Origin of the sequence: Kangiella sp. HZ709 (genome assembly GCF_009674675.1) — a bacterium.
Lineage (GTDB): Bacteria > Pseudomonadota > Gammaproteobacteria > Enterobacterales > Kangiellaceae > Kangiella.
In genome coordinates, this window is record NZ_WKJC01000001.1 from 1,730,507 (window position 1) to 1,894,598 (window position 164,092).

At 39.5% G+C, this 164,092-nt stretch carries 166 protein-coding genes and 1 pseudogene (1 of these 167 only partly in view); 75 read left to right on the forward strand and 92 right to left on the reverse strand.

Annotated features, from left to right (window positions below):
- The 5 genes from GJS41_RS08130 to gshB all read right to left on the reverse strand — a co-directional run.
- Positions 1-722, reverse strand: partial view of an EAL domain-containing protein gene (locus tag GJS41_RS08130; RefSeq protein ID WP_154246772.1) — the start only. The gene continues 1,486 nt to the left of window position 1, outside the view; 722 of the gene's 2,208 nt are visible here — the first part of the coding sequence; the start codon lies at positions 720-722; its stop codon lies off the left edge, out of view.
- A gap of 84 nt (positions 723-806) precedes the next feature.
- Complete coding sequence (ruvX, locus tag GJS41_RS08135; protein ID WP_154246773.1) at positions 807-1,238, reverse strand: Holliday junction resolvase RuvX; 432 nt, start codon at positions 1,236-1,238, stop codon at positions 807-809.
- On the reverse strand, positions 1,238-1,801 hold the full coding sequence (locus tag GJS41_RS08140) for a YqgE/AlgH family protein (RefSeq protein ID WP_154246774.1): 564 nt from the start codon (positions 1,799-1,801) through the stop codon (positions 1,238-1,240). The genes ruvX and GJS41_RS08140 overlap by 1 nt, the downstream gene beginning before the upstream one ends.
- Positions 1,802-1,875: 74 nt before the next feature.
- Positions 1,876-2,784, reverse strand: coding sequence for an energy transducer TonB (locus tag GJS41_RS08145; RefSeq protein ID WP_154246775.1), 909 nt, complete (start codon positions 2,782-2,784; stop codon positions 1,876-1,878).
- Positions 2,785-2,817: 33 nt separating this feature from the next.
- Positions 2,818-3,765: a glutathione synthase gene (gene gshB, locus GJS41_RS08150; protein ID WP_154246776.1), complete on the reverse strand. Its 948-nt coding sequence runs from the start codon at positions 3,763-3,765 to the stop codon at positions 2,818-2,820.
- Positions 3,766-4,032: 267 nt separating this feature from the next.
- Between gshB and pilG the strand changes: the two genes are divergently transcribed.
- From pilG to GJS41_RS08180, 6 genes are all read left to right on the forward strand, one after another.
- The gene (pilG, locus tag GJS41_RS08155; protein ID WP_154246777.1) at positions 4,033-4,416 is read left to right on the forward strand and encodes a twitching motility response regulator PilG; all 384 of its coding nucleotides are present in this window, start codon (positions 4,033-4,035) and stop codon (positions 4,414-4,416) included.
- A gap of 65 nt (positions 4,417-4,481) precedes the next feature.
- Complete coding sequence (locus tag GJS41_RS08160) at positions 4,482-4,847, forward strand: response regulator transcription factor (RefSeq protein WP_154246778.1); 366 nt, start codon at positions 4,482-4,484, stop codon at positions 4,845-4,847.
- A 5-nt stretch (positions 4,848-4,852) separates the two neighbouring features.
- Positions 4,853-5,413, forward strand: coding sequence for a chemotaxis protein CheW (locus GJS41_RS08165; RefSeq protein WP_154246779.1), 561 nt, complete (start codon positions 4,853-4,855; stop codon positions 5,411-5,413).
- Positions 5,414-5,460: 47 nt separating this feature from the next.
- Positions 5,461-7,809, forward strand: coding sequence for a methyl-accepting chemotaxis protein (locus tag GJS41_RS08170; RefSeq protein WP_154246780.1), 2,349 nt, complete (start codon positions 5,461-5,463; stop codon positions 7,807-7,809).
- Between the two features lie 127 nt (positions 7,810-7,936).
- On the forward strand, positions 7,937-14,194 hold the full coding sequence (locus GJS41_RS08175; protein ID WP_154246781.1) for an Hpt domain-containing protein: 6,258 nt from the start codon (positions 7,937-7,939) through the stop codon (positions 14,192-14,194).
- Between the two features lie 17 nt (positions 14,195-14,211).
- Positions 14,212-14,685, forward strand: coding sequence for a chemotaxis protein CheW (locus GJS41_RS08180; protein ID WP_154246782.1), 474 nt, complete (start codon positions 14,212-14,214; stop codon positions 14,683-14,685).
- A gap of 5 nt (positions 14,686-14,690) precedes the next feature.
- Here the strand turns inward: GJS41_RS08180 and GJS41_RS08185 are convergent, their stop codons facing one another.
- The 4 genes from GJS41_RS08185 to coq7 all read right to left on the reverse strand — a co-directional run bounded on the left by GJS41_RS08185 (position 14,691) and on the right by coq7 (position 18,922).
- Positions 14,691-15,443, reverse strand: a complete 753-nt coding sequence (locus GJS41_RS08185; protein WP_154246783.1) for a 16S rRNA (uracil(1498)-N(3))-methyltransferase — start codon at positions 15,441-15,443, stop codon at positions 14,691-14,693.
- Positions 15,444-15,527: 84 nt separating this feature from the next.
- Entirely contained in the window at positions 15,528-16,925 is a 1,398-nt protein-coding gene (ahcY, locus tag GJS41_RS08190) for an adenosylhomocysteinase (protein ID WP_154246784.1), read from the reverse strand.
- Between the two features lie 29 nt (positions 16,926-16,954).
- Entirely contained in the window at positions 16,955-18,115 is a 1,161-nt protein-coding gene (metK, locus tag GJS41_RS08195; RefSeq protein WP_154246785.1) for a methionine adenosyltransferase, read from the reverse strand.
- A gap of 168 nt (positions 18,116-18,283) precedes the next feature.
- Positions 18,284-18,922 carry a 2-polyprenyl-3-methyl-6-methoxy-1,4-benzoquinone monooxygenase gene (gene coq7 / locus GJS41_RS08200; protein WP_154246786.1) on the reverse strand — a complete coding sequence of 213 codons (639 nt, stop codon included), beginning with the start codon at positions 18,920-18,922 and terminating at the stop codon, positions 18,284-18,286.
- A 103-nt stretch (positions 18,923-19,025) separates the two neighbouring features.
- On the opposite strand from coq7, the gene GJS41_RS08205 reads away from it, so the two are divergent.
- Positions 19,026-20,525 carry an AAA family ATPase gene (locus GJS41_RS08205; protein WP_154246787.1) on the forward strand — a complete coding sequence of 500 codons (1,500 nt, stop codon included), beginning with the start codon at positions 19,026-19,028 and terminating at the stop codon, positions 20,523-20,525.
- Between the two features lie 36 nt (positions 20,526-20,561).
- Positions 20,562-21,158: a glutathione S-transferase gene (locus tag GJS41_RS08210; RefSeq protein WP_154246788.1), complete on the forward strand. Its 597-nt coding sequence runs from the start codon at positions 20,562-20,564 to the stop codon at positions 21,156-21,158.
- A gap of 46 nt (positions 21,159-21,204) precedes the next feature.
- Here GJS41_RS08210 and purD read toward each other — a convergent pair whose 3' ends face one another.
- From purD to aroQ, 17 genes are all read right to left on the reverse strand, one after another.
- Complete coding sequence (gene purD, locus GJS41_RS08215; protein WP_154246789.1) at positions 21,205-22,485, reverse strand: phosphoribosylamine--glycine ligase; 1,281 nt, start codon at positions 22,483-22,485, stop codon at positions 21,205-21,207.
- Between the two features lie 9 nt (positions 22,486-22,494).
- On the reverse strand, positions 22,495-24,060 hold the full coding sequence (gene purH, locus GJS41_RS08220; RefSeq protein WP_154246790.1) for a bifunctional phosphoribosylaminoimidazolecarboxamide formyltransferase/IMP cyclohydrolase: 1,566 nt from the start codon (positions 24,058-24,060) through the stop codon (positions 22,495-22,497).
- A 67-nt stretch (positions 24,061-24,127) separates the two neighbouring features.
- A complete protein-coding gene (fis, locus tag GJS41_RS08225; protein WP_370515681.1) occupies positions 24,128-24,421 on the reverse strand; it encodes a DNA-binding transcriptional regulator Fis in 294 nt (97 codons plus the stop codon).
- Between the two features lie 2 nt (positions 24,422-24,423).
- Entirely contained in the window at positions 24,424-25,404 is a 981-nt protein-coding gene (gene dusB, locus GJS41_RS08230; RefSeq protein WP_154246792.1) for a tRNA dihydrouridine synthase DusB, read from the reverse strand.
- Positions 25,405-25,552: 148 nt separating this feature from the next.
- Positions 25,553-26,311 carry a zinc-ribbon and DUF3426 domain-containing protein gene (locus GJS41_RS08235; RefSeq protein WP_154246793.1) on the reverse strand — a complete coding sequence of 253 codons (759 nt, stop codon included), beginning with the start codon at positions 26,309-26,311 and terminating at the stop codon, positions 25,553-25,555.
- 32 nt (positions 26,312-26,343) lie between these two features.
- Positions 26,344-27,228, reverse strand: coding sequence for a 50S ribosomal protein L11 methyltransferase (prmA, locus tag GJS41_RS08240; RefSeq protein ID WP_154246794.1), 885 nt, complete (start codon positions 27,226-27,228; stop codon positions 26,344-26,346).
- An 11-nt stretch (positions 27,229-27,239) separates the two neighbouring features.
- Positions 27,240-27,728, reverse strand: a complete 489-nt coding sequence (locus tag GJS41_RS08245; RefSeq protein ID WP_154246795.1) for a nuclear transport factor 2 family protein — start codon at positions 27,726-27,728, stop codon at positions 27,240-27,242.
- Entirely contained in the window at positions 27,729-28,127 is a 399-nt protein-coding gene (locus GJS41_RS08250) for an SMI1/KNR4 family protein (protein ID WP_154246796.1), read from the reverse strand.
- Positions 28,128-28,157: 30 nt separating this feature from the next.
- Positions 28,158-29,513 (reverse strand): DUF58 domain-containing protein, encoded by a 1,356-nt coding sequence (locus tag GJS41_RS08255; protein ID WP_154246797.1) that lies wholly within the window; start codon positions 29,511-29,513, stop codon positions 28,158-28,160.
- Positions 29,514-29,520: 7 nt separating this feature from the next.
- Complete coding sequence (locus tag GJS41_RS08260) at positions 29,521-30,597, reverse strand: MoxR family ATPase (protein WP_154246798.1); 1,077 nt, start codon at positions 30,595-30,597, stop codon at positions 29,521-29,523.
- 9 nt (positions 30,598-30,606) lie between these two features.
- Positions 30,607-31,821, reverse strand: a complete 1,215-nt coding sequence (locus tag GJS41_RS08265; RefSeq protein WP_154246799.1) for a DUF4350 domain-containing protein — start codon at positions 31,819-31,821, stop codon at positions 30,607-30,609.
- Complete coding sequence (locus tag GJS41_RS08270) at positions 31,814-33,403, reverse strand: DUF4129 domain-containing protein (protein ID WP_154246800.1); 1,590 nt, start codon at positions 33,401-33,403, stop codon at positions 31,814-31,816. The genes GJS41_RS08265 and GJS41_RS08270 overlap by 8 nt, the downstream gene beginning before the upstream one ends.
- Entirely contained in the window at positions 33,390-34,367 is a 978-nt protein-coding gene (locus GJS41_RS08275; protein ID WP_154246801.1) for a stage II sporulation protein M, read from the reverse strand. The genes GJS41_RS08270 and GJS41_RS08275 overlap by 14 nt, the downstream gene beginning before the upstream one ends.
- Positions 34,367-35,053, reverse strand: a complete 687-nt coding sequence (locus tag GJS41_RS08280; protein WP_154246802.1) for an RDD family protein — start codon at positions 35,051-35,053, stop codon at positions 34,367-34,369. The genes GJS41_RS08275 and GJS41_RS08280 overlap by 1 nt, the downstream gene beginning before the upstream one ends.
- A 167-nt stretch (positions 35,054-35,220) precedes the next feature.
- Positions 35,221-36,567: an acetyl-CoA carboxylase biotin carboxylase subunit gene (gene accC, locus GJS41_RS08285; RefSeq protein ID WP_154246803.1), complete on the reverse strand. Its 1,347-nt coding sequence runs from the start codon at positions 36,565-36,567 to the stop codon at positions 35,221-35,223.
- A 45-nt stretch (positions 36,568-36,612) separates the two neighbouring features.
- Positions 36,613-37,065, reverse strand: coding sequence for an acetyl-CoA carboxylase biotin carboxyl carrier protein (accB, locus tag GJS41_RS08290; RefSeq protein WP_154246804.1), 453 nt, complete (start codon positions 37,063-37,065; stop codon positions 36,613-36,615).
- Between the two features lie 33 nt (positions 37,066-37,098).
- Positions 37,099-37,542 carry a type II 3-dehydroquinate dehydratase gene (gene aroQ / locus GJS41_RS08295; protein ID WP_154246805.1) on the reverse strand — a complete coding sequence of 148 codons (444 nt, stop codon included), beginning with the start codon at positions 37,540-37,542 and terminating at the stop codon, positions 37,099-37,101.
- 379 nt (positions 37,543-37,921) lie between these two features.
- Here aroQ and GJS41_RS08300 point away from each other — a divergent pair, with 379 nt between their 5' ends.
- The 4 genes from GJS41_RS08300 to GJS41_RS08315 all read left to right on the forward strand — a co-directional run bounded on the left by GJS41_RS08300 (position 37,922) and on the right by GJS41_RS08315 (position 43,896).
- Entirely contained in the window at positions 37,922-38,635 is a 714-nt protein-coding gene (locus tag GJS41_RS08300; RefSeq protein WP_154246806.1) for a response regulator transcription factor, read from the forward strand.
- 23 nt (positions 38,636-38,658) lie between these two features.
- Positions 38,659-40,224 (forward strand): FecR domain-containing protein, encoded by a 1,566-nt coding sequence (locus GJS41_RS08305; protein WP_227551313.1) that lies wholly within the window; start codon positions 38,659-38,661, stop codon positions 40,222-40,224.
- Positions 40,225-40,257: 33 nt separating this feature from the next.
- Positions 40,258-42,798: a CHASE2 domain-containing protein gene (locus GJS41_RS08310; protein WP_154246808.1), complete on the forward strand. Its 2,541-nt coding sequence runs from the start codon at positions 40,258-40,260 to the stop codon at positions 42,796-42,798.
- A 99-nt stretch (positions 42,799-42,897) separates the two neighbouring features.
- Positions 42,898-43,896, forward strand: coding sequence for a DMT family transporter (locus GJS41_RS08315; protein WP_154246809.1), 999 nt, complete (start codon positions 42,898-42,900; stop codon positions 43,894-43,896).
- Positions 43,897-43,971: 75 nt separating this feature from the next.
- Here the strand turns inward: GJS41_RS08315 and GJS41_RS08320 are convergent, their stop codons facing one another.
- The 5 genes from GJS41_RS08320 to cutA form a co-directional block, all read right to left on the reverse strand.
- Positions 43,972-44,673 (reverse strand): copper resistance protein B, encoded by a 702-nt coding sequence (locus tag GJS41_RS08320; RefSeq protein ID WP_154246810.1) that lies wholly within the window; start codon positions 44,671-44,673, stop codon positions 43,972-43,974.
- 10 nt (positions 44,674-44,683) lie between these two features.
- Positions 44,684-46,630 carry a copper resistance system multicopper oxidase gene (locus GJS41_RS08325; RefSeq protein ID WP_154246811.1) on the reverse strand — a complete coding sequence of 649 codons (1,947 nt, stop codon included), beginning with the start codon at positions 46,628-46,630 and terminating at the stop codon, positions 44,684-44,686.
- A 53-nt stretch (positions 46,631-46,683) separates the two neighbouring features.
- Positions 46,684-46,986 (reverse strand): hypothetical protein, encoded by a 303-nt coding sequence (locus GJS41_RS08330; protein ID WP_154246812.1) that lies wholly within the window; start codon positions 46,984-46,986, stop codon positions 46,684-46,686.
- Between the two features lie 101 nt (positions 46,987-47,087).
- Complete coding sequence (locus GJS41_RS08335; RefSeq protein ID WP_255473433.1) at positions 47,088-48,917, reverse strand: protein-disulfide reductase DsbD; 1,830 nt, start codon at positions 48,915-48,917, stop codon at positions 47,088-47,090.
- Between the two features lie 34 nt (positions 48,918-48,951).
- Entirely contained in the window at positions 48,952-49,284 is a 333-nt protein-coding gene (gene cutA, locus GJS41_RS08340; protein WP_154246814.1) for a divalent-cation tolerance protein CutA, read from the reverse strand.
- 175 nt (positions 49,285-49,459) lie between these two features.
- Between cutA and GJS41_RS08345 the strand changes: the two genes are divergently transcribed.
- On the forward strand, positions 49,460-49,933 hold the full coding sequence (locus GJS41_RS08345; protein WP_154246815.1) for an FxsA family protein: 474 nt from the start codon (positions 49,460-49,462) through the stop codon (positions 49,931-49,933).
- Between the two features lie 32 nt (positions 49,934-49,965).
- On the opposite strand, the gene GJS41_RS08350 is transcribed toward GJS41_RS08345, so the two are convergent.
- Together GJS41_RS08350 and GJS41_RS08355 are read right to left on the reverse strand one after the other, a co-directional pair.
- Positions 49,966-50,511, reverse strand: a complete 546-nt coding sequence (locus tag GJS41_RS08350) for a hypothetical protein (RefSeq protein ID WP_154246816.1) — start codon at positions 50,509-50,511, stop codon at positions 49,966-49,968.
- A gap of 22 nt (positions 50,512-50,533) precedes the next feature.
- On the reverse strand, positions 50,534-50,917 hold the full coding sequence (locus GJS41_RS08355; RefSeq protein ID WP_195758360.1) for a DUF4345 domain-containing protein: 384 nt from the start codon (positions 50,915-50,917) through the stop codon (positions 50,534-50,536).
- Between the two features lie 251 nt (positions 50,918-51,168).
- Between GJS41_RS08355 and katG the strand changes: the two genes are divergently transcribed.
- Positions 51,169-53,376, forward strand: a complete 2,208-nt coding sequence (gene katG / locus GJS41_RS08360; protein ID WP_154246818.1) for a catalase/peroxidase HPI — start codon at positions 51,169-51,171, stop codon at positions 53,374-53,376.
- A gap of 88 nt (positions 53,377-53,464) precedes the next feature.
- Here the strand turns inward: katG and GJS41_RS08365 are convergent, their stop codons facing one another.
- The 9 genes and pseudogenes from GJS41_RS08365 to GJS41_RS08405 form a co-directional block, all read right to left on the reverse strand.
- Positions 53,465-53,890, reverse strand: a complete 426-nt coding sequence (locus GJS41_RS08365) for a DUF4399 domain-containing protein (protein ID WP_154246819.1) — start codon at positions 53,888-53,890, stop codon at positions 53,465-53,467.
- An 83-nt stretch (positions 53,891-53,973) separates the two neighbouring features.
- Complete coding sequence (locus GJS41_RS08370) at positions 53,974-54,558, reverse strand: hypothetical protein (protein WP_154246820.1); 585 nt, start codon at positions 54,556-54,558, stop codon at positions 53,974-53,976.
- 165 nt (positions 54,559-54,723) lie between these two features.
- Positions 54,724-55,080 (reverse strand): DUF1428 domain-containing protein, encoded by a 357-nt coding sequence (locus GJS41_RS08375; RefSeq protein ID WP_195758361.1) that lies wholly within the window; start codon positions 55,078-55,080, stop codon positions 54,724-54,726.
- A 13-nt stretch (positions 55,081-55,093) separates the two neighbouring features.
- Positions 55,094-55,504: a hypothetical protein gene (locus tag GJS41_RS08380; protein ID WP_195758362.1), complete on the reverse strand. Its 411-nt coding sequence runs from the start codon at positions 55,502-55,504 to the stop codon at positions 55,094-55,096.
- Positions 55,505-55,523: 19 nt separating this feature from the next.
- Positions 55,524-55,934: a DUF1801 domain-containing protein gene (locus GJS41_RS08385; RefSeq protein WP_154246823.1), complete on the reverse strand. Its 411-nt coding sequence runs from the start codon at positions 55,932-55,934 to the stop codon at positions 55,524-55,526.
- A gap of 112 nt (positions 55,935-56,046) precedes the next feature.
- Positions 56,047-56,382 carry a zinc ribbon domain-containing protein YjdM gene (locus tag GJS41_RS08390; protein ID WP_154246824.1) on the reverse strand — a complete coding sequence of 112 codons (336 nt, stop codon included), beginning with the start codon at positions 56,380-56,382 and terminating at the stop codon, positions 56,047-56,049.
- Positions 56,383-56,808: 426 nt separating this feature from the next.
- Positions 56,809-57,663 (reverse strand): annotated as a pseudogene (locus GJS41_RS08395) (nuclear transport factor 2 family protein); the annotation flags it as partial.
- Positions 57,664-57,762: 99 nt separating this feature from the next.
- Entirely contained in the window at positions 57,763-58,623 is an 861-nt protein-coding gene (locus tag GJS41_RS08400) for a helix-turn-helix transcriptional regulator (RefSeq protein WP_154246826.1), read from the reverse strand.
- Between the two features lie 21 nt (positions 58,624-58,644).
- Positions 58,645-59,031, reverse strand: a complete 387-nt coding sequence (locus tag GJS41_RS08405) for a VOC family protein (RefSeq protein WP_154246827.1) — start codon at positions 59,029-59,031, stop codon at positions 58,645-58,647.
- A 152-nt stretch (positions 59,032-59,183) separates the two neighbouring features.
- Here GJS41_RS08405 and GJS41_RS08410 point away from each other — a divergent pair, with 152 nt between their 5' ends.
- On the forward strand, positions 59,184-59,888 hold the full coding sequence (locus tag GJS41_RS08410; protein WP_154246828.1) for a CPBP family intramembrane glutamic endopeptidase: 705 nt from the start codon (positions 59,184-59,186) through the stop codon (positions 59,886-59,888).
- 11 nt (positions 59,889-59,899) lie between these two features.
- Here GJS41_RS08410 and GJS41_RS08415 read toward each other — a convergent pair whose 3' ends face one another.
- From GJS41_RS08415 to GJS41_RS08440, 7 genes are read right to left on the reverse strand one after another with little or no spacing between them, the layout of a single operon-like run.
- Positions 59,900-60,298 (reverse strand): hypothetical protein, encoded by a 399-nt coding sequence (locus tag GJS41_RS08415; RefSeq protein ID WP_154246829.1) that lies wholly within the window; start codon positions 60,296-60,298, stop codon positions 59,900-59,902.
- Between the two features lie 13 nt (positions 60,299-60,311).
- Positions 60,312-61,016: a hypothetical protein gene (locus tag GJS41_RS08420; protein ID WP_154246830.1), complete on the reverse strand. Its 705-nt coding sequence runs from the start codon at positions 61,014-61,016 to the stop codon at positions 60,312-60,314.
- An 8-nt stretch (positions 61,017-61,024) separates the two neighbouring features.
- The gene (locus GJS41_RS11420) at positions 61,025-61,504 is read right to left on the reverse strand and encodes a hypothetical protein (protein ID WP_195758363.1); all 480 of its coding nucleotides are present in this window, start codon (positions 61,502-61,504) and stop codon (positions 61,025-61,027) included.
- A complete protein-coding gene (locus tag GJS41_RS08430; RefSeq protein WP_154246831.1) occupies positions 61,505-61,843 on the reverse strand; it encodes a hypothetical protein in 339 nt (112 codons plus the stop codon). It lies immediately after the preceding gene.
- A complete protein-coding gene (locus tag GJS41_RS11665; RefSeq protein ID WP_370515682.1) occupies positions 61,840-61,947 on the reverse strand; it encodes a zinc-ribbon domain containing protein in 108 nt (35 codons plus the stop codon). Before GJS41_RS11665 ends, GJS41_RS08430 begins: the two co-directional genes overlap by 4 nt.
- 3 nt (positions 61,948-61,950) lie before the next feature.
- A complete protein-coding gene (locus GJS41_RS08435; protein ID WP_227551272.1) occupies positions 61,951-62,166 on the reverse strand; it encodes a hypothetical protein in 216 nt (71 codons plus the stop codon).
- A 36-nt stretch (positions 62,167-62,202) separates the two neighbouring features.
- Positions 62,203-63,093: a hypothetical protein gene (locus GJS41_RS08440; protein WP_154246832.1), complete on the reverse strand. Its 891-nt coding sequence runs from the start codon at positions 63,091-63,093 to the stop codon at positions 62,203-62,205.
- A gap of 147 nt (positions 63,094-63,240) precedes the next feature.
- Between GJS41_RS08440 and groES the strand changes: the two genes are divergently transcribed.
- Positions 63,241-63,528 (forward strand): co-chaperone GroES, encoded by a 288-nt coding sequence (gene groES / locus GJS41_RS08445; RefSeq protein ID WP_154246833.1) that lies wholly within the window; start codon positions 63,241-63,243, stop codon positions 63,526-63,528.
- A 51-nt stretch (positions 63,529-63,579) separates the two neighbouring features.
- A complete protein-coding gene (gene groL / locus GJS41_RS08450; protein WP_370515683.1) occupies positions 63,580-65,226 on the forward strand; it encodes a chaperonin GroEL in 1,647 nt (548 codons plus the stop codon).
- Between the two features lie 263 nt (positions 65,227-65,489).
- Here groL and GJS41_RS08455 read toward each other — a convergent pair whose 3' ends face one another.
- Positions 65,490-65,789: a hypothetical protein gene (locus GJS41_RS08455; RefSeq protein ID WP_154246835.1), complete on the reverse strand. Its 300-nt coding sequence runs from the start codon at positions 65,787-65,789 to the stop codon at positions 65,490-65,492.
- 198 nt (positions 65,790-65,987) lie between these two features.
- Between GJS41_RS08455 and GJS41_RS08460 the strand changes: the two genes are divergently transcribed.
- From GJS41_RS08460 to GJS41_RS08470, 3 genes are all read left to right on the forward strand, one after another.
- On the forward strand, positions 65,988-67,001 hold the full coding sequence (locus GJS41_RS08460) for a hypothetical protein (protein ID WP_154246836.1): 1,014 nt from the start codon (positions 65,988-65,990) through the stop codon (positions 66,999-67,001).
- Between the two features lie 86 nt (positions 67,002-67,087).
- Positions 67,088-67,792: a TfpX/TfpZ family type IV pilin accessory protein gene (gene tfpZ / locus GJS41_RS08465; RefSeq protein WP_154246837.1), complete on the forward strand. Its 705-nt coding sequence runs from the start codon at positions 67,088-67,090 to the stop codon at positions 67,790-67,792.
- A gap of 9 nt (positions 67,793-67,801) precedes the next feature.
- Positions 67,802-68,560 (forward strand): hypothetical protein, encoded by a 759-nt coding sequence (locus tag GJS41_RS08470; RefSeq protein ID WP_154246838.1) that lies wholly within the window; start codon positions 67,802-67,804, stop codon positions 68,558-68,560.
- A gap of 41 nt (positions 68,561-68,601) precedes the next feature.
- On the opposite strand, the gene GJS41_RS08475 is transcribed toward GJS41_RS08470, so the two are convergent.
- Both GJS41_RS08475 and GJS41_RS08480 read right to left on the reverse strand, forming a co-directional pair.
- Positions 68,602-69,954 (reverse strand): substrate-binding domain-containing protein, encoded by a 1,353-nt coding sequence (locus GJS41_RS08475; RefSeq protein ID WP_154246839.1) that lies wholly within the window; start codon positions 69,952-69,954, stop codon positions 68,602-68,604.
- Positions 69,955-70,107: 153 nt separating this feature from the next.
- Positions 70,108-70,545, reverse strand: a complete 438-nt coding sequence (locus GJS41_RS08480) for a YiiD C-terminal domain-containing protein (protein WP_154246840.1) — start codon at positions 70,543-70,545, stop codon at positions 70,108-70,110.
- 122 nt (positions 70,546-70,667) lie between these two features.
- Between GJS41_RS08480 and GJS41_RS08485 the strand changes: the two genes are divergently transcribed.
- The 9 genes from GJS41_RS08485 (at position 70,668) to GJS41_RS08525 (ending at position 80,768) form a co-directional block, all read left to right on the forward strand.
- The gene (locus tag GJS41_RS08485) at positions 70,668-72,530 is read left to right on the forward strand and encodes a VWA domain-containing protein (RefSeq protein ID WP_154246841.1); all 1,863 of its coding nucleotides are present in this window, start codon (positions 70,668-70,670) and stop codon (positions 72,528-72,530) included.
- A 10-nt stretch (positions 72,531-72,540) separates the two neighbouring features.
- On the forward strand, positions 72,541-73,239 hold the full coding sequence (locus tag GJS41_RS08490) for a sigma-70 family RNA polymerase sigma factor (protein WP_154246842.1): 699 nt from the start codon (positions 72,541-72,543) through the stop codon (positions 73,237-73,239).
- A gap of 23 nt (positions 73,240-73,262) precedes the next feature.
- On the forward strand, positions 73,263-74,069 hold the full coding sequence (locus tag GJS41_RS08495) for a hypothetical protein (RefSeq protein ID WP_154246843.1): 807 nt from the start codon (positions 73,263-73,265) through the stop codon (positions 74,067-74,069).
- Between the two features lie 252 nt (positions 74,070-74,321).
- Positions 74,322-75,494, forward strand: a complete 1,173-nt coding sequence (gene coxB / locus GJS41_RS08500; RefSeq protein ID WP_154246844.1) for a cytochrome c oxidase subunit II — start codon at positions 74,322-74,324, stop codon at positions 75,492-75,494.
- A 2-nt stretch (positions 75,495-75,496) separates the two neighbouring features.
- On the forward strand, positions 75,497-77,056 hold the full coding sequence (gene ctaD, locus GJS41_RS08505; protein WP_154246845.1) for a cytochrome c oxidase subunit I: 1,560 nt from the start codon (positions 75,497-75,499) through the stop codon (positions 77,054-77,056).
- Positions 77,057-77,084: 28 nt separating this feature from the next.
- Positions 77,085-77,702 carry a cytochrome c oxidase assembly protein gene (locus tag GJS41_RS08510; protein WP_154246846.1) on the forward strand — a complete coding sequence of 206 codons (618 nt, stop codon included), beginning with the start codon at positions 77,085-77,087 and terminating at the stop codon, positions 77,700-77,702.
- A 23-nt stretch (positions 77,703-77,725) separates the two neighbouring features.
- On the forward strand, positions 77,726-78,661 hold the full coding sequence (locus GJS41_RS08515) for a cytochrome c oxidase subunit 3 (RefSeq protein WP_154246847.1): 936 nt from the start codon (positions 77,726-77,728) through the stop codon (positions 78,659-78,661).
- Between the two features lie 114 nt (positions 78,662-78,775).
- On the forward strand, positions 78,776-80,386 hold the full coding sequence (locus tag GJS41_RS08520; RefSeq protein ID WP_154246848.1) for a hypothetical protein: 1,611 nt from the start codon (positions 78,776-78,778) through the stop codon (positions 80,384-80,386).
- A 220-nt stretch (positions 80,387-80,606) separates the two neighbouring features.
- Entirely contained in the window at positions 80,607-80,768 is a 162-nt protein-coding gene (locus GJS41_RS08525) for a hypothetical protein (protein WP_154246849.1), read from the forward strand.
- Here the strand turns inward: GJS41_RS08525 and GJS41_RS08530 are convergent.
- Entirely contained in the window at positions 80,761-81,804 is a 1,044-nt protein-coding gene (locus tag GJS41_RS08530) for a glycosyltransferase family 9 protein (RefSeq protein ID WP_154246850.1), read from the reverse strand. The genes GJS41_RS08525 and GJS41_RS08530 overlap by 8 nt on opposite strands.
- 89 nt (positions 81,805-81,893) lie before the next feature.
- Between GJS41_RS08530 and GJS41_RS08535 the strand changes: the two genes are divergently transcribed.
- Positions 81,894-82,625 carry a 3-deoxy-D-manno-octulosonic acid kinase gene (locus GJS41_RS08535; RefSeq protein ID WP_154246851.1) on the forward strand — a complete coding sequence of 244 codons (732 nt, stop codon included), beginning with the start codon at positions 81,894-81,896 and terminating at the stop codon, positions 82,623-82,625.
- Positions 82,626-82,655: 30 nt separating this feature from the next.
- Positions 82,656-83,633, forward strand: coding sequence for a hypothetical protein (locus GJS41_RS08540; protein ID WP_154246852.1), 978 nt, complete (start codon positions 82,656-82,658; stop codon positions 83,631-83,633).
- On the opposite strand, the gene GJS41_RS08545 is transcribed toward GJS41_RS08540, so the two are convergent.
- Both GJS41_RS08545 and GJS41_RS08550 read right to left on the reverse strand, forming a co-directional pair.
- On the reverse strand, positions 83,630-84,733 hold the full coding sequence (locus GJS41_RS08545) for a DUF3667 domain-containing protein (protein WP_154246853.1): 1,104 nt from the start codon (positions 84,731-84,733) through the stop codon (positions 83,630-83,632). The genes GJS41_RS08540 and GJS41_RS08545 overlap by 4 nt on opposite strands.
- Positions 84,734-84,777: 44 nt before the next feature.
- Entirely contained in the window at positions 84,778-85,005 is a 228-nt protein-coding gene (locus tag GJS41_RS08550; RefSeq protein ID WP_154246854.1) for a twin transmembrane helix small protein, read from the reverse strand.
- Between the two features lie 96 nt (positions 85,006-85,101).
- Between GJS41_RS08550 and GJS41_RS08555 the strand changes: the two genes are divergently transcribed.
- The 7 genes from GJS41_RS08555 to GJS41_RS08585 are packed head-to-tail and all read left to right on the forward strand — an operon-like array spanning position 85,102 to position 91,684.
- Positions 85,102-85,890: an SURF1 family protein gene (locus GJS41_RS08555; RefSeq protein ID WP_154246855.1), complete on the forward strand. Its 789-nt coding sequence runs from the start codon at positions 85,102-85,104 to the stop codon at positions 85,888-85,890.
- 36 nt (positions 85,891-85,926) lie between these two features.
- Complete coding sequence (locus tag GJS41_RS08560; protein ID WP_154246856.1) at positions 85,927-86,589, forward strand: hypothetical protein; 663 nt, start codon at positions 85,927-85,929, stop codon at positions 86,587-86,589.
- A gap of 11 nt (positions 86,590-86,600) precedes the next feature.
- Complete coding sequence (locus tag GJS41_RS08565) at positions 86,601-87,695, forward strand: heme A synthase (protein ID WP_154246857.1); 1,095 nt, start codon at positions 86,601-86,603, stop codon at positions 87,693-87,695.
- A complete protein-coding gene (gene cyoE, locus GJS41_RS08570) occupies positions 87,695-88,612 on the forward strand; it encodes a heme o synthase (RefSeq protein WP_154246858.1) in 918 nt (305 codons plus the stop codon). Before GJS41_RS08565 ends, cyoE begins: the two co-directional genes overlap by 1 nt.
- Positions 88,613-88,614: 2 nt before the next feature.
- The gene (locus tag GJS41_RS08575; protein ID WP_154246859.1) at positions 88,615-89,268 is read left to right on the forward strand and encodes an SCO family protein; all 654 of its coding nucleotides are present in this window, start codon (positions 88,615-88,617) and stop codon (positions 89,266-89,268) included.
- Between the two features lie 12 nt (positions 89,269-89,280).
- Positions 89,281-90,636: an MATE family efflux transporter gene (locus GJS41_RS08580; protein WP_154246860.1), complete on the forward strand. Its 1,356-nt coding sequence runs from the start codon at positions 89,281-89,283 to the stop codon at positions 90,634-90,636.
- 16 nt (positions 90,637-90,652) lie between these two features.
- The gene (locus tag GJS41_RS08585) at positions 90,653-91,684 is read left to right on the forward strand and encodes a glycosyltransferase family 9 protein (protein WP_154246861.1); all 1,032 of its coding nucleotides are present in this window, start codon (positions 90,653-90,655) and stop codon (positions 91,682-91,684) included.
- Here GJS41_RS08585 and GJS41_RS08590 read toward each other — a convergent pair.
- Together GJS41_RS08590 and GJS41_RS08595 are read right to left on the reverse strand one after the other, a co-directional pair.
- Complete coding sequence (locus GJS41_RS08590; protein ID WP_154246862.1) at positions 91,670-92,551, reverse strand: lysophospholipid acyltransferase family protein; 882 nt, start codon at positions 92,549-92,551, stop codon at positions 91,670-91,672. The genes GJS41_RS08585 and GJS41_RS08590 overlap by 15 nt on opposite strands.
- Before the next feature lies 1 nt (position 92,552).
- Positions 92,553-93,461: a lysophospholipid acyltransferase family protein gene (locus GJS41_RS08595; RefSeq protein WP_154246863.1), complete on the reverse strand. Its 909-nt coding sequence runs from the start codon at positions 93,459-93,461 to the stop codon at positions 92,553-92,555.
- A gap of 158 nt (positions 93,462-93,619) precedes the next feature.
- Between GJS41_RS08595 and GJS41_RS08600 the strand changes: the two genes are divergently transcribed.
- The 4 genes from GJS41_RS08600 (at position 93,620) to GJS41_RS08615 (ending at position 95,788) form a co-directional block, all read left to right on the forward strand.
- On the forward strand, positions 93,620-94,051 hold the full coding sequence (locus GJS41_RS08600; RefSeq protein ID WP_154246864.1) for a DUF423 domain-containing protein: 432 nt from the start codon (positions 93,620-93,622) through the stop codon (positions 94,049-94,051).
- On the forward strand, positions 94,029-94,544 hold the full coding sequence (locus GJS41_RS08605) for a TIGR02444 family protein (RefSeq protein ID WP_195758364.1): 516 nt from the start codon (positions 94,029-94,031) through the stop codon (positions 94,542-94,544). The genes GJS41_RS08600 and GJS41_RS08605 overlap by 23 nt, the downstream gene beginning before the upstream one ends.
- A gap of 108 nt (positions 94,545-94,652) precedes the next feature.
- Positions 94,653-95,453 carry an FKBP-type peptidyl-prolyl cis-trans isomerase gene (locus GJS41_RS08610; RefSeq protein WP_154246866.1) on the forward strand — a complete coding sequence of 267 codons (801 nt, stop codon included), beginning with the start codon at positions 94,653-94,655 and terminating at the stop codon, positions 95,451-95,453.
- Between the two features lie 8 nt (positions 95,454-95,461).
- Positions 95,462-95,788 carry a DUF962 domain-containing protein gene (locus GJS41_RS08615; RefSeq protein ID WP_154246867.1) on the forward strand — a complete coding sequence of 109 codons (327 nt, stop codon included), beginning with the start codon at positions 95,462-95,464 and terminating at the stop codon, positions 95,786-95,788.
- 75 nt (positions 95,789-95,863) lie between these two features.
- Here the strand turns inward: GJS41_RS08615 and GJS41_RS08620 are convergent, their stop codons facing one another.
- The 3 genes from GJS41_RS08620 to GJS41_RS08630 form a co-directional block, all read right to left on the reverse strand.
- A complete protein-coding gene (locus tag GJS41_RS08620; RefSeq protein ID WP_154246868.1) occupies positions 95,864-96,157 on the reverse strand; it encodes an antibiotic biosynthesis monooxygenase in 294 nt (97 codons plus the stop codon).
- Between the two features lie 16 nt (positions 96,158-96,173).
- Positions 96,174-96,686: a disulfide bond formation protein B gene (locus GJS41_RS08625; RefSeq protein ID WP_154246869.1), complete on the reverse strand. Its 513-nt coding sequence runs from the start codon at positions 96,684-96,686 to the stop codon at positions 96,174-96,176.
- 147 nt (positions 96,687-96,833) lie between these two features.
- Entirely contained in the window at positions 96,834-99,164 is a 2,331-nt protein-coding gene (locus tag GJS41_RS08630; protein ID WP_154246870.1) for a Tex family protein, read from the reverse strand.
- Positions 99,165-99,370: 206 nt separating this feature from the next.
- Between GJS41_RS08630 and ompR the strand changes: the two genes are divergently transcribed.
- Together ompR and envZ are read left to right on the forward strand one after the other, a co-directional pair.
- A complete protein-coding gene (gene ompR, locus GJS41_RS08635; protein ID WP_154246871.1) occupies positions 99,371-100,096 on the forward strand; it encodes a two-component system response regulator OmpR in 726 nt (241 codons plus the stop codon).
- Positions 100,097-101,404, forward strand: a complete 1,308-nt coding sequence (gene envZ / locus GJS41_RS08640; protein WP_227551273.1) for a two-component system sensor histidine kinase EnvZ — start codon at positions 100,097-100,099, stop codon at positions 101,402-101,404. It abuts the gene before it with no gap.
- An 8-nt stretch (positions 101,405-101,412) separates the two neighbouring features.
- On the opposite strand, the gene hslO is transcribed toward envZ, so the two are convergent.
- Both hslO and GJS41_RS08650 read right to left on the reverse strand, forming a co-directional pair.
- Positions 101,413-102,306, reverse strand: coding sequence for an Hsp33 family molecular chaperone HslO (gene hslO, locus GJS41_RS08645; RefSeq protein WP_154246872.1), 894 nt, complete (start codon positions 102,304-102,306; stop codon positions 101,413-101,415).
- Positions 102,307-102,348: 42 nt separating this feature from the next.
- Positions 102,349-102,720: an RNA-binding S4 domain-containing protein gene (locus GJS41_RS08650; protein WP_154246873.1), complete on the reverse strand. Its 372-nt coding sequence runs from the start codon at positions 102,718-102,720 to the stop codon at positions 102,349-102,351.
- A 234-nt stretch (positions 102,721-102,954) separates the two neighbouring features.
- Between GJS41_RS08650 and gspC the strand changes: the two genes are divergently transcribed.
- The 14 genes from gspC (at position 102,955) to nudE (ending at position 115,803) form a co-directional block, all read left to right on the forward strand.
- The gene (gene gspC, locus GJS41_RS08655) at positions 102,955-103,914 is read left to right on the forward strand and encodes a type II secretion system protein GspC (protein ID WP_154246874.1); all 960 of its coding nucleotides are present in this window, start codon (positions 102,955-102,957) and stop codon (positions 103,912-103,914) included.
- A gap of 107 nt (positions 103,915-104,021) precedes the next feature.
- Positions 104,022-106,100 (forward strand): type II secretion system secretin GspD, encoded by a 2,079-nt coding sequence (gene gspD, locus GJS41_RS08660; protein ID WP_154246875.1) that lies wholly within the window; start codon positions 104,022-104,024, stop codon positions 106,098-106,100.
- Positions 106,101-106,106: 6 nt separating this feature from the next.
- Positions 106,107-107,624 (forward strand): type II secretion system ATPase GspE, encoded by a 1,518-nt coding sequence (gene gspE / locus GJS41_RS08665; RefSeq protein WP_154246876.1) that lies wholly within the window; start codon positions 106,107-106,109, stop codon positions 107,622-107,624.
- 25 nt (positions 107,625-107,649) lie between these two features.
- On the forward strand, positions 107,650-108,867 hold the full coding sequence (gspF, locus tag GJS41_RS08670; RefSeq protein WP_154246877.1) for a type II secretion system inner membrane protein GspF: 1,218 nt from the start codon (positions 107,650-107,652) through the stop codon (positions 108,865-108,867).
- 24 nt (positions 108,868-108,891) lie between these two features.
- Positions 108,892-109,362: a type II secretion system major pseudopilin GspG gene (gene gspG, locus GJS41_RS08675; RefSeq protein WP_154246878.1), complete on the forward strand. Its 471-nt coding sequence runs from the start codon at positions 108,892-108,894 to the stop codon at positions 109,360-109,362.
- Positions 109,334-110,008 (forward strand): prepilin-type N-terminal cleavage/methylation domain-containing protein, encoded by a 675-nt coding sequence (locus GJS41_RS08680; protein WP_154246879.1) that lies wholly within the window; start codon positions 109,334-109,336, stop codon positions 110,006-110,008. The genes gspG and GJS41_RS08680 overlap by 29 nt, the downstream gene beginning before the upstream one ends.
- The gene (gspI, locus tag GJS41_RS08685; RefSeq protein ID WP_154246880.1) at positions 109,998-110,372 is read left to right on the forward strand and encodes a type II secretion system minor pseudopilin GspI; all 375 of its coding nucleotides are present in this window, start codon (positions 109,998-110,000) and stop codon (positions 110,370-110,372) included. Before GJS41_RS08680 ends, gspI begins: the two co-directional genes overlap by 11 nt.
- 1 nt (position 110,373) lies before the next feature.
- Positions 110,374-111,036 carry a type II secretion system minor pseudopilin GspJ gene (gene gspJ / locus GJS41_RS08690; protein WP_195758365.1) on the forward strand — a complete coding sequence of 221 codons (663 nt, stop codon included), beginning with the start codon at positions 110,374-110,376 and terminating at the stop codon, positions 111,034-111,036.
- A gap of 23 nt (positions 111,037-111,059) precedes the next feature.
- Positions 111,060-112,115: a type II secretion system minor pseudopilin GspK gene (gene gspK / locus GJS41_RS08695; protein ID WP_154246882.1), complete on the forward strand. Its 1,056-nt coding sequence runs from the start codon at positions 111,060-111,062 to the stop codon at positions 112,113-112,115.
- Between the two features lies 1 nt (position 112,116).
- Complete coding sequence (gene gspL / locus GJS41_RS08700; RefSeq protein WP_195758366.1) at positions 112,117-113,352, forward strand: type II secretion system protein GspL; 1,236 nt, start codon at positions 112,117-112,119, stop codon at positions 113,350-113,352.
- Entirely contained in the window at positions 113,352-113,828 is a 477-nt protein-coding gene (gene gspM, locus GJS41_RS08705) for a type II secretion system protein GspM (RefSeq protein ID WP_154246884.1), read from the forward strand. The genes gspL and gspM overlap by 1 nt, the downstream gene beginning before the upstream one ends.
- A 3-nt stretch (positions 113,829-113,831) precedes the next feature.
- Complete coding sequence (locus tag GJS41_RS08710; protein ID WP_154246885.1) at positions 113,832-114,590, forward strand: type II secretion system protein N; 759 nt, start codon at positions 113,832-113,834, stop codon at positions 114,588-114,590.
- Positions 114,590-115,249: a GMP/IMP nucleotidase gene (gene yrfG, locus GJS41_RS08715; protein ID WP_370515662.1), complete on the forward strand. Its 660-nt coding sequence runs from the start codon at positions 114,590-114,592 to the stop codon at positions 115,247-115,249. The genes GJS41_RS08710 and yrfG overlap by 1 nt, the downstream gene beginning before the upstream one ends.
- A gap of 5 nt (positions 115,250-115,254) precedes the next feature.
- The gene (gene nudE, locus GJS41_RS08720; RefSeq protein WP_154246887.1) at positions 115,255-115,803 is read left to right on the forward strand and encodes an ADP compounds hydrolase NudE; all 549 of its coding nucleotides are present in this window, start codon (positions 115,255-115,257) and stop codon (positions 115,801-115,803) included.
- Here the strand turns inward: nudE and GJS41_RS08725 are convergent.
- Genes GJS41_RS08725 through gpmI form a run of 3 tightly spaced genes read right to left on the reverse strand, consistent with a single transcriptional unit; the run spans position 115,800 to position 119,721 of the window.
- Positions 115,800-117,023, reverse strand: a complete 1,224-nt coding sequence (locus tag GJS41_RS08725) for a S41 family peptidase (protein ID WP_154246888.1) — start codon at positions 117,021-117,023, stop codon at positions 115,800-115,802. The genes nudE and GJS41_RS08725 overlap by 4 nt on opposite strands.
- Before the next feature lie 19 nt (positions 117,024-117,042).
- Complete coding sequence (locus GJS41_RS08730) at positions 117,043-118,182, reverse strand: murein hydrolase activator EnvC (protein WP_370515663.1); 1,140 nt, start codon at positions 118,180-118,182, stop codon at positions 117,043-117,045.
- Positions 118,183-119,721, reverse strand: coding sequence for a 2,3-bisphosphoglycerate-independent phosphoglycerate mutase (gene gpmI, locus GJS41_RS08735; protein ID WP_154246889.1), 1,539 nt, complete (start codon positions 119,719-119,721; stop codon positions 118,183-118,185). It abuts the gene before it with no gap.
- Positions 119,722-119,938: 217 nt separating this feature from the next.
- On the opposite strand from gpmI, the gene GJS41_RS08740 reads away from it, so the two are divergent.
- From GJS41_RS08740 to gpsA, 6 genes are all read left to right on the forward strand, one after another.
- Complete coding sequence (locus tag GJS41_RS08740) at positions 119,939-120,850, forward strand: SPFH domain-containing protein (RefSeq protein WP_154246890.1); 912 nt, start codon at positions 119,939-119,941, stop codon at positions 120,848-120,850.
- A gap of 33 nt (positions 120,851-120,883) precedes the next feature.
- On the forward strand, positions 120,884-121,336 hold the full coding sequence (locus GJS41_RS08745; protein WP_154246891.1) for an NfeD family protein: 453 nt from the start codon (positions 120,884-120,886) through the stop codon (positions 121,334-121,336).
- Positions 121,337-121,520: 184 nt separating this feature from the next.
- Positions 121,521-121,946 carry a rhodanese-like domain-containing protein gene (locus GJS41_RS08750; RefSeq protein WP_154246892.1) on the forward strand — a complete coding sequence of 142 codons (426 nt, stop codon included), beginning with the start codon at positions 121,521-121,523 and terminating at the stop codon, positions 121,944-121,946.
- A gap of 23 nt (positions 121,947-121,969) precedes the next feature.
- Positions 121,970-122,239, forward strand: coding sequence for a glutaredoxin 3 (gene grxC / locus GJS41_RS08755; protein ID WP_154246893.1), 270 nt, complete (start codon positions 121,970-121,972; stop codon positions 122,237-122,239).
- A 38-nt stretch (positions 122,240-122,277) separates the two neighbouring features.
- Positions 122,278-122,781 carry a protein-export chaperone SecB gene (gene secB, locus GJS41_RS08760; protein ID WP_154246894.1) on the forward strand — a complete coding sequence of 168 codons (504 nt, stop codon included), beginning with the start codon at positions 122,278-122,280 and terminating at the stop codon, positions 122,779-122,781.
- A gap of 31 nt (positions 122,782-122,812) precedes the next feature.
- On the forward strand, positions 122,813-123,817 hold the full coding sequence (gene gpsA / locus GJS41_RS08765; protein WP_154246895.1) for an NAD(P)H-dependent glycerol-3-phosphate dehydrogenase: 1,005 nt from the start codon (positions 122,813-122,815) through the stop codon (positions 123,815-123,817).
- 33 nt (positions 123,818-123,850) lie between these two features.
- Here gpsA and trmL read toward each other — a convergent pair whose 3' ends face one another.
- From trmL to glnA, 5 genes are all read right to left on the reverse strand, one after another.
- Positions 123,851-124,312, reverse strand: coding sequence for a tRNA (uridine(34)/cytosine(34)/5-carboxymethylaminomethyluridine(34)-2'-O)-methyltransferase TrmL (trmL, locus tag GJS41_RS08770; RefSeq protein ID WP_154246896.1), 462 nt, complete (start codon positions 124,310-124,312; stop codon positions 123,851-123,853).
- Positions 124,312-124,944, reverse strand: coding sequence for a response regulator (locus GJS41_RS08775; RefSeq protein WP_154246897.1), 633 nt, complete (start codon positions 124,942-124,944; stop codon positions 124,312-124,314). Before GJS41_RS08775 ends, trmL begins: the two co-directional genes overlap by 1 nt.
- Positions 124,937-125,989 (reverse strand): nitrogen regulation protein NR(II), encoded by a 1,053-nt coding sequence (locus tag GJS41_RS08780; protein ID WP_154246898.1) that lies wholly within the window; start codon positions 125,987-125,989, stop codon positions 124,937-124,939. The genes GJS41_RS08775 and GJS41_RS08780 overlap by 8 nt, the downstream gene beginning before the upstream one ends.
- A 91-nt stretch (positions 125,990-126,080) precedes the next feature.
- The gene (locus GJS41_RS08785) at positions 126,081-126,680 is read right to left on the reverse strand and encodes a DUF4124 domain-containing protein (protein WP_195758367.1); all 600 of its coding nucleotides are present in this window, start codon (positions 126,678-126,680) and stop codon (positions 126,081-126,083) included.
- A gap of 115 nt (positions 126,681-126,795) precedes the next feature.
- On the reverse strand, positions 126,796-128,205 hold the full coding sequence (gene glnA / locus GJS41_RS08790) for a glutamate--ammonia ligase (RefSeq protein WP_154246900.1): 1,410 nt from the start codon (positions 128,203-128,205) through the stop codon (positions 126,796-126,798).
- A 423-nt stretch (positions 128,206-128,628) separates the two neighbouring features.
- Here glnA and GJS41_RS08795 point away from each other — a divergent pair, with 423 nt between their 5' ends.
- Positions 128,629-131,469 carry a TonB-dependent siderophore receptor gene (locus GJS41_RS08795; RefSeq protein WP_154246901.1) on the forward strand — a complete coding sequence of 947 codons (2,841 nt, stop codon included), beginning with the start codon at positions 128,629-128,631 and terminating at the stop codon, positions 131,467-131,469.
- A gap of 62 nt (positions 131,470-131,531) precedes the next feature.
- On the forward strand, positions 131,532-132,185 hold the full coding sequence (locus GJS41_RS08800) for a putative 2OG-Fe(II) oxygenase (protein WP_154246902.1): 654 nt from the start codon (positions 131,532-131,534) through the stop codon (positions 132,183-132,185).
- On the opposite strand, the gene GJS41_RS08805 is transcribed toward GJS41_RS08800, so the two are convergent.
- From GJS41_RS08805 to GJS41_RS08815, 3 genes are all read right to left on the reverse strand, one after another.
- On the reverse strand, positions 132,182-132,826 hold the full coding sequence (locus GJS41_RS08805; RefSeq protein ID WP_154246903.1) for a putative 2OG-Fe(II) oxygenase: 645 nt from the start codon (positions 132,824-132,826) through the stop codon (positions 132,182-132,184). The two genes, GJS41_RS08800 and GJS41_RS08805, sit on opposite strands and share 4 nt — an antisense overlap.
- Before the next feature lie 62 nt (positions 132,827-132,888).
- The gene (locus tag GJS41_RS08810; protein ID WP_154246904.1) at positions 132,889-133,950 is read right to left on the reverse strand and encodes a tRNA (5-methylaminomethyl-2-thiouridylate)-methyltransferase; all 1,062 of its coding nucleotides are present in this window, start codon (positions 133,948-133,950) and stop codon (positions 132,889-132,891) included.
- A 411-nt stretch (positions 133,951-134,361) separates the two neighbouring features.
- Entirely contained in the window at positions 134,362-134,634 is a 273-nt protein-coding gene (locus tag GJS41_RS08815) for a sulfurtransferase TusA family protein (RefSeq protein WP_154246905.1), read from the reverse strand.
- A 154-nt stretch (positions 134,635-134,788) separates the two neighbouring features.
- Between GJS41_RS08815 and typA the strand changes: the two genes are divergently transcribed.
- The 3 genes from typA to dtd all read left to right on the forward strand — a co-directional run bounded on the left by typA (position 134,789) and on the right by dtd (position 137,530).
- Positions 134,789-136,609, forward strand: a complete 1,821-nt coding sequence (gene typA / locus GJS41_RS08820) for a translational GTPase TypA (protein ID WP_154246906.1) — start codon at positions 134,789-134,791, stop codon at positions 136,607-136,609.
- Positions 136,610-136,718: 109 nt separating this feature from the next.
- Positions 136,719-137,096, forward strand: a complete 378-nt coding sequence (locus GJS41_RS08825) for a membrane lipoprotein lipid attachment site-containing protein (RefSeq protein WP_154246907.1) — start codon at positions 136,719-136,721, stop codon at positions 137,094-137,096.
- Positions 137,093-137,530 carry a D-aminoacyl-tRNA deacylase gene (gene dtd, locus GJS41_RS08830; protein ID WP_154246908.1) on the forward strand — a complete coding sequence of 146 codons (438 nt, stop codon included), beginning with the start codon at positions 137,093-137,095 and terminating at the stop codon, positions 137,528-137,530. Before GJS41_RS08825 ends, dtd begins: the two co-directional genes overlap by 4 nt.
- Before the next feature lie 16 nt (positions 137,531-137,546).
- Here the strand turns inward: dtd and GJS41_RS08835 are convergent, their stop codons facing one another.
- Both GJS41_RS08835 and GJS41_RS08840 read right to left on the reverse strand, forming a co-directional pair.
- Positions 137,547-139,424 (reverse strand): MFS transporter, encoded by a 1,878-nt coding sequence (locus GJS41_RS08835; protein ID WP_154246909.1) that lies wholly within the window; start codon positions 139,422-139,424, stop codon positions 137,547-137,549.
- A 22-nt stretch (positions 139,425-139,446) separates the two neighbouring features.
- Positions 139,447-140,280, reverse strand: coding sequence for a TatD family hydrolase (locus GJS41_RS08840; protein ID WP_154246910.1), 834 nt, complete (start codon positions 140,278-140,280; stop codon positions 139,447-139,449).
- Between the two features lie 87 nt (positions 140,281-140,367).
- Here GJS41_RS08840 and GJS41_RS08845 point away from each other — a divergent pair, with 87 nt between their 5' ends.
- Positions 140,368-141,420: an AI-2E family transporter gene (locus GJS41_RS08845; RefSeq protein ID WP_154246911.1), complete on the forward strand. Its 1,053-nt coding sequence runs from the start codon at positions 140,368-140,370 to the stop codon at positions 141,418-141,420.
- Between the two features lie 154 nt (positions 141,421-141,574).
- A complete protein-coding gene (locus tag GJS41_RS08850) occupies positions 141,575-142,918 on the forward strand; it encodes a M24 family metallopeptidase (RefSeq protein WP_154246912.1) in 1,344 nt (447 codons plus the stop codon).
- Positions 142,919-142,967: 49 nt separating this feature from the next.
- Here GJS41_RS08850 and GJS41_RS08855 read toward each other — a convergent pair whose 3' ends face one another.
- From GJS41_RS08855 to GJS41_RS08895, 9 genes are read right to left on the reverse strand one after another with little or no spacing between them, the layout of a single operon-like run.
- On the reverse strand, positions 142,968-143,420 hold the full coding sequence (locus tag GJS41_RS08855) for a DUF4442 domain-containing protein (RefSeq protein ID WP_370515664.1): 453 nt from the start codon (positions 143,418-143,420) through the stop codon (positions 142,968-142,970).
- Positions 143,417-144,178 (reverse strand): twin-arginine translocase subunit TatC, encoded by a 762-nt coding sequence (gene tatC / locus GJS41_RS08860; RefSeq protein WP_154246913.1) that lies wholly within the window; start codon positions 144,176-144,178, stop codon positions 143,417-143,419. Before tatC ends, GJS41_RS08855 begins: the two co-directional genes overlap by 4 nt.
- Positions 144,175-144,483, reverse strand: a complete 309-nt coding sequence (gene tatB / locus GJS41_RS08865; RefSeq protein WP_154246914.1) for a Sec-independent protein translocase protein TatB — start codon at positions 144,481-144,483, stop codon at positions 144,175-144,177. The genes tatC and tatB overlap by 4 nt, the downstream gene beginning before the upstream one ends.
- Positions 144,484-144,496: 13 nt before the next feature.
- Positions 144,497-144,742, reverse strand: a complete 246-nt coding sequence (gene tatA, locus GJS41_RS08870; RefSeq protein WP_154246915.1) for a Sec-independent protein translocase subunit TatA — start codon at positions 144,740-144,742, stop codon at positions 144,497-144,499.
- 26 nt (positions 144,743-144,768) lie between these two features.
- Positions 144,769-145,101, reverse strand: coding sequence for a histidine triad nucleotide-binding protein (locus tag GJS41_RS08875; protein ID WP_154246916.1), 333 nt, complete (start codon positions 145,099-145,101; stop codon positions 144,769-144,771).
- Positions 145,102-145,130: 29 nt separating this feature from the next.
- Positions 145,131-146,777: a ubiquinone biosynthesis regulatory protein kinase UbiB gene (ubiB, locus tag GJS41_RS08880; RefSeq protein ID WP_154246917.1), complete on the reverse strand. Its 1,647-nt coding sequence runs from the start codon at positions 146,775-146,777 to the stop codon at positions 145,131-145,133.
- A 6-nt stretch (positions 146,778-146,783) separates the two neighbouring features.
- Positions 146,784-147,404, reverse strand: a complete 621-nt coding sequence (locus tag GJS41_RS08885; RefSeq protein WP_154246918.1) for an SCP2 domain-containing protein — start codon at positions 147,402-147,404, stop codon at positions 146,784-146,786.
- A complete protein-coding gene (gene ubiE, locus GJS41_RS08890) occupies positions 147,405-148,175 on the reverse strand; it encodes a bifunctional demethylmenaquinone methyltransferase/2-methoxy-6-polyprenyl-1,4-benzoquinol methylase UbiE (protein WP_154246919.1) in 771 nt (256 codons plus the stop codon).
- Positions 148,176-148,181: 6 nt separating this feature from the next.
- Entirely contained in the window at positions 148,182-148,577 is a 396-nt protein-coding gene (locus GJS41_RS08895; protein ID WP_154246920.1) for a gamma-butyrobetaine hydroxylase-like domain-containing protein, read from the reverse strand.
- 103 nt (positions 148,578-148,680) lie between these two features.
- Here GJS41_RS08895 and GJS41_RS08900 point away from each other — a divergent pair, with 103 nt between their 5' ends.
- A complete protein-coding gene (locus GJS41_RS08900; protein WP_154246921.1) occupies positions 148,681-150,198 on the forward strand; it encodes a tetratricopeptide repeat-containing sulfotransferase family protein in 1,518 nt (505 codons plus the stop codon).
- 84 nt (positions 150,199-150,282) lie between these two features.
- On the opposite strand, the gene GJS41_RS08905 is transcribed toward GJS41_RS08900, so the two are convergent.
- The 5 genes from GJS41_RS08905 to GJS41_RS08925 form a co-directional block, all read right to left on the reverse strand.
- Positions 150,283-152,127: a S8 family peptidase gene (locus tag GJS41_RS08905; protein WP_154246922.1), complete on the reverse strand. Its 1,845-nt coding sequence runs from the start codon at positions 152,125-152,127 to the stop codon at positions 150,283-150,285.
- Between the two features lie 441 nt (positions 152,128-152,568).
- A complete protein-coding gene (hslU, locus tag GJS41_RS08910; protein WP_154246923.1) occupies positions 152,569-153,909 on the reverse strand; it encodes an ATP-dependent protease ATPase subunit HslU in 1,341 nt (446 codons plus the stop codon).
- Between the two features lie 159 nt (positions 153,910-154,068).
- Positions 154,069-154,608: an ATP-dependent protease subunit HslV gene (hslV, locus tag GJS41_RS08915; protein ID WP_154246924.1), complete on the reverse strand. Its 540-nt coding sequence runs from the start codon at positions 154,606-154,608 to the stop codon at positions 154,069-154,071.
- Between the two features lie 114 nt (positions 154,609-154,722).
- Positions 154,723-155,307, reverse strand: coding sequence for an SPOR domain-containing protein (locus GJS41_RS08920; protein WP_227551274.1), 585 nt, complete (start codon positions 155,305-155,307; stop codon positions 154,723-154,725).
- Positions 155,308-155,438: 131 nt separating this feature from the next.
- The gene (locus GJS41_RS08925) at positions 155,439-157,631 is read right to left on the reverse strand and encodes a primosomal protein N' (RefSeq protein WP_154246925.1); all 2,193 of its coding nucleotides are present in this window, start codon (positions 157,629-157,631) and stop codon (positions 155,439-155,441) included.
- A gap of 258 nt (positions 157,632-157,889) precedes the next feature.
- On the opposite strand from GJS41_RS08925, the gene GJS41_RS08930 reads away from it, so the two are divergent.
- Both GJS41_RS08930 and rpmE read left to right on the forward strand, forming a co-directional pair.
- Positions 157,890-158,201, forward strand: coding sequence for a hypothetical protein (locus tag GJS41_RS08930; protein ID WP_154246926.1), 312 nt, complete (start codon positions 157,890-157,892; stop codon positions 158,199-158,201).
- Positions 158,202-158,442: 241 nt separating this feature from the next.
- On the forward strand, positions 158,443-158,652 hold the full coding sequence (rpmE, locus tag GJS41_RS08935; protein WP_154246927.1) for a 50S ribosomal protein L31: 210 nt from the start codon (positions 158,443-158,445) through the stop codon (positions 158,650-158,652).
- Between the two features lie 72 nt (positions 158,653-158,724).
- Here the strand turns inward: rpmE and GJS41_RS08940 are convergent, their stop codons facing one another.
- From GJS41_RS08940 to GJS41_RS08950, 3 genes are all read right to left on the reverse strand, one after another.
- A complete protein-coding gene (locus GJS41_RS08940; protein WP_154246928.1) occupies positions 158,725-159,216 on the reverse strand; it encodes a helix-turn-helix domain-containing protein in 492 nt (163 codons plus the stop codon).
- Between the two features lie 139 nt (positions 159,217-159,355).
- Positions 159,356-160,453, reverse strand: a complete 1,098-nt coding sequence (locus GJS41_RS08945; protein WP_154246929.1) for an anhydro-N-acetylmuramic acid kinase — start codon at positions 160,451-160,453, stop codon at positions 159,356-159,358.
- A 20-nt stretch (positions 160,454-160,473) separates the two neighbouring features.
- Positions 160,474-161,862 (reverse strand): peptidoglycan DD-metalloendopeptidase family protein, encoded by a 1,389-nt coding sequence (locus GJS41_RS08950; RefSeq protein ID WP_227551275.1) that lies wholly within the window; start codon positions 161,860-161,862, stop codon positions 160,474-160,476.
- Positions 161,863-162,284: 422 nt separating this feature from the next.
- Here GJS41_RS08950 and tyrS point away from each other — a divergent pair, with 422 nt between their 5' ends.
- Entirely contained in the window at positions 162,285-163,481 is a 1,197-nt protein-coding gene (tyrS, locus tag GJS41_RS08955; RefSeq protein WP_154246931.1) for a tyrosine--tRNA ligase, read from the forward strand.
- Positions 163,482-164,092 lie beyond the last annotated feature (611 nt).

Here is a 164,092-nt window from a genome sequence, read left to right on the forward strand (position 1 = left end):
ATTAAGTGAGATTTGTTTTCCGAGTTTATTTTCTGTATTAATGCGCTCATATCAACGACTGATGAATCGGAAATTTTATGTAGCGGCGAATTGCCTTCTAGCACCACTTTTCCTTGCGAGTTAACTAAATGAAACTTGCCCTGGTGGTTTAGCTGTGAACCTAAAATCTTATTGTAAATGGTGGTGAATTCTACTTCACCAGCGGCCACGCCCATAAAAGTACCTTGTTCAATAATGGGTACTGTAAATGCGATAAATGCGGTTTTATTATCCTCAACACTGATGTAAGGATTGGTGGTTATGGGTTTTAGTGCTTCTTTTGTTTCTGTATACCAGGGCCGAGTATTGGGAGAGTATCCGGGAGGAATTACCCAAGGATTAGAGCGGTAATAATTACTTTCTAAAGTATAGCTGAGAAAATCTAGTAATTCTGTTCTGGCGATCCTGTTAAAATAAGATTGTGGAATTTTTGTATGATCAGAAAGAGTATTTTCACTAAGTTCGTTGGCTAAACTAATGACCACAGACTTTCTGGCGCTCATCCATTCGTCAAAGGTATAACCTGTGACTTGGGTTTGATTTTCCAAGCTACTGATAGCTGTATCTATCAATAAGTTTTTATGGAGGTAATAATTAATGACCGCAAAAAAGGTAAAACTCATCCATAGGAGAGTGATAAATCCCCATAATAGTTTTTTGTCTTTAGCAAATTTTGCAAGCAAATTTGATTATTCCTTTAATTCCTTACTCAACAGATTATCCTAACTGCGGGCTAAGAACCATATCAAAAATGACTTACAAAGGAATTAATACAGGTTTTCGGCAAAAAAACTTTTCAAAATAAGCTCAGCGGCATAGGCATCTATGTCTTGACACACCTTTTTATAACCGCCCAGTTCGAATAAGTACTCTTTTACTTCAACTGAGCTTAAACGCTCATCGTGGAAAAATAGTGGCAAACCAAAGCGACCATGTAACCGGTTGCCAAACTTTTTAGCCTTGATTGTAATTTCTTGTTCGCTACCATCCATATTTAAAGGTAGTCCCACCACAAAGGCTTCCACTTGCCACTCATTGATTATACTTTCGATATCCAGCCAGTTGGGTTGATCATTATGACAACTCAACACAGTCAAAGCTTGCGTGGTTTGCATGGTTAAATTGCCAGTGGCAACACCAGTGCGTTTTTCACCATAATCAAAAGCTAGAAAGCGATTATATTTCTTTATATCGCTCATCAAGCATGGCCTTTTTGAGTGCTAAGCTGAGTCCAATCAATTCCAAGCAGTTGAGTAGCTTTATCCCAGATTTGGTCAAATGGTGTATCGAATAATAAAGATTCAGTTGCTTCAACAAAAAGCCAGGAGTTTTCTTCTAACTCTTTTTCAAGCTGACCTTTTTCCCAACCGGCATAACCTAGGGCGATTTTAACTTTTTCAGGACCTTGATTTAAAGCTATTGCAGTCAAGATATCTTCCGAGGTAGACAGGGCGATATTGTCAGTGACGGTTAAGCTGGAATTCCAGCTGCCAATAGGGCTATGCAGAATAAAGCCTCTTTCGGGAGACACTGGGCCGCCAGCGAGTAGTTTCGTTTTTAAAGCTTTGGTGTCCAGCGTTGCAAAATTTAGGTGTTGGAATAACTCTTGGTAATCAGCTTTTAATTGAGTATTAATCACAATGCCCAAGGCACCATCAGAGCTATGCTCACAAATGTAAGTGACGCTACGACTAAAAAAAGGATCTTCAAGATTTGGCATGGCAATCAGCAAATGATTAGCCAACGAGTTTATTTGTTGCATAGCTTAATTATAACAGTATTAGATAGAAAAAAAGAGTGATGATGATGCTTATATTCCGAGCCTTTATGTTGAGCTTACCTGCTGGAATGACTGCTGACTCCAGCGCCTGGATCAAAGTCCATTCTTCGGACAAACTCTAATCGGTTCCCTTTCTTTAAAACCGATGGCGGTAAAGGATCGTATGGAGCAGCTAAGCGAATTAATTCTTTTGCAGTTTCGTCAATCAAGGGATTACCTGATGATTTTTGTAGCTGTACAGATTGAAGCTGACCATTTTTATTAATCACTACTTTTATTGTAGGAGAACCAAAGCCTAGCTGGCTAGAAATTGGCGCATAATGACGATTACCCACTGCTAACACTTTATTGCGCCAGGCTTCCAAATAAGGTGCTTCGTCGGGCGATGCTTTTACCGCAGCGGCAATGCCTTGCGCATTCTCGCCACGAGTAGAGGTATTATCATTTAAAGATTGCTCGAGGTTAAGTTGTTTTAATAATTGTGGATCTGGCGTTAGTTCGGTCAACTGTTCTTTTTCCTGTTCAATTTCTTTAAGTTCTTTTTCAGGTCGTTGAAAAGTTTTAAATTTGCTACTGGTGTTAGAAGCAATAATTTTTTTGTTCGCTTCTATGCTAGCTTGCTCTGGCACCATCTCAAGGGATGGTGTGGTAGTAAGTCCTTCAGTAGATTTGAAGTGTTCTAATTCAGTGGTAGGACGTTCTGCCTGTTCGTTATTGCCTGCACCAATTTGATTATTTTGCCCAATGAAGTCGGCTTCTGTCGGCGCTTCAAGATTTGAACGATGGGCAAGAGTGACTTCTAGAGAAAGTGGTATAGGGCTAGACTCTGCAGCAGGTAAAACAAAACGGATCCCAAAAATAACGATTAAGTGTAAAGCTACTGCGAAAAACAAAGCAAATCGAAGCCGGTCACTTTCGGTGACAGGAGAACTTTTTAACTTGATTAGATCTTTGCTTTTACTCATAGATTGAACGTTTATTGTTAATAATAGATTTTCTTAAGAAAGCTTACTCTCAAGAGCATCAAATAGTTGCGCTGCAATATTAATACCATATTCATTCTCTAATTCTCGCATACACGTGGGGCTAGTAACGTTGATTTCAGTAACATAATTACCAATCATGTCCAGCCCAACAAAATAAAGCCCGCGCTTTATTAACTCTGGAGCAATATGTTCGGCAATATTTTTTTCTGATTTTGTAATTGGCATGGGAACGCCGGTACCACCTGCCGCAAGATTACCTCGTGTTTCACCGCTGGATGGAATTCTGGCAAGCGTGTATGGAATCACCTCACCATTGACGATTAAGATGCGTTTATCACCCTGTTTAATTTCGGGAATAAACGTTTGCGCCATGGCTAACTGGCTGCCATGTTGAGTAAGAGTTTCGATAATTACCGAAATATTAGGATCTGTTGCTGTCACACGGAATATTGATGCTCCGCCCATACCGTCTAGCGGTTTTAAAATGACATCCTTTTGGTTTTTTACAAAATTTTTAATTTGTGATTTGTTAGCGCTGACTAAGGTTTTTGGACTAAATTGGGGAAACCAGGCAGTAAATAATTTTTCATTACAGTCTCTAAGGCTGCGCGGGTTATTCACCACTAAAGTGCCTGACTCTTGAGCAAGCTCTAACAGGTAAGTGCTGTAAATATAATTCATATCGAAAGGAGGATCTTTGCGCATGAAAATTGTAGAAAAATCTGAAGCTGGCTTGTATTGCTTGGCTTTCAACTGAAAGTGAGCGCCAACTTCATTAAAAACTTCTAATGCTTCGCAATGGGCAATTACTTGATTTTCTGCAAGGCTTAAATCTTCGGGTAGGCAGTAGTATAAATCCCAACCGCGCTTTTGCGCTTCCATTAAAAAGCCAAAGCTAGTGTCTTTTTTTATATTAATGGACTCAATCGGGTCCATGATCATTAGAAGTGAAAGGCTCATTAAATTGGGTTCCAAGGAATCAATGACTTAGGTTATCATTAAACCTGAAATAAGATCTATTGACGACTAGAATAATAATTGTAAAAAATGCCGACATTTAATATGGAAAAAGTAGTTGCATGTAACAGCGTAGGGCTTTAGGCTATGTTGGAATAGGACTTTTGCTAATTATAAAAAAGTATGTTAGAAAGTAAAAGTTAGAAAACTATTTAGGTTTTTATTCTAACTTATTATTTAATCTAGTTATTTTATTTGGGTGTTCCAGCCATGAGCGATTTATTTGCAGGATTGAAGGTTATGGTGGTAGATGATAGTAAAACTATTCGTCGAACTGCTGAAACCTTATTGAAAAAACAAGGATGTGAGGTAGTCACTGGAGTCGATGGCTATGATGCATTATCCAAGATAGCCGATTATAAGCCTGACATTATCTTTATTGATATCATGATGCCCCGTTTGGATGGCTACCAAACTTGTGCTCTGGTTAAAAGTAATAAAGAGTTTGGTTCAACACCTATAATTATGTTGTCTAGTAAAGACGGTGTTTTCGATAAGGCAAAAGGGCGAGTCGTAGGCTCGGATAATTATTTGACTAAGCCATTCAGCCGCGATGAGTTGTTGAATGCGATCACTGGTCAACTAGAAAATTAATTTAAATAGGGTTGATTCGTTAGAGTCAACTTAAATATCAGTATTAAATAAAGAGGTAAATTGATATGGCGCGAGTACTTATTGTGGATGATTCTCCCACAGAAGCTCATATCCTCACAGGGATTTTAGAAAAGAATGGACATCAAGTGATCACCGCACCAGATGGTGAATCAGGTATTGTTTCAGCTAAGGCTAATAATCCAGATGTTATTTTAATGGATGTGGTTATGCCTGGTTTAAATGGTTTCCAAGCCACCAGACAGTTGAAAAAAGATGGTGTTACCTCTTCTATCCCGGTCATTATTGTTTCCACTAAATCGCAAGCTACCGATCGAGTGTGGGGAATGAGACAAGGAGCTAATGATTACATCACCAAGCCGGTAGATGAAAAATCTTTAATCGAATCTTTGAATAACGTACTAGGCGGTTAAGAATTATGGCTGAGAAATACAGTGAAAAATCGAAGGAATTGGTTGAACTGTTATCTTCCATTGTTGAGCGTAGTAGAAAGCATAAAGATTCATTACCAGAGCACGATGTTCGAGGTACTGCATTTTGGAGCGGTGTAAGTTTTGCATTAAATGGTGTGGATTATTTAGCACCATTAGATGAAATTGCTGAAATAATTCCAGTACCTGAAACTACCAAGGTTCCTGGTGTAAAAACTTGGTTAAAGGGAGTCGCCAATTTACGTGGTGTCCTATTAACTTTAATCGATTTGCAAGAATTCTTAGGGCGTTCCAGCTCGAGAAACGTTTTAAAGCAACGAGTATTAGTGCTTGATCAACAAGGTTCATACTTAGGACTTATCGTTGATGAGGTCACTGGTATGCAACATTTCGATCAGAAAGATTTAAAAGAGAAAGGATTAACTGCTGATGCGGCAGTAGCGCCTTATGTGGTAGGAGCATTTGAGCGCGAACAGGGGTTATGGCGAATATTTGGTATGAAAGAGTTAGCGGAAAGTGCTGCTATTCACCAAATTGCTGTAGTTTAGATAGATAAAAAGAATGTGTTATTTGATTAACGTCTCGGGAGCAACTCATGAGTGAGACCACTGTAAAAAAAGGCCGCACAGGCTCTAATTTTATTATTTTCTTATTAGTATTGGTATTGATTGGATTCGCTGTTAATGCGTTTTATGGCTTTATTCAATCTGGCAATGTTACCAGCAGAATTGCACTAGCTTCAGAAATGAAGGTATTGTCTCAGCAGATTGCTACAAACGCCACGGAGGCCGCTAAAGGTACTCAGGCGGCATTTACCGAGCTTGAAGAAGCCTCTAATAAATTCAACGCTAATTTGCGTAAATTGGTCGATGGAGATGACATCGCAGGCTTGCCGGCTGCACCGCTGAATATACAAACCAATCAACTTGCATCATTAAGTACACAATGGGCAGAGATTAAAGGTAGTTCCGATAGAATCCTAGAAAATAGGAATGTCGTTAATCAAATGTTCGCCAATGCAAATGATTTGGATGGATTGATTCCAAATATGCAGCGCGAATATGACAATGTTATCGATACGCTACTAGATACTCGTTCAAACGGTGACGAGATTCACCAAGCGACCCGTCAGAAGTGGTTAGCTGAGAGAATCTCTTCGGGTCTGCAAAAAGTATTACGTGGTGGTGAAGAAGCAAGGTTAGCTTCAGAAGATTTCGGTCAAGACGTTGATACTTTCGGAGCTTACCTTGAAGGTCAGCTTAGCGGTGACGAAATATTAGAAATCCGCCGTGTTGCAAACTCTAGTGCCCGCTCATCATTAGAAGCAATTGTAGATGTTTTCCAAGATGTGGCAGATAAAGTTGATTACATCGTTTTCAGTACTCCAAAATTATTTCAGGTACAAGAAGCGTCAGATGCAATTTTCGCTAACTCAGAAAGCTTACTGGGTTCAACGGAGGAGCTTGAGACAGCCTTTAACTCGGCTACTACTAGTGTCACTGAGTTTGGTAGTACAACCATTTCTGGTGTTTTATTCGTCTTGATATTATTGTTACTTGTCTTATTGTACTTAAGCCAACGTAAAGCGGAGAAATCTCGCTTAGCAGAATCAGAAGTTGCAGCAGAGAAAGAAAAAGAAGAGAACGCTCAAAACCAGGAAGCTATTATTCGATTACTGGATGAGATTGATTCATTAGCAGATGGTGATTTAACGGTAAAAGCAACCGTAACCGAGGATTTCACGGGTGCAATTGCTGACTCCTTTAACTTAACCATTGACCAATTGAGAGGCGTGGTAGGAACTATTAACACGGCGGTGGATCAGGTAACAAAATCAACCGGAAATACACAGCAAACATCGATGGCATTAGCTGAGGCATCGCGTCAACAAGCACAGGAAATTACCGGAGCTACGGCGGCGATTAATGAAATGGCAGTATCGATTGAGCAAGTATCTACCAACGCATCAGAATCATCTCAGGTTGCGGAAAAGTCGGTTGAGATCGCGAAGAAAGGCGGGGCCGTTGTACGTAACACGATTAAAGGGATGGACACGATTCGTGAGCAGATCCAAGAAACTTCTAAACGTATTAAACGTCTGGGTGAGTCGTCACAAGAAATTGGTAACATCGTATCATTGATTAACGATATTGCTGACCAAACGAACATTCTGGCACTTAACGCGGCAATTCAGGCATCGGCAGCGGGTGAAGCTGGTCGTGGTTTCGCGGTTGTTGCGGATGAGGTACAACGACTGGCGGAGCGTTCAGGTAATGCAACGAAGCAGATTGAAGCGCTAGTAAAAACGATTCAGAACGATACTAACGAGGCGGTTATCTCGATGGAAGATACCACTTCTGAGGTTGTCCGCGGTGCTCGATTAGCACAAGACGCGGGTGTCTCGCTGGAAGAAATTGAAAACGTATCAACTAACTTAGCTGATTTGATTCAATCGATTTCAAACGCCGCACGACAACAGGCAGCATCTGCTGGTCATGTTTCCAATACGATGACCATTATTCAGGAAATTACTTCACAAACTTCAGAGGGTACTACAGAAACTGCCCGTTCGATTGGTGAGTTAGCTGAGCTTTCTGAGGAACTAAGTCGTTCAGTATCAGGCTTTAAATTGGATTCTAGTAATGAAGATTATTTCAGCAGTAGTGCACCGGTTTCTGAAAGTTTTGAAGATACCACTGGTTTTGATGATGAGTCTGTTGAAGATTTATCTGAAGGTGACTTTGATATCCAAGAAGCAGAAGAGCAGTTAACTGAAGCCGAAGAGCAACTTGAAGAATTAAATGATGATTTTTCTGAGCTTGATATTGATAGTGAATTAGATGATGCGGTTGAAGAATTTGATGCATCTTCTAACGATGATGATTCCATTATCGAAGAGCTTGATGAGCTTCTAGAAGATTTAGGGACAGACAAAAAAGATTAAAATAAAAGTCTAATGTAACCACGAGAACGATAGTGTTCTCGTGACTCTACAACTGCATTTGATATTTGTTGAAGGAAGAAATAATAACGATAAGCAATAAATATTGAATGGCGATAACGGTGTGAAGATGAAAGATAGTCAAACCAAAGTAGCTTTAAATTGGGTCAGAGATGAAATAGAAAGTACGCTTGCACAAGCGCAAGCTGCAATTAATGCTTTTGCGGAAGATGAAAGTGATCAGACGCAAATACATTTCTGTACTAATTGTATGCATCAAATTGCTGGCACCTTAAGAATGCTAGAGTTTAATGGTGCAGCGATATTAGCCGAAGAAATGGAAGCTTTATCCGAAGATATTGGCGAAAATAAAGTCAAGGATAAAGGTGCCGCTTACGAAGTGTTTTTGTCTTCGATTTTGAAATTTAAAAGTTACTTAAACCGTTACGCAGAAGATAAAGCGGATCTACCGATTATCTTGATGCCTCAAATCAATGAAATGCGAAGCTGTCGTGGCCAAGATTTAATGGCTGTTGGCAACTTAATTAGCGTAGATTTAGATTCAATTAAGCCACTGCAAGCCTCTGAATCTCTTAACCTTTCAGGTGATATTAATCGCGAAGTTAAAACTATTCGAAACGAATATCAGCAAGGTTTAATCGGCTTTATAAAAGATGTTCACTCTATCGATGACTTGAATAATATGAGCGCCGCAGTCAAGAAGTTATGGCAGTTAGGTGAACGTGTTTTTTATAGTAATTTATGGTGGGTCGCTCATGTATTCTTGAGCGAGATTGCAGCACAGCGTGAGCCGGCAGATGTTACGGCACAAGGTCTTGCAGGAAAAATAGATCGTAGAATCAGAGATCTAACGGAACAAAATCAACATAAGGCAGAAGCCGATGTTTTATTAACCAATTTACTTTTCTGCATAGGCCAATTTAAAAGCGAACATGATTCGGTAAAAGAAGTACAAAGACGATATGATTTAGTTCATTTAATGGAGTCGCTTGGTGATTATGAAGAAGAATCAGCAAAGCTCAGTGGCCCTGATACTGATAGTATTAAAGCCGCGTTAGGGATTATCCAAGAAGATTTGGACGATGTTAAGGAATCACTAGATTTATATATCAGAACTCAGTCGGTTGAAGATGAGCCTCTTGAAGCTTTAATTCCAAATTTGCAAAAAATTTCAGATACCATGGCGATGCTAAACCTTGGTCAATCAAGAAATTTAGTCAATGACCAAGTAAGTGCTATTAAAGAGTTAATTGCGCTTGAATCAGAAGAAAGAAGTCATGCGCTTATTTCTGTTGTTGAGTCGATTTTGAAGTTAGATGATAACATTAAAACTCGCATGTCGATGAGTAGTGAGCAGTTAACTCAATCGGAAGATGAGTCATCTGAAGAAGACAGTTTGCAAGTAGTAAATGCGCGCTATCAGCTAATTCAAGAGTCCAGAACAAATTTACAAAAAGTTAAAGACTATATTGCGGATTACTTAGAAGAGGATCATCAAGTAGAGCGCCTAGAAGTTGTCCCCAATTTATTAAGTGAAGTTGAAGGGGCTCTAGAGTTTTCTAAACTGGATACGCTCAAAGATGTGATATCTAAAACAAAGACATTTGTTAGTCGTTTCTTAATGGAAAAGAAAGTTGTTTTAAGTGAGCAAGAAATTGTTAGTCTTGCTGATGCCATTAGTAGTGTCGATTATTATTTGGAAGGCCTTTTATCGTCGGGACTTCATGGCCTGCCGGTAGTATTGAAAAGAGCTATTGATAGTGTTGATAAATTAGAGAGTCACTACAATGATGTTGAAGAAGTCGCGCCGGTACTTGAAGAGGCAGTTGAGCTGCCTGAAATAGAGTTAGTGGCCGAAGATGATGATGATAGTTTAATAGATGATGAAGTTAGAGAAATATTCATTGAAGAGGCTGAAGAAGTTCTAGCGGAACTAAATGAGTTGGTTCCTGTTTGGAAAGCAGATCAGTTCCAAACCGAAGTGCTGTCAACTATTCGTCGTAATTTCCATACTCTGAAGGGCTCAGGTCGTATGGTTGAAGCTCATGAAATAGGCGAGCTTGGCTGGTCAATTGAAAATATGCTGAATCGACTGATCGATAACAGCGTTGAGTACAGTCCTGCAATGGTATTAACCATCGAAGACTCAATTAATGTGTTGCCATCGATGGTTGAAAAATTCGCTAAAGGACAAAAGTGCGAATTACCAGAGAAATTGATTGAGCAAGCGAATCGCATTAGTAAAGGCGAAATTATTACCGATTTAACTGTTGAAGCCGAAGATGATGCAGTAAGCCCAGAAGAAGAATTGCTTGAAGTCTTTAAGCAAGAAGCAGAAGGTCATATTACCAACCTTGAAATGTTTGCCAACCAGCGTGTTCAAGGAATCACACAAAGTCATATTAGTGATACGTTATTGCGTTCATTGCATACCTTAAAAGGGGTTGCGCATATCTCTAATATTGAATCGTTAAAAAATGTCATAGTTCCAGTGGAAAGTTACTTCCAAGAGTTGAAGTCTCGTGAGCTAATGGCTGAAAAAGATGATATGGGTTTAGTTGCTCATGTTAAAGATTTATTGAGGCATATTATTGAGCAGCCAAGCGATGATTCAGTTATTCATGCTCATGAAGCAGCAATCTTAGATCAAGTTTCGCAGTTACAAGTTCGCTTTGATGAAGACCTTACTGCTGAAGACGAGATGGGTAGAGATCCTCAGTTACTTAAGGATTTATTTAATGTGGCAGCTGATGTATTGAATGATTTAAAAGCCATTCGTTTATCTGACGCTTCTGAAGATTCTCGACGAGAGCAAGTTTCCTATCTAATGGCTTCAACCGATAGACTAGACGCTTTATTGATGTCTGCAGATGTACCAGAGGTTTACGATGTCACGCAGGCTATAGGCGAAGCTTTACAGAAAAATTTAACAAGTACAGTTGTTGATCCTTCGATAGATGAACTGTTACGTAAAACCAGTAATCAGCTGGAAAATCAATTTGATTGTTTAGCAGCAAACTTATCAATACCTGCTGCGGATGTTTTAGTTTCTGAATTAAAAGATTGGGCACCTGAAGAACTGCCAGTTGTTATGTCAGAGGAAAGCGTAACTGACCCTTCACAGCAAGATACTAAAGATGCTGATGGAAGTATGGAATTCGAAGAAATCGATATTTCACTTGATGATATCTTTAAGGGTGGTACTGAAGAGTTGGTTTCGGAAGAAAATCTTACTGTTTCAGAAGATGCTATTGAAGAAACTTCTGAAAATTTAATTGAATTTACACTTGATGATGCGATTGAAGAAGTAGCTGAAGAAAGTACTGAAGAAGTAGCTGAAGAAGTAGCAGAAGAAGTAGCTGAAGAAGTAGCTGAAGAAGTAGCTGAAGAAGTAGCTGAAGAAGTAGCTGAAGAAGTAGCTGAAGAAGTAGCTGAAGAAGTAGCTGAAGAAGTAGCTGAAGAAGTAGCTGAAGAAGTTGCTGAAGAAGTTGCTGAAGAAGTTGCTGAAGAAGTTGCTGAAGAAGTTGCTGAAGAAGTTGCTGAAGAAGTTGCTGAAGAAGTTGCTGAAGAAGTTGCTGAAGAAGTTGCTGAAGAAGTTTCTGAAGATGAACTAGATGAAGTCGATAGTGAAATCCTAGAGATCTTTATTGAAGAAGGTGAAGAATTATTCGCGAGTGATGCAGACTTATTAGAATCCTGGGAGAGAAGCCCAACGGATCTGAATGTTATTCTTGAACTACAAAGAAATCTGCACACCTTAAAAGGTAGCGCCAGAATGGCCAATTTCTCAGAGATTGGTGACTTGGCACACGGCTTAGAAGATTTGTATACAGGTCTTGCCGATAAATTATTCACGGCTAAAGCTGAGACTGTATCAATTGCTCAACAATCTGAAGATCAATTGTTGGCGATGTTTAATGCGCGTAAAGCAGGTCAGAAAATTAAACTTGATGAAGCTTTCATCAATCAAATTAATGCTCACATTGCTGAGTTAAAACAAGCTCAATTAGAAGAGCCAGAAGAAGAGATTCTTGAAGAAGTTACTGAAGAGTCCTTATGGGATCAAGAGCTTGCTGAGATTTTCTTAACTGAAGCTAATGAATTATTGGCTAATTATGATGAATCTGTGGCGCATTGGGCAAAAGATATGCGTCAAAATGATGTTCTTAATTCAGCAGTTAAGAGCATGCACACCATTAAAGGTGGCGCACGATTATCAACCTTATCTCCAATTGCTAACTTAGCAGAAAAAACAGAGTTAGCGACTAAGCTATTAAGTCGTGATTCAAGAGTGGGTCAGTCTCGCTGGAAAGATTTATTAAATAAAGCGCATAACCAACTGAGTGAAATGATCGTTGAAGTTCGTAATGGTGTGTTACCAAAAGAAGCGAACCAATTATTAATTCAACTCGATACTGATATTGAAACCATTAAAGATCAGCTTGAGCAATTGGCAAGACGTCAGGAAGTGGTAACCGACGAGCAAGTTGATGTAAAAATTGTTTCATTAATTGAACGTCAGAAACTTAAAGATCAGGCGACTAAAGAAGCTGAAACTCGTGACGTTATTCGTGTCCGTTCAGATGTTTTAGATAACTTAGTTAACTTAGCAGGCGAGGCTTCGATTCTACGAGCGCGATTAGAGCAACAAATTGGTGATTTGAACTTTAACTTAAGTGAAGTAGGCTCAACAGTTGACCGCTTAAAAGAACAATTACGTAACCTAGAGATCGAAACAGAAGCACAGGTACTTTATCGTCGAGAAATTTCTGGAGTGGACTTTGACGAATTCGATCCGCTAGAAATGGATAGGTATACTCGTCAACAAGAATTAACGCGTTCATTGCTTGAAGCGGCTAGTGATATGGTGTCACTACAAGAGGCGTTACAAGCAAAAATCGGTGATACAGAAGCAGCTTTACTGCAGCAATCTAGAATTAATACTGAGTTACAAGATCGTTTAATGCGTACGCGAATGGTTCCTTTTGATAGTATTGAGAGCCGCTTGAACCGCATGGTTAAGCAAATTGCTAAAGAACTTAATAAGGATGTAAAACTTAATTTAAGTTCTGAAGGTGAGATGGATAGAACTGTTATTGAGCGCATGGTTGCTCCACTTGATCACATGCTGCGAAATGCGATTGACCATGGTATTGAATCAAAAGAAGATCGTGTTAAAGCCGGTAAATCACCAACAGGTGTTGTAAACCTATCATTGAAGCGTCGCGGTAATGAAGTTTTTATTCAAATTGTGGATGATGGCGCTGGTATTAACAAAACTAAAGTTAAAAAGCGCGCTGTAGCACAAGGCATGATTGATGAGTCTTATCAGCCAACAGATCGTGAGTTGTATCGCCTTATTCTACAAGCCGGCTTCTCTACCGCTGAAGAAGTGACCCAGATTTCTGGTCGTGGTGTTGGTATGGATGTAGTCCATAGTGAGATCTTGCAGTTAGGTGGTTCTTTAGCCATTAACTCAACAGAAGGCGAAGGCACTACCATGACCGTTCGCTTACCATTTACTTTATCATCTAACCAATCCTTGATGGTTAAAGTAAAAGGTGAAAACTATGCAATTCCACTTTCGAATATTACAACCGTAGCTAGAGTAAGTGCTAAAGAAATTATTAAGATTTACCAAAATAAGACAGCAAAATTTAATCATCTCGGTGAAGAGTATGAGCTGCGTTATTTGGGGCAAATATTAGATCGAAACTCACAAATGTTAGCACCTACCGAAGAAATGATTCCGGTGCTTATTATTGAGGGTGAAGATCAACCTATAGCCGTACACGTTGATGAGCTACTAGGTTCGCGTGAGGTAGTGGTGAAATCAGTCGGTCGCCAGTTAAGTACTGTACCGGGTATTTCTGGTGCATCCATTTTAGGTGATGGTAGCGTTGTACTGATTCTGGATATGCAAACATTGGTTGATCGTTTCCACGAGTGGGATTTTGCACACCATTCAGAGTTTACCCAAGAAATTGTGGAAGAAGAAAAAGTTCCTACGGTTATGGTTGTGGATGACTCGATTACGGTACGTAAAGTTACCTCTCGCTTATTGCAAAGAAATCAGTATAAAGTGGTGACTGCAAAGGATGGTGTGGATGCAGTAACTCAATTAAATGACATTGTCCCTGATGTGATGTTATTGGATATTGAAATGCCACGGATGGATGGTTTCGAATTAGCGAGCTTAATACGTCACGACTCACGACTAAAGCAAATTCCGATCATTATGATTACGTCACGTACTGGTGAGAAACACCGTCAACGTGCTGAAGAAATTGGCGTAAATGATTATTTAGGTAAGCCATATAATGAAGAGAACTTATTGGCTACTATCGAAAAAATGTTGGAACTATAGAGAGATAGATTAAAGATATGGCTTCGAATAAAAAATCACCACAAGAAGTATTTAGCTTTCTGATTCCGATGCAGCAAGACAACTTGTTAATGCCCAGCGAATCAGTTGCAGAGATTGTTCCATTCATGAATGTGAGTATGTTTGAAAGTGCGGAAAAAGGTTCTGATTGGCATATTGGTAATCTTGCTTGGCGCAATATGAATGTCCCGGTAATTTCACTTGAGCGTCTACAAGGAATTCAAGATTTAGGCGATGTTAGACGTGCCAGAATTGCGGTTATTTATACTTTGAATGCAAATCAAGAAATTCCTTATCTAGCCTTTACGGTAAGAGGTATTCCTAGAATTATTCCTGTAGACGATAATAACAGCGAGATGCTTGATGCTAATCCAAGCGAGCGGGGCGTTGCAGCATGGGTATCAGTGGCGAGTAAAAAAGCTATGATACCGGATATGGATGCAATGGAAATTATGGCAAAAGAGATTCGATAAATTTATTAACTCTTTTTAGTATTAGTTTGTATAAAATCTCCCCATAGAGTATTAAGCGCAGAAACGGTTGCTAAAGCAGCCGTTTCTGTTCTGAGAATGCGAGGACCTAAAGAAACTGGAGTTGTCCCGCTTGACTCTATTTCAGCAACTTCTGAATCACTGAAACCTCCTTCAGGTCCAATCCATAATTGTATTTTTTGTTGTAAATTTGGTTTTTTAATATCGGCCAAAGTTATATTGGTATGAGGATCCAGAAAGAAGCAGTTATTGATCTTTTTAATTGCCTCATCCCAATTGAGGACCGGATTGATCACTGGAACAACATCTCGACCAGACTGCTCGCAAGCGCTGATAATTACCTTTTGCCAATGCTCTAATTTCTTTTGCCAGCGCTTTTGGTCCAGCTTAACACCGCAGCGCTCACTGATGATTGGTGTGAATTCTTTGACACCTAATTCCACAGACTTTTGAACGGTTAGATCCATCTTGTCACCTCGAGATACAGCTTGGAAAAGGTGAATATTCAGAGGGGACTCATTGTTAACGGAATGCTCGCTTAAAACTCTGGCCGAAACTTGGTTACGTTCTATAGAAACGATTTCAGCTTGGTACCTATGACCATTACCATTAAAGAGTTCGATCCTGGAATCGATGGCAATTCTTAAGACTTTTGAGAGGTGGATGCTAGCAGATTTATCGAGTGCGACAATAGAATTAATTAGCAGAGGTTGATTTTGATAAATACGGTTGAGACGCATGTAAACGGAAATAAAAGGATAAGTGAAAAAATTATAGCATAAAAAAAGCCAGCAAAATGCTGGCTTTAAAAGCTATGAAAAAGCTTAGTAGCGATAATGATCAAGCTTATATGGGCCTTCGACATTGACGTTAATATAGTCGGCTTGTTCGTTAGAAAGTGTAGTTAAGCGCGCGCCAACTCTTTCTAGGTGTAAGCGAGCAACTTTTTCATCCAGATGTTTTGGTAATACATAAACATCTTTGTCATATTTCTCACCATGTTGCCATAATTCGATTTGGGCCAACACTTGGTTGGTAAATGAATTAGACATAACAAAACTTGGGTGACCAGTAGCACAACCTAAATTAACCAAGCGGCCTTGTGCTAACATTATAATGCGCTTTCCATCAGGGAATACAACGTGATCAACTTGATCCTTAATGTTATCCCACTCGCATTTATCCAAACTGGCTACATCGATTTCGTTGTCAAAGTGGCCGATATTACAAACGATCGCCTCGTTCTTCATTCGTTCCATATGCTCATAGCGAATCACATCTTTGTTGCCAGTAGCCGTTACAAAAATATCAGCTTGTTCAATAATATTAGCATCTTCGATATTAACAACTCTGTAGCCTTCCATCGAAGCTTGTAATGCGCAAATTGGATCAACTTCTGTTACCCAAACATTAGCACCTAAGCCGCGTAAAGATTGCGCCGAACCTTTACCTACATCGCCAAATCCGCAAACGATAGCAACTTTACCCGCGATCATAACGTCAGTAGCACGTTTAATACTATCGACCAAAGACTCACGACAACCATACAGGTTATCAAACTTAGACTTAGTTACAGAGTCATTAACGTTGATCGCAGGGAAGGGTAATTCGCCTTTATCGCGCAATTGATATAAGCGAGCAACACCAGTAGTCGTCTCTTCAGTAACGCCTTGAATGTTGACTAATGTACGCGAATAAAAATTTGAATCTTCAGCGAGTTTAGCTTTGATTGAATTGAATAGAGCTATTTCTTCTTCGCTGCCTGGATTATCAAGCACAGTAATATCACTTTCAGCACGAGTACCAATGATTAATAACATAGTGGCGTCGCCACCATCGTCTAAAATCATATTTGGAGTCCCACCATCATGCCAAGTCATTAGCCGATGGGTATAGTCCCAATACTCATCTAAAGTTTCGCCTTTATAAGCAAAAACAGGAATGCCTTGCTCAGCAATTGCAGCTGCGGCATGATCTTGAGTTGAGAAAATATTACAAGAAACCCAACGTACCTCAGCACCAAGTTCGATTAAGGTTTCAATCAACATGGCTGTTTGAATAGTCATGTGTAATGAGCCAGCAATGCGTGCGCCCTTTAATGGTTTTTCTTCGCCATACTCTTTGCGAATAGCCATCAAGCCAGGCATTTCAGATTTAGCAATATCAATTTCTTTATGACCCCATGGAGCCAAATTAATATCTTTCACAATGTAATCAGACATAAATAATCTCTTAATAATTTTAGAATAAATTAAATTCCAGCTGAAACTTTTAAAGCTTCTGCTTTATCTGTTTTTTCCCAACTGAAAGTTTCTTCAGTTCGACCAAAGTGGCCATAGGCAGCTGTAGGTAAATAAATAGGTTTTAATAAATCTAGCATTTTTAAAATGCCAACAGGGCGTAAGTCAAAGTGTTCACGAACTAAGTCAATTAGGCGTTCTTCAGAAATTTTGCTAGTCCCAAAAGTATTAATACTGATAGAGGTTGGCTCGGCAACACCAATCGCATACGAAACTTGAATCTCACAGCGATCAGCAAGACCAGCAGCTACAATATTCTTTGCTACATAACGACCGGCATAAGCAGCAGAGCGATCAACTTTTGAGGGATCTTTTCCTGAGAAGGCTCCGCCACCATGACGTGCCATACCGCCATAGGTATCAACAATAATTTTACGACCAGTTAAACCGCAATCACCCATTGGGCCGCCAATAACAAAGTTACCGGTTGGATTGATAAAATATTTAGTATCTTTGGCAAGCCACTGCTCTGGTAATACTGGCTTAATGATTTCTTCCATAACAGCTTCTTGCAAATCACTATGCTTAACTCCATCTCGATGTTGAGTAGATAGGACGACTGCATCGATTGCCACAGGCTTATCATTTTCATAGCGGAAAGATAATTGACTTTTAGCATCAGGGCGCAACCAATCTAAAGTTCCAGCTTTTCTAACTTCAGCTTGACGCTGTACTAGCCGATGCGAGAAAGTTATTGGAGCCGGCATCAAAACATCAGTTTCATTAGATGCATAGCCGAACATTAAGCCTTGATCTCCAGCACCTTGCTCTTCGGCACTTGCACGGTCAACACCTTGAGCGATATCGGGTGACTGTTTGCCGATGGCATTTAATACTGCGCACGACTCCCAATCGAAGCCCATATCAGAGCCGTTATAGCCGATTTGTTTAATCGTTTGACGAGCGATATCTTCAATATCAACCCAAGCAGAAGTGGTGACTTCACCAGCCACGACTACCATGCCGGTTTTAACCATAGTTTCTACTGCAACACGGGCATTTGGATCTTGTGCAATAATTGCATCCAACACCGCATCAGAAATCTGATCGGCTACTTTATCTGGATGGCCTTCTGAAACTGATTCAGAAGTAAAAACAGTATTGATTGTCATTAATGGATATACCTATATTTGTGTGGTCGCTACTATAGATAGCAGTACTTCAATATTGCGTGAAAAGTGCGCAAATTTTACCCTTTTTAGACGTGTAAATCACGGATTATTACAAACCAAGAAATTTATTAAAGGAGTGTTTGAAATTAATAATGAGATTAGAAAGAGTTAAATATAATAAGCGCTCTTGGTCATGACTTTTGACATAAGCCTCATAACCGCTTTGATGGGCATTGGTAGTTCAGCCGCACCATGGTGTTTAGCATTTTCAGCGTGTTGTAACTCTTCTTGTTGCATCTGTTCTAAAATAACGCGACTCTTATTGTCATGCTCAGGTAAAGTGTCTAAATGGCTTTCTAAATGTTTGCCTACTTGATGTTCGGTTTCCGCAACAAAGCCTAGGCTCCATTTATCACCAGCGATTCCAGCCACAGCACCAATGGCAAAAGATGTGGCATACCATATTGGATTGAGTAAGCTTTCGCGTCCATTAAGTTCCTTAATGCGCTGGCTACACCAAGCCAAATGGTCAACTTCTTCTTGCGCAGCTTGCTCCATTTCTTGGCGAATACCTGGTAATTTAGCCGTTAAAGCTTGGCCTTTGTATAGCGCTTGAGCACAAACTTCGCCGGTATGATTAATACGCATCAAGCTAGCAGCATGCTGTTGTTGTGTTTGAGTAAGTTCGGAGTCTTCAATGGTTTGCGCTGGGTTCGGACGAGTTTCAGCGTCATAAACACCAAAATTGGTTTTAAGTGCTGAATCCGCAACATTGCAGAGACGATCAAAAAAGCTGAATTGACGCATAAGCTTGCAAAAAGATACACTGGCTATTGTATAACTATAAGGTTAATTTTGCCTTTTATACCTTTAAATAACAAATATAAATTTAGGATCTTTGTAACAATTCATGGCAGCTAAAACTGAACAAAACGATTTAACTTTACTGATCAAATCAAAAAATCCGATTATTGCCATTGACACTCATGAAGAAGAGCGGGCGATGGAACTACTTAATCGAATTGCGATAACTTTAGGCCGTCCTTTGTTCGGCTGGCATTTGACAGAAGGGTTACGTCGGATGGAGTTAAATGATGATCATCTAGCGGCTTTACCAAATACCGAAGAACCAACTAAAGCATTACAATATATTAAAAAAATGCAGCGCAAAGGGATCTATATTTTGTTTGATATGCATCCTTTCATTGATAAAGAACACCCGCAAAATATTCGTTTAATAAAAGATATTGCTTTGAACTTTTCACTCCATCAGCAGACAATTGTATTGATTAGTCATAAAGTTATCCTGCCGCAAGAGATCGGGCGCTATGCAGCACGTTTTCAATTGGAATTACCAAACTTAGAGCAGATAGAAAAGATGATCCAGCAAGAGGCGATTCGTTGGGCTAATTTTAATGGCGGCATGAAGGTTAGGGTTGATAAAAAAGTGATGCAGCGACTGATACAAAATTTAGCAGGTTTAACTTATGCTGATGCCCGACAAATTATTCGTAATGTGATTTACGATGACGGAGCAATTACTGAAGATGAAATGGAATCTGTGAATAAAGCTCGTTATCAATTACTGGATTTAGAAGGGGCGGTGCACTACGAATATGAAACAGCTCACTTTAAAGAAGTTGGCGGGATGCTAAAGCTCAAAGAATGGTTAGAGCGACGTCGGAAAGTATTTTTACAGTCAGAAAAATTTGGCTTGGATCAACCCAAAGGTATCATGTTGGTTGGTGTTCAAGGTGGGGGTAAATCTCTGGCCGCTAAAGCGGTAGCAGGTATGTGGGGAGTGCCTTTACTACGATTAGACTTTGGCGCGCTGTATAATAAATGGCACGGGGAAAGTGAGAAAAATCTTCGTGATTCGTTAAAGCTAGCTGAAATGATGTCGCCCTGTGTTTTATGGTTGGATGAGGTTGAAAAGGGCATTTCAACTGGTGAAAATGATGGTGGTACTTCTAAGCGAGTTTTGGGGACTCTATTGACCTTTATGCAAGAAAATAAATTTCCAATTTTTATGGTCGCAACTGCTAATGATATTAGTGCTTTACCGCCAGAGTTCATTCGTAAAGGGCGTTTGGATGAAATTTTTTTCGTGGATCTGCCTGACGGTCCTTCGCGTCAAGAGATTTTCAAAATACATTTGAGTAAGCGTAAACAATTACACCTTGAATTCGATTTGATAAAGTTAGCGCGAGCAACAGAAGGTTTTAGTGGTGCCGAAATCGAACAAGCTGTTGTCGCAGGTTTGTATACGTCTTTATATGATGATAGACCATTAGATACAGAAGTTATTTTACAAGAGATTACAGCCACTAGCCCTTTATCGAAAGTGATGGCGGAGAAAATATCGGCCCTGCGAGATTGGGCAGAAGGGCGTGCTGTTATTGCAAATTAGTCAGGGTAGTTTTCAAAACTCAGGAGAGGTAACTTTATGAAGTTGATTTATTCCAATGCATCGCCTTACGCCCGTACAGCTCGAATTGCAATTCGAGAGTTGGCTTTGTTAGCTCAAATAGAAGAAATCAATCAACACCCTTTTGATAACCCAGCTCAGTTAATCAGCTTTAACCCATTGTGCAAAGTTCCTTGTTTGATCGATTCTAATGGGCAAGGACTTTTTGATAGCCAAGTGATTTGCGAATACTTAGATGCATTAGTCGACAATAAACTTTTTGCAGATATAAATAATGATTGGCAATTGAAAACCTTGTATTCGCTTACACGTGGTATTCTAGATAGTAGCGTTGCCTGGCAGCAAGATAAAGTACGTGGAGAAGAGGGTTGTTCTGAATTTTGGCAAAAAAGGTTTATTAGTAGTATTGACAGAGGTTTGAATTATTTGCAAAAAAGAATTGATCAGTTGCCTGAAAAGTTTAACGCTATAGATATTAATTTAATAACCACTCTGGATTATCTAGCTTTTAGACATCCGGATTACGATTGGCAACAAATGCATCCTAAATTAGCAAGCTGGTATCAAACAAAAAATAATAGAAGTTCCCTTACAGAAACTATGCCGCAGGAATAAAAAAAGCCTTACATCAAGGTAAGGCTTTTAGAGGGAATTTCCGGTCTTAGTCTTGCTCTCGCGCAATTGCTCTATGACCAATGTCAGTGCGGAAATAAACTTTATCCCACGAAACTTTATCTACTGCTTTATAAGCGCTTTTTTGCGCTTCGGTTACAGTATCCCCAAGTGCAACTACGCATAATACTCGACCACCGTTAGTCACTATTGCACCACCTTTTTCTGCAGTCCCTGCATGAAAAACTTTGCCATTAACGACTTTATCGATACCTGTAATAATATCACCTTTCAGGTAAGACTCAGGATAACCTCCAGCAGCCATGACAACACCAACAGCTGCTCTTGAGTCCCACTGGGCTTTGGCAGTATCAAGTTTGCCATCGATAGCGACTAGGCATAGTTCACTTAAGTCTGATTGTAAGCGGCTCATAATTGGCTGAGTTTCAGGATCACCAAAGCGACAATTAAACTCCAACACTTTTGGGACACCGTCTTTATCAATCATGACACCAGCATATAAAAATCCAGTGTAAGGATGACCTTCAGAAGCCATACCTTCAACCGTTGGTACTATCACTTGTTGCATAATGCGATCATGCATTTCTGGAGTTACCACCGGAGCAGGAGAGTAGGCACCCATACCACCAGTGTTGGGGCCTTTGTCGCCGTTATCTCGAGCTTTATGATCTTGAGATGTCGCTAGTGGAAGAATGTTTTTGCCATCGACCATGACGATAAAGCTCGCTTCTTCTCCTTGTAAAAACTCTTCAACCACCACTCTATGTCCAGCATCACCGAACTTGTTACCTGCTAACATATCTTCGATAGCTTCATCAGCTTGCTGCAAGTCTTCAGCAATGATAACGCCTTTACCTGCAGCTAAACCGTCTGCTTTGATAACAATTGGCGTACCCATGTCACGAACGTAAGCTTTCGCTGGTTCGATCTCGGTGAAGTTTTGGTAAGCAGCTGTAGGGATTTGATGACGCGCTAAAAAATCTTTAGTAAAAGCTTTCGAGCCTTCTAATTGAGCAGCGCCTTGAGTTGGTCCAAAGCATTTTAAACCGGCATCAGCAAAAGCATCGACCACACCAATGACTAATGGTGCTTCAGGACCAACAATGGTTAATTCAACCTGTTGTTCTTTTGCAAAAGCAATTAGAGCTTCAATATCTTCTGAACCAATCGCAATATTTTCAACTTTTGTTTCTAAAGCTGTGCCAGCATTACCTGGTGCTACAAAAACTGTTGAGACTTTTTCTGATTGAGCGGTTTTCCATGCTAGTGCATGCTCACGACCGCCACTACCAATAATCAGTACATTCATCGTATGCTCCTAGTGTCTAAAGTGACGCATGCCTGTGAAGACCATCGCCATGCCATGCTCGTTAGCGGCTTCTATAATTTCATCGTCACGAATTGAGCCGCCCGGCTGAATCACAGCGGTAATACCAGCTTCAGCCGCCGCATCAATGCCGTCACGGAATGGGAAGAACGCATCGGATGCCATGATAGAACCTTTCACTTCAAGGTTTTCATCAGCGGCTTTGATGCCAGCAATTTTAGCAGAATAAACGCGGCTCATTTGGCCTGCGCCAACGCCGATCGTTTGGCCATTGCGGGCATAAACGATAGCATTGGATTTAACGAATTTCGCTACTTTCCAGCAGAACTGTAAATCGCGCATTTCATCGGCAGTTGGCTTCCGCTTTGAAACCACGCGCAAATCATCTTCGAATACAACACCTAAATCGCGGTCTTGAATTAGCAAGCCACCATTAACGCGTTTGTAGTCTAGACTTGGGACCGCTTTATCCCATTGGCCACACTCTAATAAGCGCACATTTTTCTTTTCTGCAACCGCAGCTTTGGCTTCTGCAGACACGCTGGGCGCAATGATGACTTCAACAAATTGACGGTCAACGATTTTCTGAGCTGTCGCACCATCCAATTCACGGTTGAAAGCAATGATGCCGCCAAACGCAGAAGTCGGATCGGTTTGGAAGGCAAGCTCATAAGCTAAGTCAATATTTTCAGCAATAGCAACACCACAAGGGTTAGCGTGTTTAACGATAACGCAAGCCGGCTCTTCAAAACTTTTAACGCATTCTAATGCAGCATCGGTATCTGCAACATTATTGAAAGAAAGTTCTTTACCTTGAATCTGGGTTGCGGTTGAAACACTTGCTTCTTCTGGCTTGTGTTCAGCATAAAATGCTGCTTGCTGATGAGGGTTTTCTCCATAGCGCATATCTTGTGTTTTTTTGTATTGCACAGAATAGGTAGGAGAAAAACTGCTGGAATCATTTGCAGCCTGGACGCCTAAGTAATTAGATATTGCCGCATCGTAACGAGCTGTGTGAGCAAAAGCTTTAGCTGCTAGTTTAAAACGAGTGGCTTTATCCACGCTGCCATTTTCGGTGATCTGTTGTGCGACTTGGTTGAAGTCTTCATTTTCAACCACAATTGTGACGTCTCGATGATTCTTGGCCGATGAACGAACCATGGCTGGGCCACCAATGTCGATATTTTCAATAGCATCTTCCAGACGACAATTATCTTGCGCTACGGTGCTTTCGAAAGGATATAAGTTCACTACAACTAAGTCGATAGCGATAATGTCATGTTCAGCCATGATCTCATCATCCATGCCACGGCGTCCTAAAATAGCGCCATGAACTTTAGGGTGTAGAGTTTTAACACGACCAGCCATCATCTCTGGGAATTGAGTATATTCAGAAACGTCGGTAACGGTCAGACCGTTGTCACGCAATAATTTCGCAGTGCCGCCGGTGGATAAAATTTCGATATCTTTTTGCGCCAGAGTTTGGGCAAATTCAACCACGCCTTTTTTATCGGAAACGCTAATTAATGCACGTTTGATGGGGCGAAAGTTTGGCATAAATAATCCTCAGAAAATTCGTAGCTTAAAAAAGTAAAGTTCGTTCGTCTGTGGCTAAATGAAAGAGTTATAGTAAGTTATAACGCTTAAGTTTTTTGCGTAAAGTACCGCGATTTAAACCTAATACTTGCGCTGCTTTAGTTTGGTTGTTGCGAGTGTGCTCCATAATGGCACGCAATAATGGCTCTTCAACTTGAGTTAAGACTAAGTCATAAACGTCATTTAATGACTGACCATTCATTTGCTTGATATAGTTTTGCATCGAGATTGCAACGTGCTCTTTTAAAGTGGCACTGGTCGTAGGGTTCGGATTAAAGTTAGAACCAGAAATTGATTCTTGTGTTTGATTGTTGTCAAAAATTGTCATGCTGCTTTAGCCTGTTGTTTTTGTTTAAAATAATATTTTAGTGTTTCTAATTGAGTTTTTGCGTCTTCAATTTTATTAAAAGTACGTCGAAACTCTTTACCGTCATCTTGTTCTTGGAGGTACCAAGAAACGTGTTTGCGGGCTATCCGTGGCCCCATTACTTCGCCATACAACTGGTACAAGCCATTCATATGTTGAAATAAAATCTGTTGTATTTCTTGCCAACTGGGAGATTCTAAATGTTCGCCAGTTTGCAGAAAATGCCAAATTTCTCTAAATATCCAGGGTTTGCCTTGAGCGGCTCTGCCGATCATCAAGCCATCGGCTTGCGTATAGTCTTTGACCCACTTAGCTTTTTCTGGGTTATCAATATCGCCATTAGCCATAATTGGAATTGAAACGGCTTGCTTTATTGCGGCAATCGTTTCAAATTCTGCTTCGCCCATAAATTTATCTGAGCGGGTTCTGCCATGGATGGCTAGCGCTTTGACATCGGCCTCTTCAGCAATTTTCGCAATAATTAAAGCATTGCGATTATTGGCATCTTGTCCCGTGCGTATTTTTAAAGTTACTGGGACATCGACCGCAGCAACTACAGCTTTTAAAATACGCTCAACTAAATCAGGGTCCTGCAATAAGGCTGAGCCGGCGGCTTTCTTACAAACCTTTTTAGCTGGGCAACCCATATTAATATCGATTATTTGTGCACCGTGCTCAACATTATGTTGAGCGGCTAAAGCCATAATCTCAGGTTCGGTGCCAGCAATTTGTACTGAGCGAATACCTATTTCGCCTTGGTGGACTCTTCTTAAGCGACTTTTTTTGCTGTTCCAAAGACGCGGATCGGCTGTAATCATCTCTGAAACCGTCATGCCGGCTCCTAATTGCTTGCACAACTGTCTAAAGGGTTGATCCGTCACGCCAGCCATCGGCGCTAAAATCAACGGGTTATCGAGTTGATAGTTGCCGATATGCATGATTTAGCTAAATAAAAGTAGTAAAAGTCTTGTTGCCACCAATTTTGAGGACGCGATCATACACTTTTTAACAAGGGATTTGAACGCTAATTGATTAAAAAATCGTCAATATTTTGCTTGACATTTGAACGATATTTAGTGGTCGGACTTATTCAACGATTTGTACTTGATAACCACTATAAATTTTGTCATCACTTAGAAATGAAAAACCGATTTGAACCGTTTGATTGGCTTGGATCAAGGTATTGTGATTAACCTCTGGTAAATACTCAGCGGGAGTGAAGTCAGGGGTGGTGAATTGACCGCCTTTGATATCGCTTAAAACCACTCTTACTTTTGGAAACGGTTGCGCAAAATCAGCCGTATTTTTCAATAAAAGACTGACTTCTTGTTGTCCTTGAACCTTTGGAGAAACTTCAATGCCGCTGACCACGAATAAGTCCGGGCGTTGCAAAGGAGGCACTTGGCAGCCAAAGAGTGAGCAAGAAGCAGTTAAAACAGGACGCCAACTGGCATCTTGAGCCAATTTGATGCGATTAGGCCAAAGATAGAAATACCAAAATAGACTTATTAACAAAACTGCGGCTAATGCAATATAGAGGCTATTTTTTATTAAGTTGCTCTTATTGATATTGGAAGGAGTGGCAGCTTCTTGAACCGCCAGTTCAGGAGCTTCGGCAATATCTGCTAATGCTTCGCTCATCATATTATCCGAAGCTTCTTCAACATTATCAGCCATCGATGCTTTTTGAGTTTCTTTTTCCATAGAAACTAACGAATCAGTGGCTAAAAATAACGATTGGCACGAGCCACAGCGAACATGACCTTCAGCCATCTCCAAATGCTCTTTACGCAATTTAAATACCGATTTGCAATGTGGGCAATTAGTTAAAAAAGTTTCGCTCATGAATAATAATTACTTTTAGAATTCTATAGTTGTTAAGATTTAATACCGCTTAGTCGAGACCAGTCACCTTCGCTAGTAACGGCATCCATAGCAAACCATTGCTGATAAATTTCACTAAGCTCTGCTGCTTGCTCATTAAGCAAGCCCGATAATACCAGATTGCCGCCAGATTTCACTGAGTTGGCGATTGATTCTGATAACTGGCGCAAAGGTTCTGCCAAAATATTAGCCAGCAATAGATCGGCTTGCGGTAATTCGACTTGATCGGGCAAACCCAATATCAATTTGTCTTCAGAAATACCGTTTCTTTTTAGGTTTTCACGGGTCGCATCAATTGCCTGCGGATCAATGTCAACCGCATACACTTTGTCAGCGCCAAGCAACAAGGCGGCTAAGGTTAAAATACCTGAGCCACAGCCATAATCAATCACTGTTTTACCTTCAAGCTTAGCGGCATCGAGCCACTGAAGACATAAGGAGGTGGTTGGATGGGTTCCGGTGCCAAACGCCAAGCCGGGATCGAGCATAATGTTTACGGCATCAGGATTGGGTGATTCGTGCCAGCTGGGAACAATCCAAACTCTTTTTCCAAACTGCATGGGTTTGAAGCTATCCATCCAACTTCGTTCCCAATCTTGATCACGAATAATTTCCCATTGATAATTTTGCCCTAAGCTTTGGGAATATTCACTATTCGATAAAACCTTATCCATGACAGTGGTTTCGGTATTGGCATCAAATAGTGCCAGCACTATGAGATGCTCCCAAAGCGGCGTTTCACCGGGCTTAGGTTCTAAAATAGGTTTATCTTCAGCATCTAAAAAAGTGACAGCAAGAGCGCCAAGCTGCATTAAGAAGTCACTAAGTGAGTCAGCATCAGGGTTTTTGTAATCGAATTTTAACTGGATCCAGGACATATTCTTCTCAATTAAGGTTTAAAACTTGCAGAAATGCTGATTAATAGCCATTTACCAGATGCTTTAGACCAAACTTGAGTGCCACCACCTTTACTTGTGAGCTTGGCTCCATCGTTAAGACTAAACACTTGAATATATTCATTGGTGAGTACAGCTGTTTCTGCATTTACGACTGATATTTTAACGTTAGGAAATTTAAGGCTGTGTACCTTTTTAATGAAACTAAATCCTGTAACGATATCTATTTTGAAACCTTCATAATGATTCCAGTTAGTGCCATCAACTTTTAAGCCTGTGAACTTATCTTTATCAATAAAAGACAAATAAGAATTCACATCTAAATTCTTTGCTGCTATTGCTAATGAATTAAATTGAGCCCTAATCTGACTTTTTACAATAGCCGTATCAGCTGTAGTAATTGTGGTCTGCTTTTGTGTGCAACTAATAATTAGTATAAATAAAAGTGAAATGAATAAGGTCTTACTTAACAATTGAATCACCTAGTTAATCCAAACTTCTTTGGCCCAATGCCATATAGAAGGCCAAGTTTCTTCTTGTATCGATGAGCCCTGGTAAAGACTGATTTCATTCGCTTCGGAAATGCAATAATAACCTTCTGGTGCTTCACAAATTGGAATGAGATTTCTTGGCACTCCAATATCCCAAGCATTCGCGGCGACATCAGGCAAATGAGTATGTGACTGCGGGTCGCTTACTGTCACCGGCTCTAAGGAACCAATCACTAAATTACTGACCTCTAATAAGAACAGGCGTAAATCACCAGGAATCGGAATATACAATTCTTCTTCGATCATCACTAAATCGTCTTCATCAGGTAGCTCTAAACCAAAAGCTACCGATTGAGCCGATTCTTGCAATAGTTCTATTACATCTTCCATAGTTGGATTTACTTGTTCTAAGTGGGGTTATTATAAACGACCTGAGCGTTTGATGTTGAAATATTGATTGACTAAATGAGCAGGTAATTGCTGTGGCGTTGAATCGACAGTAACAACCCCTTTAGCCGAGAAATAGTCAAGTAGTCCTTGGCGTTTATCCAAGAATAATTCCGTTTCCGCATGCAAGGCTGCTTGATTAAAATCTTGAATAGGTTTATCTAAAATTTTATCAAAAACAGCTTCTCGCAAATTTGCCAATAAAACCAAGTGATGTTTTTGTAATAACTTTATCGCAGGCTCAAGCTCAGGCAAGTCGTCATCACGCATATTAGAGACTAACACCACTAAAGCGCGCTTTTTAGTTTTACTGATCAGATCTTGCGCGGCTAAAAGATAATCAGAAGCGGTTAATGTTGGATGTACATCATAGAGTTGATTCAAAAGCAGGTTCACTTGTTGCTGACCTTTGATAGGCATTATGCCTCTATTATGTCCGCCAAAGGTTTGAAACCCAACAGCATCTTCTTGTTTTAGGGCGACATAAGCTAATAGCAGCAAGGCATTTAAAGTATGATCAAAATGGGAAAGTTGATCGTCTTTAGTGCGCATTCGCTTACCGCAATCCATTAAGAAAATGATCTGTTGATCTTTTTCTTCTTGGTATTCGCGTGAAATTAATTTTTGTCGACGCGAAGTGGCACCCCAATCCAACTGGCGTAGACTATCACCTTTGCGATAATCTCTGAGTTGATGAAATTCCATTCCTTGACCGCGCAATTGTTGTAGATGAATCCCCATATCAGCAAGGTTATGTTCGCCGGCCAACATATTGAAATGACTTATCTGAGTAAAGTTAGGATAGATTTTTATCACATCATCTTGCGGTAGACGCACACTCCATTGCCAAAATTGAAAAGGCGAATCTACAATTAATTGAATATCACCAAACATGGCATCGCCGCGAGTAAGGGCTTTTACCGAATATTGGACTTGTCCTTCTTGTTTTGGCAAAAGGCCAAGTTGATGTGGCTTAACTTGAGCTTCCATCAATTCTGGGAAGTGATCATAAACGACTAATGAAACGGGCTGTTCTGATTGGTTGGTTATGACCAGTTTAATTTGGCTTTGTGTGCCGCTGGCAATGTTGTTAGGCAATATTCGTCGTGCACTGAGCTGAGTTAAATGACTCTTATTAAGCAGGTCAATAAGTGCCGTCACTATCAAAGTGATCAGTAAGCCGTAGCAACCCCAAACTATCCATTGATCATCGATGGCTTTATCTTGCCAACTGGCATAGAAACGATAAGTGGCAAGAGCAAAAGCCAAAACCACAACAATGGCTAACCACTCTAGTAGTCGTTTGCTTGGTTTGGGGCGGATAATCATCGCCAGTTTATCCTCTCGGAGCTTCTACTTGTTCAAGAATATCTTGGATAACTGAAGTAACCTTGACTCCTTCAATCTCAAGCTCCGCTGATAAGCTCATTCGGTGACGTAAAACTGGCGTTGCAATTTGCTTAATATCATCTGGAGTTACAAACTGACCGCCACGTAATAAAACCAATGCTTTGGCACAACGAATTAAAGCAATGGTTGCTCTTGGCCCAGCGCCATTACGAATACCGGGCCATTGACGGCTTGCTTGTACTAAACGCACAGCGTAGGCATAGAGTGAGTCATCCACTTCGACGGTGGTGGCAACTTTTTGCATCGTTAAGACGTCTTTCACCGTCGCAATGGCTTCAATTTGTTCAGTGGCAAAACTATCGCCCACATGACCTTCAGTAATCATTTTTGCAATCGCCTGCTCACTAGCGGCATCTGGATATTCAATAGTTGCATTAAGTAAGAAGCGATCTAGCTCAGCTTCTGGTAAAGCGTAGGTGCCTTCTTGTTCCAGTGGATTTTGTGTTGCGAGCACCATAAAAGGTTTATCAATAGTATGTGCGGTGCCTTCTATGGTGATTTGCTGTTCCTGCATCACTTCTAATAATGAAGCTTGAGTTTTTGCTGGTGCACGATTGATTTCGTCAGCCAACAGTAAATTGGTGAATGCCGGTCCTTTGCGAACTTTAAAACTGCTATCTTTTTGATCAAAGAATGCGTGGCCCGTGACATCGCTTGGCATGAGATCCGGAGTGAATTGAATACGAGAAAAATCACCAGAAATAGCTTTGGCTATAGATTTTACTAATAGGGTTTTGCCTAATCCCGGAACACCTTCGATTAGTAGATGGCCTGCAGCGAGTAAAGAGACTAAAGCAAGATCGACAACATTGTCTTGACCTATAATCGCTTTAGTAATCTGGCCACGAATAGCTTGAATTTTTCGATGACATAACTGAATCGGATCTTTAGCCGCGGGCTTATTGTCGTTTGCGGTTGGGTCGTTTTCAGGAGCACTGTCTTGAGGTTGCAGAGATTGCTCTTGATTAGAGTTGTCAGTTGTTGAATCGTTTATATCACTCATCTTTTTTTCCTATAATCGACTCTTGAGTTTTTGCAATTGATGCATTAACTCAAGAAATTGTAGTTCTTTAAATTCATTTAAACCCGAATGGTCATATAAATAGGTTAGCTGTTTTCTATCAACAGAGCCTACAGTCGCTAGCCAGCTCATTTGCTCTTCTTGGCTGAGCTGACTGAAGCCGGGATTACGAATGGCAGCATGTTTAAAAATGATTTTTCTTTGGTTAGCTACCCATTGCGGCAATTGCTTGAGTTGCCATCTCAGCTGAGAGGAGGCAGCAATATGCTCGCCAATATTACGCCGTTGATAAAGATTTAAACTGAGCTTTGGTCCCACTCTTGGGATTTGCCGCCATAGCCATAAAACTAAGAACAACAACCCAATCCAAAATAAAGGCATGGCCTGCTTTCGCAATTTGTTAAAAGCAGATTCGTGCTCGCCGCCGAACATAAACCAAACATCTTGATCTGCTCCGCTCATAATCATGGACTGCAAAAAGAAACCATGATCATGATCATCAATATTGGCGTTGTTCCAAATGTTCATATCACTCATAAGGAAAATTTGACCATCACCAATTAAATATTGCAGCAGGTGATCTTTATCGTCGTCAGTATAATAATAAGCATTACCTGAATAATCATAGAGATGCCAAGTTGGGTTAAATCCAATCTTTATATTGGTTTCCAAATCAGCAATTTGTATGCTTGTTGCCTGCTCTTCATTTCTTTTCAGATCGCCTAGCATTGGTAAAACTTCTTTACCTAAGTCCAATAAGTCTTCTACTTCTTTATCCTGCTCGGCGACTTGGTCTTTGACTAGACCTGCATCGAGATGATTGAGCAATAAATCGGTATCAGTTTCTGATTTGCGATTAGCCCAATAAAATAGACTACCGCCTGCATCGACCCATTTGAGCAGCACATCCAGTTTTTCAGGATTCATATGACCTGGCTTGGCTGACAGGACGATCGTATCTGCTTCAATAAATGGCTGATTCAAAGCCTTTAAGTTTCTATAGTGCTCAACTTTGGTGTTATTCAGTTCCAATAGTTTTCCGGCAGTATGGTAGGGAGTGAAACGAACCGTTGCACTGGAACCAAGGTTCTTCTCTACGGGGAAGATGCCATAAACTTGAAAGTACCAAAATGTGAGGATACAAAAAACACCACCAAAAAGTGCAACCCACCTAAAAGGAGGCGTAATGAGTTCTTTTTTACTCATTGTCAGTCTCCATTTGTGAAGCAGCTTGTTGGGTATTTTTTATTGAACTATCATCTTCAGCATTAGGATCATTTTTAGGTTCAAAATGTTCTGGCCATTGGCTGGAAATTTGTAAAAAGATTTCACTAGTAGGTAGTTGATGGCCATAAGCTAATAACCGCCAAATACTGGTTAATTCAGCGAAATAATCTTTCAGCGGCAGTTGCATTCTACTGACGATAGTTTGGCATTCAAGCTCAGTAAAACCATCTTCAAATTCACAGTCAAAGTCATGGATTAACTTAGATAAACTGGCTTGGTAGAGAAGACCTAAAGCTTCGCGTTGTTGTTTCGCCTGCCAAAGTGCTTGAGCTTCTTGTACGATATCATCGGGCAGGTTTTCTTGCTTTAAATCTAAACCGAATAATTGTTCCGGTTTATTTATATCTTTTAGATTTTTATTTTTGGCTTTTGCACCAGAGTCAAAATACTCAATAATGGCGGGCAACTTATACAATAAGAATATAACCAGTAGGATAAGGAAAATCCAAGAAAGAGTTTTGGCTAGCCCTTTATCAAAGTTGCTATTGGATTTGTTTTTTTTCTCGGGATCTTCTTCTTTGGGTTTATCCGGATTTATTTTCCTAAATTCCCAAGTCTGTTCGACTCTTTTGTATTCTGGCCCCGATTGAATTTGCTGAATCGCTTGGCGACTATTGGCTTTTTCTTTTGCGTAAGCATCCACTTTAGTCGTTTCGTTATTTGCCGGTTGCTCAGAAGATATTCCTTGAGGTACTGAAAAAGTAAAAATGCAAACCAACAGTGCTGCCACCAGATTCTTATAATCGAATTTTTTCTTTGTATGTTTATTTGCTAATTGTCTGAAGACTAACTCTAGATCCCAGGCTTCGCGGATACTTCGCTGATTAAGATAACTGCTAAAGCCACCTGCTACATAAAAAGGGGCGACGATCACCATGGCTAAATACCAACATAGGGATAAGATCAAATAGAATAGATCAAGGCCAGTATTAGTAAAAACCTGCTCTAGGAAAAGTATCCACTCAATATCATTGGGAATAAACTGTAAGATAAATAACATGACACCAAAAGTCATTAAAGCTTCTACTAAATGCAATACAAAAGTAATTCCTGAAATAGCGGTAGGGCTTCTGGAGTGTAGGGCAGATAAACGTTCACGACGGACCTTACCCGATAAGTTTTCTAGCTGGACAACTGGCGCATCAAAAGAGCGAGTAGGGCTAAACCTACGCCAAGTAATACTTTGGAACCACTGCTTGTAATTGTTAGTAAGACTGAACTTCAAAACCTCTTTGAGATGGGTTGCTTGATGAAAAACATCGCGAGACAAAATTAACAGCAATGGTCTTTCCCATAAAGGTTTTAACCACCAAATAAAAAAAGTTATCAGTAGCGGGCGTTCGGGAAAAATAAACAGCAACACTAAATACAATGGCAGGCTGACAATGATAAAGCTAATAAGCATCAACTTTAAATTTCTTTGCGCCATACGAGTGCCAAGATCGATAGCAGCATAACCGTTGCGCGGTCTAAGTTTAATACTGATTTTACTGAGATCCATCAGTATCTCCTTGGCGACCAGCAAAGACTAAGTAAGTAATAACTAAAGCCCAGCTGAAGGCCCCAACGGTATATTTAACACTCGGATCAAAGGTGCCAATCGACGACCAAAAAGCTTCAATAGGAGCTGCGATTGCCGTTAGAAATATAGCCCCAAATAAAAGTCTTACGCCATCTTTGGCGCGAAGAAATAGTGCATCTTTTCTGGAGTAATTGCCTGGAGCAATTAGTCCCCAACCAATTTTTAAACCAGCCATGGCTGATATTACCATGCCAGTTAACTCTGGTGCTCCGTGTGCGATGACGAAGGTAAAGAAAGTATCGTCATAACCAACGTTGAGCATATGACCCGAAGCCGCACCGAGTAGCACAGCGTTCAGTAACAAAATTAGTAAACTACCTATTCCAGCCAAAATACCACCAGCAAATGTTCGCAGATCCACGGTAATATTATTCCAAAGGTAAAAGCCAAACATTTGAAAGTCAGAATCAATATCACGATTTTCAGTGATACGATCGTTTGCTGGGTTATACATACTTTCTAAACTGGCAGCTTGTTCAGAACCAAGAAAGCTATAAGCCATATCAGGGTCGGCCCAAATAATCAGGAAAACCAACAAAGCGGGGATATAACAAACAGCGGTGGTTAACCAAAACAGCTTTGCGTTTTTTCTGACTAAGCGTGGAAAGCCTTTGCTAATAAAATGAACAATTCTGCCGAATAAGGATTGGCGGTTTTTATAAAGTAATTGATGCCCTCTGGCGGATAGTTTTTCCAACGATGCTACTAAGCCGGGACTGAAACCTCTTTGCTGAGCCAGCGCTAAGTTATGACAAACCTCGCGATAGTTAGCGCTGAAATCGATATCTGCGCCGAGGTTTTTCCTTTTCTCTAACAGCTCACATTGCTCAGTAAAGGCCGTCCAATTGTCTTGGTAGAGATTTTCAAATTCTTGTTGGCGCATCAATTACCCCTTAACCAGTTAGCAAAAGCGTGCAGTTGCTTGAGTCGATTGTGGTTATCGGTATTGGCAGGAAATAATTTTTCCGGCAATAAATTGGATAACTCATCTTGCCGAGCTTTGGATAATTGTTGATGCCTTTCGGCTAAACTGAGTACGGAACGCTGCTCTTCTAAGCTCAATGCAAAAGTAGGCGCCTTGGGTTTTACTTTTGGAATTGGATCTTCTTTGTTTTCTTTTTCTGTATAAATAACCAGGGTGCCAGCAGCCATATCGCCTAAACGTTTAAAGTCTTTGTGTAGCATCATCGAGATAAAGCCAGTGGTGTAGAAAAAGGGTAAAAAATCTGCCGATAATAAAATATTACGAACAAATGACGCGTTTAAACTGATTGGTGTACCGTCTTGATGCACGACTTTAATGCCTAAAGCTTTCTTACCAGGAGTTTGGCCATTCCGAAAAACTTCAAAAATCACCGGATAGAGCCAAAAGAGAATAAAAAATAAAATCAGATAAAGGCCTTCACCAAAATTACCCAAAAGCCCCATCGTTAAAGCTATGGTGTAATTTAAAATAACGAAAATTAATAGATCGATGATATAAGCAAGTGCACGTGGCACAACTCCAGCCACCTCGAGCGGTAGCTCGATACCTTCAGGTGTTTCTACTTTTGAAGTGTTGTCTAACATGATTGCCAATTAAGTCGATTGATTTGTTATTTTGTTTTTATGTTGATCCTTTGACCTTATTGGCCACTCAGACAGTCTAACCAAATTTAAGGGGTTTGCCTAATTTTAGCCAATAAAAAAGCAGACCTAAGTCTGCTTTAATATATTACTAAAAAGGCAAATCCAAATTACTTTTCTCCGAACATATGTTGTTCTAAATAATGGATATTAGTGCCACCTTTTTGGAAATTCACATCTTTCAAAATACGTTTTTGTAAATCGATGTTGGTTTTAATTCCGTCGATCACGATTTCTTCTAAAGCCATTTGCATACGAGCGATTGCAACTTCGCGAGTTTCACCATGAGTAATCAATTTACCGATCATCGAATCATAGTGGGGCGGCACTTTGTAAGTGGCATAAATATGAGAATCCATACGGATACCTGGACCGCCAGGAGCATGGTAGCGCTTAATTTCCCCAGGACTTGGGATAAAAGTATCAGGGTCTTCGGCATTAATACGGCATTCAATCGCATGGCCGTTAAGTTTGATATCTTCTTGCTTGAAAGATAAAGGTTGGTTAGAGGCAATACGAAGTTGCTCTTTGATAATATCAACACCAGTAATAAGCTCAGACACTGGGTGCTCAACTTGTACACGTGTGTTCATTTCAATGAAATAAAATTCGCCCTTTTCATATAAGAATTCAAAAGTGCCAGCACCTCGATAGCCAATTTCAATACAGGCCTGAGTACAACGTTCGCCAATATGACGACGCATTTGTTCGGTGATACCTGGAGCTGGAGCTTCTTCAACGACTTTTTGATGACGGCGCTGCATTGAGCAATCACGTTCACCTAAGTGAATAGCATTTCCATGGCCATCAGCTAATACTTGAATTTCTACATGGCGTGGAGTTTCTAGGAATTTCTCCATATACACCATATCGTTGCCAAATACTGAGCCAGCTTCTGACTTGGTTAAAGAGATAGCATTAATTAATTCCTCTTCGGTATGTACAACACGCATACCGCGACCGCCACCACCACCAGCAGCTTTAATGATCACAGGATAACCGATGCGTTTGGCCATAGACAAATTAGCCTTCTCATCATCTCCTAGCGGACCATCTGAACCAGGTACACAAGGAACACCAGCTTTTTTCATGGCGGCGATTGCAGAAACTTTATCGCCCATTAAATTAATCACATCAGCTCTTGGTCCAATGAAGGTAAAACCACTTTGTTCAACTTGTTCGGCAAAATCTGCATTTTCTGCTAAGAAGCCGTATCCTGGGTGAATCGCTACAGCGTCAGTAATTTCAGCCGCAGATATGATCGCTGGAATATTTAAATAACTTTGTTGTGCCGCAGCGGGACCAATACAGACGGATTCATCTGCCAGGCGCACATGCATTAAATCAGCATCGGCGGTGGAATGAACTGCAACGGTTTTAATTCCTAGCTCGCGACATGCGCGAAGTATGCGTAATGCTATTTCTCCGCGGTTGGCAATGACAACTTTTTCTAACATAATTTTTCTCTGTTAATCGTTGGTTCGAGAAGATTCGAGTGTCAATTACTCAATCACAAATAGTGGCTCATCAAACTCAACTGGATCGCCATTGGTGTGAAGAATTTGCTTTATAACACCAGCTTTATCCGATTCAATTTGGTTCATCATTTTCATCGCTTCAACGATACACAAAACATCACCGACATTAACTTGTTGGCCAACCTCTACAAAATCTTTAACGCCAGGCGCTGAAGCTGAATAGAAAGTGCCTACCATCGGCGACTTTACAGCATGACCTGAAACTTCAGGTGCTGCAGGTGCTGCTGCAGCCACTTCTGCTTGAGGTGCTGCAGCAACTGGAGCAACCGCTTGTGGTACGGTGATTTGAGTTGGCGCTGCAACAGCGGTGCCAGCACGAGATATTCGAACTGACTCTTCACCTTCTTGAATTTCAAGTTCGGCAATGCCTGATTCTTCTACTAATTCGATTAATTTTTTAATTTTTCGTAAATCCATTGTTATTACCTAGAGTTAATAATGAATAATTCGTTATTGGGCCGTTAGCTTGTCGATAGCTGCTTGCATTGCAAAGCGATAACTATGGATGCCAAAACCCGCTATAGTGCCCATCGCGATATCACTAAAATAAGAGTGATGCCTAAACGGCTCTCGTGAATAAGGATTTGATAAATGAACCTCTATAAAAGGTATTTCAACTGCCAGCAAAGCATCCCGTATAGCAACGCTGGTATGCGTATATGCTGCAGGATTAATGACAATTAACTGCACTTTATCGCTTTTTGCTTGCTGAATACGTTCAACCAGATCGGATTCAGAGTTAGACTGAAAACTGTTAAAGGTTAAATTTTGCTCTACAGCTTGTTGCTTACAAGCATTTTCAATTGCTTCTAAGCTTAGATCACCGTAAATCTCAGGTTCTCGCTGTCCAAGAAGATTTAAATTTGGTCCATTAAGTAACAATATATCAGTCATATTCGGTTAAAATAGCACTAATTCCAGCTAAAATCTTGTAAAAAGCATACTTTCTATAAGATTGCTCACCTTGAGTGCTCAAGATGTTAAATCCATCATATTTTTAAAGTTGGCAGATTTTAATGTATTTTGAGTGATGTTGGCTACATTTAGTGTCTATGGTCGGAGCTGTTGAAATTTCGAATATCGATTGAAATTTTATGTAACGCATTGATTATTATGAATTAATTTTACAAATTATTGCAAATAAGTTTACAAATACATGTTAAAAATAGACACTGAGAGGGTGATGCTTGATGATTTGTGCATTAGATTATAGCTCACTATATAAAATGACGAAATGTTATGTTCGATTCATATCGAATAGAAGGAAGTATTAATGGGTAATCCAATAAAAATTTTATACTTAGAAGATGATAACGCCCAAGCGTTGCAAATGAAACAAGTGCTTGATGAGTCAGGTTATGAATATGCCCATTGCGAAACGGGTACTGAGTTTTTAGCACGTTTAGAAAAAAGCGAATTTGATTTGTTGATTCTTGATTGGGAAGTACCTGATAAAGCAGGTATAGAAGTTTTGGAACACTTAAGATCTTTCATGAATTGGAAAGGTCCTGTTTTGTTTGTTACCAATCGAGATGCAGAAACGGATATTGTATCTGCGTTAGAAAAAGGGGCTGATGATTATATGATCAAGCCGTATCGAAGGTATGAACTAGAAGCTCGATTGAATGCTTTAATTCGTCGTTCAGGTCTTGGAGATGAGCAAAAAGAATTTACAGTTGGACCCTACACAGTTTCCTTAAGTCATCGTGAAATCTTACATAATGATAAAGCCGTAAACTTAACAACTAAAGAATATGAGTTAGGTGTATTGTTATTAAGAAATGTTGGTCGCTTATTTTCTCGAAAGTATTTATTGAAAAACATTTGGGGCATCGAGTCGGATATATCTACAAGAACCGTCGATGCGCATGTGAGCTCATTAAGACGTAAATTGAACTTAAGAGCAATTAGTGGTTATCAGGTAAAAACTGTATACCAACATGGCTATCGTTTAGAAAAACTTATAGATACGGAGGCAGTTGCCTAAAGCTCGTACTGGCTAGCATGATGATGTATAAAAATTTTGTTTTAAAGTTAATTTTATTGTTAGTTTTGGTAGGGGCTACACCGGCATTTACCAATGACTGGCTTTATACGGTTCGTCCGAATGAAGCGGCTTCTAAAATTGGCAAAAGCTATTTGGTAAATCCTTATCGAATAGACGAAGTGCTAGCTTATAACAACATTGTGGATGCGGATAATTTAGTTGCTGGTACTGTATTAAAAATTCCTGTGAATTATTTGAAGTTTGGTCCAGCTAGGGTTCAAGTAACCTCAGTTCAAGGTAATGTCTTAATCCAGAATGCATACAAGGAAAGTCCTCTCTCAACACTTCACTCGGTTAAGTTGGGTGATAAAATTATAACTGGAGAATCCAGTTCCGCCATGTTGCGTTTTGCCGATGGCTCGGAGTTACTTTTAGGTAGTCAATCAGAATTAATTTTTGATGTATTAACTCAGTGGGGACGCACCGGGATGGTCGATAGCCGCATGCGGCTGCTAAAAGGTAGTGCAGAAGGAAGAGTGAACAAGTTGCAGGGTAGTAAATCTAAGTTTGAAGTTCATACTCCTTCAGCAGTGGCAACTGTCAGAGGCACTGAATTTAGAGTGAGGGTGGGGAAGGATAATTCTTCAGTATCATTTAATGAAGTAAGTGAAGGGAAAGTTCAGGTTGCTAATAATGCTGCGGCAAGCTTAGTGCCAATGGGATTTGGCCTGGTCGCTGAAGAAGGTAAAAAGTCGGATAATGTTATTGAGCTTTTGCCTGCTCCAAATTTAATCGGGGCTGAGCTGGAATACTATGGAACCATGGCAGAATTAGCGTGGCAACAAGAGCAGGGCGCGAAAGCTTATAGACTCGAGCTTTTTGAAGGTAACGAAGCTGTCAGCCTGATTGATTCAAATTTGTTATCAAGTGCAAAAGCTAAAATTGAAAATTTAGCAGTTGGCGACTATACAGTAAGAGTGCGTTCGGTCGATGACAATGGTTTAGAGGGATTGGATAGGCAGCATAGTTTTTTTGTAAACGGAAAAATATTGCCGCCTAAAAGAGCGGCTTCATTAACTCACTTCGATATCAACAAAAAAGTTGAAATGTCTTGGCAAAAAGATCAGATGTTTAGTGCTTATCATTATCAAGTTTCAGATAGTAAAACTTTTGATAACATTTTGCGTGAAAGGGAAACTCGTAGTAGTAAAGTAACGTTAAGAGAGCAGCTGCCAATAGGAACTTATTATTGGAGAGTGCTGGGGAAAAGTACTGAAAAAAATAGCAGCTATAGTTTACCAATACCATTTACTGTCCATCTCCCTAAAACTATAAAGGTAGAAGTTTTTGATGTAAAAGAAGGTGAAGCTATCAATGCCAAGTGGAATAATTTTGGTCAAAGTCAGAAATTTGAGTGGCAGTTAGCAACAGATAAAGAGTTCAAGAATATAACCCAGCAAGGAACAACAAATGAAAATAAAGTGGCATTGAAAGCCACTAATAAAGGTTATTATTATTTTAGAGTTGCACAAATTGTAGACGGGAAAACTCTGGCATTCACTCAGCCAGAAGCAATAATGATATATTAAATTTTGACCGCTACATGAGCGGTCAATCACTAAATGGATGTGAATAATATTAAACCTACAAAATCTTATTCTCACTACATTCTTGCAGCGGTATTCGCTGCATTTACTTTTTATGTTTCTTATTCTCAATGGCTCCTGCCGTTAGATTATCTATTTTATGATCGTATTCTAAGATTGCAGCCTGACACTAATAGTGAAGATGTGGTGATTGTTGCCATGGACGAATTAAGTTTGCAGGAATATGGACAGTTGCCTTGGAATCGAACACTGCACGCACAACTAATAGACCAGCTCTCAAAATCTGAAGTTAAAGCTGTGGGTTATGATGTGCTATTTGACAAAAATAGGGATCTAGACGACCAAGTATTAGTGGATGCTGTTAAGAATAATGGCAAAGTAGTCTTCCCGGTAATAATTGAAAAGCTCGCACAAAATAGAGAGCTTCTAGAGGTAATGCCTTTCCCTGATTTGATACAAGCGGCAAAGAAAATGGGTGTGGTTCATTTTGAGTTAGACTCAGACAACATCGCTCGATCGAGTTACCTTAAAGCAGGCTTAGGTGAACCCTTTTGGCGGAGTTTTTCAGCAGAGGTATTAGAGGTTAGCTCTGACACAGTTTATGCCTTACCAATTAATGAAAAGTCGAAATCACCGTCTTATGATTTAACCATTATTGAGAAAGACGGATTAATTTATATACCTTATAAAAAGAATCAGAACCATTTTAAAAAAATTAGTTTTGTAGATGTCGTACAAGGAAAACAAACGGCTTTAGATGCGATTAAAAATAAAGTGGTTTTTGTAGGCGTCACAGCTACAGCAGCAAGAAATGCAGATTTTTTACCGGTACCGATGAGTCGAGATGGTCAAATAATGCCGGGCGTTGAAATTAATGCGACTTTATTTGAAGCTCTAAAAGATGAATCTTACATCGAAGCAATGCCAAATGTTTCGAATTCACTTATCTTGACAAGTATTGTATTGGTATTTTTTGTTTTTTTACCAAAGTTATTACCTCGTCGAAGCTTTTACTATAGTGCAATAATACTCTTAGCTATCATATTTCTGCAATGGTATCTAATGCACTTTCAATATCTGTGGTTTAAAGTAGCGACGTTAATTGCCGTTATAAGTGTTGGATATTTATTTTGGGTGTGGCAGAAAGTTGTGTCTAACATGACGTTTTTTAAAGCGACGGTGGAACGACTTAACATAGAGATGGAGCACTCCTTAAAACCTGAGCCAACGAAGAATATAACCGCCAAGCTCAGTTTTTTAGCTCAGCTTAACTTAATAGAAAAGAAAGCATTAAAGAGTGATTTCAACAAGATAAACGATCAAAGAGAGCTCTATAATCAACTGTTGAAACTTGAAAAAACAGATAGCAGATTAAAGGATAAAAGATTACTCAGGAGAATCATTAAAGAACCTAAAGAAGAAAGTGTACAGGCAAATAAAAGTTACGGTGTCATTGAGTCAAGAGTAAAAACTTTAGATGAAGCGATTTCACAAATAAACTTTCTAAGAAGATTTGTAGAACAAACCATGAATAGAATGAGTGACGGCGTTATTCTCGTCGACATGAATGGTTTGATTTTTTATAGCAACTTGATTGCAAAACGCTACGTTCCTAGATTATCAAAAGATAAAGAGTTAAGCCTTAAAGAGTTATTTGGGTTATTACAGCTGAAGCGAGATGATGAATGGTCTGAGCCGGTGCTAAAAGTATTGAAAGATGGTATTCAACACGAATTTACAGCGTCAATTAATAAAGTTCTTGATGTTAAAGTAAGTATCTCGCTCATTGATAATTTAGCAGATAATGATTTTATCGTTATCAACATGGTTGATATCTCGGAAATTAAAAGGGAGCAAAGAAGGCAGCTAGAGATGATTGACTTTATCTCACATGATTTACGCTCTCCAATGACATCGATATTAGCCTTGCTCAATAAAAACTATAATGATTCTAGCACTGCAGAACTATCGATTATCCATAGAGAAATTGAGAAGTTAACACGTTCGAGTTTAAACCTGGCAGAGCAGTTTTTGATGTTATCGAGGGTTGAATCTAATGCCGAAGCAAAACCATACCCTATTGAGTTATTGAGTACTATAGACAATGCTATTGCTATAGTGACGCCACAAGCTTCTAACGCAAGTATCAATATCGAATTTGATTTTATGGCGTACGAAGATATTTGGTTGTTAGCAAATCAAGATATGTTAGAGCGAGTTATCATTAACCTTTTAACAAACGCAATAAAATATTCGCCAACAGATACCCAAGTAACTGTTTTGATCGAAGTTACCCCTTTAGCCACATTGGTTAAAGTATGTGATCAAGGTGATGGTATCGATCAGGAACAAATGGAGGCAATATTTAAGCCCTTCTCAAGGATGCAAAAGCATGAGGTGACAAAAATTAATGGTATAGGCTTAGGTTTGAGGTTCGTGAAAGCTGTAATGATACGTTTGGGTGGCAAGGTTACTGTTGAAAGTTGCGGGCAAAAAAACAAAAGTGGCTCAACTTTTACTCTTGAGTTTCCGAATCATTTATTAGTAAAGGATTAATTAGTAAATCTAATATACAGCATAAAAAATCATCATTTTTCATAAGTCATTTTAGTCATTACAATCTGCTTAAATTTTGTTCAGTTTGAGTCGAAGCTTATGATTTTACAACAGAAACAATCTCAGTTAGCTGCAGCCGGTTTATTGATGGCTATTTTGCTATGGTCTGCATCTTTTGTTGCAATGAAGTACGCTATTGCTGAGCTTGGGCCAATGGTCACAGTCTTTTTAAGAATGTTATTGGCAATGGCGGTATTAATATTCTTTTTAAAACCCATTACTAAAAAGCAGAGCTACCAAAAGGGCGACTGGTGGCTCTTGGGTTTATTGGCTTTGTGTGAGCCTTGCTTATATTTTATTTTTGAAAGCTATGCTTTGACTTACACAACGGCTTCCGAAGCAGGTATGGTCACTGCCTTACAGCCGCTGTTAATTGCGGTAGCAGCGTTTTATTTTTTAAAAGAAAAAATAAGTGGTCGTACTATTGTAGGTTGTTTGTTGGCATTAGCGGGTGTGATTTTATTGACGGTCACAGGAGGAGCTTCTGAGCATGCTTCAAATCCTTGGCTAGGCAACCTTTTAGAATTTGGCGCCATTGTTGCGGCTACTGTCTACTGCTTATTAGCAAGAAAATTAGCACAGCGCTATTCGCCAATATTTTTAACGATGCTACAAACTATTGCTGGTACGGTATTTTTCCTGCCGTTAGTGTTTATGCAAACAGAAGCCATATCATTTGATATTTCTGGCCAAGCGATCCTAGCGATTTTATTTTTAGCTTTTGGGGTCAATATTTTTGCGTTTACTTGTTACAACTTTGCCTTCAAAGTTATGCCGGCGTCACAAGTTGGAAGCTTAATGAATCTTTTACCTTTGGGCACTTTATTCTTTGGCTGGTTGCTGTTGGGTGAGACTTTGGCACCGATGCAATACGCGGCAGCTGGATTGGTCTTGATTGGTGTGATTTGGTCGCAAACCAAGCCAAAAGCAAAAACTGTGTTCATAGAGCAGTCTGCCATTGCCCGTCAGTGGGAGGCGATCCCTAGCTCAAAAGAAATGATTTTCGATCTAAAGTCGCAACTGAAAATTAGCCATTAGATGTTCAGCCATTTCCGCTTTTGCGGGAATGGCTGATAAATCTGAATCAAGATCAGGTAAGAATGAGAAGCAGGTTTAAAACCAAAATTTAATCCCTACTAAAAAGTTGTTTTCTTCATTTTCACCATCATTTAATTCGGCAAAATCAGCGGTAGAGCCGTATTTCTTTTTATGCTCAAAGCCGAAATAAAAAGCAAACTCTCTAACAAACTCATACCTTAGACGCAAACCTAAACTGGCATCGGATAAACCTGAGCCGATCTCATTGATAGGGTCATCCTGGCCATAAAAGTTAACCTCTAGTTCAGGGCTGAGAATCCATTGTTGGGTTATGGGCATTTCGTATTCTGCTTCAAAGCGGGCAGCTAAATCGCCATTATCGCCGACAAAGATGGCGCTATCGATTTCAAAATAATAAGGTGATAAACCATGTAAGCCTATAACCGCCCAGGTTCTTTCTTCAGCTAATTGAAAATCATGGCGAACACCGAACTGTAGATCCCAATAAGGATAGAGGGCTTTGGAATAGAGGGCTTGTAGCTCCAGTTCCTCTGTTTCTGAACCCACCTGTTCAACTTCTGTTTTTAACCAAAATTTATTTAAATCTTTGCCTATCCAAAAATCAGCTTCAAAAGCAAAAACATCAAGGTTGTCATCTTGGAAGTAATCTAGCTGATGAACCTTTAAATGAGTTAATAGGGGATCATCTTTGGAGCCAGCTTGAATGACACAAGCGCAAAGACTAATGAAAATAGTAATTAAGCGTAAAGTATTCATGTTAGTCACCTTAAGAGATTTTCACTTCACGCATCATGCCAGGCATGTGGAATAGTAAATGACAATGATAAGCCCAACGTCCTTTAGCATCCGCTGTAACAAGGTAGCTCGCCTTAGAACCCGGCTGGACGATAATAGTATGTTTCTTAGGAATATAATCCGGATCGCCCGTTTCAAGCTCGCTCCATACTCCATGCAAATGAACTGGGTGAGTCATCATCGTATCGTTGACTAAAACAATTCTGATCCGCTCGCCATACTCAAGTTCAATCGGTTCAGCGTGCATATGTTTGATGCCGTTCATCGACCACATATAACGATGCATATTGCCGGTAAGATGTATATGCAACTCACGACTAGGTTGACGTTTATCATGGGTTGGGTAATAACCTTTGATATCAGAATACTTTAACACTCGGCGGCCATACCGTTCCTGATGATCTCTTAATCCTATCCCAGGATCATCAATGCCATCCATAGGCATTTCTGCTCGCATGTCGACGTGAGGTCCGTACTCAGTTTCAGCATGCTGGATTGGACTGTTACTACCGTAGCCAGCTTTTCCAAGCTTAGAATCTGAAGCTGTTAGGTCGTGATTTTTATGATGTTGCATGCCATTTTGTTTTGGCATCCTATGCTGGCTGTGCTCTTTATTGGAGTGATCCATTTTGGAGTGATCCATTTTGGAGTGATCCATTTTGGAGTGATCCATTTTGGAGTGATCCATTTTGGAGTGATCCATTTTGGAGTGATCCATTTTGGAGTGATCCATTTTGGAGTGATCCATTTTGGAATGATCCATACCTGTCATATTATGCATTGAATGATCCATCCCCATATCCCTATGCTCAAGTATAGGAGCGTAGTCCATAGACGGAACATCAGCAGAATAATTTAAATCTGGCGTTAAAGTTCCACGAGCAAAACCAGAACGATCAATAGTTTGCGCAAAAATGGTATAAGCTTTATCTTCTGGTTCAACTATAACGTCATAAGTTTCTGCCACACCAATTCTAAACTCATCGATGGAGACTGGCTGTATAAGCTGACCGTCCGTAGCAACCACCGTCATTTTTAACCCTGGAATCCTGACATCAAAAATACTCATGGCGGCGGCGTTAATGAAGCGCAAGCGCACCTTATCACCTTTGCGGAATTGTCCTAGCCAGCCGCTATCTGGTGTATTGCCATTCATTAAATAGGTGTAGGTATAACCTGTTACATCGGCGATATCCGTTTCGCTCATACGCATTTGATTCCACATTTCGCGCTCGGCCATAGTACCCGATAAGCCTTTATTTTTAATATCATTCCAAAGATCGCGCATAGTCCTTTCTCTGAAATTATAGTAATGGCTCATTTTTTTGAGCTTGGCATAAATATCATGCGGGTTTTCATCACTCCAATCGGATAGCATCACCACAAAATCACAATCGTAGTCAAAAGGCTCAGGTTCTTTCGGATGAACAATCATGGCGCCATAGATCCCAGTTTGTTCCTGGAAACCGGAATGGCTGTGATACCAATAGGTACCACTTTGATTGAGATCGAATTGATATTGAAATGTTTCTCCAGGCTTAATGCCATCAAAACTTAAACCAGGAACTCCATCCATTTCAGAAGGAAGAATAATGCCATGCCAATGAATAGAGCTGTCGACTTTTAATTTATTGGTGACGTTTAAAGTAACTCGCTCACCTTCTTGCCAATGCAAAACGGGAGCCGGTAAGCCTTGGTTAACAGTCGTAGCGAGCGCTTTCTTACCAGTATAATTAACCAATTGATAATCAATATCTAAGTCAAACTTATTTCCTTTTAAACTGGTTAACTGATGAATAGAGTTTTCTGTGTCAGCTATTGCGCTTGACCAAGGGAGGCTTGATACGGTTAACGTAGAAGTCGCGCCCAGCACAAATTGACGTCGCGAAAGATTAGGATTTTTAAATAAATGACTCATGTAACACCCAAGTTGAAATTAATAACACTTAATAAAGACGGATCGGTTTTGTGTTAAGAAATTTTGGGAGGTATAAAAAATTCCTGGGAAGGATTCAAGTAATGATGCTTATTAAAGACTAGTAATTTGCCTTTGCGCAAGTGGATAAAAGTGCTGAACAGAGCTTGCTGATTGTAAAAGCTCGATGAGCTAGCCATCAAACAATCACACTCTTCACAGCAGTCACTTTGTTCATCGGTTTTTGTAGGTTTTGACGCCAATTGCTTGGACATCATCTCAGCACAATGATCGCTATTTGAATTGGGCTGAATCATCTCATTTGTATCTACTTTCATATCCATGTTATGACTAGTCATACTCAGGCTTTTGGGCACTACTAACGAAAGCAGCAGCGCACAAATGGACAGGAGTGAGATGATGGATTTATTCATACTACAAATAATATACCGAAATACCCTTATTTTAAAGCGGCATTAATTCGTTTTAAAAACTGCTCAGCGTCTTCAAATCCAGTGGCCCTATATTGAGGCAATTCCTGTCCTTGTGCGTTAAAAAACATAATACTGGGCAATCCTAATACGTCGTAGGCTTCCATAAGCTCAACATCGAACTGATCATTATCAGTCACATCGGCTTGTAATAAAACCGTATTAGAGAGTGCTTGCGCTACTTCAGGGCGACTAAAGACCAGCTCTTCAAATTCATAACAAGCTGCACACCATTCAGCAAAGAAATCCAGCATTACGGTTTTGTTTTCAGCTTTGGCTTGAACCACCCTGGCTTGAAGTTGTTCTAAAGTCTTTACTCGTTCGAAAGGCAGGTGTTGATTTGATTCTGCAACCGCTGTGCCACTGCTGACATAGGTACCTTTTAATGGGCTAACTAAGTCGCGATTACCTTGGGCGCCGCCAATAAATAATAAAGTTCCGTAAACCATTAAAGCTAAACCAATGGCTTTAAAGAAATTATTCCAACCAGCTTTAGGTAAAGAACTTTGAAATAAATAATAGCCTGGTATTAAGGCTAATAGAGCCCAACCATACATGTAGATTGAGTTGGGTAATAGGTGTTTAACCAGATATAAAGCGACAGCTAACATGGCAACACCAAAGGCTGCTTTGATGGCATCCATCCAAGCGCCGGCTTTTGGCAGGAACTTTCCACCAGTAACGGCAATAATAATTAGCGGGATACCCATGCCTACGCCAAGTCCATACAAAGCGGTAGCGCCTAAAAGAATATCGCCTGATTGTGCAATGACCAATAAAATTGCGATTAATGGGACTGTGACACAAGGTGATACGATCAAAGCAGAAATAACACCCATGATCGCTGTTCCGATATAACCGCCTTTTTGGTCATTGGACTTTTGCGCCAGTTTAGCCTGCATACTTGAAGGCAGTTGTAATTCATAAAAACCAAACATGGAAAGCGATAACAGTACAAAAGCTACGGCAGCGCCGATAACAAAATAAGGATGTTGTAAATAACCTGATAAAGACTTACCAGCAAGCGCAACTAAAACCCCTAAAATGGTGTAAACAATCGCAACTGCTTGGGTGTAGGTTAAGGATAAAGCAAAGGCACGACGAGTATTTAACTTGTCACCTTGCCCAGCAATAATTCCTGAAATAATTGGAATCATGGGGAAAACACAAGGCGTAAAAGTAAGCCCTAAGCCGATTAAAATAAATTTAAAGAAATTCCAAAGAATACTTTTATTGTTTAAATCATCCACTAACTTATCTTGCTCAGAAGCAAATTCAGGAGTACTAGAGGATGCTGCTGGGTTTGATCCTTCTGATGAGCTAGTAGAGCTCGTTGCAGTAACTAAAGAGCTATCAACGTTTAAGTCAAACTCGCGAGTTGTAGGCGGGTAACACAAACGATCTTCGGCGCAACCTTGAAAATCTAAAGATACCTTTATTGATTTGCTACTAGCCGCAGTGATCGGCCCGGCAAATTCTAAAAACTTATAATAGACTTCAGTTAATCCAAAATAAGGATCATCTTTTTCATAACCCTCTGGAATAATGAGCTCACCGAAAGAAGCATTTTTTGATGTTAGCTTAAGGCGCATCTTATAGAGGTAATAACCCTCAGCTATATCAAATTTCACGATGACTTGGTCGTCTAATATCTCAAGTGTTGGAATAAAAGCATCATCTACAGATAATAATTTATCTTCTTTGGCAATAAGCGAACCCAGATCGATGGCTGGGCTTGCGTTAGCGTTAAAGCCAGTTGAAATTAAAAGTAGAAAAATAAAACTAAAAATCTTTTTCATCATCATTTTCTTGGTTAAGTATCCGGGTGAATTTCTAGAGTTTAGTGTCTAGAGAGTTTGTTAGCCATTGCCCATAAGAGGCGGAAACTTCGTTAATATTACAACTAATTAGTTCTGGGACATCATATGGATGGTTTTTATCTAACCAGTCTTCAATTGCTGCAAACTTAGCTGTCTTGGATTTTATTAAAAGTAGTACTTCTTGCTCTTGCTCAATCTTATCCTGCCAAGAGTAGATGCTAGTCACCTGCGGCATTAGATTAACACAGGCCGCGAGTTTCAATTTGACTAAATCACGCGCTAGCAATTCTGCGCTGGCTTGATCGGGCGCGGTTGATAGCAATATTTGAAATTCAGGGGTATTCATTCTTTTCTTTCGTAATCATAACTCGTTACAATTATCGAGCTTGTAATATGATGGTTAGCAGCCATTATATGATTAATACATTGAGAAACCATGCCCTTAACTGGTGAATAAGCGTAAAAGTTTGTCAGTAAAGGTAGCGTGAATGGAAATGACTTGAAGAGTTAACGAGAAAAATATGTGGTTTAGACACTTTATCCTGTTGTTTATCGCTATTGCGATTGCCGAAGTTTATGTTCTGATTGGTGTTGGCGGTCTGATCGGTACAGGCCCAACAATTGCATTGATTATTCTGACTGGCGTAATTGGCGTTAATATGCTGAAAGGGCAGGGTATTAGTGTGTTTGCTCGTTTTCAGGAAAAACTAGCAACGGGACAGGCACCGGCAGAGGAAATGGTTGAAGGTGTTTTGTTAGTAGTGTCAGGAGCCTTTTTGATAACGCCTGGTTTTCTAACGGATACATTGGGCTTTTTATGGCTTATTCCTCAGAGCCGTGACTGGTTCGCTAAAAAATTAATTAAGTTAGGCTGGTTTAAGTCCGTCAAAACCGGTGGCTTTAACGCACAATCAAGCCAAAACCCTTTTGAGTCGCAGCAACCCAAGCAACAAGATGATGGGGTGATTGAAGGCGAATATGAGCGTAAGGACTAATTCGTCTAACTGCTATTAAAGCAAAACTACATTTATACGGGCTTGTCTTTTTTTATACTTAACGCGACTACCCAAATAGCAAAGATGATTTCTATTATTGCAATAATATAGGGGACTAATTCTGGCTTGGGTTGTTTAAAGAAGATCGTAATCAATCCTACCAAAGTCATTACGCTACCAAGTACCCAGTAACTGAAATCACCATAAGCGGTACGAAAGCCAAAGTAATGAGTACCAACGCCAATGCTGGCAACTGCAAACACCCATTCAGGTTTTATAGGGATCAGTAGCCAAGCAATCACCAACATCGCAATCATTGGAAAGACGGTTTCAATAACAATTTGTCCGCTAGGATGTCCATTGGCTAAAAGAGTGCGCTTAAATATAAGTTTTAAGACTAGTGTGGATAAAGGGAATATCAGCATTCCACCAAAAAAAAGAACAATAAAACCTTGATTTAAACCATAGTAGCTTGCTACCAAGGCAGCTATCAACCAAACGAATCCAGAAACAAAAGCCCCGGTACCACCTCTTAAGTATTGATAACGGGCTTCGGCTTGAGCTTTTTCAATATTCATAATGTGCAATTCCTAATAAAAATTATTTATTTAATCGAATGAAAGCAAAAAGACCTACCACGGCAAAAACGATTTCTAGTACTAAATAAATAAGCATGGTTGGGTTTGGGTTTCCATCAACTATAATGCCGATAAACCTTGTCACTGCCATGCTAACTAAAGCGACAATGACTGAAATTAACCCGAGCCTTAAAGTGGCCTCTTGTGATGCTAACAGATAAAAAATAATGCCAACTGCAATGGTTAAACCTCCATACGTGGCTCGCATATCGATCAGACCCGAAGTTGTGCTGGGTGACGTATCGATAACCCAATTTGAAGACTCCACAGGTATCAATAAAAAAATGATTCCGTATACAACAAAAATCAACGCATTAATCCAAATGATGGTTTTAGCTAGTTTCAAAATATTCCTTGGCATTGTTCGATAATTAACTAATTTATATGAATATCAAGGTATATCAAAGGCTTATTATTGGCGGGCCTTAATGTGACTGGTGATTAATGTGCTCCCTATCACATTATAAGCATCTATAAATTTAACCTATTAACCAGATTGAAAAGCTTGATTTCCTAAAGATTTGACCGAGGTATAGATTGGTAGAGTTATAAAGTTCCAAATACCTAATCTGATAACAAATCAATAGGGGGATTATTATGAAAATATCTATCAAACCATTAGCACTGGGCGTCATGTTAAGTCTAGGTCTTAGTGTAGGCGCGGGAGGTGCGCAAGCTATGAGTACTCAGAATCAATTTTGGTGGCCTGAACAGGTCGATTTAAGTCCTTTAAGACAGCATTCGCCAGAGTCTAATCCTTATGGTGCAGATTTTGATTACGCTAAAGAGTTCGCTAGCCTTGATTTAGATGCACTAAAGAAAGACATCACGGCGGTGATGAAAGATTCGCAAGATTGGTGGCCCGCAGACTATGGCCATTATGGTCCTTTCTTTATACGTATGGCTTGGCACAGCGCCGGCGTCTATCGTATTTTTGACGGCCGTGGCGGTGCTGGTGGCGGACAACAACGTTTTGAGCCGCTCAATAGCTGGCCGGATAATGGCAATTTGGATAAAGCCCGTCGGTTATTATGGCCAATCAAAAAGAAATATGGTCGTAAAATTTCTTGGGCTGATTTAATGGTATTAACCGGTAACGTTGCCATGGAATCGATGGGCTTTAAAACGATAGGCTTTGCCGGTGGACGTACCGACGATTGGGAAGCTGAAGTCGTTGACTGGGGCTCTGAGCAAGAGTGGTTAACGGACGGCAAACGTTATGAAGGGGAGCGCAAGCTTAAGAAGCCACTAGCTGCAGTCCAAATGGGTTTAATTTACGTCAATCCAGAAGGCCCTAATGGTAATCCTGATCCCTTATTAGCAGCAAAGGACATTCGTGAAACTTTTGCCCGAATGGCCATGAATGATGAAGAAACGGTAGCTTTAATTGCTGGCGGCCATACTTTCGGTAAGGCACACGGTGCTAGAAAACCAGATAAATGCGTGGGTAAAGAGCCGGCTGCGGCTGGACTTGAAGAGCAAGGTTTCGGCTGGACCAGTAAATGCGGTACCGGTAAAGGCGCTGATACGGTTACCAGTGGCTTAGAAGGCGCTTGGACCGTTAGCCCTGCGGAATGGACCCATAACTTTTTAGAGAACTTGTTTAACTTTGAATGGGAAAAAACGAAAAGCCCAGCAGGTGCGATCCAGTGGATCCCAGTCAAAGGGCAAGCATCTAATTTAGTACCTGATGCGCATGACAAATCAAAGCGTCATGCTCCAATTATGTTAACCACGGATTTAGCACTAAAAGAAGATCCCGAATACCGTAAAGTTTCGAAGCGTTTTTTAGATAATCCAAAAGAGTTTGAGTTAGCCTTTGCTCGTGCTTGGTTTAAATTAACACACCGTGATATGGGGCCAAATCATCGTTATATCGGCAATGATGTGCCAGCCGGTAGTTTTATTTGGCAAGATCCCTTACCAAAACGTGATTATGATTTAATTAGCTCTCGCGACATTAAAAAACTAAAAACGGAGTTAACTGACAAATTAAGTGTTACGGATTTAGTGCAAACCGCATGGGCTTCTGCCGCTTCTTATCGCGGGACCGACGGACGCGGTGGTGCTAATGGTGCTCGTATTGCGCTGGCGCCGCAAAAAGATTGGGCTGCCAATGATCCTAAAGCTTTAGCTAAAACCTTATCCACATTAAAAGCGATTCAAAAAGACTTTAATGATGATTCTAGTAAACGCAAAGTGTCGCTAGCTGACTTGATTGTATTGGGTGGTGCGGCCGCTTTAGAAAAAGCGGGAAAAGATGGCGGTTTTGATATTGAGGTACCATTTCAAGCTGGCCGAGTGGATGCCACTCAAGCGCAAACGGATGCGGAATCGTTTAATGTGTTGGAGCCAACCGCTGACGGATTCAGAAATTATTTCTCTAAAGATGATAGTCATTACCGTCCTACCGATGCCTTAGTGGACCGTGCCAGCATGTTGAACCTGACGGTTCCAGAAATGACGGTATTAGTAGGTGGTTTGCGTGTGTTAGGAGCTAACTCTGGAGATTCATCCAATGGAGTTTTTACTAACAAAGTGGGAACCTTATCGAACGACTTCTTCGTCAATTTGTTAGATATGTCTACTGCTTGGAGTAAATCTGGTAAAGAAGGTTTATACGATGGAAAAGATCGCAAAACAGGAAAAGTTAAATACACAGCTTCACCAGTGGACTTATTATTTGGTTCGCACGCAGAGCTAAGAGCTATAGCTGAAGTTTACGCAGCTGACGATGGGCAAGATAAGTTCGTCAGTGATTTTGTAAAAGCTTGGCATAAGGTGATGAACTTAGATCGTTCTTAAGCTTCATCTAAAGGTTACCCAGAAGCAATAGCGCCAACATTAAGTTGGCGTTATTCATTCAAAAACCAAGTACTAAACAGATCGTCAACTATTGTACAGTAATAGTAATTTTCTTAGAGAGCACAGGTGCTTTATGCGGGACATGCGCAAAATTCCCCATTAAAAGCTGTAAAGTATGAGTACCTGGTTCTAGGGTTATTTCGGTTTCAGTTTGACCGCCACCAAAGTGAATGACTTGGTCAGTTGCTGGAAGTGGGAATTGCAAATTAGGTAATTCATCTAGATTGACTAATAGATGATGATGACCAGTGTTTTTTTGATTTACTCCTGCAGGCGCAACCCCCATGTTTGACAAGCCAAATACGATTTTGAAAGTGCTATTTACTTCATCACCATCGTTAGGTGAGATAAAATAAACTTCTGCATTTTCGGCTGCTTCGGTGATTAATGGTGAAGCAGTGGCGGCTAAAGAGGTTGTTAGCAGTATTAAACTAGAAGCCAATAGTGTCTTCATTTAAATAACCTTTATGTGGAAATATGAGCTAAGGGTAATCACATTAAGGTGAATAAGTTGTTAACTCAAGACAAAATATAGGGCTATATTTTAAGTTCGTTATCCGTTGACGAATTAACTTCGTTTAGATTTTTATCGTTAGACTCATCTTCATCATCTTCGTAATCTTCTTTCGGCTGGATAATGCCATATGTCAGAAAACCATATAAAACTAAAAAGCCTAGGCCACCAAATACTAATAACAAACCAAAAGTTTTGAAAATATGACCAATGCCATGGTATTTCTCAATGACATCGACTCGCTCAGATAAGCCAGGTTTGTCAGTTTTATATGCGATTTTAACGGTCTCAGCACTATCGTACTGTATAAAAGGGGCTTCAAAATCCTGGTAGTAGCCTTGTCCATTGACTGAGTAAAAGTATCGATATCTAGATTCTTCATCTGATACATACTCTAACTCTTCAAGATCGGCATCAATTAGAATTATATCAGTTTTAAAGTCAACAGCATGATTGTGTCGATCGAGAGCATTATAAAGTCCAAGTACGATAAAAACGAAGAAGGCAGCTCCAAATATTCTAGACAGTATTTTCCGATATTTTTTATGTGTATCAACGTTTAATTTTATTGATATGAATTTTAAGATAGCCTGTCTCGACTTGCTCACGAATAGCTCCTATAAGACAATGGGTAGCTCTATTAAGCTTATATTATGAATAATTCTACAAAAATATTAGAGTAGAATTGAATATTTTTGTAGCCATATATGGCAAATAAGAATGGTACTTATTGCCGTTTGTTGGTTAGCAAGTAACGATAAAGCCATAGCGTTTTAGTATAAAGGCTTGAAGCCGCCATAAAACATTTTTTTAGCATCAAAACCCGAATCAAATTGCTCAACTAGTTTTAGCATCCGAGGATCAGAGGCTACTTTTTTATTAATCAGATCCCGTTCTTGTTTTGAGTTAAAGATCACCCAGCCAAATATCACGGCTTGATTTTTCTCGACACTGTTTAGTTCAACAAAGGAGCGAACACCTTCTAGGTTTAGATCATCGCCAATAAACTCGCGATAATCTAGCGCGCCATGCTCTTTCCAAATTTTAGCAACTTGTTCAACTAACTGTCGATAATTTTCTAATTTATCATTCGATATTGGGAGTACAAATCCATCAATATAATTGGTCATAAATTCTAGGCCTTTATTGGTTGAATCTGAATATGCCTTTGAGCACCTCTGTATTGTCATACACAATAATTAGTTCATCACCATCATGAACCATCGGAAATTCGATATCTTCATCTGCCCAATGATCAAATTCAGCTTCAAGATTGCGTTTAACTTTGACGGTAGCCAATAAATTACCGTTGATTAAAAACTCTAACTCCTCATTTACTTTAAGTGGCAATTGCTCAATTTCTATATCAATATGCTCCGGACCATCATTTTTAAAGCTAGTGAAATCAGCCTCGGATTTACAGTCTTGAAAACGTGAATCTAAGACTTGCATACTAGCAGTAAGGCGTGTGGATACGACACCGCCTTTTTTCTTTCCGAACAAAATAAAAAAGAGAATGATGCCGACTAAAATATACCACCAATGAAATTGCATCAAATAGTCCATAGACACCTCAAGATTGATTGCTATGAGCAAAATCTAGAGCGATAATTTCTTTTAAAACCTCTAAATCGACATCATCTAATTTGTTTATATAGACACATGCAGTAGACTTTCTATGTTTGCCCAAACGAGCATAAAGGTTTTTTGCACCTTTAAAACTATCGCCTAAGTAAAAGGTCATATTGGATTTTCGAGGAGAAAATGCTGCCGCAGGCATATCACCTTCACGACCACTATCGAGGACATAGTGATAAGAGCCAAAGCCAATAATTGATGGTCCCCACATAATAGGCGTGAGTTTAGTTACTTTTTTGTATAAGTCTAAAGCGGCAAGCGCATCTTTTTGGCGACGAGAATTCTCCACACTCAATATGAAGTCATCAACCGAGGCTGACGTAGCTTGAGTTTTGTTTTCAGACATTTCGATACTCCCTGTTCTAAAATACATGATATTCAGCCACAGTGAAGCTCTACTATATATTAAAAAAGGAAAGCGCTCAGCACCAAGTTATCATCTAGAACCGTTAGTATGATTAAGCTTTTTTGACGAAAGCGGCAGTTATCATCATTTCGCCAGCACCATCGACTTTGCAGTCTAGCTCATGATCTTTGCCATCCTTGATGCGACGAATCAAAGCTTTAGTCCCTATTTTTAAAACCAATGAGCTGCCTTTAACCTTTAAGTCTTTAATAAAAGTGACCTTGTCACCTGCAACTAAAGATGTGCCATTAGAATCTGTTGCCGTTGGCTCGTCGCTCTCTTGCACTTCATCAGGGTTCCATTCGTAAGCACATTCAGGGCATATCAGTTGCTGCATGTCTTGATAAACATACTCGGAATCACATTGTGGACAGGGAGGTAATGACATATGTTAATGGATAAATTGCTACTGTTTATATGATTGTAAATCCTATTATGATCTTAAGCGAGCGATAACTGCTAGATAAAAAAATAGCCAGAAAAATCTGGCTATTAATCTAGTAAGACATATTTACTGAGATAAATGTTTATAACGACGCATTATCATTGTGGAAGTATCAACCGCATCCATAAAGGCTGCAGCAGCAGGAGCAGCCATAAATGAGTTCATCGAAGCATCCGCATCGTTTAAAGAATCCCAATGAACAATAACTCTCCAGTAATTATCTTCAGTTAATCCAGATTCGCGAGAAATAAAGCCTGGTTGTTGGCTGACATGACCAATTTCTACTTGTTGATCAAGTGTATTAAAATCTTTAGGGCTTACGCCGTCTTTTAATTTAAATGTAGCAACTTCAACAATATAGTCGTGCTTAAAGTTGAATTTACCATTGTTATTTTTCCAGGTGTCTTTTGCAGCAATAGGTTCAATGACATCCCAATGCTCGACAATTTTACCTTCGCTAACGCGGAATAAGTCATAATAAGAAACGTGTTGATTTGCAAAGGTGCCTTCACTGATGGTTAAAACAAAATTGCCTTGGCCTAATACTGCATGGTTAGAGGTATAAATCATTTGAATACCTTGCTTAGCCATGGCTTCTATTGCTTGCGCTAAACCATCCAGCCCATCAGCCACACTAGTATTATGCTGAATATAGGTTTCTGAATTAATGTAGTTTGTTAATTTATCAAACTGGCCATTGATTAATATGGTATCTATGAAGTCTGAAACCAATGCCTTATTTTCTTGGGTTTTGTCTAAATCCGTTAATTCAACAGAGCCATCTAATTGAGTGCGACCGCTGGGATTTGGACTGGTCGCTTTTTCAGCTAGATTATCCCAGTGCTCAACGATCAGCCCATCTTCAAAACGGAATACGTCAAACCCTACCTTTGGGCCAAAAAAGTTATAGTCCGTATGCGTAAAAACATAGTTGCCATCTTGAAAATTTCTTACGACATTGGCTTTAGCGCTACCTTTTGGTAATGCTTGTAAAACTTCACCAAAGCCAGCCAAGCCGTCAGCTACTGCAAGATTGTGCTGGGTATAGCTTTTTGGATTGACGTAAGATACAGGTGTCTTATCACCAGTTTCGATACTCTGTAGTAAAGCGACCGCTTTATCTTTATTCGATAACTCCATAGCCGTAACCTCGTTGGTATTATTGGTAGAACATGAACTGCAAATAACTAAAGCAGTTGCCGTAATGATTGATTTAATTTTCATATTGCTTCCCCGTAAGCTGTATTTACCAGGGAAATATAATTGATTAGTTGTAAGCTCGGGAGGTTATGAAGCGTCTAAAAATGGTAAATGTCGAACCTTTTAAGACTTTTTAAAATCGGATGGTGTCATTAGTGTGTGTTTTTTGAAGTATTTAACAAAATTGGTTACTTCGTCAAAGCCTAATTCATCCGCTAATATTTGAATTGACTTGTCTTCTAAGATCAGGCGTCGTTTCGATTCAAGAATGATAAAGCTATCGATAAGTTGTTTTGCTGTTTTTCCTAAAGTATTTTTGCAAAGTTGATTCAATGTTTTGTAAGTAATATTTAATTGCACAGCATAGTCAGATGCGTTACGGGTTTTTGTATAGTTAGATTCTACTAAAGACATAAATGCTTCAAGCTTTTCGTTTCGCTGTTGTGATAAAAGCTTTTTCCCCGTTGCTTTAGATTCACGCTCCATCAGCAAAAACAATGAAGAGAATAGATGCATAACGATTAAAGAATTGCTATGTCCTTGTTCAGTTTCTCTGCGTATTTCTTGAATTAAATTTTGGCAACTTTGTTGTAAAGATGGAGACGGATTAAATATAGGTGAATAGTCATGACTTAAGAACAGAGGCCATAGAACCGGTATTTTCATGTTTGTTTGAATATGCTGAATAAACCGGTCTTTAAATAAAATCATTTTCCCTTTTGGATTTTGACTGAGATCAAAAGCATGAATTTGATTCTTACGTATGAAAATAAAAGAGCCTGACTCAAAGTGACTGTGGTTAAAATCTAAAAAGTGAGCTCCTTCTCCTTGCTCAACATGAATGAGTAAATTGAAACCCACTTTGTGAGGTTTTTCAGGATTATGGTCTAAGGATTTTTTTCTATGACTTAACTCTTCTAGATCAACAATTTCTATTAAGGCTTCAAGCTGCTTCGACTTAAAAGGTATCGATGGAATCGTCATAATGTTTTTAAAACGATTAAGTTATAGAGTTTGAGTTAAACAAATATAGTTGCCACAGGTGTCATCAAATATCGCAATTTTAGCGCCGCCCATTACCGTAGGTTCGCTTTTAAACTCGACGCCAAGCGATTTGAGCTTGGCGTATTCTGCGTCAATATCGTCTGAACCAAATGAGGTTGCTGGGATACCTGCGTCATAGAGCGCCTTATAGAATTCCGCAGCTGGTGGAAAGCCCATTGGCTCTAATAAGAATTCGACGCCATCGGCTCCTTCTGGCGAAGTTACTGTAAGCCATCGATGTTCGCCCATAGGAACATCTTCTTTTTTCTCAAAACCTAAAATTTCGGTATAAAACTTTAAAGCTTTTGCCTGATCGTGTACGGGAACACCAGTAAGATTGATTTTCATGACAACTCCTTTTTTATAAATCTATTACTCAGCATAGCAAATCCGTAAGAGTTTCTGCATCTAATTAATTTTTATCAGTTTTTTATCACCCCATTGAAACTCAACTTCAGAATTACTATTCTGTAACTATAAGATTTATATAGGAAAGAAAAATGTTAGGGATCCTCGTTATTTTAGCTGTGTCATGGCTATTATTGCATTTTACCGTTAAGAAAGATTTATTGGTCTTAGGGTTTACGCCTGTTCCGCAAAGGCTGCTTCAATTCTTCTTAGGCATTGTGCTCATGGCGATACTGCTGTTGATAGTCGCTGTAGCAGATACTTGGTGGTATCAATTTCAATGGCAAAAGCAGGAAAGTTTTTCACTAGCATTATTCGGTAATTCCGTTTGGTATTATTTTAAAGCAGTACTTACCGAAGATTTAGTATTTCGTGGTGCGCTTTTGTATATTTTGGTGAAAAAGCTAGGTCCTAATATTGGTATCGCTTTATCGGCGATAGCATTTGGTATTTATCATTGGTTCTCCTTTGGACTTTTTAATGGCGAGATAAGAGTAGTTTTTCTCATCTATGTATTTATCACCACTGGTTTAATGGGGTTGGCTTGGGCTTATGCTTTTGTGAAGACGCGATCGATTATTATGCCGTTAGGTATGCACTTAGGTTGGAACCAAGCACAAGCATTGTTCTATCCAAACCAACCTTATGGCGAGTTGCTTTATAAGGTTATTGAGCGTACTGATGTTAGTGATGGAAGTAATTTAGCCTTTCTATTTGCAAAAGCCATTATTGTGCCTGCTTTAGTGATGGTGTTTGTATATTTTTATACTAAGAATACGGTTAAGGATTTAGCGTAAATTAGATTTGATTACTCTGGTTCGTACTTCGGCTTTAATCGAAAAATAATAAATGCACCTACTAATATTCCTACGGCAGAAAAGATAAGATCATTCGGATCGTAGACGTTATTCCCACCTAAATTATGGAATTTCAACTCTTGGGTAGTAACGTAAATAGTTGCAAGTGTTATCGCTAATAGGTAAGTGACTCGATAAGTAATCTTGGTATATTTTTTCAAATATATACCAATCACGGTCAAGGTTAAAACTCCGATTATTCCTTCGACCAAATTAGGAAACGATAAGAGAAACAACTTAAATAGCACATAGCCTTCCGTCGATAGCACATCAGGGCGGAGCCATTTAGAGAATACAAATAATACTATGACAATGATTTGTATTTTTGCAAGGGTTAGTATGTCTTTCATCAAGCTTTAATTCTTACTTCTTATCCTCGAATAATTCTTCGGCGGTTTCTTTGATGCGTTCGATGCCGGCGTCGATGATTGGGGTTAGGTAGTCGGATGCTTGGTCCATGAGGGCTTCGCCGGTGTTGCTGGCGACTTTTTTGGCGATCTTTTTTAGGGTGGCTTTCAATACACCGCGGAAAGACTTGTCGGGGGCGCCTGCTTTAATCAGGGCTTTTTTGACCGCGGTTTTTTCTTTGGCGGTTAGGTTGGATTCGATCAGCGCGGTTATGGCGTCGAGTCCGAGTTTTACTATACTGGGCGAGAAAGAACCGTCGGAGACAAAGCCGAGTTTTTTGACTTGCGAGCGTAGGTGATCGGAAACCAATGGGTTTTCCACTTCGAGTACATACAAGTCGCCGTCTTTTTGAATTAAGGGTCGTTTTAAAAGATTAATGACTTTTTGATTGAGTTCATCGTCGGAGGAGCGTCTTAATTCACGGTTGTAGATCAGGCTACGGGCTTTGGTTCGGGTGACTTTGAGTTTGGATACCAATTCATACAATTCAGGCTCGGAGTCAATGGCGCCGAGTTGTTCTAAAACATTGAGCACTACTAGTTCGATTTCGCCTTTCGGCAAAGCACCAAAAGCTGGCGAAGTATAGCTTTGCAAAAAGTAAGCTAGTGCAGCCTTGGCTTTTTTTTCGCTGGATGCTTTCAGTATTTTATCGATATTCATGGTGCTTCCTAGTCGTAATCAATGATTGGAAAACCCCAATATTTATTTTCATAATGCACTTCAAAATAAGGAGTTTGATTTCTTTTGCTCTGGGGCAGTTCAAAGTATTGTTCAATCTTACCGTCTTTATCGGTAAATACTGTGTCATTAAATACACTCTTAACTCTTTTATGTTTACTCCAAATCGAAATTTGAACGTCAATTTCTTGATTTGAGTATGGTTCCATCAAAGGATTCAAAAATGTAGCATCTAAATAGAACTTAGAATTTTTACTATGAGTAAACTTCACTTTTGGACGAGGTATCCAATCAGGTCTAAATCCTTTTTTATATTCCTCAATGACCATTTCGAGGGTCTGCTCGCAGTCCATATCGGCTTCCATCTCTCCAATGCATCCCCAGCAATCTCCTCCACAGTCATCTGACAAGGGATCTGAGTGTACATTTAATTTCCTGCCACAGATTTGGCATTTATCTGTATTAATCATTTATTCTCGTAAGGATTCCATTTCTAATTGGAAGTCCAACATATTGTCTTTGAAGCTTTTGCTAAAGGAAATTGTAGTAATACTTTCGGCTTCTTGTCTGCTTGTTGGATATTGCTTGCTACAACCTAACCCCCAGACGGCTTGTCCTTGTTTTCTTAATCCGTCATGCATTGGGTCAACAAGGAAAGTAATATATCCCTTTTTGCCTTTGGGTGACCAGTTCGATTCAAGATACCAAATTTCATCAGCCCACCTTTCTAGATCTTCTGTTTCTATCTTTAGGATATCCCAACCATCGACTTCTAGGTAATCCATTAACTTTTGCTGATATGTTTTCATAAGTTATTTTTATTTTTTCTACAATCTCTACATTGCACTGCAGTTGAGTCGGTATGACCTTTGGCTTCTTCGTACCACCATTTTTGCTGCTCGGCTTTCCAGATTTCTTATTTGCTACAGTCTCGGTATTTAAAAGCTATATCAACATAAAACTGTGGCAGGAAACCATAGGTATTTACGTGTTTGAGTTTTTCTTGATCTGCGAGTAAGGCTCCATTGGGAAAAGGGGCTATTAATTTTGTATTATCAATTTCTGTGTTTTGCCAAGCGGCTTTTAATTTTGCTTTTGCCGCTTCATCAAATATGGTGTTTTTAGTTTTCATAATTATAAAAAGTAAATCTGACCCTATTTATTCTATTTATTTTTTTATGAATTTATACAAAGGGTTTAAGCTTATAATTTTCGGGTCTTTTTTAACGGCTAAAATTTTATGTATCGGGTGTTCAATAATGAATACAAATCTATACTCATTATCAGGCATAAACATAGTATCTTTTTTAAACATAGATTGGAAAAAAATACGAGTCCAATTGTTATCATCAAAATCTTCAGGCTTATTTAGTATAATAGTTTTGTCTTCAACATACTCAACAGGCCCATGAATACATCTGACATTAGGAGTATGACCCAGTGTCATAATATGACTTGAGGTCAAACGTTGATTATCTAATTTTAATTCTCCAATTTGTATGTCTGAAGCAATTAATTTACATATAGCTTCACTAAAAGGATTAATGTCTTTTTGAGAGATTTTGTAAAAGGAATCATAATCAGATGAAATTTTTTTAGGCTCTGGGCTTTCATTGGGATCGAGTAGGGAGCAGCAAAAGATATAGCAATTGGGATAATAAACTTCAGCGTCAATGTTTCCTGGTTTTATTGTTGTAGTTCCATCAGCATGATAGATGTATTCTCCTTCACCGAGACTAATCTTAGCTCCTGATAGGGGCTTAGTGGGATTTGGGGAGTCTTTATCTGAAATGGAAACGACTCCCCCGGTAATGGCATTAAACTGTCTTGAATTTATTATTAGATCAGAGGAGGCTCGACAAGTATATTTAATTGAGCCTTCTTCAGGATCTGCTATAGAAAAAGATGGGTCCATTTGGCGATAATAATCGAAAGTACCAAGCTGTATCGTATTGCAGTCCTTGGCGATATTATGTTCTTCCTTGCAGTACTTAATCAGATCCATCCTTAAGCCTTCAAATTCAATATGATAACTTTTGATACTATCTAGAATAGCCAACCAAATCAATTTGTTGGTACTCAGCAATTATATTCAAAAAATTAGCACTCAATCCCCTTGAGTGCTAAAATTTCGTCCCCATATCTTGTTCACTTATTTAAATTTAAGCCTCAAATCGTATAAATAGAGGCAGTTTAGGAGAGAAAAATGAGCTTACGTCCATTACATGACCGCGTTGTCGTTAAACGCATCGAAGAAGAGGCTCTTTCTGCTGGCGGTATCGTAATTCCAGATAACGCTAAAGAGAAAGCTAATAAAGGTACTGTTATCGCTGTGGGTAACGGTAAAGCGTTGGATAACGGCGACGTTCGTGCTTTAGCTGTTAAAGAAGGCGATGTAGTTTTATTTGGCCAATACGCAGGTCAAGAAGTGAAGGTCGATGGAGATAAAGTCTTAGTACTTAAAGAAGAAGAAATCTTCGCAATCGTAGAATAATCGACTAATTAATAGATTTTAACCGAATTTAAAAGAATTTAGAGGAATTTAATCATGGCTAAAGACGTACGTTTTGGTGATGAAGCTCGCGCAGGTATGTTGCGTGGTGTTAATACTTTGGCGAACGCGGTTCGCGTAACTTTGGGCCCTAAAGGTCGTAATGTAGTTTTAGACAAGTCTTTTGGCGCTCCGACGATCACCAAAGATGGTGTTTCTGTTGCTAAGGAAATCGAATTAGAAGATAAGTTCGAGAACATGGGCGCACAAATGTTGAAAGAAGTGGCGTCGCAAACTAACGATATCGCTGGTGACGGTACTACGACTGCGACTGTATTGGCGCAATCTATCGTAAACGAAGGTTTGAAAGCGGTTGCTGCTGGCATGAATCCAATGGATTTAAAGCGCGGTATCGATAAAGCAGTTTCTGTTGCAGTTGAAGAATTAAAAGCTATCGCGGTTCCTTGTCAGGACGAAAAAGCGATTGCTCAAGTAGGCACTATCTCTGCAAACTCTGACGCTTCTGTTGGCGGTATCATCGCTGAAGCAATGAACAAGGTTGGCAAAGAAGGCGTTATCACAGTTGAAGAAGGTTCTGGCTTAGACAACGAATTAGACGTTGTTGAAGGTATGCAATTCGATCGCGGTTACTTGTCTCCTTACTTTGTAACTAACGCAGAGAACATGACTGCTGAATTAGAAAACCCATTCCTATTATTGGTTGATAAGAAAATCGCTAACATTCGCGATTTATTACCAACTTTGGAAGGCGTTGCTAAAGCCGGTCGTCCTTTATTAATCGTTGCTGAAGACGTTGAAGGCGAAGCCTTAGCGACTTTAGTTGTTAATAACATGCGCGGTATCGTGAAAGTTGCTGCGGTTAAAGCTCCTGGTTTCGGCGACCGTCGTAAAGCGATGTTAGAAGATGTTGCTATCTTGACTGGCGCAACTGTTATCTCTGAAGAAGTTGGCATGAGCTTAGAAACTGCTGAAATTGAGCACTTAGGTTCTGCTAAGCGCGTTCAAATCAGCAAAGAAAACACCACGATTATTGATGGCGTTGGTAACCCAACAAACATTGAAGCGCGTGTTACTCAAATCCGTGCACAAATCGAAGAAACGTCTTCTGATTACGACAAAGAGAAACTTCAAGAGCGCGTAGCTAAATTAGCTGGCGGTGTTGCCGTGATTAAAGTTGGCGCAGCGACTGAAGTTGAAATGAAAGAAAAGAAAGACCGCGTTGATGATGCGCTTCACGCAACTCGTGCTGCGGTTGAAGAAGGCGTTGTTGCTGGTGGTGGTACTGCGTTAGTTCGCGTACTTTCTAAACTATCTGGTTTAGCTGGTGATAACGACGATCAAACTGTTGGTGTTCAAATTGCATTACGTGCGATGGAAGCTCCATTACGTCAAATCGCTTCTAACTCAGGCGACGAAGCTGCAGTCGTTATCGACACAGTTGCAAAAGGCGAAGGTAACTACGGTTACAACGCGGCGACTAGCGAATACGGTGACGTGGTAGAGATGGGTATCTTAGATCCAGCGAAAGTAACGCGTTCAGCATTACAAAACGCAGCGTCAGTTGCTGGTCTTATGATCACGACTGAAGCGATGATTACTGACTTACCGCAACCTGAAGCTGCAGCTGCTCCTGATATGGGTGGTATGGGTGGTATGGGTGGTATGCCTGGTATGATGTAATTTTAGTGGTCTTTTTGTCCGCTGGCGTTGTTGTGAATCTTGCTGCGTGTGCTCACCTACTTAATGTAGGCTCCGCTACTCGCAAGCTCCACGCCTAGCCAGCAAACAAAAATCCTCACTAAAATATTTGCATTGAACTGCTTTGAAAAGCCTCGCGATTGCGGGGCTTTTTTTATAGGTATAACAAGAATATCTGGCAAGCGTTAAGTTGCCAGTAAAAAAGGTGATATAACTGCGATGCGGGTCTTACTATTTAGCGATAACTATCCGCATTTGCAGTAGATGGTGACTTCGAATTTAACTTCTATATAGTCGTTAGTTTCTGTGAGAAGCTTGACGCTGACGGCATCTTTCAAATGACCTTTACAAGTGCCAGTAGAGCATAGCCCGCTTTCGCAATAACCATTAGCCTCATCGGCGATCCAGCGATTAAAAGTACCGAGCCAAGATTTTTCGCCAGCTTTTTTATCGATACGTTTTTTTTGCGATGAATAGTTTTGCGGAGTCTTTTCAGCACAAAGAGTCGATCCTAAGGCATCATTGCCGCGAGTTTCACTAGACATAATAAATTCCTTCTATTTCCATGTATGTGAATATTTATAATACATTAAATGAAGAGCCTTTTACTTGGTTCTGTTCTCAATAATCTAATGAGATTTAAACCGTTCATTTACGGTTAAGGGATACCCGAGTAACGTGAATCGTGCATTATTTAGATAGTAAGGTTATGGTATCTTATTGATATTAAGGAGGGTTGTATTATGAAAAAGGTTATTTTTATTGGTGCTTCGTTACTGGTTCTAAATGAAGCGGCTTTTGCCAACAAAATTAAGAAATTTAGTTTGAAAGCCCCTGAGGGATATAGTGAGGCTGCTGTTGTAAAGGTGTATTCTACTAATGGAGAAAAATGGAATAAGATCGATCAAACCAAAGAGGTTAACTTTAAAGCTCAGTTAAATGCTGAGTGTAAATATGAAGGAAAGGGGAATAAGGCCTATAAAGGTGACTTTACCGTTAGTGGCTTTACTCAAGTAGGTGCTGACTATCCTGCCAAGCACCTGATTCCACACGTCAAAGAAACAAAAGGAACCTTCCGGTTTGATAAAAACTCGAACTTTGATTTTGTGCAAGCATGTAATGTAGAGCTTGAGAAAAAATTATCTGAGAATGCTGATTTAACTAAGTACGATATCTTAGCTAAGGGTTTTTCTTTAAATTACCCCGCCGCAGTTAAAGCAAGCTATTATTTGACCTGTAAACCAACAGGCATAGGGTTTGCGGATACATCCAGCAAAAGTGTTTTACTGAATACTAAAATTCAATGCCAAGGTTCAGACTTAGCAAAAGAGAAAATTCCAAAGAAACCGGTTCCAGTTAAGACGGCTAAACTAGTGAAATTTATAAAGCAGGTAAAGTTCGCTCCAAAGGTCAAACATATCGTTGGAACTTGTCCGGCACAAGTTGAATTCAATGGCGAGATCGCCGTCAATCGACCCGGTAATATCGAATACCAATACGTCAGTCATGATGGTCGAAAATCTCCAAAGTTTGAATTAGATTTTGGTAAGGCAGGTTCTAAAAAGTTGCGAGTATGGAAACGCACTATTAATAAAGAAGATAATCCTAACGCTTTCAGAGCTGGTTCTAATAATAAGGAGAAGTATGATTACAAAGGCTGGTATCGAGTTGATATCTTAAAGCCTAAAGGTATAAAGAGTATCCAAAAAAGCTATACGCTAAGTTGCCAAGACAGGAAGATGATGTTGAAAAAATAAACTTAAGCCCCTATCAAAAGGGGCTTTTTTTTATTGAGAAAAAAAGTTAATATTTTTAGATATTTACCGAACAACTAATAATGGTTATGACACGAACTCGCGCTGCTTTAACTCACTTTGGAATTAGCGTTATTGTTTTCGCTATGTTTTTATCACTAGTATTTTTTGTGTGGTATGCCTGGCCTTTCAATTTAACTCAAGGTATTGCCGAGATTGTCTACATTATGGCTGGAGTAGATGTGGTTTTAGGTCCTTTGTTAACTTTAATCGTTTTCAAAGCGGGCAAAAAAAGTTTGAAATTCGATTTATCGGTCATTGCCCTAATTCAAGTTGCTGCACTGGTTTACGGTGCAATGATTATTTATCAAGAACGCCCGGCTTATATTGTCTACAATGTTGACCGCTATAGCGTGGTTGGTGTTTCTGAGGTGAACTTTGAAGAAAGCCCAATTCCTGAGCAGGCGATTGGGCTACTAGAAAAACCTAAGTTTATCTATGCAGTGTTGCCACAGGGTAATGAAGCCATGGAAGTGGCTATCAGCGCTGCTAATGGTGGTAAAGATATGGATCGCTTACCAAAGTACTATCGTGATTATAATGATAATAAGCTGAATGTTATTCGAGGAACTAAGCCCGCTAGATCATTGGCAGTTGATGCTGGCCCTATTGATATGATAGAACATATTAACTATGCACCAGTTGTTGGCAAGAAAAGGAATATCATCGCATTAATTGATAACAGAACAGGGGATGTGATCGAATACCGACTGGTAGATCCCTGGCAAAAATAAGGACATCTTTTGGAGCAGGAAGAAAATACAGGAAGTAAAAATAGTTTAGAGTATATTGTATGTTCGCCGCTAGGGAGTTATCCCAGTGAATCATTTACTTTAAGTGCTAATGGTATTTATATTAAGGATGAGATGATTTGCTTGGCATATCCTGCTCATTTGCCCTTTCAAAAAGAAATGCTCGTTACAGCCTTGTTAACGGCCAATAATTTCAAGCAAGGCTTTTTAAAACTATACCTTTTACCCTTTACTCATACATTAGATTCGTTTGATGCAGCGAATATTTCCGAGCAACTGGTAGGAGATTTGAAACATAAAAAATCAGAAAGCTTTGTGGCTAATGGCGATATCCTTCCAGAGTTTGATCAGTATGAAAATGCTAAGGGGGCTTCTTTGCCATTAGCGCTAGGTGGCGTTCCTTACCATCGGATTAACAATTTAGTGTGTGAAGAGAACTTTTCCTCTGTAATGGAAGCTATACAAAGCAAAGATTACCCAGAGCTTTTTGAAATCATAGAACTGTTACAAGAAAGCTCTCAACTTAGCTGCCATTTGCAATTTCAAGTTCAAGCCAGTCACTATTTGTTACAGGCTATTATTTTGTTAAATGAAATTGACTGGGCAAAACAACATCCTTTGCTAAATGAGTGGTTGAATAAAAACTTAGCAAATCATAGTTTTAAATTAGCAAAGGGTATTAACCCTATTGAATACGTAAAGTTATATAAAACAGTGGTCATTACTATTAGGAATTCCATTTTGAGTTAATTAAAAAGAGCTAATTTTAGCTCTTTTTAATTATTGCATGATTATTTTCTTGGGACCCAAACCTCAACTCTACGATTTTTCATTTTACCCGATTCAGTGGCGTTAGAACTGATAGGTCCTTTATGTCCAAAGCCTCTGACATATCTTGGTTTAATGCCATTTTTCAATAAATTATCGGCTATGTTTTGTGCCAGAATGTTAGAGCGCTCTCTGTCCTTTTGCTTATTATTAGTATCTTCACTGAAGCCAAATAAATAAATGCCTTTGGTTTTATTTTCTTGCACAAACTTAACAAGCCTATCGAGATCTCGTTTAGCTTTATTATCCAGCTTATTGTCTTTTCCCTCGAAGTGGAAGGTTACGGATAAGCGTTTAGAGTCGCGAATTAAATCTAAGTATCGCGGAGGATAATTGCGATTAAAGCGAACGGTTGCGTCGTTAATGGTTAAGGGAATTAAACCGATATTTTTAGCAATGTTTTGCGCCTGTGTTTTTTGAATGTATTCAATAAAGGATTGCGCATGTGGATTCTTGTTGTTACTTGGCAAGTACAAGTATAGACGACGACTCAAGACATAATCTTCAGTACTAACCGTAAATAAGTTAGGCTTAAATGATAAAGCTACACCAGATTCAGATATAGAGAGGGCATTGGTTTTATTGACATAAGGTAGAGCCACGAAACCAATTGCGCCTGGTGTGTTATAAACCATATCGGATAACTCACCAGAAGATTCGTATCGTTGTGCATTAGCAGCCAATTTAACATTATGACGTTTAAGCACTAATGACTTAAAGGTATCATAAGTTCCAGAGTTATCATCACGTGCGAAAACCCTGATTTTCTGATCTGGCAAGTTTAACTGGCTCCAGTTATTAATTTCACCTGAGAAAACTTTTGCTAACTGTTCCGTATCTAATTCTTGCAATGGTAAATTTGGATTAGCTATAACCGCTAAGCCATCTACCGCCAAGGTATATTCAGATTCAAAGTCTGACAGATTCCCATAGATTGATGATAACGAATCGATTTCCTTAGATTTGATTCTTCTTGAAGACATGGCAATATCAGCATCTTGCTGAGCCAAAGCTTGAAAACCTGTGCTTGAGCCATGTGCCTTTATTTCTATGGCTGAAACTTGACCATTAGGGAATTGCCCTAATACAGTCTTTTCAACAGTATCCGTAATGATAGTTTTGGTTTGGTTAGCGCCGATTGATCTGAGGTAGCCTTCGGCAAGTTCTGGCGCTAATTTTTCTCCGATGGTATTAGAGCCTTTCATGTCGAAAAGTATCTTAGCATCGATAATGCTGTTTTCATCTAAAGCGTGAATGGAAAATGAAAAAAAGGTAAGACATAACCCTGGTAACCAGAGTGATTTTTTTTTGCGCATTATTTTATCCTGTCAGAGTAAAAATGATGGAGCTTTTTCTTCCAGTATAAATTAAGTTAGGGTTACTAAATATGACATTAATATTACAAATATCAATAGCTTAAGTCACATATGCATTGCCGAGCGGGAAATGCAATGCAGGCTTGCATTAAATTAGACTATGGCGAAAAAAGCGTTCATTTTTGCTTTAACTAAAGCTTGCTCTTTAACTGTGATGTTCAGTTCAATTTTTGCTCGTTTTTTGATCTCGATATGACCTTTTAAGTCAGTCAATGTTTCGCTGTTTGATAAATCACAATAGGCGATAATATCCTGATTAATGGGGCGCAAATATTTAATGTTGGCTTTTGCTAAAACTACAGCGCCATCGATATTATTCGCTTGCAGATAGTGGGTTAAAAGCGACCAGCCAGCTAAAGTTGCAGTGGTGTAGATACTGCCAGCAAAGGCAGTGTTATGGATATTTTTATTTTTCTCAAATGGAGCCCTGACAGAAATAGTGTTTTTGTCTAAGTGATCAACTTCAATGCCCATGGCCTGAGAAATAGGGATTTCTTTATGCAGTAGTTGCTCTAGTTGTTTAGCTTTCATATCAATAGTTTAATTTTACTTTGCGCCAAGAATAGCAATTTACAAAGCAAAAATAACCCTTTTTATAAGTTAAGACGTTAATAGCTGTACATGAAATTTAATACCTAGAAAGGATTGTCATTATGAAACCAGCAGTTAAAAAATCCGCTATTGCCATCTCAATAGCTTTAGCCATTTCGGCTTGTCAAAACTTAGAGCAAGAGTCAAAAAAAGACCAAACGACAAAGCAACAAGATAATGCCGTAAAGACAGTCAAGGATATGCAACCGAGTTTGGAAGAGCTAATCGATGAGGTGAGGCGACAGGAGCAGGTGCAAGTTGGCAAGAATAAAAAGCTTGAATCAGAAATACAATCACAAGAAAAGTTAGCAAGACCAGCAAATGAGCCGCCGCAACAAGCAAATCTAGTAACGGTCACTGGATCTAGAATTCATAACGTTGATTATGAAGCTAAATCAATGGCAATCACGGTTCAAGGATTTGAACAAAATCGCGAGAATTACAACAAGCTAGAAGACAACGCTGTGAAACTGGTTGATGAGTCACCTGTTTCGACCTTTAGCATCGACGTGGATACTGCGTCATATACCAATGTGCGCCGGATGTTAAATGATGGGTATTTGCCGCCAAAAGAAGCGGTGCGACTAGAAGAATTTGTGAATTATTTCGATTATAAATTTCCTGCTGCAGATAATCTGGAGCAACCGTTTTCAATCAGTACTAGTTCTATGCAGGCACCATGGAATCAAGATGCACAATTGATACAAATCGGTATCAAAGGTTATGAGCTGCAAGAGCAAAGCTTGCCTCCTTCAAATTTAGTATTTCTGATTGATGTATCCGGTTCGATGAGAAGTCCTAATAAATTAGGCTTGGTCAAACAATCATTAAAGCTATTAACTAAGCAGTTAACTCGTAAAGATAAGGTTTCTTTAGTGGTGTACGCCGGAGCATCGGGAGTTATTCTAGAGCCTACCAGTGGTAATAAGCGATTAGAGATCGAGCAGGCATTAGATCGCTTACAAGCAGGCGGCTCAACTAATGGTGCTTCAGGCATTGAGTTAGCTTATCAGATGGCCAAGAAAGGTTTTATTAAAGAGGGTATTAATCGGGTTATTTTGGCAACTGACGGCGATTTCAATGTCGGCATGACCAATCATGATGATTTGATTGCACTGATTGAGCAAAAGCGCAAAAGTAATATCTTCTTCAGTAGTCTGGGTTTTGGTACGGGTAATTACAATGATCATTTAATGGAGCAGTTAGCTAATAAAGGTAATGGTAATGCGGCTTATATCGATAGTCTCCATGAAGCAAAAAAAGTCTTGATCGATGAGCGGGCAGGAACATTAATGACCATTGCTAAAGATGTCAAAATTCAAGTGGAGTTTAACCCAGCTGTTGTCAGTGAATACCGTCTTTTAGGTTATGAAAATCGTATGTTAAATCGTGAAGACTTTAATAATGATAAAGTCGACGCTGGCGAGATTGGTGCAGGACATACAGTAACGGCTTTGTATGAGATAGTTTTAGCAAATTCAAAAGGTAAAAGAGTGGATCCCTTACGTTACCAAAGCAGCAACCAAGGTCGCATAGAAAAAATAGGACCTAATAATCGTAAAGCTTTAGAAGCTGCGATGGTTAAGGTTCGCTATAAATTACCAGAGGCAAGTAAAAGCCAAATGATAAATAAGCCGGTTTATGCGAATGCGTTTAATCAGAGTAACCCGGATCAAAATATTCAATTTGCAGCCAGTAGTGCAGGTTTTGCTCAATTGTTAAAAGGTAATAAGTACCTTGGTGATTGGAATTGGCAGGATGCAATTGATACCGCGCGAATTGCAAAAGGTGAGGATAAGCAAGGCTACCGAGCGGAAATGATCAAACTAATGGAAATGGCTAAGTTGTTATCAGACACATCAGATATTGGCTCAGAGATTAATTCTGATAACAGTAAGTTAGGCTTAGTCTCACCAAATGGCTAGTTAATATCCGATGAGATTATTGCTTGAAAGCAGCAACGTTAATGGGCATCATGATGATAGAAATATAATATCTCATGATGCCTTGGACGTTACTAATTTAACTCAACACAAAGAAGTTATTGCTAAAGAGCAAGCTGACAATCATTTCAGCGATGAAGCTTTAATGGCAGCTTATGCTTCAGGCAATGTGAAATCGTTTGAGCAATTGTATGCAAGGCATAAAGATCCATTACTTCGTTATTTCATTCGTCAAGTTAGCTCAAGAGCTATTGCAGAAGAACTGTTTCAAGAAACTTGGCAAAGTTTAATAAAAAATTCTATTAACTATAAAAGTTCAGCTAAATTTACCACTTATTTATATACCATTGCTCACAGTCGTTTAGTTGATTTTTATCGTAAATCTGGCAAAGCCCAGTTTGAATCAATGGATGATGAAGATGAAGTGCAACAACACCAAGCGGACAAAACCACTCAGCCAGAATTTCAAGTGAATGCCGCTGAGTTAAAGTCTCAGCTGCTGGCAGCACTAGAGCAATTATCGAGTGAACAAAAAGAAGTGTTCCTCTTAAAGTTTGAAGCAGGAATGAGCGTTCCAGAAATTGCTAAAGTTTTAAATCAAAACCCTGAAGCTGTCAAAAGTAGGTTGCGTTATTGCGTAGCGAATCTTAAAGGTTTTTTTAACCAGCAAGATTTAGAGAGTAAGAGCTGATTTATGATCAGCAGGAATAGAGTATGAGTCACCAAGATCACAAACAAAATCAAGATTTTGAAAAAAATATTCAAGATGTATTTGAAGAAATTTCTTCAGAAACCACTTCGAGCGGCTTGGATAAATCAATTTTGGCCATGGCGGAAAAGCATCACCAAGTAGCAAAGCTAGGTTTTTGGAACCGCTTTTTTCGATCGAAACAACTAAAGTATTTAGCCTCAATGTCGGCTGCCTTAGTGATGACTGTAGGGATTGCACGTTTTATGGTTTATTTAGGTAAAACCGATCAAAGCTCGGCTCAAAATACTGATCTGGCAGCTGCCACTCGATCCGTAGATGAATTTTCTTTTGAAATGGCGGATGAAGTTGCAGCAGCGCCGGCCGCTAGAGAATCTTATGGGGCTAAGAAACAAAAAGCAGAAGTCCCTGAATTAATTACCAATCAAGAGATGCGGCAAATTCTTAAGGAAAGTGAGTTATTGGCAAAAAATGAGCAGGAGCAAAAAGCACGTTTGGCAGCTAGTGAGAAAGCGCTAGCTGAGGATAATGTGGTTGTGGTTACAGGCAGTCGGATCCGTGCCGTAGATCTTGAAGATGCCAAAGATGAGCGGGCTGAAAAAGAATTGTCGCGCCATGGTGGTGTTTTAGATGAAGCTATTGATGATGCGCCTAAGCCTGAGGCTTGGTTACAAGAAATTATGGAGTTGCTGCAAGATGGTAATAAAGCGCAAGCTCAAGAGGAATGGTCACAATTTAAAAATACCTATCCGCTGTATGAATTCGATGAAGCGCTCACTTTAAAGTTGAAAAAAGCCGGATTGATTGACTGATTTTTGCACGATCAATTGGCTTCAAACCCTTAAAAAACCTTTATTTTTTCTTAGTTTATTTAATCAATTGGATCTAGCTTATCACCAGCATCTAAAGTAGAATATCGCCCCGAAAAATGACCATTATTGTTTGTAAAGCAAATCTTGGGGTATGGTCCTAAGAGGCTGGAAAAGAATTGCTTTTTCAATTTAAGTCATTGATTATTATATGTTTTCCCTTTTTGGGGTCTTTTTAAACTAGTGGAGAGAAGCATGTCATTGTTCCGCAAAATCGCTGTGGCTTTAGCGACTTTATCAGTTTTAGTGCTGATGGGTTGTTCTGAGCAACCGCTAAATATGCGCGAAGGTGTGACCGAGATCAGTAAAGAAGTTTACGAATTACACATGATTGCCTTTTGGGTCTGTGTTGCTATCGGTATTGTCACGTTCGGCGCTATGTTCTACTCAATGTGGGCGCACCGCAAGAGTAAAAATCCTGTTCCAGCTAAGTTTTCTCACAGTACAACTGTTGAGTTAATCTGGACTATCATTCCTTTCATCATTTTGATTGCCTTAGCATGGCCTGCGGCAAGTTTATTGAACAAAATGGAAGTGGCTGAAGGCGACGATTTCGATTTGGAAATTATCGTGAAAGGCTGGCAGTGGAAATGGGAATATAAGTATTTAGATAACGACGACAACTTACGTAACGACGTTAGTTTCTTTTCTAACCTTGAGCAAAACTCTCGTGACTTAAGTGTTAATTCTGAAAAAATGACTTTCAGTGCAGAAAAAATCACGGATGAGAAGTTCTTATTAGAAGTGGATAACCCGCTAGTTATTCCAGTAAACAAAAAAGTTAAGTTCTTAGTGACTGCTGAAGATGTGATCCACTCTTTCTGGGTTCCTGATTTCTCAGTAAAAAAAGATGCGGTTCCAGGTTTAATTAATGACGTTTGGGCAATTGTGCCTGAGACTGGCATTTATCGCGGTGTTTGTGCAGAGCTTTGTGGTAAAGATCACGGCTTTATGCCAATCGTTGTAAAAGTAGTTGAGCAAGCTGAATATGATGCTTGGTATGCTGAAAAAGTAGCTGCTGCTGAAGCTGGTCCAGACTTGAATGACCGTACTATGGCGCAGTTGATGTCTGAAGGTGAGACTGCTTACTTGAAATATTGTTCTGCATGTCATATGCCAAATGGTGAGGGAACAGGTCCATTCCCAACTTTGGTTGGGGCTGAATCAATTCAAGGCGACATTAAAACGCACGTAGATATCGTATTAAACGGTGTTCCAGGTACAGCAATGCAAGCATTCGCGGCGCAATTAACGCCTGCAGAAATCGCTGCTATCGTGACCTACGAAAGAAACGCTTGGGGTAATGACATGAAAGATAAAGTCCAGCCACAAGAAGTTGAAGATCAGAAAAATGGCGGGGGAGAATAATCATGGGTGACCATAAGCCAACCGGCATTAATCGCTGGCTATTTACGACGAACCATAAAGACATCGGTACTATGTACCTTGTTTTCTCGTTCATCATGTTCTTAATTGGTGGTGGCATGGCGATGGTAATTCGTGCCGAGCTATTCCAACCAGGTTTGCAATTCGTAGACCCTAATTTCTTCAACCAAATGACTACTCTGCATGGTCTAATCATGGTATTTGGTGCCGTGATGCCTGCAACGGTAGGTCTTGCTAACTGGTTGATACCAATGATGATTGGTGCGCCTGATATGGCATTGCCAAGAATGAACAACTGGAGCTTCTGGATTTTACCATTCGCTTTCTTCTTGTTGTTATCATCATTATTTATGGAAGGTGGCGCACCTAACTTCGGTTGGACATTCTACGCTCCATTATCGACAACTTATGCACCGCCTAGCACAACCTTCTTTATCTTTGGTGTGCATATGATGGGTATCTCATCCATCATGGGTGCGATTAACGTTATTGTCACAGTGTTCAACATGCGTGCTCCTGGCATGACATTGATGAAAATGCCATTGTTTGTTTGGACTTGGTTAATCACAGCATTCTTATTAGTTATGGTTATGCCGGTATTAGCGGGCGCTGTAACTATGATGTTAACGGATATCCACTTCGGTACTTCATTCTTTGATGCTAAAGGTGGTGGTGACCCAGTATTGTTCCAGCACGTTTTCTGGTTCTTCGGTCACCCTGAAGTTTACATCATGATCTTACCGGCGTTTGGTATCGCTTCTGCGATTATCCCGACTTTCTCTAGAAAGAAGTTATTCGGTTATGCATCGATGGTTTACGCTACTGGCTCGATTGCGTTCTTGTCGTTTATCGTATGGGCTCACCACATGTTTACCGTGGGTATGCCAATCAAAGCAGAACTATTCTTCATGTTTGCAACCATGTTAATTGCGGTACCTACGGGTGTTAAAGTCTTTAACTGGATCGCAACAATGTGGAAAGGTTCGATTACTTATGAAACTCCAATGCTTTATGCCTTGGCATTCGTAATCTTATTCACGATTGGTGGTTTCTCGGGCGTAATGCTAGCGATTACACCAGTGGACTGGCAGTATCATGATACTTATTTCGTGGTGGCTCACTTCCACTATGTATTATTCCCAGGTGCGATTTTCGGTACTATGGCAGCGGTTTATTATTGGTTACCAAAATGGACTGGTCGTATGTATGACGAGAAGTTAGCGAAAATTCACTTCTGGTTATCAATTGTATTTGTAAACTTAACCTTCTTCCCAATGCACTTCTCAGGTCTAGCGGGCATGCAACGTCGTGTTCCGGACTATGCGATTATGTACTCTGACTTCAATATGTGGTCAAGTATTGGTGCCTTTGGATTAGGCTTGATGCAATTGTTGTTCGCTTGGATCTTAATCAAAGTTTGTATCTTGAAGAAAGGTGAGAAAGCGACTGATCAAGTTTGGGAAGGTGCTGAGGGCCTTGAGTTTACTCATATGCCATCGCCGGCTCCTTACCACTCTTTCTCTACTCCACCAAAAGTAGATTAAGACGAGCTAATTAGGAAAGTAGGTAATTATGAGCCAAGAGCCAGTTTCAACAGAGACAGTTTCAGAAGAGACACTCTCATCAGAAACGAAACATGAAAATAAAATCATGACTAAGAAATTAGTTTTGGTGGCGTTTATCATGTTGGCTTTTGGTTTCGCTTTAGTACCTTTATACGATGTGTTTTGTGAAATCACAGGTTGGAATAATTCTTTAAATCAAGGATTAGCGGTATATGAAGAGCAAGAAGCCGATACCAGCCGTGAAGTAAAATTGCGCTTTGTGACAATCACCAAGAACGACATGCCTTGGGATTTCAGAGCATTGCAATCTACGATTACAGTACATCCTGGTAAAGAATACGAAGTGGCTTTCCGAGTAAAAAATCGAGCTAAAAATAATATTGTTGGGCGTGCGATTCCCAGTTTTTCACCAACTTTGGCTAGTCAGTATGTGAATAAAACAGAGTGTTTTTGTTTTAATCAGCAGACTTTATTGGCCGGTGAAACTGAAGATATGCCAATGCGTTTCTTTATTGATAAAGATTTACCGAAAGAATATAAATCGATAACTTTGGTATATACTTTGCATAATGTCACCGAAGAAACTGCTAGCCTAAATATTGATAACACAGTTGCGGCGAATTAATCGCTGTGAATGGAGAAAAAATAATGAGTGAACAAACAAACAATAGTGAATATGAAAACTATTATGTTCCTGAAAAGAGTAAGTTGCCTTTTATAGGTTCTATTGGCTTATTCTTTACGGCAGTTGGTGCTGGTAGCAGTATCAATGGCGCAGCTTTTTGGGGGTTGCCTGGATATATTTGGTTAATTGCGGGTATCGCGATTCTAGTGGGTATGCTTTCAACTTGGTGGAAATATACCATTAAAGAATCAATGAGCGGTTTATACAGTGCTCAAATGAGTCGTTCCTTCCGACAAGGAATGATGTGGTTCATTACCTCAGAAGTGATGTTCTTCTTCGCTTTCTTTGGTGCCTTATTCTATATTCGTGCTTTCGTATTGCCTTTATTGGGCGGTGATTTTAATGGCGGTTCTACCCATGATCAGTTATTCCCTGATTATACGCCTACCTGGCCAATGACAGAAACGCCGAGTCCAGACTTCGCTCCTAACGTGGGTATTGGTGAAAAAGCAGCTAACCCAGGTTCTTGGAATATTATCGGTGCTTGGGGCTTGCCGGCGATAAATACGGCAATCCTTTTGACTTCTTCGTGGACTCTTACGATTGCTCACCATGCATTGCTTGAGAAAAACCGTTCGACGTTGATTTTATTTACTTCTATCACAGCGTTTTTAGGTATTATTTTCTTAGGATTGCAAGCAGTTGAGTACTATGAAGCATACACTCATTACGGCCTAACTCTGCAAAGTGGTGTTTACGGTTCAACTTTCTTCCTGTTGACCGGGTTCCACGGTATGCACGTATTAATTGGTACTATCTTCTTGATTGTATTATCGCTACGTACTGCTAAAGGCCACTTCACACCACAAGATCACTTTGCGTATGAAGCTGGTGCTTGGTACTGGCACTTTGTTGATGTTGTTTGGGTATTCTTATTTATCTTTGTTTACATGATGTAATTCAAAATTAAATAACTGACTCAAATCACAGAATAGAAAAACCGCCTTTTGGCGGTTTTTTTTTGACTCTTAGAAAGGGTATAGTAAAGCTGTTAATGGCAAATCATGGATCTAATGCAGAACATATTTAAAGGAACACCATTAGTCTCTTTACTACTTTTTTGGTTGGCAGTAAGCCACAGCAATAGCCTATTATCTAAAGAAAAACTATCCGAAAACGATAATCACAAATACCAAGTCACGCGTATCGATATACAAGTGAATCCGATTTTTGACCTAGAAGAAAGTGATAGTTGGTTTTATTCCACCGCTAACAGCTTGCATATTGATACCAAACCCTATGTTATTGAGCGGATTTTGCCGATTAAAATTGGCGATCTAATCAATAAAAACGATCTGGCAGAAGCGGAGCGTGTTTTACGCAGCCATCGTTATTTGCGAGAAGCAAAAATAATTATGCTGACACTAGATGACAAAAAAACAATCCTAAAGGTAAAAACTTGGGAAAGTTGGACTTTGTTTCCGACAGTAGATTTGAAACGACAAGGAGGAGAGAATGAGTACGGCTATGGTGTTAAAGATGACAACTTGTTGGGTTTAGGGTTGGCAGCAAATATTGCGTATTTTTCTGAGGAAGAGCGTTCGGGACACATTATAAAGTTAAGTTCTGATGCTATTAGTGATCGCCACTTAAGAGCTTCTGTAAGCTTTGCCAACAACTCTGATGGTAGAGAGTTTGGAGTCTCTCTGGATAGACCATTCTATAAGCTAGCTGACAGGCATAGTGTTGGCGCCAGTGTTAATAATAGTCGCAAAGAAATATCCATTGATGCAAACGAGACTCTAGTCAATCGGTTTGAAAGCGATAGTCGTTTCGCCAATCTATTCTTTGGTTACTCGACAGGTAAAACAGATGAAGGTATTTTCAGATGGATAGGAGGTATTCGGCACATAGAAAATACTTTCTCAACCCGGCCTTTAACTGTAGCTTTACCAGAAAGTAGAAAGTTAACTTATCCTTGGCTGGCTTTTGAATATCAACAAGATCGCTTTAAAACCACGAAAAACTTGTATCTTTTAGAAAGAACTGAAGATGTACAATTAGGTTGGTATCATTTTATCCGATTTGGATATAACTTAGAGTCCAGCTATCGTGAGAATGGAATCATTTGGGATTTTAATTCTTCATATTTTGGTCAATGGAATAATCAAAATTGGTTCCGATATGAGTTAAATGGCGATGGCGTTTTTTCTACTAAAGAAATTGATAATGCTTACTATGGTTTGAGTTATGAGCATTTTTATCGGGTCAATGACTTTAGAACCTGGTATTTGAAAGGCAGTTACCGTATTAGTGAAAACCCTTACATTGATAGACCTATTTCGTTGGGAGGAGAAACTGGTTTACGAGGTTATCCGATTGAATATCAACATGGTAATAAACAATGGTTGGTAAATTTTGAGAAGCGGTTGTATCCAAATATTAATTTTGCACAGTTGCTTGATGTCGCCTTTGTTGGTTTTATAGATTTTGGTCGCACCTTTGGCGAAACCATATATATCAATCAGGAAACAAAGGCATTAGCGAGTGTCGGTTTAGGCTTAAGATTTTTCCTAACCCGTTCAAGCGGCAGAAATGTTATCAGTGTTAATTTTTCTAAACCGATCAACTCAGATTTTGTAGATAATCTCGATATCAGTGTTTTAGTAAGAACCAGCTTATAATTTTTTTGCTCAAAATATGAATGGCATTTACAAAGCGACACAATTTCCTTGATTTAAGGCTGAATTATCAATAATTGGTAAGACTGTCATAGTTACTTACATCTACTGACCCAAACTTTCTAAAAAACATTTTCTAATACTATAAGCAAAAGGTGATGACTCATTAGCATAGAAATAAGTCATTGTAATTTGGTGTGTTCAAGGAGATAAGGAGCTAAAGATGGCGGTTATTGGAAAAGATTCAAAAGCGCGTTTAGAGAAGTTTATCGATCATCAAGACAAAGATGAATTTGATAGCGAAGATCTATTTTTAGATTTATGCAGGGTATTGATTTTAATGCTGGCAGTTTTTGCAATAGTGTATGCGTTAGGCTTTAGCTAGCTAAAGCACTATCAATTAACGCTTTGACTTGCTCTACTGAAATTGCATGCATTAGTGTATTCCCTTTTAATCTGAGTCCCCAATCAAGGCTATCAGCGGTAAGATTTAACTGTTTGCTAGCTTGGGTAGTATAGGCGTCGGCAACAAGGTTTTGATAAAGGTAGGGGCCTGTCCTTTTAGGGTTACTATGGGCATAAAGGCCAATAACTTTTGTTCCTTGGGTTACAGCCATATGAGCTGGACCTGAATCAGGAGCAATAACTAGCTGCGCTTGTTTTAGAGTGATTAATAACTGCTGTAAATTCGTTTTCCCGACAAGGTTAATCACTTTGGTTTGTGTTGCCTCAACTATCTTATGAGCCAATGTTTGCTCACGATGACTTGGACTACCAGTAATGATAACTTTTAGATTTTTTTCATGGCAGTAGTCTGCTATAGCCGCATAGCGCTCCACCAACCAATCTCGTTCTGCTTTACTGGCTGCAGGGGAAATGACTATATAAGGTGATGTTGGAAGCTCTTTGTCTGCCCAGTCCATGAGACTATGCCCAAAAGGAATATCCCAGCTGGGCTCACTATCGGGCACTCCTATCACTCGAGCAAAATCACGAAAACCATCCAATACATGAAAGCCTTTTTCTTGCTCAATATGGCGATTAACAAATAGCGAGTGGAGCTCTTTTGAGCGTTGCTTGCTAAAACCTAACTTTATTTTGGCAGGAATAAAAAAGGCTGCTAGGTTTGCTCTAAAAGCTAACTGCATTTGTAAAAGAATATCGAATTTCGTTTGTGCAAGGTTATGCTTAAGTTCGGAATAAGCTCTTCGACCTTTTGCTTTATCAAAAATAATAAAGTTTATGCCTGGTAAATTTTGTAAAAGCTGATACTCAATTTTTCCGATAATCCAAGTGATGGATGCCTTTGGATAATGACGCTGAATAGCTTGAACTGTTGAAACTGCATGACAAACGTCACCAATTGCAGATAAGCGTAAGATGCAAATTGATGGGTTAGCATTCAGATCGATAAGGTTCATTGTTATTTATTAGTCATTAGTAGGTTTTTGTAATGTTTGAAGTTTAAGGTATAGTGCTGAATAAACCAAATCCAAATCATTTGTTTTAGATGAAGCTTATCAAAATCGATAATACTCAGTGGTTGGTTGCTCACAAAAAATACAAAAAAGTAGTCTCCAAGGAATGGTTTGATAGTAATCACTGGCAAGCAAATAATGCGATAGATGGCGAATCTATTGGGCGTGCCACTACCTATTTCTTTAATCATCAAGAAAAGCGTTACGTGCTTCGTGAGTATCGTCGAGGTGGTTTAGTGGGTAAGCTGGTTGAAAAAAAATATTTCTTTAAGAATATTGAATCAACTAGAGCATATCAAGAGTTAGTGGTTCTTAAGCAATTAAGAAAGCTAAAGCTACCAGTACCCAAACCTGTAGCGGCATTGATAAAAGTTGAAGGCTATTACTATCAAGCAAAAATCATCACTCGACTTATTAAAAATGCAGAGGATCTCTTTTTCCATCTAAAGAAACAGTCGCTATCCGAGCAACAATGGATCGCTATAGGTTTGTTAGTTAAACGTTTTCATGCTGTGGGTTTATACCATTCTGATTTAAATATTCATAACCTCATGATCAATCATAAATCGAATTTTTGGCTAATCGATTTTGATAAATGTCGATTTTTAAAACCCTACGACAAGAAACTTCAATCGAATGTGGAGCGTTTGCTACGATCATTAAGGAAGGAGAAGCTAAAGGCTCAAGAAAAGGCGGAGAAGTTTTATTGGCAAGAAAAAGACTGGGCTTTCTTTTTACAAGGATATGCCACTAAAATTGACTGAGTTATATTTTGAAACACAGTCAAAGCTTTATTGACGGAAATCTTATATCAAATCCTCTATCCTGCAATGATGAAAAAACCATTTTTTATTCTTGCTATGCTCTTTGCGGTTCAGCTTTCTTCGGTTAGAGCGGCAGCTAGTGAAAACTACCATTCTATTAATTTGCCTAGCACTAATATTCAATTAGAGTTTCAAGGATACTTCTCAGAGTCTCAAAAGCAAATGTTAAAAGGTTGGGTTGTTGAAATGGCTCAATCAGTAACGAGTATCTATGGGGAGTTTCCTTTAAAAAGAGCTCGAGTGAAATTAGTTAGAAGCTACTCTTGGTTTGAGCCGGTGCCATGGGGAGAAATACAGCGCTGGCGCTCAAGTAGAGTGGTTTTGCATGTTAACCCTAGCTTTTCCTATGAGCAGATCCGATCTGATTGGACGGCAGTGCACGAGCTGAGTCATTTATTACTTCCTTACGTTGGCGATAGTGATAGTTGGTTTTCTGAAGGTCTCGCGAGTTATTATCAGAATATTGCACGAGCAAAGTCGGGTTTATTAACTGAGCAGGAAGCCTTTCAAAAGCTCTTTCATGGGTTCAGGCGAGGTGAGAAAAATGCTCGCAATAAACCAGTTCAGTTATCGTTAGCCAGCAAAAAGCGAGGCAATACCATGCGTATCTATTGGTCTGGAGCGGCATACTTTTTGAATGTAGATATTAATTTAAGAAAATTATCCAATAATCAGCAAAGTTTAGATTCAGTGTTGAGATTATATCGAGACTGTTGTTTACCTAACCATAGAGTTACCTCACTGGGCAGTGTCATCAGTAAGCTCGATGAGCTATCTAAAACTGAAGTGTTTAGTAGTGAGTACAAAAAAATTATTGATAGTAAGCAGTTCCCTGATTATCGAGAAAGTTTTGCATATTTAGGAATTTCCAATGGTTGGCGCGGCGTCAAGTTAAATAAACAAAGTGCATTTATTGCCAGAAGAAATAGCCTGCTTAAAGCTGACTAGTTAGCTGCAAGCACGATGCCAAACATAATTCCAATGGTAGTAATTATTGAGATCAATATGAAATACAAGAACCCGAAAATCAAAAAGCGCCAAAGCGTCGCCCACCAACCGCGCTTATAGAACCATTTCTGAGATAGGTATAGATACACTAAAACTCCAATAGATAGCAGTTCTTCCATCCAGATTGAACCTAAGGGAGTCCATAGTGCTGTTAATTGATACCAGCCAAGATATAAAAGGACTACACCGAAAATAAAACTATGGCTATGCATTAATAAAACTAAGTGTTCTACGTAAAGCCTTTTAGATAAAAAGTAAAACAGACCAAGCACTAGCGCCAATATTGGCAAGGATAAGAAAAATACCTGAGGGATCATCTCAATGGCTCTTTGTCCAAGGGATAAACCCCAGTTTCGTTTAGCCAGTTGGCGCTCAGGCTCATCTAATCTCAAAATAGCCGTGTAGGAATCACAGAGCTCTTTGGAGCCGTTATCCAATTTTTTATCTAGCCATTTCGGCCAAACATTAAAGAAATCTTCTGGTTTTTTTAGGCAGCCCTTCTTGGTATTAAATTGAGCATCGCCGGTAATGCTTACATTACCCTCCATCTCAGATCCTTGTTTGGCAGCTTCTATCGTTTGCTTAGATAGTTCTTTCCCATCTAGCTTTGCGGCTTTGATTGCTTCGGAGTGATTCCAACCGTCTGCAAAACCATCTGAGAAATCATTATTCTTATCATCGCGCTCTGCGACTTGGTTACTAGAACTCGAGTGAGCATCATTGAATTCAATCTCAGTTAAGCTTAAGCCGCCAAAATTGGTCATTAAAAAGAAAATAATAGATAGCAGTAAATAAAGCCTAATAGGGGTAATAAAGTGATTTTTATGGTGAGAGTTAGAAAAATAATCCAGACTTAATGCCGCTGGTTTGGCTAACTTAGCGGCGGTTTTATAGATTTTAGAGTCGTACCCTAGCCAATCTTCGACAAACTCTGAAAACAACTCTTTTAGGCTTCGATTTGGGCGAAAGTTTTTATTACCACATTGACCGCAATATTTATCTGCAGTAAAGCGTTCTGGTGGTTGTATAGCTTTTCCCATAAGTCATTGAAGAATATATTTTTTTTAATAGTAACCGAAACGTATTAGTTAGGCAAAAGCTGTGTTCTAAGGTTAATCACTTCAAAGTAATGTAAGGCAATAATCCCTAAGAAGAGTAAGCTACTAAGTGCAATACGCCACTGCAGAGACTTTAAAAGTTTTTTACTGGACTCTGGGTCACCTTTGCCTAAAAAGAAAAGCCCACGAAAAAGGCTGAATAATATTCCAAGCATGAATATAATAACGACAATGTTTAACCAAGTAATTCCCATCTCAAATCCAAGTGTTTGCTAGTGTTGTTAATTATACGCTAATTAGGTCGTGATTCCGATGGATTTGTGTTTGCAGGATTATATGGGGGCCTACTAATGGCAAAGTCACTTTGGCAACAAATCATTCACCAACCGATCGTTAAAATTCCGTTCGGATCTAAGCTTTTTGCACCTAGTTTGTTGCCAACTTTGGCATTTTTCCTATTGTTACCCATATTGATTAGCTTAGCCTTCTGGCAATTAGATCGAGCTCAGGAAAAAAGAGATCTGCAAGCGAATTTGCTACAAAAGTCACAGCAAACAGAAGTATCATTGGAACAAGCGATGGCATCAGATAACCCGGATCAGACTTCAGTGATCACTTTCGGTAAGGCTTTATCACAGAAGTTCTTGGTAATCGATAATCAGAAACAAGGACGGCAGCTAGGATATGAAATTTTGGGTTTCTATCAACCTGAAAACTACCCAAGGCCGGTATTGATAAGTCGAGGTTGGCTTGCACGCAAAGACTTTTATCAGAAGGTGCCTGAAATATCTGAATTTTCCGATTCAGTAATTAAAGGAAATTTATATTTTTCAAAAGGCGCTAATCAAGTGGTTGCTTCCAATGCTGTCTGGGAGCAGTTTGATAATAGTTACTTAATCGGTCAGTTTGACATGCAAACTATTAAGGAAAAATCGCTTGAATTAGGGTATGATGTCGCGCCTTTTGTGCTACGCCAAAAATCCGAGCCTGACTCGGCCTTTGTGCGCCGTTGGCCGCTGATTGCCAGTCCGCCCGCAAAGCACACAGCCTATGCATTGCAATGGTTTGCAATGGCACTGGCGTTGGTAATTATTTTTATAGTGGTGAATTTAAAAAAGCGCCACAAAGATACAAATTAATTCTTAAATCTAACTTGATCAAAGAAGAGACAATTGATGAGTAATAGTGAAAACCCAAAAGCTCTTGATGAGAAAACCAAACGCCAAAATCGACGTGTTATTTCAGGCTTGGTGTTGTTATTTGTGGTTCCTGTGATTTTAGCTTATACCGCTTTCTATATGGGCTGGTTTGAGCAGCCGACTAGAAATCAGGGAGTGCTGTTAGAAAATACTTACCAATGCCCTAGGGATGGCGGAGAATCTGAAAAGTCATATCCTTGTTTTGAGCATTTTTCTTGGTTCGATGAGGCAGGACAACCGCTGCATTTCAAAGATTTTGAAACTCAATGGTGGTGGGTCTATTTCCCAAAATCGAATGAGTGTGATCAAGAGTGTGAGTTAAATATGAACTTTTTAACGCGAACTCACTTAGGGCTTGGCAAGCGTATTGAAAAGTTAACTCGCTTGGCGGTTTTCCCGAATCAGATCTTATATACCGATCGAGTAGCAAAGCCTGAGCAACTAAAGTTAGCTCGTGGTAATGGCAATGCCCATATTGGCGAAGGCGTACATTTAGAAATTGGCAAGATTTACGCGATGGATGTCCATGGCAATATTTTTATGCAGTATGAGCCGGTAAAAACTGAAGAAGAGGCGCGCATGAAGGCTAAAGATTTGCGAGATGATATTGTTCGCGCAATGCGTAATACGGGTTTATAGAGGTAGCTTCCATGAGCAGAAAAGCATTAAGGAATTTAGTGGCCTTTGCAATATTTTTAACCTTGACGGTTATCTTGTTAGGCGCTTGGACTCGCTTAGAAGACGCTGGTTTAGGTTGTCCTGATTGGCCTGGTTGTTATGGTCACTTCACTGTCCCACAAGACGCCGAATATATCGCTAAAGCTGAAATCGAGTACAACCAAAAGTTCGAGGTTGAAAAAGCCTGGCCTGAGATGATTCATCGCCATTTCGCTAAAGCGATTGGCCTAGTCATTCTGATTATCTTTATTGGTACTTTAATGGGACGCAAAAAAGACTCCAGCTTACCGATAGTTTTACCCTGTATTTTATTGCCCTTAGTGATATTTCAAGGCTTGCTAGGGATGTGGACTGTCACTTTAAAAGTTCATCCTTTCATAGTTATGAGTCATTTAATGGGTGGTTTTACCACTATTTCTTTGTTGTTTTTATATTACTTACAATTAAGACCAAAAGTTGTCTCTGTTTCTCAAGTGGTGGCTAAAAAGTTTAAGAAACTAGCCACAGTGGGACTGGTACTAGTGGTGATTCAAATCGCCTTAGGTGGTTGGACAGCTTCTAATTATGCGGCAACCATTTGTACTGAATTACCAGTATGTAATTCTGGTTGGACTAAAAACGTCGACTTTAAAGAAGGCTTTGATTTATGGCAAAAAGGCTTTGAGTTTGACGAGTTTAAAGTGCATGAACAAGAAAAGTTGCAGTCTGATTTGAATAAAGCGCAAGGCAAAGCCTTCATTAATTATGAAGGGGGGGTGCTATCTTCAGCTGGTAAAGTTGCCATTCACGTAACTCATCGTTTTGGAGCCTATATTGTTTTTATTGTTATTGGCTTGTTAGCGATTCTATTGATGCGTGAAAAAGACAGCGTGTTATTGCGTCAATTTGGGCGAGTCTTACTAGGTGTATTACTGCTACAAATGTTATTAGGTATTTCTAATATCGTCTTTAGCTTACCGCTTTATGTGGCTGTAGGGCATAACGGTGGTGGTGCTTTGCTGTTGTTAACTGTGATTGCAACCAATTATGTGGTTAATTGGCAATTCAAACTAAAAGGCAATCAATAATGGTTGAGAAGAATTATAAAATTGATCGCCCAGTCACCTGGCGTGATTATTATGAAATGACCAAGCCAAAAGTTGTTTACCTTTTGGTTTTTACCGCGATTGTCGGTATGTTTTTAGCAAACGATGTGACTGTCAGCTGGTTTCCACCATTAAGTGCCTTGGTCTGGGGTACTTTAGGGATAGGCTTAGCTTCTGGAGCTGCCGCAGTGGTTAATCATGTGGTTGATGCCAGGATTGATACAATCATGGCGAGAACCATGCAAAGACCAGTAGCACAGGGGCGTGTTGAGGCGAAAAAAGCGGTGGTATTTGCCTCGTCCTTGGCAATAGCCGCTATGATAATGTTATGGTTTCTGGTGAATCCATTAACTGCAGTATTAACCTTAGGTGGCTTGGTTGGATATGCTTTTATCTACACCATGTTTTTAAAGCGAGCAACGCCGCAGAATATTGTTATTGGCGGCCTTTCTGGCGCAATACCTCCGCTTTTGGGGTGGACATCGGTCACCGCTTCTGCCGATCCAAATGCTTGGTTATTAGTGTTAATTATTTTCACTTGGACACCGCCGCATTTTTGGGCTTTATCTATTCACCGAATTGAAGATTATGCTAAAGCTGAAATCCCAATGTTGCCTGTCACCCATGGTGAAGAGTTTACCAAAACTTCAATATTGCTTTATTGTGTTCTATTGATTTTATCTACTATTTTGCCTTTCTTAACAGGCATGAGTGGTGTGATTTACTTAATCGCCGCTATTGCATTAGGTTTGTGGTTTTTATATTACTGTGTGGTGTTGAAATATCGTGAAACGGAAGGAGTTGCTATGAAAACTTTTGGCGTTTCTATTGGTTATTTAACTTTACTGTTTGTGGTTTTGTTGGTCGATCACTACCTTAAGCCGGTCATTGGATTTTGAGTATGAGAAATAAAGTTAATGGCAATGTTTTTGTATTTATTTTAGTAGCCTTGCTAGCTTTAGGGGTAGGTTTCTTTGGTTATCAAACCTTTATGGCGCCAAAGCCGCTGCAATTGATTAATACTTTTCCAAAGCTTAATTCGTTAGTTCCATTTAAAGCGACTAAACATACTGGTGAAACCTTTACTGAAAAAGATTTTATTGGTCAATGGAGCGTTGTTTTTTTTGGTTTTACCACTTGCCCTGATATTTGTCCGACTACCATGATGGATATGAATCAGGTGCAAAAAGGTTTGTCGGGTAAGTATCAAACCGATACCCAGTTTGTTTTTATTAGTGTTGACCCTGAGCGAGATACTGTAGAGAAACTGGAAAAATATGTGCCGGCGTTTAATCCAGAATTTGTAGGATTAACTATGGATTTACAGCAAACTCGAGTTCTAACTAAAAACCTCGGGGTTGCCTTTATGAAGACGCCAGGCCACTCCAATGATCCAAATAACTATATGGTCGATCACACGGCGCGTTGGTTTATTATTGATCCATTGGGTCGCCGCTTTGGTTTAATCAATCCAACGGATGCCCTTGGAAAAGATTTGGTTCCACTCGTGATTAGCGATTACGAAAACCTTCGTAAGCAAACTAAATTCAATTAATTCCTATTCTGTATGAAGATCTGGTCGCTATCCTCTATAAGCTCGGATCTTAAAGACAAAAAAACTCATCAAGCCACTTGGCGCATCGCTGTGCCAATGGTGCTATCTAATATGACCATTCCTTTGGTCGGGCTTGTTGATTCGGCAGTAATGGGGCATTTAGATGAGCCTTATTATCTTGCCGCAGTTGGTCTCGGCTCTGCTTTGTTCACTTTCATTATTTGGACAATGGGCTTTCTCAGGATGATTACTACAGGGCTGGTTGCGCAGGCCTATGGCGCGCAAGATTCCAACCTAATCCGGCAGTGGCTTTATTTACCATCATTATTAGGCTTGGTCATTGCAACCTTGGTATTGCTACTAAACCCTTGGCTAATCGAGCTAATTATTTGGTGGCTTGAAGGAAGCTCTGATGTTGAAAATAAAATTCTTGAATATTGGAATATTCGAATTTATGGCTTACCCATTAGTTTGTTAAATGCAGTTTTAATTGGTTGGTACTTGGGAATGCAAAATGCAAGAGTACCTTTTGCAATCTTGTTAGTGACTAATATCACTAATGCATTGTTAGATATTTATTTAGTAGCACTGGGTATGGATGTTGATGGGGTTGCCTGGGCAAGTGTTATTGCGGAAAGTTTGGGCTTATTGATTGCACTGGCGTGTTTACCCAATATGCTTCGAAAATATCCAATCATGGATAAATTTAAATTGGCTTATCACAAAATATTGCGATTACTAGAACTAAATAAAGATCTCTTAATAAGGACCTTGGCACTTGAAGTCGTTTTTTTTACGATACATGCTCGAGCTTCAGAGTTAGGTGATGAAATTATGGCCGTTAATGCGATACTGCTAAATTTCTTGCTGATTGTTTCCAATGGTTTAGATGGGGTTGCCAATGCGGTGGAAGCTCAGGTCGGCAAAGCTATTGGTAAAAAGCATTGGCAAGACTTTAGAAGTGCGGTCGTCGTGGGTGGATTTTGGTCTTTGATAATTAGTTTAATCTTTAGTGCTATATTTTTATTATTTGGACTGAAGCTCATTGAGCTGGTGACAGATATCAAAATAATCCAAGAATCATTTGCTCCATTTATTGGTTATAGTATTTTAGTACCGCTTGTGGCTATTACTAGTTTTTGGCTGGATGGAGTCTTTATTGGCGCATCAGCCATAAAAACCATGCGTAATTCAATGTTGTTAGCTTTGGTTATTGGTTTTATACCCTTGTATTATGCAACTCAATCTTTTGAAGCACATGGTATTTGGATAGCCTTTTTTGGATTTATGATCATTCGCGGAATCGCCTCTTGGATTTTATTTCAAAGAGGGGTAATGAGAGGAAGATATGTTGAAGTTCCAAAATAAAAATAAATGTTGTTAGATGAAAGTTGTAATTGTAAGATTATCCGCGATAGGAGACTGCTGCTTAGTCCTGCCAGTCGTTAAGGCAATGCTTGCACAAAATGAAAAGATAAGTGTTGATTGGGTCATCGGTCTAGGTGCTCATTCACTTATCAAAAACTATCAGCATCCAAGACTCAACTATATCCCTATAAAAAAACCGCGCAATTTAAAAGACTATCTTGAAATAAAAAATCATTTCAAAAATCAAAGTATAGATGTTTTGTTAGCAATGCAAGCTTCAACACGAGCTAATCTAATCTATCCTTGTATTAAAGCGACAACCAAAATTGGTTTTGATTGGAAAAGAGCGCGAGAACTTCAATGGTTTTTTACCAATGAAAATATAGCTTTTGAGAAAGAGCATTTACACGATAGCTTTTGTCGATTTGCGAATAAACTAGGAATTGATACTAGTCGTTTAGATTGGAGTATAGATATACCTAGTAATGTTAGAAATGAAGTTATTAGTAAATTTAATCTAAGTAACCGTTATATGGCGATTAATCCAGCTGCAAGTAAACTAGAGCGCTCTTGGTCTGAAAAGCGGTATGCTTCGATTATTGATTGGATTTCCAGAAAACATAACATACAAATAGTGTTGACTGGTGCAGATAATGACCTAGATAAAAGCTTGGCATCTAATATTGAAGCAATAAGTGACTCTTCAATAATCAATCTGGTCGGCAAGACTAATTTGACGCAATTAGCCTCGGTTTTAGAGCAAGCTGAATTTCTGATTGCACCTGATACCGGTCCTGCACATATAGCAAATGCAGTAGCAACTCCTGTGATCGGGTTGTATGCGGTAGCACCCAGTTGGCTTTCAGGTCCTTATAACTATAAAGATCTAGTCGTAGATAAATTTCCGCAAGCAGTAGAATATATTCTAAAGAAGAAATACTCAGATAACTTAAAATGGAATCTTAGAGTGCATGATAGAATGGCTATGGAGTTGATTAGCGTTGCAGATGTAAAAAGAAAGGTTGAGCAACTACTATTTGTAGATTGACTCCTGATCATCAGGTAATGTTTTAAAGCGTCTATGCACCCAATAATATTGCTCAGGGGCTTTATTAATACAAGACTCTAATGTTTGATTCATTAAGGTGCAATTGTCTAATTCGCTTTGATTAAATTGTATAGCTGGTAATACTTCAAGATTAATATAACCTTCAGACTTATTATAACAAAGTGGTAAAACGGTAGCGTTTGCTTCTTTTGATAGAATAATCGGGGTGGTTAAAGTGGCCATCGGCTTTCCATAAAATGGCGCAAAGCGAGTCGACTGTTTGCCAAAGTCTAAGTCTGGTGCAATAAATAAGTTTTCACCAGAAGCTAAATGTCGAATTAACTTGTTTAAATTTCCTCCATCTACATTTGGCAATCGAGGTATACAAGGATAAAAATTCTCTCGGCCTTTTTGTATGATTGAATCAAGACCGGATTTATCATTAGGCCGGTAAAAAACATGGAATTTTAGGTTAAATGATAAAGCGATCAAAATTTCATCGATATGGGTAGAGTGATAACCTAAAAATATTATTGGCTTTTCTAATTCCATAGCCTCGTGATAGTGGTTTAAGCCAATAATATTAACCTTATCTTTAGGAAAAGCCTGAGGTCTAAACCAGTATTTTGCAGCAGATAAAATACCAGCGCCAAAACTTAGGTAATGTTTTTTAATAAGCTTGTTTTTTTCTTCAGTATCAAAATTTTCAAAACAGTAGTTTATGTTAGCAGTAACGATTTTTCTGCGTAAGTTAATCAAGTGTAAAAATCGGCCAAAAGATTTACCAATAAGATTTATTAGACTATTAGGGAAAAGTGACAAAAGTCGCAAGAGAAGCTTGAAAATGAAACCCCCAATTTTTTTCATACTACTTATAGATACTTTGAGTGTTGTCTGGTCTAGTTTTGAAGCGTCTATGCACCCAGTAGTATTGTTCAGGGGCTTTTAACACTGCTTGTTCAAGCAATTGATTGATTTGAGTGCAATCATCAAGCGGTGGCCCTACGAACTCTATCTCAGGAAGTACCTCAATGATCATCTTGCCATTTTCTTTATAGTATTGAATGGGCAGTACTATAGCATTACCTAGCTTTGAAATTCTGGCTGGAGAATGCAAAGTTGCAGCGGGATTGCCAAAAAAAGGAGCAAACTCCGCACCTTTTTTTCCTTTATCTTGATCAGGCATAAACCAAATATGATTGCCGCTCTTGAGCCACCTGCCAATAGTGCGAATATCATTTCGACCCATGGTTTTGGTTCTGTTATTACGGCCTTTTTGTATATGATAATCCAAAGCTTTATTCTTATTGGGTCGATAAAATGCGGCAAAATCCATGTGCTTAGCCATCAATGCGCCAGCCAACTCCAAACTGGTAATATGATAGCCTAAAAATAAAATTCCTTGACCAGTCGCTTTAGCTTTTTCATAGTTATCAATACCTCTGATTTCATGGTGTTTTTCTAGATCTTTAAAAGGTTTGTACCAAGCAGCGCACAATTCAATAAAACCAATACCTAGATGCATGAAATGCGCCTTGCACATTTCAGTTATCTCTTCGTTAGATTTATCTGGGAAACAGTGACGCAAATTAGCTAAAACTATTTTTCGGCGACTCTTAACCGCATATAGAAGCTTACCTATTGCTGAGCCTAGAAAATTGATCACTGGGTATGGAAGGCGGCCAATTAACTTCAAAAAGCCAAAGATTACACCATAGAAGTAAACACTAATTCCTGATGGCTTTTCTGTAATAGTGGCTTCTAATTTCTTGCTCATTTATGAATGGCTTTTCTGATTATGTAAATAACAAAGATAATTTATTGTAACTAGAAATGATTTAATTACAAAGCCTAATGAAATGATGACAACAATTTGCCATAATGATTTTTTTATATACCTAAAATACTAAATAAAAGAGCAACCAATAATTACGCATGAATAAACATTTTATTTTCCATGGCGCTATGTTTATGGCGTTAGCAGTTGCTTTAGGCGCGATGGCAAGCCACGGTCTTCAGTCTCTCTCTGAGAATTCGCTAAGATTATTTAACTTGGGCGTACAGTACCAGATTTATCATGCGATTGGTTTGATTGCCATTGGCATTATGATTGCTCAATTGCCACATCCTAAATTGTTTTTTGCAGGACGTTTGATGTTTTTTGGGATAATTCTATTCAGTGGCGGCTTATACTTATATGCAATCACGGACTATTCACCGATTAAATATATTATTCCTATTGGCGGTTTATTTTTAATTGGTAGTTGGCTGAGTATTATTTGGTCAATATTTAGTCATGGCCAGGCAGAAGACAAACAATCAAGTGAGCGGAATTCAAAGCAAGATGATGGTGGAGAAAATCAATAGTATTCATAATGATGAGTTAGAGAGTTGGACTGAAGAGTTCTGGCAATGGTCTTGTCATATTTATCAAAACCAAGATGTAGCTAAGATCTGTATTGCAGTGCAAGACACTTTAGGTTTGAATGTCAATTATTTGCTATTGGCACTTTGGTGCGAACAAAAAATGATACCAATGAATCAAGTCATTTGGCAAAAGATTCAATCGGAATCTCAGCAAGCGGTGGATGCGGTTAGTTATATTCGGGCCAAAAGATTAACGTTGAAAGGGAAATCGGAAGATGCTTATCAACAAGCGTTGTTGATTGAGTTGAAAGCTGAGCAGCAACATCAAAAGCAAGCGATTCAATCATTATTTAAACAATTTCAAGGGTTTAACAGGAATTTAGCCTCCCAAGCTAATATGCAAGCTTATCTCGAAACTAATCAAGTTAATGCAGAGGATCAAGCAACAGTGCAACAACTGGGGCAACTGGTTCAAAACATCAGTCAAATATGAAGCACCAAGCTTGATTTTATGTATACAACTACTGCAAAATACTAAATTCTTTTAAGAATAACTATTACTTACTAATTACATAATTATAGAGACAACTAAGGCATAACCATGAAAAAAATTGCTATTACATTGGCGATCGCTACCGCATTAAGCGCTTGTAACAATGATAAAAAACCTGAAGCAACAGAAGTTGCGCCATCGGATACGGCTGTTAAAGAAGCTAGCGCGGTAGTTTCTTTTGATGCGACCGATATGGTTCAGAAGACTTCTTATTCAATCGGTCAGAATTTTGCTAAGCAAATGAGCCAAAATTTTGAAGGCTTGAAAAAGTACGATATCGAGATTGATACGGACTTAGTCGTTCAGGGTATCAAAGAAGGTTTTTCTGGTAATGGTAAATTCCCAGAAGCTGAACTAATGACGAACATGCAGGAATTCAACACTTTTTATCAAGAAAAAGTTAAAGCTGAACAATCTCGCATAGATGCAGAAGCTCTAGTTAAAGCCGAAGCAACTAAAGCCGAAGGTGATGCTTTTCGTGCAGAGTATGCTAAAAAAGAAAGCGTTAAATCTACAGAGTCTGGTCTATTGTATCGTGTGATTACCTCAGCGGGTAACAGTGAGAAGCCTGTAAAAGCAGATACCGTAAAAGTTCATTACAAAGGTACTTTCATCGATGGTAAAGAGTTTGATAGCTCTTATTCGCGTAATCAACCAACTTCATTCCCATTAGGTGGTGTGATTAAGGGGTGGACGGAAGGCTTGCAGTTAATGGCCATTGGCGATAAGTTTGAATTTGTCATTCCGCCAGAGATCGGATATGGCGCTGGTGGCAGCGGTTCAATTCCTGCTAACTCTACTTTAGTTTTTGAAGTCGAGTTATTAGAAATTAATCCTGAAAATAAATAATTTTTGACATGAGTGATGAGCGGTTTACTAGCTTTAAAGAGTTCTGGCCCTATTATTTGTCAGAGCACCGTTTGCCTAGTAACCGTTTATTGCATTATATCGGGACCTATTTATCTTTATCGCTTTTGCTGATAGCTATCAGTACCCAACAATGGTGGCTGATATTAGCTGCTTCGCTAACGGGTTATGGCTTTGCTTGGGTTGGGCATTTCTTTATTGAAAAAAATCGTCCTGCAACCTTTAGTTACCCTCTATGGTCTTTTTTGGCAGACTATAAAATGTGTTACTTGGCATTAACAGGTAAGTTAAAGCAGGAGTGGCCAAAATATTTTTAGTAAGTTGTTAGTTTTATTAACAGGCTAAACAAAAAAGCTGACTTAAGTCAGCTTTTTTTGTATTTGTAGAAAGTACTACTTGATATTAGTCGACTCTAAAATCGTTACTTTCTCATCAGATTCCAGCAAGGGGCGCATAGCCTCCAATAATTCTAAGCGTTGCTCAGATTCTGCCCATATTTCCCAAGCTTCTAGTGAGTCCCAACAAGACATGACAATCACTTGGTTAGTTTTACCTAGTATGTTCAACAATTCTCCGGATAAAAACCCAGGGACATTGCTTGCTTTGTTTTTTGCTTTGCGAATAAAGCCATGATATTCCTCAACTTTTTTAGGATTTATGGCGCGCTCAATAATGACTCGAATCATAATATTACTCGATTAGTTAAATAGATTTTGGAGCTTTGAAGCATTGAACAAAGCGGTATAGCATGGTTAAGAAAGCGATACTAAAAATAACTAGCATCCAGCCTGGCATGGTTAAGCCTAACCATTGGAAATTAATTTCGGCACATTTGCCATCGCCAATTAAAACGGTACTGATAACTTCGCTCATTGGCATCACATCCATCAGTAAATCTAGCGGCGCGCCACAGTCCATGACTTGGTCTGCAGGTAGATTTTGGATGTAAACATGCTTTGCAGAAATCCAAATCCCCATAAAAGCTGCAGCTATTCCCAATAGTTGCAATAATTTATTCCATAGCGACTCGTGTCTTGGTTGGAATATTGCATTTAAAAGTAAGACTACGCCTAGACTGAAAATGGCAACCCTTGAAAATATACATAATGGGCAAGGGTCCATAAATTGGACGTATTGAAAGTAGTAGGCCGTAACAATCAGCTGGTAGCAAATAAATGCGCCTAAAAAATTTAATGCTCTAGTATTTAATGTCATTGCTTTGTTGAGATTCATCGCCTGAGTGGATGGGTGATGACTTGTTTGTTATGCATTGATTGATAATTAGCGCACACTACTCCTAACTGAAATAAAGTTCAAGTAATGGCGCTTAATAATTAATCAATTCGCGGTTAGTTATATTGGTTATTTCTTAAAAGCGTCTGCTAAAGCATTAGCAAAGGCGCCTTGCGGTGTCGATTGGCGTCCTAGTTGCTTGTTGCGCGGCTTTTGGTTTTTTTGACTACGGTTATTGCTAGGGGAGCTTCGATTAGTCTTATCATGAGCTTGGGAGTTCTCAGCTTGAGGCCCAACCATGGAAAGACCAATACGCTTTCTTTGAATATCCACATCCATGACCCAGACGCGAACAATATCGCCAGCCTTAACCACTTCAGCTGGATCTTTGATAAATCGATTGGCCATATTGGATAAGTGAACCAAACCATCTTGATGAACGCCAATATCAACAAAGGCACCAAAAGCGGTCACATTGGTAATAACGCCTTCTAGTTCCATATTCGGCTTGAGGTCTTTTAACGTCTCGACTCCATCTTTATAGCGAACCATTTTAAATTCTGGACGAGGATCTCGGCCCGGTTTATCCAGTTCTTTTAAAATATCATTCACCGTATGCAAACCAAATTGGTCATCTATGTATTGAGAAGAATTAATGGCATTCAACTTTTCTTGATTACCTAGCAATTGAGAAAAATCTTGTAAGTTTAAATCACTCATAATTTTCTCAACTAATGGGTACGACTCTGGATGCACCGCAGATGAATCAAGTGCATTAGAGCCTGCGCTGATTCTTAAGAAGCCGGCGGCTTGCTCGAAAGTCTTGGGTCCCATGCGCTCAACTTCCAACAATTGTTGGCGTGATTCAAAGCGACCATGTTGATTACGCCAATTAATAATGTTTTGCGCAATGGTTTTACTTAAACCGGAAACACGAGTCAGCAGTGGTACTGAGGCCATGTTTAAATCAACCCCAACCGCATTTACACAATCTTCAACTACACCATCAAGGCTGCGGGCTAATTGGCTTTGGCTAACATCGTGTTGGTATTGACCAACACCGATGGATTTAGGGTCAATTTTAACCAGCTCTGGTAGTGGGTCTTGTAATCGACGCGCGATAGAAACAGAGCCTCTATAGCTAACATCTAAATCAGGAAATTCTTGAGAGGCAAGGGCTGAAGCTGAATAAACAGAAGCTCCAGCTTCACTGACCATGATTTTTTGCATCTTTAATTCTGGAGCGATTTTTAAAAGTTCACTCACCAGCTTATCGGTCTCACGTGAAGCTGTACCGTTACCAATACTGACTAATTCTACTTTGTGCATTTTGCACATGGTTTCTAGTTTACGTAATGACTGATCCCACTGTTTTTGCGGCGCGTGGGGGAAGATGGTGCTGTGTGCTAATAACTTACCCGTTTCATCAACAATCACCGCTTTACAGCCAGTTCTCAAGCCAGGGTCGATGCCCATGGTGATTTTTGCACCGGCTGGAGCTGCCATTAACAAATCACTTAAATTTTTAGCGAAGATACGGATTGCTTCTGTCTCGGCTTCTTCACGAATTTTGCCCATTAATTCAGTTTCAAGGTAGAGGTGTAATTTAATTTTCCATGTCCATAACACTACTTGTTGCAACCAGCTATCGGCAGGGCGCTTTTGATCTTGAATATTAAAATGTTGTGCAATAGTACCTAAACAAGGATCGGTGGCATTCTCATCCTTAATCAAGTCAAGGTTGGAGATCATTTGTAAGCTTAAAATGGATTCGTTGCGGCCGCGCAACAAAGCTAAGGTTCTATGCGATGGAATGGCATTGATTGCCTCATGATGCTCAAAATAATCTGAATATTTGATGCCTTCTTTTTCTTTACCGGGCATAACGCTGGCTTTTAAATGCGCACTTGCCCACAAGTAATCACGTAACTCTTTTATTAGCTCAGCATTCTCCGCAAATAGCTCCATTAAGATCTGCTTGGCACCATCCAGTGCATCTTTATTCGTCAGGATTTTATGCGTATCGTTAAGATATTCAGCTGCTTGCGCTTCTGGATCTAAACTTGGATCTTGCCATAGAGCCATGGCAAGAGGCTCGAGACCGGCTTCCTTAGCGATTTGTGCTTTGGTTCTTCTTTTTGGCTTGTAGGGTAGGTACAAATCTTCTAATTCGCTTTTCGTCGAAGCCGCTTTAATTGATGACTCTAATTCAGTCGTTAATTTTTCTTGTTCATCAATACTTTTTAGAATGGCGGCACGACGATCTTCTAGTTCCCGCAAGTAACCCAAGCGCTGTTCAATATCACGTAACTGTGCGTCATCCAAAGCGCCAGTCACCTCTTTACGATAGCGAGCGATAAAGGGGACTGTAGAGCCTTCATCCAGTAGTTTGACCGCGGCATCTATTTGATTAGCACCAACTTTGAGTTCAGCAGCAATTTGTTGATTAATTTGTAACATCTTGTAATGGATTATTGGGAAAAATAAAGCGGCATAGTATAGTAGCTGTGTGAATTTGAAAAGAGGCCTAGCCAAAAAGCAACAGATAGCAATATAGGCTTTGATATTAAAAGTACAATAAAACAAATAGTTGGCGAGCAAATGGTGGTTATGAAAATTTGCAGAGATAAGCTCAAAGCCAACAAAAGCGCGGAGAAGGATAAGCTATGACCGAAGAAACCCCGAAAATCCTAGTTGTGGACGATGATGTACGCTTAAGAAGTCTTTTAGAGCGCTATCTTAAAGAGCAAGATTTCATAGTTCGCACCGTTGAAAATGCTGAACAAATGGATCGTTTTCTTGAACGCGAAAACTACCATTTAATGGTATTAGACTTAATGTTACCAGGCGAAGATGGGCTTTCTATTTGTCGAAGACTGCGTGCCGACAATAATCCTATTCCTATCATTATGCTAACGGCGAAAGGCGATGAAGTAGATCGGATTGTTGGTTTGGAGGTAGGGGCTGATGATTATTTGGCTAAGCCGTTTAATCCGCGCGAATTGTTAGCTCGCATTCGAGCAGTATTACGTCGTCAAGCTAAACATATTCCTGGTGCGCCGAGCAACTCTGAAACAGTGGTTTCTTTTGGCCGCTTTACTTTAAATTTAGCTACACGTGAAATGACCGATGATGGTAAATCTATCTCACTGACAAGCGGTGAGTTTGCAGTTCTAAAGTCACTGGTTGAACACTCGCGTCAACCGTTATCTCGAGATAAGTTAATGAATCTAGCTCGAGGTCGAGATTATTCAGCGCTGGAACGTAGTATTGATGTACAGGTTTCTAGGTTACGACGTTTGATTGAAGTGGACCCGGCTCAGCCTCGATATATTCAAACGGTATGGGGTGTTGGCTACGTCTTTGTGCCAGATGGTGGTGAAACGGCATAATTGTCGTTAGCTATTGTTATGGGTATTTTGCCTAAAACGGCCTTTGGTAGAATTGCATTATTAGTGGGGTTTTTGCTGGTGATTAATCAGCTGGTATCTTACTTCACGATTTCTTGGTACGTCACTAACCCTTCCATGAAACAGTTGGTTCAATTAGTGGCTTCGGATGTCAATACTGCTATCTATGTGCAAGATAAAGGTTTTCCGCCTGAAGTGCGGAAAAAAATTATGTCAAGCCAGAATATGGAATTGGTTTCAACCCGTAATGGTGAGCCGAGAGCTTTGCGTGAGGCGCAGCCTTATAAAGTCCTTACTGAAAATTTAGCGCAATACCTTAATGTTTCTGTTGAGCGTACCGAAATGCGGGTGGAGGAATCTGATAAGATTTATTATTGGGTTAAGTCACCACGCCATTCAAATATCTGGATTCGAGTTGCGATGGAGCCGTTTGAAGGTTTTAATATTCATCCGCCTTTGGTCTATTTTACGGCGATTTTGTTACTCAGCTTACTTGGTGGTTGGATTTTCACTCGCCAGATCTCAAGACCATTAAGACGGCTTGAGTTCGCTGCTAGAGAAATCGGTCGAGGGGATAATCCAGGGCAGTTACGAGAAAAGGGCCTTGAGGAAATGGTCACGGTAACTCGCGCCTTTAATCAAATGGCGAGAAACGTTCATCAACTCGAAGAAGATAGAACCTTGTTATTGGCTGGTGTTTCTCATGATTTACGCACTCCGCTAACACGTATTCGATTAGCCACTGAGTTTATGGGTGAAGCAGAGGCGGAAACCAAAGAAGGAATAATTCGTGATACTGAAGATATGGATCAGATCATTAACCAGTTCATTTCCTTTGTGCGAGATGGTCGCGATGAACGACCTAAAAACGGCGACTTAAATGCCTTAGTGGAAGAGTGTGTGTTAGCCAATCGAATTAAAGAAGAGGATATTACTTTTGAGTTGGGTGACTTGAAAGATGTGGCATTTAAGCCACTAGCCATGAAGCGTTTGATTACTAATTTAATTCAGAACGGTTTGAAATATGCTGGTGCACCATTGCATTTAGTGACAGATTTATATGGCAATAAGATTCGTATCTCTGTGTTTGACCAAGGCTCAGGGATTGATGAAAAAGAAATAGAGCGGCTTTTTCAACCATTCTCACGGGGGAATACCGCTCGTTCAGGCGGTGGTTCTGGGTTAGGTTTAGCTATTGTTAGAAGGATTGCTGAAATGCACGATGGGAAAGTGAATCTGATTAATCGTCCCGAGGGCGGCCTGGAAGCCAGGTTTGAGATGCCAAGGTAATCAACATTCTAATTAATTACACCCTGATCTGCTTCTGAAATCAGTAACTCCATAATCTGCTGTCGATTAAAGATTTCTTTGTTACTACAAAAATCGCAAACCATTTCGATTTCATTTTGTTCTTCTACTAAACTGACCAGTTCAGCAGGATCTAATGTTGTGAGCGCCGCCATATTACGTTCCCTCGAGCAGCTACATTCGAACTTCAAGGTCTTTTCGGGGTAAATGCTAACTTCATCTTGGTGGAATAAGCGATATAAAAGCTCTTCATGACTGAGTTCAAATGCTTCTTCTTGCTTTACGGTTTCAGTAAGCGCAGTGACGTGTTCAAAGGCTTGTTGGGTGTCTTCATTACCGATACTTGAGTCAGCTGCTTGCGGTAGCGTCTGAATGAAAATACCAAAGGCTTTATGATGATCAGCAAAAATTTTGATATGAGTTGGTAGCTGTTCAGACATATTAAAGTAATCTTCCAAGCACTCTGCCAATGTCATTTGATCTAAAGGTACTACTCCCTGATAGCGCTGTCCTTTATCAGGATCGATAGTGATGGCTAGCTGGCCATTAGCTACCCATTGCTTAAAATTAAAGGGATCACTATTGATTAAGTGTTCATATTCTTCATTGATATGTAATAAACCGCGCATACGGCCTTGATTATCACATTCAACTAAAAGTAGTTTGATTACCGATGCGCTTTGCAACTGTAGCGATACTCTTCCTTCAATCTTGATAATATCGGCTAATAAACAACAAGCCGCTAATGACTCGGCCAATAAATGACGTACTTCTTTAGGATATTGATGCTGATCACAAATGGTATCAATTGTCTTGGTCAAAGAGATAATTTCGCCACGAATAGGTAATTCGGCAAAACTAAAACGCTGTATATTGTCACTCATGGCTAAAAGTCATTCTAGAATGGTAGGCTAATTATATAAGACTTATTCCTGCTCGCGAAGAAATTTATGAATTTGTCGCCTTTGCTTTTTATCCGGTTTAGTATTAGAAAAGGGCATGGATTGACGTTGCGCTTTCAATTCTTCGCGTTTCGCAATGCTTTCAGAGGTTTCTCGGTACAATTTTTGAGCAGTTGCAGCAGGCCCTCTTTGTTCAGATAAGTCTAGCACTTCAACTGTCTTTTGCTGGTGACCTTGCATTAAGCGTATTTCCATACCAACTATTACCTGACGGTTGGCTTTGCCTTTAATGCCATCACAGTGGACTTTGCCGCCGTCGATAGCTTTCTTGGCAATCGAGCGGGTTTTATAAAATCGAGCTGCCCAAAGCCATTTATCTAATCGAGTTGTTTCCATCTTATTCCGCTACAATTGGTTCGGTTGTGCTGACTGTTGAATGACTAATCTATAAGTTTCTTTACAGACCCTAGACTTGCTTTATCACTGCCAGCATGGGAAGATTTCAGTATAAAGGTAATCAATAGCAAAAGTTCAGATTAGTTACAATTATCTAATAATATAAAATAACAATATATGCCACAATGGCTTAATATCAGTACTAGGGATAGTAAGTAATCTTTTAACTTAATAATGAATAAATCAAATCAGAATATTATCAACTTTTGGAAAAGTAATAGCGGCATGCTAACCAAAGCTGTTGCCGGATTGTTATTATTACTGGCTTTGTATGTGTTAGCCAAAATAGTTTGGTTATGGGTTGATTACAGTCAACCTAAAACTGTTACTTCGACCAACCTCAGAACAATAAAAGCTCCGTCCAAGAATAAAGTTAATGTCAACAAAATTGTCCAAATGCATTTATTTGGCGAAGCTAATGCCGTTGCTGAGGTCGAAGAAGAAGTGACTGGAGAAACCAACCTAAGTTTGAAGTTGATAGGGGTTTATGTTGATCCCGAAGAACCGTTAAGTAGCGCCATTATCAGAAGTGGCAATAATGAGAAAGTCTACTGGATTGGCGATAACCTAGAAGGTGTTGGAAGTAGTAAAGTTGAGCTAAGAAAGGTCGAGCCGCTAAGAGTGATCATAAGGAACAACGGCAGAAACGAAACATTAACTTTGTTAGAGCAGCTCAATAAAGATGTGTTAGCTTCTGGCGAAAAGAAAGATGAAGAAGCAGACTCAAAAACCATTGATAAGCGTAAAGATAGCCAATTGGCGCGCGACTTGAATGATATTCGTAAGAAATTAAGTCAAAGCCCACAATCTTTTAATGACTTAGCTAAGTTTCAGGTGGTCACCGATAATACCGGTCAAGTCTCCGGCTTTAAAGTTGCTCCTGGCAAAGATCCAAGGTTGTTTAGCAGATTAGGTTTGCGTAGAAATGACGTCGTTACTTCTATTAATGGACAGTCTTTAAATAGCCAAGCGTACTGGACTTTGTTAGATCAAATGCAAACAGCTGAATCTTTGGATATCACTGTTGAGCGAAATGGTCGTCCGGTGAGATTGCTATTAAATTTAGGCACTCCAGATTTGAATCAGCCGAAAGAAGAGCGCAAACCAGATAATCGAGACTTAAAAATTCAATAGCTATAGCTAGAGATTTTATATTGAAACCTTTTTAAGTTAACAATTTTTTAAGAAACAATTATTAGAGAATAGTTTTTAGGGATAAAAACGCACCCAGAGTAGAGAGTATGAAGATTAGAAATCAATTAATAACAACAACTGTGAGTCTAGGGTTGCTGCTTGCTTCTATTTCAGCAGATGCGGCCCGTTTGAACGTGCGTGATGCGGATATACGGGAAGTGGTTGAAACGGTTGCCAGAATCACGGGTAAAAACATGATTGTTGATCCGCGAGTTTCACAAAAGAAGATCACCATTATCTCCAATCAAGATAGCAGTAAAGATGATATCTATCTGATGTTTTTAGCGACATTAAAAATTCATGGCTTCCAAGCGATTAACGTGGATAAAAATACGGTTAAAATTATTCAAGAAGCTAAAGCTCGCTCTGAGCCAGGTCCGGTTAACCCGTCTAATCCTAAACGGCTGGGTGATACTTATATCACGCAAGTGATCCCCGTAAACAATGTTAACGCACAGCAGTTGGTTAATGTATTACGTCCTATGGTCTCAACTACCTCAGGCCAGATGCTAGCGGTACAAGGCACTAACACCATCATTTTGCATGATTCGGCAACTAACGTTAATCGTTTAAAAGATATTATTGCTAGAACCGATAAAGCAAACGATGAAGAAATTGAAGTGATTCCGTTAAAGCATGCTTCAGCTACTGAAGTGGTCAGAATTCTTGAATCTATTTCCAAGGATAAAGGTGGTCAGCAGCAAGTCAATCAAAGCCAAGTACCAAAGTTTGTAGCTGATGAACGCATGAATACAATTCTTTTGAGCGCGACAGAGAAAACTCGCATTCGCTTAAGAGCTTTAATTGCTAATTTAGATCGTCAACAAGAAACTGCCGGTAACACCAAAACTATTTTCTTAAAATACGCTAAAGCCGATGAAGTTAAAGAAGTATTATCGGGTATTGGTGAGTATAAACAAAAAGAAGAGTCAGGCGCTGCCGGTCAAGCGGCGGCTAGAAGTACTAAATCTTTATTTAGTATTCAGTCGCACGAAGAAACCAATGCATTAGTTCTTACTGCACCACCCGATATGATGCGAGAATTTGAGTCGGTTGTACGCAGTTTAGATATTCGTCGTAAGCAAGTTCACGTTGAAGCGATTATTGTTGAGATATCCGATCGAAAAGCACGTGAATTAGGTATTCAGTGGCTGTTTGCTCCTTCAGGGGATGATGGCACTTATCCAGCAGGTATTGTTAATTTTGGTTCAATAGGACAAGTAGCTGGAGGTGCAATTGCTGCGCGTGGTACTGAAGAGGAAATCTTTACTCGCGATCCTGATACAGGAGTTATTACTGGGACAGAAACTATTCGTAACCAAGGTGATAATGGTGTTGCTTTGGCAGAAGCACTAGGCGGTTTATCCGGCGCTGGTATTGGTTTATCTAGAATTTCTAATTCAGGTTTAAGCTGGGGTGCTTTTATTACTGCTTTAGAAGGAGTAACAGACTCTAATACTTTAGCTCGTCCTAGCATTACTACCTTGGATAATACCGAAGCTGAGTTTAGTGCTGGTCAAGAAATACCAATTATTACAGGCTCAACTTTGGGTAATAATAACTCCAACCCATTCCAGAATGTTGATCGGAAAGATATTGGTGTGTCTTTAAAAATTAAACCGCAGATTAACGAAGGTGATCATGTGCGTTTAGATATTGAGCAAGAAGTCTCTTCATTAGCAGGTACTACGCAGGTAGATGTTGTGACCAATAAACGTAAGGTAAAAACTTCTGTGTTGGTACCAGATGGCGGCATGGTGGTATTAGGAGGCTTGATTGATGACACTATTAATGAGAGTGAACAAAAAGTGCCATTATTGGGTGATATTCCCTTACTAGGTAACTTATTTAAATCTCGCGGCACTACTAAAGAAAAACGTAACTTGATGGTGTTTATTCATCCAAGAGTACTTAAAGATGATGCTGAGTTAAAAAGAATTAGTTCAGCAAAGTACAGTTACATGCGTGCGCAACAACTGCAAAAGCTTGCCGATGGTATCAACTTAATGCCGGAAGAAGATGCGCATGTGATGCCAACATACGATGAAGCGTTAATTTTGCCGCCAAGTTTTGAAGAATACCTGGACCAAGATTCAAAAAAAGACAATAAAGAAGATAAAGAGTAGTTCGTTATGTCTGAACAATTGTCCTCTGAATTAGAAATGGCTGAATCTATCTTTGATAGCTTTAGACCTTTACCATTTAGCTTTGCCAAGCGACATGGTGTTTTTTTGATGCAAAGTGAAGCGGGTTTGAATTGCTTTTTAAGAGACGGTACTGCTCCTACTGCCTTGCTAGAGGTTAAGCGTCATTACAATCAACATTTTGATGTCATCAAACTTAACGAAGATGATTTTGAATCTCAACTAAGTGCTTATTATCAATCAGGGACTGGTGGTGCCCAGCAAGCAATGGATGATTTGGGCGAAGAAATAGACTTGTTCAAATTGGCAGAGGAACTTCCAGAAACAGAAGATTTATTAGAAGCGGAAGATGATGCGCCAATCATTAAATTGATTAATGCTTTGTTGACCCAAGCGATTAAAGAAAATGCGTCTGATATTCATATTGAAACTTTCGAGAAAACTTTATCCGTTCGTTTTAGAGTAGATGGTGTTTTAAGAGAAGTCTTGCAGCCCAGTCGAAAGTTAGCGCCTTTATTAGTTTCGCGTATTAAAGTTATGGCGAAACTCGACATTGCTGAAAAACGAGTACCGCAAGATGGTCGTATCGCTTTACGTATTGCCAATCGTGCAGTCGATGTGCGTGTTTCCACTATGCCTTCGAGTCATGGCGAGCGGGTGGTCCTACGTTTACTTGATAAAGAAGCCGGTCGCTTAGAGTTTTCTCACCTAGGTATGCAGCAAGCAAGTATGGATTTAATGAGTGCTTTATTACATAAACCTCATGGAATTATTTTGGTTACTGGTCCAACGGGTTCAGGTAAAACAACGACGTTGTATGCAGGTCTTTCGTTACTAAATAATTCGAGCCGCAACATTTTAACGGTTGAAGATCCGATTGAGTATTTAATAGACGGCATTGGTCAGACTCAGGTCAATCCGAAAGTTGATATGACCTTTGCCCGAGGTTTGCGTGCTATTTTACGTCAAGATCCAGATGTAGTAATGGTTGGCGAGATCCGTGATTTAGAAACTGCGCAAATAGCAGTGCAGGCATCTTTAACCGGTCACTTGGTATTATCGACGTTGCATACCAATACTGCAGTGGGCGCGGTTACTCGTATGCAAGATATGGGTGTAGAGCCATTTTTATTATCCTCTTCTATCTTAGGCGTGTTGGCACAGCGTTTGGTAAGAAGGTTATGTCCTGAGTGTAAGAGAGCTGAGACTGCTAATGATAAAGAGTGTGAATTAATGGGTTTTGATCCAAGCAATCCGCCGACCATTTATCATCCGGTAGGTTGTGATGCTTGTAGTCATCGTGGCTATAACGGTCGCCAGGGTATTTATGAATTATTAGTGGTTGATGAAACGATGCGTACCATGATTCATGACAACACCAGTGAGCAAGAAATGGAGCGGCATGCCCGCAAAGCGACACCAGGAATTCGCTCTGATGGACGCGACCGAGTGTTGCAAGGAATCACCACAGTAGAAGAAGTCTTACGTGTAACGCGAGAAGATTAATGATAGTGAGTAATGGTCTAAGCTAATGGCAGCGTTTGAATATGTAGCATTAAATCCCAAAGGGCGTGAAAAAAAAGGCGTTCTAGAGGCTGATACGCCAAGGCAAATTCGGCAACAACTGCGTGAGAAAGGTTTTACCCCGCTAGAAGTTTCGCATATTGGTGATACTACTAAATCGAGTAGCAAATCTGGCTTTAGTGGTAGTTCAATGAAAGTGGCAGACTTAGCATTGATTACCCGCCAATTAGCAACTTTAGTCAAAGCTTCTCTACCGATTGAGGAAGCATTAAAGGCGGTTGCTGAGCAAACGGAAAGACCAAAAGTAAAAAGCATCATTTTGGGCGTACGCTCTAAAGTGATGGAAGGCCATACACTTGCCGATGGTATGGCGGAATTCCCAAAAATATTCAACGAATTGTATCGCTCTATGGTTGCTGCTGGCGAAAGAGCAGGGCATTTAGACACAGTCTTAAACCGTTTAGCGGACTACACCGAAAGACGCCATAAAATTCGAGGGAAAATTACAGCAGCCTTAGTGTATCCAATAGTGCTAATTACGGTGGCGGTAAGTGTTGTTGTATTATTGATGATTTTCGCAGTTCCTAAAATTCTTGCCCAATTTACCAATTCAGGACAGGAACTTCCGATCGCTACTAAGATTCTAATTGGTATGAGTGACTTTTTATCATCGTATGCGGGCTTATTTACGGCAGTTGGAATTCTAGGTGCTATAGTCTTATTTTCTTTATGGTTAAGGAAAACTGAGAATAAACGACGTTGGCACGGAACTCTACTTAAGTTGCCAGTTCTTGGACGTTTATCGAAAAACTTAAATACTTCACAGTTTTCTAGCACTCTGAGCATTTTGCACTCCAGTGGTGTGCCTTTACTTGAAGCAATGAAAATTGGCGGTAAGGTCTTAACTAATTTAAAAATGCGAGAAGCGGTTCATGAAGCTTCGATCAAAGTAAGGGAAGGCGCAAGTCTAAAAAAATCACTGGAACAAACCAGGTTGTTCCCGCCGATGATGATTCATATGATCGGTAGCGGTGAAGCCAGTGGTGAACTCGAAGATATGTTGCAGCAAGTTTCTGATAATCAAGAATCTCAATTTGAGAACAGCGTCGATATTGCGCTGAATATAATGGGTCCTATGATTATTTTATTTTTAGGTGGAATGGTATTCTTTATTGTATTGGCAATGATGTTGCCAATATTTGAATTGACTAGTTCTATCGGTTAACACGATTACAGTAAGAGAGAAAAAATGAACAAACAATTTTCAAAAAAAGCGAAGGGTTTTACTATCACTGAGATTTTGGTTGCACTTGCAATTGTAGCGATTATGTCCACAGTTATCGCAGTAAACTTTTTAGGTAAAACAGAAGAGGCAAAGTTCACGCGCGTTAAAGGTGACTTAACTAATTTGCAGTCGGCTTTGATGAGTTATTACAACGATAATGGCTTCTTTCCAACAACCGACCAGGGCTTGAGCGCTTTAGTGAGTAAGCCAACCCAAGAGCCGGTACCGAATAATTATCAGCGGGGTGGTTATATTTCTGGCGGTGGAGTAGCTAATGACCCTTGGGGAAAACCCTACCAATATATTTCTCCAGGCATCGAAAATGATTATGACTTGTTTTCAATGGGTGCTGATGGTCGTACTGGCGGAGAAGGAAAATTCCAAGACATTAGTGTTTGGAATATGAATGCAATCAATTTTAATGTCGAAAATTAAAAGCGCACTTCTATGTAGAAAAAAGCCTCAGGCTGGCTTTACTATGCTTGAGGTGGTTATTGCAATGGCAATCGTAGCTATCATTGCGGTAGGTGCATTTCGATTTTTTGGCTCTAATCACAAAGGCGATCTCAAAAATCATGCCTATAAATTATTGGGTCAGTTGCAAATAGCTCAAGAAGAGTCAATCATTCGAGGTGTAGACTTTGGATTAAGAGTTGAAGACGACGGTTACTCTTTTTTGATCTATAACCAAGAAAAGTGGCAGCGCTTAGAAGATCACCAATTTTTAAAAGAGCAAGAATTTAAAGAGCCCTTTGCATTATATGTCAATGTGGATGGGCAAGAGTCATTATTAAAAAATGCCGAGCCCGATGAAGACGATAATAAGGGTTCTGATACTGAAGAGGCGACTGACGATTTAGATCTAGAAAATAAAATAAAACTACCTCAAGTGTTTATGCTTTCAAGTGGTGAAATGAACGAGTTTGTTTTAACCCTAGGGCTTGATCAAGGTGATGGAGCATTTTATCGCATCAGAGGTAACTATTTAGGCGATTTTAAAATTAGCCGCGCAGCATTAGAAGGCGATTATCAATCAGATTGGGATAAAGATTTAGATAGAGAAAATTTTTATGTTCAATAAAAAGCAACAAGGTTTAACCTTATTAGAGTTATTAGTAGCAATGTTGATTACGGGGATACTAATTATTCCATTAGTGTATGGTCTTTTTAACTCCAGTGCACACAGCATTACGGCTAATAGGGACAAAACATTAGCGAGTTATGTGGCGAAAAATTATATTGCTGAACTGCAACTCGAAGAAAAGTGGCCGTCAGTGGGCTCTAAAGAATCAGAAATGGAGCTAGGTAATCGTGAATGGAAAATTCGGCACCAGGTAGTCGAAACAAGTGAAGAAAATTTACGACGTGTCGCGGTATCGGTTTTTTATGGTAAGGACGGCACTTTCACTATGACCGGCTTTGTTGGTAATAATGAAAAGAAATAGCATGAGATTGGTAAGAGTAAAAGGGTTTAGTTTAACGGAGATATTAATTTCATTAGCTATTTTAGGAATTTTTGGACTAGTCGCGATGCAGCTTTTTAATACTGTTCAAGGCACCATGAAATCGAATGAGAAGCAAATTAATCGTCTACGAGAAATTCAGCTGGCAGTGCGACAAGTAGAAGACGATATTCAACATCTGGTTTTTCGAGAGCGCCGGAATGAGTTTGGCGATAAAGTGGCTTTATTAAGAGGGAAAACCTCGGCTTCTGATAGTTTTCTAGAGTTTACTCGAACCGGCTGGCGTAACCCGGCAAAATTAGCGCGTAGTAATTTGCAGCATTTAGTTTATCAGCTGGATGAAGATAGATTAGTTCGAAACCATTGGTTGTACGTGGATAATGCACAAGAAGGGCAAGAATTAAAAAGGCCTATTTTAAGTCAGGTAGAAGAAATAAAGTTTGAATTTTTAGAAGAAGATGATGATTGGATAAAAGAGTGGGAAACTGAAGAGAATAACTTAACCGATATGCCAAAAGCCATCAAGGTTACCTTAACTTTAAAGGACTTAGGCCAGATATTTAGAATATTCCCAATAGCTTCTTTCGCCAATGCTGCAGAAGAGCCAAGAAACCCTGCTCTAGATGACGGCACAAAAGGTCGTTAGTAATTATTATTAATTAAGAACATATGACAAAACTGAATCAACAACAACAAGGTATCGCGCTCATTACAGTGTTAATGATTGCTGCTGTTTTGATGATGTTTGCTACTTTTATTATTAATGAGCGCCAAGTCAGCGATAGAAGGACTTTCAATATTATTAATAATGCTCGTGCTAGTGAATATATGGCAGGTGCAGAAATTTTTGGGACAAGCTTGCTGTCTCAATTTTTTGAACAATCAAAGGCTGAGCGAGTAGTTAGAAATCAGCAGTGGGCAACAACGCCTATGCAGTTTCCGATTGAAAATAACTTGGGCTCACTCGAAGGTACAGTGCGCGATATGCACAGCTGTTTCAATTTGAATTCATTATTGGTAGCAGCTAATGAAAGCGGTGATAGAGATGGCGGTGCCGATGCAGAGTTAAGAGATGAATCTCGCGATGCTGCTGTAATTGATCCTGTTGGATTTGGTAAACAATTACCGGGCGAAAAAATTTACGCCAAGTTATTGGACTCATTATTACCTAGCGATGCAGAAGCTACCCCAGCGCAACTGGCTTCAACCTTAAGAGATTGGTTAGATCCTGATGAGGAGGTTTCTGGCGCTGATGGTGCTGAAGATTATACTTATACCGGATATGAAATTCCTTATAGAGCTGCAAATAATTTATTAGCTCACACAAGTGAACTATTGGTGATAAAGGGCTATACACCTGAGATTTATGATGCAATTAAAGATTATATATGTGTTTTACCTATTCAAGAAGGCACCATAAACGTCAATACAGTCAAGCCAGAGCATGCAGTTCTGGTTTGGGCTCTATTAGATGATGTGAATTTATCTACTGTTCAGCAGGTACTCCAAGAGTTACCTGAAGAAGGCTATAACGAAGGCGATTTCTTTACTGCTTTAGAAGGAGGCAAAGCTTCCAAAGCAGCTAGTGGTCGCTTAGCTTTCGACAGTAAGTATTTTTTGATGACGGCAAGGGCTGTTATTCATACCGGAAAAGCGGAAACAAAGTCATTGTTAATTAAAAACAATAATGATTTTCAAGTGGTTGCACGCCACATCGGAGATTGAAATGAAAGATCGATTATTTATTCGATTATTGCCCGATCATGAATCGGTTGAATGGGGACTCATTAACTCACAGGAAGCCACTACCAACTTTCTTGAGCGTGGAAACTTGTTACTTAATGATATTGTAGCATTAGCAGACATGGCGGAAGAGTTACCGGTGACGGTTTTAATCCCTGCTGAAAAAATTAGAAGTTTTAAAGTTAATGCACCAACAAAAAACAGAAAGCAGTTACAAAAGGCAGTCCCTTATTTGTTAGAAGAGCTAGTGATTGAGTCAGTTGAAACTCAGCATTTTGCTTTAGGTGAGATTGATGGAGATAATCAATTATCGATCAATGTTATCAGTAAAGCTTATTTATCGGATTTGCTAGACAGGTTTAAAAATGCAGGTGTAGAACCGGATGAGTTGATTCCTGATGCAGCTAGTCTACCTGTGTTTGAAGATGCATGGAGTATGCTGGATTCCGATCCCGCCTTGGTAAGACAAGACAATGACACCTTTTGGTCGGCGCCACAGGATATGGCAAAAGATTTACTGCAATGGAATTTAAATCAGGCAATTGAAGAAGAGCAAAGTATTAGCCAAGCATTAAGAGTATTTTCAGATAAAGAAACACCGATAAATTTAAACTCTGTTGCAGGGTTAGCCGTACAGCCCATGCCAATTGAAGATGAATTGCTGTGGCTGGCTTCGCAAGATAGAAGCAACGGTATTAATTTATTACAGCAAGATTTTTCGCCTACAAAAAAATCAAACAATACTATTGGAGTATGGAGATTACCACTAATAGCGGCATCAGTATTAGCAGTGGTGGGTTTGAGTTATTTAGTCAGCGATATAATTGTACTTAAAAGTGAAAGAGATGCTTATCAAAATCAAGCATTGCAGGAAGTTCGAAAAATCAGCCCTAATATTGATGAGCAGAAGCTAGACTCAAAAATCAATGAGATAGGTCGTTTGTATAAAAAAGCTGCTGGTAGTACTGGGCAAGTGGCTGGCTTAACGAGTTTGTTAGATAAAGTTTATACAACCATAGATCCTGCGCAGCTAAGGTTAGAGCAAATTGATTATAACTCCAAGCAAGGTACTTTGAATCTGGATGTTATTGCCGATAACTATCAGCAATTAACTTCTACTCAAGAGCGACTCGAAGCAAATGGCCTCAAAGCTGAAATGAGAAATGCTAAAGATAATGGTGGTAGTTGGACTACCAGACTAGTGGTTAAGGTGAACTAATGAGCGAGTTAAAGAATTGGTATGCTGGCCTTAATCAGCGCGAAAAGTTAATGATTCAAATTTTGGCTATTTCTTTTGGTCTGCTTCTCATTACCTTATTAATCATTTTACCGATAAAAGACTATAGAGCAGGATTAGTCAATGACCGCGATGCTTTAGCTTCTCAATTAGGGGCTTTAAAACAGCAAGTAGCTACTCTGAAGGCAGGAGGGGTTAATGCGACTTCCAGTCAGCCTTTAAATCAAATGGTTAATCAAACTGCCAACCAATATGGTTTGCGTTTGTCCAATATCCAAGAGCGCAAAAGAAATCAAGAGATGCAGCTGCGTTTAGATGATGTTGAGTTTGATAAACTGATTCAATGGGTGTCAGATCTTGAGCAAAACAAAGGGTTAATTGTCGAGAATTTTCGGGTATCAAAAACGGATGCTTCTGGAAAAGTAGACGTATCGTTAAAAGTTTTAAGAGCAGGTTAAGTTGTGAAAAAGAAACTATTCGGCGTTTTGCTGAGTATTGCGGTGTTAATAGTATTTTTATTAGTCCTCGCTCCGGCAAGAACCATAGTTCCAATCGTAAAAAGTTATCTGCCCCCAAATTTACAGTCCCTTCAATTCGATGAGATTACCGGCTCTATTTGGTCACCTAAATTTGCTGTCATTAGCTATAAACAACTGACGATTCAAAATGTTGCGATTGATATCACTCCTTTTTCCTTGCTAGCTGGCAGTTTGAACCTGCATCTTTCTGCGGATGACGACAACTTAATGCTTGAAGGTGAGCTTGATGCTCAGGCGGAAAAGGTTGTTATAGAAAACCTTGCTTACCGTTTAAATGCGCAGTTATTAGACTCTTTTATGAAGTTTCCGGTAAAAGGAGTCAATGGGACCATTGTCGGCGATATCAAAATTGCAGACTTTTCTACAAAAGGTAGCTGGTCAAATGTGCAAGGTAATGGCGATTGGTTGAATGCCAACATAGAGTATCTAAATAATAGTCTGCCTTTAGGTAATTTTAAATTTCAAATAGCCACAGACGCTAATAATAATTTGGTTATAGAAATACTAGAAAATAAAGGCGTATTAGATATTAAAGGGCAGCTATCTTTAACGCCTGCCAGAGATTATAAATTAAATCTTACGACTAGCTCTTCACTTCCTGCTGAGCTTGATAATTGGATCAAAAAGATTGCTCGCATAAATAATGGACGTTATGAGATTGTTTGGAATGGAAAGCTTTAGTGACAAGCTCTAACTGGCAACAAATAGAAACTGTCTTGCTCGACATGGACGGTACTTTACTAGATTTAGAGTTCGATAATTACTTTTGGTTAGAATTAATACCAAGAGAATACGCCAAAAAGCACGATATTTCAGAAATAACAGCCAAAAATAAATTAACTAAACTCTTCGCTCATTACCAAGGCAGTCTTCAATGGTACTGTATTGACTTTTGGTCTGAAAAATTAGCTTTAGATATAGCCGAGATCAAATCCAGTATTGCAGAGCGAGTAGAATATCGTAAGGGTACTTTAGAATTTCTTCGCGGCGCAAAAGAGCAACATAAAACTATCTACTTGGTCACCAATGCGCATCCAGATACTTTAGCAATAAAGTTAAAGCAAAAGGATTTTTCTTGGTATTTTCGTGAGTTACTGTCAAGTCATCAAACAAGCTATCCAAAAGAAAGCAACAAGTTTTGGCAGGCGATAGAATCCCGCTGGAACTTTGACAAGAAAACCACTTTGTTTGTGGATGATAGTATTGATATTTTACAAGCTGCTAGGAATTTTGGGATTGAGTTTACACTGGGGGTATCAAGTCCAGATTCTTCTAAACCGATGAAATCTTATCCTAGTTTTGAAAGCATTAATCAACTGGATGAAATTTTAAATTGGTAAAATTCATGAGCAAGTTACCGAAAATCAAACAATCTAAAATAGTTGCGCAAACTCGCTTATTTGCGGTTGAAGAGTTATCCATGGAATTCTCCAATGGTGAGAAAAGGATCTATGAGCGATTAAAGGCTGGCTCTAATGGCGCTGTATTGGTTATTCCTGTGGTCGATGAGGAACACTTTCTATTGATCAAAGAATACGCCGCAGGAGTGGAGGCTTACGAGTTAGCATTTCCCAAAGGATTGGTGGAACCGGCAGAAAAGTCGATAGATGCTGCTAATCGTGAGCTGCAAGAAGAAACAGGTTTTGCAGCGAATAAATTAACACAACTGAAAAAAATTAGCCTAGCTCCTGGTTATTTGAGTCATAAAATGGATGTAGTAGTAGCAGAAGATTTATACCCTTCAAAACTTGAGGGTGATGAGCCTGAACCGATTGAAGTTATTCAATGGAAATTTAGTGACATTGAGCAATTGCTATTACGGGATGACTTTACTGAGGCTAGGAGCATAGCCGCTCTATATTTACTGCAAAGTTTCCTACAGCAGAAGGATTAGTTTGTAACGTTCTTGCTACTTAATTTTTTAATCTCTTCCACTGCGGCGACTACTTGATTATCCACTTTGTAATTTGGCTTAATATCAGAAGCGTCACCTTCGAACTCCTCAAATTCTACGACTAAGTCTGGAGTAATCCCCAAATCTCTTATAGAGCGGTCGTTAGGTGTGTAATAAAGTGCTGTAGTAATCTTTATTCCACCTCCTTTACCTTGAATCGGGTAAACTGTTTGGACTGAACCTTTACCGTAGGATTGAGTGCCCAATATTAAAGCTCGCTTATGATCTTGCAAGGCGCCTGAAACAATTTCAGATGCTGAAGCGGAAATACCATTGACCAGAACAATCAAAGGGCGGTTTCTTAAGATATCACCAGAAGTGGCAGTAAATTCTTGGTTAGAATCCGCTAGCCGACCTTTGGTATAAACAATGACGCCTTGATGTAAAAATAAATCACTAACAGCAACAGCCATTTCTAAAATCCCACCTGGGTTATTACGCAAATCGAGAATAAAGCCTTTTAATGGCTTCTTATTGCGTTTTTCCATTTTTGTTATCGCCTGGGTAAGATCCTTGGCTGATCTGGCTTGAAATTCACCAACACGGGCATAGCCAATATCTGGCTCGATTAGCTCATAACTGACACTGGTAAATTGAATGATTTTCCTTTGTAATTTAACTGTTTTTTCTTGTTCAGAATTCTCAGAAATGACAGTTAGCTTAAGCTTTGAATTTGGGGTGCCCCGTAATAAGTCACTGCCTTCGCTCACGCTCATGCCTTGGGTAGATTGACCATCTATCGCAACGATTCGGTCGTTTAACTTTAATCCTGATTTTTTTGCAGGTGATTCGTCGAAAATATAACGTACATAAATCGCATCCTCTAAATGATCAGCGCGAATTCCAATTCCTCCGTATTCGCCTCGGGCAGATTCTTCTAGTTGCTCAAACCGATCAGGGCTAAGATACGCAGAGTGTTTATCCAAATTGCTGAGCATACCCTTTATGGCATTTTCTAAGATTTCCTTATCGCTTAACTCATTGACATAAACTTTCTTAATTTGTGCATAAACATCGGTTAAGGTAGCAAGCTCATCCAATGGTAATTCTTCAATTCGAGCATCAAAAGCATCCTTTTGCTTTTTAACGCTTTCACTATGTTCAGCAAGCAGGTTAGCGCTCAAAGATAAGGCCGAAATGATTAAAATGATTTTTAGCATAATGTTCTCGATAAATGAGTTACTGCTTTATCCATTGTAATGGATTTTGCGGTTTGCCGTTGTGCCTAATTTCAAAATAAAGGGCACTCTGCGGAAACCCACCGCTTTGCCCTACTGTGGAAATCGGCTCGCCAGCCTCAACAAAATCCCCAGGATTTTTTAACAGAGATTGGTTATGGCCATAGAGTGATAAATAGCCCTTACCATGATCGATAATAGTCATTAATCCAAAACCACGCAACCAATCGGCAAAAACAACCCTGCCTTGTTGGATGGCTTGAACCTCATTACCTTCTTTACTATTAATCATAATCCCATTCCATTTAAGAGAACTGTCAAGCTTAGAGGTGCCAAACCGATGCAAAAGATTTCCTTTTAATGGCCAGTTGAGTTTACGCTTAAAGTTCGCCAGACCATTTAAGGATTGTGGCGGGCTGAAATTCTTGAGAGTTTCTTCTAATTGAGAAAGCAGCTTTTGTAATTCTTGCTCATTTCTTCGCAGTTTCGATAAACGTTGATTATCAGAGCTATAGTCAGTTTTTAATTGCTCTAAAGCCGACTGCTGTTCTTTCTTTAAGGTTAATAAATTGGATCGTTGTTCTTCTTGAGATTGTTGTAAAGATTGTAAATCGAGGATGTTAGAATTTATAGCAAGTTCAATTTCATTTAGCCGCTTAAGATTATTTTGCAATGCTTGAATATTTTCTATGCGAGCTTTATTTAAGTAATCATAATATTTAAGCATCCGTGTTACTTTTGCTGGATCTTCTTGATTAAGCAAGAGTTTTAAATATTCTTCATTGCCAGATTTGTAGGCGCTTCTGAGTTGATTAGCTAATAAGATTTTTTGCTGTTGAGCTTCAACCTGCTTAATGGTTTGTTCTTTTTTTAAACTCTTTAGGTCACTTTGTTTGTTTGTGATTGAGTTTCTAGTATTTCGTAAATTTTTGCTGGCGGCGGATAGTTTTTTATCAGCATCTGATAAGCGTTTTTCAGCTTTAGATTGTTGCTGCTGGTTTTCTGAAAGTTTATCCTTTACCGCGGCAATGGCTTTTTGTAATTGCTGTAGTTCTTGTTCGGTTTTTGTTTTATCCGCTAAAACACCGCTAGTAAAAAACAGCAGTGTTAAGCATAAAAATGATCTAAAGATTATCGACACTTATTGTTCTAGTTCAAAAATAGGGCGGCCAGTCATTTCTTCAGGGATTGGCAATTGCATCAAATCTAACATAGTAGGCGCTAAATCTGATAAGACCCCATCGCTAATTTTTGCTTTTGCTTTTCTACCAACATACAGTAGCGGGACTGGTTCAGAAGTATGGGCGGTATGTGCCTGACCGGTAGTAGCATCTGCCATTTTTTCTGCATTGCCATGATCGGCAGTAATGAGAGCTTCACCGCCAACTTTTTCTAAAGCTGAAACAATTCGGGCCAAACAAATATCGAGCGCCTCAATGGCTTTTACCGTCGCCTCGAAATTACCGGTATGACCTACCATATCAGGATTAGCAAAGTTACAAATGATCACGTCATGGGTTTGATGTTCAATAACATCAACTAGCTTGTCAGTGACGATTGATGCGTTCATCTCAGGCTGTAAATCATATGTTGCTACATCTGGTGAAGGAATGAGCTCTCGATCTTCACCATTAAAAGGCTCTTCAATTCCGCCATTAAAAAAGAAAGTAACATGCGCATATTTTTCTGTTTCAGCAATACGCAATTGCTTTTTCCCAAGTTTTTGCAAATGCTCGCCAAGCACATTACTCATGCTAATTGGCGTATAAGCTACTGAAGTGTCGATGTCAGCAGCATATTGAGTCAGCATCACAAAATCAGCAAGTTGTGGGCAGACTGTTCTTTGAAAGCCATTAAAATTTGTATCAACAAAAGCACGAGTTATTTCCCTGGCTCTATCGGCGCGATAATTCATAAAGATAATAGAGTCGCCATCAGCAATCGCTGCCTGGTCACCGATAATAGAAGTTGCAACAAACTCATCGTTTTCGCCACGTGCGTAAGCCGCGGATAAAGCTTCTGTTGCAGTTTCATATTGATATTCAGAAATTGACTCGGTGAGCATTTTATAAGCAGCTTCAACCCGCTCCCAACGGTTATCTCTATCCATGGCGTAATAACGACCAGTCATGGTTGCAATACGCCCAGCCCCTGTGGTTTTACAGACTTTCTCCAGCGCTTCAATACTTGCTTGCGCGGAACGAGGTGGCATATCGCGACCATCAAGAAAAGCATGCACATATATTTTGTGAGCACCTTTTTGCTGAGCTAATTTAATCGCTGCATGAATATGATCTTCATGGCTGTGTACGCCTCCAGGTGATAATAAACCCATTAAATGAACTGCTTTGTCATTGGCAACGGCTGTTTCAATGGCTTGGACTAAAGCGGGGTTTTCGTAAAAGTCGCCGTCTTTAATCGCTTTGCTAATACGAGTGTAATCTTGATAAACCACACGACCAGCGCCAAGATTCAAATGACCAACTTCCGAGTTACCCATTTGACCTTCTGGCAAGCCAACATCAGTGCCAGACCCTGAGATTAGGGTACGGGAATAGCGCGACCAATAGTTATCCCAATTAGGGGTGTTGGCCGCCATAATGGCATTGTCTTTTGGATCTTCTGAGTAGCCCCAACCATCAAGGATAATTAAGGCCATCGGCTTTACGCTGTGGGTCATAGTAAATCTTTGGGTATAATATAGTATGGCTATTGTACCTGCTGCTTAAAATCTAGGCTAGGGTGAAAGTAGAGCGCGATTGAAAATTGCTTGTAAATAATTGGTAACACTAAACTTATTGAAATTACTCTAATAATCCCCATATATTAGTCAAATAAATCGTCGTTTAGTGGCGTTTTTGATAAATATAAATCAAGTAAAAGTATAGGAGCTTGCTATGGAAATCGTCATTGGGGCAATTGCGGCATTTGCCATTTTTTTAATTATATCTGGCGTAAAAACCGTATCTCAGGGTTACGAATATACTGTCGAACGTTTCGGCAAGTTAAAAACCGTATTAACACCAGGATTGCATATTATTATCCCTGTGGTGGATAAGATCGGCGCCAAAGTTAATATGATGGAACAGGTTTTAGACATTCCTGCACAACAAGTTATTTCGCAAGATAACGCAACTGTCACTATTGATGCAGTTTGTTTCTATCAAGTGGTTGATTCGGTAAAAGCGACTTATGAGGTCAATCAATTACATAGAGCCATGCAAAACCTAGTGATGACTAATATTCGTACAGTACTGGGCTCAATGGATTTGGATTGGATGCTGTCTAAGCGTGATGAAATCAATGCGCGAATTTTGACGATTGTCGATGAAGCGACCAACCCATGGGGTGTAAAAGTTACCCGTATTGAGATTAAAGATATTTTACCACCAAGAGACTTGGTTGATGCCATGGCGCGTCAGATGAAAGCTGAGCGTATTAAGCGTGCCCAAATCCTTGAAGCGGAAGGTACGAAACAATCTGAAATTCTTGAAGCTGAAGGTATGAAGCAATCGCAAATCCTACAAGCTGAAGGTGATAAGGAAGCGGCTTTCCGTGAAGCTGAGGCGCGTGAGCGTTTAGCTGAAGCTGAAGCGAACGCAACACAAATGGTATCAAAGGCTATCGCTGAAGGTAATGTGCAAGCGATCAATTACTTTGTTGCTCAAAAATACGTCGATGCGTTAGGCAAAATTGCCACTTCCGATAATCAAAAAGTCTTGATGATGCCTCTAGAAGCTTCATCAGTGATTGGCTCTGTTGCAGGCGTGGCCGAATTAGCGAAAGAAGCTTTTGGTAAAAAGTCTTAATTGACGACTGTTGATAATAGATAAGGAGTTATTATGGAATTCTTTATGAATATGGAATATTGGCACTGGCTGGCTATTGGCCTGGTTTTGCTCACCCTTGAAATGTTTGCTCCTGGCGCGATTTTATTGTGGTTTGGGGTCGCAGGCATAGTAGTGGGTGTTTTGCAGCTGATTTTTGGGGATCTTATTGGTCCTCAAGTGCAATGGTTGCTTTTCTCGATATTCTCAATCGTCAGCATAGTTGCTTGGAAGTCTTATGCTAAAAAACACAAAATAGGTGTTCGAGACGAAAATGATACTCTGAACCAGCGTGGTAAAGCATTGATTGGTAAAGAGTTTGTATTAAGTACTGCGATAGTTAACGGCGTTGGTAAAGCAAAAGTGGGAGATACTCACTGGCGCGTTATTGGCTCTGATATGGAAATTAATCAGCGGGTGAAAGTGGTTGGCTTTGAAGGTGCTAGCCTCAAGGTTGAAGCGCTTTAAAACAAACTATCAACGCTAAAATTCTGTTTAAGATATAAAGGCAAATCGGAAGGTTTGCCTTTTTCTTTTTTAGCTCACAGTAGGCCTTGAAAAACTAGGTTTAAGCAATCATTTGTGTATAATGCTTTATCCTGTAATGCTGGCTAAATAGCTAGTATCCGTATGAATTAACGTTAGAAGACTTATGGAACAATTGATTGAATTTTATTCCAACCACTATCTATTAGGTAGCGCTTGGATCCTTGCGGCAGTTTTACTAATACTCAGTTATGTGCAAACTGCAATGAGCGGCTCTCAAAGCCTGACGACTGTTGGAGCTACTGAAGTGGTGAATCGAGAAAATGGTGTTATGATCGATTTGCGTTCTATCGCAGACTTCAATAAAGGACATATTTCAGGTTCGATTAACCTGCCTTTTACTAAATTAAAAGATAGCATGAAAGATCTTGAAAAATATCAAGACAGCCCCATGATTATGGTTTGTAACACTGGGATGCAAGCAGGCGCTGCTTCTACAATGTTACGAGCTAAAGGTTTTAAGGATGTTCATAAGTTAAAAGGTGGTATCCAATCATGGACTGCCGAGAACCTTCCTTTAAAGAAAGGCTAACTGTTTAATTAGAGAAATTGGCTTTGAAACAACAAGCAAAAATTGTTATTTATACAAAAACTTACTGTCCTTACTGTATTCGCGCTAAGCAATTGCTAAATTCCTTAGAGCTGGACTACCAAGAAATTTCTGTAGATGGCAAACCGCAATTACAAGATGAAATGGCAAAGATGGCGGGTAAACGAACTGTGCCACAAGTTTTTATCGATGATACACCTATTGGCGGCTGCGATGACCTTTTTGCCTTACGAAGAGCAAACAAATTAGAAGCATTGGTTTTTACTAATGCGTAATTCATGAAAATATTAAAGAAAAGATAAGAGAGAAGATAATGGCTGAGAATGATCAAGTTCAAAACCCACAAGAGCAACTAAACCCGCAAGAAGCGCAAGGTAAGCAAATTCATTTGCAGACTATTTATGCAAAAGATATTTCTTTAGAAACACCAAACTCTCCTGAGATATTCTTAGAAGAATATAAGCCTGATATGAAAATCAGCTTAGCTAATAATGTTAAAGAATTACAAAATGATGCATATGAAGCTGACTTACAAGTGACCGTAACCGCTAAGGTTGGAGAAAAAACCGCTTTTATTGCTGAAGTTAAATATGGTGGCGTGTTTAATGTAAGTGGTTATGACGAGTCAACTACAGCCCAAATTCTAAGAACTTTTTGTCCTGAACAATTGTTCCCATACGTTCGTGAAGCTATCTCTGAGTCAATTGCCCGTGCTGGATTCCCTAGATTCATTTTAACTCCTGTAAACTTTAACTCCTTGTATGAGCAAGCAAGACAACAAAATCAAGCCGGCCAACCAGCTGAAGGCCAAGCTTAATTCAGTCAATCTGACTTACTAAAAAGTTAATATGGCTAAATCACTTTCCATTGCGGTCCTAGGAGCTGGCTCCTACGGTACCGCCTTGGCTGTGTTGCTAGCCAATAATGGTAATCAAGTTACCTTATGGGCACGCAAAACTAAGCAAGTTGCGCAGATGCAACAAGACGGTGCCAATCAGCAGTACCTTCCTGACGTTTCTTTTCCTGAAAATTTATTTATTACCGATGATTTACCAACAGCCTTAAACAAGGTTGATACGGTTTTGATTTCAGTACCAAGTCATGCATTTAAAAAGTGTTTGGAGCAAGCCAGACCCTATTTAGATAGTGGCAACCAGATAGTATGGGCAAGTAAAGGTTTAGATCCGGAAACTGGCGATCTATTGGGTACCACTTTGGAGTCAATACTAGGGTTTGAAGTTTCTTATGCCATTTTATCAGGGCCAACTTTTGCTAAGGAAATGGCAATGGGAATGCCTACAGCCATAACCTTGGCTTCAAAAAATAAGAAGTTACGCAAAGGTTTTGCTAAAGCATTGCACAACGAGCGCTTCAGAGTTTATTTGAGTAAAGATGTAGTCGGGGTGCAGATTGGTGGTGCTGTAAAAAACGTAATAGCAATCGGCGCAGGAATCGCAGATGGTCTTGGTTTTGGTGCTAATGCCAGAACCGCACTGATTACTCGCGGGCTTGCAGAAATGATGCGTTTGGGTAAGGCCCTTGGTGGCAAGCGTAAAACTTTTAATGGCATGGCTGGTATGGGTGATTTGGTTTTAACCTGCACAGATAATCAGTCTCGTAATCGACGCTTTGGGATGGCTCTGGGTAAGGGTAAAGACCGAGCAGCAATAGAAGCTGAAATCGGCCAAGTGGTTGAAGGGGTTCGTAATGCCAAAGAAGTTAAAATGTTAGCTGAAAGAACTGGTGTGGAAATGCCCATTTGCCAAGCGATATATCAAATTATTTATAAGGGTGTCGATCCTAAGCAAGTTGCTCATCAGTTGCTGACTAGAGACTTAAAACGAGAGTCTTAGCAAGTTACAGCTCTCCTAAATCAGGCAGTCATTTTATTCAAATTGAGCGAAGCTTTTCTGCCTCAATGCTTCATAAGCCAAAATCGCGACGGTATTCGATAAGTTCAAACTACGGCTATCCTTTTTCATTGGAATGCGGAGTAGGTGTTCGGCAATGTCTTGTAATATCCAGTCAGGCAAACCTCGAGTTTCAGGCCCAAATATAAAAAAATCTCCGTCTTGGTATTCAATTTTATGATAGTAGGCTTTACCTTTAGTGCTTAAGCCAAATAAACGCTCTGGTTGTGCTGAATCTTTAAATTCTTGATAGGTTTTATGAATCTTAACTTTTGCCCATTCGTGATAATCTAGGCCAGCGCGACGCATTCTTTTATCATCGATTTCAAACCCTAGAGGTTCGATCAAATGTAGTTGAAATCCAGTATTGGCACATAGGCGAATAATATTGCCGGTATTGGGCGGGATCTCTGGTTCAAACAGTACTATATGAAACATTAGTTGTTATCTTCTGTAGTTTTATTGCCGCTTGATTGGGCATCTAATTGCCAAGATTGTAGTTTACGCGTCAAGGTATTGCGACCCCAACCTAATAATTTCGCTGCTTTTTGCTTGTGACCTTGGCAAATTGTTAATGCTTGCTCGACCATAAATTGCTCAAAACCTTTTTGTAACTCCGTAAAAATACTTTGATTTCCTTGATGGTATTCGGCCAGCATGGTTCTTTGAATTTGCTCCTGCCATGGTGGTAACTCTTCAATTGAATCTTTAGCGATCGCTTTTTGGCATATGGAAACAGCTTGAATGATATCGAATGGTTTTGGTAAAAAATCAAAAGCACCAATTTTGTGTGATTCAACCGCCATTTGAGTATCGGTATTGGCAGTGATAATCACCACTGGCAAATCAGGATGGCGAAGCTTTATCGTCTCCATTAATTCTAAGCCGCTGATTCCTGGCATCTGTACATCGGTGATGATCAATTTTGGTAATTGTTGTTCAATTAACTTGAGCGCGTCCTGTCCATTATTAGCGGCAACAACCTTAAAGCCAGCATTATTAAGGGCTTTGCTTAAAACCCAGCGAATAGAGCTGTCATCATCGACTAAAAGAATTAATGGTTTATCCATTGGAATGATCGCTGTTTAAAGGTAAGTAACAACGGAATTGAGTAAGTCCATTCTTCGAGTCAACTTCAATGGTTCCTTGATGTTGCTGCAATAAACCCTGGGCTATGCCAAGTCCTAGTCCAGAACTGTTCTTGCCGCTAATCATTGGGAAGAAAATACTGGGCTTGAGCGCTTCAGGAATGCCGCAGCCATTATCAATAATACTAATACAAACGGCTAGATTCACTTCAGGCGCTAAAGGGTGCTCTTTTTTAATACGAGTTTTGAAAGTGAGTTTAGGATTGTTAGTTTCAACTAAAGCATCAACGGAGTTTTGAGCTAGATTTAGTACAACTTGATAAATCTGCTCAGGCGCTAATTCCAGCTCAGGTAGACTAGGATCATAATCTCTGACAATGGTGATATTTGGCGGCAAGTTTAAGCTTAAGAATCTAATGACATCTTCAATGATTTCATGAATATTGACTCTTAATCGACTGGCGACTTGCTGCCCCAGCAACATTCTATTCACGAGTTGAGTTAACCGTTTAACTTCTTTGCTAATGACGTTACTAATTTCAAGGTTATCTTTCGGTTCAGGATTGATAAGTTGTGCTGCGCCTGCGATACCCGTTAGAGGTGTTTTTATTTCATGTGCGAGATTATTCAAAAGTTGTTGCTGGATTTGTTGTTGTCGAAGAATTTCTTCTTCTTGCTTATGCCTTTTAACTAAAGAACTATTTTGCCATTCGATCAATAAATAATAATCGTTAGCCAGAAGAATTTTTTGTAATACTAACTCGGCATCAACTGACTGTTGATTTTTGAATTGCAATAAGCGCTTGTCATAAATTTTAGTTTCTAGATGGCTTAATTGCGATAACCACTCCCTAACCGGTAAACTTTCAGCTTCGATAAAATAGTTAAAGCGTTTACCAATCAAATTGCGTGCGGTGATCCCTACAGCTCTTTCAGCACTATTGTTTAAATAAAAAAAGCGACCATTGAGATCGAGAATCAAAATAGCCGTAGTGATTTGCGAAAGAAGAGGAGCTTCAGAGTCCATATTAAATGATTTACAGTATCGTTTTAACTATTTTATGCTATAGCAACAAAAAATGCACCATACTGGTGCATTCGCGATTCATGCGTTCAAATTAGCGCCTGTTGTTTTGCAATCTTGAAGCTCGCAATAAGTGAAATTCTGTTGATTCACTCGATTGCAAAATCTCACCAGTGGAATCATCGATAACTTGAGCCGTCAATTGATGAGTGCCGCGATCGACACTGGTTAATGAGAAGTAAGGTACTTTTTGGTCAGGGCTTGCCGCTTCACCATCCATCAATAATCGAATACTATGTTCTCTTTGCAGCATTGGAGTGATGGCGACTATTATATAGAGGTTGCCATCATTCGCTCGAACGGCTTCATCATTAGTGGGTTTTTCTATGGATAGGAGCTGGTACTGAAAGGGCTTTGTCTTCTCGTTGTTGTCATCCTGTTTTCTTTTACCAAATCCTACGACAAACTTATCTTCTACGTTTTTATTGGTTTTTACTTTCGGAATAGCCATCACATTTTTACTCGTGTCGACTACCACTTTTTTAGCACCAGGAAGGGGCTTATCAGTAAAAATTACACGGCCGTTTTTGTCTATTTTTTTATACAGTGTTTTTTCTTCTGCTGAAGATTTAGCGCTCACAGTTGCCAATAGTAAGGCTGAACTGAGGTAGATTAGAATATTTTTCAATGACACAGGAAACTCCATATCGCAATATAACTAAAGTATTCCTGAGAAAATTGATGCTGTCAAAACAAAAAAGCCCAGCGGTTGCTGGGCTTTGATAAGCGGTTTGAGTAATCTCAATAGCTTATAGGCTGTAATACATTTCAAACTCAATTGGATGAGTTGTCATGTTTAACAAAGCAACTTCTTCGCGCTTCAATGCAATATAAGCATCTAACATATCGTCAGAGAATACACCGCCGCGAGTTAAGAATTCGCGATCCGCATCTAGCGCATCTAATGCTTGCTCTAATGAGTTAGCAACGGTTGGAATTTCAGCTGCTTCTTCAGCAGGTAAATCATATAAATCCTTATCCATGGCGTCGCCTGGGTGGATTTTGTTTTGGATGCCGTCAAGACCAGCCATCATCATCGCCGCAAAGGCTAAGTATGGGTTGGCCATTGGATCTGGAAAACGCGCTTCGATACGACGTGCTTTAGGGCTTGGTACGTGTGGAATACGAATCGACGCAGATCGATTGCGCGCAGAGTAAGCCAACATGACTGGAGCTTCGAAGCCAGGAACTAAACGCTTATAAGAGTTAGTTGAAGGGTTAGTGATAGCATTTAAAGCACGGGCATGTTTAATGATACCACCAATGTAATACAATGCTTCTTCAGAAAGACCACCATATTTGTCACCAGCGAAGATATTGGTTCCATCTTTTGCAAGAGATTGATGAATATGCATACCAGTACCGTTGTCACCAACAATTGGCTTAGGCATGAAAGTTGCCGTTTTGCCATATGCATGAGCAACGTTGTGAGTTACATATTTAAGAATTTGTACTTCGTCAGCTTTTTTTACCAAGGTATTAAATTGAGTAGCGATTTCGTTTTGACCAGCTGTTGCCACTTCATGGTGATGTGCTTCGATGACTAAACCCATTTCTTCCATTACTAGACACATTTGCGAGCGAATATCTTGCGATGAATCGACAGGCGGAACTGGGAAATAGCCACCTTTAACACGAGGGCGGTGACCTGTGTTGCCATCTTCATAACTCTTATCAGAGTTCCAAGCAGCTTCCGGGTCATCAATTTTCACCATAGAGCCGCTCATGTCAGTTTTGAACTTAACGTCTTCGAACATAAAGAATTCTGGCTCAGGACCAAAATAAGCCGTATCAGCAATACCGGTAGATTTTAAATATTCTTCTGCGCGCTTAGCTACTGAGCGAGGGTCACGCTCATAACCTGTCATTGTTGACGGCTCTAAGATATCGCAACGCAAGTTTAGAGTAGGATCTTCGAAGAAAGGATCCATTACAGCCGTAGATGTATCAGGCATTAAAACCATGTCAGATTCGTTAATGCCTTTCCAGCCAGCAATAGAAGAGCCGTCAAACATCTTACCGTCTTGTAAGAAGTCTTCGTCTACCTGATGGGCAGGAATGGTAACATGTTGTTCTTTACCTTTCGTATCGGTAAAACGTAAATCAACGAAACGAACTTCGTTTTCCTTAAGCATTTCTAAAACGGCAGCAACTGACATAAATTTCTCCAAATAAGGTCTTAAGCAAAATATTGGGGCAATTATACGGATAAATGGAAGTTAACTGTAGTTAATTTAGAGGCTACAAAGAAAGCCGCTGCACCATAGTGGTGCATGATAATTTTACCTGATGAGCCTATTCTCGATAGTTAAGAATTGGACTGAATTGATTGAATATTAAACAGCTCATAAAGTCTTGATTTTGATTGACAATTCAGAAAAGTACCTTATGTATTCTCGATTCTAATAAAAGTTCCATAAAAAAACGGTCAAAAGGTAAATTTTGTTGACCTGTCCGCTTTATCTGTGATATTTATTACTCCACCAGTGTTATTTTTTATTGGTTGTTTTCTATGGATCGAAGAAATAACAAAAATGGTGTTAATAAAAGTAAATTTACTAACTACATATAGGTAAGATTTTATGACTAACAAGACAATGATAGCTAAAGCTGTTAAAGCTGCCTTATTTGGCGGTTTAGCTGCTTCATTCGCTACCACTGCTCCAGTTGCTTTTGCTGCTGAAGAGGGCGATGAAGAAGCAAACGTTGTTACAACTACAGGTTCACGTATCCGTGGCGTTGATTTAGCTGAAGCTAATCCTGTTCAAGTTGTAACTAAAGAAGATATTGAGCGTACAGGTTCGCAAAGTATTGGTGATATCCTTCAGGACATCCCAGCGGCAGGTTCTGCTCTAAATACTACATTCAACAACGGTGGTAATGGTTCAACTACTGTTGATTTACGTAACTTAGGTTCTAACCGTCTATTAGTGCTAGTTAATGGTCGTCGTTGGACTCCTGGTTTAGGTGGTTCTGTTGATTTAAACAACATTCCAGTATCAATCATTGAGCGTGTTGAAATCTTAAAAGATGGCGCATCTGCAGTATATGGTTCTGACGCAATCGCTGGTGTTGTAAACGTAATCACTACAACTGATTACGAAGGCATGAACGCTTCTGCTTACTTAGGTGAGACTTCAGAAGGTGATGGTGAAACTCAAAACTTTAGTGTTGGCATGGGTGCTGCAAGTGATACATCTTCAGCTTACTTAAATGTTTCTTACACTCAAATTGAGCCAGTATTTGCTGGCGATCGTGAAATCGCTGCAGTTCCTGTATTTGGTGCTCCAGTTGGATATGGCGGTTCTTCTGGTACTCCAGATGGTCGTTTCTTACATTATGATCCAGCAGGCAACTTCTTTAACAACGCTGGCGATGGTGCTGGTGGTTTCGTACCTTGGGATAACGTAGCAAGTCGTTTTAACTTTGCTCCATTTAACTACTTGGTAACGCCACAAGAAAGAACTAACTTGTATGCTCAAGCTTCACATCAAATCAATGATACTTTACGTTTCCGTTCAGAAGTTTTCTACGGTAACCGTAAATCTGAGCAACTTTTAGCACCTACGCCATTATTTGTAGGTCTATTTGGTTCTGGTCTTGGTACACAAACTGTAATCGGCGCTAACAACCCATTTAACCCATTAGGTTATGCGTTAGATTCTACTTGTTCAGACCCAACAGCTGGTTGTTTATTATTAACTGGTCGTCGTATGATTGAAGCTGGTTTCCGTAGCTTCTCACAAGACGTTGACCAATGGCAGTTCAGTGCTGGTTTCGACGGTGAATTTGAAGCTTTAGACCGCGTATTTAACTGGGACTTTAACTACACATATGCACGTATCTCTCAAAATACTTTGACAGATGGTTTATTAAACATGCAAAGAGTTAACTTAGCTCTTTCTGATGCTTGTTTAACTGACTCTACGTGTGTACCTTTGAACTTGTTCGGCGGTTCTGACCCTGCAAGCTTCACTGGAACTATTACTCCAGCGATGATCAACTACATCACATTCACAGCGCAGGATACTCTAGAGACTGATTCTCAAGATATCACTTTCAACATCGCTGGTGACATGTTTGAATTGCCTGCTGGCGTTGCTAAGTTTGCATTTGGTTTAGAAAGACGTTTCGAAGAAGGTTTCGATCAACCTGATGCTTTAATCGCAGCTGGCATTACATCTGGTAACTCTCGTCAGCCAACTCAAGGTGCTTATGATCTTGAAGAAGCATATGTTGAGTTTGATTTACCTCTATTGTCAGACGTAGCTTTAGCTAAGTCGTTGTCATTACAAGTTGCAAGCCGTTACTCTAAGTACAGCAACTTTGGTAGCACGACTAACAACAAGCTTGGTTTCAGATGGCAGCCAATGGATGATTTAGTGGTTCGTGGTACTTTCTCAGAAGGTTTCCGTGCTCCGTCAATCTTTGAATTATTCCAAGGTCAAGGCGATAGCTTCCCAACATTAACGGATCCATGTAGTGATTTCACTAACAGTACAGATCCAAATGTTATTGCTAACTGTCAAGCAGATGGTGTACCTACTACTTACATTCAGCCTAACCAACAAATCCGTATCACTGTTGGTGGTAACCCTGACTTAGGTCCTGAAGAAACAGAAAGTCAAACTTTCGGTTTCGTATATAGCCCTGAGCAAGTAGACGGTTTAACAGTTTCTGTTGATTGGTATGACATTGAGATTGATAACGCTGTTACTACAGTTGGCGCGCAAAACATCTTGAATAGCTGTTATGCTGCTGCTCCTGGTGATCGTGCTTTATGTAACTTCATCACTCGTTCATCAGCTGGTAACGTTTCAGACTTATTTAACGGTAACGTTAATGCTGCAAACTTATCAACTGAAGGTGCTGATTTAGCAGTTAACTATAGCTTTGATACTGATGAGCTAGGTACTTTCGGCATTATTTGGGATACTTCTTATGTAGATAAGTATGGTTCTGAGTTTACCGATGATACGACTGGTAACACTGTATTCATCAACAACGTAGGTGTTGGTTTTGGTGGTGGTCTAATTCCACGTTTCCGTTCAAACATTTACTTAGATTGGAACTACGGTGACTGGGGTGTTTCTTGGACTACTCGTTATATTCACGCAGTTACCGAGTCTTGTGACTTAGGTACTAGTGCTTCAGATAACGCAGTTGAAGATGCATTATGTACATTCATCAACGATCCAGCTGACGCAACTGATAACCAACAACGTTTAGGTGGTACTACTTACCACGATTTACGTGTGACTTACAATGTTGCAGATTGGGATAGCCAATTAGCATTCGGTATTAGAAACATTGGTGATAAAGATCCACCGATTTCTTATGCAGCATTTGCTAACAGCTTTGACCCAACTCAGTATGATGCTCCTGGTAGCTTCTACTACTTGCGTCTAAGCACAAACTTCTAATAGTTTTAACACTACAGAAGAATAAAGAGCGGCATTTGCCGCTCTTTTTTTAAGGAAACAATATGAAGTTAGAACAATGGTTTGCCTTACCGGTAGCCGTAGACACAATCAATAAACCTGATATTTTTCATAATCAGCTTAAAGACTATATTCTAGAAATCGAAAACTCCGAAGAAGAAAATAAAATTTTAACTCAATCAAAAAAAACTGGGCTTTATGAGAGCGAATGGAATCTACTGGATAGAAGTGAACCCGTTATTAGAGAGTTAAAAGAAGAAATCTTTAGTAGAGTAAAGGCATTAGTTTGTAAATTAAATGGCTACCACGAGAAAATATCAAGTTCAATGGTAATCAAGCAGCAAACTTGGTTTCACGTCACTAGAAATGGTGGCTATTTCACAAATCATAATCATCCAATGGCTTCTTGGTCAGCAGTGTATTGTGTGGCCGAAGGTGATTATAATTCTGGTGATGATAGTGGTGTTACAAGGTTTTTCTCGCCATTTCAAATTAATGGTTATATTGATGCTGGTAATGTAAATCTACAACCACCATTCAGTCAGTCTACAATGAATATAAAGTTACGTACGGGACAAATTATATTTTTTCCATCAAATTTAATGCATGAAGTATCGCCTTATCTAGGCGCTAAAGAAAGAATAACTATTGCGAGTAATTTTTGGTTTGAAAACAAGTATGTAAATATAAGAGCTTAATATACAAATTGAAAACCAGGTGATTCAGAGAGTACATCAAAAGCTATGACCACTCTGTCCTCATTCGAAGAAGAAGGGTGAACATAGTGCATATAGTAAGGGGGAAATAGTATAAGTTTACCTTCAACAGGAGTGATTCTTCTTGTGTTCGAGTAGCCGTGATTGATAGAAATGGGCACTGGATTGATGAACTCTATATCCCCTTCAGGTGATTTAGCATCTTTGGGTATTTTGAGGTAATAAACTCCGCTTGCTATATTCTTCACAGTAGGATGAAAATGAGGACGTTGCCAATTTTTATTCCTTAGTATATTTGCCCACCCAACAGGCCAGGGATTTATTTTTTTAGATTCTTCACCAAAAACTTGAGATAGGTAACTATTAATTGCAGGAAATAAGATTTCTGTTTTAAATCGGTTCACGACAGAATCATTTTGCTGAAAATAATTGAAGTCTAATGGAGTTTGAAACCCACCTTCAGTTGTAATTTGGCCAGATTTAACAGCATTTTTATCAGCGAATTGTTGTTCTAAAGCCAAGATATTCTTATAAAGAGATTTATGAAGATCTGATAAGCCAGAAAAATCACGTTGTAATACGTAAGTAGGATAATGAACTTCTAAGGATTCTGTAAATTTCATAGAGAGTAATACGTAAATATAAATATCTTATTCTATTGGTTAGTAAAGTCACCATGCAACTATTAAATATGCCACTCATCTAAAACATCGTGAGCAGCCATCGGCTTGACATCCATAACGAAGGAAGAGCCTTCAAAGTTATCCACTTCAACAGTAACTTTATCGGCGCCTTTTCCACCAGAATAACGCGCAACAATTTGAGCAGCTAACTTTAGATCTTCTTTATCAAAAGTACCTTCTACTAGAGTTAGAGGGCCACCATGGCTAACCGTGTGAATTGTGGTGAATTCTTTACGATAGCCTCGTAAGAAGTTATTTTCTCCTTCTTCACGGCTAACAATAATCTTAAAGTTAGGCTTCGGTCTAATATGTCGCCCTACTTTTAATAGCATAATATCATCAAGCTCATAATGCTTTTCACCACGAGCCTCCCAAAGGTCTGCAAGTTTCTTTGAGTAGTTTGCATCGGTTAAGAAGCAGCAGCCACCAGCAGGTTGAGCAAAGTCTTCAAAACCAAATTTTTTCGCAAGCTCAAACTGAGGTTTTCGACTTCTACCTGTGAAACCGAGAAGCTCTTCACGCTGTACCCAACCTTCACGTTCTGGCAGGGTTGGCATTAGATTTTGTGCACATAAAGGACGTAACAATCTATCCTCAGCACCAGACTCACGTGCAATAATTGGCATCGTTTCCTTGCGTTGAGACTTAGGTCTTTGTCCAATGACTTCACCAGTAATAATAAAGTCGAATCCGTTTTCATCAGCCCAAGCTTGAGCTTGATTGACCATATAGATTTTGCAATCGAGGCAAGGATTGAGATTAGCACCATAGCCGTGCTTAGGGTTATAAACAATATCTTTGTATTCTTCTGAAATATCAATAATATGCAGCTTTATTCCAAGTTGTTCAGCGCTCCACAACGCATTGTTTCGTTTTTGCTTTTCTTTATCTTTTTTACGAATAGCATGGGTATGGCCTTCTACGCAAAATCCAGTGTAAAAATTAATACCTTCAACATGAACCCCTTGCTCTTGGACAACTCTGGCCGCTAATAAAGAGTCTAAACCACCAGAAATTAATGCGACGGCTTTGCGTTGAGGTTTTGTGTTCGATAATTCAGTCATGCTAATTCAGAAATTGTGCTGCTCAAAAAATGGACAGCGATTATAGCTGAAGCCGAGAGCGTAAGCAAAGTAAGACGGCTAGTTTTTGATGATAATGATAGGATCTAAAATGGACCTTTCTTCTCTACTGTGTTTATTGGGAACATCGACTATCGAATATTTATAGAGAGCAAGGCTTATCCAAGGCCCTTTACATCAACAATCAATACGCTTATTTAAAACACTTAAATAGTGGCGTCACCGAGCAATATCTTGGCTGACTTACTAACGGGTGCTATTGTTGATGGCACATAATGAAATGGAATGAACAAACGACTTCATATCGCTATTCTACATGCCTATCTTTGAATAGGCATAGAGTATTAATCGTTGGGATTTAACCAGGTTGAATTTTGGAATTTAAAGTATCATTTACTTTCTTAGCAAAAATTGGATAGTGTGATCGTCAAGCTCAGCAAATCCTATCACAGTTATATCATTGATTCTGGACCAAGTAGGGATATCTGCCATAGTTCCAGGGTCAGTACAGATAACCTTGAGGTATTCGCCAACGTGCATATCTTTTAATTTATTCTGGGTTTTAATTACCGGCATAGGACACAGTAAGCGATAGCACTCCAAAACTTCGAAATTCTCAGTCACATCTAGAAGTCGTAGGAATTCAGTTTGTTCCAATTTGGACATTTTCATTTCTCAAAGATTGATTAACTTAGAGATTATAGGTGATTTATAGCTTTAGAGTAAATTAAAGGAAAGTGATTATTTTCTGTCCGAAACCCTTTATCTAGTGTAGAATTGCGCCACTTTTTATAGCTCCAACTAGATTAACGAGAATCTCATGATCGAAAAATTACGCAATATTGCGATTATTGCCCACGTTGACCACGGTAAAACGACTTTGGTTGATAAGCTGCTTGAGCAGTCAGGTACTTTAGGTGAACGCGCTGGCGAGCAAGATCGTGTGATGGATTCCAACGATCTAGAAAAAGAGCGTGGCATTACCATTTTAGCTAAGAATACAGCTATTACTTGGAATGACTACCGTATTAACATCGTAGATACTCCTGGTCACGCCGATTTTGGTGGAGAAGTAGAGCGCGTGATGTCGATGGTGGATTCGGTATTACTACTGGTAGATGCGGCTGAAGGGCCAATGCCCCAAACTCGGTTTGTAACACAAAAAGCATTTGCACAAGGCTTGAAGCCAATATTAGTGATCAACAAGATTGATAAACCAGGCGCACGCCCTGATTGGGTTATGGATCAAGTCTTTGATTTGTTTGATAATCTTGGCGCTACTGATGAGCAACTAGACTTTGAAGTGGTTTATGCTTCTGCCTTGAATGGTTGGGCTAGTCGCGAAGAAGCCGAAACTGGCGAAAATATGCAACCATTGTTTCAAGCAATTGTCGACAATGTTTCTCCGCCACCTGCAAATAGCGAAGGTGGCTTCCAAATGCAAATCTCGCAATTGGATTATAATTCCTATGTTGGCGTTATTGGCGTTGGTCGTATTAAGCGCGGTAGCGTTAAAATTAATCAGCAGGTAACTATTGTTGGTGCCGATGGCGCTAAACGTAATGGTAAAGTAGGTCAAGTACTAGGTTACTTAGGCTTAGACCGCCATGAAGTCGAAACGGCGGAAGCTGGTGATATTATTGCTATCACAGGTTTGGGCGATTTAAAAATCTCAGACACTATTTGTGATCAAAATGAAGTGGAAGCTTTGCCTGCGCTTAGCGTTGATGAGCCGACAGTTACCATGACCTTCCAAGTGAATACTTCACCTTTTGCAGGTAAGGAAGGTAAATATGTTACTTCAAGAAATATTCTAGAGCGTTTGCACCAAGAGTTAGTTCATAACGTTGCATTAAGAGTAGAAGAAACTGATGATCCGGATAAATTTAAAGTATCAGGTCGTGGTGAATTACACTTGGGGATCTTGATTGAAAACATGCGTCGCGAAGGTTATGAGTTAGCAGTATCTCGTCCAGAAGTAATTATTAAAGAAGAAAACGGTCAATTAATGGAGCCTTACGAGTCAGTCACCATTGATGTGGAAGAAGAGCACCAGGGCAGCATTATGGAGAACTTAGGTTTGCGTAAAGCAGAACTAACTAATATGACTCCAGATGGTAAAGGCCGTATACGTATGGACTTTATGATGCCAAGTCGTGGTTTGATAGGCTTTCAAACAGAATTCATGACCTTAACATCTGGTTCGGGTTTGATGTATCACACGTTTGAGCATTATGGTCCACATAAAGGCGGCGAAATTGGTCAGCGCATTAATGGCGTTTTGATTTCTAATGGTCAAGGTAAAGCATTAACTAATGCCTTATTTAACTTGCAAGAACGTGGTCGTTTATTTGCCAAACATGGTGATGAAGTTTATGAAGGGCAAATTGTCGGTATTCACAGTCGCGCAAACGATTTGACGGTTAATGCTCTTAAAGGTAAGCAATTAACCAACGTTCGTGCATCAGGAACTGATGATGCGCAAGTTTTGACGCCTCCAATTAAGATGACTTTAGAGCAAGCTTTAGAATTTATTGATAATGATGAATTGGTTGAGGTTACTCCTGAGTCTATTCGTATTCGTAAGAAGTTATTAACGGAAAGCGAAAGAAAGCGTGCAGCAAGGCCGCCTAAAGCATAAAAGTTTGATGTTTTAAAAGCCGCGATTTAGCGGCTTTTTTTATGGCTACTGATATGCAACTTTTTCTTGCTATACTGTTCTTATATAAAAGATTGAAATTGGGGCGGCAATGAAAAAAATAATTCTTGCACTATCGATAGTGGTATTAACTGCTTGTTCAACAAGTACAGTTCAAAAAGTAGCGAAGGTTTCTCGCATACTAACCGGTGGCGATCCGCCTCGCTCGGCTTTTTTAGATTCGACTGTAAAGGAAGCGTTAGCTCATGAAATGAGCGTGTGTTTAGATGGTAATGAAAACGACATTGAGCTTAGAGCCGAATGTGCAAAAATAGCAGTAGCTAAAGTAAAAGAACAAAAAGGATTAGAAGAGGATATAGATCTGGGTGGCGAAGTTATTGTGCGTCGTGTTGATGAAGATGAAGTGATAGATGGTACGAAAGAGGGTTCTGGGGAAAGTGATGAAATAAAAGGTGATGATGATCAATGATTGGATTATTGCAACGAGTCACTCAATCGAAAGTGTCTGTTAATGGGGCAGCTATTGGTGAAATAGAAAAAGGAATTATGGTTTTGGTGGGTGTGGAAAAAGACGATACTGAAACCTCGGCAGACAAATTGCTCAAGAAATTACTCAGTTATCGTGTATTTTCAGATGCAGCTGGCAAAATGAACTTATCATTGAAAGATATCGAAGGCGGCTTATTGTTAGTACCGCAGTTTACTTTGGCCGCAGATACAGACTCAGGGTTACGTCCCAGCTTTTCCAGTGCAGCACCTCCCACGTACGCAAGAAGATTATTCGAGTATATGGTTACTAAAGCACAAGCTGAGTATCACAAAACCGCAGCAGGACAGTTTGGCGCAGAGATGAAAGTTGAACTTATTAATGATGGCCCTGTAACCTTTAATTTAAAGGTCTAAATGAAAAGCTTAGAGATTACAGTTGTCCATCTCTAAGCTCACTCACTTTGTCATGCAACAGCTCTTTAGTTACTTCTGAGGCCGGAATTGGATCAGAAGCCACCAAGCCTACCCGAGTTCTAATTCGTTTAATTCTATCTGCAATTTTATTGGTTTTTTTACGACTGAATAAACTGTGCCATAAACCTTGCAAGGCCATTGGTACTACTGGCACAGGTGAATTTGCGATAATCTTTTCAATGCCAGCTTTGAATTCATTCATTTCACCGTCAGAGGTGAGTTTGCCTTCTGGGAAAATACAAACAATTTCACCTGCATCTAAGGCTTCTTGAATTTGATACATGGACTTATTGAGTAAGGATTCGTTCTCAGAGCGTCCAGCAATGGGAATCGCTTTAGCGGTTTTGAAAATAAAGCTGAGCACCGGAATTTGGAAAATCTTATAGTACATCACAAATCGAATAGGGCGACGCACATAGCCACCAATAATGAGTGAGTCAACATAACTGACGTGGTTACATACAATAACGCAAGGACCATCTTCAGGGATCTTATCTAGCCCTTTAGCTTTCACTTTATAAATGGTGCTGATCAAAATCCAAATTAAGAATCGCATCAAAAACTCGGGCACTAGAGTGAAGATATAAATAGCCACTACCGCATTTAGAATTCCGGTAATTAACAGTAACTCTGGAATAGTAATACCTAAAGTAAGGAGCCCTGCAGCGAAGACAGCCGCGACAACCATAAATAAAGAGTTGATGATGTTGTTGCCTGCTATTACGCGGGATAGGAATTCTCGGTCGCATCGTTCTTGAACCAGAGCATATAAGGGAACAATGTAAAAACCACCAAAAACCCCGACGAATGTGCAGTCAATTAAGGTTCGAATTGCCCCAGGTGTTTCGATAAATTGCCATGGCCCTAAACTGCCATCAAAGCCAACTTGAGGGTTGGCCAGATATAAATCGATAGCAAACCAAGTCATACCAATAGCGCCAAAGGGAACTAGGCCTAATTCCACACGCTTGCCTGACATCTTTTCACATAGTGCTGAACCTAAACCAATGCCAACAGAAAAAACTGTTAGCAATAAAATTGCAGTAAAGGCATTTCCATCAAGGCTTACTTTTGCAAAAGTATTAATTTGAGTTAAGAAAATAGTTCCGTAAAACCAAAACCAAGAAATGCCAAGGATCGCTAAAAACACTACTCGGTTACGGCGGGTAAACTGTAGAGTCTTATAGGTTTGAGTCACTGGGTTCCAGTTAATTTTTAGGTCAGGTTGTACCGCTTTGGTATGCGGTATGCGGCTACTTGCAAAATAACCTAAAACTGCAACTGAAAGTATTAAAACGGAAAGTACGATCTTGCCGGTTTCGTTGTAACCAATTAGCGCGCCACCAACGATTGTGCCGATTAAAATCGCTACAAAGGTGCCCATCTCTACCATGCCATTACCACCGACTAACTCTTCATCTTTTAAGTGCTGCGGTAAAATAGAGTATTTTATTGGCCCAAAGAATGTGGATTGCAGGCCTAATAAAAATAGAATGGTGAGTAAGAAATAAATATTATCGAGATAGAGACCAATGACCGCTAATATCATGATAAAAATTTCGAGGACTTTAATTTTTCGAATTAACCAAGATTTTTCAAATTTCTCGGCAAACTGCCCAGCGGTAGCGGAAAATAAGAAAAACGGGACAATAAATAAACCTGCTGCGACATTGGTCATAATCTGCGGTTCTAACGCAATCTTTCCAGCAGAATAGTAGGTAATAAGTGTAATGAGTGCTTGCTTAAAAGTACTGTCATTAAAAGCGCCTAATGCTTGGGTCACAAAATAGGAAGAAAAGAACTTTTGTTTAAATAATTGAAATTGATTAGCCATTAAACTTCCTGTTATTTATTGTTTAAGTAATTTGAAATGCATTAGTAGTATCGAGTTTAAAAAAATCTAGAGCATTTTGATAGCTGATTTTTGCAATATATTCCAAGTCTTGGTTTCTACATCCAGCAATTTTTTTCGCAATATGTGGTAAATACCTAGGCTCATTTCGATTAGACTTTGGCTTAGGTCTTAAGTCGCGTGGTATTAAATAAGGGGCATCGGTTTCAATCATTAGCCGATCATCAGGAATAAGAGGGATAATTTTCGACAAGCCAACCCCACGCCGTTCATCGCAAACCCAGCCAGTAATGCCAATATATAAATCGCGCTCAAGATAAGACTCTAAAGCTGGCAGATTACCGGTAAAACAATGAATTATCGCTTTGGGTAAATCAGCGGCATATTCATCTAATATTTCAACCATCCGCTCATTCGCATCACGTTCATGTAGAAATAGCGGTTTGTTAATGGCACAGGCTAATTCTATTTGCTGTCTGAAAACTGCTTCTTGGATTGCAGGTGGAGAAAAGTTGCGATTAAAATCTAAACCACATTCGCCAACGGCTACGACTCTTTCATGCTTTAACAAGGACTTGATAGTTTGAAAGTCGTCTTCGATAAAATCTTTTGCATCGTGTGGATGACAGCCAGCGGTTGAGAATAGCAAAGGGTTTTGTAATGTTAATTGATAAGCAGCAATGCTTTCTTGAGCGTCGGTGCCAGTAATCACTTGGGCAATCACTCCAGCTTCTTCTGCGCACTGGATAACTTCATTGCGATCTTTGTTGAATCTGGAATTGGTTAAATTTACCCCTATGTCTATATAAACAGCGGTGTTGTTATCGTTAAACGCCATAAAGCTGTGATTTTATTAGAAAAACTATCACTAGATGGTATAAACTAAAATCAATAAAAACAAGGGGCAGGAGCCTAATTCAATACAATGCAAATAAGTCGCGCAACTAATGTCCTTTTAGCCATAGCCGCTACCTTTATTATTATTGCTGGCATGAAAGCTGCCAGTAGTTTTATTGTTCCGGTAATTTTATCGATTTTTGTATCGATTATTTTAAGCCCTTTGTATTTTTTCTTTGCTTCAAGCAAAGTCCCTTATACACAAAAAAATATCCCAGACTGGTTATCAATAATTTTGGTGGTAGTGATTGCTGGTTTTGTCTTTTTTATGATCGGTAAATTAGTGGGTAATTCTGTTCAAGATTTTTCAGATAAATTGCCACAATACCAAAGCGCACTAACTAATAAATTGTCAGGATTAATTGAAAACTTAAAAAGCTTTGGTCTACCGATACCAGAAACAGGGATTTCGCAAAACTTCTCTCCTGGCATGATTATGAATGTCTCTACCTCAGTACTCAATGGTTTAGGATCTTTATTAAGTAATACCTTTTTAATCGTTTTCACTTCTATCTTCTTATTAATGGAAGCCAGTATCTTTTCCGATAAATTGCATAGAGCATTCCCAGCGTCCGAATTAGGCAATAGCAAAGCAAAAGATGGCACCGACCAAGTTATCGAAAAAATTAAGCGCTACGCGACTATCAAATCAGTTGTGAGCTTAATGACCGGCGCTTTTATTTCAGCTTGGTTGTGGTTCTTTAATGTGGAATATCCATTTTTATGGGGTTTAGTGGCCTTTATGTTTAACTTTATCCCCAATATTGGTTCTATTATTGCTGCAGTGCCAGCCGTGATATTGGCTTGGTTATCCCCTGAAAGTACATTGGCAACTCCTATCTTAGTAGCAGTAGGGTACCTACTGGTGAACTTTATTGTTGGTAATATTGTCGAGCCCAAATTCATGGGAAAAGGTTTGGGACTTTCGACTTTAGTAGTTTTCTTATCCTTACTGTTTTGGGGCTGGGTTTTAGGCCCAGTAGGAATGCTATTATCAGTACCCTTGACCATTATTGTTAAGATTATTCTTGATGCTAATGAGGAGACGCGGTGGATTGGGATTATGTTGGGTGACAAATAATTTGAGCTACTGTGCTCGAAAACTCTTTGTTAAAAGGTAAATTTAAAATACTCATATAGAAAACTATACTCCGTTTTTAAATTTCCCTTTTTGCCTCGATTTTTCTTCGTTCGTAACGCTCAAAATCATTTTAAGATTATTGTAGAGACTTTTTATGAAAAAATTAATTAGTGTTTTATTGTTGTTGGCTGCTTTGCAGGCTCATGCCGAAAAGTATGAGCAAGGTTTAGTGGTAGAGACGACGCCGGAGATTTTAAATTATCAAGAACGCGCAAAAGTTCAGAATCAAATTCTAAATCATCGCTTGAATAATTTATTACCCCAATTGATGAAAGAGTCTGGTCTTGATATGTGGTTGGTCATCAATCGTGAATATGGCGAAGATAGGCTTTTTTATACGCTAGTACCGCAACCAACTTTTGCGGCGCGCAGAACAACCTTGTTAGTTTTTGCCTTAAAGGATAATAAAGTGGAGCGCTTTAGTGTGAGTCGTTACAGTATCGGCGATGTCTATAAAACCCGTTGGGATGGTGGTACTAAAGATCAGCAATGGCAAAGACTAGCCGAAATTATTGAAGAGTATGAGCCTAATAAAATTGGTATCAATGTTAGCAAGGATTGGGCAATTGCCGATGGTTTAAGCCAGGGACTTTATCAACAATTAAATGATGCCCTTCCGGAAAAATACCAGAAACGTTTAGTTAGCTCAAAAGATATGGTGATTCGTTGGATGGAAACTCGCACTGAGCCTGAGTTAGCGCTGTATCCTAACATTGTCAAAATGGCCCGCTCCGTGATTTCTGAAGCCTTTTCTACAAAAGCCATTACCCCTGGAGTTACCACAAGTGACGATTTGTCTTGGTTTATAAGAGAACGATTTGAAGAATTACAATTAAGCCCCTGGTTCCAACCTTATGTCACTATCCAAAGAAAAGGCGACATTAATGATCCTTTGGCACCATTTTTTGGTAAAGGAAAGCGGACCATTATGCCAGGGGATTTAATTCATACCGATGTTGGGATCTGTTATTTAGGCTTATGTACTGACACTCAAGAAGTGGGTTATGTTGCTAAAAATGATGAGTTTGGAATACCGCAAGGATTTATTAACGCTTTAGCAAAAGGTAATCAATGGCAAGACCAACTCACCGAATCTTATGCTACTGGTAAAACTGGTAATGAGATCTTAAAAACAACTCAAGAAAAGGCTAAACGAAAGGGATTGATTAGTAGTACCTATACTCATCCCTTAGGCTTTGTTGGTCATGCCGTAGGACCAACTATTGGAATGTGGGATAACCAAGCAAAAACGCCAATACAGGGCGATTGGAAACTTTATCCTAATACTGCTTATGCCATTGAAGGAAATGTAAAAGTAAAACTTCCAGAATGGGATAATCAACTGATTCAAATACCTTTAGAGCAGTCAGCCTATTTTGATGGTGAAAAGGTTATTTACTTAGGTGGGCGTCAGACTGAGTGGCATTTTGTTAAATAGGAGCTTAGCAAGTAAGATGTGCCACACATTAAGTCCAAGAAATCAGGAGCTACTTGCCTTTATTCGCGATATATAAAGTTTTCCAAACTTTGGCAATCATGTTGCCTTCGGCATCTTTAATATCAACTTCGAAGACGGGTTCTATTGTGTCTTGAGTGTTTAATTGCTCTTTCCACTCATCTAAAGTTTCTTGTGATAGATGATATTCGGCAAAGACATCTTTTTTGGTGGCTTTAATAAATTTAATCTCTGCTTTTTTATCCCAGACTATGTAGTCTTTGCCGATTTGGTAAAAGGCCATGAGCATATAAAAAGGGTCCGTCATAGAAAATAAAGAGCCACCGTAATGGGTGCCAACCGCATTTTGGTTATACCAACTTCTTTTCAAGCGAACTTTGGCATAGGACCAATCATCTGTAATCACTAAAACTTTGATGCCAGTAAAGCGAAAAGGGAACCAAAGATTTAAACCAAACTTTAGTCTTTTGGGAGTAATTTTCACGCTTGGGAATCCTCGGTGGTTTCTTCTTTTTTTGCGGGGAATGCTTTGCCAAAAATTAAGCCTACTTCAAACAACAGCCACATAGGAATTGCTAATAAAGTTTGCGAAATGACATCCGGTGGAGTCAGTAACATGCCAAATATGAAGGCGCCAACGACAATATAAGGTCTTTTCTTGGCAAGTGATTCAACATTAGAAATTCCAGACCAGATCAATAACAAGGTGATAATAGGAACTTGGAAAGCAAGTCCAAAAGCAAAAAACAGTTTAATGGATACGTCGAGGTAACTGGTTATATCTGGCATATAGACAACGCCATCAGGAGCGATGCTGGGTAAGAATTGAAACAAGATGGGCAAAATCACAAAGTATGCAAAAGCAATGCCGGCATAAAACAAAAACACACTAGAAAATAATAACGGGAAGGCGAATCGTTTTTCTTTGGCGTAAAGACCAGGAGAAACAAAGCCCCAAGCTTGATGTAGTATTACAGGAATGGCAAGAAATACAGCGGTCACAAAAGCCAGTTTCAAAGGTGCTAAAAAAGGCGATATAACTCCGGTAGCAATTTGCTGAGAGTTTTCAGGCAGGTTGTTGCTTAATGGAATTGATAGCAACTCATATAAACGATTTGCGAAAATAGCTAACACTATAAAAATCACTCCAACCACCAAAACCACCCGCAATAGGCGGTCGCGCAGTTCCACTAGATGTGAAACTAATGGCATATCAATATCTTGAGATTCTTGTGGGCTCATTCTTTAGATTTAAGACGCTCTTCAGCTTGTTGTAATGTTTGTTCTGCTTCTTCTCTAAGGATTTCTAATTCTGTGTCGGCGGCTTGCTCTTTGATTAGTTTTTCATGTTCAGCGACGCGTTTCTTTAGTTCATCAATTTCCAATTCGCGATTAATTTGATGATTAAACTGAGTCATGGTTGATTTAGCTTTGCCAAACCAGCGTCCGACCGTTCTAGCAGCTTTGGGTAGGCGCTCAGGACCAAGAACTAAAAGGGCGATCACAAATATGATCAGCCATTCAAAGATACCAGTGTCAAAAGGCATAGTAGTGTTTTATCTATTTACGCTCGACAGGGGATTCTTCTTTTGCGTCAGAAGTTTCTGTAAATTCGGCATCTTGCTTTTCGACGGCTTCAGGCTGAGCATCAGCATTATTTTCGCTACCTTTTTCATCTTTCACCGCATCTTTAAAATTCTTTAAAGCACCACCTAAATCACCACCGATATTTTTTAGCTTTTTTGTACCAAATAATAAAACCACGATTAGTAATACGATTAATAATTGCCAAACACTAAAACCCATAATAAACCTCTGCCTTTATCAGGATATTAAAAAGGTAACGGACCGCCGCCACCTAAAATATGTATATGTATATGAAATACGATTTGCCCACCATCTTTACCAGTATTGATGATGGTCCTAAAACCTTCTAAGCCTGCATCTTTTGCAACCTCTGGAACTTTGGTCATCATATAGCCCATAAGTTCTGAATCTTCAGCAGTAACTTCAGCTAAACTATGGATATGCTTTTTTGGAATCATCAATAAATGCACTGGAGCTTTTGGTGCAATGTCTTTAAAAACCAAAACTTGCTCATCCTCATAGACCTTGTCACTTGGGATTTCATTATTGATGATTTTGCAAAAAATACAGTCAGTCATAAGTGTTTACTGTTGAATGTGATTTTAGCCTACTTAGTAGCCGGCCATAGGCTTTTAATTAAAAAATAAGCGGCGCCTAATCCAAGGCCAACTGCCGGCCAAAAATTATTCGGCATCGCAGTATAAATTAATCCCGCAGTAATGGCTAAGCTGGAGCCTATCACAGCATACTTTTGCGCATACTGTTGACGAAGTTTGTGAGTTTCTAGCTCAACCATTTGCTGCTTGATGTCATCAAATGATTCCGCCAAATGGTTTACTTGGTCAACTGCCTTGATAATTTTACCGGGCACTTTGGGTAATTCTTCTAAAATTTGTGGTGCTTCTTGTTTCATCTGTTTAAAAAAGTTTATCGGTGAATACTTATCTTTAATCCATTGCCTCAAAAAAGGCTGAGCTGTTTCCCACAAATCTAGTTCAGGATAAAGCTGGCGACCAAGGCCTTCAATATACAACAAAGTCTTCTGTAAAAGTACTAACTGTGGCTGAACTTGCATATTAAATTTTCGCGCAGTCTGAAAAAGTTGTATTAAAAAGTGTCCAAATGAAATCTCTGAAATCTTTTTACCAAAAATAGGCTCACAGGCGGCACGTATTGCTGACTCAAATTCAGTAACTGAGACATTTTTATCGATCCAGCCGGATTCAATATGCAATTCTGCAATTCTTCGATAATTTTGGTCAAAAAAGGCTAAGAAGTTATCCGCTAAATAGCGTTTGTCTGACTCGTTCAGAGTGCCCATAATGCCGCAATCTATCGCTATATATTGTGGCTTACTGGGATTGCTTATGTCCACAAAGATATTGCCGGGATGCATATCTGCATGGAAGAAACTATCTCTAAACACTTGAGTAAAAAAGATCTCGACTCCTCGATTAGCTAATTCTTGCATATCCACGCCAGCATCGATCAACTGTTGGACCTCTCCTACTGGAACCCCTGAAATTCTTTCCATGACCATGACTTTATTGCGGCAATAGTCCCAATAAACTTTTGGTACATAGAGCAATTCCGAACCTTCAAAATTACCGCGCAAATTAGAGCAATTGGCAGCCTCAATTCTTAAGTCAATTTCTCGCTTAATGGTTTCGTCATAATCTTTAACCACTTCTTTAATACGAAAGCGGCGTGCCTCACTGGAGTACTTTTCGGCCCATTGCGCTAAGGAATGCATCATATCCAAATCTTTCTGGATCTTCTTTCGTATTCCTGGTCTCAGAACTTTCACTACCACATCTTGGCCGTCTTTTAGAACTGCTGCGTGTACTTGGGCTATGGAAGCAGAGGCTAGTGGCGATTGTTCAAAGGATGTAAAAACTGACGTAAGGGGTTGTTCTAATTGACTTTCGATAACTTGAATAGCTTTTTCGTTATCAAATGGCTCAACCTGATCTTGAAGCTTGGCTAGATCATCTGCAATATCTGGCGGGATAATGTCGCGACGGGTGGAGAGCATTTGACCGAGCTTGATGTAAATAGGACCTAATTCGGTTAAGGCCATAGCGAGCCTTTTACCGCGGGATTTGTCCTTGTGTTGCGAACTTGTTAAGGAAAAAATTTTAGCAATAAAGCGAAATTTAGCGATGGGTGTTGGCGCTAGAAATTCATCCAAACCATACTTAATTAAAGTACGGTTAATCGTCATAGCATGATGCAGTTGCTTAAGTTTACTCATCGAAAATTATTCGCCAGATATTTTTCTTGCAAGCAGGCGATTGATTTTTAACTCAATTCGCTCAACGTCAGATTTTAAGTCAGCCACATCATCAAAGAAATTTTCTAATTCGATTGTTGCGGGAGTGGCCCGTGCTTCGAATTTTAAGTATTCGCTAAAATTCAGTTTGGCCGTGTTCAGTGTTTCCATTGCCCATCCCTGAAAACTTTTACTAGCCTTAAAGAGCTCATGGGCGACGATATCACCAGTATATTTAGATAAGTGTTCTTCCCAGTCGATGTCGAGCTGTTCGAAGAAACTTTGGAATTTTTGTGCGGTTTGTATTTCGCCTGAAAATATCACTTCGCCTTTAAATAAAGGATCTTGCTGTTTTGATAGTGCCAGGTTAAAGAAGGAAAGACTGTTGCCTTTTAGTTCAGCATTGGGCTTTAATTCATTGTTAAAAGCCTCTTTTACAATAATATAGTCTTCCTCGATTTTAAAATAGATGGATTGTTTTAAATCAGTTAACTCAAATTTAATGAGCTTGCCATCTAATTTAAATAATCGAGCTTTAGCATCAGGATCAAGCTTAATGACTTGATTGATAACCGTTTCAATGGTTGGAGCAAATAAACTCACTAGCATTTAGTATTTCTTGCCTATATGTAAAGCAACAACCCCACCAGTTAGGTTGGTATACTCCACATCATCAAAACCTGAAGCTTCCATCATAGCTTGCAAAGTATCTTGGTCAGGGTGCATACGAATAGATTCGGCAAGGTATTTATAACTTTCTGAATCATTGGCAACTAGCTTGCCCATAAAAGGTAATAAGCTGAAAGAGTAGGTGTCATAAATTTTAGAAAGTGCAGGTAACGTAGGCTTTGAAAATTCTAACACCAAGAGTTTGCCGCCTGGCTTTAAAATACGATACATCGATTTTAATGCTTTTTCTTTTTCGGTGACGTTTCGTAGTCCAAAAGCGATCGTAATTCGATCGAAGTAGTTATCGGGAAAGGGTAGCGCTTCGGCATTCGCCTGAAGGTATTCTACATTACCTACAATACCACTATCCACCAGTTTAGAGCGGCCAACTTTAATCATAGAGTCGTTAATGTCGGCTAAAATAACTTGTCCTTTATCGCCCACTAACTTTGAGAATTTCGCGGTTAAATCGCCAGTACCACCGGCAATATCCAAGATTTTCTGACCTTTGCGTACCGCCGCACGCTCGATGGTGTAGCGTTTCCAAACTCGATGAATACCAAATGACATCAGGTCATTCATGATGTCGTATTTGCCTGCTACGGAATGGAAGACCTCAGCAACTTTTTCAACTTTGTCTTCTTTTGCTACCGTTTCATAGCCAAAGTGTGTGGTTTCTTGCGGGTTTTCTGATTTTTTTTGTTCAGTCATGCGATGTCATTTTTGATTGGGCTGATTTGGATTAAAGATGCCAATGCTGGGATCTTCTGTGCGTTTTAAACCAGCAGATTGTAATTTCTGCAAATAGTATTGCCAATTTGCAGCAGAATCACGACCAAGTTCGTAAAGAGTGCTCCAATTATACAGGCCGCTGTCGTGACCGTCATCAAAAGTTAGTTTTATTGCATATTGTCCTACTGCTTCAATATTAGTGATCTGCACGTGCTTTTTGCCACCAATAATTAGCATTTCTTGATTGCCATGCCCCCGAATTTCTGCCGACGGAGAAAAGACCCGAAGATACTCGTAGCTCAATAAGAAAACCTCATTTTCGAACTCAACTTGCAGGTTTCTGGATTTCTGTTTTAACTTTATTGATTTAGGGGTAGTCATAATTATCAAGGGTGAGGTTAGTAACAATGTATAACTAATATCGGGTATTAATCATATAGGAATTACATTAAAATTACTTATTATTTTAATCTAAAAGCTGTCTATGGATATCAACCTTCAACTGAGAATTAATCAAGGAATTGAGCTTGCAAACAAAAAAGACTATGGGGCTGCAATCAAAATTTTTAAAGATTGCGCTAAAGTTGGTTACGATAGTTGGGTCCAATTAAACCTAGCAAACTGTTTAATTAAGACCTTCGATGATTTTGAAGCAGCTAGAGTTTTAACAGAAATCATTAATACCGAAGATAGAAACACTGATATTTTACTGAAAGCTTCTCATTTAGCACAAGTAATTTACAGGTTCGATCTATCACTTAAGGCATGCTCAAAAGCTTACGATATAAAGCCTCATTCTGCAGATATTATTGCTCAATTGATATTGATGAAAAATGAAGCTAGAGATAGCTCTCGAGTAGAGGTGCTATGTAAGGAAATGATTGGACTAGTACCTAATAGTGGCTGGCCATACAATCAAATAGGTATTTACTACAACTCTGTTGGAAGTTTTGATAAAGCCTTCGATGCCTATAGCAAAGCCATTGAGCTTGAACCTAACTTGTCTTTTGCAATAGCCGGAATAGTCAAATCTAAGAAGTTTGACCAGATGCCATTGGAGCTCATCAAGACAATCGACACGGCTTTATCGCAATTAAAAACGCCTGAAGAAAAAGCTAGAGTATTGTTCGCAAAGTCTAAGATATTCAACGATCTTGGTATGTATGAAGATGCATGGACTTCCGCAAATAGCGCTAACCAGCTCAAAGCCAGACTCTCACCGTTTAGTAAAGAAAATCACAACAATTATGTTCAGCAATTAATCGATTATAATAAACCAGAGTCGCTATCAAAAAGTGATAATAATAGTGCTCCTATCTGGATTGTAGGAATGCCAAGAAGTGGAACTACGTTAATTGAGCAAGTACTGTCCGGAATTACAGATCTTTATCCTGGAGGAGAAACTCCAGCGATTGATTACGCCTTGTACTCTCAATTTCATGGTGGCTCCTACCTTACCGCTCCACTTGAGAGGAAACAGTTGAATAGCATGGCTACTCAGTATGATTCTTTTTTCAAGCGTTTTGCTAATTTTCAAGGAAATAGAGTCATTGATAAGGTTCCATTTAATTTCTACCATATTGGGCTATTTAAGCAATTATTCCCGCAAGGGAAAGTTATCAACTTTTCACGTAATCGATACGATATAGCTACCTCAATCTTTTTTGAAAACTTCAGTTTGATGCAAAATTATACCCACTCTATCAGTGATATTTTATCTGTGTACGAAGGCTACACAAAGCTGATGGATTACTGGACTAACCTTTATCCAGAGAGTGTTTTAACGATCGAATATAGTGATTTTGTAAGTAATAATGCCGAATGCATTGATAAAATATATGAATTTCTAAACCTTGAGATTAACCATAGAGTGGATCATAAGCTTTCTCAGAACCATATTGAAACCCCTAGTATTTGGCAAGCAAGGCAGTCGCTTTATAAGACTTCTATAGAACGCTGGAAGCGTTATCCCCAAATGGTTGATATAGTTAATAGTCTTTAAATGATTATCGTTGAAATAAAAAAAGGGATGCGATGCATCCCTAGTTTAAGTAATAACTCGTTATTATTATTTTATACCCATATATTAGTTAGAGCTACCTGATAGACTGACGCCTGAGTATGCTCTATAACCTCTAAGCATTACATAGTAAGTACCTGCCTGAGCATTTAACGTACAAGTTTCGCTATTACCGTTACGGTATGGGCGACAATCATAACTGCTAGTAGTTGGGTTGCTGCCATATCTTACATACAAGTCAGCATCGCCTGAACCACCAGAAATTGAGATTGAAACTTGGCTTCTGCCTGCTGGAACTTCTAAAGTAAAGAACTGCTGGCTATTACGACCGCCAGATAAACCAGTTTCGCTCAAAGTATCATCTACAGGAGGTGGGTTAGTTCCGCCTTCATCGAAGCTACCAGTTAAGTTAACACCTGAATAAGAAGAGTATGCGCGCAGCATTACATGATAGGTGCCAGCTTGAACATTACTAATGTCGCAAGTTTCGCTATTACCGTTGCGGTATGGACGACAATCGTAAGTAGCTGTAGTTGGTTTACTACCAAAGCGTACATACAAGTCAGCATCACCAGAGCCACCATTAATATTGAAGCTCAAGTTAGTAGCACCGGCTGGTACTTCTAGAGTGAAGAACTGCTCATTACCGGTAGAACCTGATAGCCCTGTAACGGCTTGACCATTAGTTAACTCTGCGTCACCTGGTGGTGGTGGCGGTGGTGGAGTACCGCCAAATAGGCTTTGTAATAATAGGTTAGGTGAACCTGATTTAGCATCAGATACTTTTCCTGAAATAGCATTACCTGTTACTGCAGCAGTAACTTGAGCTGGAGTTGCGTTAGGATTGTTTGCTAAATATAAAGCAGCAACACCAGCAACGTGTGGAGAAGCCATAGAAGTACCGCTAATGGTACGAACCCCGCCATTAGACCAAGCTGAAGTAATGCTAGAACCTGGAGCATAAATGTCTAAACAAGTACCGAAATTCGAGAAGCTTGAGCGAGCATCGCTAGATGTAGTTGAACCTACTGTAATAGCACTTGGAGCACGAGCTGGAGAGTAATTACAAGCGTTGCTGTTATCATTACCAGCAGCGACAACTACGGTAACACCAGAATTAACTAAATTTGCAACTGCGTTATCAGTAGCGCTTGAAGCACCGCCACCCAAACTCATGTTAGCAACAGCAGGCTTCACGTGGTTATTAGCAACCCAATCAATACCGGCAATTACGCCAGAGTTTGAACCACTACCATTACAGCCTAAAACACGAACACCATAAATTTTGGCGCCTTTAGCCACACCATAAGTGCTGCCAGCTACCGTACCAGCAACGTGGGTACCGTGACCATTACAGTCGGTGGAATTGTTATCGTTATCAACAGTATCAATACCTGAGAAAGAGCGACCGCCGAAGTCTGAATGGCTGTTCAAAACACCAGTATCAATAATGTAGGCATTAACATTTGATGCTGAAGTGTCATAGTTATAAGTGCTATTTAATGGCAAGTTAGCCTGATCTATTCTATCAAGACCCCAAGTTGCATTATTTTGTGTGGCGTTAATAGACATCATTTGATCTTCTTCAACGAACGCAATGCGCGGATCATTTGCCATGGTCTGTGCGTCTTTTTGAGACATCTTGAAAACACCACCTTTCAGCGCTTTCTTGAAAGTCATTTTTACATTGCCGCGGTATTTAGCGCCTAAATCTTGCGCCATAAAGCTAACAGCTGAAGCATTGTTAAAACCACTTAATTGCATAGACTGAAGAGGTGCTTCTTTAAACCCTACGATATATTGATTTTTGATTTTTTTCGTAGAGTCTTGAGCGACCCGATATTCCCCTGCATGAACTCCGGTTACACCTAGTGCAATCGCAAGTCCAGCAACTACCTTTTTAAGTTTCATACATCCCCCTAAAATTGTTACGTAATAAACTTCTCACAAATAAGAAGTGCGTAAATATTAAACACAAATGAGCTATTTGAATATGATATAGAGTCAAAAGTTAGCGTTTACTATTATTAAATTTAATTAATGATTGCTGTTTGAGTTAAAAGATTTTATCCATCTGCGTAACAAGTGATAGATATAATGCAGAAGTGCATTGCTTTAATAGGAATTCGAAGCGAATTTTTATTAATGGATCTATTTATTAGTAGCTTCTAATTTATGTTTTTTTAATATAATTAATTAGAATTTTTAATGAATATAAATTGTATCTTAATGTACAAATGTGATCTCGTTCATCTTTGATGTGAAATTTTTGTTAATAAAAAGAACAACTTGTTGTTCTTTAAACAAGAAAAGGCTCCTTAAGAGCCTTTTAAAAGTATATGAATATAATTATTAAAGAATAAAGCGGCTTAAGTCTTCGTCTTCAGCCAACTCTGATAACTGCTTGTTAACATAAGCTGCATCTATGATAAGCTTTTCGTCACTCTCAGCCGCATCGAATGAAACTTCATCCAATAATCGCTCCATAACCGTATGTAGACGGCGAGCCCCAATATTTTCAGTGGTTTCGTTGACTTGATAAGAGAATTCGGCAATGCGCTGTATACCTGAATCTGTAAATTCTATTTGTTTACCTTCGGTAGCTAATAATGCTTGATACTGTTTGGTTAAAGCAGCATCAGGTTCTGTTAAGATGCGCATAAAGTCTTCTACCGTTAGCGCTCTTAATTCAACTCTAATTGGCAGGCGACCTTGTAACTCAGGAATTAAATCTGATGGTTTTGCTAAATGGAAAGCGCCAGAAGCGATAAATAAAATATGATCAGTTTTTATCATGCCGTATTTAGTGCTCACCGTTGAGCCTTCGACTAAGGGTAGCAAATCGCGCTGTACACCCTCGCGGGAAACGCCTCCTTCTTGATTGCCGCCGCGCTTAGCGACTTTATCTATTTCATCTAAGAATACAATGCCATGCTGTTCGACGGCTTCAACCGCTTTAACTTTTAATTCTTCCTGATCAATAAGTTTAGCAGCTTCTTCTTCGGTCAATAGCTTCATCGCATCTTTAACTTTAAGTTTACGTTTCTTAGTTTTCGATGGACTCATGTTTTGGAACATAGACTGTAATTGATTGGTCATATCTTCCATACCAGGAGGCGCCATAATATCGATACCAACAGCAGCTTGAGCTACGTCGATTTCGATTTCACGATCGTCCAGTTCACCTTGGCGTAATTTTTTTCGGAACATTTGACGAGCAGAAGAATCTTCGGCAGGTTTGTCTTCGGCTTCCCATGTTGAATCAGTTGAGCTTGAGCGAGCAGGGGGTAATAAAGCATCAAGAACTTTTTCTTCAGCAGCATCGATGGCCCGATTTTCTTGTTTAGCCATTTCTTGCTCGCGCATCATTTTAAACGCCGCATCGACTAAATCACGAATGATGGATTCAACGTCACGACCAACGTAACCTACTTCGGTAAACTTTGTCGCTTCAATTTTTATAAATGGAGCATTTGCTAACTTAGCTAAGCGGCGGGCAATTTCAGTTTTGCCAACACCTGTAGGACCAATCATTAAAATGTTTTTAGGCGTAATTTCATTACGCAAGTCTTCAGCAACTTGCATCCGGCGCCAGCGATTTCTTAGCGCGATGGCTACTGAGCGTTTAGCTCCTTGTTGACCAACAATGTGTTTATCTAATTCGTGTACGATTTCACGAGGAGTCATGGACATAATATTTTTCTCTTTCTGCTAGATTCCCGCTTTCTCAGGAATAACAATAATTTATATGATTACTGTGAGGATTTAGAGTGTAGTTCGGGGCAAAGATTTGCGTAGCGTATAAGTTATACAGGAGCTATATCTTTAACGACGAAATCAACTCAAAAGACCTCAATAACTTAATTCTTCAATAGTTTGATTGTGATTGGTATAAATGCAAATATCACCAGCAATCGTTAGGCCAGTTTCGACAATTTCACGGGCGCTTAAATCGGTTTTCTGTAATAAGGCACTGGCCGCTGATTGGGCGAACGCACCACCAGAACCAATGGCAATCAAATCATCTTCAGGCTGAATAACATCACCATTACCGGTAATGATTAAAGAGTGTTCTTTATCCGCAACGGCCAATAAAGCCTCTAATTTGCGTAGTGCACGATCAGTACGCCAGTCTTTAGCTAGCTCTACAGCCGCGCGCATTAGTTTGCCGCCATGTGATTCTAGTTTCGCTTCGAACCGCTCAAATAGAGTGAAAGCATCGGCGGTACCGCCGGCAAAACCAGCAATGACTTGATTGTTATATAAGCGACGCACTTTGCGCGCATTACCTTTCATGATGGTATTGCCAAGGGATACTTGGCCATCACCACCAATCACGACGGTGCCATTACGGCGAACCGATAGAATAGTGGTTCCACGATATTGTTGCATTGTATCTACCTACTCTTAAATAAGCTTATTTTTGCGTTAGGAGATATGTGGGGGTGATTTTTTTCTATTCAAGAATAACTTAGAGTTATTCTTAAATTTCAGTTGAAGGTGCTATTACCAAATTCGGCAATCGTTAAAGTCATTGCGTTCTAATTTATGACGATCGCTTTCCGCTGCTCGTTTAGATGTGTAAGGGCCCAGTCGAACTCGATACCAGCCGTCTTTTTCGGCAACTTCGGCTTGCAGGCCAATAAAAGCGATTTGCGCTTTTAGGCTCTCAGCCTTTTCTAAGATTTTGGATGCACCACATTGCATGACATAGCGTTTGCTAGAGCTTTCAGCAACTTTTGGGTCTTTTTCAACCTCTAATTCTTTATTGGTTAGTATCTGGTGGTAATCAAGCTGAGCTTCATCATTGCTATTATTGGTGTCAGCAGGTTGGGTTTTTGCTGGAGTCTTTGTCGCTTGTTGACTAGCAGGCGATGATTTCTCGGGTAAGAACTCTTTCAGCAGCTCTGGTTTAGAAAAGTATAACCAAATAGTAATACCTACTATGGTCAACAGAATTCCACTAAAGAAAAATAAAACCGGAGAACTTTGTTTTTTCTGGGCTGCTTTTTTTCGTGGAGCACGAGTATTTTTTCGCGTATTTTTGCGAGTGCTAGTTTTACGAGTAGCGGCTTTGTGGAAATGCATCATTAAGATTTTGCTATTGTTCTTGTGAATACCAAATATAAAGTTATTCTAGCTTTAATCTGAGGTTAGACCAACCATTAGAGTTTAAATATTCAGTAAAGAATAGATATTAATCGCTATTGTTAAAACGACTATTAAAAGACCTCTTGGGGATCTACATCGATTGACCAGCGAACGGTTTTAGCAGATTGCTGTTGTTCAATTATTGGCAATGCAGCGTTTAATATCTTCTGTATGGTTTTTTTATCATCAGCTTGCAACAACAGTTGAGCCCGCATTTTACCAGCTCGTTTAATCATTGGAGCAGGGTAGGGGCCGAATACTGATAAATTAGAGTATTGATTCAAAATGTTGGCCATATCCGATAAAAATGCCATAGGCTTTTCTAGTTGATTGGCTTGAGCCCTGATTAAGACTTGAGCAGAATAGGGCGGTAAATTTGCAGCTTTGCGTTCTGCCAACATTTGCTCACTAAGTTGTTGATAATTTTGAGTAAATAAGTTGAGCAATAAAGGATGATCAGGATGGTGACTTTGAATGACTATTTCTCCTTTGGCATCTCCTCGGCCTGCACGACCAGCTACTTGAGTGAGCAATTGTGCTGTACGCTCGGTAGCACGATAGTCGGCGCTGAATAAGCAACCATCAATATCCACTACTGCAACTAGAGTAAGGTTTGGGAAGTGATGGCCTTTAGCCAACATTTGGGTCCCAACGATAATATCGGCTTCGCCATTTTTGATTTGTCGAACTATAGTTTGCATTGAGTTCTTGCGCCGAGTGGAGTCCCGATCAACTCGGATAACTTTTTTGCTAGGAAATAGTTTGGTCAACACTTCTTGTAATCGTTCGGTGCCTAAACCAATGGGTAGCAATTCGCTTGATTGACAGTTTGGACATTGCTTTGGTAAAAATACTTGCCGATCACAATGATGGCAATGCAAGCGTTTTAGTTGTTGATGGTAAGTCATATTTCGATCGCAGCGATTACACTCTGCCAACCAGCCGCAGTCGTGGCATAAAATACTGGGTGCATAGCCGCGACGATTTAGAAAGATTAAACACTGTTGATCTTTGGCGAGATGACTTTCAATATGTTCTTTTAAGGGCTTAGATATCCCTTCTTGTAATGGTCTCTGTCTGACATCAAATATTTTGCTATGCGGTGGTTTGGCATTGCCTGCGCGACGTGCCAGAGTCAGCCGTTCAAAACGACCAGCTTCAACATTATATTGGGATTCCATAGATGGTGTAGCCGAACCCATAATGATGGGGATATTTAAATTGTTTGCTCGAACTAGCGCTAAATCTCGAGCCGAATATCGAAAGCCGTCTTGCTGCTTAAAAGATAAATCATGCTCTTCATCAATAACGATCAAACCAAGGTTTTTAAATGGCGTGAAAAGAGCAGAGCGAGTGCCAATAACGATTGAAGTGAGTCCTTGCTTCGCCTTAATCCATTCATTTAAGCGCTGCTTATCAGTCATACCTGAATGAAGCATGGCGATATTTGCATTAAAGCGTTGCTTAAAACGCTCGACCGTTTGCGGTGTTAAGCCAATTTCAGGCACTAAAACTAATACTTGCTTATCCGATTCCACTTGTTGAGCGATACTTCTTAAATAAACTTCAGTTTTACCGCTTGAGGTGACCCCATCTAATAGAAATGGCTGAAAACTAGTTTTCTTGGTATAGATTTGCGCTAGCGCTTGGTGCTGCTCTTTGTTAGGTTCTATCTCGCTCGGTTTTATCGATGGTTTAACGTAATGCTCTTTCAGTGATTTAACAGCTTCTTTGAGCCACCCTTTATTGAGCAAAGATCTTAAATCTGCAGGAGCAAACTGATTTAACTTTAAAGTTTCAAGAGTAATCAGGCCATTGTGAACCTGTGCTAATTTTAAAATGGCGTTTTGTTTAACAGCATTGCTTTTTGGTTCCGCTTCTCTGCCATGAGCGGTTATTTCCCAAAAGCGCTCAGCTTCTAGTTCAGCAGGCTCACCTTTAGTGACGAGTCCAGGTAAGCAAGCACTGAACACCTCTCCAATAGGGTGCTGGTAATATTGCGCTGACCATGTGATAAAACCAAACAACTCTTTGTCGATAAGTACTTGGGAATCAATCACCTTACTGATATGTTTGATTTTGTGAGTAGCTATTTCGGTTTGATCTGTAAAACCTAAAACGTAGCCGACTAATTTCTGACTGCCAAAAGGCACTAAAACACGACCACCAATCACAGGAGTCTGTTGAGCGTTGTATTGATAATCAAAAAGACGGCGTAGTGGTACTGGAACCGCTACTTTGACCAGTCGTAATTCGGTTGGCATTAACTGCTTATTAGATAATAGTTATAGGATGAAAGGATAAGGAGACTTAGCCGCTGTGGCAACCATTTGTTAGAGGTTTATCAATTAATAAAAGGTTTTCGAAGAAGTATCGAAACATTTTGCAACTGGTACGACTAGTGATTGGTTCAAACTCTGTTAGTCTTAGCTCAGCAACAATATTTGCTAATTGATTAAAAAACAAACACAAGATGTATGTATTTCGAAAAATTGCAACGTCTTACGACTTGGGGGTGACACATGAAAATTGGTAGCATTGCGTTCTTAGTAGGTTTAGTAATTGCTGTAGTAGGGGCATTTGTATCGCAAGAATGGTTTCCTATCGTTTTAGTGGTAACAGGTTTGGTGGTTGGTTTCCTAAACGTATCAGGTGGCGAGTCACGTCGTTTCTTGATCTCTGCGATCGCTTTTTTAATGGCGGCAGATGCTTTAGATACCCTTCCGATGGTTGGCGCTAAAGTGACCGATATCATGTTAAACATTGGCTATATGGTTGGCGCAGCTGCATTATTGGTAGCAATCATTTCACTATTTGATATGAGCAAAGACTAATTAAGCTTTAAAAAAAGAATAAAAACACAAAAAAAAACAACACGTTAGTGTGACAATGCGGCCTCTGGTCGCTTTTTTTTATTTGGGATTTGTTAAAACAGATTTCACGATAAGGGCTTGATCTCACTTGGGCTCAGGCGTATGATCGCCGCTCGAATTTAAAAGTACTCGGATCGTGTTTGGCGTAGTTCTTTCTATAACTACAGCCCAGATGGCGATTCCAAAAATGAGATCTAAGACTATGAAAAATGATATTCATCCAAATTATAAAACTATCAAAGCGACTTGTAGTTGCGGTAACGTAATTGAAGTCGGTTCAACAGGCACAGACATGAACTTGGACGTATGTTCAGCGTGTCACCCATTCTTCACTGGTAAGCAGAAAATGCTTGATACTGGTGGCCGTGTTGACCGTTTCCGTAAGCGTTTTGGTAACCGTTCTTTAAAATAATTTAGAGAATTCTCTTTAAGAGAAACCGAAAGTAAAAAGGCGCTCACTGAGCGCCTTTTTTGTATTTAATACTTAAAGCTTTCGACCGAGTCGTTTTTCGATTTGTTTCTTTTCCCATTCAGCTCCGAAAAGGAATGGCAAGTCTAGAACTCCAATTGCATGTCCGGCGACTCCAATACCCCAACCAAATGTAGGCCACCAAGCCCAAATTACATTTGGCGAGGTCATTAAGTTTAAAATCCATAGACCTGAAATAACCAAGCAGAAGATAATCAAATGAATATAAAGTCCTTTAATTTCTTTTACTTTTTCAATGGCTTTTGCTTCATCATAAGTTAGCTTTGTGTCGGGCTGCATAATCGGTTCCTCTATTTTGTCCAAAAGATAATGTCCTGATAATTCAGCAACATTGATTTCGAACACAGATGCTAAAGACTTAAGCGTCTCAAGACTGGCATTTTCGCCGCGCTCTAAGCGTTGAATTGTGCGAGTGCTTAAACCACTAATGTCGGCCAATTGTTCTTGTGACCAGCCTTTTTGTAAGCGTAATTTTTTGATAAGCATAATCTTTACTGAATCTGTGTTTGTTGGAATCTATTATGAGAAATGATTATGGCATAAACCACGACGGCAAGGCGAAAAGAATACGACAATGGCGGGTTAGCTCAATAAAAACAATGAGTTAATGATTCTATCGGCGGAGTTATGTCGGGTATATGGCGCCTAATATTGTATCCTGCGATGCACCTGTGACGGCAGCAAGATTGCCAGCTTTGCGATTAATGGTTCGCTCAGCAAGCCAAGCAAAAGCCATAGCCTCAACCCAATCAGGATCAACGCCAAGTTGATAGGTCGATTGAACGGTGAATGATGGAATTAAAGTCTGAATGCGTTCAGCTAAATATTCATTATGGACACCGCCGCCACAAAGATAAATTTCGCCGGAGTCTAAATGGTTATCAATTGAATCAGATAAAGTTTGCGCAGTAAGCTCTAACAGAGTGCGTTGAACATCTGCGGCCTCAGTAGAGTCAAGATCAAATTGGTTCAACCAGCCTAAATTAAAGTATTCACGACCGGTACTTTTTGGCGCTGCTTGAGTAAAATAAGGATCGCCAAGCATAGCTTCTAACAGGTGGCCATCAAGTTGCCCGCTTTTTGCCCAATCGCCATTAGGGTCAAAGGACTGGTTTTTATGCAGCTTAATCCATTGATCCATTAAAGTATTCGCCGGGCCGGTATCGTAACCTATGACGTCTGAGTTGTTGGTTAAAAGTGTAATATTAGCAATGCCGCCGAGGTTAACTATTACTCGGTTGCTCGCAGCGTCTTTAAATATTGAGTGATGAAAGGCCGGAACTAAAGGTGCACCTTGGCCGCCTAAAGCCATGTCTCGGCGTCGAAAATCGGCCACTACATCAATGCCCGTTTTGGCCGCAATGATATTGGGGTCGCCAATCTGCAAAGTAAAAGCTTGAACGTGGTTTGGGATATGACGAATGGTTTGTCCATGTGAGCCGATAGCAGTTATTTCTGAAGGCGCTATTGAAGTCTTCTCTAACAAAGCGGCTACGGCTTGTGCTAATAAATCGCCAATTTCTACGTCCAAATGTCCCATCATTTCAATGGGATCATGCTGATATTGGCTGCTAGCAATGGCGTGAATTTTGTTTTGCAATGGCTCTGCAATAGGTAAACATAAAGACTCGATTAGCTTTATAGAGTTATCTTGTATGTCGCATAAAACGGCATCGACACCATCAACGCTGGTGCCAGACATAAGACCTATGAAGTAAGGCATAGGGAGTCGTTATGAAGAAATTATTGTTCTAATTTAGTGTTTTCTGGATTAGTATTCAAGCGGGCAAAATGCTCGACACGCTTATATTCTAATTGGGTAATTAAATTTTTGGTTTGCTCCTTGAATCGGCTTAGCTCTTTTTTTGCAACCGGTGCGGCATGCGGAAGCTTAACTGTTCGAGGATTACGGTGGACACCATTAACTAGAAATTCATAGTGTAAGTGAGGAGCTTCTGACATACCTGTGCTACCCACATAGCCGATAATCTGCCCTTGTTTTACTCGCTCACCTTTTTTAACTCGGCGCTTTGAAAAGTGTAAGTACTTAGTAGTAATGTTATTACCGTGCTGTACAAATACATGATGGCCATTGTATTTATCATAAGATGAGCGAACCACTCGGCCATCGCCAGAAGCTCTAACCGGTGTACCTGTGGCAGCTCTATAATCTACTCCACGATGAGGTTTTACGCGCTTTTGAATCGGATGGAATCTACGAGGATTAAAATTCGAACTAACGTAATTAAACTTTAAAGGTGCTCGCAGGAAGGATTTGCGTAATGCTTTACCGTCTGGAGTGTAATAAGCAGTTCTCTCTTTTAAATCGGTGTATTGTACAGCTGCGTATTGATCGCCACGGTTAATAAACTCTGCAGATAAAATATCGCCATAACCTACTTTTTCACCATCAATAAATTTTTCTTGGTAAAGCACAGAAAAAGAATCGCCTTGGCGAATCTCTAATGCAAAGTCAATGTCGTATTCAAAAACACCAGCTAATTCCATGATTACGCCATCAGGTAAACCAGCCTCGATACCAGCATTATAAAAGCTGCTATTAATATTTGCGGTCGCAAAGCGTTGTTCAAAGGTGATTTCTTTCTGCTCAACCTCAGAAGAGAATGTTTTGGCTGAATCTTTATTGATGACCAATGTTTCGCTTAAACTAAAAGGGTAGCGTAAACTTTCAAAGCCTTCTTCACCTTCGGTTTGAGCGAACTCAATCGTGTGCCCTGGACGAATGCTTTTAAGAACTCTGATATCGTCTCCTGATTTCATCAGGTAGTGCAAGTCAGTTGCTGAATAACCTTGTTTTTGGAAAATTTTTGCTAATGTATCGCCCTTTTTTACTTCGATAGTATGCCACTGAGTGCTTGGTTCAAGTTTAATGGGTTCAGCCGGAATTGCCTCAATTAGTGTTGTTGAGTTATCAGCCAAACTAACCTGAAGTTCTTCAGAAGCTACGCGCATTGAAGGTTTCTGATCTGAATTAGTTAAAGAGAAATCGGTATTGGTATCTTTAAGATTAGCTGCAAAACCTAAAGTTCGTATTTCAGGAGTTTTGCCTTGAGTGTCATCTTTAATGTAAGCATAAGTAGACACTAGAGCAATAGAGCCCAGAACAGACATTAAAATAGGTTTTCTATTTCTACGCTTTTTCGTAAATAGAGAGTCCTTTCTACTTAGGTGTTTAAAATCTTTGTTAATCATCAAGGTCACTAGTTGCTATACTTACTTTATTGACAAATGGCACTTAAGGAATGCGCTCTAACAATAACTGCCTACAGTGAAATGATCAATGTAAAATTGTGTTAAAACAGTTGTTTTAAGGTGTTTTCTTAAAAAATGTGAAAAATTCACGATTTTTAAGCATAAATACTTATATGTCTTGTCGTGAAAATACAATATTTCATTGCATCCTGACTAAGATCCTTTATCCTTGCCTTTTATTCCAATCAATAGACTTAATAATGGTTAGAGCTTGATTTTAGTATTAGCAAAATTAACCATTACAAAGTAAAAATAGCTAAATTTAACGGTTTCTGAAAAAAATGACTGATTTTGAGAAAGCATTTGCTGAAATAAAGCGCGGTTCTGACGAGATATTAGTAGAAGAAGAGCTTATTGAGCGCCTTAAAAGTGGTAAAAAATTAAGGATAAAAGCAGGTTTTGACCCGACGGCTCCTGACTTGCATTTGGGGCATACCGTTTTACTGAATAAAATGCGCCAATTCCAGCAGCTTGGTCATGAAGTGGTTTTCTTAATTGGTGACTTTACCGGTTTGATTGGCGATCCAACGGGGAAAAATGTAACTCGCAAGCCGCTGACCAAAGAAGCTATCCTTGAAAATGCCGAAACTTATAAAGAGCAGGTCTTTAAAATTCTAGACCCAGAGAAAACGATCGTTGAGTTTAATTCAAGTTGGATGGATAAGTTGGGGGCGGCCGGCATGATTAAGCTGACGTCTTTATCAACCGTAGCCAGAATGCTTGAGCGCGATGATTTTAAAAAGCGTTATGCCAATGAACAACCTATCGCCATCCACGAGTTTATTTACCCTTTGGCCCAGGGTTACGACTCTGTTGCGCTAGAGTGTGATGTCGAATTAGGTGGAACTGATCAGCGATTTAATCTGTTAATGGGGCGTGAGCTGCAAAAGCATTATGGCCAAAAACCACAAGTAGTATTAATGATGCCATTATTAGAAGGTTTAGATGGCGTAAATAAAATGTCTAAATCGCTGGATAACTATGTAGGCATTACGGAAGCCCCGGGTGTTATGTATCAAAAGTTGTTATCGCTGCCGGATTCTATTATGTGGCGTTATTATGAATTACTGTCCTTTAAGCCATTGGACGAAATTGAACAACTACAGAAAGATGTTGAAAATGGTACTAACCCGCGAGATATCAAAATCTTGTTTGCGAAAGAAATCATTGAGCGTTTTCATGGCGCTGAAGCTGCAGAAAATGCGCATAAAGGCGCAGGCAATTTAATTGTGGAAGGTGAAGTGCCAGAAGGGACACCAGAAGTAGAAGTTTCTTTAGATGGCGCTGAGCAATTTCCGATTGGCGCTATTATCAATCGAGCCGGCTTAGCTGTGAATGGCGCTCAAGCCAAAGACATGCTGAAAAACGGGCGAGTAAAGGTCGACTGGCAAGTTGTTGAACCTTCATTAATGCTTAATGCTGGAAAATACCTGATTCAAGCGGGGAAAAAGAAAATTGCTTTTGTGACTTTAAGTTAAGTAAAAGCAGTGATTCAGTGATTAAGGCCAGTTTAACTGGCCTTTTTTTATGCATTTAGTTTGTAAAAACAACAGTTTGCATGATTTCTAGTCAACCTATCTATTTATTTTAAATTAATTATAAATAAGTGTTGATCATTATGATTTGCTCTCTATAATGCGCTCCACTTTCGAGGCATTAGTAAATTCTAAAGCCTGGGATTAAAGGCTCGGAAGCCTCGATTAAGCAGCTTTCAAAATTAATTGGAAAAAGTTTAAGAAAAGATGTTGACAGGGAAATGGCGCTCTATATAATGCGCCCCCGCTTCGGCAGAAAAGCCAAGCATTAGTTAGAGGAATTAGGGTTGAAAAGTGGTCGATATCTACCCTCGAAACTTGCCTGAAAAGGCCTCTTGAAAAAAGAGTGAAAAAAGTTTTCAAAAGATGTTGACAGGTACGAGGTGCAATGTATAATTCGCCTCCACTTGAGCGGAGCAAGTTCTTCGCCAAGACGTTCTTTAAAAGTTTGTAAGACAATTTGTGTGGGCACTTGATAGGTAATGCATCGCATTATCAATGAAGTGACCAACACCCTAAAATTAATTCGATTAATTGATTTATTTTTAATAAGT

Bases quoted from the DNA above. Each gene is read 5' to 3' on its own strand.
- GJS41_RS08400 (WP_154246826.1), bottom strand. From the start codon at position 58,623: ATGACGATTCCATCGATACCTTTTAAGTCGAAGCAGCTTGAAGCCTTA.
- GJS41_RS08235 (WP_154246793.1), bottom strand. From the start codon at position 26,311: ATGAGCGAAACTTTTTTAACTAATTGCCCACATTGCAAATCGGTATTT.
- gspL (WP_195758366.1), top strand. From the start codon at position 112,117: ATGAAAGATCGATTATTTATTCGATTATTGCCCGATCATGAATCGGTT.
- cutA (WP_154246814.1), bottom strand. From the start codon at position 49,284: ATGAATACCCCTGAATTTCAAATATTGCTATCAACCGCGCCCGATCAA.
- GJS41_RS08945 (WP_154246929.1), bottom strand. From the start codon at position 160,453: ATGCCTTACTTCATAGGTCTTATGTCTGGCACCAGCGTTGATGGTGTC.
- GJS41_RS08335 (WP_255473433.1), bottom strand. From the start codon at position 48,917: ATGAAAAAGATTTTTAGTTTTATTTTTCTACTTTTAATTTCAACTGGC.
- GJS41_RS08420 (WP_154246830.1), bottom strand. From the start codon at position 61,016: ATGAATATCGATAAAATACTGAAAGCATCCAGCGAAAAAAAAGCCAAG.
- GJS41_RS08850 (WP_154246912.1), top strand. From the start codon at position 141,575: ATGAAAAAATTAATTAGTGTTTTATTGTTGTTGGCTGCTTTGCAGGCT.
- GJS41_RS08380 (WP_195758362.1), bottom strand. From the start codon at position 55,504: ATGCAATTTCATTGGTGGTATATTTTAGTCGGCATCATTCTCTTTTTT.
- GJS41_RS08415 (WP_154246829.1), bottom strand. From the start codon at position 60,298: ATGAAAGACATACTAACCCTTGCAAAAATACAAATCATTGTCATAGTA.
- GJS41_RS08615 (WP_154246867.1), top strand. From the start codon at position 95,462: ATGAGTGATGAGCGGTTTACTAGCTTTAAAGAGTTCTGGCCCTATTAT.
- GJS41_RS08840 (WP_154246910.1), bottom strand. From the start codon at position 140,280: ATGGCGTTTAACGATAACAACACCGCTGTTTATATAGACATAGGGGTA.
- cyoE (WP_154246858.1), top strand. From the start codon at position 87,695: ATGGTTGAGAAGAATTATAAAATTGATCGCCCAGTCACCTGGCGTGAT.
- dtd (WP_154246908.1), top strand. From the start codon at position 137,093: ATGATTGGATTATTGCAACGAGTCACTCAATCGAAAGTGTCTGTTAAT.
- purD (WP_154246789.1), bottom strand. From the start codon at position 22,485: ATGAATGTACTGATTATTGGTAGTGGCGGTCGTGAGCATGCACTAGCA.
- GJS41_RS08810 (WP_154246904.1), bottom strand. From the start codon at position 133,950: ATGACTGAATTATCGAACACAAAACCTCAACGCAAAGCCGTCGCATTA.
- coq7 (WP_154246786.1), bottom strand. From the start codon at position 18,922: ATGCGTCAATTCAGCTTTTTTGATCGTCTCTGCAATGTTGCGGATTCA.
- GJS41_RS08280 (WP_154246802.1), bottom strand. From the start codon at position 35,053: ATGTTAGACAACACTTCAAAAGTAGAAACACCTGAAGGTATCGAGCTA.
- GJS41_RS08180 (WP_154246782.1), top strand. From the start codon at position 14,212: ATGGCTTCGAATAAAAAATCACCACAAGAAGTATTTAGCTTTCTGATT.
- GJS41_RS08530 (WP_154246850.1), bottom strand. From the start codon at position 81,804: ATGAACCTTATCGATCTGAATGCTAACCCATCAATTTGCATCTTACGC.
- GJS41_RS08600 (WP_154246864.1), top strand. From the start codon at position 93,620: ATGAATAAACATTTTATTTTCCATGGCGCTATGTTTATGGCGTTAGCA.
- GJS41_RS08815 (WP_154246905.1), bottom strand. From the start codon at position 134,634: ATGTCCAAATTGGAACAAACTGAATTCCTACGACTTCTAGATGTGACT.
- GJS41_RS08800 (WP_154246902.1), top strand. From the start codon at position 131,532: ATGAAGTTAGAACAATGGTTTGCCTTACCGGTAGCCGTAGACACAATC.
- prmA (WP_154246794.1), bottom strand. From the start codon at position 27,228: ATGTCCTGGATCCAGTTAAAATTCGATTACAAAAACCCTGATGCTGAC.
- accC (WP_154246803.1), bottom strand. From the start codon at position 36,567: ATGTTAGAAAAAGTTGTCATTGCCAACCGCGGAGAAATAGCATTACGC.
- gspD (WP_154246875.1), top strand. From the start codon at position 104,022: ATGAAGATTAGAAATCAATTAATAACAACAACTGTGAGTCTAGGGTTG.
- GJS41_RS08680 (WP_154246879.1), top strand. From the start codon at position 109,334: ATGCAATCAATTTTAATGTCGAAAATTAAAAGCGCACTTCTATGTAGA.
- GJS41_RS08210 (WP_154246788.1), top strand. From the start codon at position 20,562: ATGAAGTTGATTTATTCCAATGCATCGCCTTACGCCCGTACAGCTCGA.
- GJS41_RS08480 (WP_154246840.1), bottom strand. From the start codon at position 70,545: ATGAAAGCTAAACAACTAGAGCAACTACTGCATAAAGAAATCCCTATT.
- GJS41_RS08165 (WP_154246779.1), top strand. From the start codon at position 4,853: ATGGCTGAGAAATACAGTGAAAAATCGAAGGAATTGGTTGAACTGTTA.
- GJS41_RS08485 (WP_154246841.1), top strand. From the start codon at position 70,668: ATGAAACCAGCAGTTAAAAAATCCGCTATTGCCATCTCAATAGCTTTA.
- GJS41_RS08375 (WP_195758361.1), bottom strand. From the start codon at position 55,080: ATGACCAATTATATTGATGGATTTGTACTCCCAATATCGAATGATAAA.
- GJS41_RS08620 (WP_154246868.1), bottom strand. From the start codon at position 96,157: ATGATTCGAGTCATTATTGAGCGCGCCATAAATCCTAAAAAAGTTGAG.
- GJS41_RS08555 (WP_154246855.1), top strand. From the start codon at position 85,102: ATGGCAAAGTCACTTTGGCAACAAATCATTCACCAACCGATCGTTAAA.
- gpmI (WP_154246889.1), bottom strand. From the start codon at position 119,721: ATGACCCACAGCGTAAAGCCGATGGCCTTAATTATCCTTGATGGTTGG.
- GJS41_RS08610 (WP_154246866.1), top strand. From the start codon at position 94,653: ATGAAAAAAATTGCTATTACATTGGCGATCGCTACCGCATTAAGCGCT.
- groES (WP_154246833.1), top strand. From the start codon at position 63,241: ATGAGCTTACGTCCATTACATGACCGCGTTGTCGTTAAACGCATCGAA.
- GJS41_RS08145 (WP_154246775.1), bottom strand. From the start codon at position 2,784: ATGAGTAAAAGCAAAGATCTAATCAAGTTAAAAAGTTCTCCTGTCACC.
- GJS41_RS08775 (WP_154246897.1), bottom strand. From the start codon at position 124,944: ATGGATAAACCATTAATTCTTTTAGTCGATGATGACAGCTCTATTCGC.
- typA (WP_154246906.1), top strand. From the start codon at position 134,789: ATGATCGAAAAATTACGCAATATTGCGATTATTGCCCACGTTGACCAC.
- GJS41_RS08580 (WP_154246860.1), top strand. From the start codon at position 89,281: ATGAAGATCTGGTCGCTATCCTCTATAAGCTCGGATCTTAAAGACAAA.
- GJS41_RS08885 (WP_154246918.1), bottom strand. From the start codon at position 147,404: ATGCTAGTGAGTTTATTTGCTCCAACCATTGAAACGGTTATCAATCAA.
- GJS41_RS08590 (WP_154246862.1), bottom strand. From the start codon at position 92,551: ATGAAAAAAATTGGGGGTTTCATTTTCAAGCTTCTCTTGCGACTTTTG.
- GJS41_RS08430 (WP_154246831.1), bottom strand. From the start codon at position 61,843: ATGAAAACATATCAGCAAAAGTTAATGGATTACCTAGAAGTCGATGGT.
- dusB (WP_154246792.1), bottom strand. From the start codon at position 25,404: ATGCATATCGGCAACTATCAACTCGATAACCCGTTGATTTTAGCGCCG.
- GJS41_RS08515 (WP_154246847.1), top strand. From the start codon at position 77,726: ATGAGTGAACAAACAAACAATAGTGAATATGAAAACTATTATGTTCCT.
- GJS41_RS08550 (WP_154246854.1), bottom strand. From the start codon at position 85,005: ATGGGAATTACTTGGTTAAACATTGTCGTTATTATATTCATGCTTGGA.
- GJS41_RS08605 (WP_195758364.1), top strand. From the start codon at position 94,029: ATGATGGTGGAGAAAATCAATAGTATTCATAATGATGAGTTAGAGAGT.
- GJS41_RS08795 (WP_154246901.1), top strand. From the start codon at position 128,629: ATGACTAACAAGACAATGATAGCTAAAGCTGTTAAAGCTGCCTTATTT.
- GJS41_RS08385 (WP_154246823.1), bottom strand. From the start codon at position 55,934: ATGTCTGAAAACAAAACTCAAGCTACGTCAGCCTCGGTTGATGACTTC.
- GJS41_RS08595 (WP_154246863.1), bottom strand. From the start codon at position 93,461: ATGAGCAAGAAATTAGAAGCCACTATTACAGAAAAGCCATCAGGAATT.
- nudE (WP_154246887.1), top strand. From the start codon at position 115,255: ATGAGCAAGTTACCGAAAATCAAACAATCTAAAATAGTTGCGCAAACT.
- GJS41_RS08475 (WP_154246839.1), bottom strand. From the start codon at position 69,954: ATGCGCAAAAAAAAATCACTCTGGTTACCAGGGTTATGTCTTACCTTT.
- rpmE (WP_154246927.1), top strand. From the start codon at position 158,443: ATGAAAAATGATATTCATCCAAATTATAAAACTATCAAAGCGACTTGT.
- GJS41_RS08270 (WP_154246800.1), bottom strand. From the start codon at position 33,403: ATGGATCTCAGTAAAATCAGTATTAAACTTAGACCGCGCAACGGTTAT.
- hslV (WP_154246924.1), bottom strand. From the start codon at position 154,608: ATGCAACAATATCGTGGAACCACTATTCTATCGGTTCGCCGTAATGGC.
- GJS41_RS08320 (WP_154246810.1), bottom strand. From the start codon at position 44,673: ATGAATACTTTACGCTTAATTACTATTTTCATTAGTCTTTGCGCTTGT.
- GJS41_RS08545 (WP_154246853.1), bottom strand. From the start codon at position 84,733: ATGGGAAAAGCTATACAACCACCAGAACGCTTTACTGCAGATAAATAT.
- GJS41_RS08630 (WP_154246870.1), bottom strand. From the start codon at position 99,164: ATGTTACAAATTAATCAACAAATTGCTGCTGAACTCAAAGTTGGTGCT.
- metK (WP_154246785.1), bottom strand. From the start codon at position 18,115: ATGACAATCAATACTGTTTTTACTTCTGAATCAGTTTCAGAAGGCCAT.
- GJS41_RS08925 (WP_154246925.1), bottom strand. From the start codon at position 157,631: ATGCCAACCGAATTACGACTGGTCAAAGTAGCGGTTCCAGTACCACTA.
- GJS41_RS11420 (WP_195758363.1), bottom strand. From the start codon at position 61,504: ATGATTAATACAGATAAATGCCAAATCTGTGGCAGGAAATTAAATGTA.
- GJS41_RS08920 (WP_227551274.1), bottom strand. From the start codon at position 155,307: ATGATGCATTTCCACAAAGCCGCTACTCGTAAAACTAGCACTCGCAAA.
- GJS41_RS08940 (WP_154246928.1), bottom strand. From the start codon at position 159,216: ATGCTTATCAAAAAATTACGCTTACAAAAAGGCTGGTCACAAGAACAA.
- GJS41_RS08805 (WP_154246903.1), bottom strand. From the start codon at position 132,826: ATGAAATTTACAGAATCCTTAGAAGTTCATTATCCTACTTACGTATTA.
- GJS41_RS08490 (WP_154246842.1), top strand. From the start codon at position 72,541: ATGAGATTATTGCTTGAAAGCAGCAACGTTAATGGGCATCATGATGAT.
- GJS41_RS08950 (WP_227551275.1), bottom strand. From the start codon at position 161,862: ATGTCTGTTCTGGGCTCTATTGCTCTAGTGTCTACTTATGCTTACATT.
- GJS41_RS08330 (WP_154246812.1), bottom strand. From the start codon at position 46,986: ATGACTAGTCATAACATGGATATGAAAGTAGATACAAATGAGATGATT.
- ubiB (WP_154246917.1), bottom strand. From the start codon at position 146,777: ATGAGTAAACTTAAGCAACTGCATCATGCTATGACGATTAACCGTACT.
- GJS41_RS08625 (WP_154246869.1), bottom strand. From the start codon at position 96,686: ATGACATTAAATACTAGAGCATTAAATTTTTTAGGCGCATTTATTTGC.
- gspF (WP_154246877.1), top strand. From the start codon at position 107,650: ATGGCAGCGTTTGAATATGTAGCATTAAATCCCAAAGGGCGTGAAAAA.
- GJS41_RS08745 (WP_154246891.1), top strand. From the start codon at position 120,884: ATGGAATTCTTTATGAATATGGAATATTGGCACTGGCTGGCTATTGGC.
- gspG (WP_154246878.1), top strand. From the start codon at position 108,892: ATGAACAAACAATTTTCAAAAAAAGCGAAGGGTTTTACTATCACTGAG.
- tatC (WP_154246913.1), bottom strand. From the start codon at position 144,178: ATGAGCCCACAAGAATCTCAAGATATTGATATGCCATTAGTTTCACAT.
- purH (WP_154246790.1), bottom strand. From the start codon at position 24,060: ATGCCAAACTTTCGCCCCATCAAACGTGCATTAATTAGCGTTTCCGAT.
- GJS41_RS08140 (WP_154246774.1), bottom strand. From the start codon at position 1,801: ATGCAACAAATAAACTCGTTGGCTAATCATTTGCTGATTGCCATGCCA.
- hslU (WP_154246923.1), bottom strand. From the start codon at position 153,909: ATGTCCATGACTCCTCGTGAAATCGTACACGAATTAGATAAACACATT.
- GJS41_RS08900 (WP_154246921.1), top strand. From the start codon at position 148,681: ATGGATATCAACCTTCAACTGAGAATTAATCAAGGAATTGAGCTTGCA.
- GJS41_RS08585 (WP_154246861.1), top strand. From the start codon at position 90,653: ATGAAAGTTGTAATTGTAAGATTATCCGCGATAGGAGACTGCTGCTTA.
- GJS41_RS08255 (WP_154246797.1), bottom strand. From the start codon at position 29,513: ATGATTATCCGCCCCAAACCAAGCAAACGACTACTAGAGTGGTTAGCC.
- GJS41_RS08325 (WP_154246811.1), bottom strand. From the start codon at position 46,630: ATGAGTCATTTATTTAAAAATCCTAATCTTTCGCGACGTCAATTTGTG.
- aroQ (WP_154246805.1), bottom strand. From the start codon at position 37,542: ATGACTGATATATTGTTACTTAATGGACCAAATTTAAATCTTCTTGGA.
- GJS41_RS08310 (WP_154246808.1), top strand. From the start codon at position 40,258: ATGGATGTGAATAATATTAAACCTACAAAATCTTATTCTCACTACATT.
- ubiE (WP_154246919.1), bottom strand. From the start codon at position 148,175: ATGACTGAACAAAAAAAATCAGAAAACCCGCAAGAAACCACACACTTT.
- GJS41_RS08390 (WP_154246824.1), bottom strand. From the start codon at position 56,382: ATGTCATTACCTCCCTGTCCACAATGTGATTCCGAGTATGTTTATCAA.
- GJS41_RS08535 (WP_154246851.1), top strand. From the start codon at position 81,894: ATGAAGCTTATCAAAATCGATAATACTCAGTGGTTGGTTGCTCACAAA.
- tatA (WP_154246915.1), bottom strand. From the start codon at position 144,742: ATGGGTTTTAGTGTTTGGCAATTATTAATCGTATTACTAATCGTGGTT.
- gspJ (WP_195758365.1), top strand. From the start codon at position 110,374: ATGAGATTGGTAAGAGTAAAAGGGTTTAGTTTAACGGAGATATTAATT.
- gspE (WP_154246876.1), top strand. From the start codon at position 106,107: ATGTCTGAACAATTGTCCTCTGAATTAGAAATGGCTGAATCTATCTTT.
- GJS41_RS08260 (WP_154246798.1), bottom strand. From the start codon at position 30,597: ATGAGTGATATAAACGATTCAACAACTGACAACTCTAATCAAGAGCAA.
- pilG (WP_154246777.1), top strand. From the start codon at position 4,033: ATGAGCGATTTATTTGCAGGATTGAAGGTTATGGTGGTAGATGATAGT.
- GJS41_RS08275 (WP_154246801.1), bottom strand. From the start codon at position 34,367: ATGCGCCAACAAGAATTTGAAAATCTCTACCAAGACAATTGGACGGCC.
- GJS41_RS08845 (WP_154246911.1), top strand. From the start codon at position 140,368: ATGCAAATAAGTCGCGCAACTAATGTCCTTTTAGCCATAGCCGCTACC.
- GJS41_RS08250 (WP_154246796.1), bottom strand. From the start codon at position 28,127: ATGGAAGATGTAATAGAACTATTGCAAGAATCGGCTCAATCGGTAGCT.
- GJS41_RS08905 (WP_154246922.1), bottom strand. From the start codon at position 152,127: ATGAAACTTAAAAAGGTAGTTGCTGGACTTGCGATTGCACTAGGTGTA.
- tfpZ (WP_154246837.1), top strand. From the start codon at position 67,088: ATGACACGAACTCGCGCTGCTTTAACTCACTTTGGAATTAGCGTTATT.
- GJS41_RS08435 (WP_227551272.1), bottom strand. From the start codon at position 62,166: ATGAAAACTAAAAACACCATATTTGATGAAGCGGCAAAAGCAAAATTA.
- GJS41_RS08265 (WP_154246799.1), bottom strand. From the start codon at position 31,821: ATGAGTAAAAAAGAACTCATTACGCCTCCTTTTAGGTGGGTTGCACTT.
- GJS41_RS08825 (WP_154246907.1), top strand. From the start codon at position 136,719: ATGAAAAAAATAATTCTTGCACTATCGATAGTGGTATTAACTGCTTGT.
- gspI (WP_154246880.1), top strand. From the start codon at position 109,998: ATGTTCAATAAAAAGCAACAAGGTTTAACCTTATTAGAGTTATTAGTA.
- GJS41_RS08510 (WP_154246846.1), top strand. From the start codon at position 77,085: ATGAGCCAAGAGCCAGTTTCAACAGAGACAGTTTCAGAAGAGACACTC.
- gpsA (WP_154246895.1), top strand. From the start codon at position 122,813: ATGGCTAAATCACTTTCCATTGCGGTCCTAGGAGCTGGCTCCTACGGT.
- glnA (WP_154246900.1), bottom strand. From the start codon at position 128,205: ATGTCAGTTGCTGCCGTTTTAGAAATGCTTAAGGAAAACGAAGTTCGT.
- GJS41_RS08875 (WP_154246916.1), bottom strand. From the start codon at position 145,101: ATGACTGACTGTATTTTTTGCAAAATCATCAATAATGAAATCCCAAGT.
- GJS41_RS08170 (WP_154246780.1), top strand. From the start codon at position 5,461: ATGAGTGAGACCACTGTAAAAAAAGGCCGCACAGGCTCTAATTTTATT.
- GJS41_RS08315 (WP_154246809.1), top strand. From the start codon at position 42,898: ATGATTTTACAACAGAAACAATCTCAGTTAGCTGCAGCCGGTTTATTG.
- GJS41_RS08725 (WP_154246888.1), bottom strand. From the start codon at position 117,023: ATGCTAAAAATCATTTTAATCATTTCGGCCTTATCTTTGAGCGCTAAC.
- GJS41_RS08495 (WP_154246843.1), top strand. From the start codon at position 73,263: ATGAGTCACCAAGATCACAAACAAAATCAAGATTTTGAAAAAAATATT.
- GJS41_RS08560 (WP_154246856.1), top strand. From the start codon at position 85,927: ATGAGTAATAGTGAAAACCCAAAAGCTCTTGATGAGAAAACCAAACGC.
- GJS41_RS08410 (WP_154246828.1), top strand. From the start codon at position 59,184: ATGTTAGGGATCCTCGTTATTTTAGCTGTGTCATGGCTATTATTGCAT.
- coxB (WP_154246844.1), top strand. From the start codon at position 74,322: ATGTCATTGTTCCGCAAAATCGCTGTGGCTTTAGCGACTTTATCAGTT.
- GJS41_RS08300 (WP_154246806.1), top strand. From the start codon at position 37,922: ATGGGTAATCCAATAAAAATTTTATACTTAGAAGATGATAACGCCCAA.
- gspM (WP_154246884.1), top strand. From the start codon at position 113,352: ATGAGCGAGTTAAAGAATTGGTATGCTGGCCTTAATCAGCGCGAAAAG.
- trmL (WP_154246896.1), bottom strand. From the start codon at position 124,312: ATGTTTCATATAGTACTGTTTGAACCAGAGATCCCGCCCAATACCGGC.
- GJS41_RS08525 (WP_154246849.1), top strand. From the start codon at position 80,607: ATGGCGGTTATTGGAAAAGATTCAAAAGCGCGTTTAGAGAAGTTTATC.
- GJS41_RS08345 (WP_154246815.1), top strand. From the start codon at position 49,460: ATGTGGTTTAGACACTTTATCCTGTTGTTTATCGCTATTGCGATTGCC.
- GJS41_RS08835 (WP_154246909.1), bottom strand. From the start codon at position 139,424: ATGGCTAATCAATTTCAATTATTTAAACAAAAGTTCTTTTCTTCCTAT.
- GJS41_RS08160 (WP_154246778.1), top strand. From the start codon at position 4,482: ATGGCGCGAGTACTTATTGTGGATGATTCTCCCACAGAAGCTCATATC.
- GJS41_RS08740 (WP_154246890.1), top strand. From the start codon at position 119,939: ATGGAAATCGTCATTGGGGCAATTGCGGCATTTGCCATTTTTTTAATT.
- GJS41_RS08305 (WP_227551313.1), top strand. From the start codon at position 38,659: ATGTATAAAAATTTTGTTTTAAAGTTAATTTTATTGTTAGTTTTGGTA.
- GJS41_RS08895 (WP_154246920.1), bottom strand. From the start codon at position 148,577: ATGACTACCCCTAAATCAATAAAGTTAAAACAGAAATCCAGAAACCTG.
- GJS41_RS08750 (WP_154246892.1), top strand. From the start codon at position 121,521: ATGGAACAATTGATTGAATTTTATTCCAACCACTATCTATTAGGTAGC.
- GJS41_RS08565 (WP_154246857.1), top strand. From the start codon at position 86,601: ATGAGCAGAAAAGCATTAAGGAATTTAGTGGCCTTTGCAATATTTTTA.
- katG (WP_154246818.1), top strand. From the start codon at position 51,169: ATGAAAATATCTATCAAACCATTAGCACTGGGCGTCATGTTAAGTCTA.
- GJS41_RS08650 (WP_154246873.1), bottom strand. From the start codon at position 102,720: ATGGAAACAACTCGATTAGATAAATGGCTTTGGGCAGCTCGATTTTAT.
- ahcY (WP_154246784.1), bottom strand. From the start codon at position 16,925: ATGTCTGATTACATTGTGAAAGATATTAATTTGGCTCCATGGGGTCAT.
- GJS41_RS08455 (WP_154246835.1), bottom strand. From the start codon at position 65,789: ATGTCTAGTGAAACTCGCGGCAATGATGCCTTAGGATCGACTCTTTGT.
- accB (WP_154246804.1), bottom strand. From the start codon at position 37,065: ATGGATTTACGAAAAATTAAAAAATTAATCGAATTAGTAGAAGAATCA.
- gspC (WP_154246874.1), top strand. From the start codon at position 102,955: ATGAATAAATCAAATCAGAATATTATCAACTTTTGGAAAAGTAATAGC.
- GJS41_RS08575 (WP_154246859.1), top strand. From the start codon at position 88,615: ATGAGAAATAAAGTTAATGGCAATGTTTTTGTATTTATTTTAGTAGCC.
- tatB (WP_154246914.1), bottom strand. From the start codon at position 144,483: ATGCCTTTTGACACTGGTATCTTTGAATGGCTGATCATATTTGTGATC.
- GJS41_RS08780 (WP_154246898.1), bottom strand. From the start codon at position 125,989: ATGGACTCTGAAGCTCCTCTTCTTTCGCAAATCACTACGGCTATTTTG.
- GJS41_RS08205 (WP_154246787.1), top strand. From the start codon at position 19,026: ATGGCAGCTAAAACTGAACAAAACGATTTAACTTTACTGATCAAATCA.
- ctaD (WP_154246845.1), top strand. From the start codon at position 75,497: ATGGGTGACCATAAGCCAACCGGCATTAATCGCTGGCTATTTACGACG.
- tyrS (WP_154246931.1), top strand. From the start codon at position 162,285: ATGACTGATTTTGAGAAAGCATTTGCTGAAATAAAGCGCGGTTCTGAC.
- GJS41_RS08175 (WP_154246781.1), top strand. From the start codon at position 7,937: ATGAAAGATAGTCAAACCAAAGTAGCTTTAAATTGGGTCAGAGATGAA.
- ompR (WP_154246871.1), top strand. From the start codon at position 99,371: ATGACCGAAGAAACCCCGAAAATCCTAGTTGTGGACGATGATGTACGC.
- gshB (WP_154246776.1), bottom strand. From the start codon at position 3,765: ATGAGCCTTTCACTTCTAATGATCATGGACCCGATTGAGTCCATTAAT.
- gspK (WP_154246882.1), top strand. From the start codon at position 111,060: ATGACAAAACTGAATCAACAACAACAAGGTATCGCGCTCATTACAGTG.
- GJS41_RS08350 (WP_154246816.1), bottom strand. From the start codon at position 50,511: ATGAATATTGAAAAAGCTCAAGCCGAAGCCCGTTATCAATACTTAAGA.
- GJS41_RS08520 (WP_154246848.1), top strand. From the start codon at position 78,776: ATGCAGAACATATTTAAAGGAACACCATTAGTCTCTTTACTACTTTTT.
- ruvX (WP_154246773.1), bottom strand. From the start codon at position 1,238: ATGAGCGATATAAAGAAATATAATCGCTTTCTAGCTTTTGATTATGGT.
- hslO (WP_154246872.1), bottom strand. From the start codon at position 102,306: ATGAGTGACAATATACAGCGTTTTAGTTTTGCCGAATTACCTATTCGT.
- GJS41_RS08365 (WP_154246819.1), bottom strand. From the start codon at position 53,890: ATGAAGACACTATTGGCTTCTAGTTTAATACTGCTAACAACCTCTTTA.
- GJS41_RS08185 (WP_154246783.1), bottom strand. From the start codon at position 15,443: ATGCGTCTCAACCGTATTTATCAAAATCAACCTCTGCTAATTAATTCT.
- GJS41_RS08460 (WP_154246836.1), top strand. From the start codon at position 65,988: ATGAAAAAGGTTATTTTTATTGGTGCTTCGTTACTGGTTCTAAATGAA.
- secB (WP_154246894.1), top strand. From the start codon at position 122,278: ATGGCTGAGAATGATCAAGTTCAAAACCCACAAGAGCAACTAAACCCG.
- GJS41_RS08930 (WP_154246926.1), top strand. From the start codon at position 157,890: ATGAAAATTGGTAGCATTGCGTTCTTAGTAGGTTTAGTAATTGCTGTA.
- GJS41_RS08405 (WP_154246827.1), bottom strand. From the start codon at position 59,031: ATGAAAATCAATCTTACTGGTGTTCCCGTACACGATCAGGCAAAAGCT.